Here is a 230,686-nt window from a genome sequence, read left to right on the forward strand (position 1 = left end):
ACTGAGCATCGACGGCGACAACGCCTACAAGCGCGACCTTTGCGACTCGATTGTCGGCGCCATGGCTTTTGGCGCTCAGAACGTCAACCCGCCGCCGGCGGATCACTGGGGTCAGCGCTTCTGGGATATAGGCCGGGAAGAACGCGCCAGCAGCGAGCACCTGCTGAAAGCACTGGAGGCACTCGCCCAGATAGCTGGCGAGTGCGAGCAGATCGCCAGCAGCTATAGCGGAACCATCGACGGCATCTTCGAACACGGCGGCGATGATCACGAAGACCCGAGCTGCGCGATCTTCCACCGCCTGTACTACGCCATGTTCGACGCGCGCGCTGCGATCAAGAAAGCCACCAAATAACCCACCTTCTGCCGCCATAGGGCGGCATGACAACACTCAATTGACCTCCCCACATGGGGAAGAGGTAGCCATGTCCTTGATTTCAGTTGAGCAGGCCGCCGGGATGCTGGGCGTGAGCCGGTCGACGGCTTACCGCATGGCTCAAGACCACTTGATCCCCACGGTACGCATGCTGAAGCGCGGTGTACGCATTCACCGCGAGCAGCTCCAAGAGATGATTGATGCCGAAGCCGCTGCTAGTATCCACGCTGCGGGCGGCATATCGGGAGAAACCGTATGCCCTACAAAAGAAACGATTCGCCCTATTGGTGGATCTTTGTCAAACAATCAGATGGCAAAAGAACTCGACGCTCTTCTGGCACGACCGACTTCGCGGCAGCCAAAGCATTAGAGCAGCAGTCCCGGGCGGACGCCTGGAAGGAAAAGGAATGGGGCGTGAATCCGCCCCGTACCTTCGAAGAAGTCATGCTTCCGTATCTGCGTAACGCCAGCCAGCACCAGCGCAGCTACGAAACGACTACCCACAGAGTAAAAGCTTTGCGGCCCCATTTTACAGGGGTTGTGATGAATGATCTAACAGGTTTGAGGATTCGAGAGTATACGACGGCACGCTTGGAGTCAGGCGCTTCGCCGGCGACAGTGAACCGGGAGCTCGCCGCTCTTTCTGCTGCGATCAACTGGTGCAACGTCGAATTTGAATGGGCTCTGCCTAACCCTGTGAAGGGCCGGACGATGAAAGAGCCAGAGGGGCGGGTCAGATGGTTGACCAGGGCCGAGGTGGAATCACTCTGCCGGGCGGCGCGGGGCCAGAAGTTTGGCTTGATCCTCGAAAGCTTCATTCGCCTGGCAGTGAACACCGGCTGCCGGAAAGAGGAAATGCTAGGGCTGGAGTGGCGCCGGGTGGATCTGATCAACGGATTGATCTATCTGGAAGGGGTTCACACGAAGGCAGGCAAGCGTCGAAGCATACCGCTGAATGAGGGTGCGCTGTCGGCGCTGAAGGTAATGGCAGCGTTTCGCGCGGAAAAGGCTCCGGCATCGCCTTGGGTTTTCATGCGAGGGAATGGCGAGCGTGTACTGAGCGTGCGCAATGGGTTCATTGATGCATGCAAGAAGGCAGGGATTGTTGACTTCACGATTCACGACTTGCGGCATACCTGCGCGGCGCACTTGATCAGTGCTGGGGTAGCGTTGGCGGAAGTCAGGGATTTGCTGGGCCACTCTACGGTCATGATGACAGAGAGGTACGCGCACTTGGCGCCGGCCAGGGTGAGGGATGCAGTGAGGGTTCTGGATGGGCTGCGTGAACAACCGAGTTCACGATCTGTTCACGCCGATGTTCCAGTGCATCTATCAGGGGGTCGCTTAAAGCTCGTAACCCCTTGATCTATAAGATGGTGCGGACGAAGAGACTCGAACTCTTACACCTTGCGGCGCTGGAACCTAAATCCAGTGTGTCTACCAATTCCACCACGTCCGCGTACAAGCTTTTGATACAAAGACGCCAGACGGTTAGTCTGGCGTCTTTTAGAATATGGGGTGGACGAAGGGGATCGAACCCTCGACAACGGGAGTCACAATCCCGTGCTCTACCAACTGAGCTACGCCCACCATATTGCCTTACTTGTGCCAAATATGCCTAATGGCGCACCCGGCAGGACTCGAACCTGCGACCATCCGCTTAGAAGGCGGATGCTCTATCCAGCTGAGCTACGGGCGCCTTATTAATCTGTATTCTTGGACGATTACAAACTAATTGTTTTCCAGTCTCGCCAAGCTAAACAACCGCTTCACTCAACCTTCTTAACCAGTGCTAGGCTGTGCCCGACAAGTGCGACGAATGTTATAGGTGAGTCAGAAAGTCGTCAACTCTTTTTTGAAAAAAATTCAGAAATATAAAGGGGTTAGGGGAATATGCTGACCAAGCGCCTTTGCCCTCGCGCCGCGACATGCGAGAATGCGCGCTCTTTTCCAATCCCTCTCGATGGTTAATCACGCGTCATGACTGCACAACTAATCGACGGCAAAGCGATCGCCGCCAGCCTGCGCAAGCAGATCGCCAAACGTGTCGACGAGCGTCGCCAGCAGGGCCTGCGCACACCAGGCCTCGCAGTGATTCTGGTCGGCAGCGATCCTGCGTCCCAGGTCTATGTTTCGCACAAGCGTAAAGACTGCGAAGAGGTGGGCTTTATCTCGCAAGCCTATGACCTACCTGCGCAAACCACTCAACAGGCGCTGACCGACCTGATCGACCGCCTGAACGACGACCCGGCAATCGACGGCATTCTTCTCCAATTGCCGCTGCCCCAGCACCTGGACTCGTCCAAGCTGCTCGAGCGCATTCGCCCCGACAAGGACGTGGATGGTTTCCACCCTTATAACGTCGGCCGCCTGGCCCAACGCATCCCGTTGCTGCGTCCATGCACCCCTAAAGGGATCATGACCCTGCTGGAAAGCACCGGTGCCGACCTGTACGGAATGGAAGCCGTGGTCGTAGGCGCCTCCAATATTGTGGGACGTCCCATGGCCATGGAGCTGCTGCTGGCCGGCTGCACCGTGACCGTAACCCACCGCTTCACCAAGGATCTGGCGGGCCACGTCGGCCGTGCCGATCTGGTCGTCGTCGCCGCGGGCAAGCCTGGGCTGGTCAAGGGCGAGTGGGTCAAGGAAGGCGCCATCGTTATCGACGTCGGCATCAATCGCCAGGAAGACGGCAAGCTGGTCGGCGACGTGGTCTACGAGACCGCCCTGCCCCGCGCCGGCTGGATCACCCCCGTTCCTGGCGGTGTTGGCCCAATGACTCGCGCCTGCCTGCTGGAAAACACTTTGTATGCCGCAGAATCCCTGCACACTTAAATAAGCGCGCAGACGACAAAGGCACCCTCGGGTGCCTTTTTTATTGCCTGCAATCAACCCAAGCGTCAGAAAAAAGCCCGCGCAAGGCGGGCTTTCAGCGCAAACACACTGGATCAATCAGCCAGACGCCAGGTCGTCCCCCCCTTGCCGTCTTCCAGCACAACCCCCATCGCCGTCAGTTGCTCGCGAATGCGATCGGACTCGGCCCAATCCTTACCCGCACGCGCCGCAAGACGCGCCTGAATCAGCGCTTCGACCTCAGCCCCGTCCACTCGGCCTGCCGCGCCCGCCTGAAGAAACTCATCCGCCTCCAGCTGCAGCACGCCCAGGACACCGGCCAACTGTTTCAAACGCGCAGCCAAACCTGCAGCAGCCAGTAGATCGGAATCACGCAGGCGATTGATCTCGCGCACCATCTCGAACAGCACCGCACATGCCTCCGGCGTACCGAAATCGTCGTTCATGACCTGGGTAAAACGCTCGGCAAAAGCCTCGCCTCCCGACGCAGCGACGACCGGCAGCCCTTTCAGCGCATGGTAGAAGCGCTCAAGCGCGCCCTTGGCATCCTTGAGGTTGTCCTCCGAATAATTGATCGCACTGCGGTAGTGACTGGAAACCAACAGATAACGCACAACCTCAGGGTGGTACTTGTCCAGCACATCGCGAATGGTGAAGAAGTTGTTCAACGACTTGGACATCTTCTCGCCATTGATGCGAATCATCCCGCAATGCATCCAGGCATTGGCGTAGGTCTGCCCCGTCGCCGCTTCGCTCTGGGCAATTTCGTTTTCATGATGGGGAAATTCGAGATCGCTACCGCCACCATGAATATCGAAGGTATCGCCCAGGCAGCAGGTCGACATGACCGAGCATTCGATATGCCAACCCGGACGCCCGGCGCCCCAAGGCGATTCCCAGCTTGGCTCGCCCGGCTTGGCCGCCTTCCAGAGGACGAAATCCAATGGATCCTGCTTGGACTCATCGACCTCGATCCGCGCACCGATGCGCAGATCCTCGATTTTCTTGCGGGACAACTTGCCATAACCGAGGAATTTACCGACGCGGTAGTACACGTCGCCATTTCCCGGCGCATAGGCATAGCCCTTGTCAATCAGCGTCTGGATCATCGCGTGCATACCGGCGATATGATCCGTGGCGCGAGGCTCCATGTCCGGCTTGAGAATGTTGAGGCGCGCCTCATCCTCATGCATCGCCGCAATCATGCGCTCGGTCAGCGCCTCGAAGGACTCACCGTTCTCATTGGCCCGATTGATGATCTTGTCGTCAATATCGGTGATATTGCGCACATAAGTCAGATCATAACCACTGAAGCGCAGCCAACGCGTAACCAGGTCGAACGCGACCATGCTGCGCCCGTGACCCAGGTGGCAGTAGTCATACACGGTCATCCCGCAGACATACATGCGCACCTTGTTGCCATCCAGCGGCTTGAAGACTTCTTTGCTCTTGGTGAGCGTGTTGTAGATCGTAAGCACGAAGGTTCCTTAACGCTTGATCACTGACCCCAGGAATCGCGCAGGGTCACAGTACGGTTGAATACCGGACGACCGGGCTTCGAGTCCTTGATATCCGCGCAGAAATAACCTTCGCGCTCGAACTGGAAACGGTCTTCAGGCTGTGCATTGCCCAGCGAGGGTTCTGCACGACAACCGGTGAGTACCTGCAGGGAGTCAGGGTTGATGTTGTCCAGGAAGCTCGCGCTGTCATCGGCCTTTTCAGGATTCGGCGAACGGAACAGACGGTCATACAAACGCACTTCACACTCGACACTCGCGGCAGCCGGCACCCAATGAACCACGCCCTTGACCTTGCGGCCTTCGGGGTTCTTGCCCAGGGTGTCCGGATCATAGGAGCAATGCAGTTCGACGATATTGCCGTGCGCATCCTTGATCGCCTCATCGGCACGGATCACATAGCTGCCGCGCAGTCGCACTTCGCCATTAGGCTCCAGGCGCTTGTAGCCCTTGGGCGGCTCTTCCATGAAATCGTCACGATCGATGTAGATCTCACGGGCGAATGGCAGAACCCGCACACCCATGTCTTCCTTCGGATGGCATGGCAGTTCGAGATTCTCGACCTGGCCGTCCGGGTAGTTGGTGATAATCACTTTCAGCGGGCGCAGTACGCACATGGCGCGCGGCGCGCTCTGATCGAGATCGTCACGGATACTGAACTCCAACATGCCAAAATCGACCACACCGTCGGAACGGTTGGTGCCGATCATGTCGCAGAAGTTGCGAATCGACTTCGGGGTATAACCGCGACGACGGAAGCCCGAAAGCGTCGACATCCGCGGGTCGTCCCAGCCATTGACGTGCTGTTCGTCGACCAGTTGCTTGAGTTTGCGCTTGCTGGTGATCGTGTAGTTCAGGTTCAGCCGGGAGAACTCGTACTGGCGCGGCTTGCTCGGCACCGGCAGGTTATCCAGGAACCACTCGTACAACGGACGGTGCGACTCGAACTCCAGGGTGCAGATCGAATGCGTGATGCCTTCAATCGCATCCGACTGGCCGTGGGTAAAGTCGTAGTTGGGGTAAATGCACCATTTATCACCGGTCTGGTGGTGATGGGCATGGCGGATGCGATAGAGGATCGGGTCGCGCAGGTTCATGTTCGGCGACGCCATATCGATCTTGGCCCGCAGCACGCGGGCGCCATCCGGGAACTCGCCAGCCTTCATGCGGGCGAACAGGTCCAGACTCTCCTCGACGCTACGCTCGCGAAACGGGCTGTTCTTGCCCGGCTCAGTCAAGCTGCCACGGTATTCCTTGGCTTGTTCGGGCGTCAGGTCGCACACATAGGCCTTGCCGGCCTTGATCAGCTCGATTGCCCAGTCATGCAACTGATCGAAGTAATGCGAGGCATAGCGCACTTCGCCCGACCACTGGAAGCCCAGCCACTTGACGTCGCTTTCGATGGCGTCGATGTATTCCTGGTCTTCCTTGGCAGGGTTGGTGTCGTCGAAACGCAGGTGCGTCACGCCACCGAATTCCTGGGCCAGACCAAAGTTCACGCAGATCGACTTGGCGTGACCGATATGCAGGTAACCGTTGGGCTCCGGTGGAAAGCGGGTCACGATCTGTGTGTGCTTACCCGAGTCCAGGTCCGCCTGGATGATCGGGCGCAGGAAATTGACCGGCACGGCAGGTCCGGTCTTGGAATTCGAGGTAGGGTCGACAGTGGGCTTGCTCATAGGATCCTTGAACGTACAAGTGCGCGGCCGGTGCGGCCTGGTAAATCAAAACGGATATCATAGCCGATGCGGTCAAGCCCCTGACAGAGCAGCCTTTAAATCTGCGGCTATTAATGGCGCTCAAATGAAAAAACCGCCTCGAAATTCACGTCCGGCACGCTAAACTGCGCCCCTGGCGGTTTTTATGTCAGACGGGCCCGGGCCCGCAGGTCGCATTTGCGCCCCCAAAGCCCACGAATTCCCTGAATCACGCACCTCTCCAAAAGAGTACCGATCATGACCCAAGTCAAACTGACCACCAACCACGGCGACATCGTCCTGGAACTGAACGCCGAGAAAGCCCCGATCACCGTGGCCAACTTCATCGAATACGTTAAAGCCGGTCATTACGAAAACACCGTGTTCCACCGTGTCATCGGCAACTTCATGATCCAGGGCGGCGGTTTCGAGCCAGGCATGAAAGAAAAGAAAGATAAGCGCCCCAGCATCCAGAACGAAGCTGACAACGGCCTTTCCAACGACAAGTACACCGTGGCCATGGCGCGCACCATGGAGCCGCATTCGGCTTCCGCCCAGTTCTTCATCAACGTGGCCGACAACAGCTTCCTGAACCACAGCGGCAAGAATGTTCAGGGCTGGGGCTACGCCGTGTTCGGCAAAGTGGTTGAAGGCACCGACGTGGTCGACAAGATCAAAGGCGTCTCCACCAGCTCGAAGTCCGGCCACCAGGACGTACCGACAGACGACGTGATCATCGAGAAAGCCGAGATCATTGAGTGATATTACTGATTTCAGATTTGCATCTGGAAGAGGAGCGCCCGGACATTACCCGGGCGTTTCTGGATTTCCTCGCCGGGCGCGCCCGTTCGGCACAAGCACTGTACATCCTGGGCGACTTTTTCGAGGCATGGATCGGCGACGACGCCATGACTCCCTACCAGCGTTCGATTTGCCAGGCGCTGCGCACCCTGAGCGATCACGGCACCCGCATCTTCCTGATGCACGGCAATCGCGATTTCATGCTCGGCCAGGCGTTCTGCAAGGCCGCTGGCTGCACCCTGCTCAAGGACCCCAGCGTGGTCCAGCTCAACGGCGAGCCGGTGCTGCTGATGCATGGCGACAGCCTGTGCACCCGTGACGAAGCCTATATGCGCATGCGTCGCTACCTGCGCAATCCGCTCACCCTGTGGATATTGCGCCACCTGCCGCTGGGTACTCGCCACAAACTGGCACGCAAGCTGCGCAGCGAAAGCCGCGCGCAAACGCGGATGAAAGCCAACGATATTGTCGACGTGACACCCGACATCGTGCCGCAGATCATGCAGCAGTACGGCGTGCGCACACTGGTTCACGGCCACACCCATCGACCGGCGATCCACAAACTGCAGATCGGCGACCAGGCCGCCAAGCGCATTGTGCTGGGGGACTGGGATCGCCAGGGCTGGGCACTGCAAGTGGATGAGCAGGGGTTCCAACTGGCAGCGTTTGATTTCTAGTGGATCACCCACAAGCTCGCCCCACCCCGCCAACGCAGGGTAATACCCACAGGGCCGAGCTTGCCGGCAGTCAATGCCCGGCCGCTGCCGGCCCGGCCTTGGCCGCAAAGGGCGGCTTGGCCAGCCATACCAATAGAATCAGCCCCATAAACACCCAACCCAGCAGCGTGAAGTAGTCCACGGTCGACATCATATACGCCTGGCTGGTCAGCATATGATCGAGCTGAGCGTAGGCCGGATTACCCGCGCCCCCTAGATTCTTCAAGGCCTCGCGGGTCGCCGGCTCAAAGGTGCTGAGGTTTTCGCTCAGATACGCATGATGCTGGTCTGCACGCCGAATCCAGATCCAGGTCGTCAACGACGCGGCGAAACTACCGCCCAGGGTCCGCAGAAAAGTCGCCAGGCCCGAACCATCGGCGATCTGGTCCGGCGGCAGGTCCGACAACAGAATGCTCAGCGTCGGCATAAAGAACAGCGCCACACCGATCCCCATGAACAGTTGGACCAGGGCGATATGCTGGAAGTCCACCTCGTTGGTGAACCCGGCCCGCATGAAGCAGCTCATCCCGATCGCCAGGAACGCCAGCCCGGCCAGTACGCGCAAGTCGAATTTGTGCGCGTATTTACCGACGAAAGGCGACATCAACACCGGCAGGATACCGATCGGCGCCACCGCCAGCCCGGCCCAGGTGGCGGTATAACCCATCTGCGTCTGCAGCCATTGCGGCAGGATCAGGTTGATCCCGAAAAAGCCGGCATAGCCAAACACCAGCACCAGCGTACCAATGCGGAAATTGCGATGGGCGAACAAACGCAGATTGACGATGGGATGGCGATCGGTCATTTCCCAGATGATAAAGACCGCCAGCGCCACCGCCGAAATCAACGCCCCCACCACAATAAAGTTCGACTCGAACCAATCCAGGTCGTTGCCCTTATCCAGGACGATCTGCAAGGCACCGACGCCGATAATCAGCGTCAGCAGCCCCACATAATCAATGGGCTGCCGACTGGTGACCACAGGGCGTGCCCGCATCTGTTGGCGGACCACCCATACGGCGAACAGGCCAATGGGGATATTGATAAAGAAGATCCAGGGCCAGCTATAGCTGTCGGTAATCCAGCCGCCCAGGATCGGCCCGGCAATCGGCGCGACCACCGTGACCATCGCCAGCAACGCCAAGGCCATCCCTCGCTTGGCCGGTGGATAGACGGCAATCAGGAGCGTCTGGGTCATCGGGTACAGAGGCCCGGCTACCAGCCCTTGTATCACGCGAAAGCCCACCAGCTCGGGCATCGAGGTGGCAATGCCACACAGGAACGAGGCCAGGACAAACAGGACCGTCGCCCAAAGGAACAGCTTCACCTCGCCAAAACGCCGGCTCAGCCAGCCGGTCAGCGGCAACGCAATAGCGTTGCTGACCGCAAACGAGGTAATGACCCAGGTGCCCTGTTCGGAGCTGACGCCCAGGTTGCCGGAAATAGTCGGCAAGGCGACGTTAGCAATCGTGGTGTCGAGCACCTGCATAAAGGTCGCCAGCGACAGGCCGATGGTGCACAACAACAGGCTGGGCGGTGTAAAAGACGCGTTCGAGCTCATCGCGAATCCTTTGGAACATAGCAGACGCGCCCAGACGGGCGCGACGGGTGGATCGACGAATCAGCGCTGAACCGTCTTAGCGGCCGCGGCGCTATTGGCATGGACCAGTTGCTCGATCAAGGCATCCGCATCAGCCAGTTGCCGCTCGTAGACGCTGGTGGTGAACGAGGCTTTCTGCGGCGGTTGCTGGGCCAGTACCGGGCCGGACTGGTCGTGCAGATTGACCTCGACCAGCGTCGACAGGCCAATGCGCAATGGGTGCTGCGCCAACTCTTCGGCATTGATATGGATACGCACCGGTACCCGCTGGACAATCTTGATCCAGTTGCCAGTGGCGTTCTGCGCCGGCAGCAGTGCAAAGGCGCTACCGGTCCCGGCGCCAAGGCTATCGACCGTGCCACTGAACTTGACCGAGCTGCCATAGAGGTCGGTCTCGATGTCCACCGGCTGGCCGATACGCATCTGCCGCAGCTGGGTTTCCTTGAAGTTGGCGTCAATCCACAACTGGTTCAAGGGGATCACCGCCATCAACGCCGTCCCCGGCTGCACACGCTGCCCCAGTTGGACGGTGCGCTTGGCCACATAACCGGTCACGGGCGCGATCAGGGTCGTGCGCGCATGGGCCAGGTAAGCCTGACGCAATTGCGCCGCCGCAGCCTGGACCTCAGGGTGGGAGGACACCACCGTATCGTCGACCAGCGCACTGCTGCTGGCGAGCTGCTGCTGGGCGCTGTTCAGCGCGCTCTGGGCGGAAGCCAGGTCATCGCGCGCATGGGACAGCTCTTCCTGGGAAATCGCCCCGCCCGCCGCCAGATTTCTACGACGACTGAAATTCTCCTGGGCCTTCTGCACTTCAGCCTTCTGCGCCGCAACCTGCGCCTTCATGCCATCGACATTGCTGTACAGGCCACGGACCTGGCGCACGGTGCGCGCCAGATTGGCCTCGGCGCTTTGCAGGCCGACCTCGGCATCGCTTGGGTCGAAGTTCAGCAGGACCTGGCCTTCATGCACCAGATCACCATCATCGGCGCCGATGCTGACCACGGTGCCGGTGGTCAGCGGGGTGATTTCCACCACGTTGCCATTGACGTAGGCGTCATCGGTGCTTTCGCTCCAGCGCCCATAGAGTTCGTGCCAGGCCCAGACACCCAGGCCACCGACAATCACCAGCACAGCCAGGATCGTCAGCCAGGTTTTGCGCTTGCGCGAGTGGCTTGCCTCTTGGGCCGAAGGAGCGTTGGAGTTTGTATCGGCAATGGCCATGACAAATACCTTGAATTATTCAGCCTGCGCAGCTGGGGTGGAAGGAGTGGCAGCCAGTTGGTCAGCGTTGAAACCGCCGCCCAGGGCCTGCATCAGTTGGATGGACAAGTCGATCTGCTCGGCATTCAAGCTGGCCAATTGGCGCTGGGACTGCAGCAGTTGCTGCTCGATGCTCAGCACATCCAGGTAGTTGCCGATGCCCGAACCGAAGCGCTGGACCACGGTGTCGTAGGAAGCCTGGGCAATATCGGTAGCACGCTGCTTGGCCACAATCTGCCGCCCCACGGCGCGCAGTTGGTCAAGGGTGTCACTGACATCGCCCAGGGCCTGGATCAGGCGCTTGTTGTACTGCGCGACGGCAAGATCGTAATCGGCATCCTTGGCATCGAGACCGGCACGCAAGCGACCGCCATCGAAGATCGGCAGGGAAATCGTCGGTGCAATATTGAAAAAGCGACTGGGCGCGCCAAACAGCGCATCGCCGAGCAATGCCTGGGTGCCCGCCGCCGCGCTCAGATTGAGATTGGGGTAGAAGCGGGTCTTGCTGGCCGCAATATCCTTGCTCGCCGCCTCCACCCGCCAGCGTGCCGCCACCAGGTCAGGACGCCGCCCCAGCAACTCGGCCGGCAGGCTCGATGGCAAGGCCACGGCACCTGGCTGGAGCACTTTGGGGCGGGCAATTTCGTTACCCCGATCCGGCCCCTTGCCCAACAGAACAGCCATGGCGACCTTGGCGCTCTGCAGCTTTTTCTCGGCGTTGATCAGCTGCTCTTCGGAGCTGGCGGCCAGGCTTTCGGTCTGCTGGAACTGATAATCGCTGTCGATCCCGGAATCGAGCCGACGACGCCCCAGGTCCAGCATCTGACGAGTGCGCTTGAGGTCATCATGGGCCAGGTCATAGACAATATGCGCCTGCCCCAGGTTGCTATAGGCACGCGCCACATCGACCGCAAGGGTCAACTGCGCCGCCTGGCGGTCGACCTCCGCCGCCCGGGCCTGGCCCAGCGCCGCTTCCCAGGCATCGCGTTGGCCACCCCAGAGGTCGAAGGTGTAGCTGAAGTCCACACCCAGGCTACGCACAGTGCTGTAGGTGCCCCCTGCTCCGCTCGGATCCTGGTCGCGCGCCAGACGCGAACGGCTGACACTGCCACTGGCATCCAACTCCGGCATGCGCGCGGCATCGGCCGCCAGTGCGGCGGCACTGGCCTGGTGCGCCCGCGCACTGGCGATCTGCATATCGGGGCTGTCACGCAGGGCTTCACGAATCAGGCCGTCCAGTTGTGGGTCGCCCAGGCTCTTCCACCAATCGCTTTGCGGCCAGGCCGCCGGCGACAGGGTCACGCCCTTGAGCGACTGCTCGACCTTGAGGTCACGGGCCTCAAGGCTGACGCCCTCGGTATCCAGGCCGTGGTAACTGGCACAACCGGCCATGACCATGGCCAGAAACACCAGGCTCACACCACTACGCAAGGTTTTGTTGCTCATTTATCACCTACCCGCAGCACCGTGATGGGGTCACCGGCCGCCAGCAATATTTTCTTGAGGATCTGTTCCAGGCTGCTCAGCTCTTGCGCCGAAATGGCGCGAGTCAGCTCATTCATGGCGTCGGCGCCAATCTGCGGCAGCAGGTCGGCGAGCTTCTGTCCGGCCTCGGTCAGGACCAGACGAACCTGGCGCCGGTCAGCTTCATTGCGCTGGCGAGCAAGCAAATCCTTTTGTTCGAGGCGGTCGAGCATGCGCGTCATCGAACCGCTGTCCAGGGACAGGTGCCGGCAAAGCTCGGCGGGCGTGTCCACGCCGAACTGGGCCATGATGATCAGCACCTTGAACTGCGCCGCCGTCACACCATAGGGCTCCATCCGGACATCGATAATCCGGTCCTTGAGCAGTGCAGCACGCCCCAGCAGCAGACCCAGGGCGCAGGTGTGGAATGTCTCAGGAGTGAAATGCTTCATCAGGCCACCAAAGAAAAGCTGCCTAGGCAGATATTTCGAAATATTACTGCCTAGGCAGCCAATATCAAAGCATTAATTAGCAAGCTTTGTATTTAGCCGACTACCAACCGGGCACGAGAACAGGCTGAAGCCCGCTCACTCACGATCCTCTGCGCCATAAAACGCACGAAAGATCGCGAGCAGGCTCGCTACAGGCAGGTACTGAGGGGGGGATTAGCTGAAAGCGGGCACGCCGCTGTGGAAGCGGAACTCGATATCCGGCGATTCGATCAGTTCGCGCTCTGCCTCTCGGACTCGCACGACCGCCTGGTCGACATCCTTGGCCTCGCCATACTGGTATGCCAGCTTGAGGTAACCCTGGTAATGCCGCGCCTCGCTCTTGAGCAGGCCGAAGTAGAACTTGCCCAGCTCTTCATCCAGATGGGGCACCAGGGCTTCGAAGCGCTCGCAGCTGCGCGCTTCGATAAAGGCGCCGACCACCAGCGTATCGACCAACTTCACCGGCTCGTGATTACGCACCGCCTTGCGCAGGCCGGATGCATAACGGCCGGCGGACAACTGCCGCAGCTCGATCTTGCGCCGCTTCATCAGGCGCATCACCTGCTCGTGATGCACCAACTCCTCACGGGCCAGACGCGACATCATGCTGATCAGATCCACATGGGAGTGATACTTGGCAATCAGGCTCAAGGCAGTACTCGCGGCCTTGAACTCGCAATTCTTGTGGTCGATCAGCAGGGTTTCCTGGTCGGCCAGCGCCGCGGCGACCCAAGCGTCAGGCGTACGGCAGCCGAGAAAAGCATGGATGTGCGACATCATCGCCGGCCACCTGCGGCTTGAGGGGCAAGGATTGTGAACAACGGAATCGAGGACATGAGCTTCACGAGAACGGACGTCGGGCAACGCGGGGCGCCGATTATACCGGCCCGGACACGGAGCACCAGCGGCGGGGCTTGATATGCATCAAGACCCGAATGACAAGACTGCAACTATAGTGGTCTAACCTCGTCTTTTATGACCTTTATGGAGATTCTGATCATGCAAGCCATCCGCAGTATTCTGGTGGTCATCGAGCCCGAGCACATGGAAAGCCTCGCGCTCAAACGGGCCAAGCTGATCGCCGGCGTAACCCAGGCGCACCTGCACCTGCTGATCTGCGATAAAAAGCATGAACACTCCGCCCTGCTCAGCGTGCTCAAGAGCGCGCTGCTAAGCGAAGGTTACAGCGTCACCACCGAACAGGCCTGGAACCAGACGCTACACGAAACCATTATCGACGTGCAGCAGGCCGAAGGCTGCGGCCTGGTGATCAAACAGCACTACGAAGACAACCCACTGAAAAAGCTCGTGCTCACCCCTGCCGACTGGAAACTGCTGCGCTACTGCCCGACGCCCGTCCTGTTGGTCAAGACCGCCAAGCCCTGGACCGGCGGCGTCATCCTGGCGGCCGTGGATGTCGGCAATAGCGACGCCGAGCACCGCGTGCTGCACAACTGCATCGTCGACCACGGCTTCGACATTGCCAGCCTGGCCCGTGCAGAACTGCACGTGATCACCGCCCATCCGTCACCAATGCTGTCGGCCGCCGACCCGATTTTTCAGCTCAAGGAAACCATCGAGGCGCGCTATCGCGAACAATGCACAGCGTTCCAGGCCGAGTTCGATATCGACGATGAACACCTGCATATCGAGGAAGGTCCGGCAGATGTGCTGATCCCGCATATGGCCCACAAGCTGCAAGCCGTGGTGACCGTGATCGGCACCGTCGCCCGTACCGGCATCACCGGCGCACTGATTGGCAATACTGCCGAAGTGGTGCTCGACGCCCTGGAAAGCGATGTATTGGTACTCAAGCCCGCCGATATCATGGGCCATCTGGAGGAGCTGGTGAGCCAGCACTGAATACAGGCTTAACAGCCGCCGCCCTGCTTGGCGCTCGCGAACGTCCTACACAGGACGACGGGCGCCAAGCACTCGGCCCCAGCCCCGCAACAGCTACAGCTACAGCTACAGCTACAGCATGCCCTGGCCGCCCAGCGCATCCCTGAGGAAGCCTGGCGCGATATAGCGCTGGTAATGTGCCTCGGAGAGCAGGAAGAACTCCCGATCGATGGCATCGCGCAAATCCGGCAATGCCCATTCGCGAAACTCCGGCAGCAGGACCATCCCGTAGGCGTCCAACTGGCTGATGACCCGGGCACCGCGTGCAATCAACTGATAGGCCCAGCAATACGCGGACTGATGGGGCACGAAGCGGATCTTGCGCGCCTCAAGCTGCTGGCGCAGTCGAACGGCGTCGAATACTTCCAGCTTGGCCACCATCACCTGCACCAGCAGTTGCTCCAGGCGCATCCAGACCGCCCGCTTTTCTTCTTCGTTGTAGCCATTCCAATGAATCACTTCATGGTGGAAACGCTTGCAACCACGGCACACCAGATCACCGTAAACAGTGGAGCAAAGGCCGATGCAGGGGGTCTTGATGGTCTGATTGGGCATGGGGATCAACAACGTACAGAGGCGAAACAGGCCCGCATGTTAGCCCTTTGTCTAACAAGGGTCACCCCTGAACCTGTAGGGCTTACCTTACCTTTATCAAAGTTTTGCCGTAGAATCGGCCTGCCTTTTTAGGCGCCAATGTCCGTTGGAAGCTGTTTTCAAAGCGTCACGAGCACAGTTAATCCTAAAGAACGGCGTTGGCGCTGGTCGCATCCTCCCCGGAAGCTCCCGCGCCAACCCTCATCAGCTCCCGTTCTGCAGGCGTAAAACTTTGAAAACAGCTTCTGTTGGAAATCTCCGAAACTCTGGCTAAGCGGCTCATAAAGCCCCGCAGCGCATGAGAGCTGAGCATTTCTGGATGAGCGTCCCGGACACCCATTTGGGACCACTGATGAGGGTAATAACTGTGCTTGAAGCCTACCGCAAACATATCGAAGAGCGTGCAGCACTGGGTATCGTGCCCCAGCCGCTAAACGCCGAACAAACAGCAGGCCTGGTCGAGCTGCTGAAGAACCCACCGGCTGGCGAAGAAGCTTTCCTCGTTGACTTGATCACCAACCGTGTTCCGCCAGGAGTCGATGAAGCAGCCTACGTCAAGGCAGGCTTCCTCTCCGCATTGGCGACCGGCGAAGCCAAATCCCCCCTGATCGACAAGAAACGCGCTGTTGAACTGCTCGGCACCATGCAAGGCGGCTACAACATCGTGACCCTGGTCAATCTGCTGGACGACGCCGAGCTGGCTCCGGTTGCCGCCGAGCAACTCAAGCACACCCTGCTGATGTTCGATGCGTTCCACGACGTCGCGGAAAAAGCCAAGAACGGCAACGTCCACGCCAAAGGTGTGATCCAGTCCTGGGCTGACGGCGAGTGGTTCAAGAACCGCCCGACCCTGGCCGACAAGATCAGCCTGCGCGTCTTCAAGGTCACCGGCGAAACCAACACCGACGACCTGTCGCCAGCACCTGACGCCTGGTCGCGTCCCGACATCCCGCTGCACGCCCTGGCCATGCTGAAAATGGCCCGTGACGGTATCGTTCCGGACCAGCAAGGCGCCATCGGCCCGATGAAACAAATCGAGCAGATGCGCAACGAAGGCTTCCCGATCGCCTACGTCGGCGACGTCGTCGGTACCGGTTCTTCGCGTAAATCCGCCACCAACTCGGTGCTGTGGTTCTTCGGCGACGACGTTCCCTATGTGCCGAACAAGCGTGCTGGCGGTTTCTGCTTCGGCAGCAAGATCGCTCCGATCTTCTACAACACCATGGAAGATGCCGGCGCCCTGCCAATCGAATTCGACGTTTCCAAGCTGAACATGGGCGACGTGATCGACCTGTATCCGCACGCTGGCAAAGTCACCAAGCACAACAGCGACGAAGTCCTGGCCACCTTCGAAATGAAGACCCCGGTTCTGCTCGACGAAGTCCGCGCTGGCGGCCGTATCCCGCTGATCATCGGCCGCGGCCTGACCGAGAAGGCTCGTAACGAGCTGGGCTTGCCACCGTCCGACCTGTTCAAGAAACCCGAAGCCCCGGCTGAAAGCACCAAGGGCTTCACCCTGGCGCAGAAAATGGTCGGCAAGGCTTGCGGCGTGACCGGTGTTCGCCCGGGCACCTACTGCGAACCGAAAATGACCACCGTCGGCTCCCAGGACACTACTGGCCCGATGACCCGCGACGAGCTGAAGGACCTGGCTTGCCTGGGCTTCTCCACCGACCTGGTCATGCAGTCGTTCTGCCACACCGCGGCTTATCCAAAGCCGATCGACGTGACCACGCACCACACCCTGCCTGACTTCATCATGACCCGTGGCGGCGTATCCCTGCGTCCGGGCGACGGCATCATCCACAGCTGGCTGAACCGCATGCTGCTGCCGGATACCGTCGGCACCGGTGGCGACTCGCACACCCGCTTCCCGATCGGCATCTCGTTCCCAGCCGGTTCCGGCCTGGTCGCCTTCGCCGCAGCCACTGGTGTTATGCCACTGGACATGCCCGAGTCGATCCTGGTGCGCTTCAAAGGCAAACTGCAACCCGGCGTCACCCTGCGTGACCTGGTTCACGCCATTCCTTACTACGCGATCCAGGCTGGCCTGCTGACCGTAGAGAAGAAAGGCAAGAAGAACGCCTTCTCCGGCCGCATCCTGGAGATCGAAGGTCTGGAAACCCTGACCGTCGAACAAGCCTTCGAACTGTCCGACGCTTCGGCCGAGCGCTCTGCGGCCGGCTGCACCATCAAGCTGTCCAAAGAGTCGATCGCCGAGTACCTGAAGTCCAACATCACCCTGCTGCGCTGGATGATCGGCGAAGGCTACGGCGATGCACGCACCCTGGAACGTCGCGCCCAAGCGATGGAAGCCTGGGTGGCCAACCCTGAGCTGCTGGAAGCGGACAAGGACGCCGAATACGCCGAAATCATCGAGATCGACCTGGCCGACGTCAAAGAGCCTGTGCTCTGCGCGCCGAACGACCCGGACGACGCTCGCCTGCTGTCCAGCGTTGCTGGCCAGAAGATCGACGAAGTGTTTATCGGTTCCTGCATGACCAACATTGGTCACTTCCGCGCTGCCGGCAAGTTGCTGGACAAGGTCAAGGGTCAGCTGCCTACCCGTCTGTGGCTCTCGCCGCCGACCAAGATGGACGCTCACCAACTGACCGAAGAAGGCTACTACGGCATCTACGGCAAGGCTGGCGCGCGCATGGAAATGCCGGGCTGCTCGCTGTGCATGGGTAACCAGGCACGCGTAGAACCGAACTCCACCGTCGTGTCGACTTCGACCCGTAACTTCCCGAACCGTCTGGGCGATGGCGCCAACGTCTACCTGGCTTCGGCCGAGCTGGCGTCGGTGGCTTCGATCCTGGGTCGCCTGCCGACCGTCGAGGAGTACATGGCCTACGCGAAGGAAATCGACACCATGGCAGGCGATATCTATCGCTACCTGAGTTTCGACCAGATCGCCGAGTTCCGTGAAGCCGCAGCGAACGCCAATATCCCGGTCGTTCAAGCCTAAGCATCACGCGCAATAGAAAAAGCCCCGACTAGTTCGGGGCTTTTTTATACCTGGCGTTTAAGCGCCATCCGGCGTACCTGCGGGCTGATTACTGACGAACCAGCCGTTGGTTCTGGAAGGCCACGACCTCGGTACTGCGGTACGGATTGATATCCAGGCCGCCGCGGCGCACGTAGCGCGCGTACACCGTCAGCTTTTCCGGCTTGAGCAGGCGTTGCAGATCGAGAAAGATCCGCTCCACGCATTGCTCGTGGAAATCCGAATGCTGGCGAAAGCTCACCAGATACGCCAGCAGGCTCGCGTGATCCAGCGCCGCACCGCGATACTCCACCACCACGCTGCCCCAGTCCGGCTGGCTGGTAACCGGGCAATTGGACTTGAGCAAATGACTGTAGACGCTCTCCTCTACCACCCGGCTCGCGTCGCACTGCAGCAATTCAGGCCGCGGCTGCGCGTAGTCGCTGACCGTAATATCCAGATCATCGATGCAAGTGCCCGGCAAGGCCACCACACCGTCAGCCTGAACCTCATTGAGACTGCGCACCCGCACGCCCACCGGCTTGCCCGCTGCCGCCGACAAATCCGCCTGCAGGACGGCTTCAAGCGCCTGTCGATCGGCGAAGGGAGTCTGGTTCAGCGAGTTCAGATAAAGCTTGAAGGACTTGGACTCGATGATATTCGGCGAGTCGGCCGGGATGCTGAACTCACCGATGGCCACCACCGGCTTGCCGGAAGGCAGCAACCAGGACAACTCGAAACAGTTCCAGAAATCCACGCCGGTGTAAGGCAGGGTCTCGGCGCTCAGGCCCAGCTCCGCCCATTTCGCCGCACGCGGGATCGGGAACAGCAAGGAAGGGGTGTAGGTAGAAATGTACTCACTGGACTTGCCCAGCGGCGAATGTTCGGCTGCGGGATGCATGACAAAAACCTGACTGAATAAACCCGAGCAGTCTATCGGGTTTATTCACTGCTTTCAGCGCCCGGCGACGATCACCTTGTCTCAGCGGTCAATTTTCAACGTGCCCACCATGCCAGCCTGGTAGTGCCCGGGAATATTGCAAGCAAACTCCAGCTTGTCGGCCGCACTGAAGGTCCAGGTCAGCTCGCCGGTCTTGCCTGGCTCGACCAGCACACTATTAGGGTCATCATGCTTCATGCCCGCCATGGCACCGTGGCCCATCGCCCCGTGATCCATGGGCATCGGCTTCAGCGCTGTCGGGGTCAATTGGCCACTTTTGAGCATGTCGAGCATTTCCTGCTGGTGATGGGCATGCATCGCCGCATCGCCCAGGTTGAACTCGTGCAGCAGTTGGCCCTTGTTGATCAGCACGAAACGTACGGTCTCCCCCGCCTTCACCTCCACCGAGGCCGGGCTGAAGCTCATATCGCCCATCACCAGCTCCACCGTACGCGTGGCCTGGGCCGCCGGTGCCGGCTGGCCGAACGCGAAGCCGGTCGCGGGTGACGCCCAAAGCGGCGTACTCAAGACCATCAAGCAACCGGCCAGTAACAAGCGAAGACGAATGGACATATTGATACTCCTGCAGAAAGCCAAATCAGCGTGCCACCCACCTTAAAAAAACACCGCTGCCAACGAGCTGACCGTAAGATTACAACTTTGTCAGCTTGACCCGGCGCCAGGCGACCCAAGGTATAAAGCTGCTTTGCACTTGCCGCGAGCGACCCCATGAAACTGCTGATCGTCGAAGACCAGGCCAAGACCGGGCAATACCTGCGCCAGGGGCTGAGCGAAGCCGGCTTCAATGTCGAGTTGGTCGCCGATGGCAGCACCGGCCAGCACCTGGCCCTGACCGGCGATTACGCGCTGCTGATCCTGGATGTGATGCTACCCGGTCGCGATGGCTGGCAGATCCTGCAAGCGGTGCGCAGCGCCGGTTTGGAGATGCCGGTGCTGTTTCTCACGGCACGCGACGCAATCGAGGACCGGGTGCATGGCCTGGAACTGGGCGCCGACGATTACCTGGTCAAGCCCTTCGCCTTCTCCGAGCTGCTGGCCCGGGTCCGCAGCCTGCTCCGCCGTGGCAACAGCACGCCCCAGGAGACCAGCCTGCAGGTGGCCGATCTGCGCCTGGACCTGATTCGTCGCCGGGTCGAACGGGACGGCCAGCGCATTGACCTCACCGCCAAGGAGTTCGCCCTGCTCGAACTGCTGCTGCGCCGCCAGGGCGAAGTGTTGCCCAAGTCGCTGATAGCCTCCCAGGTCTGGGACATGAATTTCGACAGCGACACCAATGTGATCGAAGTCGCCATCCGCCGCTTGCGCCTGAAGATCGACGATCCCTACCCGAACAAGCTGGTGCACACCGTGCGCGGCATGGGCTACGTACTCGAAGAGCGCCCCGCCTGATGCGCCGCCTGTCCCTGGGCAGCCGCCTGGCGCTGCTGTTCGCCGGCTGCACGGCGGTGGTTTCACTGTTGGCCGGCGTCCTGTTCAGCCGCGCCAGCGAAGCGCACTTTATCGAGCTCGACCAGCAATTGCTCGACAGCCGCCTGGCCGTGCTGCGCAGCACGCTCCAGGGCACTCGCGATCCGGCGGGCCTGGCCTTGCGCCAAAATCGCCTGGAAGAAGAACTCGCCCATCAGGCCGACCTCACCCTGCGGATCCAGGGCCCCGATGGCCGGATCTGGTTCGACCGCGCACCGCAACTGCACGATACCCTGCCCACCGGCCAGGGACTGGCCACCCTGAACCACGCCGGCACTGACTATCGGCTACTCAATGCCCCCCTGGAGCCCGACCTGCCCAATGGGCCGCGTCTGAGCCTGCTGCTGGATATCACCCACCACCAACACTTCCTGCAACGTATGCAACGCCTGATCTGGCTGACCGTCGGCCTATCGGCGCTGGCCACCGCACTGCTGGGCGCCTGGGCGGTACGCAGTGGCTTGCGCCCCTTGCGCCAAATCAGCAGCACGGCCCGCAGTATCAGCGCCCACTCGCTCAACGCCCGCCTGCCCGAAGCCCAGCTGCCCGCCGAACTGGCCGAGCTGGCCCAGGCGTTCAATGCCATGCTCGGACGGCTGGACGACTCCTTCCAACGGCTCTCGGCCTTCTCTGCCGATATCGCCCATGAACTGCGCACGCCCCTCTCCAATCTGCTGACCCACACCCAGGTCACCCTGACGCGACCGCGCGCGCTGGAGGACTACCGCGAAGCCCTGCACAGCAATCTCGAAGAGCTGCAATGGATGGCCCAACTGGTCAACGACATGCTCTACCTGGCCAAGGCCGACCACGGCCTGCTGATGCCGACGCGCGAGCCGCTTAAACTGGCCGATGAAGTCGATGCGTTGCTGGAATATTTCGCCCCGCTGGCCGAGGATGCCGAAGTCCGGCTCACCCGTGAGGGCCAGGCGCAATTGGCCGGTGATCGCGGTATGTTGCGCCGCGCGCTGTCGAATCTGCTGGATAACGCACTGCGCTATACCCCACCCGGCGGCGAAGTGCGGGTACGCATAGAGCCGTTGAAATCAGGGCTACGCCTGTGCGTGGAAAACAGTGGCGAGGGTATCGATGCGCAGCAATTGCCGCGCCTGTTCGACCGCTTCTATCGCGTCGACCCAGCCCGCCAGGAAAGCAGCGAGCATGCGGGGTTGGGCCTGGCGATTACCCGTTCGATCATTCGTGCCCACGGTGGGCAGATTCATTGCGAATCGGCCCAGGGCTGGACACGCTTTATAATCGAGCTGCCACCCCGCTAGGAGCTCGCCCCCAGGGGGCGAGACTCAGGAGTACCGCAGGGCTTGGGCTGGCTCGATCTTCGCCGCACGATAAGCCGGGTACACCGTCGCCAGAAAGCTCAGGATAAAACCGGCCGAGCAGATCAGCAGCACGTCACCGCCCTGCAACTCGGAAGGCAGGTTGCTGACGTAATACACATCCGAACTGAAGATATGCTGGCCGCTGATGCGCTCCAACCATCCCACCAGTTCACTGACATTCAACGCGGCAATGACGCCGAGCACGCCACCGACCAGCGTCCCGACAATCCCGATCACCGTGCCCTGGACCATAAAGATCGCCATGATCTGCCGGGGCGTGGCGCCAATGGTACGCAGGATGGCGATATCCGCGCCCTTGTCGTTCACCACCATGATCAGCGTCGCGATGATATTGAACGCCGCCACTGCGACGATCATCAGCAACAACAGGCCGATCATGGTCTTTTCCATCTTCATCGCGCTGAACAGGCTGCCCTGGGTATGGGTCCAGTCATCGGCCTTGAAGCCTTCGCCCAGGGACGCCGCAATGGCCGTGGACACCTGCGGCGCCGCATAGAGGTCCTTGACCGCCAGGCGCACGCTTTGCACCTGATTGGGCTGCCAGTGCAACATGGCGGCCGCATCGCCGACATGAATCAGCGCCATGGAGCCATCGAGCTCGGCGCCGACCTTGAACACCCCCACCACATTCAAGCGCTGCAAACGCGGGGTGATGCCGCCGGGTGCCGTGCTGATTTCGGGAACGATCAGGGTCAGCTTGTCGCCGACATTCAGGCGGAAGCGCCGCGCGGTGATCTCACCGATCACCACGCCGAATTCGCCCGGCTTCAGGTCTTCCAGGCGCCCCTGGACAATATGCTGGGCCACAATCGAGACCTTGCCTTCCTGGGCCGGATCAACCCCGCTGATCTGAATCGGCTGCATGGCGCCCTTATAGGACAACATCCCCTCCATCTCGGTAAACGGCACGGCGGCCGTCACTTCGGGGTTCTTCAACGCGGCGGCGGCCACCGGCTGCCAGTCGTCGATGGGCTGCACGCCGACGAGGGTCGCGTGGGGCACCATGCCGAGGATGCGCGAGCTCATTTCACGCTGGAAGCCGTTCATCACCGACAACACCACGATCATCGCCAATACGCCCAGGGCGAGGCCGATCATCGAGGTCATCGAAATAAAGGACACAAAGCGATTACGGCGCTTGGCGCGGGTATAGCGCGTGCCGATAAAAATGGATAACGGTCTGAACATTCGCAGGCCACCGTAAAAAGTGAGGGACCCGCTCGGCGAGGAGCGGGTCCTGGCAAATCAGATAGCGACCAGGCGGCCGTTTTCCAGATGCAGGACACGGTCCATCTGGCGCGCCAGGCTCATATCGTGGGTCACCACCAGGAACGCGGTACGCATCGAGGTGCTGAGCTCCAGCATCAGGTCCTGAATCCCCTGGGCGGTGTTGTGGTCGAGGTTGCCGGTGGGCTCGTCGAGCATCACCAGCCCGGGGCGATTGACCAGGGCCCGGGCAATGGCCACGCGCTGGCGCTCACCACCGGACAGCTCGGCCGGCTTGTGCTCCAGGCGATGGCCCAGACCGACGCGCTCCAGCAGCGCGGTGGCGCGCTCGCGCGCCTCGGGAATCGCGGTGCGGCCAATCAACAGCGGCATGCAGACGTTTTCCAGCGCGGTGAACTCGGCCAGCAGGTGATGGAACTGATAGACGAAGCCCAGCGCACGGTTGCGCAGTTGCCCACGGGCTTTTTCACCCAGGGCCGAGAGCTCTTCGCCCGCCAACCAGACGCTGCCCTTTGACGGGGTATCGAGACCGCCCAACAGGTTGAGCAAGGTGCTCTTGCCGGAACCGGAGCTGCCGACAATCGCCACGCGCTCACCCGCCTGCAGCTCCAACTGCAGGCCGGACAGCACCACCACCGACTCCGGGCCTTCCTCGTAGGACTTGCCCAGGTCGCGGCAACTCAGCACTGCTTTATCACTCATGCCCAACTCACTCATAACGTAGCGCCTCCGCAGGCTGGGTGCGCGCGGCACGCCAGGCAGGATACAAGGTGGCGAGAAAACTCAGGACCAACGCAGCGCCACAGACCATCACGACGTCCTCGGCCATCAGTTGCGAGGGCAGGTAGTCGATGAAGTACACGTCAGCGTTGAGGAATTTATGCCCGATCAGGCTTTCGAGCCCGGCAATGGCGGCGCTGACATTCAGGGCCGCGAACATCCCGACCAAGGCGCCGATCAGCGTACCGACCACACCGATCACGGTGCCCTGGACCATGAAGATCGCCATGATCTGCCCGGGCGTGGCGCCCAGGGTGCGCAAAATGGCGATATCGCCCTTCTTGTCGTTCACCACCATCACCAGGGTGGAAATGATATTGAATGCCGCCACCGCGACGATCAGCAGCAACAGCAGGCCGATCATGGCTTTTTCCATGCGGATGGCCTGGTACAGGTTGCCGTGGGTACGGGTCCAGTCGCGCGCATAGAAGTGGCTCTCACCCAACTGCTGGGCGATTTCCCAGGCGGTGCGCGGCGCCTGGAACAGGTCGTCGAACTTGAGGCGCAGGCCCTGGACCTGATCCGGCTTCCAGCGATGCAGGCGCGCCAGATCATCCAGATTGGTCAACCCCAGGTAGCCATCCAGCTCGCCGGCACCGACATGGAAGATGCCGACCACGGTAAAGCGCTTCATGCGCGGGAACATGCCGGCCGGGGTCACGCTGACCTCCGGCGCTACAAAGGTCAATTTGTCGCCGAGGCCAACGCCCAGCTTGGTCGCCGCCTTGTCGCCGATAATGATGCCGAAGCTGCCCGGCGCCAGTGCATCGAGCTGACCCTGCTGCATAAACTGGTCGATGATCGAGACCGAATGCTCCTGGGCCGGATCGATGGCATTGAGCAGGACTTTCTGCACCTGGCCGTTGTTGGTCAACAACCCCTGCATCTGGGTGAACGGCGCCACCGCCAACACTTTGGGGTTCTGCTTGACCTTGGCGGCCAGGCTTTTCCAGTCGTTGATCGGCTCACCGGATTCGATGGTCGCGTGGGGCACCATGCCCAGTACACGGGTGCGCATCTCATGATCGAAGCCATTCATCACCGATAGCACCACGATCATCACCACCACGCCCAGGGCGAGGCCGATCATCGAGGTCAGGGAGATAAACGACACAAAATGGCTGCGGCGCTTTGCACGGGTATAACGCGTGCCAATAAATACGAAGAGAGGTCTGAACATGTCGGGGCTTGTTCGAAGGAAAGAGGAACGTCCTTGTGGCGGGGTCCGGTAACCAGCTTTACACTCAGAACACCGCCGCTACCATGGGTTCACCATGTCGACATTAGATGAAGAAGATCGCCGCGAATACTATCGTATCGAGGATATGATCGCACTGGAAATTAGCCCCCTGTCCGCCCCGGAAGCCGCAGGCAAGGATGTGCTGCAGGATGCGTCGCCACTCTTCAATCTGCTGAGCGAACTGCACCTGAGCGAGTTCGAGTCCCAGCTTTTGCTGCGCCAGATCAGCGAGCGCGACCGCACCATGGCCAGCTACCTGAAGGTCATGAACAAGCGCATCGACCTGCTGGGCCAGGTTATGGCCCAGAGCGTGCTTGGCCAGTTCGGCGAGCCGCAGCCGGTCAGGATCTCCGAAGGCGGCATCGAGTTCAGCCATCACCTGGCGTATCCGGCCGGCAGTCACCTGGCAATCAAGCTGGTTCTGATGCCCCAGGCCCTGGGCCTGTTGCTACGCGCCAAGGTCACCCACTGCGAACCCCAGAGCTTTGGCACTTTCGAGATCGGCACCGAGTTCGAATCCTTGACCGATGCCCAACGCCAGTTGCTGGCGCGCTATATCCTGCAAAAGCAGGCACAACAGCGGCGCCTGGCCCGCGAACAGAGCGAGCCCGACGCCACTTGAGCCGGCCCCCCGATTATCTGAAGGATTCATTTGCGTGAAGGAGCAGTCGTGACCCTGATTTATGGCCATCGTGGCGCCAAAGGCGAAGCACCGGAAAACACCCTGACCAGCTTTGAGCAATGCCTCCAGCATGGGGTGAAACGCTGCGAACTGGATTTGCACCTGTCCAAGGACGGCGAGTTGATGGTCATCCACGACCCGACCCTCAAGCGCACTACGGACCGGCGCGGCAAGGTGGTCGAATACACCGCCGCCGAACTGGTGACCTACGACGCACGCAAGGGCGGCCCGGGCTGGTTGACGCCCTGCCCGATCCCACGCCTGGAAGACTTGTTCAAGCAATGCGCCTTCGAACACTGGCAGCTAGAGGTCAAGAGCGCTTCGCGCACGCGCGCGGCCACCACGGTTCTGGCAATCCGCGAACTGGCCCAGCAATACGGCCTGCTGGACAAGGTCACGGTCACTTCCAGCTCCCGGGAAGTGCTCAAGGCGGCCCTGGACCTGACACCCGACCTGTCACGCGGCCTGGTAGCCGAGTATGCCTGGCTCGACCCATTGAAGGTCGCCCAGAGCTATGGCTGCGAGATGCTGGCGTTGAACTGGACACTCTGCACCCCGGAGCGGCTGCTCAAGGCGCAGCGTCAGGGCTTGCATGTGTCGGTCTGGACAGTCAACGAGCCTGCGCTGATGCGCAGACTCGCCGACTTCGGCGTAGATAGCCTGATTACAGACTTTCCCGGTTTGGCCACTGCCACCCTTGGGAATAGCTGAAATCGGTCTCCCCGGCCGGCTCAGGCCACCGGCCGGAGCCGCTCAAAAAAGCCGGTTTAGACCGTCATAGGCCGCTACCCGATAGGCTTCGGCCATGGTCGGGTAGTTGAACGTGGTGTTGACGAAGTACTTGAGCGTATTGGCTTCGCCCTTCTGGTTCATGATCGCCTGGCCGATATGGACGATTTCCGAAGCCTGATAGCCGAAGCAGTGTACCCCGAGGATCTCCAGGGTTTCCCGATGGAACAGGATCTTCAGCATGCCCTGGGGCTCGCCGGCGATCTGGGCACGGGCCATCCCCTTGAAGAACGCCTTGCCGACTTCGTACGGCACCTTGGCCTGGGTCAGCTCCTGCTCGTTCTTGCCAATCGAACTGATCTCGGGAATCGTGTAGATCCCGGTCGGCACGTCGTTGACGAAGCGCCAGCTGCCGTTGTCGACAATGCTGCCCGCAGCCGAGCGGCCCTGGTCATGGGCGGCGCTGGCCAGGCTTGGCCAGCCGATCACATCGCCGGCGCCGTAGATGTTCGGCACGCAGGTGCGGTAGTTCTCATCCACCTCGATCTGGCCACGGCTGTTGACCTTGACCCCGATATTTTCCAGGCCCAGCTTGTCGGTGTTGCCGGTGCGGCCATTGCACCAGAGCAAGGCGTCGGCCTTGATCTTTTTACCCGACTTGAGGTGCAGGATCACGCCGTTGTCGACGCCCTCGACACGCTCGTAGTCTTCGTTATGGCGCACGGTGATGTTGTGGTTGCTGAAGTGGTAGCTCAGCGCCTGGGAAATTTCCGAATCGAGGAAGCTGAGCAACTGGCCACGGTTGTCCACCAGCTCGACCAATACCCCCAGGCCGCTGAAGATCGACGCATATTCGCAGCCGATCACCCCGGCGCCATAGACGATCAGTTTACGTGGGGTGTGACCCAGGCTCAGGATCGTGTCGCTATCGTAGATACGCGGGTGGTGGAAATCGATATCGGCCGGACGATACGGGCGCGAGCCGGTGGCGATAATGATGTGCTTGGCGACCAGCTTCTCGACCACGCCGTTGGCGCACACCACTTCGATGGTCTGCTCGTCGGCGAAACTGCCGGTGCCAAAGAACACATCAACCCGGTTACGGGCGTAATAACCCGTGCGCGAGGCAACCTGCTTGGCAATGACCTTTTCCGCGCTCTTGAGCACATCCGGGAACGAGAACCAGCGCGGCTCACCAATGGCCCGGAACATCGGGTTGGTGTTGAACTGCATGATCTGGCGCACTGAGTGACGCAGGGCCTTGGACGGGATGGTGCCCAGGTGAGTGCAGTTGCCGCCGACCTGGCGACGGCTATCGACCATCGCCACCTTGCGTCCTGCTTTCGCGGCGTTCATCGCCGCACCTTCTCCAGCCGGGCCGGAACCCAGTACCACTACGTCGTAGTTGTAGACAGCCATGCGTACTCCTCAGAACAGGCCAAGGCACCCCTTTTGGCACCCTTGGCTAAATCATGCCGCGGCCAGCGGACATGACGAAAAAACTCGGGACACAGTCTATAGAAGCGTCAACGCCGCGCACATTAACCCTTGGTCGCGTCGTAGGCTATTTTTTGCTGCGCTACATAATCAAATCCCTACCAGATTCATCGGTCTTTCACTTGCGCCGTCGAACCGGCAAACAACTTGTCGAAGTCCGCACTGGTGCGACTGACAAATCCACCCTCTGCGCGCACCACAAAAACCGCTGCAATACCGTGGCGCCGGGCATAGGCCTCGCCCTGCTCTGGCCCGAGGATCAACAGCAAGCTCGACAGGCCATCGGCCATCAATGCCGAAGCATGAATCACCGTCACCGCCGCCAGGCCATGGGTGATCGGCGCACCGGTGCGCGCATCGAGCGTATGGGAGTAACGCCGGCCGTCCTGCTCGAAGTAATGACGATAGTCACCCGAGGTGGAAACCCCATAACCGTCGATGGCCAGGATGCGCTGCGCCACCTGGCGGTCATCCCGTGGCTCTTCCAGCGCCACGCGCCAGGGCGAGCCATCGGGCTTTTTACCGATAGCCTTGAGCTCGCCCGTGGCTTCGGCGAGAAAACTGTCGATCCCCAGCTCGCCCAGCCGCGCACTGATCCGGTCGACCGCATAGCCGGCGGCAATGCTGTTGAAATCCACCTGCACCGGCGCGTCCTTGCACAGCAACTCACCCTCGATGCGCAGATGGGTGTATCCGACCCGCCGCATCGCTTGCGCGAGGGCCTGGGCATCCGGCACCTGCTCTTCGCGCCCCTGGGGGCCGAAGCCCCATAGATCGAGCAAGGGCTCCACGGTCAGGTCGAATGCGCCGGCGCTTTCGCGGGACAAGCGATCGCCCATGGCGACCAACTGCAACACCGCCGGGGGCATGGCCTGGCAGGTATTGGCCGGCAAGGCGTTGAAGCGCTCGATATCCGAGTCACTGCGGTAAGTCGACAACTGCTGGTCAACCTGGGCCAGAATCGCCTCGACTTCAGCCTGGACCTGCGCCGGTGGTGGGCCATCGGCATGGCGCAGATACTGGATGGTATAGGTGCTGCCCATGGTTGGACCGCCAATGGTCTGCACCTGATCGCGCGGACCACAGGCCGTCAAGAGGCTCGACAACAGCCCCACCCCGATCACCGACAATACAAATCGCTGCAACAAAACCCTGAACCTCCACTAAGACGCCTAACCTGAAAGCAGACACCACCCAGGGCCAGCCATTATGCGCCACATCGCCTTCTCCCTTCTGCTCGCGTGCAACGCCTGCGCCTTGACGGCCGCAGCGGCCCCGCTCGAGCTGGCGCGCTTCGCCAGCCAGCGCGACAACGGCAATGAACAGCTGGAGCGCAAGAGCCAGAGCGTGCTCACCTATCTCTGGATCGATGTCTACGCCGCCGCTTTCTATGCGCCACCCGCCATCAGTGCCCGACAAGCGGTTGCACAAATGCGCGACCAGCGCCTGGAACTGTATTACCTGCATGCCATCGACCGGCGCGATGTGATCAAGGCGGCCAACACCACCCTGCAACGCCAGCAGGAACCGGCCCGCCTGGCGCGCCTGCAGAACGACGTGCAGCGCCTGCACACCAGCCTGCAGAACATCCGCGTCGGCGATCGCTACGCCCTCGACTATCGCAATGGTCGCGGGCTGGATCTGGAACGCAACGGCCAGGTGATTTTCAGTAGCGCAAACCCGGAACTGGCCACCGCCTACCTGGCCATCTGGCTCGGGCCCGACGGTCTCTCGCCGACGCTACGCGAAGCCTTGCTCGGCCCGCCCTAGCCTGCCACCGCGCAGGCAGCAGCGGGCATCCGCCTCAGTGCTGCGACAGTGCTGGGGGCGCGCCCCTGGTGCTGTGCGGCGGCAACCGTCACGAACGGCGCGCGGCGCAGGCCGCCGCCAACGCCTGAGCAGCGACAAAAAAAAACGCCCCGAACCAGTCGGGGCGTTTTTTTGCAGGAGCAAGCGAACTCGCGAGCGGCCTGGCTGCTTAGCGTGGGAACGCAGGCGGGTTGACCCCGGCCATGTCTTCCATCACGCGAACAACCTGGCAGCTGTAACCGAATTCGTTGTCGTACCAAACGTACAGGACAACGCGGTTGTCTTGGCAGATGGTCGCTTCAGCGTCCACAACGCCAGCGTGGCGCGAGCCCACGAAGTCGGTGGAAACCACTTCCTGGGAATTGACGAAGTCGATCTGCTTGTGCAGGTCGGAGTGCAGCGCCATGTAGCGCAGGTACTCGTTCATCTCTTCACGGGTGGCGGCTTTCTCAAGGTTGAGGTTGAGAATGGCCATCGACACGTTCGGCGTCGGCACACGGATCGCGTTACCGGTCAGCTTGCCGGCCAGCTCAGGCAGGGCCTTGGCAGCAGCGGTGGCAGCACCGGTCTCGGTGATCACCATGTTCAGCGCAGCACTGCGGCCACGGCGATCGCCCTTGTGGAAGTTGTCGATCAGGTTCTGGTCGTTGGTGTACGAGTGAACCGTTTCAACGTGACCGTTGACGATGCCGAACTTGTCATTCACAGCCTTGAGCACCGGCACGATGGCGTTGGTGGTACAGGAAGCGGCGGACACGATCTTGTCGTCAGCGGTGATCTCGGCATGGTTGATGCCGTGAACGATGTTCTTCAGTTTGCCCTTGCCCGGTGCGGTCAGGACCACACGGTCGATACCCGGGCAAGCCAGGTGCTGGCCCAGGCCGTCGGCGTCACGCCACACACCGGTGTTGTCCACCAGCAGTGCGTCTTTGATGCCGTACTGGGTGTAGTCGACCTCAGTCGGGCTCTTCGCGTAGATAACCTGGATCAGGTTGCCATTGGCGGTGATGGTGTTGTTGACTTCGTCGATGGTGATGGTGCCGTTGAACGAACCATGGACCGAGTCGCGGCGCAGCAGGCTGGCGCGTTTGGTCAGGTCATTCTCGGCGCCCTTGCGCACCACGATGGCACGCAGACGCAGGCCGTCGCCACCACCGGTTTTCTCGATCAGGATGCGCGCCAGCAGGCGGCCGATACGACCGAAGCCGTACAGCACAACATCAGTGCCCTTGCGCGCCGCAGCGTTTTGCTGACCCACGACGTCGGCCAGTTCTTCACGCACGAACTGCTCGGCGCTGCGGCCGTTGCCTTGAGCCTTGAATTTGACGGCCAGCTTGCCCAGGTCCACCGAAGCGGCACCGAGCTTGAGCTCGCTCATCGCCTTCAGGAGCGGGAAAGTCTCGTGGACGGACAGTTCGACATCGTCGGATTGGCGATGGCGAGCAAAGCGGTGAGCTTTGAGAATCGCGATGACAGACTGGTTGATCAGGCTGCGGCCATAGATCGAGCTAACCACATTGTTATTGCGGTAAAGCTGACCGATAAGCGGAATCATCGCTTCTGCGAGTGCTTCACGGTCGATCCATTCACCAAGACACTGGTCGGGCTTCTGAGTCACGGGAACCTTCCACATGTAGGGGCTGAAAAAAGGGGCTACATTATGCCGCCGAGTGGTCTGCGGAGCAATGCGCGCCTGTCGCGAGATACATTGCATGGCTGCCAGGGCAGTCTGCAACTGACAGCCGGGGTCTGCGCCCGCTACAATTGCCGACTTTGTCGCAACGCTGGAGCTCAACCTTCCGTGCCCGTTCTGCGTCTACCGCTACTCCCTGCCGCCGCAGGTAAACAGCACTGGGGCAATTTGCCCGGTGCCGCCCTCAGCCTGGCCATCGCCGAGGCTGCCAGCGCCGCGAAGCGCTTCACCCTGCTCCTGACCGCCGACAGCCAAAGTGCCGAGCGACTGGAACAGGAGCTGGGTTTCTTCGCCCCGGATTTGCCGGTGCTGCATTTCCCGGACTGGGAAACCCTGCCCTACGACCTGTTCTCGCCGCACCAGGACATCATCTCCCAGCGCATCGCCAGCCTGTACCGGCTGCCGGAGCTGACCCATGGCGTTTTGGTAGTGCCGATCACCACGGCCCTACATCGCCTGGCACCGACGCAGTTTCTGCTCGGCAGCAGCCTGGTCCTGGATATCGGCCAGAAACTGGATGTCGAGCAGATGCGTACGCGCCTGGAAGCCAGTGGCTACCGCTGCGTCGACACGGTCTACGAGCATGGCGAATTCGCAGTACGCGGCGCACTGATCGATCTGTTCCCGATGGGCAGCAAGCTGCCTTATCGGATCGATCTGTTCGACGATGAAATCGAGACCCTGCGCACCTTTGACCCGGAAAACCAGCGCTCCATCGACAAGGTCGAATCGGTACGCCTGCTGCCCGCCAGGGAGTTTCCGCTGCAAAAGGACGCCGTAACCCGCTTTAAAGCGCGCTTTCGCGAACGTTTCGACGTCGACTTCCGGCGCTGCCCGATCTTCCAGGACCTGAGCAGCGGGATTACCCCGGCCGGTATCGAGTACTACCTGCCGCTGTTCTTCGACGATACCTCGACCCTGTTCGACTACCTGCCCCAGGACACCCAGGTGTTTTCCCTGCCCGGCATCGAACAGGCCGCCGAGAACTTCTGGTCCGATGTGCGCAATCGCTATGAAGAGCGCCGCATCGACCCCGCACGGCCATTGCTGCCGCCCGCCGAGCTGTTCCTGCCGGTGGAAGACTGCTTCGCTCGCCTTAAAAGCTGGCCGCGCGTGGTCGCCAGCCAGCAAGACATCGACGCCGGCGGCGGTCGCGAACGCTTCCCGGCCCAGCCGCTGCCCAACCTGGCCATTGAAGCCAAGGCCAACCAGCCCCTGGCGGCGCTTGCCGACTTCCTCGACCAGTTCCCTGGACGCGTACTGTTTACCGCCGAGTCGGCCGGGCGCCGTGAGGTCCTGCTGGAACTGCTCGAACGCCTGAAGCTACGGCCAAAGACCGTCGACAGCTGGCCCGATTTCGTCGCCAGCCGTGAGCGCCTGGCGATCACCATCGCCCCGCTGGACGAAGGCCTGCTGCTCGACGACCCGGCCCTGGCGCTGGTCGCCGAGAGCCCGTTGTTCGGCCAGCGAGTCATGCAACGCCGGCGCCGGGAAAAACGTGCCGACGCCAACAACGATGCCGTCATCAAGAACCTGACCGAGCTGCGCGAAGGCGCGCCGGTGGTGCATATCGACCATGGCGTCGGCCGCTACCTGGGCCTGGCGACACTGGAGATCGACAACCAGGCCGCCGAATTCCTCACCCTGGAGTACGCCGAAGGCGCCAAGCTCTATGTGCCGGTAGCCAACCTGCATTTGATCGCCCGGTACACCGGCAGCGACGACGCCCTCGCCCCGCTGCACCGCCTGGGCTCGGAAACCTGGCAGAAAGCCAAGCGTAAAGCCGCCGAGCAGGTTCGCGATGTGGCCGCCGAATTGCTGGATATCTACGCCCGCCGCGCCGCCCGCGAAGGCTATGCGTTTGCCGATCCGAAGGCCGACTATGCAACCTTCAGTGCCGGCTTCCCGTTCGAGGAAACCCCGGACCAGCAAACGGCCATCGAAGCGGTGCGCGCCGATATGCTCGCGCCCAAGCCGATGGACCGCCTGGTCTGCGGCGACGTGGGCTTCGGCAAGACCGAAGTGGCCATGCGTGCAGCCTTTATCGCGGTACATGGCGGCCGCCAGGTTGCCATCCTCGTGCCGACGACCCTGCTCGCCCAACAGCACTACAACAGCTTCCGCGACCGCTTCGCCGACTGGCCGGTGACCGTGGAGGTGATGAGCCGCTTCAAGTCGGCCAAGGAAATCAATGCCGCGGTCGCCGACCTGGCCGAAGGCAAGATCGATATCGTGATCGGCACCCACAAGCTGCTGCAGGACGATGTGAAGATCAAGAACCTGGGCCTGGTCATCATCGACGAAGAGCACCGCTTTGGCGTGCGCCAGAAGGAACAGCTCAAGGCCCTGCGCAGCGAAGTCGACATCCTGACCCTGACCGCCACACCGATCCCGCGCACGCTGAACATGGCGGTCTCGGGCATGCGCGACCTGTCGATCATCGCCACACCGCCGGCCCGCCGGCTGTCGGTGCGCACGTTCGTCATGGAGCAGAACAAAAGCACGGTCAAGGAAGCCCTGCTGCGCGAGTTGTTGCGCGGCGGCCAGGTCTATTACCTGCACAACGACGTCAAGACCATCGAAAAATGCGCCGCCGACCTGGCTGAACTGGTGCCCGAGGCACGTATCGGCATCGGCCACGGGCAGATGCGCGAACGCGAACTTGAGCAGGTGATGAGCGACTTCTATCACAAGCGCTTCAACGTGCTGATCGCCTCGACCATTATCGAGACCGGCATCGACGTGCCGAGCGCCAACACCATCATCATCGAGCGGGCCGACAAGTTCGGCCTGGCCCAGTTGCACCAGTTGCGCGGCCGAGTCGGGCGCAGTCACCACCAGGCTTATGCCTACCTGCTGACCCCGCCGCGCCAGCAAATCACCCCGGACGCGGAAAAGCGCCTGGAAGCCATCGCCAATACCCAGGACCTGGGCGCGGGCTTTGTACTCGCCACCAACGACCTGGAAATCCGCGGCGCTGGCGAGTTGCTGGGCGATGGTCAGAGCGGACAGATCCAAGCCGTCGGCTTCACCCTTTATATGGAAATGCTCGAGCGGGCCGTCAAAGCCATCCGCAAGGGCGAGCAGCCCAACCTCGACCAGCCGCTGGGTGGTGGCCCGGAAATCAACCTGCGTCTGCCGGCGCTGATTCCCGAAGATTATCTGCCCGATGTGCACGCGCGCCTGATCCTCTACAAACGTATCGCCTCGGCGGCCGATGAAGAGGGGCTCAAGGACCTGCAAGTGGAAATGATCGACCGCTTCGGCCTGCTGCCCGAACCGACGAAGAACCTGGTCCGCCTGACCCTGCTCAAATTGCAGGCCGAGCAACTGGGGATCAAGAAGGTCGACGCCGGCCCGCAGGGTGGCCGTATCGAATTTGCCTCGGACACTCCGGTAGACCCGCTGGTGCTGATCAAGCTGATCCAGGGCCAGCCCAACCGCTACAAGTTCGAAGGGGCCACGCTGTTCAAGTTCATGGTGCCGATGGAACGCGCCGAAGAGCGCTTTAATACACTGGAGGCGCTGTTTGAGCGCCTCACTCCGAAAACAGCCTGAAGGACGCCCGATGCGCCTTATTCGTTCACTGACCCTGCTGCTGTCCCTGCTGGCGCTGCAGCTCTCCTCGGTGGCCCGTGCCGATGACCTGTACCAGGTCGAGATGATCCTGATCCGACAGAACGCGGTACCGTCGTTCAACACCCAGCCGGCCCCGGAAAACTGGGCAGCCGGCGCGGCGCGCCTTAGCCCGCAGGACGAGCGTCGCACCAGCCTCGACGACATCGCCAACAAGCTGGCCGCCAGCCCGGATTACAGCGTGCTGCTGCACAAGGCTTGGCAGCAGGCGCTGGGCAGCGAGCCCACTACGATTGCGATCAGCAGCGGCCAGGAGCAGTTCGGCCAGCACCCCATCGAAGGCACCCTGGGCCTGGCGCTTGGGCGCTTTACCGATGTCGACGCGCAGTTCTGGGTCAACCAGTTCGACGGCAATGGCATGATTGTCGCCAGCGAGCGCCTGAAGCAAAGCAGCCGCACCAAGAACGGCGAGCTTAACTTTATCGACAATGGTCACCTGGCCCTGCTGCTCAAGGTCACCCCCCTGAACGCGCCGCCCAAAACCGCAGCGCCGCTCGGCCTTCCGGACTGAACCGCGCTGCCATGCCATCGCCGCCCGCGCTCGCCCTGACCAAACCGCTCGCACCGTCCTGGGTCAGCCGGTTCAAGGAACAAAGCCTGGAGCGCGGCCGACGCTACGCCCTGGAGAATCGTGTCAGGATCGTCCAGGCCGGCGACAGCACCATCACCGCCAGTTGCCAGGGCTCCAGCGACAGCGTTTACCGCCAGACCATTCACCTGCGTGAATCGGCCAAGGGCACCTTGCTGCTGGTGGACGCCAGTTGCACCTGCCCGGTCCGCAACCACTGCAAGCACGTGGCGGCGGTGCTGCTCAAGGTCCAGGAGGCACTGGCTTACCCGGCCGCGGAAAAGGATGCGCAATTGCTGGAGAAACTCCAGGCAGTGCTTGACGCCCGCCACCCGCCGGCCTTGCCGCAACACCTGGTTGAAGACGTACTGCCCAAGCCCCGACTGTGGCTGGCCAGTGTCGAGTTCAGCGCCTTCGAGCCACGCAACGGCCGCATGCAACGCTATATCCAGCACCGCGCCGCACTCTCGTTCAATTACCTGGGCGAGTACGCCAGCGGCCAGAAAAACAGCGATATCCTGTTGCGCCAGGAGCAGCAGACCCTGCGCATCAAGCGTCACCCCCAGGTCGAACAACAGTACCGCGAACAACTGCGCGAACTGGGTTTCAAAATCGCCACCCGCCAGAGCAAGGCCCTGCCGGAGACTGCCGGCGAGCTGTTCGAGATGGTCAATGACAGCGCCTGGCTGAATTTCACTCTCAATGTCCTGCCCAGCCTGCGCGAGCAGGGTTGGGAGTTGCAGATCGACGACGATTTCGGCTTCGACCTGAGCAGCGTCGAGGACTGGTATGCCACCGTCGAGGAAGCGCCCGAACGCGACTGGTTCGACCTGGAACTGGGGATTATCGTCAATGGCGAACGCTTGAGCCTGCTGCCGATTCTGCTCAACCTGGTGCGCTCCCATACCGACCTGCTCAACCCCGAGCGCCTGGCCAGGCGCCGCGACGACGAACTGATCCTGGTGAATATTCCCGCCGCGCCCAATGGCAGCCATGGCCCGCTGCAGGTGGCCCTGCCTTATGGCCGACTGAAGCCAGTCCTGGCGACACTGGGCGAGTTCTTTGCGCAGGAGCCCGGGGAAACCCGCCTGCGCCTGAGCAGCGCCGATGCGATCCGACTCAACCCATTGGAAGGCCTGCCGCTTTTGTGGGAAGGCGGCGAACATATCCGCGGCTTCGCCCAACGCCTGCGCGATATTCGTGATTTCAGCGTCAGCGCGCCTGATGGCCTCAATGCCACCCTGCGGCCCTACCAACTCGAAGGACTGAGCTGGATGCAGTCGCTGCGCCAACTGGAAGTCGGCGGCATCCTGGCCGATGACATGGGCCTGGGCAAGACCCTGCAGACCCTGGCGCATATCCTCTGCGAAAAAAACGCCGGGCGCCTGGATCGCCCATGCATGGTGGTCATGCCCACCAGCCTGATTCCCAACTGGCTCGACGAAGCCATGCACTTCACCCCTCAACTCAGGGTCGTGGCGCTGTATGGGGCGGGCCGCAAAAAACTGTTCGAGCAATTGGCCGACGCCGACCTGATCCTCACCACGTATGCCCTGCTGCCCAAGGATATCGAGCGCCTGACCGCCCTGCCCCTGCACATCCTGGTGCTGGACGAGGCGCAGTACATCAAGAACCCCAACAGCAAGGCCGCCCAGGCCGCTCGCGAACTGAATGCGCGCCAGCGCCTGTGCCTGAGCGGCACACCGCTGGAAAACCACCTGGGCGAACTGTGGTCGCTGTTCCACTTCCTGTTGCCCGGCTGGCTGGGCGATGCCAAGGCGTTCAATCGCGACTATCGGGTGCCTATCGAACGACACGGCAGCGAACAGCGACTGCAACACCTGAATGCGCGGATAAAACCCTTTCTGCTGCGCCGGACCAAGGAACAGGTTGCCACCGAACTGCCACCCAAGACCGAAATCATCCATTGGGTCGAACTCAATGAAGCGCAACGCGATGTCTACGAAACCATGCGCCTGGCCATGGACAAGAAGGTGCGCGACGAAATCACCCGCAAAGGCGTGGCCCGTAGCCAGATCATCATTCTCGAAGCGCTGCTCAAGCTGCGCCAGGTTTGCTGCGACCTGCGCCTGGTCAACGAGGCCACGCTGCCTGCACGCGGGAGTACTTCGGGTAAACTCGACAGCCTGATGGAAATGCTCGAAGAGCTGTTTGCGGAAAACCGCCGCATCTTGCTGTTTTCCCAATTCACCTCGATGCTCGGCCTGATCGAAATCGAGCTGAAAAAGCGCGGGATTGCCTACGCCCTGCTCACCGGCCAGACCCGCGACCGACGCACGCCGGTCAAGGACTTCCAGAGCGCCAAGCTGCAAATCTTCCTGATCAGCCTCAAGGCCGGCGGCGTTGGCCTGAACCTGACCGAAGCCGATACGGTGATTCACTACGACCCCTGGTGGAACCCGGCCGCCGAAAACCAGGCCACCGACCGCGCCTATCGCATCGGTCAGCACAAACCGGTCTTTGTCTACAAAATGATTGCCCGCGGCACTGTGGAAGAAAAGATCCAGCTCCTGCAAAAAGACAAATCCGAACTGGCCGCCGGGGTCCTGGATGGCCGCATGGATGGCGACTGGAAACTGCAGAACGAGGACATCGAAGCCCTCTTCGAACCGCTGCCCAAGCAGAAGCACAGCCGCTGACCTGCAAAAAAAAAAACGAACAGGCCAAAGCCTGCTCGCCATTTTCACTGAGCGAAAAACCGGCGATCGTCGCCGGCTCAGTCAAGCAACTGGGCATCCTTCAGCGCGCCGATGGCCGCCAGCCAACGAGGCGCCTGGCGGTAGTCCGTGGAAGCGAATGCCTGGCCGCGCATGCGCGCGATCCGCGCGGACGGCGTGACCTTGAGCCGCTGCGCCGCACTCAGGGCCAGCTCTGCCGCCGCCCGGTCATTGCAGACCAGCCCCATATCGCAGCCGGCGGAGAGCGCGGCCTCGATCCGGCTGGCGGCGTCGCCGACCACATGGGCGCCGGCCATGGACAGGTCATCACTGAAAATAACCCCATCAAACTGCAGCTCGCCGCGCAAGATGTCCTGCAACCAGCGTCGGGAGAAGCCGGCTGGCTGGCTGTCGACCTGCGGATAGATCACATGGGCCGGCATGACCGCACCCAGTTGACGGCTCAGCCGGGCAAATGGCACCAGGTCATTGGCGCGAATGTCATCCAGGCTGCGCTCATCCACGGGAATCGCTACATGGGAGTCAGCCTCCGCCCAGCCATGGCCGGGAAAGTGCTTGCCGGTGGCCGCCATGCCAGCCGCGTTCATGCCGCGAATAAACGCACCCGCCAGTTGCGCTGCCCGCTCGGGGTCGCCCTCGAAAGAACGGCTGCCGACCACGGCACTACGCTGGAAGTCCAGGTCCAACACCGGGGCAAAGCTCAGGTCCAGGCCAACCGCCAGGACTTCGGTCGCCATCAGCCAGCCGCATTGTTCGGCCAGGTACTCGGCATTGGGATTGTCAGCAATGGCCCGCATTGCCGGCAGACGCACAAAGCCCTGGCGCAAACGCTGGACCCGCCCACCCTCCTGGTCTACCGCCAGCAGCAGGTCCGGACGCACGGCGCGGATGGCCGCGCTCAACTCGCGAACCTGGCGCGGGTGTTCAATATTGCGGGCAAAAATAATCAACCCGCCCACTTGCGGCTGACGGAGCAGGTGGCGGTCTTCGGCCGTCAGCCAGGTACCGGCGACGTCCACCATCAAGGAGCCTTGCAAGGCTGAAGTCATGGAAAATCCTTAAAGTAAGCGCGCACGGCGTTGCCACGGGCGAAAGGCAATAGCCCTCCCCAAAGGGCCAGGGCCCAGCGCATTGGGCAAGAAGAAAAACGCAAGACGGCTGTACACAGCGCCAGCGTGTGACCGCGAAAAAAGGCCAGCCAACACCGAGCGGGGAAAATACCGAATGGAATGGGTAAAGAAAGATTCAGCATGGGCCGCAAGCTTAGCGGATCGCGGCCGCGGCGCCCAGCCGTGCGTCAGGCCTTGGCCAGCGCCGGAGTTGACTTGATACGTGGGCGCAACTGCGCGCTGGCCATGGCCGGATCGGTAACGCCCGACTCGGCCCGCATACCTGCGGCGAGGAACGGCACCATGAGGCGCATCACCTGCTCGATGGACGTATTGACGCCGAAATCGGTCTCGGCAATAGCGCGCAACGCCTTGATACCGGACATGCTGAACGCCGCCGCACCCAGCATAAAATGCACGCGCCAGAACAATTCGATAGGGGGAATACGCGGAGCGGCATCGTTGACCAGCAACATGTACCGACGGAAAACCTTGCCGTACATGTCTTCCAGGTAACGCCGCAAGTGCCCCTGGCTCTGGCTGAATGCCAAGCCTAGCAGGCGCATGAAAATGGACAGATCGTTGCCGCTGCGTGGCTGCACCACCAAGGCTTGCTCAACCAGGATCTCCAGCAGTTCTTCCAGGCTGGGCTTGCTGTCGGGCTTGGCCTGGCGACGCTCCAGTTCGCGGTCCAGGCTGGTGCAGAATGGCCCCAGGAAGCGCGAGAACACCGCCTGAATAAGGGCCTTCTTCGAACCGAAGTGATAGTTCACCGCTGCCAGATTGACCCCCGCCTTGCTGGTGATCAAACGCAACGACGTCTCGGCAAAACCCTTCTCCGCGAACAGCTGTTCGGCGGCATCGAGAATGCGCTCTACGGTTTCCGACTGGGCCATGATTATTCCGCCTGACAAACACTTGTTTGAAACATACGTTTCAGCCCTGTCATTGTCAAGTCTGACCATCCGCTTCGCGGCCGTACGGTCAAGTATTTAAGCATACAACCCGGGGCCTGTAGCCAGCCTTCTCGCCCGTCTCGCGACGACCATTCGCCGCGCGACCCAAAAGGATGATTGCCAAGGCCGATTCACTGTATATAATCCCAGTCACTGTATAAAAAGACAGAGCGATCGAGATGCTAAAACTGACGCCACGCCAAGCAGAGATTCTGGCTTTCATCAAACGCTGCCTCGAAGACAACGGCTACCCGCCCACCCGTGCGGAAATCGCCCTCGAACTCGGCTTCAAGTCACCCAATGCCGCGGAAGAACACCTCAAGGCCCTGGCTCGCAAGGGCGCCATCGAGATGACTCCCGGCGCCTCGCGCGGCATTCGCATCCCCGGCTTCGAAGCCAAGGCTGACGAATCCACGCTGCCGATCATTGGTCGCGTCGCCGCAGGCGCTCCCATTCTGGCCCAGCAGCACGTCGAAGAGTCCTGCAACATCAACCCCTCCTTCTTCAATCCCCGGGCAGATTACCTGCTGCGCGTCCACGGGATGAGCATGAAGGATATCGGCATCTTCGATGGCGACCTGCTGGCCGTGCACACTTGCCGCGAAGCACGCAATGGCCAGATCGTGGTTGCGCGCATCGGTGACGAAGTCACGGTAAAGCGCTTCAAACGTGAAGGCAGCAAGGTCTGGCTAATTGCCGAGAACCCCGAGTTCGCCCCGATCGAGGTCGACCTGAAAGACCAGGACCTGGTTATCGAAGGCTTGAGTGTCGGCGTCATTCGCCGCTAAAGGAGATGTCATGCAGTTCCCCCAGGCACCCCAGCACGCCCAACTTCCGTTGTTCGAAGCCTTTATGGCTCAGCCCTTGGCACCAATCCTCAAAGAGGTCGTCGACTCGCCCTGGATTGCAGAACCTGAAGTCTTCAGCGAGCTATCGCTACGGGGTGCCACGGGGAACTGCCTGAGCCTGCTTGCGCCGATACTGCGCGAACTGAGCGAAGACCAGGGCGCGCGCTGGCTCACCCTGATTGCGCCTCCCACCAGCCTTACCCAGACCTGGTTACGCGAAGCCGGCCTGAATCGCGAACGCATCCTGCTACTGCACCCGAGCGGCAAACAGAGTGCTTTTCAGCTCACCTGCGAAGCACTGCGCCTGGGCCGCAGCCATACCGTGGTCAGCTGGATCAATCCCCTCAGCGCCTCGGCGCGCCAGCAACTGATTAGTGCCGCGAAGACAGGCGAAGGCCAGAGCCTGAACATTCGTTTGGGCTGATCGGTGTAAGCGTCAAGAAAAAATCTATCTGCGCGGCAAACGCAGGGCTTCTCCAGAACAGAGAAGCCATCATGCAGAAATAAACGACAGTAAAAAAAGACCAACGGTCTTAGTGGAGAACTCGAGGGCCGTCGTCTTTTTCGATTTCGCCCTCAACCAAGCGCCCAGCCATCTGCACCCCCACGCTAAGCATGGCCTTGGCCACCTCGACGTGTTGCCCCTGCAAAAATGCTTTGGCATCTTCGGAAAAATCCAGCGTGACCAGAGAACCCTCGTCCTCAGCCCTGCGCAGCTCGATTCGGCCGTCAGGTAACTCGACAATTTCTAGAAAGGACGTTGGCATTAGGTCTGTTCTCCACGAAAGGCGCGCATTATATCAGCCATCCATGTGAAATCGCTTGGGATGTACGACGGTTTCTTTGCAGACTGATGAACGACCGCTGTAGGGATATCTCACACGAATGAATGGGCGGCCGAGCGAGGGCTGACCGCCAGAGCATCCGATTCCTAGAAATTCGGCTTGTAGTCAAAACCTGCCGAGGCGACGGCATCAGAGAACGGTGTAATAACCGCCTTCTTGTTGATCCAGCGATTAACCAGCGAGCCCGGGAACATCTGAACGAGGTTGTTGAATGCCTCCACACTGCCGTTGAAAATCGTCACGGCAGCGCCGACGTTTTCCTGCTGCTCGACAATTTCTCGCATCAGGTTATTCACAATGCCAGCGGCTTTCAGGTCGGGGTAAGCTTCAAACGCTATATTCACGCCACCAATCAGACCACGGGTTTGTGACTCGACATCCTTCAGCGCCTCGCCATTCGCGTCTTGCGGCAACCGACCAATTGCCGAGCGCAGCGCCACGACCTTCTGCAGGACATCGCTCTCATACTCCTTGAAGCTGCTGGCCTGTACCTCAAGCGCATCAAGCACCTTGGCCTTCTGCCGCTCATACACCAGCACATCTGACCAAGCCCGTTGAGCGCGGTTATGGCCCCTCACAATCTTGTTGTAATAGATCAGGGCAGTCACACCCACCACGATCAGGATAATGATCACTTCCATTTACTGCGACTCCTGGGTCCGTCGATTGTTTTTTGGGAGATTGAAATTATCATCATGCAATTCGGCCAGTTTATGGACCAACGCCAGCGCTGAAAACAATCGCGGGAGGGCCACCCCCTGGGCGATCGAATCATAGAAAACTGCAGGTTCCTTAAGGCTTCCGTCGGCCTCACAATGCATCAAGTCCGCATTATCGAAACTTAAACAAAGCCTGCCATTGGCTGAAAATTCAAAGTTCGGCGACTTAAGTTCGTTCTGCATATGCAACAAGTGCAAGATGGTCGCGGGTTTAGAGAACTTGGCGCAGGCCATCTCACTGTCCCCTGTCAGCTTAAAGGCACGATTGAAGTCAACCGAGGTGCTGTCCCAGTCATACTCGCGATCTATCGATCCGCCACCATTGCCACGTACAGTCACATCCCTGACCCAAGCAAAGTCGACCACCAGGCTATAACGGTGATAGTGGTCGTAGACCTTTCGCGTTTTGGTGGTGCTGCCACCCTTTCCATCAGAGACTCGATAGGTTTCAGTACGCTCATCCACAAAGTGGAAGTGGCTATAGATAAAAGGGATGGCATGCGTATCACCTGGGTAAACCCCTTGTACCAACTCGACGATATTGCGCTGATAAGTGCCTCGATTAAAATCGCGAAACTCACTCAGAAAATTTACCAGGGTGATCGGGGCAAGCCCCGTCATATCCTGCAAATCGTTGGTAAACAATGCACAATTGGCCAAGATTTTTGCGGACAGCGCCTCCAACAACCCACTGCGCTTACTTATTTTCCGCCAGCCGATAACAATCAGGATGATCCCTACCAGTACCAGAGGGATAAATAGAATGGCGGCCAGAAGAAATAGCACACCCAGCGTAATCAATACCTTGGGAGTGGTGTTATTGAACGCCAGCGGCGCACCAAAATCACGTACCTGGCCGATGACCTGAAGCAGGTCATGCGTTGACTCTGACTGATCGATGAGCGCATCAGAGTCTTCTATCAACGTCTGCAGACGCTTGTTATGTGAGTCCAATCCCATACCGCTTCCTTACGCCTACCAGTCACTCACCACACAGCATCAATTGGGGCTCAGCACTCACTAAGGCCCTCTCGAAAACGCAGAGCCAGGCTCTTCAGGTTCTGGCGCCAGCTTTCCAATTCTTCGCCACTCAATGGAACAGGCGACTCTTCATCCAGGCTAACCGCCACGATCAACGGCTGAGTGACATCACCCTTGACCTTTCTGGGTGCCTGCGGCGGCTGGTAGAGCGCAGCATGGGCGCTGATCAATTGGGCCAGCCAGGTATTCGGCTGCTGCGCCAACTCCACCAACTCGGCCATTTCCGGGATGGCAATCGCTTCCAGCACCTCACGCGTCAGCAACATCTCGGCGCGCGGCGCATTGGCCTGGGGCAATCGGTAGAAGCCCGCGATCTCATGGCAGAGCCCAAGCAAAGCGCCATATAGATGGAACAGCGCCGCCTCACGCTCGGCCTGAACCAGCGCCAGGGCGTTCATGGCGCGACTCTGCTCGGCCTTGCCCAGCGCTTCGAGGGCGAGGCCTGCATAGAACATTTTCTGATTGGTACGGGTATAGAGTTCGTGAGCCATAAACGGCACGCTCCACTGACTAAAGAAGGATCACGGCAGGCCGCACAGTTTCAAGGAACCGAGGATCCTACCGCAAGCCAAAACGACAAAGGCCGGATGAAAACATGCGTTCTCATCCGGCCTTCTCACGTGTGCATCAGCGTTTCAAGCGAAACACGGCGCCTCAGCGCTTGTCTTCAACCACCCACTTGCCGCCCGTGTAGAACGCGCGCCAGCCGGTAGGCTTGCCATCGACTTCGGTCTGGACGTACTGCTCCTTGGTCTTGCGGCTGTAACGGATCACGGCCGGGCGACCGTCCGGGTCCTTCTGCGGCGCTTCACAAAGGAAATGGTACTTGGGATCGATCTCATCCTTGTGCGGCACGATTTCGAGCACCAGCGGCGCTCGGGTCTCGCGGTTTTTCGGGAACTGGCTGGCAGCCAAGAACAGGCCCGAAGCACCGTCGCGCAGGATATAAGTATCGTTGACCTTCTCGCACTTGAGCTCCGGCATCTTCACCGGATCCATCTTCGGCGGCGCGGCCTCACCACTCTTGAGCAGCTTGCGAGTGTTCTTGCAGGTCGCGTTGGTGCACCCGAAGAACTTGCCGAAGCGACCGGTCTTGAGCTGCATTTCACTGCCGCACTTGTCGCATTCCAGGCTCGGACCTTCGTAGCCCTTGATCCGGTAGCTGCCTTCCTCGATTTCATAGCCCGCACAATCCGGATTGTTACCGCAGATATGCAGCTTGCGCTTCTCGTCGAGCAGGTAAGCGTCCATCGCCGTGCTGCAGATCGGGCAGCGATGCTTGCCACGCAACACCAGGGACTCCGACTCACCCTCGTCATCCGCGGCGATCTCATCGCCCGGCACCAGGTTGACCGTGGCTTTGCACCGCTCTTTAGGCGGCAGGCTGTAGCCCGAGCATCCCAGGAACACACCGGTGGACGCGGTACGAATCTGCATCGGCCGACCGCATTCGCGGCACGGGATGTCGGTCATCACCGGCTGGTTAGCACGCATGCCGTTCTCGGCACCCTCGGCCAGTTCCAGCTTCTTGCGAAAATCGCTGTAGAACTCGTCGAGCACGTTTTTCCAATCACGCTCGCCCTGGGCCACGTCATCCAGGTTCTCTTCCATGGCGGCGGTAAAGCCGTAGTCCATCAGGTTGGAGAAGCTTTCCGACAAGCGCTCGGTAACGATATCGCCCATCTTTTCCGAATAGAAACGACGGTTGTGCAGCGTCACATAGCCCCGGTCCTGGATGGTCGAAATAATCGCCGCATAGGTCGATGGACGACCGATACCGCGTTTTTCCATTTCCTTGACCAAGCTGGCTTCGGAGTAGCGCGGTGGCGGCTTGGTGAAATGCTGGCTCGGATCGAGCTTGATCAGCTTCATCGCATCGCCCTGCGCCATATCCGGCAGCACGTCGTCATCGCCCGGCTTGGTGATTTGCGGCATGACACGGGTGTAGCCGTCGAACTTGAGGATACGGCCCTTGGCGCGCAGCTCGAAGCCCCCTGCGGCCACTGTGACGGTGGTCGACAGGTATTGGGCCGGCAGCATCTGGCAAGCGACGAACTGACGCCAGATCAGCTCGTAGAGACGCTCAGCGTCACGTTCCATGCCCGACAGCTTGCTCGGATCAGTATTGACATCAGAAGGACGAATCGCTTCGTGCGCCTCCTGGGCACCTTCCTTGCTGCTGTAGACGTTGGGCTTCTCCGGCAGGTACTTGCCGCCGAACTCGTCCTCGATATAGGTCCGCGCCATTGTCACGGCATCAGCCGAGAGGTTGGTGGAGTCGGTACGCATATAGGTGATGTAGCCCGCTTCGTACAAGCGCTGCGCCATCATCATGGTTTTCTTCACGCCGAAGCCCAGGCGATTGCTGGCAGCCTGTTGCAGGGTCGAGGTGATAAAAGGTGCCGACGGCTTGCTGCTGGTCGGCTTGTCTTCGCGCTTGGCGATGGTGTAGCTGGAAGCCTTGAGCTTCTCCAGCGCCGCCATGGCCTGGGCTTCGTTAAGCGGCTTGAATGCCTCACCGTTTTCCCGGGCGACCTCAAAGCGAACCTGAGCACCCTTGGTGGTCCCCAGATCGGCATGAACTTCCCAGTATTCTTCGGGGTTGAATGCACGAATCTCGCGCTCACGCTCCGCCACCAACTTGACCGCTACCGATTGCACGCGACCGGCGGACAACCCACGGGCGATTTTCGCCCAGAGCAGCGGCGAAACCATGTAGCCCACGACCCGATCAAGAAAACGCCTGGCCTGCTGGGCGTTGACACGATTGATATCCAGCTCGCCCGGCTTGGAGAAGGCTTCCTGAATGGCTTTCTTGGTGATTTCGTTGAACACCACGCGCTTGTAGCGGCTGTCATCGCCACCGATGGCTTCGCGCAGGTGCCAGGCAATGGCTTCCCCTTCGCGGTCCAAGTCCGTCGCGAGATAGATGGTGTCGGCATCTTTGGCGAGCCGGCGCAGCTCTTCGATGACCTTTTCCTTGCCAGGCAGGATCTCGTACTTGGCCTTCCAGCCATGTTCGGGATCGACGCCCATGCGCGAAACCAGCTGCTTGCGCGCTTTCTCTTTCGGCGACAGGGCCGGCGCTTCGCCCGCAGCGGCCTTGCCGCGCTTGGCAGCAGGTTCTTTGCTGGCGCTAGCCGAACCGCTGGTGGGCAGGTCTCGGATATGGCCGATACTCGACTTCACCACGTATTGGTTGCCCAGATACTTGTTGATGGTCTTGGCCTTAGCCGGGGATTCCACAATGACCAGCGATTTGCCCATGGATCAGAAAATTCCTGAATTCTAGAAGTGAAAGGCGGTTGGCGCCTGACGCGGCACCGCTATATATAGTGGCTACAAGGTGAGGTCAAGCGCAGGGTTCCACGCGACCAGCGCTTATGGCCGAGAGAAAAGACTAGGTTCGGCCTGGATCAAAGCAAAGCGTGGCACCTGCTCGCCGTCAACCTCGACCGACTCGACAAACATGCTGAGCGGACGCACCCAGAAGCCGAAATCACCATACAGGGCTTGGTAAAACACCACTTGCTCTTCGGTTTCGGAATGCCGCGCCACATTAAAGACGCGGTAATGCGGGCCTTTGTAATGCTGGTAGAGCCCAGGTTCCACATTCATGTTTCAGCCACTCACAAAAAATAAAAATAAAAAAAACCAAAAACAAAAACCGGGGCACATGGCCCCGGCTTACATCGACGAAACGCTTAAACGCGTTCGAAGACGGTGGCAATGCCCTGGCCGAGGCCAATGCACATGGTGGACACACCGAAGGTGCCGCCATTCTGCTTCATGACATTGAGCAAGGTGCCGGAAATCCGCGCACCAGAGCAACCGAACGGGTGACCCAGGGCGATGGCGCCGCCGTGCAGGTTAACCTTCTCGTTCATCTTGTCGAGCACTTTCAAATCTTTGAGCACTGGCAGGGCCTGTGCGGCAAAGGCTTCGTTGAGCTCGAAGAAGTCGATATCGGCAATGCCGAGGCCCGCGCGCTTCAGCGCTTTTTGTGTTGCTGGTACTGGACCATAGCCCATGATCGCCGGATCCACACCGGCAACCGCCATCGAACGGATCACGGCCATTGGCTGGATACCCAGGTCCTGGGCACGCTGGGCCGACATCACGATCATGCAGGAAGCGCCGTCAGTGATCTGCGAGGAAGTACCGGCCGTCACGGTACCGCCCTTGGGATTGAAGGCCGGCTTCAGTGCAGCCAGGCTTTCCAGGGTAGTTTCCGGACGAATGGTTTCATCGTAGTCGAACAGTTTCAGGAAACCGTTCTCATCGTAACCCTGCATCGGGATGATTTCGTCCTTGAACTTGCCTTCCACAGTCGCCTTGTGGGCGAGTTGGTGGGAGCGCACGCCAAAGGCGTCCTGCTGCTCACGGGTAATGCCGTGCATCTTGCCCAGCATTTCCGCGGTCAGGCCCATCATGCCCGAGGCTTTCGCCGCGTACAGGGACATATGCGGGTTCGGATCGACACCGTGCATCATGCTGACGTGCCCCATGTGCTCGACACCACCGACCACGAAGACATCACCGTTACCGGTCATGATCGCCTGGGCGGCCGTGTGCAGTGCGCTCATCGAGGAGCCACACAGACGGCTGACGGTCTGGCCGGCAGCGGTGTGCGGGATCTGGGTCATCAGCGACGCCATGCGGGCGATGTTCCAGCCCTGCTCCAGGGTCTGGTTCACACAGCCCCAGATCACGTCCTCGACTTCGCTCGGGTCGACCTTGACGTTGCGTTCCAGCAGCTTGCTGATCAGGTGTGCCGACATGTCCTCGGCACGGGTATTGCGGTGCATGCCGCCCTTGGAGCGGCCCATCGGAGTACGACCGAAGTCGACAATCACGACGTCTCTAGGATTCAAGCTCATAAAATTTCACTCTCGCTCTAGTGTTGGGCGCTTAACCGAAGAAGCTCTGGCCGTTCTTGGCCATCTCACGCAGCTTCGCGGTCGGGTGGTACAGCGCGCCAAGATCGGCGTACTGGTCGGCCAGGGCAACGAATTGGGCCACACCGATCGAGTCGATGTAACGCAATGCACCACCACGGAATGGAGGGAAGCCAATGCCGTAGACCAGGCCCATATCCGCTTCGGCAGCCGTTTCGACGATGCCGTCTTCCAGGCAACGCACGGTTTCCAGGCAGAGCGGGATCATCATCCAGTTGAGGATGTCTTCGTCGCTGACTTCACGCTGCTCGTAAACGATAGGCTTGAGCACTTCGAGTACCGACGGATCGGCGACTTTCTTCTGCTTGCCGCGCTTGTCGGTTTCGTAGGCGTAGAAGCCCTTGCCATTTTTCTGGCCCAGGCGCTTGGCTTCGTAGAGCACGTCGATCGCCGAGCGGCGGTCATCTTTCATGCGATCCGGAAAACCTTCAGCCATTACATCGCGACCGTGGTGGCCAGTGTCGATACCGACCACGTCCATCAGGTACGCCGGGCCCATCGGCCAGCCGAATTTCTCCATGATCTTGTCGATGCGCACGAAGTCGACACCGGCACTGACCAGCTTGGCGAAACCGCCGAAGTACGGGAACAGCACGCGGTTGACCAGGAAGCCCGGGCAATCGTTGACGACGATCGGGGTCTTGCCCATTTTCTTGGCGTAGGCAACGGTGGTGGCAATTGCCTGCTCGCTGGACTTCTCGCCACGAATCACTTCCACCAACGGCATCATGTGCACCGGGTTGAAGAAGTGCATGCCGACGAAATTTTCCGGACGCTTGAGGGCCTTGGCCAACAGGCTGATGGAAATGGTCGAGGTGTTGGACGCGAGGATGGTGTCCTCTTTGACCTGGGTTTCGACTTCCGCCAGTACCGCCTGCTTGACCTTCGGGTTCTCGACGACCGCTTCGACCACCAGGTCGACATGGCCGAAATCGCCGTAGGACAGAGTAGGACGAATGCCGTTGAGCACTTCAGCCATCTTCGCGGCGGTCATGCGGCCTTTTTCAACGCGCTTGACCAGCAGGCCGGCGGCTTCTTTCAAGCCCTGCTCGATGCCGTGCTCGTTGATGTCCTTCATCAGGATCGGCGTGCCTTTGGACGCCGACTGATAGGCAATGCCGCCACCCATGATACCGGCGCCGAGAACGGCAGCCTGCTTCACGTCGTGGGCGATTTCGTCGTAGGCCTTGGCTTTGCGCTTGAGCTCCTGATCATTCAGGAACAGACCGATCAGGCTTTGCGCAGCCGAGGTCTTGGCCAGCTTGACGAAACCCGCAGCTTCGATTTCCAGGGCCTTGTCGCGACCGAAGTTGGCGGCTTTCTGGATGGTCTTGATGGCTTCGACCGGCGCCGGGTAGTTCGGGCCCGCTTGACCGGCCACGAAACCCTTGGCGGTTTCGAATGCCATCATCTGTTCGATGGCATTGAGTTTGAGCTTGTCGAGTTTTGGCTGGCGCTTGGCCTTGTAATCGAACTCGCCGGAAATGGCGCGCTTGATCAGCTCCAGAGCGGCATCCTGCAGCTTGTCGGCCGCAACGACCGCATCGACGGCGCCAACTTTCAGCGCGTCTTCGGCACGGTTTTCCTTGCCGGCGGCAATCCACTCGATGGCGTTATCCGCGCCGATCAGGCGTGGCAGGCGAACAGTACCGCCGAAGCCCGGGTAGATGCCGAGCTTGACTTCCGGCAGGCCAATCTTGGCGTTGCTGGACATCACGCGGTAGTCCGCGGCCAGGCACATTTCCAGACCGCCACCCAGGGCGATGCCATTGATCGCGGCAACGGTTGGCACGGCCAGGTCTTCGAAATCGCTGAAAATCTTGTTGGCTTCGAGGTTGCCGGCCACGAGCTCTGCATCAGGCAGCTTGAAGTTGTCGACGAATTCGGTGATGTCGGCGCCGACGATAAAGACGTCCTTGCCGCTGGTGACGATGACACCCTTGACCGAAGCGTCTGCCTTGATGGCGTCTACAGCCTGACGCAATTCGTTCAGGGTAAGACGGTTGAACTTGTTGACGGACTCGCCCTTGAGGTCGAACTTGAGTTCGACGATGCCACTTTCAAGGGCCTTCACCGTGATGGCTTTACCTTCGTAAATCATCAACTGATCTCCACGATATGGAAGCTGAACAGTACGCGTCGGACGCTGACTCGTGGCACGGCAACGACATTTCCTGTCGATGCTGACGCCAAATCGTCAGGCACACCCGCCGTCGCGATAGTCGGGATTCTGCTAGAGCCGCTTGCTGATACAAACGCTCAATTCATACGCCCGTTTGATTTGGGTGTGGCTACCTTCACGGAATTCCAGGCAATTGTCAATTGCCCGAAACAGCGATAAAAACGCGACTTCGCGGTCATTTCCCGGAGCCCGTGGCGCGCCTATCCCGGGCGTGATGAACAAATATTCATAAAATCAATAAGGCTGCCGGCACACGAAATCCCGGCAACCCGCTCCTGGGACTGAGCTTGCACGCGAGCAAGCTCAGTCCAACAAAGCCACCAAGAAGGACGGCTATCAGCCCTGCGCCTTCAGCCGCTGCAGGATCTTGTCCTTGATCAGCAGGCGACGCTCCTTGAACTTGCGCAACTCGTCATCACTGACATTGCCGGCCTTCATCGATTCAATATCCAGCACATGCTTGTCGATCTCGCGGTAGTCATCGAGCAGGCTATCGAGCCTGGCGTCCTGCGCGCGGCGCTGCTGGATTTCTTCCTTGGTGCAGCTCAAGTCCTGATAGAGATCATGGGGTACCGGCATAGTCGAACCTCCGTCACTGCTGTCGTTGCATGGCATGGGTTACGCCAGGGCCTTCACGACCCGGAATCGGCGACCTTCAATATCAGTGAAGCCGACCCCCACTGCAACCTGCTGCCAATTGCCCACGCCAGTGACGAGCGGTCAAATCCCGCCATCCCGATTGACAAGCCGAATCACCCGCTGCAAGATCCGCAAACTTGTACGACAACTCACAATCGACAACAAACCCATAGCCAACCAGTGACTTTCCGGTAGTGACGCCCTCCAGATAAGCCTCTGGATAATCGACACTGCGCCGCCCCACCGCCAGAGTCGCGCCATGCCTAACTCCCTCGAACCGCCAACGCCCGTTGGCAGCCTGTTACGCGCGCTGCGCCGGCAAGCCCGGCTCAGCCAACTCGACCTGGCGTTGCAGACTGATACCTCGCAGCGTCATCTCAGCTGTGTCGAGACGGGCCGCGCGCGCCCCAGCCCGGCCCTGCTGCACACCCTGCTCGGCGCCCTCGACACCCCGCTGTCGGCACGTAATGCGCTGTTTCTGGCGGCCGGCTACGCACCGCCCCATGATGCCCTGCCCCTGACGGACCCGAGCCTGGAGATGGTCCGCGAAGCGATCATGCATGTGCTCAAGGCCAATAACCCGGCCCCCGCCATTGTGATCGACAGCCAATGGCAGGTACTGGCGGCCAATGACTCGACAGCACTGCTGTTTGATCTGCTCGGCTTGCCCGGCGACGCGGCCTCGGGCGGGCTCAATCTGCTCACCACCTTGCTCGAACCCGGCGGCCTGGGTGACTACCTGCTCAATGCCGAGCAGATTCGCGGCGTGGCATGGCTGCGCGCATCCCGTGAAGCGCACAGCAACCCGGCCCTGGCCCAGCGGCTCGCCGGCCTGCCCAGGCCCGAAGGGCTGGCGGCGGACGACCCGCAGTGCCAGATCCCGCCCGTCCTACTGACGCGCCTGGCGTGCGCGGCCGGCGAACTGAGTTTTCTCTCGACCTTCACCACCTTTGGCATGCCGCTGGATATCACCGTGGAGTCGCTGCGTATCGAGCACCTGATCCCTGCCGACCCGCAGACCTGGCAGATCATGACCCGCGCCTGGGAGCAGGCCAACGCGCGTTAAGGCCGTCTCAGACAATCGCCGGGTAAGCCGCATCGTGATCCGGCCACGGGCTAAGCACTTCGAAGCCATCGTCGGTCACCGCGACCATGTGTTCCCACTGTGCCGACAGCGAGCGATCGCGCGTGACCACCGTCCAGCCATCGCCCAGGGTCTGCACCGAGGCCCGGCCCGCGTTGAGCATCGGCTCAATGGTAAAGACCATACCGGTCGCCAGCTTCAGGCCTTCGCCCGGACGGCCGTAATGCAGGACCTGCGGTTCGTCGTGATAGACCTGGCCGATACCGTGACCACAGTACTCGCGCACGACGCTGTATCCATCGCGCTGGGCCACACTCTGGATCGCATGCCCCACATCGCCCAGGGTCGCGCCGGGACGCACGGCACGGATGCCCGCGCACATCGCTTCATAGGTGGTCGCCACCAGCCGGCGCGCTTCGGGACTGGGCTCGCCGACAAAATACATACGACTGGTATCGCCGTACCAACCATCCTTGATCACCGCGATATCGATATTGACGATATCGCCATCCTTCAACGGCGTATCCGAGGGAATGCCATGGCAAACCACATGGTTAACCGACGTACAGACGGTCTTGGGAAAGCCGTGATAGCCGATATTGGCCGCGATGGTGTGCTGCACATCGACAATATAGTCATGGCAGATTTTATCGAGCTGGTTGGTGGTCACCCCCGCCTTGACGTGCGGCGTGATCATCGCCAACACCTCGGCCGCCAGCTTGCCGGCAATACGCGCCTGGGCGACTTCGGCCCGGCTCTTGAGTTTCACTTTGGCTTTCATTGAACAGTGCCCCTGGCCGCTGGTTCGAGATCGAGAATGCTGCTCAGATCGTTCAGGTCCAGCCTCCCGGTCAATTGCGCCCTGACCAACAACCGGGACAGTGCCCGATGATCGAGTTCGGGATGTAGCTCGGCCAACATGCCAATCCGCATCCAGTGTTCGGCCTGGGCATTGATCGAGCGGCTCAGCGCATCGCTGGCGATGCGCAAATGCTCATGCATGGCTTCGGAGATTTTTACGATTCCCATGGGAGACCTTTAATATACGAAACAGATATGTTTCGCATATTAACCACAGGTCTCGCGGCTCGCAACCCGAAGCCCTTCCCAACTATTCGCGCCAGACCGGCAACATCTGCTCGCCCAGCGCCCAATGGGCTTCACCGCCGCGAATGCACACACCGCCAATCCAGCGCTCTGCGCCGCTATGGTCCGGCCAGTAGGCCTGGCCGGCCAGCACCGCCTGCCCCAGAGCCGTCAGGGCCAGAGAACGTTGAGGCCAATCGAGGTGCGGATCACTTTCGACAATCAGTGGCTGCGGCCCCTCAATCAGCGGGCGCAGCAAGGCGTAAAACATCATGTCGCCCAGGTAGGGCAATGGCTCGCGCTTGGCCATCAGCTCGGCAAACACCCGTGCGCAGGCAACCTGGCCAAAATCGGTGAGGATCTGTAGCGACAGGCGCTCGGTCAAGGACAAACCATCACGTAACCACGGCAGCTCCTGCAACTGACGCAGCAGCGCCGGCGCCAGCAACGGCAGTTCCGGCGTCTGGCCGTGGGCCAAACGGGCCCAGGCCGAGGGGTCGGCCGCGCAATAGGCGGCCCAGGCCTGGCGCGCGAGTTGCACCGCGGCGGCATCGACTCGCCGCCGTCGTGGCCAGAGCCAGGCCAGTACATCGGGGGCCAACTGACCGATCCCGATAAAGCGCACCACCCCGGGGACCCGGTCGACTTCGATCAATTCGAGCTGCGGCGGCAAACATTCCAAACCGGCCAGCACCCGCACCAGAAACAACTGATCATAGGCGTCGGCCTCACACCATAGAACAGCAGGCCCATCCACACCCAGAGTCTGCAGGTCGGCGTATTCCTGAGCGGTGCGGCGCGCGATTTCGGCGGGGTTCAGGGCGAAAGCCGTACTGATGAACTCACTGCGCAGCGCCTGATAGGCCGCAGCCGGCAAGTCCTGCACCGGGCCCATGCACAGCGGATCGGCCAGCATATGCAAGCGGCCCTTGAAGCCGGCCAGTTGCAGGCTGTGGGCAATGTCATTACCGCAGCGCCAGTGCTGGGTGCGCGGCTCATCACTCGCGGCAAAATCGGGATGGCGCGCCGCAAAGGCCAAGGCGTCGACATGGGTCTTGAGCGCCGGCCAACTGTCGAATCCCAGGTCACGGGCCACCAGCCACTGGGCATCCGCCAGGCGTACCGGCACCGGACGCGCCAACCGCGCCAGATACTCCGGCGCCGCCCCGGCATTGATCAGCTTGAGCAGCGCCTTGGCGCGCTTGCGCTGTTGTTCCAGGTTAATCCGGCCGTCATGGGACAGCGAAGGGCGAAAAGCAGGCATACGAGCTCCTTGTCTGGCCGTGTCCGCTATCAGGCCGGGAGTCGTAACAGGAATGGGTCGTTGAAACACCTGGGCGCAGCCCTTTCCGCGGACGGGTGGCGTGGATAACGCCGGCCGCGAATATAAAGGCGCCACGCCAAACAATGCAATCACCCCGCGTGCCCCGCCCCAGACTCACCCGAGAAAAAGTACCCGACTGCAACACTTGGATATCGCTCAGATTTGCTCGGTTCTGGCACAAGGCCATCTCGTTAACTTATGCGCCTCTAAACCAATACGCCCATCAATGGAGTCCTGAGCGATGAATAAATCTTACCGTCTTGTCTGGTCGGCTAGCCGCCAGGCCTATGTAGTCGCCCATGAAAATGCCAAGGCCCGCGGCAAGTCCACTAAGGTTGCCGGTCTGCTGCTGGCCCTGACTGGCGTATTGGGCGCCGCCCCCATGAGCTGGGCGGCCAGCGATTGTGTCGTCGGCGCCGGGCAAACAGGCGCCAGTTGCGTGATTAGCGCCAGCGGCCAGCCCGTCGAGGTCGGCACCGGCGGCGAGATCCTGGGACTGCCCGGTGTGAGCGCAGTGACCATCAATACGATAAACGCCGCGACGGCGCTGACCAACGTGGGTATCGACAACAGCGGCAAGATCACCGCCACCGATGCCAGCGCACTGTCGCTTTACGCTGGCGAAGGCATGGACCTGCGTGTCGACGCTATCGACAACGCGACCGGCGCCACCATCAGTGCGACCCAAAACCTGTCCGGCGCCAACACCCACGCCATTGACATCAACGGCACCGGCGCCAATGTCAGCATCGGCAGCCTGAACAACGCGGGTACGATCCAGAGCAATGGCCAGAGAAGCGCCGCGATCCGTGCCGAGGGCGACGTCACCATACGCGGCAATATCGACAACAGCGGGTTGATCAACGGCAATGGCTATTACGGCACTGGCATCGACCTCAAAGGCACCCAGGTGCAGGGCAAAATCATCAACCGCCAGGGCGGAGTGATCAGCACCACCGACGACTACAGCGGTGCCGGCCTCTCCCTGAGCCAAGGCGCCAGTGTCAACGGCGGCCTGAGCAACGCCGGCTCCATCAGCAGCGTCTACGTGACCGAGTCCACCCTGGGCGGTCTGAGCAACCTGGCAAACGGCAGCATCGGTAACGCCAATATCGCCATTTACCTGGGCAATGGTGCACAGATCATCGGCAATCTCAGCAACGACGGCAAGATCATCTCCGGCGACACGGCCATCCTGGCCCGTGACTCGTCCATCACCGGCGACTTGCTCAACAACGGCACCCTCTCCGGCGCGGAGTGGGGACTGCAACTGGCCGGAACCAGTCTTGGCAACCTGATCAACGGCAACGGTGCAATCATCGAAGGCGGCGAAGGCGCCATCAACGCTTACGGCGGCACGCTCAACGCGCTGCGCAACCAAGGCACCCTGAACAGCAGTGAAGGACACGGTATCCAACTGAGTGACCTCACCGTCGAGCAAGAACTGTCCAACACCGGCCTGATCTCGGCCGCCACCGACGGCATCACGCTGCGTGACAGCACGCTCAAAGGCAACCTGTTCAACAGTGGCCTGATCAATGCGGGTGGGGATGCCATCTACATCAGCGGCTCCACATTGATGGCCGACCTGATCAACGACGGGCGCATTGTCTCCCGTGAAGATGCCATCGACATCAACGACACCTCCATCGCCGGCAGCCTGAGCAACCTAGGGCGCATCGAGTCGGACGACGACGGCTTCGACCTGGATGAACTGACACTGGGCGGCGACCTCGTCAACCAGGGCCAGATCGTGGCGCAAAGCTCAGGCATCCGGCTCTCCGAGTCTACGGTCAGCGGGCAGGTACACAACACCAGCACCGGTATCATCAACGGCGTCGATGAAGGCTTACGCGTGATCGACAGCACCATCACCGGCGGCATCCGTAACGACGGCACCATTGTTTCCACCGCAGACAACGGCGTCGAGCTTAACAACGCCATCACTAACCTGACCAACACCGGCCTGATCAGTGGCGTCATTGGTGTCGCAGCCTTTGATGGCGACATTGACCAAATCAACAACAGCGGCGTGATCCAGGGCGAGAAGCTGGCACTCTGGCTGGATGGCACCCAGAACACCGCCATCACCGTCAGCGGTACACAAGCGCGCTTTATTGGCGACGTAAAAGCCACGGACAGCACCTTCACCCTGACCACCGGCAGCACCTTCACCAACGAGGGCGCCATTGATGTGGCTCGCTTCGATATCGCCCAGGGCGCAACCCTGCTGATGGGTGTGGGGACCAGCAAGACCAAGGGTGAGGACCTCGACTCCAGCATCGCCAAAGACGGCATCACCGTCGGTAGCGCCGGCTTCAACAACAGCGGCACCCTGGCGCTGGGCGCAACCACGGTCGGCACCCTCCACGGCAACTACACCCAGGACAGCACTGGCGTGCTGAAGGTGGGCGTTAACAACAACACGACCTTCGGCAAACTGGTGGTCGACGGTAACGCGACCCTGGCCAACAACGCCAAGATAGTGGTCGACGTTGCCAACCCGAACTACAAGTTCAACGTCGCGAGCATGCAGGACATCCTCAGCGCGACGCACCTGAACAGCAACGGCAGCTTCGCCGTCAGTGACAACTCCGTGCTGTTCGACTTCGGCGCCCGCAAGGACGGCAATACCGTCGACCTGACCCTCACCGCGTCGGCGGCCGCCCATGCTGGCTCCGCGGTCGAAAGCATTGTGCGCGGCGCCGGTAACACGCCTGCGGCCGGTGCTGCCCAGGTACTGGACCAGAGCTTCGCGAGCGACTCGACCAGCGAGCTGGCCGGCCACTTCGTCGGTCTGAGCACCCATCAACAGGTCTCCGAGGCAGTCACCCAGACCTTGCCGCTGTTGGCTGGCGCGTCCACCGGGGCAACCAGCAACACCCTCTCCGGCATCAACCGGGTGATCCAGGCTCGCCAGGAGAGCAACAGCGGGCTATCGTCGGGTGATGTTCCTGCCGCCGAGAAGAATCTGTGGATCAAGTCCTTCGGTTCCTGGGCCGACCAAAGCGAGCGCAGCGGTGTCTCCGGCTATGACGCCAACACCAAGGGCCTGGCTATCGGTGCCGACACCGCAGTCTCCGACAGCACCCGCCTGGGTGTGGCCTTCGCCTACGCCAAGACCAAGGTCGACAGCGACTCGAAGATCGCACCGCAGGACTCCGAGATCGACACCTTCCAGCTCATCGGCTACGGCAGCTATGCCCTGAGCCCCGATACCGAGCTGAACTTCCAGGTCGATGCCGGGCAGAACAAAAACCAGGGCAAGCGGCACATGCCGTTCGCCAACGCCACCGCCAAGTCCGACTATGACAGCTACAGCGCCCATGCTGGCGTTGGCCTGGGGCATACCCTGCGCTTTAGCGAGCAGTTGACCTTCGTCCCGTCGGTACGCGCCGACTACACCTGGATCGGCGAAGAGTCGTACCACGAGAAAGGTGCCGGTGCGCTGGATCTGGGGGTCGATAGCCGTAATGCCGAAGAGCTGATTTTGGGCGCCGACGGCAAGCTCAACTACAACCTTGGCCCAAGCACAGTGCTAAGCGCCAACCTGGGTGTCGGCTACGACGTGATCAACGAGCGCGCCTCAATCACTTCGACCTATGCCGGCGCTCCCGGCGCGGCCTTCAGCACCCGAGGCCTGGACCCCGAGCCATGGCTGGGCCGTGCCGGCCTGGGCCTGAGCCACACCCTGAACAACGGTACCGAACTCAGCGTGCGCTATGACGCCGAGTCCCGTAGCGACTTCCTCAATCAGGGTGCGTCAGTCAAGGCGCGCTGGAACTTCTAAGCACTACCCACGCACGCGCACTGGCCACGACTCTGTTCGTGGCCTTTGCGCTTGTGCGCCTTCCCTTATTCTGCGCACCAGCCCCGGCTGGTGAGCGCCGCCAAGGACGTCTCCATGCCTCGACCTCCCGATCTTTCGCCCCCGACCAATCACTGGGAGAAACATGCCCATGCGTGGCAGCATTTCGGCTCGCCGTTGCGGCCCTGCAGCGAAGATGTGCAGTGGATGGAGCGGACCCTGAGCGAACTGGTGCCCCTGCACCAGCGTGGCATCCTGATGGGCGTGACCCCCGAACTGGCCCATATGACCTGGCCTTCAGGCACCCGGCTGGTGGCCGTCGACCAATGCGCCGACATGATCCGCCAGCAGTGGCAGCCCAACCCGCCAGTTGGCGCCCAGGTGCTGAACGCCGATTGGGAGCGCATGCCCCTGGCCGACAGCTCGATCGACTGCATTGTCGGCGACGGTGTACTCGGGCTGTTTTCCTTCCCCCACGGTATGCAGCGCCTGATGCAGGAAATCCATCGCCTGCTGCGCCGCGACGGGCGCTGGCTGATGCGCGTGTTCATCCGCCCGGACCGGCCGGAAAGTCCCGAACAGGTGCATGACGCCCTGGCTGCCGGAGAGATTGGCAGCTTTCATGCCTACAAATGGCGCCTAGCGATGGCCCTGCACCCGTCCCTGCTCGAAGGCGTACGCCCGGCGACTGTCTGGCAGACCTGGCAAACCCAAGGCCCGGACCCCATGGCCCTGGCCGCCGCCACAGGCTGGCCGGCCGCACAGATCGCCACGATCGACAGCTACCGGGAGGCCCAGGCCACCTACTACTTTCCGACCCTGGACGAACTGCAGCAAACCCTCGCCACGCACTTCGACCTGCTCGACCTGCACCTGCCCCGCTACGAACTCGGCGAACGCTGCCCGCTGCTCGCGCTCAGGCCGCGTCATCCATGAGCGGCGAGCAGCCTCTGGCCGGCATCTGCTGGCCCGCCATCACCCTCGGCGACCGGCACCCGCTGGCGGACCTGCACCAACAGTTGTGCCACTGGGAGTACGCCGACGCGGCGCACCTGCAGGCCGGCCAGGCGCAACAACTGGAAGCGCTGGGCCGACATCTGGGCCAACATTGCGACTTTCATCGCCGTCGCTTGCTGAGTGCCGGTATCGCCCCCGATCAACCGCTGACCCTGGCCCGTCTGCGGCAACTGCCACCGCTGACGCGCCGCCACGTGCAGGCCGCCGGGCCCGACCTCTTCAGCCAGTTCGTGCCGCCCTCGCACCTGCCCCTGGGCGAGACCCGCACATCGGGTTCCAGCGGCGAGCCGGTGGTGGTCCACCGAACCCAGGTCAATCAGCTGTTCTGGTTGGCCTGCACCCTGCGCGGGCATCATTGGTGGCGCAGCCATGCGAGCGACTGCCTGGCGGTAGTCCGAGCCAACCTGCCCCAGCCCCACATCCACCAGGAAAACTGGGGCGCACCGCTCAGCCTGCTCTATGCGACCGGCCCGCTGCACGGGTTTTCCATGAGCCTGGATACTGCGACGCTCGCCGCCGAACTGAGCGCCGCCGCCCCGCAGTACTTGCTGATCTACCCCACCGCCCTGCGTGATCTCCTGCGCCACTTTCGCCAGCACGGCGGCAGCCTGCCCTCGCTCAAACAGATTCGCACCCTGGGTGAAACGCTCAGCGACGACCTGCGCCACGAGGCCAGCGCGTTCTTCGCCGTGGAGCTGTTCGACAGCTACAGCTCCCAAGAACTCGGCGTCATTGCCCTACAGTGCCCGGTCAGCGGGCTGTACCACGTTATGGCCGAGCACGTGCTCGTCGAAGTCCTCGACGCCGATGGCCAGCCCTGCGGCCCCGGGGAATGCGGCGAGGTGGTAGTGACGGACCTGCACAATTTCGCCACGCCATTGATCCGCTACGCCATCGGTGACCATGCCGAAGTCGGCCCCGCCTGCCCTTGCGCACGCTCGTTGCCGACCTTGCGGCGCATTCTCGGACGCAGCCGCAATATGCTCCTCTACCCCGATGGCAGCCGACGCTGGCCCCGCGTCGGCTTCGACCGCTACCGCGAAGTCGCGCCAGTCCAGCAATACCAGTTGATCCAGCATTCGCGCGAGCAGCTCGAAGTGCGGCTGGTGGTCGAGCGCCCCCTGCAACCGTGCGAACAGCGGGCACTCGGCGAGATCATCACTCAGGCCCTGGGCCATCCTTTCGTCCTGGACTTTCGCTACTTTGCCGAGCGCCTGCCTCTCGGTCCGGGCGGCAAGTTCGAAGAATTCGTCAGCCTGTGCCATGACTGAATAATCGCGCCACAGCCCCACCAATCACCCGCAGGCTGGCCAGCAGTAGAAAAAATCCAGCTGGGCTATGCTGGCACCCTATGAGCACCTCTCTGCCGATCCGCCAGCCCTGCCCGCCCGGCGCCTGCGACTGCCAACGCGAGCAGTTGCTGGCAACGCCCACGGCCGACCGCCGCATCCTGGCCCTGACCCGCCAGGAAGAATTGCGTTTGCTCGCGCGACTGGAAGATGTGCGGAGCCTGGCCGATCTCGAACACCTGCAACAACGGTTGTACGAGCAGTTGGGCATCCGCGTCACGGTCGCTCCGGGCTTCAATGAGGTGCGCACCATGCGCGGCATCGGCATTCAGTTGCAAGCCCAGCCGGGCCTGTGCCGCAAGACCCGCCAGGCGATTCCGGCCGCCATCCGCCGCGCCCTGGAAAAACGCCCAGAAATTGCCTACGAGCTGCTCAACGCCAACGACCTGCTGCGCGACGCCTAGGCCAATGCGTGCAGAGAATGTTTGAAAGCCCAACCGGCAGGGCGCTCCGCACCTAAGGCTTGACTCCTGGCACACCTACCGCCTGACGCCCACCATGCATCAGCCAATGCGCCAACAGCCCGGCCAACAAGCCCCAGAAAGCCCCGCCAATGCCCAGCAGGGTCACATTCGCGGCCGTGGCAAGAAAGGTGATCAGCGCCGTCTCCCGCGTGCGCGCCTCAGCCATGGCGTTGGCCAGGCTGCCGCCAATCGCACCGAGCAGCGCCAAGCCGGCCAGGGTGGTGATAAAGGCGCGCGGCAGCACCATGAACAGCGAAGCCAGCGTGACCCCGAACAGCCCCACGGTGATATACAACACGGCACAGACCAGCCCGGCGATGTAGCGTTTGCGCGGGTCTGCGTGGGCATCCCGGCCGGTGCAAATGGCCGCGGTAATGGCCGCGACATTGAAGGCATGGGCGCCGAACGGCGCCATCAGCAGCGACCCCAGGCCGGTCACGGTCAAAATCGGATTGGCGCTGGTCTTGAAGCCGTCATTGCGCAGCACCAGCATCCCGGGCATGTACTGGCCGGTCAGGGTAATCACAAACAACGGCACGGCCACACCCAGCAGCGCGCCCCAGGAAAACTGCGGGGTTTCAAACACCGGGGCGGCCAGGCTCAAGTGGACGTCGCGCAGGTCCAGGCGGTCCTGGGCCACCAGCAAAATCACCCCCACCAGCAGCATCCCGACCACCGCAAAACGCGACGTGAAGCGGCGCAGCAAGGCGTAGGACAATACCAACAGACACACCAGCAGCGGATCCGCACTGGCGCCGCCAAAGGCATTGACCCCGAACTGCAGCAGAATCCCCGCCAGCAAGCCGGCGGCAATACCGCTCGGGATCCATCGCACCAGGCGCTCGAACCATCCCGACAGCCCCAGCAGAATAAAGCCGATGGCGCTGAGCATGTACGCACCAATCACTTCCCCGTAGGCGGTAAACGGCATGACCGTCGCCAGAAACGCCGCCCCTGGTGTGGACCAAGCGGTGATGATCGGCTCGCGATAACGGTAACTCAGCCAGGCACCGGTAATGCCGACGCCGATACTCACCGACCAGACCCAGGACGCCGTCTGCTCGGGGCTGAGCCGCCCTGCCTGCGCGGCCTGGAACACCAGCACAAAGGTGCCGCCATAGTTGACGATCACAGAAATCAACGCAGCCATAGCCGGGGCGATAAAATCGCTGGGGCGTAGCCGAGAGCTTGTGGGATTCACGCGAGACCTGCCTTGAAAATGGACCAGGCCCCAGCTTAGGGCGCTATGGCTGGCTGCTTCAGTCCACTTTTCGCAAGAACGGCAGACCAGTCACGCGTCAGGAAATGGCCTTGGCCAAGCGCTGGATCGCGCTATCGATCTCGTAAGGGGTGAGTGCGGCAAAACCCAGCAGCCAGCCGCCCTGCGCCGGGGGCGTGGCATACAACCGGCTGAGCCCGGGCACCTGGATGCCTGCGCGCGCGCCCTGGAGAATCGTCTGCGCCTCCGATCGGCCCGGCGCAAGCAGGCAAGGCATCTGCAGGCCACCCGGCGGCAGACGGGCCGTGACCACATCGGCCAAATGGCGCGCCACCGCCGTGGCCATGGCCTCGCGCCGCACCGCGTAGATCTTGCGCATGGCGCGGATATGGGCGCCGAAGTGCCCGCCCTCGATAAAACGCGCCAGGGTCAACTGCGCCAGCTGTGGCGTATGACCGTCGAGAATGCTGCGGGCATACGTCATCGGCTTGACCAGGGACGGCGGCAGCACCATGTAGCCCATCCGCAAGCCGGGGTATAGCGACTTGCTGAACGTGCCCAGGTAAAGCGTGCGCTGCGCACTGTCCAGGCCCTGGACACAGGCGGTGGGCAAGCCTTCGTAATGGAACTGGCTGTCGTAGTCGTCTTCGATGATCCAGCCCTGGCGCTCAGCGGCCCAGGCCGTCAGCTCCAGACGGCGCTCCAGGGCCAGGGTCACGCCCGTCGGATACTGGTGCGACGGCGTGACGTAAATCGTATTGGCACCACTTCGATCGGCCCACAGGTCGTCCGTGCGCAGGCCCTTGGCATCCACCCTCACCGGCACGACCTCCAGTTCGGCCAGCTCAAAGGCCTTGCGTGCGCCAAAGTAACCGGGGTCTTCCATCAGGATCGGCCGGCCGGCATCGACCAGCACCTGGGCGCAGAGGAACAACGCCTGGCGCGTGCTACTCAGCACCAGTACCTGGTCCGCCGTCACCCTGGCGCCACGTTCCTGGTTCAGGTAATGGGCAATGGCCTGGCGCAGCGGTTCCGCGCCCTGAGGATCACCATGCAACAGCGCACGGCTGCGATGGTCCTTCAAGGCCTGGCGCTGCAGGCGCTCCCAGGTCGCGACGGGAAAGGTCCGGGTTTCCGGCAGGCCGGTGGCAAAGGCCTTGACCACCTGCTGGTCAGTGACGCCGCCACTGGCGAGGATGTCCCGGCCCCGGGCACTGAGCGCCTCGGTAGCCGCCAGGACAGGCGGCCTTCCCGAGCTTGCCTGAGCGCCCAGCAGGTTCGCGCCGATCCGGTCCGAGACAAAGCTGCCGGAGCCCGCGCGGCGTTGCAGATAGCCATCGAGTTGCAACTGCACATAGGCCATTTCCACCGTGTCGCGAGACATGCCCAGGGAGCGGGACAAGGCCCGCGTAGCCGGCAAGCGACTGCCCGGAAGCAGCACGCCCTCCAGAATCAACTGACGCAATGCGCGCTGCACCCGCACACGCAACTCCAGCGCCGCCAGCCGGGGGTCGGCCAGGCGGATCCGGAGCGTGTCCAGTTCGAAATTGAGGCTCATGCGGTCCGTCATGGAGAGGTGCTCCTGCCTTGTTCAGCCGACCATATTTGCCGAGCGACCGAAGGATGTCCATGACGTCAGCGTTGATGGATCGCCCCAGCCTACAAGGCCATCCGGTACTCGATGCAACCGGAGTTGTCGGCGATCCAGTTGTAGAGCTTCTGCGCCCGCTCATTGGTGCGGTGGGTATGCCAGTACAGCCGAGCGCATTCCTGCTCGCGGGCCACGTCGCGCACCCACTCGATCAATGCCTTGCCAGTGCCAGCACCGCGAATGTCGGGCGCGACATACAGGTCTTCCAGATAGCAGAAATCATTGAGCGCCCAGGTCGAACGGTGGAGCACCGCGTGGACAAAACCCACCAGTTGGCCATCCTGAACCGCCACGGCGGCAAACACCGGCTCCGCCGTATCGAGGAAACGCTTGAAGGTCGTGCGACCCACCTCCTCGCTCAGGGCCACTTCGTAGAACGTCTGGTAAGCCTGCCAAAGTGGCAGCCATTGCGGGTAATCCGCAGGCTCGATGGCTCTGATGATCAGGGGGTTGCTGGCATCGTTCATTGCACGCTCCTCGAGGGATATCCAGGGACGGATAAGGACTACCCGAAAGTGTAAGTGCTTGAATCCATGAGTAACCGACCACTTCGCCCGCCCCCGACAGGCCAATCCATGGCCGAGGCGACGCGGTCAACAAGCGGGGGCAAACACAGCGCGCAGACCAAGGTCTGCAGGCTTGCCTCTCACACCCGCCTACATGTCGTAACGCAGCACCAGCCCGACGGTGCGGGGCGCCCCGGCATCAATGATGGCGTCATCACGATTGTTGGTGATGTAGTGCTTGTCGAAGGCGTTTTTCACGAAGCCGGATACCGCGATGTGGCGGGTAACCTTGTATTCGCTGCTGAAGGTCAGGCGATCGTCCCGACAATAGGTGCCGCCCACCGACATTTTTTACTTGGGTGCGCAAAGAAACGACTCACCGCTTATGTCCCGGCCATCGCCCGTGACAAAGCCCTTGTAGGTGCCGTCGGTGATGAATCGGGTGCTGGGGTCCTGCACACTGGCCTGCTGGTCTTTCCAGTCGGTGTAGTCAATAGCCAACGCTCAAGTGGATTTGTTCGGTACGAGCAAAAGATAGCGACTGAAGGGCTTTTAAGAAGCGGCCTATGGGCTTGGCCGAGCTCGAAGGAACGCCAAAACGAAAAAACCCGCCAGAAGGCGGGTTTCTTCGAATGATTCAAAGCGCTGTGCAGCACGCTCTGAATCCTTGTCTGGCTCCACAACCTGGACTCGAACCAGGGACCCAGTGATTAACAGTCACTTGCTCTACCAACTGAGCTATTGCGGAATTGATGCGTATGTTACTGATCTAAAAAGAGAAGTCAACCCCTGGCTGACTTCTCCTCAAGCCCGCTTACAACACTTCGACGATAGCCTTGGTCACCACGTCGATATTGCTCTGGTTCAACGAAGCCACGCAGATACGACCGGTGTCCAGCGCGTAGATGCCGAATTCGTTCTTCAGGCGGGCCACTTGCTCAACGGTCAGGCCGGAGTACGAGAACATGCCGCGCTGACGACCGACAAAGCTGAAGTCGCGCTTGGCGCCATGCTTGGCCAGCAGATCGACCATCTGCATGCGCATGCCACGGATACGCAGGCGCATCTCGGCCAACTCGGCTTCCCATTGAGCACGCAGCTCGGGGCTGTTAAGCACGGCCGCGACGATGCTGGCGCCATGGGTCGGCGGGTTGGAGTAGTTGGTACGGATCACGCGCTTGACCTGGGACAGCACGCGAGCGCTCTCTTCCTTGGATTCGCTGACGATGGACAACGCACCGACGCGCTCGCCGTACAGCGAGAAGGATTTGGAGAACGAGCTGGACACAAAGAAGGTCAAGCCCGACTCGGCGAACAACCGCACGGCCGCCGCATCTTCATCGATGCCGTCGCCAAAGCCCTGGTAGGCCATGTCGAGGAACGGCACTAGGTCCTTGGCACGCACGACGTCGAGCACGTTCTGCCAGTCGGCCGGGCTCATGTCGACGCCGGTCGGGTTGTGGCAGCAGGCGTGCAATACGACGATGGATTTGGCCGGCAGCGCGTTGAGGTCTTCCAGCAGGCCGCTGCGATTCACATCGTGGGTGGCCGCGTCGTAGTAGCGATAGTTCTGCACAGGGAAACCGGCGGTCTCGAACAGCGCGCGATGGTTTTCCCAGCTGGGGTCGCTGATGGCCACAACGGCGTCAGGCAGCAGTTGCTTGAGGAAGTCGGCACCGATCTTCAGTGCGCCGGTCCCGCCCACGGCCTGGGTCGTGATCACCCGGCCCGCGGCCAGCAACGGCGAATCAGCGCCGAACAGCAGCTTCTGCACAGCCTGGTCATACGCGGCAATACCGTCGATCGGCAGGTAGCCACGGGACGCGTGTTGAGCTACGCGAATGGTTTCGGCTTCGACAACGGCACGCAGGAGAGGGATCCGCCCCTCCTCGTTGCAGTACACGCCGACGCCCAGATTGACCTTGTGGGTACGGGTATCAGCGTTGAATGCTTCGTTAAGGCCCAGGATAGGATCGCGTGGTGCCATTTCGACAGCGGAGAACAGGCTCATTTTTACGGCAGCTCTGAATGGGATTGGAGGGGGTGACAACGCTCCAGCCGATTGCACTAGAGCGGTGCACAAACGGGGAGCTAGTATAGAGGCCATCATCGGCGAGAGCGACAGCCGATTAGCGCTTTCGAGGCTATTTTTCGGTTTATTTTGCAAACGTGTCGACAGCGGGTTGCACCCGGTTACACCTCGGTCGGTAGCACCCACGATCCGGGGCTGCCTTGAAACTGGCAGCGTTCGCCACAACATCTTGAAATATCCCGATCGATGCCGACGATATCGCGGCCAACCCGTCTTTCCCGTTCGTGCGCGGCCCGCGCGCCCGCCATGAACCCCAGAGGTCCGTTATGTCCGAATTCCAACTCGTCACCCGCTTCGCGCCTGCCGGCGACCAACCGGAGGCGATCCGCCAACTGGTCGAAGGCATCGACGCCGGCCTGGCGCACCAGACCCTGCTCGGGGTGACCGGCTCGGGCAAGACCTTCACCATTGCCAACGTGATCGCCCAGGTGCAGCGCCCGACCCTGGTCCTGGCCCCGAACAAGACCCTGGCCGCGCAGTTGTACGGTGAGTTCAAGAGCTTTTTCCCGAACAACGCGGTGGAGTACTTCGTTTCCTACTACGACTACTACCAGCCCGAAGCCTATGTGCCCTCCTCCGATACCTTTATCGAGAAGGACGCCTCGGTGAACGACCATATCGAACAGATGCGTCTTTCGGCGACCAAGGCCCTGCTCGAACGCAAGGACGCGATCATCGTCACCACCGTGTCGTGCATCTACGGCCTGGGCAGTCCGGAAACCTATCTGAAGATGGTCCTGCACGTGGACCGTGGCGACAAACTCGACCAGCGCGCCCTGCTGCGCCGCCTGGCCGACCTGCAATACACGCGCAACGACATGGACTTTGCCCGTGCGACCTTTCGCGTGCGCGGCGATGTGATCGACATCTACCCGGCCGAATCCGACCTTGAAGCGATCCGCATCGAGTTGTTCGACGATGAAGTGGAAAGCCTCTCGGCCTTCGACCCACTGACCGGCGAAGTGATCCGCAAGCTGCCGCGCTTTACCTTCTACCCCAAGAGTCACTACGTGACCCCGCGCGAAACCCTGCTCGACGCCGTGGAAGGGATCAAGGCCGAACTCAAGGAACGCCTCGACTACCTGCGTAGCAACAACAAGCTGGTGGAAGCCCAGCGCCTGGAGCAACGCACCCGCTTCGACCTGGAGATGATCCTCGAGCTGGGCTACTGCAACGGCATCGAAAACTACTCGCGCTACCTCTCCGGCCGCGAGCCAGGCGCCGCGCCGCCGACCCTCTACGACTACCTGCCGGCCGACGCCCTGCTGGTGATCGACGAGTCCCACGTCAGCGTGCCCCAGGTCGGGGCCATGTACAAAGGCGACCGCTCGCGCAAGGAAACCCTGGTGGAATACGGCTTCCGCATGCCCTCGGCACTGGACAACCGGCCAATGCGCTTTGATGAGTGGGAATCCATCAGCCCGCAGACCATTTTTGTCTCGGCCACCCCCGGCAACTATGAAGCCGAGCACGCCGGTCGCGTGGTCGAGCAACTGGTCCGCCCGACCGGCCTGGTCGACCCGCAAATCGAAATCCGCCCGGCCCTGACCCAGGTCGACGACCTGCTCTCGGAAATCAACAAACGCGTGGCCCTGGAAGAACGCGTGCTGGTCACCACCCTGACCAAGCGCATGGCCGAAGACCTGACCGATTACCTGGCCGACCATGGCGTGCGGGTGCGCTACCTGCACTCGGATATCGACACCGTGGAACGCGTCGAGATTATCCGCGACCTGCGCCTGGGCACCTTCGATGTGCTGGTGGGCATCAACCTGCTGCGCGAAGGCCTGGACATGCCCGAGGTGTCCCTGGTGGCCATTCTCGATGCCGACAAGGAAGGCTTCCTGCGCTCCGAGCGCTCGCTGATCCAGACCATCGGCCGGGCGGCGCGTAACCTCAATGGCCGGGCGATCCTCTATGCCGACCGGATCACCGGATCCATGGAGCGGGCGATTGGCGAGACTGAGCGCCGCCGCGATAAGCAGATCGCCTTTAACCTGGCCCACGGCATTACCCCCAAGGGCGTGTTCAAGGATGTCGCCGACATCATGGAAGGCGCCACCGTGCCAGGCTCGCGCAGCAAGAAGCGCAAAGGCATGGCCAAGGCCGCCGAGGAAAGCGCGCGCTACGAAAACGAACTGCGCTCACCCAGCGAGATCACCAAGCGCATCCGCCAGCTGGAAGAGAAGATGTACCAGTTGGCCCGCGACCTGGAGTTCGAGGCAGCGGCGCAACTGCGCGACGAGATCGGCAAGCTGCGCGAGCGCCTGCTCACCGTCTGATCGCCGGAACACCCGCGGTGGCCCACCCCACCGCGGGTGATTTGCGCTATAAAACCCTCTGACTCGCCAGTGGCCCGCCAATGAAATTCGATAACGCCTATTGCCTGAGCCTCGACGAGAAGCTCTCGATCTACGATGTCCGCGATCTGAATTTCGACGAGACCCAGGCCTTCGACTCCGAGCAAGAGCACTTTCTCTGCCCCGACGATGCCTGTCGCGCGGCCCTAGGCCCGGACAGCCGGCTGGGCACCTACAACGCCAAGAATGTGCGCTTCAAGAAGACCCCACATTTCAAGGACCGCCCCAGTACCCGGCACCTGCCCGAGTGCCGCTATTTCAGCGCCGAGAAAGCGGCTGCCGCGCCAGACGGCAGCGACGGCCGCGAAGACAATTTCCCCAGTGAACTGCTGCTGACCCGGCGCACCTACCAGCGCGCCCCCGCTGTTGCAGTTGGCGCAGCGCCCGCGCCCCAACTCGGTGGGCCAGTCCTCGCCAAAGCCGTATCGGCGCCGACTGCAGCCCGCCGCCCGGCAGCGTCGCCCGCCCCGCTCAACCGCACCACGATCTTCGCCCACCCGGTGGAATGCTTCGTTTCCAACTACGCGGACAAGGAACGCCTCAAGTCCCATCCCTTGAAGATCGCCGACCAGGCGCTCAATTACTGGAGCTTCTTCAAGAAAATCGAGTACTGCCAGGACAAGCCAGGGTTGATCTATTGGGGCAAGGTCAAGGCCATCAAGTCCTACAAGACCAGCTTCAGCATCCAGTTTGCCAACCCGCTATGGCTCGACAAGAAGCGCTACCCGGTCAATGTCTACCTGAGCAAAAGCCTGATCGAGAACTACCGCCAGCGCCGAGTCTTTCTCGAAGAGATCGAGCACGCCATGGACCAGACTGAAGACCTCTATTGCTTCTTCTATGGTGTGACGCCGCAGCGCAAGGAGGTGCCGGGCAAAACGGATCCGCAGCGGACTTTCAGCGTTTTCAGCGCGCAAATCGAAAACCTCGACCATTTTATCCTGCGCACTGCCCCCGGCCTGACACCCTCCTGAGTCAGTGCACCGGCCCCACGCAACAGAAGCAAAGCTAGGCAACGGGCCCTGCGCTTATCGCCTTTCGATATAACCGGGTCGATAAAACCCGGCCTTATGCCTCTACACTTCTGGCAGGCGTTGGCTCCCCTCAGTCAGGCTGGCGACACCCAGGTTATTTCCAGAGCCATGCGCCGTCCCTCTTTATCGAGGTTGCGCACAATGGCTACCCAACACCCCTCAGCGTTTGCCCGCTCACTGCAACCAGGCTCGAACCGCACGTGCGCGACCGAACGGACGCTTTATCCCCCGCCGCTCCCCACCCCCTGTGAAATCGCCCTGGCTTTCTGCCGTAATCCGGATGAAACACTGGCCGGCCCGGCGCTCGACCTACTGCTGTGCTCGCAACGCGTCGAAGCCACCCAAAGCACCACCGACACGGTGCTGGTGGAGTGCTATCGCCGCGGCCAGGCCCAGGTCCAAGGCATCGTGCGAATCCAGGTCGAAGAGCAGCGGGTCAGTGCCCTGACGCTGTATTCGCCACGCTGACCCCGGGTCTGCGTACGGTAGTGGACGCTCGCCTGGGCCGTGGCGATATGCAAGGATGTGCCGCTTGCACGGCTGCCGCCGCATTGCCCAGGATTGTCCATGACTGCCCTTACCTCCCCGCCTGTCGTTCTGCCCGGACGGCTCGAACAGCGGTCTACGCGCCTCGCCTTTTTTATTGCCGGGGTCGGCGTGGCGGCGTGGGCGCCGCTGGTGCCCTATGCCAAGGCCCGCGCCGGATTGGATGACGGTACCCTGGGTTTACTGCTGCTGTGTCTGGGGGTCGGTTCGATTATCGCCATGCCGGTGGCCGGTGCCCTGGCTGCACGCTTTGGTTGTCGACGGGTATTGACCGTCGGCACCCTGCTGATTGCTCTGAGCCTCCCCCTGCTCGCCACGGTCAGTGGCATGGCGGCGCTGGTGGCGACCCTCTTTGTCTTTGGCGCCGGGCTGGGCGCCGTGGATTCGACCGCCAATCTGCAAGCGGTCATCGTCGAGCGGGCCAGCGGTAAAACCATGATGTCGGGCTTTCATGGCCTGTTCAGCCTGGGTGGAATCCTGGGTGCCGCGGGTGTCGCCGCCTTGCTCGGCCTGGGTCTCTCGCCGCTGGGGGCAACCCTGGCAGTCGTCGTGCTGATACTGGCGGCCCTGATCAAGGCCGCCCCCCACCTGCTGACCCAACGGATGCAAAGCCCGGGACCCGCCTTTGCCGTGCCCCATGGCGTCGTCCTGTTCATCGGGGTGTTGTGCTTTATCGTGTTTCTGGCCGAAGGCGCCATGCTTGACTGGAGTGCGGTGTACCTCACTGCCGAACGCGGCCTCGACACTGCCTACGCGGGGCTGGGGTATGCCGCCTTTGCCCTGACCATGACGGTGGGCCGCCTGACTGGCGACGCCATCGTGCGGCGAGTCGGGGCGAAACGGGTGATTGTCTGGGGTGGCCTGACAGCTGCCGCCGGCCTGGCCCTCGCGACCCTGGTGCCCGCCTGGGAGGCCGCGCTGATCGGCTATGCGCTGGTGGGCGCGGGGTGTTCGAATATCGTGCCCGTGCTGTACACCGCGGTTGGCAAACAGACCCTGATGCCGGAAAGCATCGCCATACCGGCGATTACGACCCTGGGTTACGCCGGCATCCTGGCCGGGCCGGCCTTGATCGGGTTTATCGCCCACGGCAGCAGCCTGAACCTGGCGTTTATGCTAGTGGCGTTGCTACTGCTGGGCGTGGCGGCAAGTGCTCGGGTCTTGCGGGTCTAGCCGCGTCCCGAGAGGGTCAGCGGCATGAAAAAGGGCATCCCGGGATGCCCCTCGCTGTACGTTGAGTCAACTTGCGGTACGGGCCTGGGCCTCCATCTTCTGGCGCAGGCTCAGCGGCCGCATATCGGTCCAGACCTCTTCGATATAGGCCAGGCAGTCCTTTTTCAGACCGCTTTTGCCGACGGCACGCCAGCCGCCGGGGATCGCTTTGTAGTCCGGCCAGATGGAGTACTGCTCCTCATGGTTGACTACCACTTGAAAGACGATGTCGTCGCGATCGAATACTGATGTCATTGCGGTTCTCCGTGTAAGTCATGCAGCTTGCCGTTAAGACGCAGCCGTTGGTGATAGAAACGGCTGACGCCGCAAAAAAATTAGAGGCTGGCCACCGCTGCCGCCAGTGCCCGGCCAAAGATCTCGGCGACCTGATCGACCTGCGCGGCGCTGATGATCAGCGGCGGCAGAAAACGCACCACCGCGCCATGGCGCCCGCCCAGTTCAAGAATCAACCCGCGCCTGAGGCATTCGCGCTGCACCCGCGGCGCCAGCCGGGCAAAGGCCGGCGGATGGCCCAGGCTGTCCGGCGTACCGCTCGGATCGACCAGCTCGACCCCCAGCATCAGCCCACGTCCACGGATATCGCCCAGCTGCGGGAAGTCGCGCTGCAGGATCCGCAGATGCTCGCCCAGGCGCTCGCCCATGGCCGCCGCATGCTCGGCCACCCGATGTTCCTGGAGAAAACGGATCACGGCTGAACCGGCAGCCATGGCCATTTGATTACCGCGAAACGTCCCGGCATGGGCGCCCGGCAGCCAGGTGTCGAGCCACTCGCGATAGACCACCACCGCCAGGGGCAGGCTGCCGCCAATGGCCTTGGACAACACCACCACATCCGGGACGATGCCCGCATGCTCGAAGGCAAACATCCTGCCCGTGCGGGCAAAGCCGCTCTGGATTTCGTCGACGATCAGGGCGACACCCGCCTGCTCGGTAATCCGCCGTACGCCGCGCAGCCATTCGAGGTCCGCCGGGATGACCCCGCCCTCCCCTTGCACGGCCTCGACAATCACCGCGGCGGGGAGTGCAACGCCGGCCTCCGGGTCGTTCAACAGGTTTTCCAGGTAATGCAGGTTGACCTTCACGCCCTGCTCGCCGCCCAGCCCGAACGGACAACGGTAGTCGTAGGGATAGGGCAGGAACTGCACGCCATTGCTCAGCAGCCCGGCCAGGGGCTGCTTCGGCCCCAGGCTGCCCATCAGGCTGAGGGCGCCCTGGCTCATGCCGTGGTAACCGCCCTGGAAAGACAACACCGTGCTGCGCCCGGTGGCGGTGCGCACCAGCTTGAGTGCCGCCTCCACCGCATCGGTGCCGGTCGGGCCGCAGAACTGGATCTTCGCTTCCCGGGCCAGGGCCGTCGGCAGCACGCCGAACAGGTCCTGGACAAAGCGATCCTTGACCGGCGTGGTCAGGTCAAGGGTGTGCAGCGGCAACTCATCACTCAACACCTGGCGAATGGCTTCGACCACCACCGGATGGTTATGCCCCAGCGCCAGAGTGCCGGCACCCGCCAGGCAGTCGATAAACCGCCGGCCCTCGACATCCTCGACATGGATGCCATTAGCCCGCTTGAGGGCCAGGGGAATACGCCGGGGATAGCTGCGCGCATTGGACTCCTGGCGACTCTGGCGCGCCAGCAACGGTGACTCGCCGAACTCATAGAGTGTTTCTGCCGTGCCGGGGCTGAGCCGGTCTGGCAGGTCTTCGATAAGGCTGGTAGCGACTGACATCTCTCGAACCCTCGATTCACGGATCATGGTGCCAGCATCGCGCCGCTGGGCAGTGAACCTGCAGCGCGGGTGGGCCTGTTCTGAAAACGCACCAGCACCTCCCGGATTTACTCCCCGGCCGGGCTTTGCGGGAGAAGTTTTTCCATGGGCGTCGCCATCAGCCCGGCAATCCCAAAGCGGGGGGCGCAGGGTCGATACCCCAGGCGCCGGTAGAAATCAACGGCAGTACGGGTGCTGTTCAGGCATGCCCGGCGGCACAGGCGGCGTTGCAACCAAGCTTCGAGGTCGGCCATCAGCGCCCGTCCCGCGCCACGGCGAAACCATTCCGGCTGTACGTAGCACAGGGCAATACGGCCGTCGGCACGGGCCATGCCGATGCCGACCGGCTTGTCGTCCAGCAGGGCGAGATTGAGGTACAGCCGCGATTGCGCCAGCCAGGCCAGCACATCGGCGGTGCTTTTGTGGCGGGTCCAGGCTTGGACGATCAAGGGCGCATTGCGGTGATCGAGGGCGCAGCCTCGCTCAATGGAGTGGATCAGTATGCGGCTGATAATACCCGCGTCGGCACAGGCCGCGGGGCAGACGGTTAGGGCGATGGCCATGGCGCGGGTTCCTCAATCCATTGAGTGACAGCGCGCAAACCATAGCGCCACGGCCGGAGCCGTGACGATGGGGCAAAGGTGACACGGGACGTGCGAAGCGTCTCAGACCTGCCGCAACGGCAGGCTCAGTTCGGCGCGCAGGCCGTCCGGGCGGTTGTCGAAATGCAGCAGGCCGGCGCAACGCTGGACAATCGCCTGGACAATCGCCAGGCCCAGGCCGCAACCATTGCTCTTGCCGTCGCGCCAGAAGCGCTGGGTCAGATGCTGCAGATCCTCCTCGGCGATGCCTGTGCCGTGGTCACGAACCTGGAAGCGCACGCGACTGCCGATTACCTCCACCGTCAGGTCGACCGGCGCCTCGTCCCGGGTGTGACGCAAGGCGTTGTCCAGTAGATTGCGCAGGGCGGCAATGGCCAGTGTCGAAGGCATGTCCAGCGGTGCCGTGGTCAACCCGTCGGGCAGGTGCAGGCGGATACGCTGGCGCGCGCCGCTGGCATCCTGGATCGCCAGGCGCGCGACTTGCTCGGCCGAACACTGCACACCGTCATCGAAGGACAGGCTGCCCTCGACCCGCGCCAGCAGCAGCAACTGTTCCAGGGTCCGATGCAAGCGGTCGGCGCCCGCCTCGGCATGGGCCAGGGACTGGTCACGGGCTGCGCCTTCGGTCATGCGCGCGACCTGCAGGTGGGTCTTGATCGCCGTCAGCGGGCTGCGTAGCTCGTGGGCTGCGTCGCCGGTCAAGCGCCGCTCGCGCTCAATGGTCTTGCCGATGCGCTGGAACAGCTGGTTCTGGGTGTCGAGCAATGGCTGCAGTTCACTGGGCAGCGGCTGCACCTGCAACGGTTCCAGCGAGTCGGCGCTGCGGCGCATCAAGGCATCGCGGATGCGATTGAGCGGCGCCAGGCCCTGGCCGATCCCCAGCCACAACAGGCACAGGCAGCCCATCAAGGCCATGCCCACCGGCACCGAGGCCGCCAGCAACACGGACAGATTGAGCGCCTCGCGCTCGACCTGCCGGTCAGCAGTGGTAATGCGCAGGTCGCCCCGCGCCAGGGTAAAGGTTCGCCAGGGCGCCCCGTCGATCATCTGGTCATGGAAACCCACGCGCTCATCTTCCATGGCCTGGTCCGGCGTGCCATGGCTGCGAGCCAGGATCTCGCCGCGCAGCGAACTGACCTGGCAAGCCATCCCGCCGGGAATGTTCAATTGCTCGGCACTGAAATGGGTGCCCTCACCCTTGCTCGGCAAAGGCGGCAACTGTTCGAGTAAACCGGCCACCATGCGCGCCGAAGCCACCAAGCGCTGGTCGAGGGAAAACATCATCTGGTTGCGCAGATCGCTGAGCATCCAGGCCGCCGCCAGGGCCCAGATCAGCACAAAGGCCGTACCGATGGTCAGGCTGAGTCGCAGGCGCAGGCTCATCATCGGGACGCTTGCCCATCACCCGCCGGCCCCAGGCGATAGCCCAGGCCGCGGACCGTCTCGACGATGCCGTTGCCCAGCTTGCGGCGCAAGTGGTGGATATGCACGTTGAGGGCGTTGCTTTCGACTTCGTCGCTAAAGCCGTAGACGCTGTCCTTGAGCTGCTCGCTGGACAGCACCCGGCCGCGGTTGTGCAGCAGGGCCTGGAGCAGCGCCTGTTCGCGGCGGGACAGATCCACCGGCTGGCCATCGAGCAGGGTTTCGCGGCTGCTCGGGTCGTAGCTCAGCGGGCCGTGCTCGATCAGATTGACGCTGCGTCCGGCGACCCGGCGCAACAGCGTATGCAGGCGCGCGCAGAGCTCGCGCAGATCGAAAGGTTTGAGCAGGTAATCGTCGGCGCCAGCCTGCAGGCCGTCGACCCGGTCGGTCACCGAGTCGCGCGCGGTCAGGATCAACACCGGCAGGTCCACGCCTTGCTGGCGCAATTGCTGCAACAACTTGAGGCCATCCTCATCGGGCAGGCCAAGGTCGAGCACCATGACATCGAACAACGCCGCACGCAGCATCGCCCGGGCGGCGGCGGCCGTGGCCACGTGCTCGACAGTCAGGCCCTGGGCCGTGAGGCCGGCAACGATGCCGCTGGCAATCAGTTCATCGTCTTCGCAGACCAGTACATGCATGGCAATACCCGTATAAGGCGTGAAAGGGGCAAGACGTCGCAGTCAACACCCGTGTGGTTAAGGCAGGATTATCCCGCCAGCCGCGCCTGGGTGCACGGTTAATGATCGGTTAATCGCCCGTGCCCATCCTGCCTGGCTATTGCTGACTGCCGGGAAAACTCCAATGCGTCGTTTGTGGGTGCTGTTTTTTTTACTCGCGTCGGGCCTGACCCAGGCCCTGCCGGGCAACCCGTTCCAAAAGGAAGAGTTCCTGCCGGTCGCCAAGGCCTTTGTTTTTACCTCCACCCCCCTCGATTCAGGTGAAACCCTGCTGCATTGGCGCATCGCCGACGGCTACTACCTGTACCAGCAACGTCTGAAGTTCGAGGGGCTGCCCGAGGCCCAAAAACCCGCCCTGCCGGAAGGCGAAGCCCATAGCGACGAGTTCTTTGGCGCCCAGCAGGTCTATCGGCACAGCCTGGAACTGCGCCTGCCGGCCGGCGCCACCGGCACAGTCAAACTGGGCTGGCAGGGTTGCGCCGACGCCGGCCTGTGCTATCCGCCGCAAACCCTGGCCCTGGACCTGGGCGGCTCGGCGAGCGCAGCGAACAGCACCGAACAAGCCCCGGACCAGAGCCTGGCCGCCAACCTGCAACAGCAGGCGCTGGGCTGGAGCCTGCTGCTGTTCTTCGGACTGGGCTTGTTGCTGGCCTTCACCCCCTGCTCCCTGCCGATGCTGCCGATTCTCGCCGGCATGGTCGTCGGCAGTGGCGCCAGCCCCCGCCGCGGCCTGGCCCTGGCCGGCAGCTATGTGCTGAGCATGGCACTTGTCTATGCCGCCATGGGCGTATTGGCCGCATTGCTGGGCGGCAATCTGGCTGCCTTGCTGCAGCAACCCTGGGTACTGGGCAGCTTTGCCGCGCTGTTCGTCTTGCTCGCCCTGCCGATGTTCGGTGCCTTTGAATTGCAGTTGCCGGCCGCCCTGCGTGATCGCCTGACCGCCGCCAGCCAGGGCCGGCGCGGCGGCAGCCTGGCCGGTGCCGGCGTACTCGGGGCGCTGTCCGGCCTGCTGGTTGGCCCCTGCATGACCGCACCCCTGGCCGGGGTTCTGTTGTACATCGCCCAAAGTGGCAATGCCGTCCAGGGAGCACTGGTGCTGTTCACCCTGGGCCTGGGCATGGGCCTGCCGCTGTTGCTGTTGGTCACGGTCGGCAATCGCTTCCTGCCCAAGCCCGGCGCCTGGATGAATCTGGTCAAGGGCCTGTTCGGCTTTCTGTTCCTCGGCACCGCGCTGTGGCTGATCCGTCCGCTGCTCGATGAAGCCCTGTGGCTGGGCCTGGGCGGCGCACTGTTGCTCAGCCTGGCGGCGGGGACTGCGATGCAGGTCGCTCGGGCCGCGCGTGGTGCTCTGCTTGCGCTGATCCTGGCCGGCCTGAGTGGGCTCTGGGGCGCCCTGATGCTGATCGGTGCGGCCGGCGGTGGCAACGACCCACTGCAACCGTTGCAGGTCTACGCCGGCGGTTCGGGCAATAGCAGCGTGTCCACGGCCCACGAGGCCTTTACCACGGTCAAGGATCCGGCTAGTTTGCAGCGCGAACTGGACGCGGCCAAGGCACGCGGACAGTGGGTATTGCTCGATTACTATGCCGATTGGTGCGTGTCCTGCAAAGTCATGGAGAAACAGGTATTCGCCCGCGCCGAGGTGCTGCAAGCCCTGGGCGCGGTGCATCTGCTGCGCCTGGACGTCACCGCCGACAACGACGCCAGCCGCCAATTGCTCTCGCGCTACCAGGTCCCGGGGCCACCGACGTTTGTCTGGCTCGGCCCCGACGGCCTGGAGCGCCGGGCCCGGCGCATCACCGGCGAGGTGAATGCCCAGGCCTTTCTCACTCACTGGAACAGCACCCGGGAAGCCCGCTAATGCTGACACTGACCCTTGGTTCCTTCGCCCTGGCGTTGAACCACCTGCTGCTGATACTGGCCCTGGCCATCGCCACCCTGGTCGGCTGGCGCGTGGCCAAGCGGGGCGGCGAGAACCCCGAGTCGGTACTCTTCAGCTTGTTTCTGCTGGGCCTGCTGGCCGCACGAATCGGTTTCGTCATCGCCTACTGGAAGTACTTCGCAGGCGACCTGCTGCAGATTGTCGACCTGCGCGACGGCGGCTTCCTGATCTGGCCGGGGGTGCTGGCAATCCTGTGTGGCGCCTTGCTCTGGAGCTGGCGCCGCCCGCCCCTGCGCCGTCCCCTCGGGCTGGGCCTGGGCAGCGGCCTGGCCTTCTGGCTGCTGGCCAGCCTGTCCTCGAACCTCTACGAGCAAGGCACCCGCCTGCCGGAGATCGCCCTGCGCAATGCCGCCGGTGAGCCGGTGCAACTGAGCGACTACAAGGGCGGCCCGCTGGTGATCAATCTCTGGGCCACCTGGTGCCCGCCGTGCCGACGGGAAATGCCGGTGCTGCAACAAGCCCAGCATGAACACGAGGACGTGACCTTCCTGTTCGTCAACCAGGCCGAAAGCATGCAAAGCGTGGCGACCTACCTCGCCACCCAGGGCCTCAACCTGAACAATGTGCTGTTCGACAACGGCGGCCAGCTGGCGCAGAAAGTCGGCTCCATGGCCCTGCCGACAACGCTGTTCTACAGCAACGACGGGCGTCTGCTTGCCAGCCACCTGGGCGAACTGTCCCAGGCCAGCCTGGCCCGCGCCCTGGAAAATTTCGACTCATCCACGGCCCCTGCGGTCGCTCCCACAAGGAAAACACCATGTCCCGCCAACGCTATCTGCTGACCCTGCCCCTGTTGGTGGCGGCCACCTGGTTGCAGGCACCGCTGTCACAGGCCGAGGAATGGCCGGCTGCCGTAAAGAAAATCGAAGCCAAGGGCGCCAAGATCGTCGGCAGCTTCGAGGCTCCCGGCGGGCTGCGCGGGTATGCCGCGCAGTATCAGAATCAAGGGCTGGCGCTGTACCTCACCGCCGATGGCAAATACGTGATCGCCGGCAGTCTCTACGATGCCGATGGCAAGGACCTGAGCCAGGCGCCCCTGGAAATACTGGTGTATGGGCCGATGGCCAAGCAGGCCTGGGCGAAGATGGAGAAAAGCGACTGGATTGCCGATGGCCGCGCCGATGCGCCGCGTATCGTCTACCTCTTCAGCGACCCGAACTGCCCGTACTGCAATATGTTCTGGGAACAGGCACGGCCCTGGGTCAAGGCGGGCAAGGTGCAGTTGCGCCATATCATGGTAGGGATTATCCGTGCCGACAGCCCGGCCAAATCCGCCGCGTTGCTGGCCGCCAAGGACCCGCAGCAGGCCCTGCTCGAACACGAACAGGCTGGCAAGGCGAGCACCCTCAAGCCGCTGGCAAGCATCCCGCCGGCCATCCAGGCCAAGCTCGATGCCAATAGCCAGTTGATGGATGAAATGGGGGCGGCCGCCACACCGGCGATTTTCTACCTCGACGACCAGGGACGCCTGCAACAACAGCAGGGCGCCCCGAGCCCGGACAAACTGAGCAAGATCCTCGGCCCGAAATAAACCCGCCGGGCCCGCGGCGTTATTCAACCCGCCACGGGCCTGCGGCCCTATCGCAGTCTGCTGCCAGGGGCTACGGAGCCCGTTGAAATCAACGAGCGACGCACCCTATAGATCCTCCAGCGCCGCCATCAGATCGCTCAGGCGATCGACCTTGGCACTGTCGATGTCACTGGCCTGCAAGCCATCGATATAGCCCGCCAGTTCCTCCACTGTGCTGCACTCGAACATCGCCCGTAGCGGCACATTGCGCTGCAGGGTCTTTTGCACCCTTGAGGCGATTTGGGTGGCCAGCAACGAGTGCCCGCCGAGTTCGAAGAAGTTGTCACGCACGCCCACCCGCTCGACCTTGAGCACCGCCCCCCAGATCCCGGCCAACGTGGTCTCCAGTTCATTGCGCGGCGCCAGGTAGTCCTGCCCCTGCAACTGGCCGATCTCCAGCGCCGGCAGGGCCTTGCGATCGAGCTTGCCATTGACATTGAGTGGCAACCGCGCCAGCCACAGCCAGTGCAACGGCACCATGTATTCCGGCAACTCACTGCGCAGGCGCTGCTTGATCTGTTCCAGTTGCACAGCCTCGTCCTGGACACCCTGCGCCACCAGGTAGCCCACCAGGTACTTGCCGTTCGGCCCTTCCTGAAGGCTGACCGCCGCTTCGCGAATCTGCGGCTGCTCATGCAGGCGCGCTTCGATCTCGCCCAGTTCGATCCGGTAACCGCGCAGTTTCACCTGATGGTCGACCCGGCCAACATACTCCAGCACCCCATCGACCCGACGCCGTGCCAAATCGCCACTGCGGTACAGCCGCTCGCCCGCCGCCCCGAACGGATTCGGCACAAAGACTGGCACCGTGCGCCGCGCATCCCCCACATAGCCGCGACCCACCCCCGCGCCAGCGATGCACAACTCGCCCACGGCCCCCAGCGGCACCAGCTCCAGCTCGGCATCGAGCAAGTACAGGCGATTGTTGTCAGTCGGGGTACCAATGGGCAGGTAGCTGCCACGAGTCGACGCCAGGTCGACCCGGAAAAACGCCACATCGTCCGAGCACTCAGCCGGGCCGTAGGCATTGACCAGCCCGACCTGTGGATAACGCAGCAACCATTGATGGGCCAGTTCCGGCGGCATCGCTTCTCCGGTCGGCAACAGCCAGCGCAGGCCCGCCAGCGGCCGCGCGTCCTGCGCCAGCAAGCCCTGGATCAGCGACGGCACGCTTTCCAGCACGCTGATGCCCTGCTGCTCGATATGTTCGAGCAAGCCTTGCGGATCATGGGCAATCACATTCGGCACAATCGCCACGCGCGCGCCGAACAGGGGCGCGGCGAGGAACTGCCAGACCGAAATATCGAAGCTCTGCGAGGCCGTCTGGGCGATCACGTCGTGCTCGTCCAGTTGCAGATAGGGCACCTTGCTCAATTGGTTATTGAGCATGCCGCGTTGCTCCACCATCACGCCCTTGGGCAAGCCGGTGGAGCCCGAAGTAAAGATCACATAGGCCAGATGGTCCGGGCCGCTGTAGCGGGCGGGATTGTCCTGCGCCCAGGACTGCACCTGCACCGCCTCCCACACCAGTAGCCGTGGCCGGACGGCACAGCCACTGGCATCGATCAGGGTTCGGGCCTGCTCCTGGCACGCCTGGCTGCAGACCAGCACCGGCGCGCGACTCAGTTCGAGAATGCGTTCCAGGCGCTGGGCCGGCAGCGCCGGGTCCAAGGGCAGATAACCTGAGCCCGCCTTGAAGCTGCCGACCATCATCCCCAGCAACTCCAGGCCCCGTTCGGCCAGTAGCGCCACCGGTTGATCGAAGCCCACCCCGGCCGCCACCAGGGCCTGGCCCAGGCGGTTGGCCCGCTGGTTCAACTCGGCATAACTCCAGTGCTGCTCCAGGCAACTGGCGACCACCCGCTCGGGGTGTGCGGCCACCCGGGCCTCGAACAGCTCGGCGTAACTGCGCTCCAGCGGATATTCGCGCGCGCTTTGGTTGCAGCCCTCGAGCAGAAACTCACGCTCCACCGCACCCAGCAGCGGCAAATCGGCCATCTGTCCGTGGAAACCGTCAACCAACGCCAGCAGCAGGCGCTTGAACTCGCCCAGCAGGCGCTCGACGCTGGCGGCCTCGAAATAGCGCCGGTCATAGGACAGGTGCAGGCCCAGGTCATCGCCCGGATAACAGACCGCCGTCAGCGGGAAGTTGGTGTGGGTACGGCCCGAGTCGGAGGTGGCATTGAGACTCTGCGCGCGGTCGAGCACCGCGACTTCCACCGGGGCGTTCTCGAACACGAACAGGCTGTCGAACAACGGCTGGCCCTTGGGCAGTTCGCTGAGTTCCTGAATCGTTACCAGCGGCAAGTATTCATACTCGCGCAGTTCCATATTGCGTTCGAGCAGTTCCCCCAGCCAGTGGCGCACGCTGCCCCCCTGGCCGTCCTCGGGGACCTGCACGCGCAGGGCGACGCTGTTGATGAACAGCCCGACGGTGCGCTGCATCTGCGGCATCTCTACCGGTCGACCAGCCACGGTGACGCCGAACAGCACGTCCCGCTCGCCGCTGAAGCGGCGCAGCACTAGGGCCCAGGCCGCCTGGGCGAAGGTATTGACCGTCAGTTGATGGGCCTGGGCCAGTTCGCGCAGACGCACACCGTCACGCGGCTCGAGCCGGGTATAGCAGTCGCCGACCAGCATGCCGCCGCTGTCACCGGCATGCTCGCGCAGAAAGGGTCGATCGCTGGGGATAGGGGTCGCGCGCTCGAAACCTTGCAGATTGTGCTGCCACCACTGCCTGGCGGCCTGCAGATCCTGGCGCTGCAACCAGGCGATATAGTCGCGATAACGCGGCGCACGCTCCAATTGGGCGCCGTCCTCGGCGGTGTACAAGGTGAAGAAATCACTCATCAGCAGCGAGCGGCACCAGGCATCGATCAGGATGTGGTGATTGCTCATCAGGAACCAGTAGCGCGCTGCGCCGACTTTGATCAGGCGCAGATGGAACGGCGCCTGGTGCAGCAGATCGAACCCGGCCTCGCGCTCCGCCTTGAGCAAGGCCTGCAAGCGCGGTTCCTGCTCCGGCTCGGCCATGTGGCTCCAGTCCTGGTAGTCGAACGGCACCGCGCCGGGCTTATGCACCACCTGCAACATCTGCTCGCCAACGCTCCAGCAGAACGACGCCCGCAGGGCTTCATGACGCGCGATCACCGCCTGCCAGGCCCGGGCAAAGCGCTCGGGGTCCAGCTCGCTGTTGATCCGGTAGCGGTCCTGCATGTAGTACAGACCGGTGCCTGGCTCCAGCAGGGTGTGCAGCAGCATGCCTTCCTGCATCGGCGTCAGCGGGTAGACGTCCTCGATCTGCGCTGCCATTACCGGTAGGCCATCGAGTTGCGCCTGGTCGAGCCGGGCCAGGGGGAAGTCCGACGGCGTCAGGCCCCCCGTACCGTCGCACAGGCAATGGTCGATCAGGCTGTGCAGTTCGTTGCAGTAGGCCTGCGCCAGTTCCTCGATCGTGTGCACCGCGTGCCGCTGGCCGCTGAAGGTCCAGCGCAGCAGCAGCTCACCGCCATAGACCTGGCTGTCGATGCTCAACTCGTTGGGCAACGGGGCGTCGGGATCATGGGCACTGCCCAGCGGTTCATCCAATGGACGCCATAGCGCCTCGGTGCCAAAACTCTGGTCGAACTGCCCCAGGTAGTTGAAGGTCACCGGGGCCACGGGCAATTCGGCCAGGCTCGCCCGGCTGGCGCTGTCCGCCAGGTAGCGCAACACGCCATAGCCCAGGCCCTTGTGCGGAACGCTGCGCAATTGCTCCTTGATGGCCTTGATCGACGCGCCCTGCCCGGCCGCTTCTTCGATCAGCAGCGGGGTCAGGCGCAACGGATAGGCACTGGTAAACCAGCCCACCGTGCGAGTCAGGTCGATTTCGTCGAACAGCGCTTCGCGGCCATGCCCTTCGAGCTGGATCAGCGCCGACGGTTGCCCATTCCAGCGACACAGCACACGGGCCAGAGCCGTTAGCAGCAGATCGTTGACCTGGGTGCGATAGGCACTGGGGGCCTGTTGCAACAGCTGGCGGGTGCGCTCGGCATCCAGGCGCACGCTAACGGTCTGTGCATGCCGTTGCAGGTTGCCACCCGCCGCATCGGTGCCCGGCAATAGCATCGGCGCACCGGCCAGTTGCGCCTGCCACCAGGCCGATTCTTCACGCAGCGATTCACTGCCCGCATAGGCGTGCAGGCGGTTCGCCCAGTCCCGCAGGGCACTGGTTTTCGCCGCCAGGGCTTGGGGCTGGGAGCTGCCCTGTTGACCATAGAGGTGCTGCAGGTCTTCGAGCAGCACCCGCCAGGACACCCCGTCGACCGCCAGGTGATGGATCGCCAACAACAAACGCTGGCGGCCCTGGGGATCTTCGGCCAATACCGCACGCACCAGTGGCCCCTGTTCGATATCGAGGCTGCGCTGGGCTTGCTCGAACAACGCCACGCAGTCCTGCAGATCGAGTACCCGTACCGACCAGAGCACGGCCGGCCCACCCGGCGCCCGGTACTCGCCACGCCATTGCCCGGCCTGTTGGGCAAAGCCCAGGCGCAGGGCATCGTGGTGTTCGAGCAGCGCCAGCAGCGCCTGTTCCAGGCGCCGGCCTTCAAGGGGCATCAGCGGCTCCAGCAACAACGCCTGGTTCCAGTGCTGACGCACGCCCATGGGTTGCTCGAAGAACCAGTGCTGGATCGGCGTCAACGCAGTGGCACCGCTCAACAGGCCCTGCTCGGCGACCACCTGTTCACTGCGGGTCGCCACCGCCGCGAGGGCCTGGATGCTCTGGTGCTGGAACAGGTCACGCGGGCTGAAATGGATGCCCAGCTGGCGTGCCCGGCTGACGACCTGGATCGACAGAATCGAGTCGCCGCCCAGCTCAAAGAAGTTGTCGTCCAGCCCGACCTGCGCCAGGTTCAGGACCTCGCCCCAGATCGTCGCCAACTGCGCTTGCAACGCGTTGCTCGGCGCCACATAGCGCTGGCGATTGAGTTCCAGGTCCGGGGCCGGCAAGGCCCGCCGATCGAGCTTGCCGTTGGTGGTCAACGGCAGGCGTTCGAGCAGTACCAGGTGAGTCGGCACCATGTAGTCCGGCAACTGGCGGCGCAACGCAGCCTTGAGGGACTCGCGCCACTGCGCCTGCTGCTCGTCATCCGCCGCGAACAGCGGACTGACCAGATACGCCGCCAGCTGTTTGCCGCCCGGCATATCGAGAGCCAGCACCACCGCTTCCAGGACCTGGGGCTGCTCCGCCAGACGCATCTCGATCTCGCCCAGCTCGATCCTGAAACCGCGGATTTTCACTTGCTGGTCAATCCGCCCGAGGAACTCCAGCAGGCCATCGGCGCGTTGGCGCACCCGGTCGCCGGTGCGGTACAAACGACCGCCGTCGAGGGCAAAGGGGTCGGCGACAAACCGTTCGCCCGTCAGCCCTGCACGCTCGTGATAACCCTGGGCCAGACCGGCACCGCCGATATACAGCTCGCCACTGCCACCCTGGGGCACCAGCGCCAGGTCGGCATCGAGCACATAGCCTCGGCGGTCACCCACCAGGCGGCCAATCGGCACACTGGCGGCGCCCTCCTCGAGGGCTTCAGGCGCCAGGCTGGCCAATGGCATGACCACGGTTTCAGTGGGGCCGTAGGCATTGAAGAACAGCGCCGGCGCGAAGGCCTGGCGAATCCGTTGCAGGTGCTCGCCGGTCAGGGCTTCACCGCCGGTGATACACATCCGCACCGGCAGGCGTTGCCCCTGGCTGGCCAGCCACTGCGCCAGCTGGCTGCCGTAGCTGGGGGTGAAACCGAGAATGCTGACCCGCTGCTCGCGGATCAATTGGCAGATCTGTTCGGCATCCCATTGCCCCTGGGCCCGCAGGACCACGCGGGCACCGCAGAGCAGCGGTACCAACAAGCGTTCGGTGGCGGCATCGAAGTTGATCGAATAGAAATGCAGCTCGCAATCATCAGCGCGCATGCCGAAGCGTTCGATCACCGCTTGGCAGTGCATGGCGATTTCCGCCTGGCCGACCACCACCCCCTTGGGCAGACCGGTGGAACCCGAGGTGTAGATCAGGTAGGCCTGATGCTCGGCCAGGGTCAGCGATACAGGCGCACTCGATGGATAGCCGGCCAGCGCCGAAACGTCGGTCTCCAGGCACCATTGGCCGACACCTTCAGGCAGTTCGCCCAGGGCCGCCAACAACGGCGCATTGCCCAACAGCAGCGCGACACCGCTGTCTTCGACCATATAGCGCAGACGTTCCAGCGGGTACTCGGGATCAAGCGGCACATAGGCCCCTCCGGCCTTGAGAATCGCCAGCAGGCCGATCACCATTTCCAGCGACCGCTCCAGCGCCAGGCCGACCCGTACCTGCGGGCCAACGCCGCGCTCGCGCAGCAGCCAGGCCAGGCGATTGGCCTGACGGTCCAGTTCGGCATAGCTCAGGGTCTGCTCGGCAAAGGTCAGGGCCGGCGCCTCGGGCCGCAGGCGGGCCTGCTCGGCAAACAGCTCATGCAGGCAGCGCCCGTCGGCCGTTCCGGTCGGTTCGCCCAGATACAGGCGACGTTGCTCTTCGCGCTGCAGCAACGGCAACTCGCCCACGCGCTGGGCCGGATCGCCCAGCAGCGCTTGCAGCAGCGTGGTCCAGTGCGCGGCCATCCGCGCGATGCGCGGCTCGTCGAACAGATCGCAGCTGTAGGTCAGGCAGCAGCCAAGGCGATGGTCGAGGTCAGTAACCTCCAGGTTGAGGTCGAACTTGGTCGCCCGCGCATCGTTGACCAGGTACTCGACCTGCAGGCCCGCCAGCGTGCGGCTTTGCTGGAACTCCCAGCGCTGGACATTGCACATCACCTGGAACAACGGATTGTAGGCGGCGCTGCGCGGCGGTTGCAGGGCCTCGACCAGATGGTCGAACGGTAGGTCCTGATGGGACTGGCCTTCGATCACGGTCTGGCGGACCTGTTCGAACAACTGGCCGACGCTCATCTGCCCGTCGATCCGGCAGCGCAGTACCTGGGTATTGAGAAAGGCGCCGATCAGCCCTTCACTCTCCGGACGGATGCGGTTAGCCACCGGCGCACCGATGCGCAGATCGTTCTGCCCACTGTAGCGGTAGAGCAGCACCGCGAGTGCGGCGGTCATGGTCATGAACAGCGTCAGCCCGTGCTCGGCATTGAACAAGCGCACTCGCTCGGCCAGCGTCTCGCTGAGGTCGAAGCGATAGAGCCCACCGCGATGGCTCTGCACCGGCGGCCGCGGTCGGTCGCTCGGCAGCTCCAGCAGCGGGTGTTCGTGACCCAGTTGGGCGACCCAGTAATCGAGCTGACGCTGGCGCTCACCGGCCTCCAGCCATTCGCGCTGCCAGGCGCTGTAGTCCAGGTACTGCACGGCCAGCGGTTCAAGTGGCGACTCGCGGTCGTCCAGGAACGCCTCATAGAGCACCCCCAGCTCCCGGGCGAAGATATCCATGGCCCAGCCTTCAGTGACGATATGGTGCAGGGTCAGGACAAAGTAGTGCTCCTGGGCGTCGGCCTTGACCAGGCAGGCACGCAACAGCGGCCCGGTTTCCAGGTCGAAGGGCTGGTGCGCCTGCTCGTCCGCGAAGGCCTGTAGACGTTGCTCACGCTCGGCGGCCGGCAGCGCGGAGTAATCCTGCCAGTGCATCCGCACGCACGATTGTGGCGCCACACGCTGACAGGCCACGCCATCGCGGCTTGGGAAAGTCGTACGCAGGGTTTCATGGCGCAGAATCAGCGCCTGCAAAGCCGCCTCGAAGCGGCCGATATCGAGCGACCCGCGCAACCGCGCCATGCCGCCGACGTTATAGGCCGGGCTGTCCGGCTCCAACTGCCACAGAAACCACATGCGCTGCTGGGAGTAGGACAGCGCTACCGCCTGACGGCGGTCGACCCGGGCAATCGGCGGCTGCTCGTTATGCAAGCCGGCGCTGCGCAAGGCCTGCACCTGCTCGACAAAGGCCCCCAGTTCGCTGGCCTCGAACAGCACGCGCAGCGCCAGCTCGACATCACAGGCCTGACGGGTGCGGGAAATAATTTGGGTGGCCAACAGGGAATGCCCGCCCAGGGCAAAGAAATCATCCTGTAAGCCGACCCGCTCCAGGCCGAGGACGGTGCACCAGATCTCGGCGATCTGGTGCTGCAACGGGCTTTGCGGCGGCACATGCTCGCGCAGTTGCCAGTGCGGCGCCGGCAGGGCCGTGCGGTCGAGCTTGCCACTGGGGCCCAGGGGCATGCTGTCCAGACGGATCAACTGTGCCGGGACCATATAGTCCGGCAGTTCCTCGGCCAACGCGGCCTTGAGCTGCTGGCTGTGCAGGCTTGCATCGCCTTCGTCGAGGCTGCTGGTGTAGTAGCCGATCAACTGCCCGCCGGCCGCCGTCTCGCGCACCACGATCACCGCCTGGGTAACCTCCGGCTGCGCCAGCAGGCGTGCCTCGATCTCCTGGGGTTCCAGGCGAAAGCCGCGCAATTTGACCTGCTGATCGAGCCGCCCCAGGTAGTGCAACGCACCATCGGCACCCCAGCGCACACGGTCGCCGGTGCGGTACAAACGCTCACCCGCCGTGCCGAGCGGGTCCGCGACAAAGCGCTCGGCGCTCAGCCCCGGACGGCCCAGATAACCACGGGCCAGGCCGATGCCACCAATCCACAGCTCCCCCGGTACGCCACTGGGCAGCGGGTTCAGTTCGGCGTCCAGGACCCGGCACAACACATTGCCCAGGGGCCGGCCGATGGGTGATTGCTCGCCGTCCTCGCGCGAGCACGCCCAGTGGGTCACGTTGATGGCCGTTTCGGTCGGTCCGTAACGGTTGTGCAGACGCACCGCCAGCAACTGGGCCAATACCCGGTCGCGCAGGGCCGCCGACAAGGCCTCGCCACCCGAAAACAGCCGGCGCAGGCTGCTGCAACCGGCGCTGAGCGGCTCCTCGATAAACACCTGCAACAGCGGTGGGACAAAGTGCAGCGTAGTCACGCCAAAAGCCTGGACCAACTGCGCGATCCGCCGTGGATCACGGTGTTCGCCCGGCCCGGCCAGCACCAGACGGCAGCCCGTCACCAGTGGCCAGAAACACTCCCATACCGAAACATCAAAACTGATGGGGGCCTTCTGCATCAGCACATCATCGGCCTGCAACCCATAGGTGGCCTGCATCCATTGCAGCCGCTCGGCCAGGGCGCCATGGGTAATACCGACGCCCTTGGGTTGGCCGGTGGAACCGGAGGTGTAGATCACATAGGCCAGGTTATCGCCTTCCAGGTGCAGGCCCGGCGCGTGGCTGGGCCAACTGTCGAGGTTGAGCAGGTCCATGGCGATGGCGCTGACACCGGTAGCGGTCGGCAGGCTGTCGAGCAGTGAGCTGTGCGTCAGCAGCAGTTCCACGCCACTGTCGGCCAGCATGTAGGCCAGGCGCTCGGCCGGATACTCCGGGTCCAGGGGCACATAGGCGCCACCGGCCTTGATGATCGCCAGCAGGCCCACCAGCAGTTGCGGCGAACGTTCGAGGGCAATCGCCACTGGCACATCCGGGCCGACGCCCTTGTCGCGCAGGTAGTGGGCCAGGCGATTGGCCTGGGCATGCAGTTGCGCCACACTCAGCTCCCCGCCTTCCCACAGCAATGCCGGGCGTTCGGGGCTCAGCAGCGCCTGGCGATCGAGAGCCTCGGCCAACCAGACCGTGGCCGGCGCGCAGGCCGCCGCGCCCCAGGCCAGTTGCTCGCGCTGATCGGTCGCACTGAACAGCGGCAGATCGCCAAGGGCGGCATGGGGCTGGGCGCAGGCCTGTTGCAGCAGTTCGACAAAATGCCCGGCCAGGCGCTCGATGGTCTCACGCTCGAACAACTCGTCGGCGTAGTCGAAGGCCAGGCTCAAGTGCCCATGGCGGTCTTCCTCAGTGTGCAGTTGCAGGTCGAACTTGGCTTCGCGGCTGTGCCACGGCAGCTCTTCGGCCACTAACCCGGGCAGACGCTGCAACGCGCCCAGGTCGCGCTGCTGGTGGTTGAACATGACCTGGAACAGCCCCGTCTCGCGCGCCTCGGGAAAAGCCTCGAGCAACTGCTCGAACGGCAGGTCCTGATGGGCCTGGGCGCCCAGCGTGGCGTCACGCACCTGGGCCAGCAAGGCACTGAATGGCTGGCGCGGATCGAGCTGCGCGCGCAGCACCAGGGTGTTGATAAAGAATCCGATCAAGCCCTGGGTCTCCAGGCGCGGGCGGTTGGCACCGGGCACCCCGACACGGATATCACGCTGGCCGCTGTAGCGGTGCAGCACCGCCTGGTAGACCGCGAGCAGCAGCATAAATGGCGTGGCGTCGAAGGTCTGGGCCACAGCGCGTACCTGGGCACTGAGCCCGGCCTCCAGGCGCAGGCTGTAGCGCGCCGCACTGTGGGCCTGGCGCGCCGAACGCGGATGATCGGTGGCCAGGGCCAGGGCCGGCTGCTCGCCGGCCAGTTGCTGCTGCCAATAGGCAAGCTGGCGCGCGGCCTCGCCGGCGCCCAGCCAATGACGCTGCCAGGCAGCGAAGTCGGCATAGCCCAGCGGCAGCGGCGCCAGCTCGGCACGAACGCCCTGGGTCGCGGCCGCGTAGAGGCAGGCGAATTCATCGAGCAGAATATTGAGCGACCAGCCATCGGCGATGATGTGGTGCAAGGTCACCAACAACTGATGCTCCTGCGCATCGAGCCGGACCAGGCTCACCGCCAGCAACGGGTCGTGTTGCAGATCGAAGGCGGTCCGGGCCTTGTCCTCGCGAATCTGCGCGGCGCGGGCTTCACGCTCCGACGCCGGGAGATGGCTGAGGTCGATGCACTGCAGTTCGAAGGCCTGGGTCGGCTCGACCCGTTGCAGGGCTTGCCCGCCGTGCTCGTAAAAACGCGTGCGCAAGGCTTCGTGGCGCTCGATCAGGTGCTCGAAGCTTTGGCGCAGCGCCGTTTCATCCAGTTCGCCGCGCAAGCGCAATGCGCCGGGAATGGTGTAGGCGCTGCTTTGGGGATCCAACTGCCAGAGAAACCACAAACGGTTCTGCGCGAGGGATTGCGCCAGGCCCTGATCACGGTCCAGCTGGACAATGGCGCTCTGGCGTTGCCGGCCGGCACTGCGCAGTGCCGCAACCTGCGCGGTAAACCCCGCCAGCGTCGGTGATTCGAACAGCAGTCGCAGGTTCAGGTCGATGTCCAATTCGTCACGCAGGCGCGCAATCACCTGGGTGGCGCTGATGGAGTTACCGCCCAACAGGAAAAAATGCCCATCGCCGGCCACATGCTGGCCCTGCAACTGTTCGCTCCAGCAGCGCGCGATCAGCGCTTGCAGATCGGCGTCGGCCTCGACCGCCTCGACCGCTTCGCCGGACGCCACCGGTAACGCGGGAAACAGCGCATAGCTGTCCAGGCTGCCATCGGCCAGACGAGTGCGACAGGCCGAGCGTTGCAACTTACCGCTGGAGGTCTTGGGCAAGGCGCCGGGATTAAGCAGCACCACGACGCTGGGCGCCTCCTGGTACGCCTCGGCGACAGCCTCGCGAATCGCCTTGATCAATGCCTCCGGCGGCAGGATTTTTTGCACGCTGCGGCTGATTTCCGCAGCAATGCCAATGCCTTCCTGGCCCTGGGCACTCACCGCAAATGCCGCGACCCGGCCCTTGCGCACCACCTCCACCTCGCGTTCGACGGTTTGCTCGATGTCCTGGGGGTAGAGGTTATGACCGCGCACAATCAGCAGGTCTTTCAGGCGGCCGGTGATGTACAACTGGCCTTCGCGCAGGAAGCCCAGGTCGCCGGTACGCAACCAGGTCCCCCCGGCATGTTCGACAAAAGTGCTGGCCGAGGCCGTGGGATCGCGCCAGTAACCCCGGGCAATGCTCGGGCCCGTGGCCCAGACTTCCCCGACCTGGTTTTGCGCCAGCGGCACCAGGCTGACGGGATCGGCGATCAATACACCATGGCCCGGCTGCGCGGTGCCACAGCTCATGACCGGACTGCCCTGGCCCGGCTCGACGCGATTGTCGGCCAGCGCGCGCTCATCCAGGCGCAACGCGGGGATGCCCTCGCCCCGGCGCCCACCGGCCACGAACAGTGTCGCTTCGGCCAGGCCATAGGACGCAAAAAAACTGCTGTCGCTGAAACCGCAGCCAGCAAATTTCTGCGCGAAATGCTCCAGGCTGTCCTGGCGAATCGGCTCGGAGCCCGAATAGGCCACGCGCCAGTGGCTCAGGTCGAGCCGTGCCAGCGCGGCCTCGCTGACCCGCTCGCTGCACAGGCGGTAGGCAAAGTCCGGCCCGCCACTGATGGTGCCGCCGTATTGGCTGATCGCCTCCAGCCAGCGCAGCGGACGCGCCAGGAAGTACGCCGGGGCCATCAACACGCAGGGCACGCCACTGAAGATCGGCTGCAACAAGCCACCGATCAGCCCCATGTCGTGATAGAGCGGCAACCAGCTGACGATCACATCGTCAGGATTGAGATCGATGCCAAACCCCTCACGGATCAACCGCTCATTGGCCACAAGGTTGCCATGGCTGACCTCCACGCCCTTGGGCAACGAGGTGGAACCGGAGGTGTATTGCAGGAAGGCGATATCGTCGGCGTGCAACACTGGGGCCTGCCAGCGCTCGGCCTGGACCGGATCAAGGCTGTCGACGCACAGCAGCAGCGGCGCACCGACGGCGTGCAGGGCATCGAGTTGCAGCAGGGGCTCGCGCAAAGCCGCGCTGGTCAGCAGCAGGCGGGGCTCGGCATCGGCCAGGATCGACAGCAATCGCTCCTGATGATGACGCCGGGTCGACTCCGGCGGATACGCCGGCACGGCGATCACCCCGGCGTACAGGCAACCGAAGAACGCCGCGACATAGTCCGGGCCACTTGGAAACAGCAGCACCGCCCGCTCACCCACCTCGACCTCGGCCTGCAGGGCAGCGGCGATGGTCCGCGCGCGCTGGTCCAGGTCACGGTAGGTCAGCACCACCCCCGCTTCCTGCTCATCGCTGAGAAACCGCAGGGCCAACCGGTCCGGCGTCAGTGCCGCGCGGCGTTGAAGAGCATGGGCCAGGGTGCTGGGGAGTTCGAATGCGTCCATCGTGGGATTCCTGCCTGGATTCGGCTTGCCAATAGGGGTCGTAAAAACGCGAGCGGGTGACGCAGCTAGTCAGCTGGCCACACGCACGGCCTGTCGCGCTGCGCCATTGCGCCAGCGGGCCAAGTGTTCATCGGTATAGCGCCGCAGATAGCGCAGTAGCTGCGCCTCTTCGGCGTGGAGGTAGAAGTGATGGCCCTCGAACATATCCAGGGAAAACCCGATGCTGGTTTCCTCCTGCCAGTCGAGCAGCTCGTCGGCACGGACACTGTCCTGCTTGCCGCCAAACACATGCAACGGGATCGCCAGGGGCTCGCGTACGCCGTAGCGGAAGCTGCCGCACAACAGAAAATCGGCGCGCAGGATCGGCAACATCAAAGCCATCAGTTCGCGGTTAGCCAGCGCTTCTTCTGCCGTGCCGCCCAGCTCGCGCAAACGCGCCAGCAACTGGGCGTCGGTCTTCTCGACGGCGTAATCGCTCACATCGCGGCGTGCCGGGCCAGCGGTCGCCGAAACAAACAGCGCCAGCGGCGCCGGCAGGCCGCGCTCACGCAGGGCATGGGCCAGTTCGAAGGCCAGCAGGCCGCCCAGGCTATGGCCGAACAAGGCATAGGGGCGATCCAGCTCGGCGCGAATTTCATCGGCCAACTGCCCGGCCAGGCGCGCGATGTCCCGTTGCAGCGGTTCGTCCATACGCATGCCACGTCCGGGCAACTCGATGGGACGCACGTGCAGCCACTGCGGCACATGCCGCCGCCAACGGCTGTAGACCATGGCGCTGGCCCCTGAATACGGTAGACAGAACAGACGCACGCCGGTCATTGCACGCCTCCCAAGAGCAGGAATGCACCCCGCCAGACCGGGCGTAACCCTTCGCCCTCTCGCCGTTTGTGCTGCGCCATGACCATCTCGTTCTCCCGTGGATGCACATTGCAAGCCGATGCCTAAACCCGGCCTGTCCACCATGAAAACGGATGAAGGATTGAAATAATTAGTCGCCACTGTGCTCTGCATCCGGTTTGTTTCAGGGGCCGTGATGGCAGCACTGATGGCATCTTTCAATGCTCAAATAATTACATTTCGCATTTGACAATAATTATCATCAGACCTAATTTGTTGCCCGATATGTAGGACGGCGCCCAGTGAAAAGCCCGCCCGCTAACCACTCTGTAACAAGGTGATTTCCATGACGGAACACGTATCCACAAGCAAGTGCGATTCACCGTTACTCCAGGCCTTCGTCGACAACCGCCTGATCCTGGTCAAGATCGCGGCGCGTATCACCGGCTGCCGCTCAAGGGCCGAGGATGTGGTGCAGGACGCCTTTTTCCGCCTGCAATCGGCTCCCCAGATCACCTCCTCGTTCAAGGCCCAGCTCAGCTACCTGTTCCAGATCGTGCGCAACCTGGCGATCGATCACTATCGCAAGCAGGCGTTGGAGCAGAAGTATTCCGGCACCGAAGAGGAAGGGCTGAATGTGGTCATCCATGGTGCCTCGCCGGAAACCTCCCATATCAATTTCTCGACCCTGGAACATATCGCCGACGCGCTGAACGAACTGCCCAAGCGCACTCGCTATGCGTTCGAGATGTACCGCCTGCATGGCGTGCCGCAGAAGGACATCGCCAAGGAGTTGGGCGTCTCGCCGACCCTGGTCAACTTCATGATTCGCGATGCGCTGGTGCATTGCCGCAAGGTCTCCGGCGCCAAGGCCGACACCTTTGCCCAGCGTCCGAGCCCTAGCGCTTCGTAGCGCCCCGGCCCAGCATCAGCAGCGCGGCGCGCTTGTGCGCGAAATCGAACTCCCCGGCGCAGTGCATACAGCGGTTATGTCGCTCGCTGCCCGGGGGTTGGCCGCCGATCCGCGCGGGCAGGTCATGGTGCGCCAAGGCCGAAAACCAGCAGGCGGTCTTGAGCGGTAGAGCATCGTCACTGCAACTGGACATGACAGCGCGGGACACGGGTCGTGGAGTTATCTGTAGGACGTGGCCCGAACGCCGGAATTTAGCCGGTGGGCCGCGCAGCACATGAGAACGCGCTTATGGAGCGACCGGCAGTACGTCGATTCGGTAAGGGCGGAAGATGCGTTGCAGCTCGCCCAGCTCCCGCAGATGGGCCAGCATCCGGGCAAATTCAGCCGGGCTGATCGCGGCCTTCGGGCGGATCAAGGCGTAGTGGTGATAGACCTGATCCGTGCGTACGGAGATCAGCAGTTGCCCGGCAACCGCTGGGTTACGCACCAGGTAGTCACTTAGGTAGGAACGGGTGATGAGTGCCATGTCCGCACGCCCGCGCAACACCATCAGCAGGTTGCTGTCGTGGGAGTAGGTCAGGGTCGCGTTGTAGTGATTGGCGAGGTAACGCGGGTCCGGATTGAAATCGGCAAAGGCATAGTGATAGCCGCTAAACAGCGCCAGGCGCTTGTCGCGCAGGTCATCAAAGTACGGCTGCTGGCGCCCGTCCATGCGCTGGGCGACAAACACTTCGGCATCTTCCAGGCCCATGTCGACGGTGCCATGGGGAATGTCCTGCCAGCCCCACTGGGGGTTCTCGAAGATCGCCATATCGATCCGGCTCTGTTCGAAGTCGCGGAACCGTCGTGGAATCGAGGTTGGCACCAGCACAAACTGGAAATCGCTCTGCGCACGGTTCAGAGATTCGATCAGTTGCGGCAGGATACCCGTGTCAGCACCCTGCTCCGGACGAATGGTGTAAGGCGGAAAATGCGCGGCACCGACCCTGACCAGTTGCCCGGCCGCCGCCGACAGGGAAACCAGCAGCATCATGACCGACACGAGAAATCCATAGGCCATCCAAATTGGCGAAGACTTCAAGGCAACCCACCTCAGCTTGAGACTCGATCCGGCTAAGCTAGGCGTTTTTGTCGTCTTAGACAACTTCCACGCAGGTCCGCCATCAAGCAGGCAAATCCGCGGGACAGTCCTTGAGCACCAGCAGCAGCGCTTCCTCGGCCAGTTGCTCCAGGCTCATGCTGCCATCGGCACGGAACCAGGTGATGGTCCAGGACAGGGCCCCAGTGAGAAATCGGCGCGTCACAAACAGATCGCCACGGATATACCCCGCCGCCTTCGCTTCACCCAGCACCTGCATCCACAGGTTTTCGTAGATATCACGCAGGGCCAGCACCCGCACTTGGGCCTCGGCCGACAACGAGCGCCATTCGTAGACCAACACCGCCATCGCCTCGCCACTGCCGCCCATGATCGACTGCAACTCGCAACGGATCAGCGCCAGCACCCGCTCGCGCACACTGTCGGCTTCGCTCAGGGCCGCTTCCATCAGCGCAGTGTTGTAGCGGATGGTCTCCTCCATCACCGCACGCAGGATATCGTCCTTGCTCTTGAAGTGATGAAAAATGCTGCCGGACTGGATCCCCACCGCGCCCGCAAGGTCGCGCACTGTGGTGCGTTCATAGCCCTTGTTGCGAAACAGGTGGGCTGCCACTTGCAGCAGCTTGCCGCGCGCACTCTGCGGATCGGTCAATTGCCCGTTGTCGATCAACTCATGCATCACTCGCAGGGCTTTTTGCTCGTCCACGGCGCTCTCCTCAGCTCGACCTATGCTAGTCGCAGCCCCGGAAACCGGGAGCTGCGCGCGCAATTTAAGCCTCCGGGGGCACCCAAGCAAGCGCTCGGGCAGAAGGATTTACAAACCAAGCGCTTGCTTGGTAGTCTCGCTACAGCTTATTTCGGAGGCTGACATGACAGGAACCGTTCGCATCGGTTGCGCCAGTGCATTCTGGGGCGACACCTCGACCGCCGCCGCCCAACTGGTCGAAGGCGGCCGGCTGGATTACCTGGTGTTCGATTACCTGGCGGAGATCACCATGTCGCTGCTGGCCGGCGCACGGATGAAAAACCCCCAGGCCGGTTACGCCACGGATTTTGTCGAAGTGCTCGAACCCTTGCTGGGCGAGATCGCCCGCCAGGGTATTCGCGTGATCAGCAATGCCGGCGGGGTCAATCCCCAGGCCTGCGCCGCCGCCCTGCAGGCCGCCTGCGATAGGGCCGGCGTCGCGCTGAAAATCGCCGTGGTGCTGGGCGACGACCTGCAACCCCAGTTCAAGCAACTAGCGAGCCAGGGCATTCATGAAATGTTCAGCGGCGCACCGCTGCCCCCGTTGTGCGTATCGACCAACGCCTACCTGGGCGCTCCGGCGCTTGTCGAAGCCCTGCGCCTGGGCGCCGATATCGTGATCAGTGGACGCGTCGTCGACAGCGCGGTGGTCAGCGCAGCACTGGTCCACGAGTTCGGTTGGTCCTGGCAGGATTATGACAAGCTGGCCCAGGCCGCCCTCGCCGGGCATTTGATCGAGTGCGGCGCTCAATGCACCGGCGGTAATTTCACCGACTGGCGCGAAGTACCGGACTACGCCCATATCGGCTTCCCGATTATCGAAGCCGGCAGCGACGGACAATTCACCCTGACCAAGCCACCCGGCACCGGCGGACGGGTAACCCCACTGACCGTGGGCGAACAACTGCTCTATGAAATCGGCGACCCCGGCGCCTACCTGCTGCCGGATGTGGTCTGCGACTTCACCCAGGTCAAACTGCGCCAACAAGGCCCTGACCAGGTGCACGTCAGCGGCGCCCTCGGCCTGCCGCCCAGCGGTCTGTACAAGGTCAGCGCCACCTACCCGGACGGCTTTCGCTGCACCGCCAGTTGCCTGATCGCCGGCATCGATGCGGTGGCCAAGGCCGAGCGCGTCAGCCAGGCGATTATCGACAAAACCGCCGAAATGTTCGTTGCCCGCGGCTGGCCGCCCTACACCGAAGTCAATATCGAACTGCTCGGCAGCGAGGCCACTTACGGGCCTCACGGCCAGCGCCGCGACAGTCGCGAAGTGGTCATCAAACTGGCCGTGCGCCATCCCCTCAAACAGGCCCTGATCCTGTTTTCCCGGGAGATCGCCCAGGCCGCCACCGGCATGGCGCCGGGGTTGACCGGGATCGTCGGCGGGCGGCCTACGGTGTACCCGCTGATCCGACTGTTTTCATTTCTGTTGGAGCGCGCTGCCTGCCCGTTGCAGGTCCTGCTCGAGGGCCAGCCGCACCCATGCGCCTTGCCGTCGATAGACGCCACCGGCAGCGACCACCTGCCCGCCCACCCGCGGCCACCGCGCCCTGAAGGCCGCGCCGACGCCAACGTGCCATTGGTGCGTCTGGCCGTGGCGCGCTCCGGCGACAAGGGCAATCACAGCAATATCGGAGTCATGGCCCGACGGCCCGAGTACCTGCCCTGGATCGCCGAAGCCCTGACACCCGCCGTAGTCGTCGACTGGATGAGCCATGTGCTCGACCCCGTACAGGGTCGGGTCGAACGCTGGTACTTGCCGGGTACCCACAGCCTCAATTTTCTGCTGGAGAACGCCCTCGGAGGCGGCGGCGTGGCCAGCCTGCGCATCGACCCCCAGGGCAAGGCATTTGCCCAGCAACTGCTGGAAATCCAGATTCCCGTGCCTCGTCATATCGCCGATCAACTTGCCTGAGGGAACGTCACCGTGGCCTACGCTAGCGTGTTCAAAGCCGAGCTGTTTCGCGGCCAGACCCTGATCGTCACCGGCGGTGGCAGCGGCATCGGCCGCTGCACCGCCCATGAACTGGCCGCCCTGGGCGCCCATGTACTGCTGGTGGGACGCACACCGGAAAAGCTGGCAAAGGTCGCCGGGGAAATCCGCGAAGACGGCGGCCAGGCCAACTGGCGTGCTTGCGATATTCGCGACGAAGAGGCCGTTCGCGCCCTGGTCGCCGAATGGATTGCCCAACACGGACCGATCCACGGGCTGGTCAATAATGCCGGCGGCCAATACCCCGCGCCCCTGGCGACGATCAATCAGAAAGGCTTTGAAACGGTGCTGCGCACCAACCTGGTCGGCGGCTTCCTGATGGCCCGCGAGGTCTTCAACCAGTCCATGAGCCAGCACGGCGGCAGTATCGTCAATATGCTCGCCGACATGTGGGGGGGCATGCCCGGTATGGGCCACTCCGGCGCTGCGCGCTCAGGCATGGATAACTTCACCAAGACCGCAGCCGTCGAATGGGGCTATGCCGGTGTGCGGGTCAACGCCGTCGCGCCGGGCTGGATTGCCTCCAGCGGCATGGACACCTACGAAGGGGCGTTCCAGAAAGTGATCCCGACCCTGCGCGAGCAGGTGCCACTCAAACGCATCGGCACCGAGTCGGAAGTCAGCGCCGCGATTGTATTTCTGCTGAGCCCGGCGGCGGCCTTTATCAGCGGCAGCACCTTGCGCATCGACGGCGCCGCCAGCCTTGGCGGGCGGGCCTGGCCACTGCACCCGGCGCAGCACGGCGAAGCCTTCAATGGCTTCCACCGTGCCTGTCTGCCGGATGTGCTCAAGGACGAGGACTGAACCATGCCGCTCATTGCCTCCCAACTCGATCCCCAGAGCGCCGATTACGCTCGCCATCGCGCGGCAATGCTTTCCAGCATCGAGCACTGGCGCCAACTGGAGGACAACCTGTTGCTCAAGGCCGCCCAGGCCAAAGCCAAGTTCGAACAGCGCGGGCAACTGCTGCCCCGGGAACGCCTGGAATTGCTGCTCGACCCAGGGGCGCCGTTTCTTGAGCTGGCCGGCCTGGCCGGTTACAAGCTGCACGACGATAAGGACGGCAGCCAGGCCGGCGGCGGCCTGATCGCCGGAATTAGTTTTGTGTCCGGCGTGCGGGTGCTGGTGGTGGCCAACAACAGCGCCATCAAGGGCGGGACCATTTCCCCCAGCGGCCTGAAAAAAACCCTGCGCCTACAGCAGATCGCCATAGAAAACCGGCTGCCAGTGCTGACCCTGACCGAAAGCGGCGGGGCCAACCTTAACTACGCCGCCGAGATCTTTGTCGAGGGCGCGCGTGGCTTTGCCAATCAGGCGCGGATGTCGGCCATGGGGTTGCCGCAGATCACCGTGGTCCACGGCTCGTCCACCGCCGGTGGTGCCTATCAGCCCGGGCTGTCGGATTACGTGGTGGTGGTGCGCGACAAGGCCAAGCTGTTTCTCGCCGGCCCGCCACTGCTCAAGGCCGCCACGGGCGAAGTCGCGACCGATGAAGAACTCGGTGGCGCCCGGATGCACGCCCAGGTCGCCGGCACCGCCGAGTACCTGGCAGAAGACGATGCCGACGGGCTGCGCATCGTGCGCGAGATTGTCAGCCTGCTGCCCTGGAATGACCGGCTGCCCGAGCGCACACCGCCGGCCTATGCCGAGCCGCTCTACCCTATCGAGGAACTGCTGGGGTTGATTCCCGACGATCCGAAAAAACCCTATGACGTGCGTGAGATCGTCGCCCGTCTGGCCGATGGCTCGAATTTTCTCGAATTCAAGGCCGAGTTCGACAGCCTCACCGTCTGCGGCCATCTGCGCATTCAGGGACGGGCCTGCGGGCTGATCGGCAATAACGGCCCGATCACGCCAAAGGGCGCGGCCAAAGCCGCGCAATTTATCCAGCTGTGCGATCAGAGCGGTACGCCGCTGCTGTTTTTTCATAACACCACCGGTTTCATGGTCGGTACAGAAGCCGAACAGCAAGGCGTCATCAAGCACGGCGCCAAGCTGATCCAGGCGGTGGCCAATGCCCGCGTCCCCAAACTCACCCTGGTGGTCGGCGGCTCCTACGGCGCAGGCAACTACGCCATGTGCGGGCGTGGCCTGGACCCGCGGTTTATCTTTGCCTGGCCCAATAGCCGCACGGCAGTGATGGGCGCCGCCCAGGCCGGCAAGGTGCTACGTATCGTCACCGAGGCCAAGCAGCTCAAGGCAGGCCTGACACCGGACCCACAGATGCTGGCGATGCTTGAGCAGGCCGCCGCGCACAAGCTCGACAGCCAGTCCAGCGCCCTCTATGGCACCGCCAGCCTGTGGGACGACGGCCTGATCGACCCGCGGGACAGCCGTACCCTGCTCGGTTTTTTGCTCGACACCTGCGCCGAGGCCGAGCAGCGGCAGCTCAAGGGCAACAGCTTCGGCGTCGCGCGTTTTTGATCGGTGCTCAACCAGGAGAACAAGCATGATTTTCACCCCGGAACATGAAGCACTGCGCCAGACCGTACGCGCCTTTGTCGAGCGCGAGATCAATCCCCATGTCGATGCATGGGAAAAAGCCGGGCGTTTTCCGATCCACGCCCTCTTTCGCCAGGCCGGCGAACTGGGCCTGCTGGGGATCTCCAAGCCAGAACAGTTTGGCGGCATGGGCCTGGACTACAGCTACTCGGTGGTGGCCGCCGAGGAGTTCGGGCGCATCCATTGCGGCGGGATTCCCATGGCCATTGGCGTGCAAACCGATATGTGTACGCCGGCCCTGGCGCGCTTCGGCTCGGACAGCCTGCGCGAGGAGTTTCTGCGCCCGGCCATCAGCGGCGAACAGGTTGGCTGCATCGGGGTTTCCGAGGTCGGCGCCGGCTCCGATGTGGCGGGGCTCAAGACCCATGCGCGCAAGGACGGCGATGACTATGTGATCAACGGCAGCAAGATGTGGATCACCAACTCGCCCAGCGCCGACTTTATCTGCCTGCTGGCCAACACCTCGGACGACAAGCCCCATATCAACAAATCGCTGATCATGGTGCCGATGAACAGCCCCGGTATCAGCCTGAGCGCGCCGCTGGACAAACTGGGCATGCGCAGTTCAGAAACTGCCCAGGTGTTTTTCGACGACGTACGCGTGCCCCAGCGCAACCGCATCGGCCATGAAGGCGCGGGCTTTATGATGCAAATGCTGCAGTTCCAGGAAGAACGTCTGTTTGGCGCGGCCAATATGCTCAAGGGGCTGGAGCACTGCATCGACAGCACTATCGAGTACTGCCGCGAACGCCAGACCTTTGGTACCCGGTTGATCGACAACCAGGTCATCCACTTCCGCCTGGCCGAACTGCAAACCGAAATCGAATGCCTGCGGGCTCTGGTCTACCAGGCCACCGAGCAGTATGTACGCGGCCAGGATGTGACGCGCCTGGCCTCCATGGCCAAGCTCAAGGCCGGCCGCCTGGGCCGCGAGGTCAGCGACAGCTGCCTGCAGTACTGGGGTGGCATGGGCTTTATGTGGGACAACCCGGTGGCCCGCGCCTATCGCGATGTGCGGCTGGTGTCTATTGGCGGCGGCGCCGATGAAATCATGCTGGGCATTATCTGCAAGCTGATGGGCATCCTGCCGGGGAAAAAGAAACCATGAGCACCCTGCCAAGCTGCACCACCCTGCGCCTGGAGCAGCACCCGGGAGTGCTGCATATCACCCTCGACCGACACGACAGCCGCAATGCCATGAGCCTGCAGATGGTCCATGAACTGCGTGCGGTGCTCGCCGCCGTGCACGAAGACCGCGAGGTTCGGGCGCTGGTTCTGAGCGGTGCCCATGGGCACTTCTGCGCCGGAGCCGATCTCAAGGACATGGCCAGCGCCCGTGCCGCCGGCGCTCCAGCCTATCAAGCGTTGAACCGCGCCTTTGGCGCGCTGCTCGAAGAATCCCAGCGCGCCCCCCAGGTGGTGATAACCGTGCTGCAGGGGGCCGTGCTGGGCGGTGGCCTGGGCCTGGTCTGTGTCAGCGATATCGCCATCAGCGCTGACACTGCGCAGTTCGGCCTGCCGGAAACCAGCCTGGGCCTCTTGCCGGCCCAAATCGCCCCCTTTGTCGTCCAGCGGATCGGCCTGACCCAAGCGCGCCGCCTGGCCCTGACCGCCGCCCGCTTCGACGGCCATGAGGCCCAGCGCCTGGGGCTGGTGCAGTTTGTCGAGCGCGATACCCAGGCCTTGGCCGAACGCGTGGATGAAGTGCTCAGGCAGGTCCTGCGCTGCGCCCCCGGGGCGAATGCCGCGACCAAGGCGCTCTTGCTCGCCAGCCTGGAACAGCCCCTGAGCCCGCTGCTGGATGAGGCCGCCCAGGCGTTCGCCGCCGCGGTGACCGGCCCGGAAGGCAGCGAAGGCACCCTGGCGTTTATGCAAAAGCGTCCACCGAACTGGGCTCGCTGAACCGCTCCCACCCTCGCCTCCCAAGACATGCCTCAAGGACCTGCCCATGCCCGCCTTCAGCAAGATCCTGATCGCCAACCGCGGTGAAATCGCCTGCCGGATCATCCGCACGGCCCGGGCGATGGGTTATCGCACCGTCGCGGTCTACAGCCAGGCCGATGCCCAGGCCCTGCATGTGCAACTGGCCGACGAGGCGGTGTGCATCGGCCCGGCCCAGGTCGCCCGCTCCTACCTTGATGCTGGGGCGATTATCGAGGCGGCCCGTCGCAGTGGCGCCGACGCCGTGCACCCTGGCTATGGCTTTCTCTCGGAAAACCCCGACTTCGCCCGCGCCTGCGCCGCGGCGGCCCTGACCTTTATCGGCCCGAGCGCCGAGGCCATCGAGTTGATGGGCAGCAAGCGCCTGTCGAAGATCGCCATGCTCGAAGCCGGCGTACCCTGCATCGCCGGCTACCAGGGGGCGGCCCAGGATGACGCGAGCCTGATTCGCGAAGCTACGCGTATCGGCTACCCACTGATGATCAAGGCCAGTGCTGGCGGTGGCGGACGCGGCATGCGCCTGGTGCACGCGCCCGAATCCCTGGTCGAACAACTGCGCACCGCCCGCTCGGAGGCCCTGCATGCGTTTGGCAGTGACGAACTGATTCTCGAACAGGCGCTGCAAGCGCCACGGCATGTGGAAATCCAGATATTTGGCGACCAGCACGGCCAACTGATCCACCTGGGCGAACGCGATTGCTCGATCCAGCGGCGCCATCAAAAAGTCATCGAAGAAGCGCCCTGCCCGGTCATGACCGCCGAATTGCGCCAGGCCATGGGCGAAGCGGCGCTCAAGGCCGGGCGCGCGGTGCAGTATGTCGGCGCCGGTACCGTGGAATTCATGCTCGACGCCCAGGGGCGTTTCTACTTTCTGGAAATGAACACCCGATTGCAGGTCGAGCACCCCGTCACCGAGCTGATTGCCGGTGTGGACCTGGTGGCCTGGCAACTGGATATCGCCGCGGGCCAGCCATTGCCGTTGCGTCAGGACCAGGTGGAACTCAAGGGACATGCCATCGAGGTGCGCCTCTATGCCGAGGACCCGGCCCACGGCTTCCTGCCGCAGACCGGGGATATACGGCGCTGGGAGCCCGCGACCGGCAGTGGCGTGCGCATCGACCATGGCCTGGTCGAAGGCCAGCGCATTACGCCGTTCTACGATCCGCTGCTGGGCAAATTGATCGCCCACGGCGCCACCCGCGAAGAAGCGCGGCGGCGTTTGCTCTGTGCGCTGGAAGACAGCGTACTGCTCGGCGTGCCCAGCAATCAGTTGCTGCTGCGCAACCTGCTGACCCACCCCGGTTTTATCGCCGGGCAGACGAACACCGCCTTTATCGCCGAGCACTTTGCCGACGATCCCAGCCTGCACCCCATCACCGCCACAACCCAGGCGCTGGCGATTGCCGCCGTGCTGTTCTATCAGCACGCGTCCGGTCAGCATGCCGCGAGCCTCAGCGGTTGGAGCAACCAGCGCGGCCGCACGCAGCACTATCGGCTCGCTTCGGGCGACGCCGGCGCACCGCGGGTGGTCAGCGTGCAACCCTTGGGGAATCAGGCCTTCAGCGTCGGGGTTGACCAGCACACGCACGTTGTCGAACTGCACAGCACCGATGGCCGCTGGGCCAGCCTGGAGATAGATGGCGTACGCGCTCGCCACGCCTATCAGTTGGCAGGCGGGCAACTGTGGCTGTTTACCCGCCCCGGCAGCCTGCTGATTGAAGACCGTACCCGCGCATTGACCCAGGCGACGGCCAGCGCCGGCTCGGGCCTGCTCAAGGCGCCGATGGACGGGGCCATTGTCGAGGTACGGGTCGGTGAAGGGACAGAAGTCTGCCAGGGCCAGCTATTGCTGGTGCTTGAAGCGATGAAAATGGAGCACCCGCTCAAGGCCGGCATCGCGGGTGTGATCCGTCGACTGCAGGTCAATCCAGGCGACCAGGTCAGGGGGCATCAGGTCCTGCTGGAAATCGAAGCACCGCTGGACGCTCCCCACTAGGCGCAATCGGCGGCATTGGCTACGCTCTAGCGCACATTGGAACGCTGTAGATGGAGCTTGAGATGCCGCACTGGCTGGTGATCGACCTGGAAGCCACCACGGATGATGGCGGCTGGCCCGTGACGGACATGGAAATCATCGAAATCGGCGCCACGCTGGTCAATCGCGAAGGCCGCGAACTGGATCACTTCCAGCGCTTCGTGCGGCCCCAGCGCCGGCCGTTGCTGACGCCGTTCTGCCGCCAACTGACCCATATCAGCCAGCCCCAGATCGACGGTGCCGCCCCATTGAGCGTTGTCTGGCCGCTGTTCGAGCGCTGGCTCGGCCAGCATCTGCCCCGCCTGGAGGGCTGGGCCAGTTGGGGTGACTACGACCGCCGCCAGCTGGAGCAACAATGGCAGGCCCTGCAACTGCGCAGTGTCTTGCAGGACCTGCCCCATACCAACCTCAAGCAACACTTTGCCAAGGCCCGCCAGCTGCAGCGCCCGCTGGGTCTGAACAGCGCCCTGCAGCTGGCCGGCCTGCAGTTCAGCGGCCAGCAGCACCGGGCCCTGGAAGATGCGCGCAACACCGCGCGCCTGCTGCCATTGATCCTGCCGGCCTGACCCGCTCCAACCTTACAGGGCCCCAGTGTGGGGGAGTGACGGCGCAAATTGGCTTGGGCATACTGGCCAGCCCTTTTTTCGCCCTATTTAAGGAATCGCCCATGTTCAAAGTCAACGAGTACTTCGACGGCACCGTCAAGTCGATCGCCTTCGCCCCGGCTGAAGGCCCGGCTACCATCGGCGTCATGGCCCCGGGCGAATACGAATTCGGCACCGCCCAGCGCGAAATCATGCATGTGGTGTCCGGCGCCCTGACCGTCAAGCTGCCCGATAGCAGCGACTGGGAAACCTTCCCGGCCGGCAGCCAGTTCAATGTGCCCGCCAACAGCAAGTTCCAACTCAAGGTGGCTGAAGAAACCGCTTATCTGTGCCAGTACCGCTAAGCCGTTCATCGCAGCCCAAACGGCGCCCCAAGAGGCGCCGTTTTTTATGATATTTCGTGCTGCTCGGCCGTATTGAACTGCAGGGCCGCCAGCCGTGCATACAGCGAGTTGCCGGCAATCAGCTCGGCATGGGTGCCCACGGCGACCAGGCGTCCTTGATCCATGACAGCAATACGATCAGCGTTCTGCACGGTCGCCAGCCGGTGGGCAATCACCAGGGTGGTGCGACCCTGCATCAGCCGTGGCAAGGCTTGCTGGATCAGGTGTTCGCTCATGGCATCGAGGGCACTGGTGGCTTCGTCCAGCAGCAGGATCGGCGCATCCACCAGCAAGGCCCGGGCAATTGCCAGGCGCTGGCGCTGGCCGCCCGACAGCCCCAGGCCACCGTCCCCCAGATGGGTCTGATAGCCCTCGGGCATCTGCAGAATAAAGTCATGGGCATGGGCTATCCGTGCCGCCTCGTGGACCTGTTCCAAGGTCGCAGACGGGTTGCCGTAGCGGATATTGTCTTCGACGCTCCCGAAAAACAGCGCCGGGCTTTGCGCAACCAGGGCGAAGCAGCGGCGCAGGTCCTGGGGATCAAGCTCAGTGAGTGGCCGGCCTTCGAGCAGAATCCGCCCTTGCTGTGGATCGTAGAAACGCAGCAGCAGATCGAACAAGGTCGACTTCCCCGCGCCTGACGGCCCGACCAATGCCAGGGTCTCCCCTGCCTCGATCCTCAGGCTCAGGCCAGCGATGGCCTGGCTGTCGGGTCGCGACGGGTAGCTGAAATGCAGATCTTCCAGCACCAGGCGCCCACTGACTCGCCCCGGCAGGCGCTCCACCTCCGGGGTCGGCGCCTGGATTTCATTGCGCGAGCGCAACAGTTCGCCAATCCGCTCGGCCGCTCCCGCTGCGCGCTGCAACTCACCAATCACCTCGCTCAGGGTGCCGAATGCGCTGCCGACGATCAGGCTGTAGAACACAAAGGCCGCCAACTCGCCTCCGGAAATCCGCCCGGCAATCACATCCATGCCGCCAACCCAGAGCATGGCCCCCACGGCGCCGAGCACCAGCACGATCACCAGGGTAATCAACCAGGCCCGCTGGGCAATACGTTTGCGTGCGGTCTCGAAGGCCTGTTCCACGGTGCGGGCAAAGCGTCGCTCGTCCTCGCGTTGGTGGTTGTAGGCCTGCACGGTCTTGATCTGGCCCAGGGTTTCGGCGACATAACTGCCCACATCGGCGATACGGTCCTGGCTCAGGCGCGAGAGGCTGCGCACGCGCCGACCAAAGATCAGGATCGGCGCCAGCACCAGCGGCAGCGCTATCACCACGATGCTGGTGAGTTTGGGATTGGTGACGAACAGCAGGATAACCCCGCCCAACACCATCAACGCATTGCGCAGAAACAACGACAGCGACGAACCGATCACCGACTGCAACAGGGTCGTGTCGGCGGTCAGGCGCGACTGGATTTCCGAGCTGCGGTTGTTTTCATAGAAGCCTGGATGCAGGTAGATCAGATGGTTGAACACCTGCCGGCGAATATCGGCGACCACCCGCTCGCCAATCCACGACACCAGGTAGAAACGGGCAAAGGTGCCCACCGCCAAGCCCAGCACCAGCAGCATGAACAGCGCAATGGACTGGTTGAGAAGATGGGGTGACTGGGTCATGAAACCCTGGTCGACCAGCAGGCGGATACCCTGGCCCATGGACAAGGTAATGCCAGCGGTCACGATCAGCGCGAGCAAGGCCCCCAGGGCGTGCCAACGATACGGGGCGATAAAACGACTGGCCAGGCGAATGGCCTGGCGTTGGCGGGAAGAGAACATAGGGGGCGATCCAATAGGGCGTCGCCATGAGACTACACCCAGTGCAGGCCCCACGTGCAGGGGAACTCGGTAAACCCGAATCAGTCTGGTTAAATATGACCGCTGACACTAGCCCCTAGAAAGTATTGATCTAAAGTCGGGCTGGCCGTGGCCGGTGGTTTCTGGTGGACTATCAGAGCCGACCTGAGACCCACGAGTGCACTGTCATAGCCTGGTCATCAAGCGGTTCTAGAGTAGCCACACAACCTGATGAGGAGACAGGCCATGGACTTGCAAAACAGCACCCACCAAGCAGTTCCGGTGATCCGTCCCTGCCCACAGCAACTGGGCTGCGCCGTTATCGACGAACAGGGCAATGAAATCTCGATTACCGAAGAGATGATCCAGCAAGCGTGCCGCGAACTGGAACAACGCCTGGTCAAGCCTGCCAAGCAAGGCTGATAGCCCGAACTCCCATTAACCCGGCCAAGGCCGGGTTTTTTCTGCCCGCCCGTTAAAGTACCTGAGCCCCCAGGGCCTGGACGATGCGCCGCAACGCCGGCGACTCACCATCAATACGCACGCGCAAGCCGTCGACCTCACGGCGCGCCGGGTACTGCTTGCGCAGCACATCGAACGCCCGACGCTGTTCTTCGCCACTGACCACCAGACTGCGGCGGAAATCCGCATCATCGCGGCGCGGGTCATAGACGCCCCGGCACAGCATCGCCAGCGCCCAGTCGGGGTCGGTTGCGGCATTGAGCGTGACGTCGGCCAGCCAGGGCTCGGGCAGCAAGTCGGCCAGAACAACCCGGGGTTCCTCGCCGCGCACCGCGCAATAGGCCGCATAAATCTGCGCCGTCCCACGCTGCTTGCCATCCAGGCTGTAACCGGCAATGTGCGGGGTCGCCAATACACAAAGCTCGGCCAGGGCAATATCGACCTGGGGCTCACCTTCCCAGACATCCAGCACGGCCTGCAGGTCTTCACGTTCGAGCAGGACTTCGCGCAGCGCGTTGTTGTCCACCACGGCCCCGCGACTGGCGTTGATCAGCCAGGCACCGGGGCGCAGCCGGTTCAGGCGCGCATGGTCGAACAAGTGCCAGGTCGGCCTCTCGCCGGTCTTGCTCAAGGGCGTGTGCAGGCTGATGACATCGCATTCCTTGAGCACCTGCTCCAGGCTGACAAAGTCGCCGCCCTCGACGGCCTGACGGGGCGGATCACAGACCAGCACCTTCCAGCCCAGCCCCCGCAGTACCTCGACCAGACGCCCGCCGACTTCGCCGGCACCGACCACACCGTAGGTCCGCGAAGACAGCTCCACACCTTCAATTTCGGCCAGGGTCAGCAGGCTGCCCAGCACATAGTCGACCACGCCCCGGGCATTGCAGCCGGGCGCACTGGACCAATCGATGGCGTTTTGCTCGAAGTAGTCCAGGTCCAGGTGATCGGTGCCAATGGTGCAGGTGCCGACAAAGCGCACCGAACTGCCGTCGAGCAGGGCCCGGTCGACCCGCGTGACCGAACGCACCAACAGGACATCGGCATCGCGTACCGCTTGGGCGTCGATGGCTCGACCGGGCAAACGGCGGATTTCACCGAAGCTGGCAAAGAAGGCATCGAGCAACGGAATATTTTCATCGGCAACAATCAACATGGACAAGCTCCTCTCGCGAAGGCGCAGTGTAGGCGCACTTGGCAGGCCCGGGCCAGCCGGGCTTGCGGTCCGAGCCCAGACGATTACAAAAGGCCTACACGCGAGCGTTTCCTGACCGCGGCGTCAACGCGTAGAATCCCCCGCCCTTGTACGTTATCTGCCTGCACCCTAGGAGCCCTGACCGGTGAACGCCACACCCGCTGCACCCGCTTCCCCACCACTGGGCCGTTCAGCCCGGACGCGCCTTGAACTGCGCAACCTGCTCGGCCTGGCCCTGCCGATCATCATTGCGCAACTGGCCCACACGGCCATGGGCTTTGTCGACGCAGTGATGGCCGGGCGAGTCGGCCCGCGGGACCTGGCAGCCGTGGCGCTGGGTAACTCGATCTGGGTGCCGGTGTTCCTACTGATGACCGGTATTCTGCTGGCCACCACGCCCAAGGTCGCCCAACGCTACGGCGCCGGCGCCCACGGCGAGATCGGGCCGATCGTGCGTCAGGCTCTGTGGCTGGCCCTCGTGGTGGGGATCGGCGCCAGCGCGCTGCTGTTCAATGCCGAGCCGGTCCTGCACCTGATGAAGGTTGATCCCGAACTGATCGAGCCGTGCATGCAATACCTGCGCGGGATTGGCATCGGCCTGCCGACCGTGGCCTTCTACCATGTGTTGCGCTGCTTCAGCGATGGCCTGGGTCGCACCCGACCGAGCATGGTATTGGGCATCTGCGGGTTGGCATTGAATATTCCGCTGAACTACATCTTCATCTACGGCCACTTTGGCGTGCCGGCCATGGGCGGTCCCGGCTGCGGCTGGGCCACGGCCATTGCCATGTGGGTGATGATGCTGGGGATGGCCGGCTGGGTGCGCTGGGCCAAGGTCTATCAGCCGAGCCAGGTGTTCAGCCACTTCGAATGGCCAAAGTGGGCGGTGATCAAGCGTCTGCTGAGCGTCGGCCTGCCCATCGGGATCGCAGTCTTTGCCGAATCGAGCATCTTTGCCGTGATCGCCCTGCTGATCGGCAGCCTGGGCGCGACCGTGGTGGCCGGGCACCAGATTGCCCTGAATATCAGCTCCCTGGTGTTTATGGTGCCCTACTCCCTCGGCATGGCCATCACCGTGCGCGTCGGCCAGGCCCTGGGCCGCGAGCAGCCGCGCGAGGCACGTTTCGCCGCCGGGGTCGGCATCGCGACGGCGCTGGTCTACGGCTGCGTGTCCGCGAGCCTGATGCTGCTGTTTCGCGAACACCTGGCGACCGTCTACACCACCGACCCGGTGGTGATCCAGGTGGCGACCATGCTAATTGTGTATTCGGCGTTGTTCCAGCTCTCGGACGTGATCCAGGTCACCGCTGCCGGGGCACTGCGCGGTTACCAGGACACACGGGTGACCATGATCCTGACGCTGTTCGCCTACTGGGGGATCGGCCTGCCGGTGGGCTACCTTCTGGGCCTGACCGACTGGTTCGGTGAACCGAGTGGTCCGAGCGGATTGTGGCAGGGCTTGATCGTCGGCCTGAGTTGCGCCGCCCTGATGCTCTCGATCCGCCTGACGCGCAGCGCGCGCCAGCGGATCCGGATCAGTGCTTCCCGCCGCTAATCGAGCTTCTTGCGGATCCAGTACAGGTAAGTGCCAGCCTGCTCCTGCTGATCGACCAGTTCATGGCCGAGGAAGACGCAGAACTTGGGAATATCGCGACGGGTCGAAGGGTCGGTCGCGATCACCTTGAGCAGGCCACCGGCCGGCAGGTCGCGCACATGCTGGTGCAGCATCATCACCGGTTCCGGGCAATTCAGGCCGCTGGCGTCCAGGACGCCATCGACCGGCTGTTCGATGGTTTGACTCATGATTCACTCCAAAAACTGGCCGGCATTGTCGCGTAAAGCACCGCGTGCGGCCACCGCCTCGATGCGTCAGCGGCCTGGAAACGGCCTTTAGGCCACAACAGCCGCCGCCCGACGGCTACGGCTCAATGGCGCTTTTTCGGCGCCTTGGTGTCCAGGCGACGCAGGTGGCAAGTCACTTCCTCACGGTCGTGGTACAGCTGCTTGCAGCCAATCGCCACCTTGATCCCACGCGCCTTGAAGCCGTCTTCGATGCGCTCCAGCAAACGCCGCACTTCGGCATAACGCTGTTTCATCGGCAACTTCAGATTGACCACCGCCTCGCGGCAATGGCCCTCGCCGATCCAGGTTTCCAACAGCGCCGCATTGCGCGCCGGCTTCTCGACGATATCGCAGACCATCCAGTCCACCGGCTGCCGCGGCGTGTAAGTAAAACCATCGGCCATCAGGTGCTGAACCAACCCGGTGTCCATCAGGCTCTCGGCCATCGGGCCATTGTCGATGGCCGTTACCAGCATGCCGCGGTTGACCAACTGCCAGGTCCAGCCACCCGGTGAAGCGCCAAGATCGACACCGGTCATCTCGCCGGACAACCGTTCATCCCATTGATCACGGGGGATAAAGTGGTGCCAGGCCTCCTCCAGCTTAAGCGTCGACCGGCTGGGAGCCTCGCGGGGAAACTTCAAGCGGGGGATGCCCATAGGCCACATGGCCGAGTTATCGGCCTCGGCCAACCCCAGGAAGACCTCGCGCCCACTCTTGAAGGTCAGCAGCAGACGCGGCTTGCCCGGGTCATCCTGCAATTTACCCGCCTGGACCAGCGCTTTGCGCAACGGCGCTTCGAACTTTTTGCAGAAGTTCGACAGCTCCTTACCATCGTTGGTGTCGACGACTTCCAGCCACAGGCTGCCGCACACCGGAAAATCCGCCAACGCCTCAAGGATCACACTGATCCGGTCGGTTTCCGGCAACTGCAGGAATTGGCCACGGGCCCACTGGCGTGGAAAGATCAACTCGGCAAAACGCTGGCCATGCATCAGGCGCTCGGCACCGTCGTCGTCCATGCAGACAAACTCGGCGCAGGCCGTGCCGGGCTTCGCCTTGGCATAACCGGCCACATCCAGCCGCGCGGCGATTTCAGCCACTTCGGAGCAGACTTCGCCCTCGAAACCCGGCCGGCAGTGCATAAAAAGGCTCTTCATCAATACTCCTGGGCAGTCGGCGACTGCGAAATGCTCAAACTTGCCCTGAAGCAAAGCCTGTCACGAAAACCCGCGCATCATAACCGAGTTAGGAACCTTGGACTTCGCCGCACAGTCCAGTGATCAAGCAGTCCTGCCAAACAGAGCTAGCGTTAACGTTCTGTAAGTCCCGTCAGATCCGTAGCCGTGCGGATCAAAAGGAGTGATTCAATGCCATCCCTCGATAGCCTGAAAACCCTTAAAACCCTAGAAGTCGACGACCAGACCTATCACTACTTCAGCCTCGCTGAGGCCGCCAAAAGCCTGGGCAACCTCGACCGCCTGCCGATGTCACTCAAGGTCCTGCTGGAGAACCTGCTGCGCTGGGAGGACGCCAAGACCGTCACCGGCGCCGACCTCAAGGCACTCGCCGCCTGGTTGAAAAACCGCAGCTCGGACCGCGAGATCCAGTACCGCCCGGCCCGCGTGCTGATGCAGGACTTCACCGGGGTTCCCGCCGTCGTCGACCTGGCCGCCATGCGCGCCGCCGTGGCCAAGGCCGGTGGCGATCCACAGCGCATCAACCCGCTGTCGCCGGTGGACCTGGTAATCGACCACTCGGTGATGGTCGATAAATTCGCCAGCCACCAGGCCTTCGAACAGAACGTTGAGATCGAAATGCAACGCAACGGCGAGCGCTATGCCTTTTTGCGCTGGGGCCAGAACGCCTTCGACAATTTCAGCGTCGTGCCGCCGGGCACCGGAATCTGCCACCAGGTCAATCTGGAATACCTGGGCCGCACGGTCTGGACCCGACAGGACGATGACGGACGCACCTACGCTTTCCCCGATACCCTGGTCGGCACGGACTCACACACCACCATGATCAACGGCCTCGGCGTGCTGGGCTGGGGCGTCGGCGGGATCGAAGCCGAAGCGGCGATGCTCGGCCAGCCGGTATCGATGCTGATCCCGCAAGTGATCGGCTTCAAGCTGACCGGCAAGCTCAAGGAAGGCATCACCGCCACCGACCTGGTGCTGACCGTCACCCAGATGCTGCGCAAGAAAGGCGTGGTCGGCAAATTCGTCGAGTTCTATGGTGACGGCCTGGCCGACCTGCCCCTCGCCGATCGCGCGACCATCGCCAATATGGCCCCGGAATACGGTGCGACCTGCGGTTTCTTCCCGGTAGATGACATCACCCTGGATTACCTGCGCCTGTCCGGCCGCCCCGCCGCCACCGTGAAACTGGTCGAGGCGTACTGCAAAGCCCAGGGCCTGTGGCGCCTGGCGGGCCAGGAACCGGTGTTCAGCGACACCCTCGCCCTGGACATGGGCAGCGTCGAAGCCAGCCTGGCCGGCCCCAAGCGCCCACAAGACCGCGTGGCACTGGCCGATGTCGGCCAGGCCTTCGATGATTTCCTCAGCCTGCAGTTCAAGCCGACCAACAAAGAAGAAGGCCGCCTGGAAAGTGAAGGCGGTGGCGGTGTTGCGGTCGGCAACGCCGACCTGGTGGGCGAAGCCGACTACAGCTATGAAGGACAGACCTATCGCCTGAAAAATGGCGCCGTGGTGATTGCCGCCATCACCTCCTGCACCAACACCTCCAACCCGAGCGTGATGATGGCCGCCGGGCTCGTGGCAAAAAAAGCCGTGGAAAAGGGCCTGACTCGCAAAGCCTGGGTCAAGAGTTCCCTGGCCCCCGGCTCCAAGGTCGTCACCGACTACTATAAGGCGGCCGGCCTGACGCCTTACCTCGACCAACTGGGCTTTGCCCTGGTCGGCTATGGCTGCACCACCTGCATCGGCAACTCCGGCCCACTGCCGGAGCCCATCGAAAAGGCGATCCAGCAATCGGACCTGACCGTCGCCTCGGTGCTGTCGGGCAATCGCAACTTCGAAGGGCGCGTCCACCCGCTGGTCAAGACCAACTGGCTGGCCTCGCCGCCCCTCGTCGTCGCCTATGCCCTGGCCGGCAATGTCCGCATCGATATCAGCCGCGAGCCACTGGGTGAAGGCAAGGATGGCCAGCCGGTTTACCTGCGCGATATCTGGCCGAGCCAAAAGGAAATTGCCGACGCGGTCGCCCAGGTCGATACGGCGATGTTCCACAAGGAATACGCCGAAGTCTTTGCCGGCGACGCCCAGTGGCAGGCCATTGCAGTACCGCAGGCCGCCACCTATGTCTGGCAGCCGGACTCGACGTATATCCAGCATCCGCCGTTCTTCGACAACATCACCGGGCCCTTGCCCGTGATCGAGGACATCCGCGGGGCCCGGATCCTGGCCCTGCTGGGTGACTCGGTGACCACCGACCATATCTCGCCCGCTGGCAATATCAAGGCGGACAGCCCGGCCGGTCGTTATCTGCGGGAGAAAGGCGTGGAACCGCGGGACTTCAATTCCTACGGTTCGCGCCGCGGCAACCATGAAGTGATGATGCGCGGCACCTTTGCCAATATCCGCATACGCAATGAAATGCTTGGCGGCGAAGAAGGCGGCAATACCCTGCACATTCCCAGCGGAGAAAAGCTGGCGATCTATGACGCGGCCATGCGCTATCAGGCCGAAGGCACGCCACTGGTGGTGATTGCCGGGCAGGAATACGGCACCGGGTCGAGCCGCGACTGGGCAGCCAAGGGCACCAACCTGCTGGGCGTCAAGGCGGTGATTGCGCAAAGCTTTGAACGCATCCACCGCTCCAACCTGGTCGGCATGGGTGTGCTACCGCTGCAGTTCAAGCTTGACCAGGACCGCAAGAGCCTGCAACTGACGGGCCGCGAAACCCTGGAAATCAGCGGCCTGAGCGGCGCCGAACTGCAACCGCGGATGAACCTCGGCCTGACCATCGTCCGTGAGGACGGCCGCCGCGAGAAAGTCGAGGTGCTCTGCCGCATCGATACCCTCAATGAAGTCGAGTACTTCAAGGCCGGTGGCATCCTGCACTACGTCCTGCGCCAACTGATCGCTTCCTAACCAGCACACCCCGATCCCGCCCAGGCGGTGTCGGGGCCCGCCCCTACTCCGAATGAACTAGTTGATTTCCGGATAAGTAACTTTTTATTACCAAGCCAACAACTCGGCTGAACTAAGGCCCCCCATGACCCGCAGTAATGAACCTTTACTACCAAAGGACTAAATCCCCCTCTGGCGAGCGCCTAGAAGCATCTATTCTGGGCGTTTCCAGCGTGTCGAAAGCCCCACGACCCAGTGCCCGCCTGATCAGCCGATCGGGGAAATTGCACTTTTAGCGCAGCTCTCGCTTCCCTTATGAAGCCCGCGCATACAACAATGGACACTTATATGTATTTGTAAAAACTAAATTCATAAAAAAAAGCCTCCTGCCGATAGCCTGTAAAGCCTTGCGGATCGAAAAAAACATGCGTAACAACCAACCGATAACACAACGCGAACGTACCTTCCCCGCTCAGCAACGTTTGATCTCCACCACCGACGCCAAGGGGGTGATCACCTACTGCAACGACGCTTTCGTCGAGATCAGTGGGTTTTCCCGCGAGGAACTGATTCGCGCACCGCACAACCTGGTACGTCACCCGGATGTGCCGGCGGCTGTGTTCGCGCACATGTGGAATACGCTCAAGCAAGGCCTGCCCTGGATGGGCATCGTCAAGAACCGCTGCAAGACGGGCGACCATTACTGGGTCAATGCCTATGTCACGCCGATATTCGAAGGCAGCCAGGTGGTGGGCTACGAGTCGGTCCGGGTCAAGCCCTCCGCTGAGCAGGTACGGCGCGCCGAGGCGCTGTACCAGCGTCTGAACCAGGGCAAGTCGGCCATTCCAAAGCGCGACAAGTGGCTGCCGGTCCTGCAGGACTGGCTGCCGTTTATCCTCGTCAGCCAATTGAGCTTTATGATTGGCGCCTGGCTCAACTCCCATTGGGGCTTCGCCTTGGCCGCCGCCTTGTCGGTACCGCTCGGCCTGTTGGGCCTGAGCTGGCAGCAACGTGGGCTCAAGCGCCTGCTGCGCCTGGCCGAACAAACCACCTCCGATCCGCTGATCGCGCAGATGTACACCGACAGCCGTGGCCCGCAAGCGCGCCTGGAGATGTCCATCCTCAGCCAGGAAGCCCGTTTGAAAACCTGCCTGACCCGTCTGCAGGACACCGCCGAGCACCTTAACGAGCAAGCCCGTCAGTCCGATGTGCTGGCCCATAAGAGCTCCAGTGGTCTGGAGCGTCAGCGGGTCGAGACCGAGCAAGTCGCTACCGCCGTCAACCAGATGGCCGCGACCACCCAGGAAGTCGCCAGCCACGTGCAGCGCACGGCCGACGCCACCCAGGAAGCCAATCGGCTGACCAGCCGTGGCCGCGATATCGCTGGCGAAACCCGCGAGGCCATCCAGCGCCTATCGGTGGTGGTGGGCGAGACCGGTGCCACCGTGACCCAACTGGCCAAGGACAGTGACGAGATCGGCGGCGTCGTCGACGTGATCAAGGGCATCGCTGACCAGACCAACCTGCTGGCCCTGAACGCCGCCATCGAAGCGGCGCGCGCCGGGGAAATGGGCCGCGGCTTCGCCGTGGTTGCCGATGAAGTCCGCCAGTTGGCGCAACGGACCAGCGAGTCGACCGGGCAGATCCACAGCCTGATCGCCAAGCTGCAGCAAACCGCCAATACCGCCGTGCAAACCATGGACGCCGGCCATCGCCAGGCCGAAGAAGGGGTGGCGCGGGTACTGGAGGCCGACCAGGCGCTGATCGGAATCAGCGAGGCAGTGGCCAATATCACCGATATGACCACCCAGATCGCCGCCGCCACCGAAGAGCAGAATGCGGTGGCCGAGGAAATCAGCCGCAATATCAGCACCATTGCCCAACTGGCGGATCAGACGTCCGAGCAGGCCCAACACTCGGCGCTACTCAGCGAGGAACTGACCCTCACGGCCACCACCCAGTATTCGCTGGTAGAACGTTTCAACCGTTGAAGCCGTGAGCGCTGTACAAAAAACCGAAAGGCCCGCCTTTCGGTTTTTTATTGCCCGCCGTACATCCGTGGGCAACCGCCCGCGCCTAGCGGGACAAGCCGTGCAGGAACCCGGCTACACGTGCGGCGGCAGCCTGCAGATGCTGTTCATGGGTCAATCCCGAGGATTTAAGCGGCTTGAGATCGTGATCGCCCGCGCTGAGCCAGTGCACCTCAATGGCGGGAGCCAGGCTGTAGCCCTCTACGGTCGCGCGATTGCCCAGGGCATCGCGTTCGCCTTGGACAATCAGGGTCGGCGTGCGCAGCTCGGCCAGGTGCGCCACACGCGGTTTCTCGGGCTTGCCGGCGGCATAGAACGGATATCCCAGGCACACCAGCCCTGCGGCGCCCAGTTCATCGGCCAGCAAACTGGCCATGCGCCCCCCCATGGACTTGCCGCCAATCGCCAGCGGCCCAGCGACATGAAGTCGCACCACGGCATACACCTCGCGCCAGCAGTCCAGTAGCCGAGGCATCGGATTCGGTGGACGACGACCGCCCTCCAGACGGCGCTGGGCCATGTAGGGAAACTCGAAACGCAGGACGCTGATACCGCTCGCAACAAGGCGTGCAGCCATATCCGCCATAAAGTTGCTGTCCATGGGCGCCCCTGCTCCGTGGGCGAGGATCAGCGTCACCGGGGCCCGGCCCGGCCCGGCTGGCGCGGGGTCCCATCGCCAACCGTGTTTGGCCACGCACTGCGCCCATTGATCAGCGTCAATACCGACCTGATGCCCTTTGTCCATGCTTGCCTCGCTTTTTAGTCTGCCTATAACTCCGGATCAGCGAGAACCAGAGCCATGCCGTGCGCAATCGCTCTCGCTTTGTCCGAACCGTGGATGGGGAACCATGAACACTTCAACTAGCACCGCCTACAACTACAAGGTGGTCCGCCAATTCGCCATTATGACGGTGGTGTGGGGCATCGTCGGAATGGGGCTCGGGGTTTTCCTCGCAGCACAATTGGTCTGGCCAGCACTCAACTTCGACCTGCCATGGACCAGCTTCGGGCGCTTGCGCCCACTGCACACCAACGCCGTGATCTTCGCGTTCGGCGGCTGCGCCCTGTTCGCCAGTTCGTTCTACGCGGTCCAACGCACCTGCCAGACCCAGCTGTTCGCACCGAAAATCGCTGCGTTCACATTCTGGGGCTGGCAACTGGTCATCCTGCTGGCGGCCATCAGCCTGCCGCTGGGTTATACCAGTTCCAAGGAATACGCCGAACTGGAATGGCCGATCGATATCCTGATCACCATCGTCTGGGTCGCCTACGCCATTGTGTTCTTCGGCACGCTGCTCAAGCGCAAGACCAAGCACATCTACGTGGGTAACTGGTTCTTCGGTGCGTTTATCGTCACCGTGGCGATCCTGCACATCGTCAACAACCTGGAAATCCCTGTCAGCCTGACCAAGTCCTACTCGCTATATGCCGGTGCAACTGACGCCATGGTTCAGTGGTGGTACGGCCACAACGCCGTAGGTTTCTTCCTGACTGCTGGTTTCCTGGGGATGATGTACTACTTCGTACCCAAGCAGGCCGAGCGCCCGGTGTATTCCTATCGCCTGTCGATCGTGCACTTCTGGGCACTGATCACCCTGTACATCTGGGCCGGCCCGCACCACCTGCACTACACCGCACTGCCAGACTGGGCCCAGTCCCTGGGCATGGTGATGTCGCTGGTACTGCTCGCGCCAAGCTGGGGCGGCATGATCAACGGCATGATGACCCTATCGGGCGCCTGGCATAAGCTGCGCAGCGACCCGATCCTGCGCTTCCTGGTCGTCTCCCTGGCGTTCTACGGCATGTCGACCTTCGAAGGCCCGATGATGGCTATCAAGACCGTCAACGCCCTCTCCCACTACACCGACTGGACCATCGGCCACGTACACGCCGGCGCTCTGGGCTGGGTAGCGATGATCTCAATCGGCGCCCTGTACCACATGATCCCGAAAGTCTTCGGTCGCACGCAGATGCACAGCGTCGGCCTGATCAACGCCCACTTCTGGCTGGCCACTATCGGCACCGTGCTCTACATCGCCTCGATGTGGGTCAACGGTATCGCCCAGGGCCTGATGTGGCGCGCAGTGAACGATGACGGCACCCTGACCTACTCCTTCGTCGAAACCCTGGTGGCCAGCCACCCAGGCTTCGTCGTACGCCTGGTCGGCGGCGCGATCTTCTTCAGCGGCATGTTGCTGATGGCCTACAACACCTGGCGCACCGTGCGCGATGCCGAGCCAGCACAAGTCACCGCCGCCGCGCAGATGGCCTGAGGAGTTCGCCATGAAACACGAAACGATTGAAAAAAACGTCGGCCTGCTCCTGCTGTTGATGGTGCTAGCCGTGAGCATCGGCGGTCTGACCCAGATCGTCCCGCTGTTCTTCCAGGACGTCACCAACAAGCCGGTCGAGGGCATGAAGCCCTACACCGCGCTGCAGCTGGAAGGTCGCGATATCTACATCCGCGAAGGCTGCGTGCAGTGCCACTCGCAGATGATCCGGCCGTTCCGTGCCGAGACCGAGCGCTATGGCCACTACTCGGTTGCCGGTGAAAGCGTCTGGGACCACCCGTTCCTGTGGGGCTCCAAGCGTACCGGTCCGGACCTGGCCCGTGTCGGCGCACGCTACTCGGACGACTGGCACCGCGCTCACCTGTACAACCCGCGCAACGTCGTGCCTGAGTCGAAGATGCCCGCCTACCCTTGGCTGGTCACCCAGCCGGTCGACAGCAGCCATACCGAGACCAAGCTCAAAGTCATGCGCACCCTGGGCGTGCCGTACACCGAAGAAGACATCGCCGGTGCCACCGAGACGCTCAAGGGCAAGACCGAAATGGACGCATTGGTCGCCTACCTGCAAGTGCTCGGCACTGCGATCAAGAGCAAGAGGTGAGCCATGGGCTTTGAACTCGATAGCGGAATGATCCGCGGACTCGGCACCCTGATCGTGCTGATCGCCTTTATCGGCCTGTCGATCTGGGTGTTCAACGGCAAGCGCAACCCGGAATTCGCCGAAGCACGCCTGCTGCCCTTTGCCGATGAGCCGCTGCCCGACACCAACAACGAAGTAATCGCGACAAGGAGCCTCCGGCCATGACCACGTTCTGGAGTACGTACATCTGCGTACTGACCATTGGCAGCCTGATCGGCCTGACCTGGCTGTTGATCGGCACGCGCAAGGGTGAAACCAAAGGCAGCACCGACCAGACCATGGGCCACAGCTTCGACGGGATCGAGGAATACGACAACCCGCTGCCGCAATGGTGGTTCATGCTGTTCGCCGGCACCCTGGTGTTTGCGGTCGGCTACCTGATCCTCTACCCGGGTCTGGGCAACTGGAAAGGCATCCTGCCCGGCTATGAAAATGGCTGGACCGGCGTCAATGAATGGCAGAAGGAAATGGACAAGGCAGACGCCAAGTTCGGGCCGATCTTCGCCAAATTTGCAGCCATGCCCGTGGAAGAAGTCGCCAAGGACCCACAAGCACTGAAGATGGGCGGCCGCCTGTTCGCGTCCAACTGCTCGGTCTGCCACGGCTCCGACGCCAAGGGCGCCTTCGGCTTCCCTAACCTCGCCGACAGCAACTGGCGCTGGGGCGGCAATGCCGACACGATCAAGACCACCATCATGGCCGGTCGTGTTGCCGCCATGCCGGCCTGGGGTGAAGTACTGGGCGAAGACGGCGTGAAAAACGTCGCCGCCTACGTGCGTCACAACCTGGCGGGCTTGCCGCTGCCTGAAGGCGACAAAGCCGACCTGGCAGCCGGTCAGCAAGCGTTCAGCACCACCTGCGTCGCCTGCCATGGCCCGGACGGCAAGGGCATGGAGATGATGGGTGCGCCGAACCTGACCCAACCGGGCGGTTTCATCTACGGCACCAGCCTGACCCAGTTGCAACAGACCATTCGTCATGGTCGCCAGGGCCACATGCCGGCGCAGAACGAACTGCTGGGTAACGACAAGGTGCAGTTGCTGGCGGCCTACGTGTACAGCCTGTCCCATGACAACGCTGCAGCAAGCCAATCCGAGTAACACCGTCCTTAGAGGTTTCGCGCCTCGAATGACACAACTGCCGCATCGACTCCGGTGCGGCAGTTCCCCCGCTCTCACGCGACCAAGTGTCGCACCCTTCCAAAGTCCTTCTTCACACTCCCGGCAATCGCGACTAAGCTTTTTCTTTCGAGGACTGGCACCTGTCGGTCATGGGCGAAAACGGACGGCGCGCGTTTGCTGATAAAGCTCGATAACAGGCCTGAACGGCGGGTTTATACCGGCTAACGTCCCGTTCGATGCCTGATGTCCTGCCCCCTCACTGACACACACGCGGTCACATCCACCCCATGCCCCTCGCCGGTTCCTCTTGCGGGAACATTTTCTGGCGACCGATTTTGTCCCTACTCAGCACATGGAAAGGGCGCAGAATCAGCGTCGGAACGCCTTGACCCAGGTCATGCTGCGTTGCAATGACCCCCCGCTTTCTCCATACTTGCGGCCGATTTTTATCCCTAATAAAACACCCAAACCGTGGAACCTTAGAATGAGCACAGCAATCAGTCCGACTGCTTATAACTATAAGGTAGTCCGCCAGTTCGCCATCATGACGGTGGTCTGGGGGATCCTTGGCATGGGGCTTGGTGTCTTCATCGCCTCACAACTGGTATGGCCGGAGTTGAACTTCGATCTGCCGTGGACGACTTTTGGACGCCTACGCCCGCTGCACACCAACCTGGTGATTTTCGCCTTCGGTGGTTGTGCGTTGTTTGCCACTTCCTACTACGTCGTGCAGCGAACCTGCCAAACGCGACTGATTTCCGACAGTCTCGCGGCCTTCACCTTCTGGGGTTGGCAAGCGGTGATCGTCGGTGCGCTCATCACTCTGCCGATGGGCTACACCACCACCAAGGAATACGCTGAACTGGAATGGCCTCTGGCTATCCTGCTCGCGATCGTGTGGGTCACCTACGGCCTGGTGTTCTTCGGCACCATCGTCAAGCGCAAAACCACCCACATCTACGTGGGCAACTGGTTCTACGGTGCGTTCATCGTGGTCACCGCGATGCTGCACATCGTCAACCACGCTTCCCTGCCGGTCAGCTTCTTCAAGTCCTACTCGGCCTATGCCGGTGCGACCGATGCAATGATCCAGTGGTGGTACGGTCACAACGCCGTGGGCTTCTTCCTGACCACCGGCTTCCTCGGCATGATGTACTACTTCGTTCCGAAGCAGGCCGAGCGTCCGATCTACTCCTATCGCCTGTCGATCGTGCACTTCTGGGCGCTGATCACCCTGTACATCTGGGCCGGTCCGCACCACCTGCACTACACCGCACTGCCGGACTGGGCTCAGTCCCTGGGCATGGCGATGTCGATCATCCTGCTCGCGCCAAGCTGGGGCGGCATGATCAACGGCATGATGACCCTGTCGGGCGCCTGGCATAAGCTGCGCACCGACCCGATCCTGCGCTTCCTGGTGGTGTCCCTGGCGTTCTACGGTATGTCGACCTTTGAAGGCCCGATGATGGCCATCAAGACCGTCAACTCGCTGTCGCACTACACCGACTGGACCATTGGCCACGTACACGCCGGCGCCTTGGGCTGGGTAGCGATGATCTCCATCGGCGCCCTGTACCACCTGATCCCGAAAGTCTACGGCCGTGCGCAAATGCACAGCACGGGCCTGATCAACGCGCACTTCTGGCTGGCCACTATCGGCACCGTGCTCTACATCGCCTCGATGTGGGTCAACGGCATCACCCAGGGTCTGATGTGGCGTGCAATCAACGATGACGGCACCCTGACCTACTCGTTCGTCGAAGCGCTGCAAGCCAGCCACCCAGGTTTCATCGTTCGTGCCCTCGGCGGTGCGTTCTTCGCCAGCGGCATGCTGCTGATGGCGTACAACGTGTTCCGTACCGTACGCGCCGCGGACCCGGTGGAAGCTGAAGCCGCCGCCAAGATCGTTGTAGTTGGAGCTCACTGATGAAGCATGAAGTAGTCGAGAAGAATATCGGCCTGCTGGCCTTCTTCATGGTCATCGCCGTGAGCATCGGCGGTCTGACCCAGATCGTTCCGCTGTTCTTCCAGGACGTTACCAACAAGCCGGTCGAGGGCATGAAGCCACGTACCGCGCTGGAACTGGAAGGCCGCGACATCTACATCGCCAACGGCTGTGTCGGCTGCCACTCGCAGATGATCCGTCCGTTCCGCGCCGAGACCGAACGCTACGGCCACTACTCGGTCGCCGGTGAAAGCGTCTGGGACCACCCGTTCCTGTGGGGTTCCAAACGTACCGGTCCGGACCTGGCCCGTGTCGGCGGTCGTTACTCCGATGACTGGCAGCGTGCGCACTTGTACAACCCGCGCAACGTGGTGCCTGAGTCGAAAATGCCAGCCTACCCGTTCCTGGTAGAAAACAAGCTCGACGGCAAAGACACTGCGAAAAAAATGGAAGTCCTGCGCACTCTGGGCGTGCCTTACACCGACGAAGATATCGCCGGTGCCAAGGATGCCGTGAAGGGCAAGACCGAAATGGACGCGCTGGTGGCCTACCTGCAAGGCCTGGGCACCATCATCAAAAGCAAACGGTGATCTAAATGGATATCGGGATGATTCGCGGCCTGGGCACCGTCGTCGTGATGGTGGCCTTTATCGGCCTGGCGCTGTGGGTTTTCAGCTCGCGGCGCAAGTCAGAGTTTGACGAAGCGACCTTGCTGCCTTTCGCGGATGATCCCGAAGCCATCAAGCACGTCGAGCAAGCTTCTAGGAGTAACAAAGAATGACTACGTTCTGGAGTCTGTACGTCACAGTCCTCAGTCTGGGTACCATCTTCGCCCTGACCTGGCTGCTGCTGTCGACCCGCAAGGGCCAGCGCACCGGGCAGACGGACGAAACCGTGGGTCACTCCTACGACGGGATCGAGGAGTACGACAACCCACTGCCAAAATGGTGGTTCATGCTGTTTGTCGGCACCATCGTTTTCGCCCTTGGCTACCTGGTGCTCTACCCAGGCCTGGGTAACTGGAAAGGCCTCCTGCCAGGCTACACCTACCTGGACAATGAGAAGCAGACCCCTTTCGCCAACGGCCAGTCTGGCTGGACCGGTGTGCACGAGTGGGAAAAGGAAATGGCTAAATCGGACGCCAAGTTTGGGCCGATCTTCGCCAAATTCGCATCCATGCCGATCGAAGAAGTCGCCAAGGATCCGCAAGCACTGAAGATGGGGGGCCGCCTGTTCGCCTCCAACTGCTCGGTTTGCCACGGTTCCGACGCCAAGGGTGCCTATGGCTTCCCTAACCTGACCGACGCCGACTGGCGCTGGGGCGGCGATCCGCAAAGCATCAAGGCCACCATCATGGGCGGCCGTCATGCCGTGATGCCAGCCTGGGGCGAAGTGATTGGCGAGCAAGGCGTGAGCGATGTGTCGGCCTACGTGCTGACCCAGCTCGACGGCCGCAAGCTTCCGGAAGGCGCAAAAGCTGACCCGCAAAACGGCCAGAAGCTGTTTGCAACCAACTGCGCGGTCTGCCACGGTCCGGAAGGCAAAGGTACGCCAGCAATGGGCGCGCCTAACCTGACTCACCCGGGCGCTTTCATCTACGGCTCGAGCTTCGCACAGCTGCAGCAGACCATTCGCCATGGTCGCCAGGGTGTGATGCCTGCCCAGGCAGACCTGCAAGGCAACGACAAGGTTCACCTGCTGGCGGCCTATGTGTACAGCCTGTCCCACGGTGACAATCAGACCGAAGCCCAATAAGCCCAGCGTCTGAGCAACACCCAACGGCCCCGCCAATCACCCTTGGCGGGGCCGTTTTGTTTGAGGCCACACAACCTTGCATCGCCCAACCCACTTTCGCGATTGCAACCTCGGCCCCCGCAGTAGCAGCGCCTCTACATTCATGTTCCGTGCGCAGGTCTCACCATGAGTACCACGGCCATTTCCAGCCGGAAGCTTAAACAAGACACAAGTGGAGCCAAAAAAGCCTCGCGCCTGGCACCGGTCATCATCACCGACCGTGGCAAGCCAGCCCACGTACGGCTAAGCAGGAAGGCGCACGAAAAACTCACCGGCCCTGGCACCAGCATTGTCGAAATACTGGCCATGGCCGAACTGGCTGACTTCGATCTCCACACCCAGCGGGCAAGCTGCGCCCGAAGCGTGTCTCCCGCCAGCCCGTTTCTCTGCGCCGTCAGTCTGCTGAAACTGGAAACCGGTATCCTGCGCCTTGAATGCCGCGACCGCATTGGTTCATGGACTGACAGTGGTCAGCCGTAATATCGATGATTTCCACGCCACCGGCGCCCCGCCGCTCGATCCGTGGGGCTGATCAGGGCACATACCCGGCAGCGGGAAAAGCGTCCATAATCCACAAGTCAATTGATTCAAGTCACTACACGAACAATCGAGTTCGCCCAACGCGACCAAAGGTCGCACCCTTGAGCTAGAGCTACAGGCGTATCATTGCGCCACTGCAAGACCCTTTCTGACCGCGGTTGGCATGTACTGACCGAGGCATTTTCCACTGCCGTGGGACGCAAAGATGACTAACCAGATTCCGGTACACGATGTAACCCCGCCTGCCAAAAACTCGACGACCACTATCGACCTCTACGCGTCACGAGAAAAAATCTATACCCGCGCCTTCACCGGACTGTTCCGCAACCTGCGGATGATCGGTGGCGCCGGTTTGTTCCTGCTCTACTTCGGTACCGTCTGGCTAAACTGGGGCGGCCATCAGGCGGTCTGGTGGAACCTGCCGGAACGCAAGTTCTTTATTTTTGGTGCGACCTTCTGGCCCCAGGACTTCATCCTGCTCTCGGGCCTGTTGATCATCAGTGCCTTTGGCCTGTTCTTTATCACGGTTTACGCCGGACGCGTCTGGTGCGGCTATACCTGCCCGCAAAGTGTCTGGACCTGGATTTTCATGTGGTGCGAAAAGGTCACCGAAGGCGACCGTAACCAGCGCATCAAGCTCGACAAGGCGCCCATGAGCGCCAACAAGTTCGTGCGTAAACTCGCCAAGCACAGCCTATGGCTGTTAATCGGCTTCGTGACCGGCCTGACCTTCGTCGGCTACTTCTCGCCGATCCGCGAACTCGTCGTGGACTTCTTTACCGGCCAGGCCGATGGCTGGTCGTATTTCTGGATCGGCTTCTTCACCCTGGCCACCTACGGCAACGCCGGCTGGCTGCGCGAGCAGGTGTGCATTTACATGTGCCCGTACGCACGCTTCCAGAGCGTGATGTTCGACAAGGACACCCTGATCGTTTCCTACGATCCGCGTCGCGGCGAAGTCCGTGGCCCGCGTAAGAAGGAAGCCGACTACAAGGCCATGGGCCTGGGTGACTGCATTGATTGCACCATGTGCGTTCAGGTCTGCCCGACCGGCATCGACATCCGTGATGGCCTGCAGATCGAGTGCATCGGCTGCGCCGCATGCATCGACGCCTGCGACAGCATCATGGACAAGATGAATTATCCACGCGGCCTGATCAGCTACACCACCGAACACAACCTGTCCGGGCAAAAAACCCATAAACTGCGGCCACGCCTGATCGGTTATGCGCTGGTGCTGCTAGCCATGATCAGCCTGCTCGTCACGGCCTTCTTCATGCGCTCGCTGGTCGGCTTCGACGTCAGCAAGGACCGCGTGCTGTATCGCGAGAACGCCGAAGGGCGGATCGAAAACGTCTACAGCCTGAAGATCATGAACAAGGACCAGCACGACCACACCTACGTACTCGACGCCAAGGGATTGCCGGATCTGCGCCTGCAAGGCAAACGCGAGATCAAGGTGGGTGCCGGGGATATCGTCAGCATGCCGGTCGAACTGTCGATTGCCCCAGAAAAACTGCCGTCGAGCACCAACGAGGTGTTCTTCATCCTCAGAGATGCCGACGACAACGATGTCCAAGTTGAAGCCAAGAGCCGCTTCATCGGCCCACAAATTCGTTAAAGAGAGCCTGACATGCCTGCAGTAACTGCCTCCAGCCCCTGGTACAAGCACCTCTGGCCGTGGATCATCATCGGCATCCTGGCCTGCTCGGTGACGCTGACCCTGTCCATGGTCACCATTGCGGTGAACAATCCGGACAACCTGGTCAACGACAACTACTACGAGGCCGGCAAAGGGATCAACCGCTCACTGGACCGCGAACTGCTGGCCCAGACCCTGCAAGTGCGGGCCAGCGTGCAGCTAGACGAACTGACCGGCGAAGTCGAGTTGCTCCTGAGCGGCAAGAGCCAGCCGCAGACACTTGAACTGAACCTGATCTCCCCGACCCAGCCGGAGAAGGATCGCAAGATCACCCTGGCCCGCAGCGAGAGCGAACCGGGGCGCTATATCGGTCAATTGACCGACAAGGTCGAAGGCCGCCGCTTCGTCGAACTGCTCGGCACCGACCACGACAAGACCTGGCGTCTGTTCGAGGAAGAACAGGTCAGCCACGACCAGAAGCTGCTGCTGGGTGACGAGCCGCTGCAAGGCGCTGAACACCTGGACAACTAACCGGCCCTCCTCAAGCCCGTAGCAGCAGGCCCGACCACGCCCTCAAGGCGTCGCCGGGCCTGCTGCCACACGGACCGCGTACCCAAGGCACATGACCACTCCAACACCCTGTTATCACTGCGCCCTGCCCGTTCCGACCGGTAGCCGCTTCACGGCGACCGTTCTCGGCCAACCCCGCGAATTCTGTTGCCCAGGCTGCCAGGCCGTGGCCGAAGCCATTGTCGCTGGCGGCCTGGAAAACTATTACAGCCATCGTAGCGAAGCTTCAGCCAACCCCCAGGCCCTGCCGGTCCAGCTGCTTGACGAACTGGCCCTGTACGACCGTGCTGACGTACAAAAACCCTTTGTCCGTCACGAAGGCGAGCTCGCCGAAGCGACCCTGCTGATCGAAGGCATCAGTTGCGCCGCCTGTGGCTGGCTGATCGAGAAGCACCTGCGGACCCTGCCAGCCGTGGCCGAAGCCCGGCTCAACCTGTCCAATCATCGCCTGCATGTGCGCTGGACCGACAGTCAACTGCCCCTGAGCCAGGTGCTAAGCGAGCTGCGCCATATCGGCTATGCGGCCCACCCCTATCAAGCCGACCGCGCGTCGGAGCAACTGGCGGCAGAAAACCGCAAGGCCCTGCGCCAATTGGGCGTCGCTGGCCTGTTGTGGTTCCAGGCCATGATGGCAACCATGGCCACCTGGCCGGAATTCAATATCGACCTCAGCCCCGAGCTGCACACTATCCTGCGCTGGGTCGCGCTGTTCCTGACAACGCCCATCGTGTTCTACAGCTGCGCGCCGTTCTTTCGCGGCGCCATGCGCGACTTGCGCACGCGCCACCTGACCATGGATGTCTCGGTCTCGCTGGCCATCGGCGGGGCCTATCTCGCCGGGATCTGGACCTCGATCACTGGCGTTGGCGAGCTGTACTTCGATGCCGTGGGCATGTTCGCCTTGTTCCTGCTGGCCGGGCGCTATCTAGAACGGCGCGCACGCGAGCGGACCGCCGCCGCCACCGCGCAGTTGGTCAATCTACTGCCCGCCTCGTGCCTGCGCCTGGATGGCGAAGGCCAGAGCGAGCGGATCCTGCTCAGTGAACTGCGCCTTGGCGATCGGGTACTGGTGCATCCTGGGGCAGTCCTGCCGGCCGACGGCAAGATCCTCGACGGTCAGTCGAGCATCGATGAATCCCTGCTGACGGGCGAATACCTGCCTCAAGCCCGGCAGGTGGGCGACGCGGTCACCGCTGGCACCCTGAACGTCGAGGGCGCGCTGACTGTCGAAGTGCTTGCCCTCGGCCAGGACACACGCCTGTCGGCCATCGTTCGGCTGCTGGAGCGCGCCCAGAGTGAAAAACCGCGCCTGGCGGAAATTGCCGACCGCGCCGCCCAATGGTTCCTGCTGCTGTCACTGATCGCAGCCGCCGTCATCGGGCTGCTGTGGTGGCAGCTCGATCCTTCGCGAGCCTTCTGGATTGTCCTGGCCATGCTCGTCGCCACCTGCCCGTGTGCGCTCTCCCTGGCCACGCCAACCGCGCTGACCGCCGCAACCGGCACCCTGCACAAACTCGGCTTGCTGCTGACCCGCGGACATGTGATCGAGGGCCTGAACCAGATCGATACGGTGATTTTCGACAAGACCGGCACCCTGACCGAAGGACGCCTGGCCCTGCGCGCCATTCGTCCTCTGGGCAGCCTGGACAGCGACGAATGCCTGAGCCTGGCCGCCGCCCTGGAAAACCGCTCCGAACACCCGATCGCCCGAGCCTTCGGCCGAGCGCCACGGGCCGCTGACGAAGTCCACAGCCGTCCCGGCCTTGGCCTGGAGGGCTTGATCGGCGAACAGCGCTTGCGTATCGGCCAGCCGGCGTTTGTCTGCGCCCTCAGTGCCAGCCCACTGCCGACCATGCCCAGCGAGGCCGGGCAGTGGTTACTGCTGGGCAATGAAGAGGGCCCGCTGGCCTGGTTCGTCCTCGACGACCGCCTGCGCAGCGATGCCCCGGCCCTGCTCGCCGCCTGCAAGGCGCGCGGCTGGAAAACCCTGCTGCTGTCCGGCGACAGCTCGCCGATGGTCGCCAGCGTGGCGGCCGAACTGGGCATCGACGAGGCCCGGGGTGGCCTGCGCCCCGACGACAAGCTGCAAGTATTGCAGTTGCTGCACCGCCAGGGCCGCAAGGTGCTGATGCTCGGCGACGGCGTCAATGACGTCCCCGTACTGGCGGCCGCTGATATCAGCGTGGCCATGGGCTCGGCCACTGACCTGGCCAAAACCAGCGCCGACGCAGTGCTGTTGTCCAACCGCCTCGATGCACTGGTACAGGCCTTTTCTCTGGCGCGACGGACCCGCCGGGTCATTATCGAGAACCTGCTCTGGGCTGGCCTGTACAATGGCCTTATGCTGCCCTTCGCCGCCCTGGGCTGGATCACGCCCATCTGGGCCGCGGTGGGCATGTCCATCAGTTCATTGACCGTGGTGCTCAATGCCTTGCGCCTGACTCGCCTGCCCGATCAGACACCGGCCGGCCCCACGCCAGAAACCCGCCCTCTACCGGCCTGAAGCCGGCGGGCACGGAGTTCACATGCCAGCTCTCTACGTGATGATCCCGGCGGCGCTGCTTATCGTCGCCATCGCCATCTACATCTTCTTCTGGGCCGTGGACAGCGGCCAGTACGACGACCTCGACGGTCCGGCCCACAGCATTCTGTTCGACGACCAGGACCCGAACCATACTGCGGCCGTCGATGAGGCCGCCAACGGCACACCCGAGGCCCAGTCCAACCCTCACGATCCGGCCCCGCCCCATGCTTGAGCTCGCCCCGCTGCTGGTCTCGGCAGTGATTCTCGGCCTACTGGGCGGCGGTCATTGCCTGGGCATGTGCGGCGGCCTGATGGGCGCCCTGACACTGGCCATCCCCAAAGAACAGCGCAGCCGGCGCTTTCGCCTGCTGCTGGCCTACAACCTAGGGCGCATCCTCAGTTACGCCAGCGCCGGCCTGCTGATCGGCCTGGCCGGCTGGGCCGTGGCCAATAGCCCGGTCGCCATGTTTATGCGCATCCTCGCCGGCCTGCTGCTGATCGCCATGGGCCTATACCTGGCGGGCTGGTGGAGCGGGCTGACCCGCATCGAGGGCCTTGGGCGCGGCCTGTGGCGGCATATCCAGCCCGTTGCCAATCGCTTGCTGCCGGTGTCCAGCCTGCCACGGGCGTTGCTGCTGGGCGCGCTCTGGGGCTGGCTGCCGTGCGGCCTGGTCTACAGCACGCTGCTGTGGTCGGCCAGCCAGGGCAATGCGCTCGACAGCGCGTTACTGATGCTGGCATTCGGCCTTGGCACCTGGCCAGTACTACTGGCCACTGGCCTGGCCGCCGAACGGGTCACCGCCTTGCTGCGCAAGCGCAGTGTGCGCATGGCCGGCGGCTTGCTGGTGATGCTCTTTGGCCTGTGGACGCTGCCCGGCCCCCACCAGCATTGGCTGATGGGCCACTAACCAGGCTCGGCCCCCCGGAAAAGCCGGCGACCTGGGTCCCGGTAACCGCCTGCAACAACCCTGGCGGTACATTGGTCGAAAATGCTCAAAGGCACGGCCCACGCAGCCTAGAGGCTTTGATACAAGTCAAGATGAAGCTTTCGCGAACTGCCTAGACTCCGGACATTGCAGCCAATCCGGGGGAACGCCCGCATGCTCGACGCCATTCGTTGGGACCCAGACCTGATCCACCGCTACGACCTGGCGGGACCGCGCTACACCTCCTACCCGACCGCCGTACAATTCCACAGCCAGGTCGGAACCTTCGACCTGCTCCATGCACTACGCGACAGCCGCAAAGCACTGCGCCCTCTCTCGCTCTATGTGCACGTGCCTTTTTGCGCCAACATCTGCTACTACTGCGCCTGCAACAAAGTCATCACCAAGGACCGCGGACGCGCCCTGCCCTATCTCCAACGCCTGGAACAGGAAATCCAGTTGATCGCCTGCCATCTGGACCCGAACCAGAAGGTCGAGCAACTGCATTTCGGCGGCGGCACGCCCACTTTTCTCAGCCATGACGAACTGCGCCAGTTGATGGCCCACCTGCGCAAGCACTTCAACCTGCTGGACGACGACTCGGGTGACTACGGGATCGAAATCGACCCCCGCGAGGCCGACTGGTCGACCATGGGCCTGCTCCGCGAACTGGGCTTCAACCGCGTCAGCATCGGCTTGCAGGACCTGGATCCTAACGTACAGCGGGCGGTCAACCGCCTGCAAAGCCTCGATGAGACCCGCGCAGTGATCGAGGCGGCGCGCACCCTGCAGTTTCGCTCGATCAATATCGACCTGATCTATGGCCTGCCCAAACAGACCCCGGACAACTTCGCCCGCACCGTGGACGAAGTGATCAGCCTGCAACCGGACCGCCTTTCGGTGTTCAACTACGCCCATCTGCCCGAGCGTTTCATGCCCCAACGGCGGATCAACGGCGCGGATCTGCCCGCACCGGCCGACAAGCTGGAAATGCTGCATCGCACCATCGAACAACTGACCCGTGCCGGTTACCGCTACATTGGCATGGACCACTTCGCCCTGCCAGACGATGAGCTGGCCATTGCCCAGGAAGAGTCGACCCTGCAGCGCAACTTCCAGGGCTATACCACCCACGGCCATTGCGACCTGATCGGCCTCGGCGTTTCGGCCATCAGCCAGATCGGGGATTTGTACTGCCAGAACAGCAGTGACCTGAACCAGTACCAGAACACCCTGGCCGGCGCGCAGTTGGCGACCAGCCGCGGCCTGGTATGCAATCAGGATGACCGCCTGCGCCGAGAAGTGATCCAGCAGATCATCTGCAACTTCCACCTCGACTTCGAGGCCATCGAGCAGGCGTTCAATATCGATTTTCGCGGCTACTTCAGCGCCGCCTGGCCACAACTCGAAGCCATGGCCCGGGACGGCCTGATCACGCTCGACAGCAACGCCCTCAGCGTTCTTCCCGCCGGGCGCCTGCTGGTTCGTTCGGTGTGCATGGTGTTTGACGTTTACCTGGAAGAGCAGAACCGCCAGCGATTCTCTCGGGTCATTTAACCGCTGGACAGCAGCTTGGCCACGTCCATCACCTGATCGCTGGTCAGATCCTTCAAGGCCTTGGTCAGTGCACCGTTTGCACTGATAAGGCCGGCGCTGAGGCTGGCAATCTCGCTCTGCAGGGCACTCAGCCTGGCCTGCATTTGCTCGGGACTCATGCGCCTGTCGGACATCACCGCCTGTAGCTCGGCCCTTTTTTCCGCCAACTCCTGTTGCAACTTGCGAATCATTTTCAATAGATTCTTGACGTTATCGGGCAAGCTACTGTCGTCGATATCACTGTTCGAACTCTTTTGCGTCCCGCCTGCCGATATCTTCAAACCGATCTCAGATAGCGTGACTTGCACCCCCGTGGCCGGAGGCGCTTTTTCGGCCTGTGCACCCGCCCCATTGGCTGCGATAGCCTCGGCATCGGTTTCAGCGTCCTTGGCTTGAGGCGTCATCGACGGCGTCAACATACCGTTGCTGACAAGCGAACCAAAAATGGATGGCATGTAACAGGTACTCCTCTGAATATCCCTTATCCAAGGCTATCGGCCATAATTCGTTTACTTTAATAGCAATGCGCCATTTTGGAGCAGGCTGGCCTCTAATCCCCTTGCTGGGTTACCCTTATCGCTTATGTGTGTTTTCTCACAAGGATTTACGTAATGTCCGAGCCAGTAAAACTGCGCGCTCATAGCCAGGCTCATTGCAAGGATTGCAGCTTGGCCCCTCTCTGCCTGCCACTTTCGTTGAATCTGGAAGACATGGATGCGCTGGACGAAATCGTTAAACGTGGTCGCCCGCTGAAGAAAGGCGAGTTCCTGTTTCGCCAGGGCGATGCGTTTGCCTCCGTCTATGCAGTACGCTCCGGCGCCCTGAAAACCTTTAGCCTGAGCGACAGTGGCGAAGAGCAGATTACCGGCTTCCACCTGCCCAGCGAATTGGTCGGCCTGTCCGGCATGGACACGGAAACCTACCCGGTTTCGGCCCAGGCCCTGGAAACCACGTCGGTGTGTGAAATCCCCTTCGAGCGCCTGGATGAATTGGCCCTGCAACTACCGCAGTTGCGCCGCCAACTGATGCGCGTCATGAGCCGCGAGATCCGCGACGATCAGCAAATGATGCTGCTGCTCTCCAAGAAAACCGCCGACGAACGCATTGCAACCTTCCTGGTCAACCTCTCGGCCCGCTTCCGCGCCCGTGGCTTCTCGGCCAACCAGTTCCGCCTAAGCATGTCGCGCAATGAAATCGGCAATTACCTTGGCCTGGCGGTAGAAACCGTTTCGCGGGTTTTCACTCGCTTCCAAACCAATGAACTGATTGCGGCAGAAGGCAAGGAAATCCAGATCCTTAATCCGATCCAGCTCTGCGCCCTCGCAGGTGGTTCACTGGACAACTGAACAAGGTGCAACCCGGCAAGCCCACACTTGCCGGGTTATACTGGCGCGCTTACAGCAAGCGCGGACTCCTCGCCCATGATCACCGACTCCTTCTGCATCAAATCCCTGATCCGCCCCGTAGTGGACTTCCCCAAACCGGGAGTGATCTTCCGCGATATCACGCCACTCTTCCAATCGCCACGGGCCTTGCGCCTGGTCGCCGATACGTTTGCCCAGCGCTATGTCGAAGCAGAATTCAGCCATATCGGCGCCATGGATGCCCGAGGCTTTCTGATCGGCTCGATCATTGCCTACCAACTGAACAAACCCCTGATCCTGTTCCGCAAACAGGGCAAACTACCTGCCGACGTGCTTGCCGAAGGCTATCAGACCGAGTACGGCGAAGCGTTTCTCGAAGTCCATGCTGACAGTCTTTGCGAAGGCGACTCGGTGCTGATGTTCGATGACCTGATCGCCACCGGCGGCACCCTGATCGCCGCTGCCAATCTGGTGCGCCGCATGGGCGCGTCGATCTTTGAAGCCGCGGCAATCATCGATTTGCCGGAACTCGGTGGCTCGCAGCGCCTGGAAGACATGGGCATCCCGACGTTCTGCCTGACCCAGTTCAGCCTCAGCGAACAATAGCTCTTAACGGCAGGCTCCAAGCTTGCGATTGGCCGCTTAAAGCTTGCCGCTCATGTCCCTTACAGGGAGATGGGTTTGCGCCCGGCGAATGAGTGGGCCAGGGTTCCGCCATCCACCAGTTCCAGCTCGCCACCCAAGGGCACGCCATGGGCGATGCGCGAGGTGATCAGGCCCTTGCCGGCCAACAGCTGGGCGATGTAATGGGCAGTGGCCTCGCCTTCTACCGTCGGGTTGGTGGCCAGGATGATTTCGGTGAAGCTGCCCTGTTCTTCGATCCGCGCCAGCAACTGCGGAATCCCGATGGCTTCAGGCCCCAGGCCATCGAGCGGCGACAGGTGCCCCTTGAGCACAAAGTAGCGACCGCGATAACCGGTCTGCTCCACCGCGTACACATCCATCGGCCCCTCGACCACACACAACAAACTGTCATCGCGGCGCGTGTCAGCGCACTGCGGGCACAGATCGTCCTCGGTCAGCGTGCGACATTGCCGGCAATGTCCGACACCTTCCATGGCCTGGCTCATGGCCTGAGCCAGGCGCAAACCACCGCTGCGGTCACGCTCAAGCAGTTGCAGGGCCATGCGCTGGGCGGTCTTCTGACCCACACCCGGCAGCGTACGCAGGGCATCGATCAATTGGCGAATCAGGGGGCTGAAGCTCATGAAAAAGGTCCTACAAAAACAACAAGAGGCGGTTTATACCTGCGCCCCGAAAGGGTGTCATCCACTTTTTTCAGCCCACCGCCCCCTTGCGGGCCCGAGTTTACTCGCGAGTTTTTGACTCACAAAAACAAATGCCAGGCACAGGCCTGGCATTCAAGGGGTCGCGATACCGATCAGAACGGCATCTTGAAGCCTGGCGGCAACTGCATGCCCGAGGTCATGCCGGACATCTTGTCCTGGCTATTGGCTTCGATCTTGCGGGTCGCGTCGTTGAACGCCGCGGCGATCAGGTCCTCCAGCACGTCCTTGTCTTCCTGCATCAGGCTGTCGTCGAGCGTCACGCGCTTGACGTCGTGACGACCGGTCATCACCACCGAGACCAGACCGGCACCGGATTGCCCGGTCACTTCGGCATTGGCCAGTTCTTCCTGCATCTTGGCCATTTTTTCCTGCATCTGCTGCGCCTGCTTCATCAGGCCGGCCATGCCACCCTTCATCATGGGAATCACCTCAAAGTTGCTTGGACATTGAACCCGAGCCCACACGGGGCTCGGGCACTTCATTTACTGACCCTGAGCTTCCAGGGTATCGACAGGTTCAATAGTATCGTCACGGATCACCGCGCCGAACTGTTGCATCATTTGCTGGATAAACGGATCACCGTGGATCGACGCTTCAGCCTCGCGCTGACGCTCTGCACGGCGCCGCGACGCTGCCTGGGCCGGTGTCTCCTGTTCGGGCTTGATCAACTCAATCGACAGCTTCAGCGTACGCTGGTGGTACTGGTTCAGCGCGTCATTGAGCCGGCGCTGCTGCGTGGCATTGAACAGCGCACTGTGCGCGGGATCCAGGTGCAGCAGCCAGTCATCGCCATCGACGGCAATCAGCGTGCAGTTGGCCGCGATACTCGCGGTCATGCCGGAAATCGGCAGCTTGCCAAACAATTCCAGCCATTCCAGGGCCAGCCCGGTCGCCGGCTCGGCGGCCGGCAGCGGCTCCGGTTCGGGCGCTGGATCACTGGCATGCTCGCTGGCCAACTCATCCAGATAGCTATAGGCCGAATCCATGTCCGGCTCGATATAGTCTTCGTCCAGCGGTGGTTCGTCATCCAGATCAACCCCGCCCGTCGCCGCCGCAACCAGCGCCACGGAAGGCTCCGGAATTGTTGCCGCCGCCCACTCGGGCGCATCCGGCACAACGCTGTCCGGCACGGGCACCGGCATTGGCGGCAACGACGGCGGCTCGCCAGCGGTCTCCAGGATCGGTTCTTCAAGCGGTTCCTGCTCGGGTTCCGGCGCACGCTGCGCCGCAGGTTCCGGATCCCTCGCCACAGGCTCGTTCCACGGCAGATCGACGTCCTCAACCCCTGCCGCCACTGCGGGAGCGACGCTCGGCTCGGGCACGGCCTGCACCACCGCCGCGATCTCGGGCACCTTCACCGGCTCTGGCACCGCGACTGGCGCAGGTGCCGTTGCAACAGGCGGCGCGGCAACAACCGCTGCCGGCGCCACGGTTGGGGTGGAATCAACTGTGGCCTGGCTGATCCCCACGGGCTTTAGCGGCTGCCTCGGTGAGTCGGCGCTATCGGCCGGACGGAACGCAAGCATCCGTAGCAAGACCATTTCAAAGCCGCCGCGCGGGTCCGGCGCCAATGGCAGGTCGCGGCGTCCAATCAGGCCCATCTGGTAATAGAACTGCACATCCTCGGCCGGCAATGCCTGGGCCAAGGCCAGCACGCGCTCGCGATCGCCATGACCGTTATCGACCCCTTCAGGCAGCGCCTGGGCGATAGCGACGCGGTGCAGCACATTGAGTATTTCCGACAGGACACCATTCCAGTCCGGCCCCTGCTCCGCCAGGTGGCGCACAGCCTCGAGCAACCCCTTGGCATCGCCATCGATCAACGCATGCAGCACATCGAAGACCTGGCCATGGTCGAGGGTGCCGAGCATCGCCCGCACATCCGCCGCCATGACTTTGCCTTCACCGAAGGCAATCGCCTGGTCGGTCAGGCTCATGGCATCGCGCATCGAGCCATCGGCAGCCCGCCCCAGCAACCACAGTGCATCGTCCTCGAACGGCACGTTCTCGACCCCGAGCACGTGGCTCAGGTGCTCGACCACCCGCTCGGGGGTCATATTCTTGAGAGAAAACTGCAGGCAACGCGACAAAATTGTTGCTGGAAGTTTCTGAGGATCGGTCGTCGCCAGGATGAATTTGACGTAGGGCGGCGGCTCTTCGAGGGTCTTCAACAGCGCGTTGAAAGAGTGCGTGGAAAGCATGTGCACTTCGTCGATCAGGTAGACCTTGAAGCGCCCGCGGCTTGGCGCGTATTGCACGTTGTCGAGCAGCTCGCGGGTGTCCTCGACCTTGGTCCGGCTCGCGGCGTCGATCTCGATCAGGTCGACAAAGCGCCCCTCGTCGATCTCCCGGCAGACCGAACAGCTGCCGCACGGCGTTGAAGTGATGCCTGTTTCACAATTCAGGCACTTGGCAATGATCCGCGCAATGGTGGTCTTGCCGACTCCGCGGGTCCCGGTAAAAAGGTAGGCATGATGCAGCCGCTGACTGTCCAGGGCATTGATCAGAGCCTTGAGCACATGGGTCTGGCCGACCATTTCGCGGAACGAGCGCGGACGCCATTTACGTGCAAGAACCTGATAACTCATCGATAACCGTCGCATCTGGAAAGCGGAAGACCGCTAATGCTAGCGGAGCAGGGGGCAAATTGCATCCGGCGCTCTCGTCTAATCTGGCTAAGCTGCTCATTGCGATGAACATTCACGGTTCTGTCACACCCGCCGGAGAGTTTGATGCGAGTGATCCTGTGCGCCCTGCTGCTGGTCGCCAGCCAGGCTTTTGCCGCACAAGCGCCATTGCGCTTCTCGATTGCCGACAGCTGGGCGATGCCTCTAGTGCAGATCGAAGACAACCAACCGCGCCAGGGCATTCTCTACGACATGATGTCCCGCCTGGCCCAGCACCTCGGGCGGACGGCCGAGTTCCATGTGCTGGCCCGCGCACGCGTGCAAAGCGCCATTGAGCATGGCGAGATCGACGTCCGCTGCTACAGCGCCCAGTCGTGGGTCGACAGCCCGTCCGGCAACTATCTGTGGAGCATCCCGTTGTTCATCCAGCGTGACCTGCTGGTCGGCAACCCGAAGCGCACTGCCCCGGTCGATCCACGGCAGTTGCCCACGCAAAGTATCGGCACGGTCCTCAGCTACACCTATCCGACCCTGCAGCCGCTGTTCGACAGCGGCCAACTCCAGCGCGACGACGCTCGCAGCCAGGAACAGGTCCTGGAGAAACTCACCATCGAGCGCTCCCATTACGGCGTCAGCAATCAATGGTCGCTGGAGTGGTTCAACCAGCGCCAGCCGCCCGAACGGCGCCTGCACGCCGTGGCGGTGCTCCAGGAACAGGGCGTGGGCTGCTATGTTCGTAACGATCCGAGCCTGCCGGCGCAACCCATCCTGCGCACGCTGCTGCGCATGAAAATGTCCGGCGAAATAGATGATATCGTCCGCCGCTACATTGGCCATTATGATAATGGCCCGCCGGACGCTCTACCGCCCCTCCCGCCTACTGCCCAGCCTGATCACGCCATTCCCGGGGCTGACGATAGCCCGCCGCCCAGTCGATGACCTGTGCCGCCGGCATGGGCCGCGAGATGCAGTAGCCCTGCGCCAGATCGCAGCCCAGGGCCATCAACAGCGTCCCGTGCTCCAGCGTCTCCAACCCCTCGGCCACTACCTGCCGACCAAAGGCCCCGGCCAGGCCTATCACGGCTCGGGTCAACGCCAGGTCGTCGTGATCATGAAGAATATCGCGCACAAAGGACTGATCGATCTTGATGGTTTGCGTCGGCAGCCGCTTGAGGTAGCTCAGGGAGGAATAACCCGTACCGAAATCATCCAGCGAAAATTGCACGCCCATCTCCTGGCAGGCCACCAGGCAGTCGCTGACCCGCTGGATATTCTCGATGGCCACTGACTCGACGATTTCCAGATCCAGCATCCGTGGCGGCACCGAAGGATGACACGCCAGCAGCAAACGCAGGCGTTCGACGAAATCGCTGCGCTGAAAGTGCCGGGCCGCAATGTTCACGCTGACCACCCAAGCCTGCCCGGCGTCCTGCCAGCGGCGCATCTGGAACAGGGCCTGATCGATGACCCATTCGCCGATATCGACGATCAGATCGGTCTGCTCCACCAGCGGCAGAAACTCGCCCGGCGCAATCAGCCCGCGCCTGGGGTGCTGCCAGCGCAACAACGCTTCAAAGCCCAGTATCGCGCCGGTGCGCATGTTGACCTTGGGCTGGTAATGCAGACACAACTCGCCATTGCCCAGAGCCTGGCGCACGCGCTCGACCGTCTGGTGGGTGGCCTTGACCTCCTTGTCCAGCGACACATCGAACAGATGAAAACGATTGCGCCCGCTCTGCTTGGCCACGTACATCGCCTGATCGGCGTGACGTACCAGGGTATCGGCATCTTCATTGTCGAGCGGGAACAAGGTGACCCCCATGCTCGCACTGACCCGCAGATCCTGGCCGCGGACCCGGTAAGGCGTGGCAATCAGGGCCAGTATTCGCTCCAGTGCCACCTGCAGCTGCGCCTGATCGCGCACCTGGCGCAGGATCAGCACGAACTCGTCGCCGGAGAGCCGCGCCACCGCATCGGTACTGCGCAGTACCGACTTGAGGCGGGCCGAGACCTCAACCAGCAGCAGATCGCCACAGGCATGCCCGTAGCCGTCATTGACGGCCTTGAACCCATCCAGGTCGAGCATGCACACCGCCAGCGGCCTATTCTCCAGCCGCGAGCACTCCAGCGCCTGGTTCAACAGATCGGACAAAAACGCCCGATTGGGCAATCCGGTCAGCACGTCATGGCCTACGCGCCACTGCAAGGTGTGCAGCAACTGGCGCTTTTCACTGATATCGAAACGAATGGAGACGTACTTGCGCACCTGCCCCGTCTCGCTGTCGAACAACGGCACCATGGTGCTGTCGACCCAGTACAGCGCCCCACCCTTGGCCCGATTGCAAATCTCACCCTTCCACACCCGACCCTGCGCCAGGGCCCGCCACATGCCCTCGAAGAACTCGGGCGCATGCATGCCCGAATTGAGGATCCGGTGATTGCTGCCCAGCAGCTCTTCGCGGCTGTAACCGGAGATCAGACAAAACTGCTCATTGACGTATGTAATGCGTCCAGCGGGGTCGGTTTCGGAAAAAATCGCAGCCGCATCCACCGCCGCGCGGTAATTCTCGTTCATTAGTTGCTCTGCCAACGACGGGCTATCGATTAAAGCGTTCGACCAGGGCCCGCAGGCCGGCGGAGATACTTTCCAGTTCAGCACCCCGAACAGCCGCCGCATTGGCGTTGCTCGCCGTACGCTGCACCGTGCCCGCCACCGTATTGATCTGCTGCGAGACCTCCTCGGCCACGCCGGACTGCGCCTGGGAGGCCGCGGCCATTTGCCGGCTCATCGCGCTAATGCGCTCCACCGCCTCGCGAATCCCCTGCAACGCCTGTTGGGCCTGCAGCACCCGGGCCACGCCCTGCTCGGCCTCCTCGATCCCCAGGCTGGCGATGCTGACCGCATCCTGGGCGCCCGCCTGCAGGCTTTCGATAATGCCCTGGATCTGCTCGGTCGACTCCCGGGTCTTGCCCGCCAGTGCGCGGACCTCATCGGCCACCACGGCAAACCCACGGCCCTGCTCGCCCGCCCGCGCAGCTTCAATGGCGGCATTCAAGGCCAGCAGATTGGTTTGCTCGGCAATTGCGCGAATCACGTTCGAGGCCAGCATGATGTCCTGAGTCTGCGCGGCCAGGCTGCCGACCGCCTGATTGATCTGGGTAACGGTGCCGGCCAGCAACTGAATCGCCTCGCGGGAGGCTCCGGCGACCAGACTCCCCTGTTCCGCCAACTGATTGGCAATGGCCGCTTCACCTGCGGTCTGCTGAACGTGAGCGGCCACTTCGCCGATAGAGGCCGCCATCTCGGTCATGGCCGCAGCGGTCATATCGGTTTCGCCACGCTGTTCGAGCAATGCCGATTCGGTCCGGCGCGACAAATGGCTGGAGTCCACCGCCGCCTCGGCCATCTGCACAGCCAGGTCGCTGAGCCGAGTCAACGCCGTCTTGAGCCGCGCCTCCTCACTGATCAGGATCATCTGCAATTGGCCGGTGGCGCCCAGCTCATCGCTGTAGGTCAGAGCACTGACAGGGTCGGAAAAAGTATGGGGCGTACTTGCCACCAGGCGCTTGAGTTCACGCCCCAGCCGGGCCCGCTCCCACAGCCCCAACGAGACGAACAACAGGGCGATAGCCGCTTGCGCCAACGGCGCCGGGAAAGCTTGCGTTGCGCCGATGGCCAGTACTGTCGCGCAGAGGGGTAATGCCAGTGCCCGGGCCAGGGCAGCGGCACGTCGACGCAGGGGGACCGGCGAACGCTGCTCGCGCAACCGGGCATAGAGGGCCTCGGCCCGCTCGACTTGCTCGCGAGTCGGCTTGACCCTGACCGACTCATAGCCGACCAGCGCGCCCTTTTCGAGCACCGGCGTGACGTAGGCGCTGACCCAATAGAAATTGCCGTTCTTGCAGCGGTTCTTGACCACGCCCATCCAGCTATGGCCAGCCTTGAGGTATTGCCACATCAACTGGAACACCGCCTCCGGCATGTCCGGGTGACGCACCAGATTGTGCGAGCTGCCGATCAGCTCCGCCTGGCTGAACCCACTCATGGTGGCGAACTCGGCGTTGCAGTAGGTGATCTTGCTGTGGATATCGGTCGCGGAAATAAGACGCTGCAGCGCCGGAAATGTCTGTTCGACATCGTAAACCGGCAAATTGAGACGCACGATGAAACTCCATTAGCATTAGTCGAAAGGCCTGGCTCCTCCTAGGAAAACAGCAACTCTCAGGTAAATCCCATTCATGCCAAACAACCCGGCACGGGCAACCACCGGGCAGGTGGATCAGTCGCTCACATCTTTATGTGGCGCACAAGCAAAGGCCACGCCGGACCGTTGGATCAGCGCTAAACATTTCAAATAAAGGAGGGGGATACCGCTCGAGAAACGCTTGTCGAGATTCGACAAGTCACGTTATGGAGGCAACCCCACCAGCCACACCTCGGCACACAATGTTCCCGCTGTGGCTGCTTCCTTCCGGATCTGACCAGGTTCACGGGTAATCGTTGCGAGGGGACCGATGGGGTCACCATAACGATGCTCACCAGTCGACGAGCCGCGCCATTGTACCTATATAACGCTAAGTTACAACCGCCGACCGCGGATTAAAATTCGAGAAGCTTCAAGCACTTGTGCATAAACGCCAGCGCGATCACAACCCCGACGCCTGGATCTGCACGGCCGCGTTTGCCTGACCACCTTTCATCTCGATGACCAGGTGTACGAAGTGCAACTTGGTAATCACTGCCGGCGACAGGACAAACGGGTAGAAATCCGGCTGGCCCATGCTGCGCGACAATTCATTGAGCATCCCTGCCAGCTCGATCCAGGCATTGATAAATGCCAGAAATGCCGGGGCGCCTGGATGGCCGGGGTCATACAGGCTGTCCAGGGGAAACGGCCGATAGTCCAGTTCCATCTCACGGGCACTCATGCCAAACCCCAACGCCGTGTCCACTGCATCCATCATGTGCAGGTAGTGAGCCCAGGTTTCGGCCCAATCCTCCCAGGGGTGCATGGTCGCGTAGGCGCTAACGCAGCGCTGTGACCAGTCATCGGGAGCGCCCTGTGCGTAATGCCGCTCCAGCGCCTCGGCGTAGCTGACCCGCTCGTCGCCGAACAGCTGGCGAAAAGGCTCCAGCCAGTGGCTCTCGGCAATGAGGCGATCCCAGTAGTAATGCCCGACCTCATGGCGAAAGTGCCCCAGCAACGTGCGATACGGTTCGCGCATCTGCACGCGAACCGTTTCGCGATAGGCATCGTCGGCTTCCTTGATATCCAGTGTGACCAGGCCGTTGGCATGCCCCGTGACAGGCGCTCGGCCCTTTTGGTCAACGCCCAGAAAATCGAAGGCCAGCCCCTGCTCCTCATCGTCGGCCTTAGCAATCACGGGCAAGCCCAGGTTAAGCAATTGGGCGATCAAGCGGCGCTTAGCAGTTTCGACCTTGCGCCAGCGCTCATGATTCTCGGTGATCGATAAGTCGGGAATGGTGTTGTTCAGCCGACAGGCGATACAGTGGCTGGCCTGGCCATCATCGGCCAGCAGCCAGTTGCAGGCCGCTGGCGTATCGAGGTTGGCACAACGACGCCAGAGCCCGGCCTGCGGCGCCGCATCAAGTATCCAGGTGGCGGCCAGCGGTCCTGGCTGCAAGGACGATAGCTGCCCCTGCTCCGGCTCATAGCCCAGCGCTGCCAGGCAGGCCAGGCACTGACTGTTGCGAAAGAATACCGGCTGGCCGCACCGGCACTGCCACAGCTTGCCATTGCGCGACCGCTCACTGACAAACGGCGCAGCGATCCGTGAAGCCAACTGTTCGAAGAAAAAGTGCATGGCGATCTCTCCCAAGGATTGCCAAGACTAGATCATCCTCGTGCGCCAGTGGTTCCTTTCCCCCGCTGCCGCCAGCATCTGCGCCTAGACGCCCAGACCGTGCTGAGCCAGGAACGCCACGAAGGCCTCCTCATCCAGCACCTTGAGCCCCAGCTCATTGGCCTTGGTCAGCTTCGAACCGGCCTTGGGCCCCGCGACCACGCAATGCGTCTTCGCCGACACCGAACCGGCCACCTTGGCGCCCAGGCCTTCGAGCTTGGCCTTGGCGATATCACGACTCATCAGTTCCAGGGAGCCGGTCAGCACCCAGGTCTGCCCCGCCAGCGGGAGACCCTCGACCACCTTGCGCTCGCTCTGCCAATGCATGCCAAAGGCCTTGAGTTGCGCCTCGATTGCCAGCGCTTCCTCGGCTCGCCCCGGCTGATCAAAAAAGTCGCGCACAGCCTTGGCCTGCTTTTCCGCCAGGGCCTGGCGCATATCCAGCCAGTCAGCCGCAATAACGCCCTGCAACGAGCCGAATTTATCCGCCAGTTTTTGTGCGCCCCCCGGGCCTACGGAAGGAATGTCCAACTTGTCGATCAAGCCGCTCAGCGTCGCGCTGGCCGCGAATTCCGCCCCCAGCTCGCCCTGGTCCTGCGGTTCAACCCCGCGCTCGAGCAGTTGCTGGATGACCTTGGCGTTATGCGCGTCCTGGAAGAAGCTATGGATCTCGTGAGCCACTTCCAGCCCCACCTCCGGCAGGTAGGTCAGGACCTGCGGCAGGGCCTGCTGGACCCGCTCCAGGCTCGCCAGCGAGCGAGCCAGCACCTTGGCCGTTTCCTCGCCCACATCCGGGATACCCAAGGCATAGATGAAGCGGGCCAGGCTTGGTCGGCGGCTATCGGCAATGGCCGCCAGCAGCTTCTTGCTGGACAGCTCGGCAAAACCCTCCAGATCGACGATCTGGTCGAACGCCAGCGTGTACAGATCCGCCGGCGAGGTAACCAGCCCTTCATCCACCAGTTGCTCGACGCTCTTCTCGCCCAGGCCTTCGATATCCATGGCCCGGCGTGAAACGAAATGGATAATCGCCTGCTTCAACTGCGCCCCGCAGGCCAGCCGCCCGACACAGCGGTATACCGCACCTTCGCTCAGGGTCTCGCGCCCCTTGCTGCGCTTGACCAACTGCGTACGCTCAACATGCGAGCCGCATACCGGGCAATGCTGCGGGATATCGACCGGGCGGGCATCGGCCGGACGCCGTTCGACCACAACCTGTACCACCTGCGGAATGACATCGCCGGCGCGACGGATAATCACCGTGTCGCCAATCATCAGGCCCAGGCGCGCCACCTCGTCCATATTGTGCAAGGTGGCATTGGAGACTGTGACCCCGGCCACCTTGACCGGCTTCAAGCGCGCCACTGGCGTGACCGCGCCGGTACGGCCGACCTGGAACTCCACATCGAGCAATTCGGTCAGCTCTTCCATCGCCGGAAACTTGTGGGCAATCGCCCAACGCGGCTCACGTGCGCGAAAGCCCAGCTCGCGCTGAGAGGCCAGGCTGTTGACCTTGAAGACGACGCCATCGATCTCGTAGGGCAAAGCCTCGCGACGCTCACCGATCTCGCGGTAATACGCCAGGCACTCGTCGATCCCCCGGGCCAGCTTCAACTCGCGACTGATCGGTATGCCCCACTGCTTGAGCTGCTGTAGATTACCAATATGGGTATCGGCTATCTGCGCCGAAACCTGGCCCAGGCCATAGCAGCAGAATTCCAGCGGGCGGCTGGCCGTGATCTTCGAATCCAACTGACGCAAGCTGCCCGCGGCGGCATTGCGCGGGTTGGCAAAGGTCTTGCCGCCAGCTTCCAGTTGCGTGGCGTTGAGTTGCTCGAAACCGGCCTTGGACATAAAGACCTCGCCGCGCACTTCCAGCGTCGAAGGCCAGCCACTGCCTTGCAGCTTGAGGGGTACATTGCGCACGGTGCGCACATTGACACTGATGTCCTCCCCCGTGGTGCCGTCACCCCGGGTCGCACCGCGTACCAGCACACCGTCCTGATACAGCAGGCTGACCGCCAGGCCATCGAGCTTGGGCTCGCAACTGTATTCGATCTCGGCCCCCGCGCCGAACAGATCACCCGCCGGCAGGTCGAGACCTTCGATCACCCGACGATCGAACTCGCGCATGTCGGTTTCTTCGAAAGCGTTGCCCAGACTGAGCATCGGCACTTCATGGCGCACCTGGGTAAAACTCGAAAGGGCCGCGCTGCCCACGCGCTGGGTCGGTGAATCGCTCGTCACTAACTCTGGATGCGCGGCTTCCAGCGCCTTGAGCTCGTGGAACAGCCGGTCGTACTCGGCATCCGGAATACTCGGCTGGTCGAGGACGTGATAGCGGTAGTTGTGCTGATCCAGTTCGGCACGTAGCGCCAGGATTCGGGTTTCGGCGGCAGTCATGGGCATTTCTCTCGTAAAGCAAAAGAGCAGCCGAAGCTGCTCCTATTTCCAATCGGGGTGTCTCTCATCGCGCCCCGGCTCGCCTCAACACCTGCAGCCCTCAGGACTGCAATATCAAGGCGCTCCGTTAACGCTTCTGGGTCAGGGCGCGACGCTCGAACTCGACGATACGCTGGCGGTAATGCTCGATGGTCTGGGCGGTCAAGACACTGCGCTGATCATCTTTGAGCTCGCCATTGAGCTCCTGGGACAACTTGCGCGCCGCCGCGACCATCACATCGAACGCCTGCTTGGGATAACGCGGCCCCGGCAGGCCGAGGAAGAAACTGACGGCAGGCGTGCTGAAGTGGTCGATATCGTCGAGATCGAACACCCCCGGCTTGACCGCGTTGGCCATGGAAAACAGCACTTCGCCATTACCGGCCATGCTCTCGTGGCGATGGAAAATATCCATCTCGCCAAAACGCAGGCCGCTTTCAAGAATATTTTGCAGCAGAGCCGGGCCCTTGAACCCTGCGCCGTCGCGGCAGATCACGCTGATCACCAGCACTTCCTCGGCCTGCGGCTGATCCTTTTCAGCGTGCGGGCTGGAGACCTTGGTTTCGTCCGGGAAGTCATCGTCACGGCTGCTGAAGCTTGGCCCGTCATCGTCCAGGTCCAGGCTCAGGTTCATATCACCCTGGGCCGGCTCGGCAGTCCGCTTGCCACGCTTGGCCGGCTTTTCCCGGGCAGGCATGCTGACCGACGGCAGATCATGCTCGTCCAGTTGCGGTTCCTTATGGGTATCCAAGACCCGCGCCGGGCCCAAGAGCTCGGCACTGGTTTCTTCATCCGGGAGGTTGGAAAGGCTGCGATCAAGACGAAATTTCAACTTGCCTTTGCCACCGCGCATCCGGCGCCAGCCGTCAAAAAGAATACCGGCAATGACAATAATGCCGATGACGATCAGCCACTCGCGCAGACCGATTTCCATGTAATCCCGTGCCTCTAATAAATGGTTCTGTGAAGAAGGGCCTAAAGCCCTTTAAAACGTGGCGCCAACTCTATGTTCTGGCTGGCGTTTTAGCCACGTACAAGAAAATTGGACATTAAATTAGCACGACCAAAGAGAACTTTACACCGTCTGTCGCATAGTGTTGCAGCAATATCCTACAGTGCCAGCAGCACTCTTTCGCCATACAGCCGGGAAACATCTCACCAATTAAACTTCATCCCCCTACAGGCTTATAGCTCAAGCGTCGACCATTGCCATGGCTTCTTCCACATCCACCGCCACCAAGCGCGAACAGCCGGGCTCATGCATGGTCACGCCCATCAGTTGATCGGCCATTTCCATGGCGATCTTGTTGTGGGTGATGTAGATGAACTGCACCGTCTGCGACATCTCCTTGACCAGCCGCGCATAGCGTCCGACGTTGGCATCGTCCAGCGGCGCATCAACTTCATCGAGCATGCAGAACGGGGCCGGGTTCAACTTGAAAATCGCAAAGACCAGGGCCAATGCCGTCAGCGCTTTTTCACCACCCGACAGCAAATGGATCGTGCTGTTTTTCTTGCCAGGTGGACGCGCCATGATCGTTACCCCTGTATCGAGTAGATCTTCGCCCGTCAGTTCCAAATAAGCGCTGCCACCGCCGAAAACTTTTGGAAAAAGTGCCTGTAAACCGCCATTGATCTGATCAAAGGTATCCTTGAAGCGATTACGGGTTTCCTTGTCGATCTTGCGAATGACGTTTTCCAGGGTCTCGAGGGCCTCGACCAGATCGGCATCCTGGGCGTCCAGATAGCGTTTGCGCTCCGATTGCTGGCGATACTCGTCGATGGCCGCCAGGTTGATCGCTCCCAGGCGCTGAATCCGCGCAGCAATGCGCTCCAGTTCCTCCTCGGCCTCACGTTCGTTCGCCTCGCCGCTCAGGGTCGCGAGCACGCCATGCAGATCGTAGCCATCCTCCAGCAACTGGTCCTGCAAGGCCTTGCGTCGTACCGTCAGGGCCTGCCATTCCATCCGCTGCTGCTCCATCTGGCCACGGATCAACTGCGATTGCTGCTCGGCCTGGTTGCGCCGCTTCTCGGCGTCGCGCAACTCGCGATCAGCATCTTCCAGGGCGATTTGCGCGGTCTTGAGCTCCACATCGACGCTCAAACGCTTCTCGAGCAATTCCTCCAGCTTGAGCCGCAACTCTTCCAGCGGCGCTTCGCCTTCCTCCAGGTTCAGGCTCAATTGCTCGCGCTTTTCGCTGAGACGCTCGGCCTGCAGTTCGAGGCGCTCCAGCGCCTGGCGCGTGGAGTCGTACTGGGCCCGCAGGGAGCCCAGGCGAACGGCCAACTGATGGGTATGATCCTTGTGCTGGCGAGCCTCCTGACGCACGCGGTCAAGCCGCTCGCGCAAGCTGTCGCGCTGGGCCAGCAGCAACTCGCGCTGCTCGGTGTCGAGCGCCATGCTGTCGAGCGCGTCCTGCAACTGCAGGCGCGCCTCACCAATCTGTTCATGCTCAACGGCGCGCTGCTCGCCCAACTCGCCGACCTCTTCATCGAGACGAGCGCGGCGCAGGGTCAATTGCTCGGCCTTGGCCTTACTGGCCGACAACAGTGCCTTCAGTTCGCCCTGCTGGCGGGCTTCATCTTGCAGCAGCCGACGCAAATGCTCGCGGCCGGACTCCTGCTGGCGCTGTTGCGCCCGCAGGGTCTGCAATAGGCTTTCCAGCGCCACCAGTGCCTCTTCACGCTCTTCGCGCTCAGCACCCAGGCGCTGGATTTCCTGGCCACGGGCCAAAACACCACTTTGCGCCTCGCTAGCCCGACGCACCCGCAAAAACTGCCGGCCAACCCAATACCCATCGCGACTGATCAGGCTTTGATCGGCCGCCAACTGACCACGACGCGCCAGGGCCTGCTCCAGATTATCGACCGGAATCACCCGCGCCAGCCAGGGCGCCAGGTCCACAGGGCTGTCGACCTTGTCCAGGAGGCTGCCGGGCACCCGTTCGCCATCACGGGTCGCACTGACCAGGCGCAGGTCGCCCTGTTCGAACCCTGCCAGGTCAAGATCGGAAAAATCATCGACCAACACGGCCTGCAAGTCCGCCCCGAGCACGGTTTCCACCGCCAGCTCCCAGCCTGCCTCGACCTTCAACCCTTCAGCCAACCGAGGACGCTCGCTCAAGTGCTGCTCGCGCAGCCATTCGGCGGTTCCGGTGCCAGGATCAAGAGCTGCCTGCTGCAAGGCTTCCAGAGAAGCCAGGCGCCCGAGCAGACGCTGCAAGTCGCCCTGGGCCTGCTGCTGGTTCTGCGTCGCCTGGTGCAGATCCTGGCGCAGTTGCTCCAGTCGCTCGACCTGCCCTTCCTCGCTGGCCTGCAGTTCTTCAAGGGTCATTTCACTGGCAGCCAGTGCCTCGTTCAGCTCCAGGATCGCCGCATCTTCCGGGTCGGCCGCGAGCAAGGCGCGTTCTTCACTGAGCCGACGCTGGCGCTCGGCCAGACGCTCCATACTGGTTTCCAGTTGCTGGATGCGCGCCTGCTGGATTTCCGCCTGCTGGCGCGGCTCGGCCGAACGCTGGTTGAACGCATCCCACTGCTCCTGCCAGCCGTGCATGGTCGTTTCCGACTCTTCCAGGGCGGCGGCGGCCTCTTCAGCCGCAGCGCTACTCAGTTCCTGCTCGGGAGCGAGCATCTCCAGCTCCTCGCCCAGCGTGGCCAGCAAGGTACGGTCGTGGCCCAAATGGGATTCGGTTTCCAGGCGTGAGCGCTCGGCCTCGCGCAAGTCGTCCTGCAACTGGCGCAATCGCTGCTGGCCATGCTGAATACTTTGCTCGACCCGGGCAATATCGCCGCCCACCGAGTAAAAACGCCCCTGAACCAGATTGAAGCGCTCGGACAACTCGTGATGACCGTCGCGCAGGCGCTCGATGCTCGCATCGGCATTGCGCTGCTCGGCCACCAGGGCCTCGAAGCTGACTTCCTGATTGCCGATAATCGCTTCGCGCTGACCGACCTGCTCGTTCAGTGCCTGCCAACGCAAGGCCGACAACTGTGCCTTCAGCTGACGCTCCTCGGCTTTGTGTTCCTGATACTTCTCCGCAGCCTGGGCCTGGCGATGCAAGCGCTCCAACTGGCGCTCCAGCTCATCGCGCAAGTCGGTCAGGCGCGCCAGATTCTCATGGGTACGGCGAATACGGTTCTCGGTTTCGCGGCGACGCTCCTTGTACTTGGAGATGCCCGCCGCCTCTTCGATAAAGTTGCGCAGCTCTTCGGGCTTGGCCTCGATCAGCTTGGAAATCATCCCCTGCTCGATAATCGAGTAGCTGCGCGGGCCCAGGCCGGTGCCCAGGAAGATATCGGTAATGTCGCGCCGGCGGCATTTCGCGCCATTGAGAAAGTAGGTGTTCTGGCTGTCGCGGGTGACCTTGCGCCGGATCGAGATTTCCGCATAGGCCGCGTACTCGCCGACCAGCGTACCGTCGGAGTTGTCGAAGACCAGCTCGATGCTCGCCTGGCTGACCGGCTTGCGACTGGTGGAGCCGTTGAAGATGACGTCGGTCATCGACTCGCCACGCAGGTTTTTCGCCGAACTTTCGCCCATGACCCAGCGTACGGCGTCGATAATATTCGACTTGCCGCACCCATTCGGCCCGACGACCGCCGCCATGTTACTGGGGAAGTTCACCGTGGTCGGATCGACGAAGGACTTGAATCCCGCCAGCTTGATGCACTTGAGCCGCACGTTTAATCGACCGCCAGGGCAGAGAGAATCGACTCGCAACTGCGCCGGGCGTAGTCAGTCAGGACTTCGCGGATACGCACCAGGTCCCGGGCGACCACGGCTTCGAGCAGCTGGCTCAAAATGGCCAGGTAGTCGCTCATTTGCGCCTTGCGCTGCTCCAGCGACAGGAAATAGGCGCGGCTCATGGCCGGCTGCAGGTTCTCGACGGTCTCCTGCAGGTACGGGTTGTCGGCGAAAGGATAGGCGGCGCGCATCACGTTGAAACAGTCTTCGACGAAGCCGCGGATATCCTGGCGTGAGCAACTGTCATTGAGGCGCTGCTGGATCTGCAGGAATGCCGCCAGGTCCGTCGGCACCTGCCAGCGTTGCGCGACCGCGTTGCCCAGCAGGATATATAGCTCACTCATCAGGGTGCACAGGCTCTGCACCTTGTGCGCACTGAGTTCGGTCACATGCGCACCACGACGAGGCAGGATCGCGACCAAATGGCGGCGCTCGAGAATCAGCAACGCTTCACGCACCGACCCTCGGCTGACATTCAGTGCCAGGGTGACCTTCTGCTCCTGAATACGCTCCCCAGGCCGCAATTCGCCACGAATGATGCGCTCGGCAAGGTGGTGAGCGATCTGCTCGGAGAGGCTGTCTGGCGCCTTGAACGTCATGGTTTTCCTTGAAAAATCTTCGAACGGTGCAAGCCGCGCAGTGTAGCGCACTTGACCAGGCCTCGCGCAGAGGCCAATGCGCGGAATATGGCACGCCTTGAGCTTTCAAATCAGCAGCTAGGCTGAATGAAAGGGCAGGTTGCCCATGGATAACGGCACCTTTTTTACAGCGAAACACGGCGTCCAAGCCAGCCTTTCCAAGAGCCTCAGAATTTTCTGACTTTCAAGTCAGAATTTTATTGACCAAAAAGTCAGACCGCTCTAGATTCTGCGCTTATCGCCCAACAACAATAATGAGTCTGCGAGGCCTTCCGTGATCCAGTTTCTACTCAACCAGGAACTCCGTAGCGAGCACGCCCTGGACCCCAATCTGACGGTGCTCGAGTACCTGCGCGAGCACCTGGGTAAACCCGGGACCAAGGAGGGCTGCGCCAGTGGTGACTGCGGCGCCTGCACGGTGGTCGTCGCCGAGTTGCACCACGACGACAGCGACCATGCGCAACTGCGTTATCGCAGCCTCAACTCCTGCCTGACCTTCGTGGCTTCGCTACACGGCAAGCAGTTGATCAGCGTCGAAGACCTCAAGCACCAGGGCCAATTGCACAGCGTGCAGCAGGCCATGGTCGAATGCCATGGCTCGCAATGCGGCTTCTGCACCCCAGGCTTTGTGATGTCGCTGTTCGCCCTGCAGAAAAACGACGACACCGCCGATCCGCACAAGGCCCACGAAGCCCTGGCCGGCAATCTATGCCGTTGCACCGGCTACCGGCCGATCCTCACCGCCGCCAAGCAGGCGTGTTGCAACCCGGCGCCCGACCAGTTTGACCGTGGAGAAGCGGCAACCATTGCGCGCCTCAAGGCCATTGCCCCCACGGAAACCGGCGAGTTGAATTCGGGCGACAAACGTTGCCTGGTGCCGCTGACCGTGGCCGACCTGGCCGACCTTTACGGCTCCCATCCAGAGGCCCGGCTGCTGGCTGGCGGCACCGATCTGGCACTGGAAGTCACACAGTTGCACCGCAGCCTGCCGGTGATGATTTATGTCGGCAATATCGCCGAACTCAAACGCATCGAACACTTCGACGACCGCCTGGAAATCGGCGCGGCGGTGCCCCTCTCCGACTGCTACGACGTGCTCAAGGCGCAATACCCGGACTTTGGCGAACTGCTGCAGCGGTTCGCCTCCCTGCAAATCCGCAACCAGGGCACCCTGGGCGGCAACATCGGCAATGCCTCGCCCATCGGTGACTCACCACCGCTGCTGATTGCCCTGGGTGCGCAACTGCTGCTGCGCAAAGGCGACACCACCCGCCTGCTGGCCCTGGAAGACTACTTTATCGACTACCGGGTCACCGCCCGCCAGGACAGCGAATTCATTGAAAAAATCATCGTGCCCCGCGCCAGCGACCAGCAGACCTTCCGCGCCTACAAGGTCTCCAAGCGCCTGGATGACGATATCTCGGCGGTCTGCGCAGCCTTCAACCTGCGCCTCGACAACGGCGTGATCCTCGACGCACGCATCGCCTTTGGCGGCATGGCAGCCATTCCCAAGCGAGCCTCGACCTGTGAACAGGTACTCAAGGGCGCCACCTGGAACCTGGCCACGGTCGAGCGCGCGTGCCAGGCCCTGGCACAGGACTTCACCCCGCTCTCGGATTTTCGGGCCAGCAAGGAATACCGCTTGCTCAGCGCACAGAACCTGCTGCGCAAATACTTTATCGAGCTGCAAACACCGCATATCGAGACTCGGGTGACCGCTTATGTCTAACCATTATCACGTCGAGAAAACCCAGGCAGAGCTGGCCGTACTGTTCGCCCAGGGCCTGACCACCGGGGTAGGACGCAGCGTCAGGCACGACAGTGCCGACAAGCATGTGGCCGGCGAGGCGGTGTACATCGATGATCGCCTGGAATTCCCCAATCAGTTGCACGTCTATGCGCGAATGTCCGACCGGGCTCATGCGCGGATCATCCGCATCGATACCGCACCGTGCTACGCCTTCGAGGGCGTCCGCATTGCCATCACCCATGAAGACATTCCCGGCCTCAAGGACATCGGCCCCCTGCTGCCTGGCGATCCGTTGCTGGCCATCGATACAGTCGAATTTGTCGGCCAGCCGGTACTGGCAGTGGCGGCCCGCGACCTGGCGACCGCACGCCTGGCGGCGATGGCGGCCGTGATCGAGTACGAGGATCTGGAACCGGTACTGGATGTGGTCGAAGCCCTGCGCAAACGCCATTTCGTGCTCGACAGCCATACCCATCAGCGCGGCGACTCGGCCAGCGCCCTGGCCGGTGCTGCACATCGCCTCCAAGGAACGCTGCATATCGGCGGCCAGGAGCACTTTTACCTGGAAACCCAGATCTCCTCGGTGATGCCCACCGAAGACGGCGGTATGATTGTCTACTGCTCGACCCAGAACCCCACCGAAGTGCAGAAACTGGTGGCCGAAGTACTCGACGTCTCGATGAACAAGATCGTCGTCGATATGCGCCGCATGGGCGGCGGCTTTGGCGGCAAGGAAACCCAGGCTGCCAGCCCGGCCTGCCTGTGCGCGGTGGTCGCGTGCCTGACCGGCCAACCGACCAAGATGCGCCTGCCACGGGTCGAAGACATGCTGATGACCGGCAAGCGCCATCCGTTCTACATCGAGTACGACGTCGGTTTCGATGACCGCGGCCGCCTGCACGGGATCCAGTTGGAACTGGCGGGCAACTGCGGGTGCTCACCTGATCTGTCGGCCTCCATCGTCGACCGCGCGATGTTCCACGCCGACAACGCCTATTACCTGGGCGATGCCACCATCAATGGCCATCGCTGCAAGACCAACACCGCGTCCAATACCGCCTATCGCGGCTTCGGCGGCCCCCAGGGCATGGTCGCCATCGAAGAGGTGATGGACAGCATTGCCCGCCACCTGGGCCTCGATCCGCTGGCCGTGCGCAAGGCCAACTACTACGGCAAGACCGAGCGCAACGTCACTCACTACCACCAGACGGTCGAGCACAACATGCTCGAGGAAATGACCGCCGAGCTCGAAGCCAGCAGCCAGTATGCCGAGCGACGCGAAAGCATCCGGCTCTACAACGCCCACAGCCCGGTGCTGAAAAAGGGCCTGGCCCTGACGCCGGTGAAATTCGGCATCTCCTTTACCGCCAGCTTTCTCAATCAGGCCGGCGCGCTGGTGCATGTCTATACCGACGGCAGCATCCACCTCAACCACGGCGGCACCGAAATGGGCCAGGGTCTGAACACCAAGGTCGCGCAAGTGGTCGCCGAGGTGTTCCAGGTCGAGATCGACCGGGTACAGATCACCGCGACCAACACCGACAAAGTGCCCAACACCTCGCCCACCGCGGCTTCCAGCGGTGCGGACCTCAATGGCAAGGCGGCGCAGAACGCCGCCGAGATCATCAAGCAGCGCCTGGTCGAGTTTGCCGCGAAGCAGTACCGGGTCAGCGAGGAAGACGTTGAGTTTCGCAGCGGCCACGTGCGCGTCCGCGAGCAGATCCTGACATTCGAGGCGCTGATCCAGCAGGCCTATTTCGCCCAGGTCTCGCTGTCGAGCACCGGCTTCTACAAAACCCCGAAAATCTATTACGACCGCAGCCAGGCCCGGGGCCGGCCGTTCTACTACTTCGCCTTCGGAGCCGCCTGCGCCGAAGTGCTGGTCGACACCCTGACCGGCGAATACAAAATGCTGCGCACCGATATCCTCCATGACGTCGGCGCCTCGCTGAACCCGGCCATCGATATCGGCCAGGTGGAGGGCGGCTTTATCCAGGGCATGGGCTGGCTGACCATGGAAGAACTGGTATGGAACGCCAAGGGCAAGCTGATGACCAACGGCCCGGCCAGCTACAAGATTCCGGCAGTGGCTGATATGCCCCTGGATCTGCGGGTCCGGCTGGTGGAAAACCGCAAGAACCCCGAGGACACGGTGTTCCATTCCAAGGCCGTTGGCGAACCCCCCTTTATGCTGGGCATTGCCGCCTGGTGCGCCATCAAGGATGCCGTGGCGAGCCTGGCCGACTATCGGCTGCAACCGCACATCGATGCCCCGGCCACGCCGGAGCGGGTGCTCTGGGGTTGCGAACAGATGCGCCAGGCCAAGGCCGCCACGTCCGCTGTTGCCGCCCAGGAACTGGCGTCATCCTGACCTGTAGGAGCGAGCCTGCTCGCGAGTTTTATCCGGAGACCGCATATGAACAACTGGATCAGCGCCCTCGCCGACCTGCAGGACCAGGGCGAACCCTGCGTACTGGTGACCATCATCGAAGAGCTCGGCTCCACACCGCGCAATGCCGGTTCGAAAATGGTCGTCAGCGCGAGCCATAGCTACGACACCATCGGTGGCGGGCATCTGGAATTCAAGGCCATGCAGATCGCCCGGGAGATGCTCGTCAGCGGGCGCCAGGACACTCATCTGGAGCGTTTCAGCCTGGGGGCCAGCCTCGGCCAGTGCTGTGGCGGGGCGACGGTCCTGCTGTTCGAACCCATGGGCCAGGTCCAGGCGCATATCGCCGTGTTCGGCGCCGGGCATGTCGGCCGGGCACTGGTGCCCCTGCTGGCCAGCCTGCCGTGCCGGATCAGTTGGATCGACTCACGCGAGCAGGAATTCCCCAGCCGGATCCCCCGGGGCGTACGCCGGATTGTCAGCGAAGAACCGGTGGAGGAAATCGATCACCTGCCGACAGGGTGTTATTACATCGTCATGACCCATAATCACCCCCTGGATCTGGAACTCAGTGCGGCGATCCTCAAGCGTAACGACTTCGCCTACTTCGGCCTGATCGGTTCGAAGACCAAGCGCATGAAATTCGACCATCGCCTGCGTGATCGCGGCGTCGACAATAGCGTACTGCAACGCATGCGTTGCCCGATGGGGCTGGCCGAGGTCAAGGGCAAGCTGCCCGTGGAAATCGCCATCTCCATTGCCGGCGAAATCATCGCCACCTACAACGCCCATTTCGGCCAGGCCACCCACCGCGCCGAACCCATTGCCAAACTGCTGCCGGCCTCGCGTCGCAGCCAAGCCACTCCTTGAGGACACCATGCCATCAACCCGCAAAGCCTACCGTGCCGCCATTCTGCACAGCGTCGCCGACCCGGCCGAAGTCGGTATCGACGCCTCCTATGAATACTTCGAGGACGGCCTTCTGGTCGTCGACCAGGGCAAAATCAGCGCCCTGGGCCATGCCAGCGAACTGCTACCGACCCTGGCGGCCGATATCGACATCCTCCATTACCCGGATGCACTGATTACCCCAGGCTTTATCGACACCCATATCCACCTGCCACAGACCGGCATGGTCGGCGCCTATGGCGAGCAACTGCTGGACTGGCTCAACACCTACACCTTCCCCTGCGAAAGCCAGTTCGCCGACCCGGAGCATGCGGCCGAGGTCGCCGATATTTTCGTCAAGGAGCTGCTGCGCAACGGCACCACCACCGCGCTGGTCTTTGGCAGCGTGCACCCACAGTCGGTCAATGCGTTTTTCGAAGTGGCCGAGCGCCTTGACCTGCGCATGATCGCCGGCAAGGTGATGATGGACCGCAACGCCCCGGACTACCTGACCGACACCGCGCAATCGGGCTACGCCGAGAGCAAGGCGCTGATCGAGCGCTGGCACGGCAAGGGTCGCCTGCACTATGCGGTCACCCCGCGTTTCGCGCCGACCAGTACCCCGGAACAACTGACCCTGGCCGGGCAATTGCTGGGCGAATACCCGGACCTGTACATGCAGACCCATATCAGCGAGAACCTGCAGGAAATCGCCTGGGTCAAGGAGCTGTTCCCGGAGCGCAAGGGCTACCTGGACGTCTACGATCACTATCAGTTGCTGGGCGAGCGCTCGGTCTTCGCCCACGGCGTGCACCTGTGCGACGACGAATGCGCGCGCCTGGCCGAAACCGGCTCGGCGGTGTCGTTCTGTCCGACCTCGAACTTCTTCCTTGGCAGCGGCCTGTTCAATCTGCCCATGGCCGAGAAGCACAAGTTGAATGTGGGCGTGGGCACGGATGTCGGTGGCGGCACCAGCTTCTCGATCCTGCAAACGCTGAACGAGGCGTACAAGGTCATGCAGTTGCAGGGCGCACGGCTAAGCCCGTTCAAGTCGTTGTACCTGGCGACCCTGGGCGGCGCCCGGGCGTTGCGCCTGGAAGAACGGATCGGCGACCTGCGTCCGGGCAGCGATGCCGACTTCCTGGTACTCGATTATCACGCCACGCCACTGCTCAGCTATCGCCTGCAACAGGCCAAGCATATTGCCGAGGTCCTGTTTGTCCTGATGACCCTGGGCGATGACCGGACCGTGCTGCAAACCTATGCCGCCGGCAACCTCGTCCACCAGCGATAAAAAAAGCCCGCAGCCCCTCGATCGACGGGCTGCGGGCTTTGTCTGGACGGCTTAGAGCTTGGCGCTGGAACGTCCAGGCTTCTTGGTCTGCAGCAGATGTGAAAAGACTGCATGCAGATCGTCGGAAGCCCCTTCCTCTTCGAGGTTGAGCTTGCTGTCGATATGGTCCATGTGGTGCATCATCAGGCTGACGGCCAGAGGGGCATTGCGAGCCTCGATAGCATCGATCAGTTGGGTATGCTCATCGTAGGAACAGTGCGAGCGGTTACCGCTTTCGTACTGGGCGATGATCAGCGAAGTCTGCGACACCAGGCTGCGCTGGAAATTGATCAGCGGGGCATTTTTGGCCGCTTCGGCCAACTTCAGGTGGAACTCGCCGGAAAGCCGGATACCCGCCCCGCGATCCCCTCGGGAAAAGCTCTCGCGTTCCTCGTTGACCATCTGCCGCAACTCGGCCAGTTGCTCGGCCGTGGCATGCTCGACCGCCAGTTCGGTGATTGCCTTTTCGACCAGACGCCGGGAGAAAAACACCTGACGCGCCTCTTCGACACTCGGGCTGGCCACTACTGCGCCGCGGTTGGGTCGTAGCAGCACCACGCTTTCATGGGCCAGGCGGGACAAGGCGCGCCGAATGATCGTACGGCTGACACCGAAGATTTCGCCCAGCGCTTCCTCACTCAACTTGGTACCGGGGGCCAGGCGTTGTTCGAGGATGGCCTCGAAGATATGCGCATAGACCATATCGTCCTGGGTTCCGCTGCGGCCGGCTTTGCCTGCTCGCGGTTGTTTCTTGAGGGGTTGCAGCTGTTCGTTCATGGGCACTCGGGTCGAAGGACGGCGGCGAAGAGACCGTAACTTTAGTACGGCCGGGCCGGCCGCAAGCAAATATCGCAAAAAAACAGCACACATTGTACACAAAGCTTGATGGCGAAACGACTGTACGGTCAATTGCTGCGCCGGCTGTACCGCAATAAACAGGGTATTTTGCGATTAATCTTGATGGCTGCCCCGCCTGCACCCAGAACAAGGAAGCCCTATGACCCACGCCACCCAAACGCGCCTGCGCCCGTTGGCCGACACCTCGCCTGCCGCTGTCGTCGCCGGTTTTATCGCGATGATGACCGGCTACACCAGTTCCCTCGTCCTGATGTTCCAGGCTGGCCAGGCCGCCGGACTGACCAGCGGTCAGATTTCATCGTGGATCTGGGCCCTGTCGATCGGCATGGGCATCTGCAGCATCGGTTTGTCGCTGCGCTATCGCACCCCCATTACCATCGCCTGGTCGACCCCTGGCGCAGCCCTGCTGATTACCAGCCTGGCCGGCGTGAGTTACGGCGAAGCCATTGGTGCCTACATCACCTGCGCTGTCCTGGTGACCATCTGCGGCCTGACCGGCAGCTTCGAACGCCTGGTCAAGCGCTTGCCCTCCTCCCTGGCGGCCGCTCTGCTGGCCGGGATCCTGTTCAAGATCGGCAGCGAAATTTTCGTCGCCGCGCAGCATCGCACCGGGCTGGTACTCGGGATGTTTTTCACCTACCTGATCGTCAAGCGCCTCTCGCCCCGCTATGCGGTGCTCGGCGCGCTGCTGATCGGCACCGCGCTGTCCGGCATGCTGGGCCTGCTCGACTTCAGCAGTTTCAGCCTGGAAGTGGCAACACCGGTCTGGACCACACCGTCGTTTTCCCTGGCCGCCACCATCAGTATCGGCATTCCGCTGTTCGTGGTCGCCATGACCTCGCAGAACATGCCCGGCATCGCCGTGTTGCGCGCCGACGGCTATAACGTCCCGGCCTCGCCGCTGATCAGCACCACGGGGATCGCCTCGCTGCTGCTGGCACCGTTCGGCTCCCACGGCATCAACCTGGCGGCAATCAGTGCCGCCATCTGCACCGGGTCGCATGCCCACGAAGACCCGGCCAAGCGCTACACCGCAGCCGTCTGGTGCGGAATCTTCTATCTGATTGCCGGGACCTTTGGCGCGACCCTGGCCGCCTTGTTTGCCGCACTGCCCAAGGAGCTGGTGCTGTCGATTGCCGCCCTGGCCTTGTTCGGCTCGATCATCAACGGCCTGAGCGTGGCGATGAACGAACCCAAGGAGCGCGAAGCGGCGTTGATCACGTTCATGGTCACAGCTTCAGGCTTCACCCTGTTCTCGGTGGGCTCGGCCTTCTGGGGAATTGTCGCGGGTGTGCTGACGTTGATGATCCTCAACTGGCGTAAAGGCTGACCTTTAACACCCGCTGTTCGGTAGGCGCGCCCCCCGCCTACCGAACGCTTTGGGCCAGCCGGATCAATTCAAGCGAAAATGCCCCACCATCCCTTTCAACTGCGCCCCCAACTGCGCCAGTTCCAGACTGGACCTGGTATTGCCCTGCATCGCCAACGCTGATTGATCGGCACTGGCACGGATGCTGGTCACACTGCGATTGATTTCCTCGGCCACCGAGCTCTGCTGCTCCGCTGCCGCAGCGATCTGCTGATTCATCTGCTGGATCTGCGACACCGCTACGGCAATGCTGCCCAGCGCACTTTCGGTCTGTAGCGCATCGCTGACCGCCAGCTTGACCAACTCGCCACTGTCCTGGATCTGCCGCACCGACGACTGCGCGGCCAGGCGCAATGCGCTGACCAGTTGCTCGATCTCTCCGGTCGACTGCTGGGTACGTCGGGCCAACGCCCGCACCTCGTCGGCGACCACGGCAAAACCACGCCCCTGCTCACCAGCCCGCGCTGCTTCGATGGCCGCATTGAGCGCCAGCAGATTGGTCTGCTCCGCCACACTCTTGATCACCTCCAGCACCGAACCAATGTTCTGGATCTGTGTGCTGAGGCTGCCGATACTCTGGCTGGCCGACTGCGCCGAGTCCGCCAGCAGCTCGATACGCTGCATGCTCTGGCGCACCACCACCTGACCGCTGTCAACCTTGCCATCAGCGGCCTGGGCCGCCTGGGCAGCTTCCTCGGCATTGCGCGCAACGTCGTGCACAGTCGCGGTCATCTGGTTCATTGCGGTCGCAACCTGCTCGGTCTCCTCCTTCTGGCTGCTGACCTCTTTATGGGTCTGTTCGGTCACTGCCGACAACGAATGAGCCGAGCTCGCCAACTGCTCGATGCTCGCCTGCAAACCACTGACGATCCCGCTCAGTCCCGAACTCATCTGCTGCATGGCGCGCATCAGTTGGCCGATCTCATCACGCCGCTCAACCTCCACCCGCCCGGTCAAGTCGCCAGCGGCGATCTGCTCGGCTACGCGAATCACGCTGCGCAACGGGCCGACGATCAATCGGGTAATCAACCAGGCGGCAATCAGACCGACCAGCAAGGCCAGGGCCGAAGAGCCGAGAATCAATAGGGCGTTGTGCTTGAGTTCCGCCTGCATGGCAGCATCTTCGGCGGCATAGGCCTGATCGACACGCTCAGTCACCTGGTTAGCACGCTCATGCAACTGCCGATAGACCTGTTTCTCCCGCTCAAGCAGATCGGTGTACTCGGCGAGCTTTTCACTGAAGCTGGCGATATGGCCGGTAACCTCGTTAAGCACCGTCTGGTACCCGGCATCCTTGATCGTCGTTTTCAATTGCTCCGCCTGGGCCAGGGCCTGCGCCGCCTGCTCGATCCGCCCCTGACTCTGGCTGTCATCGCCCTTGCGGCTCTGATCCAGGCGCACCCGCGCCTCGTTCATAGCCTGGAGCATCAAGCGTGAAACCTGGCTGACCTGGTTGGCCTGCTCGATAAACTCGGCCCCTTCGCGCCCCTGACTGTCCTTGAGCGTATAGGCACCATCATCTGCCAGGCCGGCTTGCAATACATCGAGATTATTGGCCACGCTGGACACCGACCAACTGGCCATCTCCAGCGCCAGCTCCTTGGTCTGACTCAGTTCGACGAATTCGTCGAAGGCTTGCCGATAAGCCCCCAGCGCCTGCTCGACATCGACCATGATCGGCGCATTTTCCACTGACTGCGCCTTGAGCTCCACTGCCAGCACCTGCAAGCCCGCAACCCCTTGGCGCAGGGCATCGGCGCTTTCAGTATCGCCATGCAGGGCGTAGTCCTTTTCTATCAGGCGCAGCTTGAGCAGGCCGCCATTCAGTGTGGACATCTGCTTGAGGCCGTCGACACGCTGGCTGATGGTCTGCAGCGACCAGACCCCGATGGCCGCCACCCAGAGCGTCAACAGCAACACCAGGGCAAACCCGACACCCAGCTTCTTCGCCATACCGAGGTTGGCGAAACGTCCTTGCATGGCCGATATCATTGCACTGCGCCCCTATCCGAATGCCATATGCCAGTAAAGGCCATTCAATATTGGTGCAGAGTCGCAATGCCATCCCCCACAGCACAAGCCTGGGTGGCGCCAATAATGGCAAAAAGCTACGTTGAGGTCGCTTTCAGAACGGTCAAGGTCGATCCTCCAGCCCCAGCCACGACGGACCGCCGGGCCGCGACCTAGATCGCCGTGACCCCACCATCCACCGCCAGTGCATGGCCGGTCGTGAACGCGGCCCCATCGCTGCACAGATAGAGCACGGCACTGGCAATCTCCTCGACCTTGCCGATGCGTCCGACAGGGTGCATGGCGGCGGCATACTCGGCCTTTTTCGGATCAGCCTCATAGGCGCGTCGGAACATATCGGTATCGATCACTGCCGGGCATACCGCATTGACGCGAATTTTCTTCTTCGCGTACTCGATAGCCGCCGATTTGGTCAGGCCGATCACTGCATGCTTGGACGCACTGTAGATACTCATCTTCGGTGCCGCGCCCAGGCCGGCCACGGAAGCGGTATTGACGATGGCCCCGCCACCCTGGGCCAGCAGCAGCGGCAATTGATACTTCATGCACAGCCAGACGCCCTTGACGTTGACGCCCATGATGGCGTCAAACTCATCGACACTGCCCTCGGCCAGCCGACCCTGTTCGATTTCGATCCCGGCATTGTTGAAGGCATAGTCCAGGCGTCCGTATGCCTCGAGCGTGCGCGCCATCAACTGCTGGACGTCGGCCTCACGAGTGACGTTGCACGGTACGAAAAGCGCATCGCCTCCCGCTTCACGAATCAACATCGCCGTACCTTCGCCACCCGCCACATCCAAGTCGGCCACCACCACCTTCAAACCTTCGGCGGCGAACGCCAGGGCCGTGGCGCGCCCAATACCTGCCGCCGCGCCCGTTACCAAGGCCACCTGGCCGGAAAACACCATGCTCATGATTCAGTCCTCAAAGGTTGCGTGCTTATCGCCTGGCCGCAGTCTAGCCAGAGCCACCGTCCTCCCGGCAGCACTATCCAAGAGCCGGTTAGGGGCTTATGCACCCAGGTGATAAAGGGCCCGGAGTGACCATCACCACAATCGATCCGACTTTATTCGCCAGCCTTGCGCCGCTTGCCGGAATGCCTGCAAGGGTCTATCAACTAAGCTTTGCCACCACCCGAGTGCCAGCCATGACCACCCAGACCAACCGCCAGTTCCTGCTTGCCAAACGCCCTGTGGGACCTGCGACCCGCGACACCTTTACCTATCAGGAAGTCGCCGTGGGTGAGCCGGCGGACGGGCAAATCCTGGTGAAGAACCAGTTCCTTTCCCTCGACCCCGCCATGCGTGGCTGGATGAACGAAGGCAAGTCCTATATACCGCCCGTCGGCATTGGCGATGTGATGCGCGCCCTCGGTGTGGGCCAGGTCATCGCTTCGAACCATCCCGGGTACGCTGTCGGCGACTACGTGAACGGCGCCCTGGGCGTCCAGGATTACTACCTCGGCGCGCCACACGGTTTCTACAAGGTAGATCCGCAACTGGCGCCACTGCCGCGCTACCTTTCAGTGCTGGGCATGACGGGAATGACCGCCTACTTCGCGTTACTCGACATCGGCGCGCCCAAGCCGGGGGACACCGTGGTAGTTTCCGGCGCCGCAGGTGCGGTGGGCAGCATCGCCGGGCAGATTGCCAAGCTCAAAGGCTGCCGCGTGGTCGGCATCGCGGGCGGCCAGGAAAAATGCCGCTTCCTGATCGAAGAACTGGGCTTCGACGGCGCCATCGACTACAAGAGCGAAGATGTCCAGGCCGGGCTCAAGCGCGAATGCCCCAAAGGCGTCGATGTGTATTTCGATAATGTCGGCGGCGAGATCCTCGACGCCGTGCTCAGCCGCCTGGCACTGAAAGCGCGGGTGGTGATCTGCGGGGCAATCAGCCAGTACAACAACAAGGAAGCAGTCAAGGGTCCGGCCAATTACCTGGCGCTGCTGGTCAACCGCGCCCGAATGGAAGGCTTTGTGGTGATGGACTACATCGCCCAGTACCCGGCGGCCGGGCAGGAAATAGCCGGCTGGCTAGCCAAGGGCCAGCTCAAGAGCAAGGAAGATATCGTCGAAGGGCTGGAAAACTTCCCCGAGATGCTGATGAAATTGTTCAGCGGGGAGAATTTCGGCAAGCTGGTGCTGAAGGTTTGACCGCAGATTTGCCAAGCAAGCCAGCGCCTACAGGTCTGTAGACGCTGGCTTCAGGCTTAGGCCAGTTCGGCGACGACCGACGCCAGGGCCTGGGCCGGATCGGCAGCCTGGCTGATCGGGCGACCAATCACCAGGTAATCCGAACCGGCATCCAGGGCCTGACGTGGCGTCAGAATCCGCCGCTGGTCATCCTGGGCGCTACCGGCTGGGCGGATCCCTGGTGTCACCAGTTGCAGCGACGGGTGCGCGGCCTTCAACGCCTGGGCCTCCAGGGCCGAACAGACCAAACCGTCCAGACCGGCCTTCTCGGCCAATGCCGCCAGGCGCAACACCTGAACCTGAGGCTCGACGTCCAGACCGATACCTGCCAGATCCTCACGCTCCATGCTGGTCAGCACGGTAACCCCGATCAACAACGGCTTCGGCCCGCTGCGCTGGTCCAGCACGTCACGGCACGCAGCCATCATGCGCAATCCACCCGAGCAGTGAACATTGACCATCCACACACCCATTTCCGCCGCAGCCTTGACCGCCATCGCCGTGGTGTTGGGAATGTCGTGGAATTTCAGGTCGAGAAACACCTCGAACCCCTTGTCGCGCAAGGTGCCGACGATTTCTGCGGCGCAGCTGGTGAACAACTCCTTGCCGACCTTGACCCGACACAGCTTGGGGTCCAGTTGATCGGCCAACTTCAGGGCGGCGTCACGGGTGGGGTAATCCAGGGCGACGATGATAGGAGTCTGGCAGACGGACATGGGCGGGCTCTCAGGCAGGTCGAAATCGGCGCGCATTGTAGCGGAACCTGGGGCAGTCCGGGACCCGATGATCGGTAAATGTCCTGCCACGCGCCAAAAGTGCCCACCTTTGCACCCAATAGAACCGGAGTCGTTGTCGCAGAACGACAAAATATCCTCGCCACGACCCCTTTTGCGCCTTTTACGACCTCTGTGCACGTACTGGCACGCCCGCTGCAGCCCCACCGGCGAGCTTTCCTCAAATGGCTAGGGAGTCGTCCGTCATGAATACGCAACTCAAACCCACCCTGGGTACGCTGCACCTGTGGGGCATTGCCGTGGGCCTGGTCATTTCCGGCGAGTACTTCGGCTGGAGCTACGGCTGGGGCGTGGCCGGAACCCTGGGGTTTCTGGTGACCTCAATCATGGTCGCGACCATGTACAGCTGCTTTATTTTCAGTTTCACCGAGCTGACCACAGCGATTCCTCATGCCGGCGGGCCATTCGCCTACAGCCGTAGGGCATTTGGCGAAAAAGGCGGGCTCATTGCCGGGCTGGCAACACTGATCGAATTTGTCTTCGCTCCACCGGCGATTGCCTTGGCCATTGGTGCCTACTTGAATGTGCAATTTCCGGCGCTCGACCCCAAGCACGCCGCCGTCGGCGCCTATATCGTATTTATGGGCCTGAACATACTTGGCGTAAAACTGGCCGCCACCTTTGAGCTGATCGTCTGCGTACTCGCGGTGGGTGAACTGCTGGTATTTATGGGCGTGGTCGCGCCTGCCTTCAGCTTCAGCAACTTTGCCCTGAATGGTTGGGCCGGCGCGGACACCTTTGGCGCACCAGCCATTGCCGGCATGTTCGCGGCCATCCCCTTCGCCATCTGGTTCTTTCTCGCCATCGAGGGTGCGGCCATGGCGGCCGAAGAGGCCAAAGACCCCAAGCGGACGATCCCCAAGGCCTATATCAGCGGAATCCTCACCCTTGTACTGCTGGCCATGGGCGTCATGTTCTTCGCGGGCGGCGTGGGGGATTGGCGTACCCTATCAAATATCAACGACCCATTGCCTCAAGCCATGAAAGCCGTGGTTGGCGAAAGCTCCGGCTGGCTGCACATGCTGGTCTGGATCGGCTTGTTTGGTCTGGTCGCCAGCTTTCACGGGATTATTCTTGGCTACTCTCGCCAGTTCTTCGCCCTCGCGCGCGCCGGCTACCTGCCAGCCTCCCTGGCCAAACTGTCACGCTACCAGACACCCCACCGGGCAATCATCGCTGGCGGCCTGATTGGCATCGCAGCCATCTACAGCGATGGCCTGATCAACCTGGGAGGGATGAGCCTGACTGCCGCGATGATTACCATGGCCGTGTTTGGCGCAATCGTGATGTACATCATGAGCATGCTCAGCCTGTTCAAGCTGCGGCAGAGTGAACCGCTGCTGGAACGTACCTTCCGTGCCCCGGGATACCCGTTTGTCCCGGCAATTGCACTGCTATTGGCCGTGGTGTGCCTGGCTGCGATGATCTGGTTCAACGGCCTGATCGGATTGATTTTCCTTGGCTTCATTGCCGCCGGCTTTGTCTACTTCTCCCTCACGGCGCGTTTGCGCGCGGCGGCCCCCGTCGATGCGATGCTGACAGGTCTATAAGGCTATTCGGGCAGAAGGGACCTATAATTGAAACCCAGAGATGATATTGACTCTAAGTGGTAGGTAGGTAGCCGAAGCAAATCCTTTGCCCGGCGCCTGCCATTTCAAGGAGAGCCCTATGCCCTGGTATGCCTGGCTGATTATGGCGATCGCTATCGGTTCGATCGTCGGAGGCCTGATGATGCTGCGCGACACGGCCAAAAAACTCCCGCTCACCGAAGAGCAGCTCAAGCGCATCCATGAGCGCAACGCGCAAATGGATGCCAAGGAAGCTAAAGACCGCTAACCCCCCCCAATCCCCTCATCCACCTAGGATCGAGGGGATTTTTACATGGGTATTCTTCATGGGCATGACCTACGCCAAACATGGATTTTACCTACGGATAAAAGGGGAAGCCTCTTGTATGAAATATCGCAAAGTTACTTGGCAAGGAATAAATGACAACCGGCATTTAACTTTTGCCTGGGTAACATGAGGGCATTGCCATTGGAGGCCCTCATGCGCTATTCACAAGAACATAAAGCCCGAACTCACCAGCGCATCATCAAGGAGGCAGCTTCTCGCTTTAGACGTGACGGCATCGGAGCAACGGGCCTGCAACCATTGATGAGGGCCCTGGGGCTGACCCATGGCGGCTTTTATGCCCATTTCAGGTCCAAGAATGAGCTGGTTGAAAGAGCCCTGCAGGAAGCAGCCGACGAACTGAACAGCCACTGCGAGGATTTGTTCAGCGGCTCAGAGCCCTTACCGACCTTCATCGATAGTTACCTCTCGGAATGGCACCGTTCAACACCCGAACAGGGTTGCCCACTCACGACGATGTCCTGCGAGCTAGGCCAACGTCGCACACCCTGCGCAATTACTGACAACATCATCAACACTCGTCTTGAGCAAATATCGGAGGTACTGGGACCAAAGGACAGCACGAAAAGCCTTGTCATCCTGGCTACCTTGGTCGGAGCACTGATTTTGTCACGCAGCGCCAAAGACCAGGACCTGGCGATCAATATATTAAGTACGACACGCCGGTATCTGAAGACAGAATTGAAAAAGGCCGGTCATTGACCGGCCCACAGAAAGGACAGAAGAAACTTACTCCGTTGCAAGACGGAGCCTGTTCTGCTCAAGAATAGACTTACCGATACCTTTCACCTCAAGCAGTTCATCGACCGAGGCAAAGGCACCAAACTCCTCGCGATGAGCAACAATAGCCTGAGCCTTTGCTGCGCCCACACCCAACAGTGCCTTCTGAAGAGCCAGTGCATCAGCCGTATTGATATTGACCTTGTCGACCTGCACATCAGCTAATGCTTGCTCGGAAACATTGGCCGAAAGACTCGGATCGCCAGCCTTGCTCGCAGGTACTGCATAGGCCGCAACAGAGATAGAGCTCAGCAGGAAAAAAACAAGAGAAGGGATTATGGCTATACGCATCGGGGACGCTCCTTGATTGAATGAAAACAGCTTTCCAAAGCTGTCTTTCAAACCTAGGCCATCCAAGCATACTGTCAAAAAGCGTGAAGTTACCGGATATGTACCGATAGACCGCTACGCCAATAAGCCTAAAGCGCAGGGGCTTTAACCCTACCGCCAGCGGCTACGCCAATCGTTCGATACGATTGACTCAACGCAGATCATCAACCCCCACTCAGGCCCCTGCTGCCTGCTGATTGAACGAACAGCTTACCGACGCGCTCGACGAGTGACCAACCAAGCCAGGGCCGGTGCAATGATCAGACCGAGCAGCAATGCGGCGACCACAAATACGGATAATGGGAGCGGAGGTGTCGCCCACCCCAGGAACATCATGGAGGTCGGCTGCTGGTTCTCCAGAATAAAGACCAGAGTCACTAAAAGAATCGCCAAGACAAAAACGCCAAACACGATCCTAGAAAGATTACGCATCAATCAATCCCTCAAAGCTCAGACGTCATCTTCTTCGTCCTCATTCACCCGATCGCGCAATTCTTTGCCGGGCTTGAAATGGGGAACAAACTTTCCATCCAGACTAACGGACTGGCCAGTCTTGGGATTACGTCCTACACGGGGCGCACGATAGTGCAGCGAGAAGCTACCAAACCCGCGAATTTCAATACGGTCTCCAGTTGCCAGGCACTGGGACATTTGCTCAAGCATAGTCTTGATGGCCAACTCGACATCCTTGGATGAGAGTAGCCCTTGATGGGTGACAATTCGTTCGATCAACTCCGACTTCGTCATATTTTTCCCTTCTTTTTCAAGCAGCTAGATCAGTGCTCCAAAGGTTTTAGCATGGTCAAGAGGATTTGAACAGCTTATATATTGACTTATGTGGGCAGATCAACCCCATGACAAAATTCTGCAAACTTCGCTGCCAAATGCACCATAGCGAGCACCGCACGGCCCGCAGTCTAACTGGGCCTTTTCACTGTACTAGCAGCAGACCTTGAAAAACACACAGGCACAAAAAAGGGCGACCTAAGTCGCCCTCTTTTTACGGTCAATCAGAACTTAGTTCTGTTTTTCCGCTTGTGCAGCACGCAGCAGGTCACCCAGAGTGGTGGCTACTGGAGCATCCGTAGCTACTGGCTTGTCGCGCAGGCTTTGGATGGCTTCTTTCTCGTCTTCAACGTCCTTCGACTTGATGGACAGCTGAATCACGCGGCTCTTACGATCAACGCTGATGATCTTGGCTTCTACTTCTTCGCCTTCTTTCAGAACGTTGCGCGCGTCTTCAACGCGGTCACGGCTGATTTCGGAGGCTTTCAGGGTCGCTTCGATATCGTCGGCCAGGGTGATGATGGCGCCTTTGGCGTCAACTTCTTTTACAACACCCTTAACGATGGCGCCTTTGTCGTTAACCGAGACGTACTCGGAGAACGGATCGCTTTCCAGCTGCTTGATACCCAGGGAGATACGCTCGCGCTCTGGGTCAACCGACAGGATAACGGTGTCCAGCTCGTCGCCCTTCTTGAAACGACGCACGGCTTCTTCGCCCACTTCGTTCCAGGAGATGTCGGACAGGTGAACCAGACCGTCGATGCCGCCGTCCAGACCAATGAAGATACCGAAATCGGTGATCGACTTGATGGTGCCGGAGATTTTATCGCCCTTGTTGAACTGGCCAGAGAAATCTTCCCATGGGTTAGATTTGCACTGCTTGATGCCCAGGGAGATACGACGACGCTCTTCGTCGATGTCCAGAACCATAACTTCCACTTCGTCGCCGACTTGTACGACTTTCGAAGGGTGGATGTTCTTGTTGGTCCAGTCCATTTCGGAAACGTGTACCAGACCTTCAACGCCTTCTTCCAGCTCAGCAAAGCAGCCGTAGTCGGTCAGGTTGGTTACACGAGCGGTAACGCGAGTGCTTTCTGGGTAACGGGCTTTGATAGCAACCCATGGATCTTCGCCCAGTTGCTTCAGGCCCAGGGAAACACGATTGCGCTCGCGATCGTACTTCAGAACCTTGACATCGATCTCGTCGCCAACGTTGACGATTTCGGAAGGATGCTTGATGCGCTTCCAAGCCATGTCGGTAATGTGCAGCAGGCCATCGACGCCACCCAGATCGACGAATGCGCCGTAATCGGTGAGGTTTTTGACGATACCTTTGACTTGCTGACCTTCCTGCAGGGATTCCAGCAGAGCTTCACGCTCAGCGGAGTTCTCGGCTTCGAGGACGCTACGGCGGGAAACGACAACGTTGTTGCGTTTCTGGTCGAGCTTGATGACCTTGAACTCGAGCTCTTTGCCTTCCAGGTGCGTGGTGTCGCGCACTGGACGGACGTCAACCAGGGAACCTGGCAGGAACGCACGGATGCCGTTAACGTCGACTGTGAAGCCGCCTTTAACCTTACCGTTGATAACGCCCTTGACCACTTCCTCAGCTGCGAAGGCTGCTTCCAGAACAATCCAGCATTCAGCGCGCTTGGCTTTTTCACGGGACAGCTTGGTTTCACCAAAGCCATCTTCAACCGAATCCAGCGCCACGTGAACTTCGTCACCGACGTTGATGTTCAGTTCGCCAGCATCGTTGTAGAACTGCTCCAGCGGGATCAAAGCTTCAGACTTCAAACCGGCGTGAACAGTAACCCAGCGAGCTTGGTAATCGATATCAACGATAACGCCGGTGATGATCGAACCAGCCTGAAGATTCAGGGTCTTTAGGCTTTCTTCAAAGAGTTCCGCAAAGCTTTCGCTCATTTTAATTCCTGTTGATAAGGGCGAAGAATACGCCCATCTGCCACACCCCAGACGGTGAGGGTTACGTTCATATAAAAGAAAGTGCGCGGGACTATGACTGGTCCCCCGCACACTTCCTTGGTCATCAGGCGATGTCGCGGATGGCGATCTCGCTCATGATGCGTTCCAACACCTGCTCGATGGACAATTCCGTGGAATCCAGCTGTATGGCGTCAGCCGCCGGCTTGAGCGGGGCTACCGCTCGCTGGGTGTCGCGCTCATCACGCACACGTATCTCATCTAGCAGACTCGACAGACTAACATCATCGCCCTTGGCCTTCAACTGCAAGTAGCGGCGACGGGCACGCTCCTCGGCGCTGGCGGTCAGAAAAACCTTCAGCGGTGCATCGGGAAAGACCACCGTCCCCATGTCCCGACCATCGGCCACGAGTCCTGGCGCCTCCTGAAAAGCCCGCTGGCGCTGCAACAGCGCCTCGCGAACCGCCGGCAAAGCCGCGACCTGGGAAGCCCAGGCCCCGACCGTTTCATTACGGATATCCTGAGTGACATCATCGCCCTCAAGGATGATCCGCGGCGCCTGCCCCGGTGTTGCGCCGACGAATTGCACATCAAGATGTGCCGCAAGCAACTTCAGCGACTCTTCATTTGTCAGGTCGACGCCATGGTTGCGCGCAGCGAATGCCAGCAACCGATACAAGGCACCGGAATCCAGCAAAGACCAACCCAAGCGATGTGCCAGCAAGCCAGCAATCGTGCCCTTACCCGAACCGCTAGGCCCATCGATCGTGATGACGGGCGCCTGCGGACTCACGACTGAACCTCTTGCGCGACACGAATACCCGTCTGTGCGCACAACGCCAGGAAGTTCGGGAAGGAGGTCGCGACGTTGGCGCAATCGTGAATACGGATCGGCGCAGTTGCCCGCAGAGAGGCAACACTGAAGGCCATGGAGATTCGATGGTCGCCATGACCATGCACTTCACCCCCGCCAATCGGGCCGCCATCGATAATGATGCCGTCCGGGGTCGGCTCGCACTTGACCCCAAGTGCCAGCAAGCCATCAGCCATGACCTGAATCCGGTCGGATTCCTTGACGCGCAGCTCTTCGGCACCGCGCAGTATTGTCCGCCCTTCGGCGCACGCGGCCGCCACGAACAGCACCGGAAACTCATCGATCGCCAGGGGCACCAGCTCTTCAGGAATTTCGATGCCTTTGAGCTTGGCCGCCCGCACACGCAGGTCGGCCACCGGCTCGCCGCCCACTTCACGCTGGTTTTCCAGGCTGATATCAGCACCCATCAAGCGCAGGATATCGATCACGCCAGTACGCGTCGGGTTAATACCGACATGCTCGAGCACCAGCTCGGAGCCCTCGGCAATAGAGGCGGCCACCAGGAAGAACGCCGAAGAGGAGATATCCCCCGGAACCTCGATATGCGTCGCGACCAGCTTGTGGCCGGACTCAACGGTCGCCGTAGCGCCCTCAACCGTCACCGGATAGCCGAAGCCACGCAGCATACGCTCGGTATGGTCACGGGTTGGCGCAGGCTCGGTGACCGTGGTCCGCCCCTCGGCATAGAGACCCGCCAGCAGCAGGCAGGACTTAACCTGGGCACTGGCCATCGGCATGCTGTAGTTCAAGCCTTTGAGCTTGTGCCCACCGCGAATGGTCATCGGCGGGCGCCCTTCGGCTGCCGTCTCGATCACAGCGCCCATTTCACGCAACGGGTTGGCCACGCGATTCATCGGACGCTTGGTCAGCGATGCATCGCCGGTCAACGTGGTATCAAAGCTCTGCGCCGCCAGCAGGCCGGACAGCAGGCGCATCGACGTACCCGAATTACCCAGGTAGATCGGGCCTGGCGGCGCTTTCAAACCATGCAGGCCGACACCATGGATGGTCACGCGGCCATGGTGCGGCCCCTCGATCACCACCCCCATGTCGCGAAAGGCCTGCAGCGTCGCCAGGGCGTCTTCACCCTCCAGGAACCCTTCGACCTCGGTAGTGCCCTCGGCCAGGGAGCCGAGCATGATCGAACGGTGGGAAATCGACTTGTCACCTGGCACACGAATCCGTCCACTCAGACGGCCACCAGGAGTACCCAGGAAAATCAGATCATTGGCGTTCATAGCGTCCACATAGGCCCGACGGGCCAGGATTTTACTGAAATGCTCGCGGGCAACCCGGGCGCGCGTAAAGACGCCCAACAGTTGGTGCCCATCCCCTGCATCGACCGCGTCGCGTAAAGCGTCGAGATCGCTGCGAAATGTATCGAGTGTGCGCAAAACAGCTTCGCGATTGGCGAGGAAGATGTCGTGCCACATCACTGGGTCGCTGCCGGCGATTCTCGTGAAATCGCGGAAACCGCCCGCAGCGTAACGGAAGATGTCCAGGTTTTCACTGCGCTTGGCCAGCGAGTCGACCAGGCCGAACGCCAGCAGATGCGGCAAATGACTGGTCGCCGCCAGCACTTCATCGTGGCGCTCGACCTGCATATGCTCGACACTCGCCCCCAACGCACTCCACAAACTGTCGACCAGGGCCAGCGCCGCCGGGTCCGTTTCGGCCAGCGGCGTCAGAATGACCTTGTGCCGACGGAATAGCTGCGCATTCGACGCTTCTACCCCGCTCTGCTCGGAACCGGCAATCGGATGACCCGGCACGAAGCGTGTCGGCATGCCACCAAACACCTGGCGCGCGGCCCGCACCACATTACCTTTGGCACTGCCGACATCGGTCAACACCGCCGAGCCCAGGTCCATGCCCGCCAACAAGCCGAGCAGTTTCTCCATGGCCAGAATGGGCACCGCCAGCTGGATAACGTCCGCACCTTTACAGGCCGCCGCAAGATCATCCTCGCAACGGTCGACCACGCCCAACTCCACTGCCAGCGCGCGCGACTGCGGATCGAGATCGACACCCACCACTTCGCGGCACAGACCGCTTTCACGCAAGCCCTTGGCAAAGGACCCGCCGATCAACCCCAGACCGACCACCACCAAGCGGCCGATCATAGGCGCAACAGGTTGCACCGGCATGACATCAACCACGAGCCAGAACCTTGGCCAGCGCCTCCAGGAAGCGCGCGTTTTCCGCAGGCAGGCCGATGGTGATACGCAAGTGGTTCGGCATGCCGTAATTGGCCACCGGACGCACAATCACGCCCTCACGCAACAACCCCTGGAACACCGGCGCCGCCAAGCGCCCCAGGTCGATGGCGATAAAGTTGCCCTTGGACGCAATCCAGCTCAACCCCAGGGCGCGCGCACCCTCCTGCAACTGCTGCATGCCGGCTTCGTTCAAGCGACGGCTCTGCTCCAGGTACTCGGTATCCTGCAACGCGGCACAAGCCGCAGCCAACGCCAGGCTGTTGACGTTGAAGGGCTGCCGCACACGGTTCAGGACGTCGGCCACCACGGCGGTCGACAAGCCGTAGCCTACGCGCAGCGCCGCCAGGCCATAGGCCTTTGAAAACGTGCGCGACACCAGCAGGTTTGGATAGGCGGCAAGAAAATCCAGGCCATCCGGCAGGTCGTCACCTTCGGCATATTCGATATACGCCTCGTCGAGCACCACCAACACATGGGCGGGTACGTCCTGAAGGAAATCGCTCAGCGCTTCGGCACCGAACCAGGTACCGGTCGGATTATTCGGGTTGGCGATAAACACCACACGGGTATTGGCGTCGATGACCTGCAGCATCGCGGGCAAGTCGTGCCCCCAATCCTTGGCCGGCACCACACGCGCTTCGGCGCCCACGGCCTGGGTCACGATTGGATAGACGGCAAAGGCATGCTCGCTAAACACCGCATTCAGGCCCGGAGCGAGATAAGCACGAGCGACCAGCTCGAGAATATCGTTGGAACCATTACCCAGGGTGACCTGATCGATTTCAACGCCACAGCGCTCGGCCAGCAGGCTTTTCAGCGCAAAACCGTTGCCATCGGGATAGCGGGTCAGCTCGCCCACGGCTTCGCGAATCGCCGCCAACGCCTTGGGACCGGCACCCAATGGGTTTTCGTTACTGGCCAGCTTGACGATATTGGCCGGATCCAGGTCCAGCTCGCGTGCCAGTTCGTCCACAGGCTTGCCTGGAACGTAAGGCGAAAGTTGTTGCACGCCCGGCTGTGCCAGGGCGAGGAAGTCGCCGCTCATTGTTAACGCCTTTAGAGAACCGCTTTCGGATAGGAACCCAGCACCTTGAGTGCCACCGCTTCCTGACTGATTTTTTCGAGCACGCCTTTGACCAGCGGGTCGCGGTGATGCCCCACGAAATCGATAAAGAACACGTAGGTCCATTTACCGCTACGCGAAGGTCGCGTCTCAATCCTCGTCAGGTCGATGCCATTATCATGAAAAGGCACCAGCAACTCATGCAACGCACCCGGCTTGTTGCTCATGGAGACGATGATCGAGGTCTTGTCATCGCCGGTTGGCGGCACTTCCTGGTTACCGATCATCAGGAAGCGTGTGGAGTTGTCCGGGCGATCCTCGATTTTCTCGGCCAGACGCGTCAGCCCATAGAGGCCCGCCGCCATATCACCGGCAATCGCCGCCGAATTCCACTCACCTTTGACCCGCTTCGCCGCTTCGGCATTGCTGGAAACCGCAATACGCTCAACGTTGGGGTAATGTGCGTCGAGCCACTTGCGGCACTGTGCCAGCGACTGGGCGTGGGAATAGATCCGGCTGATGCTGTCGGTCTTGGTGTTCTCACCCACCAGCAGGTGGTGGTGAATGCGCAGCTCGACTTCACCGCAGATCACCATATCGTGCTCAAGGAAGCTGTCGAGGGTATGGTTGACCGCACCTTCGGTGGAGTTCTCCACCGGCACCACGCCAAAGTTCACCGCTCCGGCCGCCACTTCGCGGAACACTTCGTCGATCGCCGCCATCGGCTTGCTGATCACCGCATGGCCAAAATGCTTCATCGCCGCGGCCTGGGTAAAGGTCCCTTCAGGGCCCAGATACGCCACTTTCAGCGGCTGTTCCAGGGCCAGGCAGGAAGACATGATCTCGCGAAACAACCGCGCCATCTCTTCGTTGCCTAGCGGCCCCTGGTTACGCTCCATGACACGCTTGAGCACCTGTGCCTCACGCTCGGGGCGATAGAACACCGGAACCTCGCCCTCCGCCAGCGAGGCCATCTTGACCCGCGCGACTTCCTGGGCACAGCGTGCGCGCTCGCTGATCAGCTCGAGCACCTTCTCATCGAGGCTGTCGATGCGCAGGCGCAGCGCCTTGAGCTCTTGTTCGGACATTAGCCGTGTTCCTTCTCGAACTCTGCCATGTACGCCACCAACGCATTGACTGCGTTGATATCGACGGCGTTATAGATGGATGCACGCATGCCGCCAACCGAGCGATGGCCTTTGAGGTTGAGCAGCCCACGGGCTTCGGCACCCACGAGGAACGGCTTATCCAGGCGATCATCGGCCAGACGGAACGGCACGTTCATCCACGAGCGATCGGATTTGTTGATCGGGTTGCTGTACAGGCCGCTCGCATCGATAAAGTCATACAGCGTGCGCTGCTTGACTTCATTGAGCTTGCCAATGGCCTCGACGCCGCCCTGCTCCTTCAGCCACTCGAACACCAGGCCGGACAGATACCAGGCCAGGGTTGGCGGCGTGTTGTACATGGAGCCGTTATCGGCCGCGACCTTATAGTCGAGCATGGTCGGGCAGATCGAACGGGCACGCCCGAGCAGGTCTTCGCGAATGATGTTGACCAGGATTCCGCTCGGGCCGATGTTCTTCTGGGCACCGGCGTAGATCATGCCGAAACGGGAGATATCCACCGGACGCGACAGGATGTCCGAAGACATGTCCGCGACCAGCGGTACGTCGCCGGTTTCCGGGATCCAGTTGAATTCCAGGCCGCCAATGGTCTCGTTCGGCGCGTAGTGCACATAGGCCGCGTCCTTGGAGAGCGTCCATTCGTTCTGGCCGGGAATGGCGAAATAGTCGTAAGGCTTGGCGCTGGCAGCGACATTGACGGTGCCGAAACGCGAGGCCTCTTCAATGGCTTTCTGCGACCAGATACCGGTGTCGATATAGTCGGCCTTGCCGCTTTCGGGCAGCAGGTTCAGCGGAATCTGGGCAAATTGCTGGCTGGCGCCGCCTTGCAGAAACAGCACTTTATAGTTCGAGGGGATATCCAGCAGATCACGCAGATCCTGCTCGGCCTTGGTCGCGATGGACACGAACTCATCACTGCGATGGCTCATTTCCATGACCGAAAGGCCCTTGCCATGCCAGTCCAGCAACTCCGACTGGGCACGCAACAGGACAGCTTCAGGCAGCGCAGCGGGACCCGCGCAGAAGTTATAGGCTCGTTTGCTCACATCCACTCTCGCTATGCATTGGGAGTACACACGTCTGCAGGAGCGAGCGGGCTCACGATAAAAGGCACTGCCGGCCTTTCTCATGACTCCTTGGCATGACACTCGATGCCCGCCAGGCGAGCATCGAGTGCTGGATCGCGGGCCAGCCCGCCCCTACAGGGTTCTACGTTTCATTGGTCCTGCGTTTCTTCAGCGTCCGGCGCAGCATCGGCTTGATCGTCGGCGACGTCAGCAGCGAATTCGCCACCGTCTTCACCTTCGAACTCTCCCTCAAGCTCCTCGCCTTCGACTTCGGATGGCTCCTGGACACGCTCCAGGCCTACCAGCGTTTCGTCGCTGGCCAGCTTGATCAGCGTCACGCCCTGGGTGTTACGACCCAGGCTGGAGACTTCGTCGACCCGGGTACGCACCAGCGTGCCCTGGTCGGAAATCAGCATGATTTCCTCGCCGTCGAGCACCTGAACCGCACCGACCAGACGGCCGTTACGCTCGTTGCTGACCATGGCGATAACGCCCTGGCCGCCACGCTTGTACTCAGGGAACTCGGTAATGGCCGTGCGCTTGCCGTAGCCACGCTCGGAGGCGGTAAGGATCTGGCTGCCTTCTTCCGGGATAATCATCGAAATCAGCTTCTGGCCTTCGGCCAGGCGCATGCCGCGTACACCGCGGGCGGTACGGCCCATGGCACGCACGTCGGATTCCTTGAAGCGCGTGACCTTGCCGGCGTCGGAGAACAGCATGACTTCGCGCTCGCCATCGGTGATGGCCGCGCTGATCAGTACGTCGCCTTCGTCCAGCTCCAGTGCGATCAGACCCACGCTACGCTGGCGGCTGAAGGCTTCCAGCGGAGTCTTCTTCACGGTGCCGTCAGCGGTAGCCATGAAGATGAAGTGACCTTCGGTGTATTCCTCGACCGGCAGCATGGTGGTGATGTATTCACCCTCACCCAGCGGCAACAGGTTGACCAGCGGCCGACCGCGCGCAGCACGGGAGGCTTCAGGGATTTCATAGGTCTTGAGCCAGTACACCTTGCCCTTGCTGGAGAACAGCAGCAGCGTGGTGTGGCTGTTGGCTACCAGCAGGTGAGCAATGTAGTCCTCATCCTTGACGCCAGTGGCCGACTTGCCTTTACCGCCACGACGTTGGGCCTGATACGCCGCCAACGGCTGGGTCTTGGCATAGCCACCGTGGGAAATGGTGACCACGCGCTCTTCCTCGGTGATCAGGTCACCCAGGGTCAGGTCCAGGCGCGCATCGAGAATCTCGGTGCGGCGAACGTCGCCGTATTCGGCACGAATGACTTCCAGCTCTTCGCGGATCACTTCCATCAGGCGCACGGCGCTGTTGAGGATGCGGATCAGCTCGCCGATCTGGTTGAGAATTTCCTGGTACTCGGCCAGCAGCTTTTCATGCTCCAGACCGGTCAGGCGGTGCAGGCGCAGCTCGAGAATGGCCTGGGCCTGCTCCGGCGACAGGAAGTACTTGCCTTCACGCAAGCCGTACTGCGGATCGAGGTTTTCCGGGCGGCACGAATCGGCGCCTGCGCGCTCGACCATCGCCACTACCGCGCTCGACTCCCACGGCGTGCTGACCAGCGCTTCCTTGGCTTCCGATGGCGTAGGCGAGGCTTTGATCAAGGCGATGACCGGGTCGATATTCGACAGGGCCACGGCCTGGCCTTCCAGGATATGCCCGCGCTCACGCGCCTTGCGCAGCTCGAACACGGTCCGGCGGGTCACGACTTCGCGGCGGTGACGCACGAAGGCTTCCAGCAGGTCCTTGAGATTGAGGATGCGAGGGCGACCGTCGATCAGGGCAACGATGTTGATCCCGAACACGCTCTGCAACTGGGTTTGGGCGTAGAGGTTGTTGAGAATCACCTCTGGCACTTCGCCACGGCGCAGCTCGATAACCACGCGCATACCGTCCTTGTCGGACTCGTCGCGCAGTTCGGTAATGCCTTCGAGCTTCTTCTCCTTGACCAATTCGGCGATCTTTTCGATCAGACGCGCCTTGTTCAACTGGTACGGCAGCTCGGTGATAACGATCTGCTGGCGGCCGCCAACCTTGTCGATATCTTCGATGATCGAGCGGGCACGCATATAAATGCGGCCGCGCCCTGTGCGATAGGCTTCGATGATGCCAGCACGACCGTTGATGATCGCGGCAGTCGGGAAGTCCGGGCCGGGGATGAACTGCATCAGCTCATCGACGGTCAGCTCGGGGTTGTCGATCAGCGCCAGGCAACCGTCGATGACTTCACCGAGGTTGTGCGGCGGAATATTGGTCGCCATGCCCACGGCAATACCACTGGAACCGTTGACCAGCAGGTTGGGGATCCTGGTCGGCATGACAGCCGGGATCATCTCGGTACCGTCGTAGTTCGGCACCCAGTCCACGGTTTCCTTGTGCAGGTCGGCCAGCAGCTCGTGCGCCAGCTTGGTCATGCGTACTTCGGTGTATCGCATGGCCGCAGCGTTGTCGCCGTCCACCGAACCGAAGTTGCCCTGGCCGTCTACCAGCAGGTAGCGCAGGGAGAATGGCTGAGCCATCCGAACAATGGTGTCGTAAACCGCAGTATCACCGTGCGGGTGATACTTACCGATCACGTCACCGACCACACGGGCAGATTTCTTGTACGGCTTGTTCCAATCGTTACCCAGCTCGCTCATCGCGAACAGCACGCGCCGGTGCACGGGCTTCAAGCCATCGCGCGCATCAGGCAGTGCCCGTCCGACAATAACGCTCATCGCGTAGTCGAGGTAGGACTGTTTCAGCTCGTCTTCGATATTGACCGGGAGGATTTCTTTGGCCAGTTCGCCCATGAGAAGCCTGATTCCTTTTTCTGGTGAAACTTCGTCACATCCATATGGGACGAACGAAGCTCGCCGCTACAGGCCAGATGCCCTGCAACGACTTACGACAAATCAACGAGTTAAGCCAAGGATCTGCGCAGTAAAGGCAGTCGCTCGCGACTACCCTGGAAACCGCCGGATGTTATCACAATCGCCGCCACGCACCTATCCCCAGACCCATAAGGAAGTAGACAGGCGACCAACGAAACCGGCCGAGAGCGCGACGAGAGGCGCTTAAAAGCCAAAGCACCGCGGCCAAACGTCGCAAAAACCACCTCGGCACCCCGAACAACCGGATCAGTGCAGACGCTTGCGGCACATCAATTGGGTCATGCGTGCGCTATCGGGACGCTCGACGATGCCTTTTTCGGTGACGATCACGTCAATCAGGTCGGCCGGGGTCACGTCGAACACCGGATTGAATACCTCGACACCAGCACCCGGACCCTGGCCATCGAACGCGAGCAACTCAAGGCCATCACGCTCCTCAAGCACAATGTCCTCGCCACTGGCCAGGCTCATATCAATGCTTGAACTCGCGGCCACCACCATAAAGCGCACGCCGTGGTGCATGGCATTGACCGCCAGTTGATAAGTGCCGATCTTGCTCGCCACGTCGCCATTGGCCGCAATACGATCGGCCCCCACGATCACCCAGGTCACGCCTTTGGTTTTCAGGATATGGGCTGCCGCCGCGTCGGTGTTGAGGGTCATCGGGATCCCGTCACCTGCCAGCTCCCAGGCGGTCAGTCGCGCTCCTTGCAACCAGGGCCGGGTTTCGTCGACGTAAACACGCTCGACCATTCCTTCCAGCCACGCGGCGCGGAGCACCCCCTGGGCCGTGCCGACACCACCAGAGGCCAAGGCACCGCTATTGCCATGGGTCAGGAAGGCCTGGGCATTGCCCTGGTGCCTGCGGATCATTTCAACGCCCAATTGGGCGATCGTCAGATTGGCTTCACGGTCGCTGTCGTGGATGGCAATAGCTTCGGCTTCCAGCACCGCCAGCGGATCGCCTGGTGCCTTGATTCGGCGCAGGCGCTCACGCATGCCATTGAGCGCCCAACACAGACTGGCCGCCGTCGGGCGAGCATCCGCCAGAAGGCTGAAGTCCTCCTCCAGCGCGGCCTGCCAGTCACCGCCAGCGGCAATACGCGCGCGCGCGGCCAAAACCACGCCATACGCGGCGCTGATACCGATAGCCGACGCCCCCCGCACCACCATTGTGCGAATGGCCTCGGCGACACCGGCGACGGTGGTGTAGGCCAGCCAGTTTTCCTCGCGGGGCAGGACGCGCTGATCGAGCAGATACAGGGTGCCATCACGCCATTCAATGGCCTTTACCTTTTCTGCAGCCAACAGTCGGTCACGCATGTTCCACCCCTAGCCCCACGACAAAAGCCGCCGATTATAGCCATCCCCCCGCCGGGACGCTCGGGTATACTTCGCTTCCTTTTACACACGCTCCGGAAACCGCTCTCCATGCCGACCGCCGTCGCCCCGCTCGACCTCCTCCTGCTGCCGACCTGGCTGGTGCCTGTCGAACCGGCCGGCGTGGTCCTCAAGGAGCACGGGCTGGGCATCCGCGACGGGCGTATCGTCTTTATCGGACCACGCGCCACCGCGCTCAAACTGGCCAGCCAGGAAGTCCGGGAACTGCCGGGCATGCTGCTCAGCCCCGGCCTGGTCAATGCCCACGGGCATGCCGCAATGACGCTGTTCCGTGGCCTGGCCGACGACCAGCCGCTGATGACCTGGCTGGAAAAGCACATCTGGCCCGCCGAAGCCCGCTGGGTCGACGAAGCCTTTGTCCGCGATGGCACCGACCTGGCCATCGCCGAGCAGCTAAAGGGCGGCATCACCTGCTTCTGTGACATGTACTTTTTCCCGAAGATCGCCAGCGAGCGCGTGCATATCAGCGGTATTCGTGCACAAATCAGCGCACCCATCCTCGACTTTCCGATCCCCGGGGCCGCCAGTGCCGACGAGGCGCTGCGCCAGGCCATCGAGCTGTTCGGCGACCTCAAGCATCACCCACGCATCAAAGTCGCGTTCGGCCCTCACGCGCCCTATACGGTGTCTGACGACAACCTGGAAAAAATCCGGGTGATCGCCGAAGAACTCGACGCGCCGATCCATATGCATCTCCACGAAACCGCCGGCGAAGTCCAGCAGGCGTGCGAGCGCCACGGTGAACGCCCTCTCGCCCGCCTCGCGCGCCTGGGCCTGCTCGGACCGCGCTTCCAGGCGGTACACATGACCCAGATCAGCGATGACGACCTGGCGTTGCTGGTAGAAAGCAACAGCAGCGTGATTCACTGCCCGGAATCGAACCTGAAGCTGGCCAGTGGCTTTTGCCCCGTGGAGCGGCTGTGGCAGGCCGGCGTCAACGTTGCGGTGGGCACCGACGGCGCCGCCAGCAACAATGACCTGGACCTGCTCGGCGAGACCCGTACTGCGGCCCTGTTGGCCAAGGCGGTTGCCGGTTCGGCGACGGCGCTGGATGCCCATCGTGCGCTGCGCATGGCGACCCTCAATGGTGCCCGGGCCCTGGGACTGGAAGCCGAGATCGGCTCGCTGGAAGTGGGCAAGCTGGCCGATATCGTCGCCTTCGACCTGAGTGGGCTGGCCCAGCAGCCGATCTACGACCCGGTCTCGCAGCTTATCTATGCCAGCGGCCGTGACTGCGTCAGGCATGTTTGGGTCGGCGGCAAGCCTTTGCTCGACGACCGTCGCCTGACCCGATTCGACGAACAGCAGCTGTGCGCCATGGCCCAGGCCTGGGGCCAGCGTATCAGCGGTCATGGCAACCACTGACCGGAATGAACATGCGTCGCCGGATCGGCGGCGAACACCGAATTTTCAAGCTTTAGAGGACTGACCCATGAGCAACGTCGACCACGCTGAAATCGCCAAATTCGAAGCCCTGGCCCATCGCTGGTGGGACCGCGAAAGCGAATTCAAACCCCTGCACGACATCAACCCGCTGCGGGTCAACTGGATCGATGAGCGCGTCAAGCTCGCCGGCAAGAAAGTCCTCGACGTCGGCTGCGGCGGCGGCATCCTCAGCGAAGCCATGGCCCAGCGCGGCGCAACGGTGATGGGCATCGACATGGGTGAAGCGCCCCTGGCCGTGGCCCAGTTGCACCAACTGGAGTCCGGCGTCAGCGTCGAGTACCGCCAGATCACCGCCGAAGACCTGGCCGAGGAAATGCCCGGGCAGTTCGATGTCGTGACCTGCCTGGAGATGCTCGAACACGTACCCGACCCCTCTTCGGTAATCCGCGCCTGCTACCGCATGGTCAAGCCGGGCGGCCAGGTGTTCTTCTCCACCATCAACCGCAACCCCAAGGCCTATCTGTTCGCCATTGTCGGCGCCGAATACATCATGGGCCTGCTGCCGCGCGGCACCCACGACTTCAAGAAGTTTATCCGCCCTTCCGAACTTGGCGCCTGGAGCCGTGACGCCGGCCTGCAGGTCAAGGACATCATCGGCCTGACCTACAACCCACTGACCAAGCACTACAAGCTGGCCAGCGACGTTGACGTCAACTACATGATCCAGACCCTGCGCGAGGAGTAAGACATGCGTTTAAGAGCGGTTCTTTTCGACATGGACGGCACGCTGCTCGATACCGCGCCGGACTTTATCGCCATCTGCCAGGCCATGCTCGCCGATCGCGGGCTACCCGCTATCGACGACAAGCTGATCCGCGATGAGATTTCCGGCGGTGCGCGGGCGATGGTCGCCGTGACCTTTATGATGGACCCCGAATCCCCGGGCTTCGAAGCCCTGCGCCTGGAGTTCCTGGAACGCTACCAGCAGGCCTGCGCGGTCCACAGCAAGCTCTTCGACGGTATGGCCGAGCTGCTGGCCGATATCGAGAAAGCCCATCTGATCTGGGGCGTGGTCACTAACAAGCCGCTGCGGTTCGCCGAACCGATCATGCAGCAGCTCGGCCTGGCAGAGCGTTCTGCCCTGCTGATCTGCCCCGACCATGTGAAAAACAGCAAGCCCGACCCCGAGCCACTGATCCTGGCGTGCCGGATGCTCGACCTGGACCCGGCCAGTGTCCTGTTCGTCGGCGACGACCTGCGCGACATTGAGTCCGGCCGCGACGCCGGGACCAAGACCGCCGCCGTGCGCTATGGCTACATCCACCCGGACGACAATGCCGACCATTGGGGTGCCGACATCGTCGTCGATCACCCGCTGGATCTACGCAAGGCGCTCGACCACGCGCTCTGCAGTTGCTGAGCCGCACACGGCGCTCGCTCACGATTGACCCGCTATTTATTTTGTTGAGGTTCAAGCATGTTTGATTATTCCGCCCGCCCCGAACTGCTCAAAGACCGGGTCATCCTGGTCACCGGCGCCGGACGTAGCATCGGCGCCGCTGCCGCCAAGACCTTTGCCGCCCACGGTGCCACCGTGCTGTTGCTGGGTAAGACCGAGGCCAATCTGAGCCAGGTCTATGACGAAATCGAAGCCGCTGGTCACCCGCAACCCGTGGTGATCCCATTCAATCTGGAAACCGCCCTGCCCCATCAGTACGACGAACTGGCGGCCATGATCGAGACCGAATTCGGCCACCTCGACGGCCTGCTCCACAACGCCTCGATCATCGGCCCGCGCACTCCGCTGGAACAGCTGTCGGGCGAAAACTTTATGCGCGTGATGCAAGTGAACGTGAATGCGATGTTCATGCTCACCAGCACCCTGCTGCCGCTGCTCAAACTGTCCAGCGATGCGTCGGTAGTTTTCACGTCCAGCAGCGTGGGCCGTAAGGGCCGCGCCTACTGGGGTGCCTATGGCGTTTCCAAGTTCGCTACCGAGGGCCTGATGCAGACCCTGGCCGACGAAGTGGAAAATGTCGCCCCCGTGCGCTCCAACAGCATCAACCCCGGCGCCACACGCACCAGCATGCGTGCCCAGGCTTACCCCGGGGAAAACCCGCTGAATAACCCCACGCCCGAAGAAATCATGCCGGTCTACCTCTACCTGATGGGCCCTGACAGCACAGGCATCAATGGCCAGGCGTTCGACGCCCAGTAGAGCGCTATGCCCGTACCGGTGACGGAATACCGTCGCCGGTTACTTTTACGCTCCAAAAGCCCGCAGAAGCAGTCAACAGACTGTCACCACCGATCTGCCCTCCATCCCTGAAAATCTCCAACACTCTGAATTGGAACGGCTTTTTCGAAGTCGCAGGAACTGGCACGAGTTTCGCTCTGTCTTAGTCAATGCAGGCATTGCGACAGCGCGGCAGGCAGGGCACAGACCGCACGCCATACGCCCTCCCCGCGCACTAAACTGCTTTTAGTCAGGCGCAGGCAGTGCAGCCCCATGAAGCGTCGCCGCCAACCGCCTTCTCCGCTGCTCGCCGGACTGACCTTGTGCCCAGGGGCTTACACCATGAAAACGCCGACCCAGACCAACGCCATTGATTTCGATAGCGCCAAGTTGCAGCGCTTGGGGTTTGGCCAGCGCTCGACCCAGCCCCCACGCCCTGCCAGCGTTGCCCAACTGCGCCAACAACTGAGCCTGCAATTGCAGGTCAGCCTGGAGGTGGAGCGGATCCTGGGGATTTTCTTTCGCGAGATCCAGCGTGTCATTCCCCTCGACTCACTGACCTATACCCATCAGGCCAGCGATCTGCGCATGGAATTTGGCCAACGCGGGCATCATTCGGTCAGCTATCGCCTCAGCCATACGGGCGAGCACCTGGGCGAACTGAACTTCAAGCGCCTGCAACGCTTCACGGAGCACGAACAGGCACAACTCGAATCCCTGCTCTCCTGCCTGCTGTACCCGCTGCGCAATGCCCTGCTCTATCGCACCGCCACCCGCAGCGCCCTGCGCGATCCCTTGACCGACACCGGTAACCGGATTGCCCTAGACCAGGCCCTGAATCGGGAAATCGAACTGGCTCGGCGCACCCAACACCCCCTGTCACTGTTGATGCTCGATATCGACCATTTCAAGACGGTCAATGATACCCACGGGCACAGTGCCGGCGACGAGGTGCTCAAGGCCGTCGCTCGCGGCATCAAAAACCAGCTGCGCAATATCGATAGGGTTTTTCGTTTCGGAGGTGAGGAATTTATCGTGCTGCTGTCAGACACTGCCCGCGAGCCGGCGGCAATGATTGGCGAGCGTTTGCGGATGGCCTTGCAGGCGCAGGATTACGGGGTAGAGGGTCAGGCCATTGAAATGACCGTGAGCCTGGGCTGCTCGACCCTATTGCCGGGCGAGTCCGCTGAAAGCCTGATAAAACGTGCGGACGGCGCCCTTTACGTCGCTAAACGTGAAGGGCGCAACCGTCTGGCTATGGCCGGATAAGCCAACCTATCAACTGGCTACACACGCCTCCCTGCGCTCATGCACTTGGGGAGCCTTTTCCAGTTGCATGCAGCGCTCCAGGAACAGGTACATATAGTCGTAGCTCTTGCAGATGGCATGCCGCAACTCGGCTTGCAACGCCGGGCTGGCGTTTGTCCCAGCCAATGTGCAAATGATTTCCAGCGCCTCCCAAGGGTGAGCATCATCGTACTGGGCGTGCATCTTCAACCACTTCATCGCCCGTTTGCGCTCCTCCTCGGCAAAGCCCTGGGCATAAATGCCTGTCGAGCAGACCAGCGCCGACCATTCGCCCGTCGCACCTTCAATGGCGTAGTTGGTGGCCGCCATGGCCACGATCAGCGAATCCGCCGAACTGGTGTGCCAGCACCAATGACTGAGCGCGTGCAACTCGACCGGGACTTTTTGCGCCTGCAAATCCTCGAGGCTGACGCCGTGGGCCTGGCTCCAGTTCACCCAGTAGTCGGCATGGTTGAGTTCGACGCGGATATTGCGCATCAGCCAGCGCCGCGCCATGTCTTCGCCCGGATGGCGGGCGAACCGGGTCTTGGCCATGTTCAAGCCCATGTACAGGGAGAACTGTTCGACCACCGGCCAGCCACCAATCAGGTACTGACGCATGGTTCGAGGGCTCAGGTGACCATCGCGCATGCGCTGGTAGAGCTCGTGCTCGACCACGCGCCGTTTGCTCGCGGCACAGTCAAGCAGCAACTGCTGAGCCCAGCCTGGGTAACTTGCAGCTTCCATAAGTGGGCCGGTTCTAGTGAATGTATTGATCACGATCGGTTCCTTTTCAATGTGATGGACAATACAACGCAAGCTTCAGCGGAACGTGCCGGGCGCCCTCAACAACAGGGTCTGTGCCCGCACAGGGCGAAAACGCAGGCTATCGCATGTGAACAACTGCGGACGCTCGATCACATAGCCCTGAGCAAAATCCACACCGATCTCAAGCAAGGCCTGCTCGATACTGGTGTTCTCGACGAACTCTGCAATCGTGCGCTTACCCATGACATGGCCAATATGGTTGATCACCTCGACCATGGCCCGATTGATCGGGTCGTCCAGCATGTCCTTTACAAAGCTCCCGTCGATCTTCAAAAAGTCTACAGGCAAATGTTTTAGGTACGCGAACGACGACATGCCGGCACAAAAGTCATCCAGCGAGAAACGACAGCCCAGGGTTTTCAGCTCATTGATAAAGCGAATCGCGCTTCCCAGGTTGGCAATCGCGCTGGTTTCGGTAATTTCAAAACAGATCAGCCGCGGGGGGACATCGTGGAGAGCGAATTGCTCACGCAAGAATGCGAGAAATTCATCATCACCTATGGAAATTCCGGAAAGATTGATCGCACACATAGCCAAAGGCTCTTCGCGCCCCTGCGCCAGGGTCTGGGCAATCACCTTGAATACGTTCTGCACCACCCAACGGTCCAGTGAGGTCATCAAGCCATAGCGCTCGGCGGCGGGAATAAAGCTGTCCGGCAGGATCATCCGCCCGGCTTCGTCGTGCAGGCGCAAGAGAATCTCGACATGCCCCTGCTCATGCTCGCCCTGGCCCAGGGCGGCAATTTCCTGGGAGTACAGGCAGAAACGGTTCTCTTCCAGTGCCATGTGCAAGCGCTGGACCCAGGCCATTTCGCCAAAGCGCATGGACAGTTCCGAGTCGTCGGCATGATAGACCTGTACGCGATTGCGCCCCTTTTCCTTGGCCATGTAGCAGGCCATGTCCGCCGCGCGCAGGGAGGCTTCCAGCGTCATCGTGACCTGACCGAGGTGTACCAGGCCGATGCTGACGGTGGTGACGAAAGGTCGTCCCTTCCAGACGAAATGCAGATTCTGCACGGTCCGACGCAACCCTTCGGCAACCCGTTCGGCCGCCTCGTCCGAGCAGTTTTCCAGCAGGATTCCGAACTCGTCGCCCCCCAGCCGGGCCAGTGTGTCGCCCTCGCGCAACCCGGATTGCAGCAAGGTACAGATATGCCTGAGCAGCTCATCGCCCGCCGCATGCCCGCAGGTATCATTGACCAGCTTGAACTGATCGAGGTCGAGAAACATCAGCGAATGCCGCGCGCTCTGGCGCTCCAACTGGTGCAGGGCTTGTTCGAGGCGATACTCGAACTCGCGACGATTGGCCAAGCCGGTCAGGGCATCGTGAGTCGCCTGCCAGGACAAGTTAGCGATGTACTGGCGCTCTTGCGTCATGTCATGGAGCACCAGCACCGAACCACTGATCCTGCCGGCGCTGCGAATCGGCGCGCCCACTAGGTTCACCGCGACCGTGCTGCCATCGAGCCGCTGGATCAATTTGGAATGCTCATTCGCACTGCTGAGTCGGCCACTGAGGATATGCTCGATCAGGGTGGCCCCCTCGGCCTGGGCTTCCTCATCCAGCAGGCTGAACAATGCCGACAGCGGCAGACCTATAGCCTGGCTGGCGCTCCAGTGAGTCAATTGCTCGGCGGCGGGGTTCATATAGGCAATTGCCCCACAGACATCCGTAGTAATAACCCCATCGCCAATCGACTCCAGGGTAATTTGCGCACGCTCCTTCTCCAATTCCAATGCCTCGGCAAAGGCATGGCGCTGGGCCAGCAGCTTGTGGGTACGCAGCAAGGCCAGCACGATCAGCCCCAGGGCTGTCACCAGATTGACGAGCAGCAGCAGGCGCAAGATAAACCGCGACCCTTCCCCCAGCGCGTCGCTGAAGGCCTTGGCCGGCGGGGTCACCCCCTCGTTGATCACCTGAATCTGCTGCTTCCAGCGCTGGACATCCTCCGCGCTGACCTGCCCGGCTGCCACGTGCTGGTGCATCTGCTCGGCAAGGCTATCGAGTTGCATCAGATAGCCATCACCAATGGTCCACAGAACAACGGCCTTTTCCAGGTAACCGAAATGGCGAAAATTGCGGTACAGCCAGATCAGGCTGTCGACATCGTCCGGGTGATTGCCGCCTTGCAGAATGCCGCGCCGCGCCGCCGCCAGATCCGGTTCCGGCAGATCCAGGGCGACCCGCAGGTCATGTCCGCCCAAAGGCACGGCTAGCGCCTCGCGGTATTTGAGAAATGTGGCCTCGTCGCGATTGTCCGCATAGAGCGTCAGGTAGTAGATCGCGTCCTTCTGCCCCTTGGACCACAGACTTTCGCCACCGACATAACCACGCACGGCCGATAGCATATATAGGCTGAAACAGCCCAATAGCGCCTGAAACAATACGACCGCGATAAAGGGCCAGACAATCCCCAACAAACGGGGTGAACCGAAGGCACGCTCTTGCTTCATGGGCTTCCCTACATACGCACCGTTCGATGGGTACTGGCGTAAAATCCGCTCCTAGGAAGTCAGACTAGGCCAAATCTGAGGATTCATAAGACTGGATTCCTACAGCAAGAAGCAAGAAGTGTCCTTCAGAAGCGATTCACGGCTCACATCTGCTGCAAGTGACCGTACAGCCGGGCATACAAACCACCGTCGGCGATCAATTGCTGATGGTCGCCTTCTTCGGCAATGCAGCCGCCATCGAACACCAGCACCCGGTCAGCCTGCTTCACCGCGGACAACCGATGGGCAATGATCAAGGTGGTACGCCCTTTGAGAAAGCGTGCCAGGGCGTGATGTAGATTGTATTCCGTGGCCGCGTCAAGGGCTGACGTGGCTTCGTCGAGGATCACCACCCGCGGATCGGCCAGGACCATCCGGGCAATCGCCATGCGCTGGCGCTGCCCACCGGACAGACGCACCCCGGAGCGCCCGACAATACTGTCCAGCCCCCTGGGCAACGCCCGGATGGTGCCGTCGAGCTGGGCAATTTCCAACGCCTGCCAGCACGCCTCGTCACTAAGCTCACGACCCATGGTCAGGTTGGCCCGGACACTGTCGTTGAACAGCGCCGGGTGCTGCAGGACCACCGCCACATGCTCGCGCACCGTCTCCAGGCCGATGTCCTGCAAGCTGGCGCCACCATAGCGGATGGTCCCGCTCTGTGGCGTGTACAACCCGAGCAACAGTTGCACCAGGGTACTTTTGCCACCGCCACTGGCCCCGACAATCGCCACCTTTTCTCCAGGGGCAATGGACAGATCGAGCTGATCGAGTACCCACTCATCGCCATAGGCAAAGCTCAGTGCGCGCACCTCGATACCCACGGTGTCGCGGGACTGGAACGGGTTGCTTCCCCCCGGATATTGCGGCTCGTCAGCCCGCGCCAGCAGCTCGTTGATCCGTGTCAGCGCCCCTCCGGCGGCATAGTAGGCGTACTGCAGGTTAAGCAATTGCTCCACCGGGCTGATCATGAACCACAGGTAGCTGAAGACTGCGAGCATATGGCCGATGGACAGGTCGGAAAACAGCACCGTAAGCATGGCCGCCGCCCGGAAGATATCGATTCCGAACTGGAACAACAGGCCACTGGCCCGGCTGGAGGCATCGCTCTTCCACTGCGACGCCACCGCATAGTCACGCACCTCCTGCGCCCGTCGCCCCAGACGGCCGAGGAAAAATCCCTGGCGATTGCTTGCACGTATTTCCTGGATCGCATCCAGGGTTTCAGCCAGTGCCTGGGTAAAGCGCCCGGTGCTGTCGTTCTCCAGTTTTTTCAGGTGCTTGACGCGCTTGCCCAACTGCACCGTGGCATAGATCACCAACGGGTTGAACAGCAGGATCAGCAACGCCAGTTGCCAATGCATCCACATCAGGATCGCCGCCGTACCGACCAGCGTCAGCAGGGCGACCAGGAACCGGCTGAGGGTTTCACCGATAAATTTGTCGAGGGTGTCCAGGTCAGTGACCAGGTGGGTGGTCACCGTACCGCTGCCCAGGCTTTCGTACTCGCCCAGCGAGATACGCTTGAGCCGCTCAATCAGACGCAGGCGAATGCGGTAGACGATATCCTTGGCCAACCCGGCAAACAGCCGGGCCTGCACCACGTTGAAAAGCAAGGCCCCAGCACGCAGCACCAGGGTCAACAGCAGCATCAGGCCGATATAGCCCGCCGCCTTTTGCCAAGGCCCCGGCAGCAGGTGATCCATGACTTTCAGGGCGGCATCGCCATTGCCCAGCAGCACTTCGTCTACCAGCAACGGCAGCAGCAAGGGGATGGGCACACTGCACAGCGTCGCCAGAACGGCAACACCGTTGGCGATCCACAGGGCTTTCTTGTGTTGCAGGACGAGGCGGCGAATCTGCGCCCAACTCAGTTTGTCGGCTTGAGGCTTGTGTGCTGGACGATCCCCAGGATCAGACACGGGCCGCACGCTCCAGCCAGCGCGCCAGCAGGCTGGAAAGCTCTGCCAGTGGCTGGTAACCGTTGGTGAGCAACGCCAGCTGGCCATTGCGCTCGGCCAGCAACGTCGGGAAGCCGGCGATGCCCAGGTCCTGCACCCAACTGAAGTCGGCAGCCGTGGCCGCGTGTTGCTCGGACCTGTCGAAGGCCGCGGCGAACTCGATGCGCGGCAGCCCGGCGCGCTCGGCCAGTTCCACCAGCACCCCGGCCTGGGTAACGTCGCGTCCGTCGACATAAAAGGCCTGTTGAATCAGACCGACCAGCACCCAGGCACAGTCTGGCGCCAGGCCACGTGCCGTGACCACGGCACGACAGGCCGGCTCGGTGTCGTAGACAAAACCGTCCGGCAAGGCGCCTTCAAACTTGAACGGCTGGCCGGTGGCCGCGCTGACCGCCTGCCAGTGATCGAGGATGTAGCGCCGGGTGGTCGGCTCCAGCGCCGCCCCACTCCCGGTGCGCAAGCCGCCCATCACCAGGTGCAACTCAACCCCCGCCGCCTGCGCCTGCGTGACCAGAGCCCGGGCCACCGGAGCGAAGCCCCAGCACCAGGAACACATCGGGTCCATGACATAGAGCAGGCGTGCGGACATGGTTCAGCCCTCGGAAGGTTGGCGGTAGTTGAAGCCGATCGGATGCGGTTGATTGCGCGCCTTGGCCAACTCGATCTGCTTCTGCCGGTCGATGGCACTGCGCCGGGTTTTCTCGCTCAACGTATCCCAGCAATGAGGGCAGCTGATACCGGCGACATAGTGCTCCGACGCCCGCTCCTCGACACTGATCGGCGTACGGCAAGCATGACATTGATCGTAGTCGCCTTCACTGAGATCGTGGCGCACGGTCACACGGTTATCGAACACAAAGCAGTCACCACGCCATTGGCTCTGCTCTTGAGGAATTTCTTCCAGATATTTCAGGATCCCGCCCTTGAGGTGATACACCTCATCGAAGCCCTGGCTGAGCATATAGCTCGAGGCTTTCTCGCAGCGGATGCCGCCGGTGCAGAACATCGCGACCTTCTTGTGTTTGGCCGGATCGAAGTGCGCCTTGATGTAGTCGGGAAACTCGCGAAAGCTGGTGGTCTTGGGGTCGATGGCGCCTTCGAAGGTCCCGATCGCGACTTCGTAGTCATTACGGGTATCGATCAGCAGCACTTGCGGGTCGGCAATCAACGCATTCCAGTTCTGCGGGTCGACATAGGTGCCGACCTGCTTGTTGGGGTCGACGCCTTCCACACCCAGGGTGACGATTTCCTTTTTCAGCTTGACCTTGGTCCGATAGAACGGCTGGTCGTCGCAGTAGGATTCCTTGTGGTCGATATCGACCATGCGCGGGTCGTTGCGCAGCCAGGCCAGCAGCCCGTCGATCCCTTCGCGGGTACCGGAAACCGTACCGTTGATGCCTTCCTCGGCGATCAACAGGGTGCCCTTGATGCCGTTGTCGAGCATCGCCTGCAGCAGTGGCTCGCGCAGGGCGACGTAATCTTCAAGCGTGACGAACTTGTACAGTGCCGCCACGACAATAGGTTGAGTCATGGGTGATTCTCTCCAGGTGGCCACCCTCGTAAAGGGCGAACCGGATGCAAAAAAAACGCGCCGACTCAGCGGCGCGTGGCGGATTCTAGCAAAAACCCGAGGGGCATTGGGATAGCAACCGAGCGGATTGCCGCCCATGCCCCCGTGTCAGCTAGTGCCCCCCGGCACAGGTCGGCGACGCTGGCGCGGCACCGATCGTTGCCCATTCCTGCGGCGTATAGGTGTGCAGCGCCAACGCATGGAACTGGCCCATCAGGTCGCCCAGCGTGGCGTAGACCTTCTGGTGGCGCTTGACGCTGTTCAGCCCGGCGAACTGCTCGCTGACCAGCACGGCCTTGTAGTGGGTCTGCAACCCGCGGCTATGCATATGGCTTTCATCCAGCACCTGCAAGTGTTCCGGCTGCAAGGCCGCCAGGGCGGTTTCGATACGCTGTTGCATGGTCATCGCGGGCTCCGCTTACGGCTTTTTCTTCGCCGGGGTGGCGGCTTTCGGTTGCAGTTCGGCAGTCATGTCATCCAGCAGCTTGTTCACCACTGGCACAGCGCTTTCCAGCTTGGCCTGGGTCAACTGGGCCGATTGCTGGGTCAGTTGTGGCATTTTTTCCAGAACTTTCTTGCCCAGTGGCGACTGATAGAACGCCATCAGTTCCTTGAGCTCGGCCTCGCTGAAGTTGCTGGTGTAGAGCTTGACCATGTCGGGCTTGAGCTTGTCCCAGCCAATGGCCTGGTTCAGCGCGGTATTGGCCTTGGCCTGATAGGTTTCCAGCAGGGCTTTCTTGGATTCCGGCGCTTTAACTTCCTCGAAACGCTGGGCGAACATTTGCTGCACCTGCCGGTAGACCGGGGTGCCGAGCTTGTCGGCATGCGCCAGCTTCAGGAAGCTTTCGGCACTGGCATTATGGCTGGCGGTATCGGCAAAAACCTGGCCGCTGGCACAGACCAGAGCAACCGCGGTGCAGATGGCACGAAAACGGGTCATCGAGTTTCCTTTTCTAGCAGGCGAGGTAGTACCCCAAGGGCGCCCATTCTGCGCCTAACGAAGCGTACGGCTCAAGCCCGACCCCGGTCGTACGACGAAGGACGGAACCCTACTCGGCGCAACAGGCCTAAACTGACTTATCCACCATGGAGGCACCAACGCGATGAGCCGTATCGAAACCGACAGCCTGGGCCAGATCGACGTCCCTGAGGACGTGTACTGGGGCGCACAAACCCAGCGTTCGCTGATCAACTTCGCCATCGGCAGCGAGCGCATGCCGCTGCCTGTGCTACATGCCCTGGCACAGATCAAGAAAGCCGCCGCCCGGGTCAATAACCGCAATGGCGATTTGCCAGCGGACGTCGCCCGGCTGATCGAACAGGCGGCCGATGAGGTACTCGATGGCCAGCACGACGACCAATTCCCCCTGGTGGTGTGGCAAACCGGCAGCGGCACGCAGAGCAATATGAACGTCAACGAAGTGATTGCCGGCCGTGCCAACGAACTGGCGGGCAAGGGCCGTGGCGGCAAATCACCGGTTCACCCCAATGACCATGTCAATCGCTCCCAAAGCTCCAATGATTGCTTCCCCACAGCCATGCACATCGCCACTGTCCAGGCGGTGAATCAGGATCTGCTGCCGGCCATCGCCGAGCTGAGCGGCGGCTTGGCCGAACTGGCAGCGCGGCATATGAAACTGGTCAAGACCGGGCGCACCCATATGATGGATGCCACGCCGATCACCTTTGGCCAGGAAGTCTCGGCCTACATCGCCCAGCTCGATTATGCCGAGCGCGCGATCCGCGCGGCCCTGCCTGCGGTCTGCGAGCTGGCCCAGGGTGGCACGGCTGTCGGCACCGGGCTCAATGCGCCCCATGGTTTTGCCGAAGCGGTCGCCGCCGAGCTGGCTGCGCTCTGCGGCCTGCCGTTTGTCACGGCACCGAACAAGTTTGCCGCCCTCGCCGGCCACGAACCGCTGACCTCATTGTCGGGGGCGCTGAAAACCCTCGCCGTCGCCTTGATGAAAATCGCCAACGACCTGCGTCTGCTCGGCTCAGGCCCCCGCGCCGGCCTTGCCGAAGTGCGCTTGCCGGCCAACGAGCCGGGAAGCTCGATCATGCCCGGCAAAGTCAATCCGACCCAGTGCGAAGCGCTGTCGATGATTGCCTGCCAGGTCATGGGCAATGATGTCACCATCGGCTTCGCTGCCAGCCAGGGGCATTTGCAGCTCAATGTCTACAAACCCGTGCTGATCCATAACCTGCTGCAGTCGATCCAGTTGCTGGCCGATGGCTGCAACAACTTCCAGGCCCATTGCATCAGCGGCCTGGAGCCGGACGCAGCGCAGATGGCCGCCCATCTGGAGCGTGGGTTGATGCTGGTGACGGCGCTCAACCCGCATATCGGCTACGACAAAGCTGCCAAAATTGCCAAGAAAGCCTACGAAGAAGGCCTCAGCCTGCGCGACGCCGCCTTGCAACTGGGCTATCTGAGCAACGAGGAGTTCGACAGCTGGGTTCGTCCGCAAAACATGCTCGAATCGGGCAAGCACGGCTAAGCCGCGCTCAATGGGTCACCTTTCGTTCGCGCCGGGCCTGGAGCCCGGCCACCAGCGACGGGCCCAGCGCGGTCAGCACCGACCCCAGTACCACCAGCACCGCACCGGCATAGCCGAGCAGATTGATGTCCTCGGCCTGCACATAGTCCGGCCATACCCAGGACGCCAGGGCGACGGCGACAAAGGTGACCAATGGCGTGATCGCCAGGGTCGCGCTGACCCGCGACGCCTCCCAGTGCGCCAGCGACTCGGCGAAGGCACCGTAGGCCACCAGGGTATTCAGGCAGCAAGCCAGCAGCAGCCAGCGCTGCACCGGGCTCAACTGCAAGACCTCCAGCGGCTGGACCCAGGGCATAAGAAACAGGGCACACAACAGGTAGATCACCATCATGATCTGCAGGGAATTCCAGATCGTCAGCAGTTGCTTCTGGCCCAGGGCATAGAAGGTCCAGATGGTCGTTGCCAGCAAGATCGTCAACACGCCCGCGGTGTAGTCACTCAGGGATGTCAGCAACTCGACCAGACGCTGGTTGAAGAACAACCCGAACCCCAACACCAGTACCAGCAAGCCGAGGCCCTGTCCTAGGCTGAAACGCTCCTTGAAGACAAACAGACTGGCGATCAGCAACAGGATCGGGCCGATCTGCACCACCAGTTGCGCCGTGCCGGCACTGAGCAGGCGCAGCCCCATCAGATACAGCACGTAGTTGCCCATCAGGCCGCCGGCCGCGAGCAACACCAGCCAGCCGCCGCGCTTGCCGAGCTTGCGCGGGTTGGGCAGACGCCGGGCCACGACCAGATAGAGCAGCAACAGGCTGCCCGACACCAGCAAGCGAAACCAGGTGACCGTAATCGGGTCCATGACCTCCAGGACCTGTTTGAGCTTGATCGGCAGAATGCCCCATAGCAGGCACGTGAGCAGCGCCAGAAACAACCCATAGCCTCTGCGGCCCGATGAAATATGCATAAGTAGCCTCTGCAGCCTGGTTCGCAAAGCCGCCATTCTAGGCACGCATACCGGGCGCACACAGCTACAGTTTGCAGATAGTTGGCGTTTCCCGGCGCCGGTTACTTGGCGCGCGACCGTCGATCCGAAGATTGCTCGCCAGAAACCGCCAAGATTTAAGCTAGCCTTCATCCAGGCTCATTGAAAACGGAGGTCGGCCATGTTTGGCATGCGCTCATCAGACACCGCCCCAGCGACGCATTTTCGCAGCGATCGAATCAGCTCGGTCAACGGGCAGTACTACTTCACGACGCGGGAAAACACCCTGGAAGGCCCGTTCCTGAGCCGCTCCGAAACCCAGCGGGAGATCGACGCCTATCTACGTCGCACACCCGCCGCTCGGCACTGAGCCCGGCGCAAGTCCAGGCCCGCCCCTTACCCGATAGTGTCGGGGCAGCACGCACATTGCCGGGCTCAATGTGCGTGGCGATTACCTACTTGGATTTCTTGCTCTTCTTGTCGTACTTTTCACGCTTGGCGAACGCGTCTTCAATCGCCTGGTTCAGCGTGCGCAGTACCTTGACCCGCGCCCAGCGCTTGTCATTGGCTTCGACCAGCGTCCAGGGCGAGACTTCTGTACTGGTGCGATCGACCATATCGCCAACAGCCGCGCGATACAGATCCCATTTTTCACGGTTGCGCCAATCTTCTTCAGTGATCTTGAAACGCTTGAAGGGAATGGTCTCACGCTCCTGGAATCGCTCCAGCTGGGTCTGCTTGTCGATGGCTAGCCAGAACTTCACCACGATCACCCCGGCGTCGCTCAATTGCTCCTCGAAATCGTTGATTTCCCCATAGGCCCGCATCCAGTCGGCCTGGCTGCAAAAGCCCTCGATACGCTCCACCAGCACCCGGCCATACCAGGAACGGTCGAACACCGTGAACTTGCTCCGCGCCGGAATCTGGCGCCAGAACCGCCATAGATAGGGCTGCGCACGCTCGTCTTCCGAAGGCGCGGCAATTGGCACAATGTTGTATTGACGAGGATCGAGCGCCGCAGCGACCCGACGAATCGCCCCGCCCTTGCCCGCCGCATCGTTGCCCTCGAACACCGCCACCAAGGCATGACTGCGCATGCGTTTGTCCCGCAGCAGGCCGGCCAGGCGCGCCTGCTCGGCAATCAGTTGCTCGCCATAGTCGCTCTTGCTCAGATTCACGCTCATATCCAGGCTGTCGAGCAGGCTCAGTTGATCGACACCGCTGGTCAGCGGCGCAGGATGAGTGGCGCGCGCCATGAGTTTCGGGGCCTTGAGCGCAGCCTGCAAACCTTCCAGCAGAATCTTGCCAACGGTCAGGCTGCGGTAGTTCGGGTCGACGCCCTCGATCACATGCCAAGGCGCATAGTCGCGGCTGGTACGGCGCAGTACCCGTTCGCCAAAGTGCACAAAGCGGTCATAGGTTTGCGACTGCTGCCAGTCCAGCGGGCTGATCCGCCAACTATGCAGTGGGTCGTCCTGCAACGCCTTGAGTCGTGCCTTCATTTGTTTTTTGGACAGGTGGAACCAGAACTTGAAGATCAGCGCACCTTCGTTGCAGAGCATCTGCTCCAGGCGCTCGGCACCGTTGATTGCCTGGTCGAGCACCGCATCCTTGAACCGGCCATGGACCCGCCCCTGCAGCATCTGGCTGTACCAGTTGCCGAAAAACACCCCCATCCGCCCCTTGGCCGGCAATTGCCGCCAGTAGCGCCATGCAGGTGGGCGGGCCAGTTCTTCGTCGGTCTGCTGGTCGAAGGTGCGCACTTCGATCAGCCGGGGGTCCATCCACTCGTTGAGCAGTTTGACCGTCTCGCCCTTGCCTGCACCTTCAATGCCGTTGATCAGGACGATCACCGGAAAACGTTTCTGCTGCGCAAGCTCGAACTGCGCCTCGAGCAGGGCCTCACGCAACGCCGGAACCTCGGCCTCGTAGGTTTCCTTGTCGATGGCGTGTCCGATTTCAGCTGATTCAAACATGAGCGGCTCCCTTCCAAGATTCAGCAAGACTAGCGGATTGGTCATTATTTTGTATTGATTAGCCGTTGGCCTTTGTCATGGATCAATCTGCCATCTGCCGATCGGCTAGAATGGCCAGCTTGCCGATGCCGAGCCGAACATGACCGTTGAACACAACCGCCCATCCGACCAGGACACGAGCCACGCCCAGATCGATTGGGATGAGCAGGGGCGCCCCCACTCCAGGGTCTTTGGCGATGTGTATTTCTCCGACCAGTCAGGCCTGGAGGAAACCCATCATGTTTTTATTGCACAGAACCGCCTCGAAGCCCGCTTCAGCCAGTTAAAGCCGGGCGAACGCCTGGTGATTGGCGAAACCGGTTTCGGCACCGGCCTGAATTTTCTCTGCACCTGGCAGTTGTTCGAGCAGTGCGCGCCAGCAGGTGCCCAGCTGCAGTTTGTCAGTGTCGAAAAGTACCCGCTCAGTCACGCCGACCTGCAACGCGCCCTGTCCCTGTGGCCGCAACTGGCACCTTTTGCCGAGCCCCTGCTGGCCCAGTACGTGGCGATTCATCCGGGCTTCCAGCGCCTGGTCCTGGACGGCGGCCGGGTCATGCTGACGCTGCTGATCGGTGACGTACTGGAGCAACTGCCACAGCTGGATGCCCAGATCGATGCATGGTTTCTCGATGGCTTCGCCCCGGCGAAGAACCCCGACATGTGGACGCCCGAGCTGTTCGCCGAACTGGCACGCCTGGCGGCACCCGGCTCGACCATCAGCACCTTTACCAGCACCGGCTGGGTTCGCCGAGCCTTGAACGCCGCCGGCTTCAAGATGCGCCGCACGCCCGGGATCGGCCATAAATGGGAGGTGCTGCGCGGCGACTTTATCGGCTGGCCCGAAACGCTGCCGGCGCCAGTCGCCGCCAAGCCGTGGTTTGCCCGCCCTGGCCGGCCGCAGGGTGAACGCCACGCTCTGGTGATCGGCGCCGGGCTGGCCGGTTGCACCACCGCGGCCAGCCTGGCCGCCCGTGGCTGGCAGGTCAGCCTGCTGGAACGTCATGGCGAGCTGGCCCAGGAAGCCTCGGGCAACCCACAGGGCGTGCTGTACCTCAAGCTTTCAGCCCATGGCACCGCGCTCTCGCAGCTGATTCTCAGTGGTTTCGGCCATACCCGCCGCCAACTGGAACAGTTGCAACGCGGGGTTGACTGGGACGCCTGCGGTGTCCTGCAACTGGCCTTCAATGCCCAGGAAGCCAAGCGTCAGGGCCAGTTGGCCGGCGCCTTCCCCGTCGACCTGCTGCACCTGCTCGACAGGCAACAAGCCTCCACCCGGGCCGGCGTCGCGCTGGAGCACGGCGGTTTGTTCTTTCCCGAAGGCGGCTGGGTCCACCCGCCCGCCCTGTGCCGCCAGCAAGCCGCTCATCCTCGCATCCAACGCCTGTTGCACAGTGATGTGGTGCAACTGCGCAGAGTCGACGGGCAATGGCAGGCCTGGGGCGGCGAACAGCTACTGGCCAGCGCACCGGTGGTGGTTCTCGCCGGTGCGGCGGAGATCCAACGCTTCACCTTCAGCCATGGCCTGCCGCTCAAGCGGATTCGCGGGCAGATCACCCGTTTGCCCGCGACCGAACCCAGTCGCCAGCTCGCGACCGTGGTCTGTGCCGATGGCTATGTTGCACCGCCTCGCCTGGGCGAGCACACCCTGGGTGCCAGCTTCGACTTCCAGAGCGAGGACCTCGCTCCCACGGCAGGCGAGCACCAAAGCAATCTGCAATTGTTGAACGAAATCTCCCCTGATCTCGCCAGACGATTACAGGTCGACAGCCTCGATGTTCAACAACTGCAAGGCCGCGCCGCCTTCCGTTGTACCAGCCCGGACTACCTGCCCATTGTCGGCCCCCTGGCCGATACCACCGCCTTTACCCAGGCTTATGCCGCCTTGAGCAAGGATGCCCGCCAAGTGCCCGCTGTTCCCTGTCCCTGGCTGGAAGGCGTGTACATCAACAGCGGCCATGGCTCGCGCGGCCTGATCAGTGCACCGCTGTGTGCTGAATTGCTGGCGGCCTGGCTGGATAATGAACCGCTGCCCCTGCCCAGAAACGTGGCCGAGGCCTGCCACCCGAATCGCTTCGCCTTGCGCAGCCTGATTCGCAACAAGCCCTGAGTCCAGGCTGTAGGACCTACATTGCGCCGCGAACACTTCGCCCCATACTGAGCGTCCGTTCACCTTCTCACTGGAGCCGCCATGCTGATTCGCCAGCTTTTCGACAGCACCAGCTCGACCTATACCTACCTCCTGGCCGACCAGGATCAGGCCGTGCTGATCGACCCGGTCAAGCACAAACTCGACGACTACCTGCGCCTGCTCACCGAGCTGGACCTGAGCCTGTGCATGGCGATCGACAGCCATACCCACGCCGACCACATCACCGCCCTGGGCGACCTGCGTGCAGCCACCGGTTGCGCCAGCGGCTTTGGCGAACCCTGCCTCGCCCACTGCGCCAGCTTCACCTTCAAGGATGGCCAGCTATTACCCTTTGGCAACCGCCACCTGCTGGCCTGGCACACCCCCGGGCATACCGACGACTCCTACTGTTTTCTCCTGCCACCCGAGGGCGAGGAACCCTGGCAGTTGTTCAGTGGCGATACCCTGCTGATTCGCGGCACAGGACGTACCGACTTCCAGAATGGCGACCCATATCAGCAATGGGCCAGTCTGCAACGCCTGCTCGCGCTGCCCGATAACACCCAGGTTTTTCCGGCCCATGACTACAAGGGCTGGACAAGCTCGACCCTGGCCGAAGAGCGCCGCCACAACCCCCGCCTGCAGGTGCCCAACGCCCAGGCTTATGCCGCCCTGATGGAGAACCTGCACCTGCCACTGCCCGACATGATGGACGTCGCGGTCCCCGCCAATCGCGCCTGCGGCCAGAAAGAGGGCAACGGCTTATAACGGATCGATCTAAAACTCCAGAGTTTGAGCCGGGTCAGTTTCTCTAGCGCCCGGTACTGACCGGCCGCCCTCCCCAACGGAAACCCGGTAAGGACTTATGTGCGGATTAGCTGGAGTAACCTAGATGCGCCAAACAAGGGGGTTCAGGGCTACACAAAAGACCTGAAACCCCCTGCAAGGAACTACAAGTGGTACAAAAAGTGGTACGAGAAATCCCCCCTCCTCACCCGGCGTCCTGCCGAACGAACACCACCCCAAACCTGCAACTCGTCGCCCGCCACTCGCGCAGGCACACCGCCTCGATTACTGTATATCCATACAGATAAAATTCAGCGAGATTCAGATGATCACCGATGACGACGGCTTCGGATGCCTTGGCGTGCCCACCGAAGAAGAAATACTGCGACAGCACTGCCTCCTGCTAGAGCTGGAGGTCGAGGACATGCACCGTCAACTCGCCCAGGCCCGGGCGAACATCGCAAAGCTGGTCGACATCAACGCCGAGGTATCGGCCGACCTGAGAAAGGCCCGCGCCGACCTGAGCCACCGGCTCGGGCAGTTGTCAGCTGCAAACCTGGAGCTTTCCCAGATCAAAAACACAGAGCGCAGCCAAGGGGTATTTGCGAACGCCTATAGGTTTGCCGAAAACAAAGAATCATAGGCGCGCTCACAAGCAAGGCCCGCTACCCGGGATTGATCAAGCGCCTTTGCCAGCTCTCCCGCTCTTTGGTCAGCCCGCCGGAACAGGTCGGAGAGCACCATGGCGGCGCGGGTTGCTGCCTGGCCTCGCTCGGCAGTTCCGGAATCGCCGGGGGTGCAACTCGAGCTGACGGCCAGCTTTCCGGCCTCGACATGCAACCGCTCACCAGCAACATCAGCCCCATGAGCGTCAACACCAGCAGCCTTGATCTGTTCTCTTGCATCACTTCCCACCTGGTTGGACGCCGCCTGGCGCCGTTGTTCTTCGGTTCGATTGGCGGTCGTTGCAGCCGCGAGCACCTTCGCCCCCAACTCGCGCTCGTCGGCGTGCTTCTTTTCCCAGCGCACATCCGTGACGGCTACCCCGTGCTGGTAGGCGCCGAACAGGGCAGAGCCACACAGAAACAGGATCGCAGCCAGGACCGCCAGGCGAAGCGCTAGCGGATTCACACCAGCACCTTCAAGGCCCGGGCATAAAGCTCTTCACGATCCGCCAGGCCGTTGATCCCGCCGTTGATTTTCCGGGTGATGGCCTCAAACTTACCGGCGTCGGCCAGCTCATTCAGGCCATGGGCCGACCACCACCAGGCGGCAGAGATCGCCGCCCATTCCGGTTGCTCGAGCAGCTCGGGCTGTTCCAGCAGCGGCAGGTCCAGAGCCTTGGCGGCCTGGGCATAGTTCGCCCGGCCGGTGATCTGGATCAGCCCGCGCCCGCGGTACTTCTGGCCGTCGCCATCCGCTTCAGGCGTATTGCCCAGGCGCTTGGCCAGGGTGCCCGTGTCGTACTTGGCCAGGTAGGCATTGCCGCCCAGCTCGCGGGTGTAGAGCAGTTGGCCCGACTCATGCCCGATCTGGGCTAGGAACGCAGCCTGGCGCACGCGACTATCGATCTTGTAGCGGGCCATGGCCCGGTTTAGCGCAGGCAAAAAAATACCGGCTCGAGGGCCGGCGCGCGGGAGGATCTGCAGCAACTGCTGCTGGGTGATCGGCATTGCTTTTCTCCAGGCAAAAATAAACCCGCTCGATGGCGGGTACGGATTGCGACGAATGCGAATGGACTACTTGGCCTGAGCATCGATCCAGGACGGCGCTATTGGACGGCGCTCGCTTTCCGGGAACTCAGGCGACTGCGGCCAGTCGCGCAGCGACTGCATGTACACCAGCAACTCAGTGAATTGCTCACTGCCAATACTCGTTGGAGCTTGTAACTCCAACTGATCGCGATGGCGATCGCGCAACCATACCGCAGCGGATAGTACACCGTCGCGCCAAGTCCGTTCCTGCGTTTCCAGATAGAGCAAAGGCACCGGATCAGACGGGATGTCAGCGCTATATCGCTCATCAGTGCCTACATCGTCGGGGCCAGAAACGGCACGCCAGCCCTGCCCATCGTTGCGAACTGCATAGCTCATAAATTATCCTCCCATCCAGTACACAGCAGCCTTCCGCCACTAGTGTCAGCCACCCAATAAATATTGGAACTCTCCAAGAGAAGGCTCCCCATAGATGCGTTATTGCCGCTTGATGAACTGTTGATCGGGGGCGGGTTGACGCTGGTAGTAGTAGGACCAAAGCCAAGGCTTTGTGCGGCTGCAGCCGATCCGCCCCCGCTGACCATTGTTATGGATATGATTTGAGCGGTTGGAGGTACGAATGTCGACGTGCTGACTGCCACATACGTACCGCCAGACACAGAGCCCGCTGTTCCAGCGGCCATCACCGGGGTGGCGGTAACGTTGGTGCCAGATGAGATCTTATATCTAACTATGTTACCAGCCTGCGTCATACCTAGCGGATACTTGTTCGCCGTGGCATCCGTTCGAATCCAGCCGATTCGTGCCTTGTGTGTATATCCCGCCGGCATCGTCGGGGATGTTGCGCTAAGCGACAAAAGCCCTGCTGTTGTGCTGCCGTTCCAGATTACCCAAACGCTGTACCAAGTGGACGCCGCAGATGCTCCGGTGTCGAGGCCATTTGCCCCGGACAGTGCGATGGAGGGCGTGATATTTACAGCTCTCAGTGTTTGGTATTGATTAGCCGAGTTTTCGACGATTATCTCATCCGCCGAATAAGTAACGGTTGCGCTCAGTCCAGTGGTGGACCCGGCAAGTTTTTTAAATGCCCCCTGAATGCTGACCAAGTTACTTGCAGCAGTCGGGAGTGTATCAAGCAAAATAAAATCAGTGCCGTCATAGTCGATATCCGAAATTTGACCGGAAGCGAACACGGCGGCAACTTTTGCCCCGCTGGAATCGTACTGCTTTAGGTTCTTCGCCCCCTTTGCGGACACGTTAATGGTAGGGTTTGCCCCAGACGCTATGCCGAATTTAACCCTGAAACGCTGATTTTCCAAGTAACCAGCGATCGGCGGTGACGGCGCTAACGTCACCGCAGTGGCAGTCCCAGCAGCAGGGAAAGCGACGCCCGTCTGATTTTGGCTCAGGCAAAGCATGGCATCGAAGAATTGAGAACTTCCAACCTTATCTACGCTGCCATTAGGTGTAATACCGGCGCTACTGAGAACGGATTGGAAGAAAGCCTCTTTATCGTTGGCCCAATCCTTTTCGAGATAAGACCCGTCCTTTGCATCGGGGGCTGTTCTGTTTTTGAACGACCCCAATGGGTATTCGGCGGAAGGGTTGTTAAACCGACCGGGATACCGCTCATTAAGTTTTAGTGACATCCTAAGCTCCTATATATCCAGCAAATTCTGCGTCTTCGTCACCGAACTCGGTATCCATATCGCCGAACTCGACCATGTTGAATCCCTCAAGGAATCCGTTAAATCTAACCGTTTGGGGCTTCGGCACCAGACCTGCATTGAGCAGCGCGAACCGCTCAAGGTTAGTGATCTGGCCGTAGAACTCGATGCTGAACGACATATCCTCGCCATCCGTTACGCGAAGAACATCAGCCCTTGGAAGTAGGAAGTTCATTCCGTCCAGGATGTTCTCTATCGTTGCATCACCGTTGTTCTTAATGATCTTGGATCTGATGACCAAACGGTAAAGCTCATCCGAAAGCTGTCCGTCCTGATCGATCGTCAGTGCGCTGAACATTGCCTCGTCATCGCCAAACTCATCTCCGTCCGTGATATCGAAAAGCCCTGGGCTCAATGGTATAGAGCCGACGAAACTGCGTGGCGCCACTACAATCCGGCCGATGACGTTCAGTTGCTCGCCGACTGCCGCATCAATGTCATAGCTCTTGCGCACAGCCTCGGCCGCCGCCTCAATGCTCCCGCCAAGCTCCCTAGCGATTGCGTACCAAGCCACAGCCTTTGGCTTGTCGCGGTACTGCGCGTAAATTCGGTCTGGGATGTTCATCACGTGATCACTACGGTGATGTTGCTCTCCGTCCACCTAGACATTTGGTTGTAGGCGATGGCGACATTGGACTGGCCTCCGTTGAGGCTGGAGGAGGGCAAGTCGACATAGCTGTCGCCGTACGAACCAATAACCTTGTTCACCGGCGTGAAGATCGTGCTGAATGGCACTCCCTCGCCGATATCGAACCCATCGATCTTGAAACCGACATCCGCGGGTATCAGGTCGCCGGCGGCGTACTCCATCATCGCCTCCTTAATAAGCTGGTCAGCGTTGGGCGGGAGCGTGCCGTCATTGACGACATGAATTACGGCGAACATGTCGACATATACAGGGCGGCTCGCCCTGATCAACTTTTTGTTGGTCGGATACTTTGGCGAAGTGACCTCGACCTCGAAAGGTGTTCCGGCCTGGTACAGAGAGGCGCCCGGGTTCTTCTTCAGGTAGATCGCCATCGCCACATCGCCGTCGGTACCGCCATCGATGATTGGCGCAATGGAGTTCTTTGGCAGCCCGTGCGGGTTATCAATAGAAACAGCGTTGCTGCCGGTGTCGTTCTCATAAACCTTCACCCGGCGCACGCCGTCCACGCCGAACAACTCGCCAATCATGGAGTCAATCTGGTTGTTGCCCGGCTTACCGACAGCTGTAGCTCTGGTGACGCGCAGTTGCTCGTCGCGCTGGCCATCTGTACCTGGCGTTGCTGGATCGGCGTTTGTCACGCCAGCAAGCCCAGCTACCACGTCGACGATTCGGGTAATCGTGCCTTCGTCGGCCTGGGTGGGTCCGACTACTGTGCACGTCGCATTAACGGTCACCGACCCCAGCGTATTCGCGGTCACAGCCTGGTCTGTCGTCCAACGGCTACCAGTGGTGACCGACTCAAAGCGGTTACCCGACGGGATTAGCGTTCCGGGAGTTGCGGTGATGGTCAGCTGCACGCTGGAGCGCGATCCGCCTGAGCGGATGGTGCCAGTCAACGAGCAGACAATATCCAGGTCGTTGCCCTTGGCCTTGTTCGGGTCTTTCGAGTTGTATGCCTGCTGCAGCGTCTCGTCGAGCGCGTAGAAGATCTCGGAGTCGTGCGCCATTTTCAGACCGTCGGGCGTCGACGGATCCAGGTTCCAAAGAGGATCAATGTCCAAGTAGAACTGGCGCTCCTGGGCGAACCATTCGTTTTGCGTCTGCAGCACGTAGCCGGTCGAAGTCAGGCTAGCCATTCAGTGTTACCTCTTCCAGGCCGAACTCGGTGAGAATCCCAGCAGTGACGCTGTAGGTTCGGTTGTTGATGTTGAAGTCAGCGGAGAAGCTGGTAAGACGTATCACGCCTGGCGTGTTGGCAATCCTGGCCCGCAGAGCCGCCTCAGCAGTGGAGAGATTGGTGAACTTCCCAAGGATCTGCTCGTACCAGGGCGTGCCGTCGGTGATGTCGCGGAAGTACTCGCCCAGGAACAGGCGGAGCCGGGTCAGCACCGTCTGAGCAACTTCGGACTGGCCAGTTATGAACTGCTGGCCGCGTGTCACGATGTCACCCGTCTCGTCATCCAGTCTGCGTACGGTCATATAACTGGAACTCCGCTTGTCCCGGAGCCCGGGGTTACGCCGCTATGGCGATGCGTATTGAGGTTTGTGCCGGCGGCGGTGATGACGTTACCGTCAGGTGTGATCTTCAGTCCGTTAATCAGAAATGAGCCGTCAGCCAGAAGCTGAAAGCTGCCGGCGCCGTTCTGCATCAGGGTTGTTCCATCTGGCAGAACGTTGAACCTGGCCACCCCGTTATCCATTGAGATGCTGTTGTCGCTCTTCAGCCAAACGAATTGTGTACCTGCGCGGTTGCGCATTCGCACTCCGTTATTCTGGAAGTCAGGCAGCACATTGGGTTGCGACCTGAACCCAGGCAGGAACATGGCGTCCTGCATGCTATGGAACCGGCCTCTTGGGTTGGTCGCCACCCCGCCACTCTGCACCCAGCCATCAATGCAGCGCTGGGAGAACAGAATGTCGCCCTCGCACCCCGAATCAATTTGGTACTCGACGCAGTAGTCGCCGCCTGGGAAGTGGACCGGAACCTCGACAATCGGAGGTATCGTGAAGGTGGCGTCATTGACATCAACCCTGAGGATTCCGATCTGCACCTGCGCCCGCTGGGTCAATGAGTCAAACGTCAGCACGTGGCCTGGAACTGAGGTGCACACATCCTTCATCAGCTCACCAAAAGCACTTCGGATCAGCTTTTCATTGCGAGCCCGGCCTTCTGTCTCAAGCATGTAGCCACCTCACACCTTTTTTCGGGCATTAAAAAACCCGCCTCGGCGGGTTTGTGATTGTTCGTTTTTCAGAGCCTGCCTTTCATAACCATCTGGTCGCAGACGCTACCGCGATATTTGGCCATCGTATCAAGAGGATAGCGATCACTGAGGTTGTTGAGGGCAAAGTTATAAGCATTGGTTATTCTTTGCATGCTCGCGGGGTTGTCGTCGTACAGACTTAGCAAAGCTTTGTATCTATTGGTTCGCTCTTGTGTAGAGATGGATGGCCACCCGCCGCTGTCCAGGCTGCCCGTGTAGCAGGCAAGAACTATCGAGCCAAGCAGGTTTTTCCTGGTAGCAACATACCCGCCAAACTCAACTTTAGGGTTTAGCTTGTTTTCCTGCTCCAGCTGAAATTGTCGTGCATTCTCTTTCGCCTCGTCGCTTTCTGCATAAGCATTCCACTTTTTCACGTCCTTAATTTTGTCATTAAGGACAGCTTCAATTTCATGCCGAGTCGGGTTGCACTTATAATTTTCAGGATAGAGAATAAATAGAGACCAGTCATTTTCTCTTGATTCATATGGGCGATCAAGGTACACGAAGAAAGTTTGAAGATCTTCTGACTCCTTAATTAACTTGCAACCAAATCGGCCAGCGTACTCATTAAGATCAAACTGACCAAGTCCGACCGTGCCATCTCTGTAAACATGATTAGAGACCAAAATCTGAGTATCGGAATCCCACTTCATTGACCTAATGAGGTCTTTCTGATTGTAACCCACAATAGGGCCATAACCATCCCGAACAGCAACCCGCTCCGCAAAGGCGCAAACCGGCAGAAAAATAGCCGCGAGCAACAATGCGACCCTACTTTTGCTCATCGCCATAAGCGCCTCCCCGTCGCACATTAACAAGCTCCAAATGTAGCAGGTGGACGACCTCAAACCCAGGGCGCCGGGATCAGCCATTCACCTACTTGGCAAATTTCTCGCCCTCCTTGTAAGACTCGTTAACTACGGCAACGGCATCCCCTCGCGTGATAAAGCCTTTTTTATCCTTGTCCAGCCCAGAGTTTGGCCCGTAGTTCTTATCCCCCCTCACCCACATGACGTAGCTATCAGGCTGTCCGATTGCGGCGGGCCACAACACAGCAAGGTACGCATCTCCAAGGTTGTGGATGCGGCTCGCAGGGATGCCCTTATAATATCTCTCAACATAATCAAGCTGCTGAACTGCTGTCATGCGCGCAAGCCGGTCGGTAGTGGTTCCGAGCTTTTCCGCTGTGCTCCTCAAGAACTGGATCAAGCCTGTTGCGGAGCTTCCAGGATTTCGCGCTGTCGGACTGAACGTATACCCGGTCTCGAACCCCATCACAGCCATCAACCAGTTAGGCTGCAAAGAAAGATTCTTCGAAATGGCTGTAACCTTCGCCCTGAATGCCTCTTGCACGCGCGCGCCCCAAATCAGCTTGCCATTCTGAGGAGTGGATAATGACTTCAGATTTGGCTTGGTTCCCCAGCGGATACCGTCTATATCCACCCGCCATGTATCGCTGTGCGAGTCCCCCGAGTATCTCAGAGCAAACACGTTATATTCGCCGACCGGGACCGCATCAGGCTCAACCTCGGAGAGATACAGGTTGCCTGTGTTGTAGGTAGCAAACTCGCTTTTCAGATCAATGACACTGTTGATCATGATCGAAGGGTTGAGCTGCGCTGACACTGACACGCCAAGGCCGCTAGGGCCGCGTGTGATCTCTGGAATTCCGATCATCCCGGTGAGTTGGTTGATCTTGATCGCCGTAGAATTCCGTTTCATCTCCGGCTTGGTGACGTACATGCGCCCCATGTGCTGGAGCCAGATGAATTTGTAGTCATAAGCCAGATTGTCCATCGCCTTTGGAATGTCTCCATCGGCCAGGCATCCACGCGCCATAGGCTGATCGTCGGCGAACTGTTCGTTGTCGATGTCGATGGGGATAGGCCACTCACGGGCGAGCGCTCGAATAACCTCTTCAACCCTGGCACCTGGGCCGAGGCACACCTGCGTTGAGCCTCGATCCACCACGGCGAACCCTGATTTGCAGATAAGCCTCGTGATAATTTCGGGCGATCCTGGTTCGCGCTCGCGCAGCACGTTGGTCACGGTCCCGGTGAAGATTGCGTCGATGTTGTCGGTGTAACCGGCCTTCAGGATGATGCTTGCCCCGCTCGCAATCCCCGACTCTTTGTTCAGGTTGTAGAGGCGAATGTCGGCATAGGCCACAGCGCTGCCAGGCGACACGTCAATACTGAACTGGATTCGAAACTGCGTAGACCCAGATTGCAAGCTGATGTAAGGGGCGCCATTGATGTCAACGGACCAGGCTCTTGATCTCATATTTCCACCAGCGGGGGTATCCAGACGAGGGAGTTGTCGATACCCAGGTTGTCCAGGGTCACGTCCTTGCCGGTGAACACCATTTGCCCAATGCCCGTCCGGTAGCTCTGGATGATGTCGCTGCCCGGCTCAAGCATGACGCCGGACGCAAGTCTCGCGCCGCCACGTGCCAGGCTCATGGACCAAGCCGGCGCATCCAGGTACGAAATGAAGTCGATTTCAAAAGCAATCAGGTTATCGCCAAGCTGAACGACGAATCTCTGGTGAGCATTGCCTACGCCAGCTGCTAAAGGGATTGTGAGCATCAGATAACTCCGTCGAGAATGTTATTCACCGCATTTGTCACGCTTGCGGCGGCATCCTTGGCTATCAGTTGCCCCTTGTTTACGGCTCTTGTCAGGGCGCTCTGAGACGGGTCGCCGGATCTTAGCTGGTGGGGCCATCGGTCGTTTCCAGCGGCGAGTCGATCAAGCTGAATAACCTCCTGCAACTCAGCCACGAACTCTAGTCCGCCCTCGTTGCGCGGCTCCTTGGTTCGTGACAGGCGAGTGATCGCCATGTTCCTGAGGATTACCTCACCAATATCAACGTCGAACGGGTCGCCCACAGTCATCAGTTCAACAAGAAGCCCCAGTGTAGAACTTGCCCTCGTCTCGTCGCTGCCAGCCAAAAAACCAGCAGAAAGCCCCGCAACCCCCGCCACCAACGGGTTGTCGGTCAGATTAGAAAGCGCGCCGCCGAGAAAATCAGTCAGCTGAACTTTGACCGGGTTGTTGCTGATAGCTCCGGTCATGGTCCATTTGAAAGGGTTAAGGATTCGATGATCTGCGACCCTTACGCCACTCTCAATCGGGAACGTCGTGATGGTAACGCTGGACTCAAAGGTATCTTCCAGTACAGCGTCGAACGAGTAGCTAGCAAGGGTCGGAGCTTGCCGGGTGAATATGTTGACAATGCTCAAGGCTATCGCTCCGTGGTTGACTTGAGGTCCTCGGTCGCCTCGTAGTTCTGGCGCTCGTTGACTTGGATGATGCGCGCGTCGAGTTTCTGGCCGTCAAGCTCGAAGTTGAAGTTCTGGGTACTACTTACCCTGATCGGAGTCCTGCTAAGAACATCGCCGATGGCTTCTGCGCTGTCGCGGATATCTTCATCTCGGCTTGACCCGGCTGGCGGCATACTGTCTGCGGCCGATCGATCTCGGTGACCAAGGTAGTCAATTGCCCCGGGAGAGCGTTCGATCCGTCCCGAATACACCTCGGGATCGGCCCGATCCACGCCAAAGAGTTTGTCGAACATCGGATCAATGTAGGGCGTCATGAGGTCGGCAAGGCTGACTGCCATACCGATCTGGCCAGCGCCTTTAAGCGCGCCGCCGATGCTGCTCAGCCCGATCTTGGAAAGTCCGGCGCCGGCGACCGCGGTTGCAGCGCCGATGCCGATACCAGCCGTTGCCTGCGGATTTTCCGCCAACGCATCGATGCTCTTGCTAATTTCCGGCCGATATTCCTTGAGGAAGTTGTTCACCCCCTCGGTGGCTCCGATCAGGCTTGGTAAAAACTTCTCAGCCAGTTCGTTCTTGACGCCTTCGATGATCAGACCGAGTTGCGCCGAATTATCGGCTAGCTTTCGGCTGTTCTCGGTGAGCTGGTCGACACTTCCAGTCAGCGCACTGGCTCGCTTCATGGTCTCGTCGAGCTTTTGAGCTCCACCAGAAAGCGAACGGAACACACCATCAGATAGCCCAAGCGAGCTTTGAACCTGAGCGCGCTGCCCCTCATCCAGCTTGGGGATCATATCCGCGAGCGCGCGCATGAATTCCTCGCCAGTATTCGTTTGGTACAGCGAACTGACATCAATGCCGGCGGTAGCTAAGTCACCAATCGGACCGGCATCGCCCTTTAGCCGCAGGTTGTTCTGAATCTCTTCGAAGTGGGCCAGGGTTTCTACGGCGTCTGCCGCATCTCCACCCATAAGCTTCAGGGCATTCCCGTAGCTGTACACAGCCGCTTGGGAGGTACGCAGGTTCTGCGTGGACATTGCCAGCTTATCTACGCGGTTTGCCACGCCGACGATGGCGCTGGCGCCCGCGCCGAAGGCTCCAACGAGGGCCGCCGAGATGCCCAGTGCATTCGACTTGATCCCATTGAGGCTTGCGCCAATCTTCTTGTCGCCCGCCTCCAGGGCCTTGGTGTCATAGCCGATGCCGATCAGGAATGACTTCAGAACCTTAGTTGCCATTCTTCGCAGCCTCGTATTGATCCCACAGTTCGTCCATGGCTTGGTTGAAGCGCTCGACGCTGGCTAGGGAGTGGGTTCCGTCTTCAAGTTGCGCCCAGGTGCAGAGCGGCGGGCACACGCCAACAATCCCGACACAGGGGCGCATCAGGAACCAATTTACTGCGCTGCGCTTTCCGTGCCTGGCTGCCTTGGGCTTTTTGCGCCGCTTGGCAGCCATTCGAAAAAATCGGAGAGGTTCCAGCGCAGCAGCTCGGCCAGCAGCTGGTTGTACTGCACCATCTTGCCGCCGAAGTCGGCGACGGTGACCGCTCGCTCGGTGCCGTTGATGAACACCCGGGTCATGAGGATCTGCACGACCTGGGCCTTCACGTCCTGGCGCATCGACATGAACATCGAGCAAAGAACCTGGTCATCGACCTCAATGCCCGCCTGCGCGGCCGTGGCGAATCGCTCCAGCACGGCGCCGGACAGGAGGGACATCAGCCGGTCTTGATCGACGGCGCTGGCCATGGCGGCGTTGTACTGCACGCCGCCAATGGTGAATGGTTTCACGCTCATCTATCAGCCCCTTGTCGCTTCCCAGATGTTGAACTGCATCGTGAACTGGTCGTCCGTGATGGTCGAACCGGCCCGCCCGCGCTGGCCGTCGTTCACGATCACACCTTCGGCGCCAAGGGCCGTCTCCAGGGTGCCAATCTGGGTATAGGTGTACGTGATGTTTGCATTCGAGTTGAACAGACCCTGCATATACGCCGAGTCAGCCGACCCCGGATTCAGGTAGACGTTTACTTCGCGACCTGGATTGATTCGGTCGAGGCGCACTGCGTTTCCGCCTTGCCCCCTTCGCAGTTGGCTTTTTGCGTCTATCGGAGCATCGGTGACAGGCGTAGCGGCTTCGCCAAAATCTTGCAGCTGTCGACCGTTTACGGTGATGACGCACAGGTCTGTAGAGAAGTTATTCAGGCTCATGGATCACCTATCAATAAACGTCGAGGTCGACATCGACAATGTGGATGGCGCCGGCGCGGAACAGGCGGATGCGCAGCGGTGCTGCCTTGCGGGCATTACGGTCGGCGTCCGACAGATCGAGGATGTCCTCGGGCTTGGTCAGGATCTCGAAGCCGGCGGTGTACTTCTCAAGGCCGTCATCTGGGTCGATGTAGTTGCGCGGGCCCAAATAGCCGTTTCCGATATAGCCCTGCGAAAACGATCTCGCAGCACCAATCAACACAGCCTCTCCTGCTGGCGTTTGCCGAAGCTTGGTGGGCTGGTTGGCGTTGGCGTTGTAGAGCGCCGTGGTCAGACCGTTGATGTACGCATCCAAGTTGACCACATCGTCGATGAATTCGCCGTAGGTGCTGTGCGTTACGGTGTTGATCCAGCGTCCAGAATCGACGGAGCCTTGATTGTCGACGACGGTATAGAAGATCGCTTTCTTAGTAGCGCTCTGCATTGCGGAATACGCTGTGCCAGTTAGGGATTCGGCAGGAACCCCCGGCGATTTCTTGAACTCGCCTGTGATGGTCGAGTTGTCCGCGCTGTAGTTGACGGCCGCGAAGTGCTTGGCAAGCGCCGAACCAGAATATGGGTCGGTGGCGTGCGCGGCGGTGTAGACGTGACGGAAGCCTGCAGAAGTCAGCTGAGTGGCAATATCGTCCACATCAGACGGGTCGCGGATCTCAGTAGCCGAGGCGCCGGTCTGGTTGTCGATGAACATGCTGGTGTTGTCTTCGCACCACTGGGCGATCGCCAGCACGTCCGCCTTGACTGCCAGAACTGGAGCTGTCCACATGGTCCAGTACCACCAGGTGATATTCCGGGCCTTGTTGAGCGTGGCAGCGCGGGTAGCGTCAGCCGTTGCTGCGCCCCATACCTGAATCTGTCGAGTGGCCGGAGTGCCGCCAAGCCAGCGCTGGGCCGCCTTGTAGGTCTCAGTGGTGTCGGCGAAGTCTTCAGACAGCGCGGGCAAGCTGAAATACGTGCGGTATGTATCAGGCGCAAAGCCAACCGGCAGCTCAAGCTGAGGAGCGAACAGCATGGCGCTGGCAAAGTTCGCATTGCCCAGGCCGGCCGGGCTGATCCGGGCATTAATCCGGATGATGTTGGTAGCTGGATAGCTCACTGTGCTAGCTCCAATGGGTTATGTGGGGTCGAATTCCACGGTGAAGGTGTCAAGCACCCTGGCCTTCTCGTTCTGAAGCGCCACTTCGACGCTCAGGATGTTGTTCACCACCGGCAAGCTGCTGGTTTCATACATCAGGCGGATGGTGATCTGCGCCCGCTGCTCAAAGTTGGCCGACTGCAGGCTTGTGAGATTGTTGACGGCGTCGGTGCTGTTCCAACCGATCTTGGCCTTGAACAGCATCATGCTCACGTCGGGCCTCTTGTTGGCCTGCTTCAGGCGCTCTGCGTACATCAGGGCCTCGCCTCGGTAGAAGTTGACGCTAGCCGCGCACATGATCTGCGCTCGCACATCGACCTCAACGAGCTCGCCCGGCACGTCGCGCGAAATGATGTTGGCCTGGCCGCGCTCACTGACAGACTGCCTTGGCGTGATCGTCGCGTAGGCGCCCTTCGGCGCAGGCATGCTGCCGGGGCCTGACTGGTCGGCAAGGATGCACTCAGGCACGCCGGTCGCCAGCATCACAATCGGGCGCAGCTTTGCGAATAGCTCTTGGTTGGTCATGCTGGGCCACCTGACTGATCGTCAATGCGCATGACAATGACCTTGCAGTAGTTCCGCCAGTAGCGGTTGTCGACCTTGACGGCCTTCCACTGCTGGCCCAGGAACGTCCAGATACCTGTCTGGTCGATCAGTTGCATGTCGCCCTGGTTTATGTAGATCCGGCGCGCGTCGGTGATCCGCTCGCCGCCCTGGCGCAGGAAATCGACTTCCCTGTCGCTGGCGGGTTGAATGTTCACGACGTAAGGTGTGGTGCTCGGCGTGCCCGGCGTCCAGATTCCATCTACCCAGGCGCCCCCAGTGTCAACCGTGCGGGATGCCTCGACGCTCTCGAACACGCCATCGATCTGGCCCTCCATATTCAGGCTCATTCGAGACCCTCCGATGCGGGACCAATGGAAACTTGGTGGGTGACCGACTGGCGCATGGCGCCGGTATCGATCAGCGGATTGCTGCTGCCCTTCTTGCGAATGGTCGACGCTGCGTTGGGTGGCGTCTTCAGGTCGTTCATGTACATCTTTACCTTGCCTGCTGCCACCACACCAACAGCCTCGAGGATCTGGTCCATCGACTTACCGGCCTCCGTGCCGTCCTGGATTGTCAGCAACACTTCTGGCGTCGCGCTCGCAACCCCCGGCTCAAGCCATGGCCTGGCCGGGATGTTGATGGTGTGCGCCTGGGTCACGCCAAGTTCCATGTATCCCTTGCCAGTCTTGAGGAAGCGAACCTCATCGCGGTCGGCAGCAGCTTTGCTGGCGTAGCCGTACGATGTTCCGCCCGGGTGCTTGATGTCTGCGCCGAACTCGTTGATAGCGCCAAGACTGGCCATCGTCAGGTCACCCGACTCAACGTCGCCGGCCTCCTCATGGATGCCTACGGTGACGACCTTGTTCGACTTGAGCGCATTCAGCTCTTTCGCCAGCTCGTCCTGCAGTTCCTGGAAGCCCTGGATATCGAGTTCGATCATTCAAACCGCCTTGGCACCCATCCCGGCGCGCTTCTTGAGCCTGTAGAACTGCTGGCCGTAGTTGGTGTAGGTCAGCCAGTCGGTGCCGGCGTCCATCATCTGCGGCACGCGGTAGGCGATTGATTCATCGCCGACTGACTTTTGGGCCACGTTCAGCCGGGCTTCCGAGTTCGGTGTGCCGCCGGCGCCGAGCGCGCCAAAGTTCGTCGACAGCCAGTGAGCGGCGTAATACTTCATACCGCGCCACTTGAAGTTGCAGCAGGTCAGCTCAAGCGCGCCCCAGCGGGACGATCCTGTCTCGGTGTCAGCCTCGCACAAGGCTTCGGTAACCATGGCGTCAGGCCATTTGACCGGGTCGATGAACGCCTTCATCAGCGGGTCCTCGCGAAAGGCCGCGATCATTTCCGGAGTGATTTGCATGCGTTCACCTTGAATGGGTGGGCGCCAGGCGCCCGGGTGTTACTCGGCCTTCGAGGCCTTGGCGATTTCTTCCAGCAAGCGAGCCTTGCCCCAGGTCTTGTTGACCTTTACGCCGGCTCGGCCTGCCTGTTCACGCAGGGCTTCGATGTCGTCTCCGCCTTCATCATCGTCGTCGCTTTCCAGCTCATCAGCGCCAACGCGGCGCAGGTCGCCGTTCTTCAGCAGGGCTTTGACGAAATCGATCTTGGCCACCGCATCCGGCACTTCCACGGCTGGGTTTTCACCCGGCAGGATCGGGTAGCTGGTGTCCGCGCCATCCACCAGGTGGTTGATGGTGATCAGTCGTGCTGCTTCGTTCTTCAAGAACATGTCGAATCCTCGCCCGGAATCATTGGCCGCCGCCCCGGGCATAGCGGAGGCGGCCAAGGATCGGCTGGTTAGAACTGGTCGCGGTACGCGCCAGAGAACGGGTAGCGGAATTCAACACCGCTGATCTTGTACTCGCACGGCACGTTGACCTTGAGGTTCCACATCTGCGGGGCCAGGGAGCGCCACGGGATCGGCACCTGCATGCCCAGGTTCTCGTCGTTCAGTTCGTAAGCGACGATGCGGTCCTTGTTGCCGTTGGACACGCCGGCGGCGGCCAGCTGGGCAGCAGACAGTTGCAGGCGGCTGAAGATGTTGATCGGGCGACCGGTCAGCGCGGTGAACTGGTTGTTGGTGCGGAAGTACTCGAGGATCGTCTTGTCGGTGATGGTGCCCATGCGCTTGTTCGAGATGAACGCGAAGCGGGCAGCATCCAGGATGATCGTGTCGGGGACGTGAACGGTAGCCGAGTTGATGTAGACATCAACCAGGATCTTGTTCAGGTCAGCGACGATCTGGTCACCGGTGGTGGCAGCGTTGTACCAATCCAGGGTGGAGTTCGACAGCGCCAAGTTAGCGTTGTTGAACAGGCCGGTCATACCGCGCGCCGCGTCGCCGAAGTAGGCCACGCGCTGGGTGTGCTCCTGGGCGCCACGGAAGGCCAGTTTCGCCTTGGTGGTATCCAGCGGGATGCGCAACTGCTGAGACTTGCGCAGTTCGTCCAGGCTGTAGCTGTACTTGTTGCCGGCGTAGCCGATTGGCACGGTCGACTTGTTGGCGTTCAGCGTCACGTCTGGCAGGTCGTCAGCGCTGGCGCCGATGAATTTGCCGAGGGTCACACCGTCGTAGCTGATGTAGTCCCACTGATCTACCCATTCAGGCAGAGAGGTGTCGACGGGGATCAGCTCCATGTAGTTGATCGCGGCGTATTTGGCCTCGTAGATACGAGCTTCCAGGCTTGCCAGCTGGCTGATGTAGAACGCCAGGCCGTCGTCGAGGGTCGGTAGACCGTCGTTGAAGGTCACTTGGTGAGCGTCACGGCCGATCTGTTGCGCGATTGCAGCATCGATGGCTACGACGATTTTCTTAAGCTGAGTCATGTCGATTAGCCCCCGACCTTCAGAGAAATTTTAGCCAGTGCGCCGGCGCCGGCGGTGCTGACCCATTTGGCGTTCGGGATCAGGACTGCCAGAGTGGCGGCGGCGCCGACCACGTTGGAGAACTGCCCCTGGTTGGTACCGGTGCCGTCGCCGACTACCAGGTAGACCGGGTCATCCTTGGCGACCGCCACGCGGGCGGTTACCCAGATAGGCGCCATGGTCTCGACGGTCATGTCGCGCTTGGCGACAGCGCCGAATACATCGGTCGAGGTGTAGGCGCGGTTCAGTTCGCGACGAACCACACCGATGAACTGGGCGGCGGTCGAAGCGGCGACCGGCAGCTTGGCGCCGTCGTCACCGTCGGTCACCACGCCCAGGCCGTAGGCGATGTTGACGGTGCCCTTGTTGACCTTGGAGACGCCGTTGGACACTTCGCCATCAGCGACCATGCCCGCGTACGCGACGCCGTGGTTGATTGCGTTACCACCTTGAACTGGCATGGTTAGGCTCCTTTCTGTTTGTGGGCGCCGGACAAGCTTTGCTTGTGGGCCTGGTATGGGGTCGGCGCGGCGTCCGTGGTCGCAGGGGTGCTTGCACCGTCCTTGGCCAGCTGCATGAACTGAGCGAAGAGCGCAGCGGTGTCACCGGTTGGCATTTTCGGCTTCTTGCCACCCTTGCCGTCGTCCTCCTCTTCTTCCTCGTCCTTATCGGACTCAGCGTCGAAGGCGGCCTCAACGTAGTCGGCGGACTTGTCCGACCAATCACGCTTCGGCAGCGCAACGGCCAGTGCGGCACGCTTGATCTCGATCACGTCGAGGCTGTCACAGGTGAAACCGTCGCCGGCGACCTTGCGGGCCAGGGCCTGGGTAGCGCTGATTGCCTTGACGCGCTCGCCAATTGCGACATCGCTCGAAGCCTTGCGGGCCTCGGCCAGGTCTTCGGCAGCCTTGTCAGCGGTTGCCTGGGCCTTATCAGCCTTGGTTTCCGCATCGGTGGCACGCTTCAGCAATCGGTCGAACGAGTCGGCGACCACTTGGGCGTTCGCAGGATCAGCAACATCAACGCTGCGCCCGCTATCGGTGGTGATAATTACAGGCATTGTGTTGCCTCCTGGGTTGTGGTCGAAGACGCGAGCGATGCCGCCTGCCCTCGCTTTGGTTACCACCGCTTGGTGGTTGATGATGATGTTGCGCTGGGTGTACTCGTACTCTTGCCCGTCGGCGGTCACGCCGGGCCCGTGGACGTATTCAGCGGTGTATCCGGCGGACAGCTCGCACTTGCCCGCGTTGATGTCGTCGATGGTCTTCTGATCCTTGATGATCAGATCGCAGACAACGAAATCGCCATCGCGCCGGCCCGCACCTCGCACCTCGCCAACCGCCACCGCCTTGTAGTTCTTCGCGGTTACCAGGTCCTTGGGGTGGTCATTGGTTACCGTCGCGCCGTCGTACGTGCCCAGTGACGAGTCGTTGAACACCTCGTCTTCTGGGCGGTACACACGAACGATTCGGTTCGGATCGCCGTCGAGGCCAAGCTCTCGGGCCAGGTATTCCTGAATGCCGGTGCGCGCCACCCGGCCCGGCACCTTGAGGAAGCCCTCGCCGGTATATTCCCGGTGGGTGATGCGGTGGCTGACACGGTCGAAGACCGTACAGGTGGTCATTACTGCTTCGCCCATGCGAAGAGTGCGTCGGAATGATCGTCGTCAACCGGGCGCACGCACGCGTAGGTGCGATGCTCGTTACCGTCGAGGCTTCGGCCGTCTTCGGTATCCGGTAGAGACTTGATGTTGGCCAGGTCGCCCGGTGTCATCTGCACGGAAATGTGGAAGCCGTCGGTGTCGAATTCCGACTCGGCGCCGGTCTCGATGCACTTAACCTTGATTTTCATGATCGTTCTCGTCGCTGGAATGAATTAGCGGTAGACGCCCGGCGCTGTGCGGCCTGCGTCTTGGTTGGCCTTGACCTCGCGGGCGCTCACTGGGCGCGCGATGCATCGGCACTGATAGTCGGAGCCTGGCTTGATCGGAACACCGTCAGAACTCAACGGCAGGTCGTCCCAGCGGTAGATCCCTTTGCCGTAGGCGGTGACCTTGTTGGCAATCTCCGAGTGGCGGTGCCGGACACGGCTGTCGTCGGAGTCGACCCACTGGAAGTACTCGAAGCCGGCGCCCTTCTGCTGCTTCTCAGCCAGTTCGCCGTTGATCTTCGATGTCTGGTCGCGGGCAATCATCTTGGCGCGGCGCTGGGTCACGCCGAACTGCTCCTGCAACGCCTTCTCGATGTAGCCAGGCCGCATGCCGGAACGCATGTTCGCCATCACCAGCGTCTGCACCTCTTCCAGGCACTTGGCGGGGATGGACTTGATCAGTTGGGCGTTCTGCTGGGCCGAGGCCTTCAGGTAGTCCTGCATGGCGGTGTTGCCGCTGTACACATCGATGCCGGCCGACTTCTTCAGGTCGCGCTCGGACTTCTTGAGCGACGATTGAACGAACTCTCCAGCGATGCGCGCACCTGCAGCCTGCACCGCCGGAGATGACCAGCGACTCACCAGCGTGGAAATGGCGTTGAGGATCAGATCAGACCAAGCGTCAGTCGTGACCACTGCGTCCTGCGTGTACTCCGGCGCCAACTGGCGAACCAGCGGCATGATCTCCTTACTGATTGACGCCTTGACCTGCTTCACCAGCCGCTGCAGCTTGGCGTTGTACTGGATGCCGATCATGTCCATGGTCATTCAACCTTGCCGTCGTCATCCACCGGATCGTTGAACATCGTCAGATCCTCATCAGCCTCCAGCGCTTCGATCTTCTCGTCGTCGAACTGGTAGAGCTCTTCGGCCTGAAGGCGGCGCTGAATCTGACTGGTGGTGACGATCCCGCCGTCCTTGTAGAGCAGGTCGGTTTCGGCCTTGGCCTTGTTGGCAGCGGAAATCTGCACAGCGTCTGGCTGCTTGTACGGGTTCCAGACGTAGTTGAAGTCATCCAGCCAGCGACCGGTCGCCGACCGCACCATCACTTCGTCGAGTTGACGAAGGCCGGGGTCGATCTGCGTCAGTCGCTTCGATGAGAGGTGGTTGTAGTAGTTGGTGTCGTCGCCCTGTCCATCATTGCCCAGGCCCTTGGCAGACTCTCCGAACAGGCGCGTCACCGGGATGCCAGCGGCACCGGCGATCCAGGTCATGAGCAGGTCAAGCACAGGCGCCACCCCGGAAAGGTCCAGGGTCTTGCGGTCGTAGGTCTCTTCGCCATCCAGCAGCGCCAGGTTGATCGAGGACTTCATCATGCTGAACAGGGCGTAACGCGCCGTGATGGCGTCGTCCTGATCGCTTGCCAGCTCATCCGAGAGGCCTTCGCGCTTGATGATGTCGACGTTCGCTTCCTGCATCAGTTCGGCGATGCCGTCCTTGCTGGCTACGATGTCCATCACGTCGTCGAGGCACTTGCGCAGCTCTGAGTCGCCCCAGCCCTGTGTTTGCGCGCGCTGGCGACGTGGCAACTTGGCACCAGCGAACCGGGCGAAGTGCGTCCAGTGGATCTGCTGGGCGCCGGCCGAAATGGTGTAGAACTCCGGCTGCAGGTAGTTCGCAGCCAGGATGTTGGTTTGGTTCAGGTCCATCGCCGTCATGTCGAAGCGGTCGATCACCAGCAGGCGGTACAGGTCGCCCTTCTTGATCTTCTCCGGCTTGAGCGGCTTGGTCAGGTCCTGGTTGGTCAGCATGAGGATGCCGGCGCCACCATACAGGCGCGCCCAGCTTGTGGCCTCGCTCACCATGGCCGGCAGTTGCAGGCGGTCTTCCTCGGCCCGGATCACGTCCGCGTCGTCGCACTTGAGGGTGCGCCACTCGCGGGTCATATCCTCGGCGGGGTAATCCACGATTGCCCGGGCAAGCCAGCTTGTCTGGTATGCCGCGTCAAGCTGCTGGAAGTCGTTCAGGAACCCGTATTGGAACTGATTATGTGAGCGCTTGGCCTTCTGCGTGCCCAGGCCGGACACGACGTTCACCAGGCCATCACTCGACGACTTGATCTGGGCCTCGTACTTCTGGGCGGCCCGCACAAGGGCCTTGCCCAGCTTCTTGTCTGCTGGCACTAAGCCCTTCTTGCTCATGGGGTCACCGATTGGGTTATAGGAGGTCGCGTATCGATCGCTTGCCCTTGATGTAAACCTCGGACAAGGCGTCGATCATCACGTCCGTCTGGTCGTCGTACTTGTGGCTGTCGTCGGCGGTGAAGGATGCGACCTCACACACGAACTCGTAGTTTTGGCTGTCGTCGTATGGCAGGCACACCAGCTTGGCGGCATGGAAGCCTTGAACGTCGAGCGCCCGAGTCAGCTTGTCGCGGTCCCGAGGGACTGGCGTCACCTTGAGCGGTAGGCGCTTCTCCATCTCCTGGATCAGGCCGGTACCGCTGGATTTGTCCTCGACGTAGACCCGGCGCAGGATGCCGTTGGCCTTCCCATTCTTGGCCCAGGCACCTTTGACGAACGCCTCGAACTCACGACGCAGCGTCTTGGCGTCCATCCGCCCGCGCTTCATGCTCAGCCGGTAGATGCGCCCCTCGGCAACGCCCCACTCCGCGAACACAGTCCAGTCGTTCCAGGTGTTGGTCTTCTGGGCGGTGTCGGCGGTGATGAAGCGGTAGTCGAACTTCTCTGGCACCGGCAGATCAGCACCAGCATCCACGTCGCCGTAGTACTGGAAGTCATCAGCCGAGAAGATCCCGCCGTCGAGCGTATCGGGGTCTTGCATGTACTGACTGCTGAAGGTGTACGGGTGAGCCGTGCGGAGCGCGATCAGGTCGTGAACGATTTCCTTGGCTGGCCAGTAGGACCAATAGCCGTCCACCTGCTCCGACCCGCACACGCTCTTGATGCAGCGCTCGCGGATGCCGTCAGGCAGTGAGTCTATGTACTCCTGATTGACCAGGGCCGGGATCTTGATGTGCAGATCGATCTTCAGGCCCATGCCGCCCGACAGCAGGAACGCGGTCGAGTCATCGATGTGGCCTCGCTGCTGGATGGCAACGAACGGCGTGCCGCTGTGCGCTTTCCGGCTGCGCAGGGTGTTCACCAGGCGCGTGTGCGACTTGCGGCGCTTCGCCTCACTGAAGAGGTCGTCGATCTTGTCCCAGTCATCCGCCTGGATGTGACCGCTGTACTCGTCGCCCATGTAGCCGCCACGGACACCTGTGATCTGCCCACCGCTTGAACGGCTGAACAGTTGGTGTACGCGCTTCCCATCCTTGGCGAGCGTCCAGTCGTCTACCTTGTCCTTCTCGATATCGAAGGGATAGAACTCGCGGAACTCGGTCGATTTGACAAGGGAGCGACTGCGCTCGCTGTTCTCGTCTACCAGGCTCTTGGAATAGCTGGTGTTGAGGATTCGCACCCGGCGGTGCTTCACCATCGTGTAGACCGGCAGGTGAACAGACCAAAACTCGGTCTTGGTGCCGCCTGGCGGGATGTTCACGACGATGTTCTGCGCGTCACCGGCAAGCATCTTGCGGGCGGCATAGTCGAAGTAGTGGTGGTGCCAGTTCGTCCTGAAGCTGTCGCCCTGGGTGATGTTGAACCACAGGCTGGTGAAGGCCAAAGGGCTATGCTCGCCCGCCGCGACCAAGACGGAGCGCTCAGCGTGGCTCAGCGCGTCCCACTCGATCGGTTTGATAGCCATCAGTCCACCAGCTTGTCTACCAGGGCTTTAACCAGCTCGGCGTCAATCGGGCGGGCCTTTGCGGGAGTCATCGTCCCGTCAGTCGAGCTGAGATCTACCTGCTGCTTGTTGGTGTAGGTGCCGCCGGTTTCCTTTGCGGCCTGCTCCAATAGCTGGGCTGCAAGCGCAAGGTTTTTCACGCTCTCGGCACGCTCTGCCATTCGGCCAAGGGCACGAAGGCGGAATGCACGGTTGGCAATCGGTATGTCTGCCGTGTCTTCACGGAAACGCTTGCGGGTATCCTCGAACAGCGTCACCCAGCGCTTGGCCAGGCACTTCCCGGAAGTCTTTGTAGGGTCGTGCGTCTCAACCTGCTGGCGGGTGATTGTCACCCCGTATTCTTTCTGGACAGACTCAACCACCTGCGAGGGTGTGTCGAAGCACGCCAGGGCCTGCACGATAAAGGCCTTCACCTCATTTTGAAGGACTGCCATAGATTCTCACCCGTCCCATGCCTGTCCAGAATCAGGCCAGCTTGAGCAGACAGGTTCCGCAGGCCCTCGCAATGTTCAATTTCCCCACTTCAGCAGGACTGTTTGCAGCATCCACCAACGCTTGGACATCAGGGCTTGCACCGTAGCGGCGGACGACACCGACGAACTCTTCTACGTCGTGTGAGCGCATCTCAAGCTTGGGAGCGCCGTCCTTGGTAAAGGCAGGCTGGCCGTACTTATCCATGGCGTGTGCGATGTGATAGAGCTCATGCTCTACCAGGGCGCAGAAGTCGGTGTCGCTGCAGTGCGCGCAGTAGTCAGCTGCCAAGGTGATGATGAAGGCCGGCACGTCGCCGAACCAATCACGCATCTGCTGTTCCATACGGGCTTTCTGCCAACCGCCGGCGCGGAATGCCACCTGCTCGGCCTGGCCCAGGACTGTCCTACCCTGCTTGGTGAAGCTCGACGACGCCCACATGATCCGGATGTCTGCATCCAACAGGTGAGCATGGTCTTCGTTGTGAATGCTGCCCGTGTTGGCGAGGATCTCGGCTTGGAGCCATTCCCACACTTCGGGCGCAGGCGTGAGGCGGATACCGAAGTCGGAGAGGTCAGACAGCTCAAGTAGTGACGATGAAGGGTATGGCCTATCCATTAACCTCTATCTCCGCGCCACGTTTTCGAATGCGCCAAATCGTGGCGCGGCCGTTATGGATTTCGACTTGGAAGCTTGAAGTCGGTCACTCGATCAGCAATTGCCCGCACCTTCTCGACACCCAGGAGACCGACCCAGCCACCAACGAATGCGGCCATGCTCTGGGGCAGACCGAAGAACTCGAACCCGCTGATGATGGTCAGGGTCACCCCGCCGCAGATGGTTCCCTCGACCAGCATCTGCCGCCTCGACCCACCACCATAGGTGATGCGCAGGACCGCCATCGCGCAGGAGAGCCCGGCCGCATAGAGAATTGGTGCATGCTGGCTCAACCACGCAAGCGCAATCGCCCAGGTGTCTGGTTTGTCTGGCATGTTTGGCATCCGGTGTCCTCCCTTTCGGGGAGCTGGAATAAAAAAAGCCCCGCACGATAGCGAGGCCTTGGGATACATTTCGAAGACAACAGAATGAGGTGACGCATGGGCAAGGTAGTGAATGTATCTATTGGAGAAGAGATCCGTTGCTTCGTTATGAGTGGCTCTGTTCCGCACGATCCTGCACAACTGAAAAAACTGGTCGCTGACCAGTTGGGCGCCCCCGCGCTTGATGCGAATAGCCTACCGGCCGGCGCTACTTTCGAAGACATCATGGATGCACGATTGAAAGCCTTTGGTGCCACTAACGTCGAAATATTCAATCGCTAGGATGTAAAAGCTCGAAGCAGCAGCCTGGGGCTTTTTCATCTTCAATGTGGCGCTTTTTTGCTCGCTTCTCTTGCACAGTGAGTTCTCCCTGTCTGCGCGGATTTCCACACATCCAGCAAGAGCAAACTTTGCCATGATTGGCAAAAACGCCCGCGTCACGAGTTGTAGCGTCCCAATCCTTGGTTTTTTGGTTTCTTTCGAATCGAGCCTTGATGCGGCGCGTATCGTGTCGTCGTTGAGCTCTCGACATGTCGTTCTCCTAAGCCGAAGACGACAAAGCCCCGGCAGATTTCTCTGGCGAGGCTTTTCGATTCACTCCTAAACGCGCAGGAATGACAGGATGGGGGAATAATGCGACATGGCGACATAAAACTGCAAGCCCTTTTGAGGGGCTATTTTCACGCGGCCTCCCCTGCCAAAACCCCTACGGCCTCAAGCATGTGCTGTGCATCGACCAAAGCTTCGTCAACCATCGACTCCAGAGCCCCCCTGATGCTCTTGTTCCAGCGCTGATAGGTGCGCTCCGTCAGGCCCTGGGAATCCCAGTTCGTCATGTCGTAGTTCGACTCGGCGAGGACGATCATCTCGCCCGGCTTCGACTCGGCGATCGCCCTGGCATGCTTGTTGGCACGCGCCACGTCTGCATCAGCCGCCTTGTTGCGCCAATCCCACTGGCCATCCTCCTTGTTTTCCCGATGCTTTGGCGCCTTCACCTCGACAACGGCGCGCTGAATGCCCTTCGACTGCTGCGGAACCGCCCAGACCAGAACCGCCTGCTGAGTGAAGCGCTTGGGCGCCGGCGAAGGCACAACAGCTACAAGGCGCCCAATGGAATCGATCTTGCGCCCGCGGTGGGTGCTGTACTTGGCTACCAGCGCATTCCAGTGGCGAGGGCTGAGCTGGGCATGCAGCAGCTTATGTACGATGCAGTCGACGAGCAGTGCCGCATCCTTACCGGTGATCTCCCCCTTCAACTTGCTGGTCTGCACTCGCGGCTCGACGTTGCACCCACCGGCGCTGTTGATCGTTTCCGCTGCCAGAGCGCGGACCACTGCCGAAACCACGTTGTGATAGTTCATGCTGCAGCCCTCTTCAGTTCTCTGGTCTTTACCCGGTAGTCGGCGGTCATCGCCTTCAGCTCATCCACGGTGTACTTCTTGGCCTCATGAGGGCCTTCCAGCCACTCAACCGCCTCGATACCGATCCGCCTCACCAGCTCAATGCGGTAGTTCACGATGTTCCCGGAAAGCCGGGTATTGCACGGCGAGCACTGGCGGTGGCAGTTCATCGGCTCGAAGCGCAACGCCGGATTGCTCCCCACGGTCCGGTAATGGCCGGCGTCATACTTACCCTGGTGGTGGCGGCCGCAGCTGATGCACGGCAGCTCAGCGTCACGGGCGCGCACCCAGGCGTTAAAGGCCTGTTGCGTGTCCTTGAGGTGATCCGCCCTGCTCTTCAGCTTCTCCTTGCGGACCCGGATCTCGGATCGCTCGACCTGGCCAAGCGACTTGCGCGCCTTTTCCTGGTGGCGTGGCGCATCGATCATTGCGCAGGCCGGACTGCACACCGCCTGCCCGATCCGCGAAGGGACGAAAGAGGCCCTACATGTCTCGACGCGGCATTTCTTCGGCTTGGCTGGCTTCCGTTTGATGGTCATTCGGCCTCCTCCAAGCGCTGGCAATGAGCTTTCACGATCTTGTCGAAGCGCGCCTTTCTGCGCTTCTGGTTGATCGGCCCAATAATTCGCAGGAATCCCCACAGGAACGGGACCGATATCGGAAAAGTGACAAGCATCAGCAGTCGAATCACGAACGCGGTTATTGCGAATCCGAGACGGTAGAGGCCTTTCCAGGCCTCCCGGTACATATCGGGGTCAAAAATGCCTGTGGCAGCCTGCCAGGCGATATGACGCATAGTGAATTTCTGGCTCATCAGTAGCGCCCTCCCCAATTGTCCTTTTGTGTCCAACGCACTTGGTGCTCGGCGCCGAAGGCGTGCACCCACTCGATCAACTCGCCGCACTGCTTCACGGTGAGCTTGCTTGTGCGCTCGTAGATGACATCGAAGCCGTTGCCATCTACCGCTGGGATCATCTGCGGCTGGTCGCCAGACTCACGCAGCCAGGCGGCCGTCAGCAGGCGCTTCCAGATCAGGACATCCCACTTCTTCCCGGCGTGCTCGACCTGGCCGGCGATATCTGCCAGCGCCGCGTGCAGGGCCTTGTTCTGCTCCCCGCTGCGGTCGACTTCGGTGATGGCAAGCTTCTTGGGCTTGGTCAGGTCCAGGGCGGCAAGGTGGCCCATGGCCCTGTTGCGGTCCGATTCGTTGCGGATCTGCAGGTTGGTCATGGCTTCACCTTCTTGAAGTACCGGTGATAAGCCCAAACTGCGAGATAGATCGGCCAAATCATCGAAGCGACCCAAAGAACGGCAACCGTGAAGGGCTTCAGATCCTCACGCCGCGTCAATCCAATGTTCAGCCCGCATATTCCGCAGGCCAGCATGAAATAGAGCTCGGTCATGACTGCTCTTCCTTACCCATGGCGGCGCGAGCCACGATCACAGAAGCCATGTCACGCTCGTACAGGCGGCGAGTCACCGGGTGCATGTCTTCGAGCTTTTGGCCGCCATGCTTGCAAATGACCTCAGCAGACAACTCATCGGCACAGTCACCGAGCGCCTTGCGCAGCGACTCGTTCTCTGCCTTAAGCTGGTCGCGCTCGCTGGAAACGTCAATCAACTTGGCTGCGTTGCAGTCACATTGGCCGCGCCATTCGCCGAGGATGTCATGCACGTCACCAGTGTCTCCGCAGCTCCAGCAGGAAGGGCCGTTCCGCCAAACCTCAAGTTCTTGCTCAAGCTCTCGCTCGGTTTTGCTGCGCAACGTATTCAGCCGATTGTTCTCGGCGATCAGGGCTAGGACTGCGGCGGGTGTAGCAGCGCCCATGAACGCCGTCACTGCATCAATTTCTGCTTGGTTTGGCCCGGGCTCGCTGGAAATTGTCATTTCGACACGTGTATCGCTGGTCACTGCGTTTGCAGTCTCGGCCAGCCGCTTCAGTTCGGTGTAGTCAGCCATCAGAAACCCTCCTTGCCGCGCTGCGATTCCCACTCAAACGGAACAACGATCAAACCGCCCTCCCGCAAACGATCGACACAACGGTCACCCATCGCACGCCCAAGTTCGCCGGCGCCCAAGTTCGAAATGATCACCGTCGGCGCTTCACGCTCGTACCGGCCGTTGATGATTGCGAACAGGGTGGTCAGTTCGAAGTCGCTGGGCTGCTCCTTGCTCACGCCGATCTCATCCAGCACCAACAGGTCGGGATTGATCAGGCTGGCTAGGATGTCGGATTCGGATCGTTCGCTTTTCCGGTCGAAGGTTGCCTTGATGGCCTGCAGGACCGCCCCAACAGTGCGATACACGGCCGTGCGAGACGTCTTGTGAAGCAACTCGTTGGCCATCGCCACACCGAGATGCGTTTTCCCGGTACCGGGCTTGCCGATCAGCACCATGCAGCGACCGACTTCGCGGATTTGGTCAAAGGTCGCGACGTAGTGGCGGCAGAACTTCAATGCCCGGCGCTGCTCGTCATGCTCGACCTGGTAGTTGTCCAGCGTGCGGTTCAGGAAGCGTTTCGGGATGAGAGCGTCTCCAAGCTTGCGGGCCAGCGAGAGACGTAGTTCGTAAGCCTTCTCGGCCCTGGCACTTTCCTCGCGCTCGATGGCAATGGCACGCAGACACTCGGGGCAGCCGCCCTTCAGCTCACGCCCCAGGATCACGGTGA

Annotated in this window: 201 protein-coding genes, 4 tRNA genes, 1 other RNA gene and 5 pseudogenes (1 of these 211 cut by a window edge); 82 read left to right on the top strand and 129 right to left on the bottom strand. The window is 61.6% G+C overall.

Annotated features, from left to right (window positions below; genetic code table 11):
- The 3 genes and pseudogenes from NPS46_RS19505 to NPS46_RS19510 form a co-directional block, all read left to right on the top strand.
- Positions 1–355: pseudogene (locus tag NPS46_RS19505) on the top strand (hypothetical protein); the annotation flags it as partial.
- 70 nt (positions 356–425) lie between these two features.
- Positions 426–746, top strand: a complete 321-nt coding sequence (locus NPS46_RS25450; protein ID WP_425312766.1) for a helix-turn-helix domain-containing protein — start codon at positions 426–428, stop codon at positions 744–746.
- Complete coding sequence (locus NPS46_RS19510; protein WP_274110039.1) at positions 632–1,741, top strand: tyrosine-type recombinase/integrase; 1,110 nt, start codon at positions 632–634, stop codon at positions 1,739–1,741. The genes NPS46_RS25450 and NPS46_RS19510 overlap by 115 nt, the downstream gene beginning before the upstream one ends.
- A 9-nt stretch (positions 1,742–1,750) precedes the next feature.
- Here the strand turns inward: NPS46_RS19510 and NPS46_RS19515 are convergent.
- From NPS46_RS19515 to NPS46_RS19525, 3 genes are all read right to left on the bottom strand, one after another.
- Positions 1,751–1,835 (bottom strand) — tRNA-Leu (locus NPS46_RS19515).
- Between the two features lie 55 nt (positions 1,836–1,890).
- A tRNA-His gene (locus NPS46_RS19520) sits at positions 1,891–1,966 on the bottom strand.
- A gap of 32 nt (positions 1,967–1,998) precedes the next feature.
- A tRNA-Arg gene (locus NPS46_RS19525) sits at positions 1,999–2,075 on the bottom strand.
- A 281-nt stretch (positions 2,076–2,356) separates the two neighbouring features.
- On the opposite strand from NPS46_RS19525, the gene folD reads away from it, so the two are divergent.
- The gene (gene folD, locus NPS46_RS19530) at positions 2,357–3,211 is read left to right on the top strand and encodes a bifunctional methylenetetrahydrofolate dehydrogenase/methenyltetrahydrofolate cyclohydrolase FolD (protein ID WP_274110040.1); all 855 of its coding nucleotides are present in this window, start codon (positions 2,357–2,359) and stop codon (positions 3,209–3,211) included.
- A 113-nt stretch (positions 3,212–3,324) separates the two neighbouring features.
- On the opposite strand, the gene cysS is transcribed toward folD, so the two are convergent.
- Together cysS and NPS46_RS19540 are read right to left on the bottom strand one after the other, a co-directional pair.
- On the bottom strand, positions 3,325–4,707 hold the full coding sequence (cysS, locus tag NPS46_RS19535) for a cysteine--tRNA ligase (RefSeq protein WP_274110042.1): 1,383 nt from the start codon (positions 4,705–4,707) through the stop codon (positions 3,325–3,327).
- A gap of 20 nt (positions 4,708–4,727) precedes the next feature.
- Complete coding sequence (locus NPS46_RS19540) at positions 4,728–6,425, bottom strand: glutamine--tRNA ligase/YqeY domain fusion protein (RefSeq protein ID WP_274110044.1); 1,698 nt, start codon at positions 6,423–6,425, stop codon at positions 4,728–4,730.
- A gap of 276 nt (positions 6,426–6,701) precedes the next feature.
- Between NPS46_RS19540 and NPS46_RS19545 the strand changes: the two genes are divergently transcribed.
- Both NPS46_RS19545 and lpxH read left to right on the top strand, forming a co-directional pair.
- The gene (locus tag NPS46_RS19545) at positions 6,702–7,205 is read left to right on the top strand and encodes a peptidylprolyl isomerase (protein ID WP_274110046.1); all 504 of its coding nucleotides are present in this window, start codon (positions 6,702–6,704) and stop codon (positions 7,203–7,205) included.
- Positions 7,202–7,921 (top strand): UDP-2,3-diacylglucosamine diphosphatase, encoded by a 720-nt coding sequence (gene lpxH, locus NPS46_RS19550; protein ID WP_274110048.1) that lies wholly within the window; start codon positions 7,202–7,204, stop codon positions 7,919–7,921. The genes NPS46_RS19545 and lpxH overlap by 4 nt, the downstream gene beginning before the upstream one ends.
- A 70-nt stretch (positions 7,922–7,991) precedes the next feature.
- On the opposite strand, the gene NPS46_RS19555 is transcribed toward lpxH, so the two are convergent.
- The 5 genes from NPS46_RS19555 to NPS46_RS19575 form a co-directional block, all read right to left on the bottom strand.
- A complete protein-coding gene (locus NPS46_RS19555) occupies positions 7,992–9,521 on the bottom strand; it encodes a DHA2 family efflux MFS transporter permease subunit (RefSeq protein ID WP_274110050.1) in 1,530 nt (509 codons plus the stop codon).
- Positions 9,522–9,581: 60 nt separating this feature from the next.
- Positions 9,582–10,784 (bottom strand): efflux RND transporter periplasmic adaptor subunit, encoded by a 1,203-nt coding sequence (locus tag NPS46_RS19560; protein ID WP_274110051.1) that lies wholly within the window; start codon positions 10,782–10,784, stop codon positions 9,582–9,584.
- Between the two features lie 15 nt (positions 10,785–10,799).
- Positions 10,800–12,269 (bottom strand): efflux transporter outer membrane subunit, encoded by a 1,470-nt coding sequence (locus tag NPS46_RS19565; protein WP_274110052.1) that lies wholly within the window; start codon positions 12,267–12,269, stop codon positions 10,800–10,802.
- On the bottom strand, positions 12,266–12,739 hold the full coding sequence (locus NPS46_RS19570) for a MarR family winged helix-turn-helix transcriptional regulator (RefSeq protein WP_274110053.1): 474 nt from the start codon (positions 12,737–12,739) through the stop codon (positions 12,266–12,268). The genes NPS46_RS19565 and NPS46_RS19570 overlap by 4 nt, the downstream gene beginning before the upstream one ends.
- A gap of 213 nt (positions 12,740–12,952) precedes the next feature.
- Entirely contained in the window at positions 12,953–13,558 is a 606-nt protein-coding gene (locus tag NPS46_RS19575; protein WP_274110054.1) for a tRNA-(ms[2]io[6]A)-hydroxylase, read from the bottom strand.
- A gap of 219 nt (positions 13,559–13,777) precedes the next feature.
- On the opposite strand from NPS46_RS19575, the gene NPS46_RS19580 reads away from it, so the two are divergent.
- Positions 13,778–14,641: a universal stress protein gene (locus NPS46_RS19580; protein ID WP_274110055.1), complete on the top strand. Its 864-nt coding sequence runs from the start codon at positions 13,778–13,780 to the stop codon at positions 14,639–14,641.
- A gap of 111 nt (positions 14,642–14,752) precedes the next feature.
- On the opposite strand, the gene NPS46_RS19585 is transcribed toward NPS46_RS19580, so the two are convergent.
- Entirely contained in the window at positions 14,753–15,235 is a 483-nt protein-coding gene (locus NPS46_RS19585; protein WP_274110056.1) for a DUF1289 domain-containing protein, read from the bottom strand.
- Between the two features lie 406 nt (positions 15,236–15,641).
- Here NPS46_RS19585 and acnB point away from each other — a divergent pair, with 406 nt between their 5' ends.
- Entirely contained in the window at positions 15,642–18,242 is a 2,601-nt protein-coding gene (acnB, locus tag NPS46_RS19590) for a bifunctional aconitate hydratase 2/2-methylisocitrate dehydratase (protein WP_274110437.1), read from the top strand.
- 88 nt (positions 18,243–18,330) lie between these two features.
- On the opposite strand, the gene queF is transcribed toward acnB, so the two are convergent.
- Complete coding sequence (queF, locus tag NPS46_RS19595) at positions 18,331–19,161, bottom strand: NADPH-dependent 7-cyano-7-deazaguanine reductase QueF (protein WP_274110057.1); 831 nt, start codon at positions 19,159–19,161, stop codon at positions 18,331–18,333.
- An 81-nt stretch (positions 19,162–19,242) separates the two neighbouring features.
- Entirely contained in the window at positions 19,243–19,773 is a 531-nt protein-coding gene (locus NPS46_RS19600) for a cupredoxin domain-containing protein (protein ID WP_274110058.1), read from the bottom strand.
- Between the two features lie 156 nt (positions 19,774–19,929).
- Here NPS46_RS19600 and NPS46_RS19605 point away from each other — a divergent pair, with 156 nt between their 5' ends.
- The gene (locus tag NPS46_RS19605; protein ID WP_274110059.1) at positions 19,930–20,610 is read left to right on the top strand and encodes a heavy metal response regulator transcription factor; all 681 of its coding nucleotides are present in this window, start codon (positions 19,930–19,932) and stop codon (positions 20,608–20,610) included.
- Positions 20,610–21,965 carry a heavy metal sensor histidine kinase gene (locus NPS46_RS19610; RefSeq protein ID WP_274110060.1) on the top strand — a complete coding sequence of 452 codons (1,356 nt, stop codon included), beginning with the start codon at positions 20,610–20,612 and terminating at the stop codon, positions 21,963–21,965. The genes NPS46_RS19605 and NPS46_RS19610 overlap by 1 nt, the downstream gene beginning before the upstream one ends.
- 24 nt (positions 21,966–21,989) lie before the next feature.
- Here NPS46_RS19610 and NPS46_RS19615 read toward each other — a convergent pair whose 3' ends face one another.
- Genes NPS46_RS19615 through NPS46_RS19625 form a run of 3 tightly spaced genes read right to left on the bottom strand, consistent with a single transcriptional unit; the run spans position 21,990 to position 25,233 of the window.
- Complete coding sequence (locus NPS46_RS19615) at positions 21,990–23,234, bottom strand: lipoprotein-releasing ABC transporter permease subunit (RefSeq protein WP_274110062.1); 1,245 nt, start codon at positions 23,232–23,234, stop codon at positions 21,990–21,992.
- Between the two features lie 57 nt (positions 23,235–23,291).
- Positions 23,292–23,975 (bottom strand): lipoprotein-releasing ABC transporter ATP-binding protein LolD, encoded by a 684-nt coding sequence (gene lolD, locus NPS46_RS19620; RefSeq protein ID WP_274110064.1) that lies wholly within the window; start codon positions 23,973–23,975, stop codon positions 23,292–23,294.
- 7 nt (positions 23,976–23,982) lie between these two features.
- Entirely contained in the window at positions 23,983–25,233 is a 1,251-nt protein-coding gene (locus NPS46_RS19625; RefSeq protein WP_274110065.1) for a lipoprotein-releasing ABC transporter permease subunit, read from the bottom strand.
- Between the two features lie 94 nt (positions 25,234–25,327).
- On the opposite strand from NPS46_RS19625, the gene NPS46_RS19630 reads away from it, so the two are divergent.
- Complete coding sequence (locus tag NPS46_RS19630) at positions 25,328–25,915, top strand: PilZ domain-containing protein (RefSeq protein WP_274110066.1); 588 nt, start codon at positions 25,328–25,330, stop codon at positions 25,913–25,915.
- A gap of 48 nt (positions 25,916–25,963) precedes the next feature.
- Entirely contained in the window at positions 25,964–26,686 is a 723-nt protein-coding gene (locus NPS46_RS19635) for a glycerophosphodiester phosphodiesterase (RefSeq protein ID WP_274110067.1), read from the top strand.
- Positions 26,687–26,728: 42 nt separating this feature from the next.
- Here NPS46_RS19635 and sthA read toward each other — a convergent pair whose 3' ends face one another.
- On the bottom strand, positions 26,729–28,123 hold the full coding sequence (gene sthA / locus NPS46_RS19640; RefSeq protein ID WP_274110068.1) for a Si-specific NAD(P)(+) transhydrogenase: 1,395 nt from the start codon (positions 28,121–28,123) through the stop codon (positions 26,729–26,731).
- Between the two features lie 185 nt (positions 28,124–28,308).
- On the bottom strand, positions 28,309–29,244 hold the full coding sequence (locus NPS46_RS19645) for an FAD:protein FMN transferase (RefSeq protein ID WP_274110439.1): 936 nt from the start codon (positions 29,242–29,244) through the stop codon (positions 28,309–28,311).
- Between the two features lie 166 nt (positions 29,245–29,410).
- Between NPS46_RS19645 and NPS46_RS19650 the strand changes: the two genes are divergently transcribed.
- Entirely contained in the window at positions 29,411–29,971 is a 561-nt protein-coding gene (locus NPS46_RS19650; RefSeq protein ID WP_274110070.1) for a chalcone isomerase family protein, read from the top strand.
- A 208-nt stretch (positions 29,972–30,179) separates the two neighbouring features.
- On the opposite strand, the gene NPS46_RS19655 is transcribed toward NPS46_RS19650, so the two are convergent.
- Entirely contained in the window at positions 30,180–31,643 is a 1,464-nt protein-coding gene (locus NPS46_RS19655) for a glyceraldehyde-3-phosphate dehydrogenase (protein WP_274110072.1), read from the bottom strand.
- Positions 31,644–31,811: 168 nt separating this feature from the next.
- Between NPS46_RS19655 and mfd the strand changes: the two genes are divergently transcribed.
- Genes mfd through NPS46_RS19670 form a run of 3 tightly spaced genes read left to right on the top strand, consistent with a single transcriptional unit; the run spans position 31,812 to position 38,567 of the window.
- Complete coding sequence (gene mfd, locus NPS46_RS19660; protein ID WP_274110074.1) at positions 31,812–35,261, top strand: transcription-repair coupling factor; 3,450 nt, start codon at positions 31,812–31,814, stop codon at positions 35,259–35,261.
- Between the two features lie 10 nt (positions 35,262–35,271).
- Positions 35,272–35,850, top strand: a complete 579-nt coding sequence (locus NPS46_RS19665; RefSeq protein WP_274110076.1) for a CsiV family protein — start codon at positions 35,272–35,274, stop codon at positions 35,848–35,850.
- A gap of 11 nt (positions 35,851–35,861) precedes the next feature.
- Positions 35,862–38,567, top strand: coding sequence for a DEAD/DEAH box helicase (locus NPS46_RS19670; protein WP_274110078.1), 2,706 nt, complete (start codon positions 35,862–35,864; stop codon positions 38,565–38,567).
- Positions 38,568–38,644: 77 nt separating this feature from the next.
- On the opposite strand, the gene nagZ is transcribed toward NPS46_RS19670, so the two are convergent.
- The gene (gene nagZ, locus NPS46_RS19675; RefSeq protein ID WP_274110441.1) at positions 38,645–39,643 is read right to left on the bottom strand and encodes a beta-N-acetylhexosaminidase; all 999 of its coding nucleotides are present in this window, start codon (positions 39,641–39,643) and stop codon (positions 38,645–38,647) included.
- A gap of 260 nt (positions 39,644–39,903) precedes the next feature.
- A complete protein-coding gene (locus tag NPS46_RS19680; protein WP_274110080.1) occupies positions 39,904–40,611 on the bottom strand; it encodes a TetR/AcrR family transcriptional regulator in 708 nt (235 codons plus the stop codon).
- A gap of 239 nt (positions 40,612–40,850) precedes the next feature.
- On the opposite strand from NPS46_RS19680, the gene lexA reads away from it, so the two are divergent.
- Complete coding sequence (gene lexA / locus NPS46_RS19685) at positions 40,851–41,459, top strand: transcriptional repressor LexA (protein ID WP_274110082.1); 609 nt, start codon at positions 40,851–40,853, stop codon at positions 41,457–41,459.
- 10 nt (positions 41,460–41,469) lie between these two features.
- The gene (sulA, locus tag NPS46_RS19690) at positions 41,470–41,943 is read left to right on the top strand and encodes an SOS-induced cell division inhibitor SulA (protein ID WP_274110084.1); all 474 of its coding nucleotides are present in this window, start codon (positions 41,470–41,472) and stop codon (positions 41,941–41,943) included.
- A gap of 109 nt (positions 41,944–42,052) precedes the next feature.
- On the opposite strand, the gene NPS46_RS19695 is transcribed toward sulA, so the two are convergent.
- The 9 genes from NPS46_RS19695 to NPS46_RS19735 all read right to left on the bottom strand — a co-directional run bounded on the left by NPS46_RS19695 (position 42,053) and on the right by NPS46_RS19735 (position 51,843).
- Positions 42,053–42,286, bottom strand: coding sequence for a hypothetical protein (locus tag NPS46_RS19695; RefSeq protein WP_166567309.1), 234 nt, complete (start codon positions 42,284–42,286; stop codon positions 42,053–42,055).
- 164 nt (positions 42,287–42,450) lie between these two features.
- Positions 42,451–43,005, bottom strand: coding sequence for a LemA family protein (locus tag NPS46_RS19700; RefSeq protein ID WP_274110087.1), 555 nt, complete (start codon positions 43,003–43,005; stop codon positions 42,451–42,453).
- The gene (locus NPS46_RS19705; protein WP_274110089.1) at positions 43,006–44,043 is read right to left on the bottom strand and encodes a hypothetical protein; all 1,038 of its coding nucleotides are present in this window, start codon (positions 44,041–44,043) and stop codon (positions 43,006–43,008) included. It lies immediately after the preceding gene.
- A gap of 50 nt (positions 44,044–44,093) precedes the next feature.
- Positions 44,094–44,615: a DUF6586 family protein gene (locus NPS46_RS19710; RefSeq protein WP_274110091.1), complete on the bottom strand. Its 522-nt coding sequence runs from the start codon at positions 44,613–44,615 to the stop codon at positions 44,094–44,096.
- Positions 44,616–44,778: 163 nt separating this feature from the next.
- On the bottom strand, positions 44,779–47,391 hold the full coding sequence (gene topA, locus NPS46_RS19715) for a type I DNA topoisomerase (protein WP_274110093.1): 2,613 nt from the start codon (positions 47,389–47,391) through the stop codon (positions 44,779–44,781).
- Between the two features lie 114 nt (positions 47,392–47,505).
- Entirely contained in the window at positions 47,506–47,742 is a 237-nt protein-coding gene (locus NPS46_RS19720) for a DUF1653 domain-containing protein (protein WP_274110095.1), read from the bottom strand.
- Positions 47,743–47,828: 86 nt separating this feature from the next.
- Positions 47,829–49,004 carry an acetyl-CoA C-acyltransferase FadA gene (gene fadA / locus NPS46_RS19725; RefSeq protein WP_019692749.1) on the bottom strand — a complete coding sequence of 392 codons (1,176 nt, stop codon included), beginning with the start codon at positions 49,002–49,004 and terminating at the stop codon, positions 47,829–47,831.
- A gap of 31 nt (positions 49,005–49,035) precedes the next feature.
- Entirely contained in the window at positions 49,036–51,183 is a 2,148-nt protein-coding gene (fadB, locus tag NPS46_RS19730; protein ID WP_274110098.1) for a fatty acid oxidation complex subunit alpha FadB, read from the bottom strand.
- Between the two features lie 417 nt (positions 51,184–51,600).
- On the bottom strand, positions 51,601–51,843 hold the full coding sequence (locus NPS46_RS19735; RefSeq protein ID WP_274110100.1) for a DUF465 domain-containing protein: 243 nt from the start codon (positions 51,841–51,843) through the stop codon (positions 51,601–51,603).
- 319 nt (positions 51,844–52,162) lie between these two features.
- Here NPS46_RS19735 and NPS46_RS19740 point away from each other — a divergent pair, with 319 nt between their 5' ends.
- Positions 52,163–52,969 (top strand): helix-turn-helix domain-containing protein, encoded by an 807-nt coding sequence (locus tag NPS46_RS19740; RefSeq protein WP_274110102.1) that lies wholly within the window; start codon positions 52,163–52,165, stop codon positions 52,967–52,969.
- A 7-nt stretch (positions 52,970–52,976) separates the two neighbouring features.
- Here the strand turns inward: NPS46_RS19740 and map are convergent, their stop codons facing one another.
- The 3 genes from map to NPS46_RS19755 all read right to left on the bottom strand — a co-directional run bounded on the left by map (position 52,977) and on the right by NPS46_RS19755 (position 55,337).
- Positions 52,977–53,768: a type I methionyl aminopeptidase gene (gene map / locus NPS46_RS19745; protein ID WP_274110104.1), complete on the bottom strand. Its 792-nt coding sequence runs from the start codon at positions 53,766–53,768 to the stop codon at positions 52,977–52,979.
- Entirely contained in the window at positions 53,765–54,016 is a 252-nt protein-coding gene (locus NPS46_RS19750) for a ParD-like family protein (RefSeq protein ID WP_274110106.1), read from the bottom strand. The genes map and NPS46_RS19750 overlap by 4 nt, the downstream gene beginning before the upstream one ends.
- 82 nt (positions 54,017–54,098) lie before the next feature.
- Positions 54,099–55,337, bottom strand: coding sequence for a DUF1835 domain-containing protein (locus NPS46_RS19755; protein WP_274110108.1), 1,239 nt, complete (start codon positions 55,335–55,337; stop codon positions 54,099–54,101).
- Positions 55,338–55,638: 301 nt separating this feature from the next.
- On the opposite strand from NPS46_RS19755, the gene NPS46_RS19760 reads away from it, so the two are divergent.
- The 4 genes from NPS46_RS19760 (at position 55,639) to NPS46_RS19775 (ending at position 61,975) form a co-directional block, all read left to right on the top strand.
- A complete protein-coding gene (locus NPS46_RS19760) occupies positions 55,639–59,187 on the top strand; it encodes an autotransporter domain-containing protein (protein WP_274110110.1) in 3,549 nt (1,182 codons plus the stop codon).
- A 114-nt stretch (positions 59,188–59,301) separates the two neighbouring features.
- Positions 59,302–60,141, top strand: a complete 840-nt coding sequence (locus NPS46_RS19765; RefSeq protein ID WP_274110112.1) for a class I SAM-dependent methyltransferase — start codon at positions 59,302–59,304, stop codon at positions 60,139–60,141.
- Positions 60,138–61,493, top strand: a complete 1,356-nt coding sequence (locus NPS46_RS19770) for a phenylacetate--CoA ligase family protein (protein WP_274110114.1) — start codon at positions 60,138–60,140, stop codon at positions 61,491–61,493. The genes NPS46_RS19765 and NPS46_RS19770 overlap by 4 nt, the downstream gene beginning before the upstream one ends.
- Before the next feature lie 80 nt (positions 61,494–61,573).
- Positions 61,574–61,975 carry a hypothetical protein gene (locus NPS46_RS19775; protein ID WP_274110116.1) on the top strand — a complete coding sequence of 134 codons (402 nt, stop codon included), beginning with the start codon at positions 61,574–61,576 and terminating at the stop codon, positions 61,973–61,975.
- A 52-nt stretch (positions 61,976–62,027) separates the two neighbouring features.
- Here NPS46_RS19775 and NPS46_RS19780 read toward each other — a convergent pair whose 3' ends face one another.
- From NPS46_RS19780 to NPS46_RS19805, 6 genes and pseudogenes are all read right to left on the bottom strand, one after another.
- Positions 62,028–63,185: a benzoate/H(+) symporter BenE family transporter gene (locus NPS46_RS19780; RefSeq protein WP_274110118.1), complete on the bottom strand. Its 1,158-nt coding sequence runs from the start codon at positions 63,183–63,185 to the stop codon at positions 62,028–62,030.
- 148 nt (positions 63,186–63,333) lie between these two features.
- The gene (locus tag NPS46_RS19785; protein WP_274110443.1) at positions 63,334–64,812 is read right to left on the bottom strand and encodes a PLP-dependent aminotransferase family protein; all 1,479 of its coding nucleotides are present in this window, start codon (positions 64,810–64,812) and stop codon (positions 63,334–63,336) included.
- Between the two features lie 101 nt (positions 64,813–64,913).
- Positions 64,914–65,372 (bottom strand): GNAT family N-acetyltransferase, encoded by a 459-nt coding sequence (locus NPS46_RS19790; RefSeq protein WP_274110120.1) that lies wholly within the window; start codon positions 65,370–65,372, stop codon positions 64,914–64,916.
- Between the two features lie 189 nt (positions 65,373–65,561).
- A pseudogene (locus NPS46_RS19795) lies at positions 65,562–65,900 on the bottom strand (energy transducer TonB); the annotation flags it as partial.
- Between the two features lie 183 nt (positions 65,901–66,083).
- Positions 66,084–66,159 (bottom strand) — tRNA-Asn (locus tag NPS46_RS19800).
- Positions 66,160–66,225: 66 nt separating this feature from the next.
- A complete protein-coding gene (locus NPS46_RS19805) occupies positions 66,226–67,422 on the bottom strand; it encodes an amino acid aminotransferase (RefSeq protein WP_274110122.1) in 1,197 nt (398 codons plus the stop codon).
- A gap of 347 nt (positions 67,423–67,769) precedes the next feature.
- On the opposite strand from NPS46_RS19805, the gene uvrB reads away from it, so the two are divergent.
- The 4 genes from uvrB to NPS46_RS19825 all read left to right on the top strand — a co-directional run bounded on the left by uvrB (position 67,770) and on the right by NPS46_RS19825 (position 72,616).
- The gene (uvrB, locus tag NPS46_RS19810) at positions 67,770–69,785 is read left to right on the top strand and encodes an excinuclease ABC subunit UvrB (RefSeq protein ID WP_274110124.1); all 2,016 of its coding nucleotides are present in this window, start codon (positions 67,770–67,772) and stop codon (positions 69,783–69,785) included.
- An 80-nt stretch (positions 69,786–69,865) separates the two neighbouring features.
- The gene (locus NPS46_RS19815) at positions 69,866–70,837 is read left to right on the top strand and encodes a hypothetical protein (RefSeq protein WP_274110126.1); all 972 of its coding nucleotides are present in this window, start codon (positions 69,866–69,868) and stop codon (positions 70,835–70,837) included.
- A gap of 201 nt (positions 70,838–71,038) precedes the next feature.
- Complete coding sequence (locus NPS46_RS19820) at positions 71,039–71,365, top strand: hypothetical protein (RefSeq protein WP_274110127.1); 327 nt, start codon at positions 71,039–71,041, stop codon at positions 71,363–71,365.
- Positions 71,366–71,464: 99 nt separating this feature from the next.
- Positions 71,465–72,616 carry an MFS transporter gene (locus NPS46_RS19825; RefSeq protein ID WP_274110129.1) on the top strand — a complete coding sequence of 384 codons (1,152 nt, stop codon included), beginning with the start codon at positions 71,465–71,467 and terminating at the stop codon, positions 72,614–72,616.
- A gap of 66 nt (positions 72,617–72,682) precedes the next feature.
- Here the strand turns inward: NPS46_RS19825 and NPS46_RS19830 are convergent, their stop codons facing one another.
- The 5 genes from NPS46_RS19830 to NPS46_RS19850 form a co-directional block, all read right to left on the bottom strand.
- A complete protein-coding gene (locus tag NPS46_RS19830; protein WP_274110131.1) occupies positions 72,683–72,910 on the bottom strand; it encodes an MbtH family protein in 228 nt (75 codons plus the stop codon).
- 80 nt (positions 72,911–72,990) lie between these two features.
- Positions 72,991–74,403, bottom strand: coding sequence for an aspartate aminotransferase family protein (locus NPS46_RS19835; RefSeq protein ID WP_274110133.1), 1,413 nt, complete (start codon positions 74,401–74,403; stop codon positions 72,991–72,993).
- Between the two features lie 107 nt (positions 74,404–74,510).
- Complete coding sequence (locus NPS46_RS19840; protein WP_274110135.1) at positions 74,511–75,005, bottom strand: GNAT family N-acetyltransferase; 495 nt, start codon at positions 75,003–75,005, stop codon at positions 74,511–74,513.
- Positions 75,006–75,107: 102 nt separating this feature from the next.
- Positions 75,108–76,430, bottom strand: coding sequence for an ATP-binding protein (locus tag NPS46_RS19845; protein WP_274110137.1), 1,323 nt, complete (start codon positions 76,428–76,430; stop codon positions 75,108–75,110).
- Positions 76,427–77,107, bottom strand: a complete 681-nt coding sequence (locus NPS46_RS19850) for a response regulator (protein ID WP_274110139.1) — start codon at positions 77,105–77,107, stop codon at positions 76,427–76,429. The genes NPS46_RS19845 and NPS46_RS19850 overlap by 4 nt, the downstream gene beginning before the upstream one ends.
- A 163-nt stretch (positions 77,108–77,270) precedes the next feature.
- Between NPS46_RS19850 and dsbD the strand changes: the two genes are divergently transcribed.
- From dsbD to dsbG, 3 genes are read left to right on the top strand one after another with little or no spacing between them, the layout of a single operon-like run.
- Entirely contained in the window at positions 77,271–79,007 is a 1,737-nt protein-coding gene (gene dsbD / locus NPS46_RS19855; protein ID WP_274110141.1) for a protein-disulfide reductase DsbD, read from the top strand.
- Entirely contained in the window at positions 79,007–79,870 is an 864-nt protein-coding gene (locus tag NPS46_RS19860; protein ID WP_274110143.1) for a TlpA disulfide reductase family protein, read from the top strand. Before dsbD ends, NPS46_RS19860 begins: the two co-directional genes overlap by 1 nt.
- Positions 79,846–80,619 carry a thiol:disulfide interchange protein DsbG gene (dsbG, locus tag NPS46_RS19865; RefSeq protein WP_274110145.1) on the top strand — a complete coding sequence of 258 codons (774 nt, stop codon included), beginning with the start codon at positions 79,846–79,848 and terminating at the stop codon, positions 80,617–80,619. The genes NPS46_RS19860 and dsbG overlap by 25 nt, the downstream gene beginning before the upstream one ends.
- Positions 80,620–80,724: 105 nt before the next feature.
- On the opposite strand, the gene NPS46_RS19870 is transcribed toward dsbG, so the two are convergent.
- Together NPS46_RS19870 and NPS46_RS19875 are read right to left on the bottom strand one after the other, a co-directional pair.
- On the bottom strand, positions 80,725–93,723 hold the full coding sequence (locus NPS46_RS19870; RefSeq protein WP_274110147.1) for a non-ribosomal peptide synthetase: 12,999 nt from the start codon (positions 93,721–93,723) through the stop codon (positions 80,725–80,727).
- A 69-nt stretch (positions 93,724–93,792) separates the two neighbouring features.
- The gene (locus NPS46_RS19875) at positions 93,793–94,542 is read right to left on the bottom strand and encodes a thioesterase II family protein (RefSeq protein ID WP_274110149.1); all 750 of its coding nucleotides are present in this window, start codon (positions 94,540–94,542) and stop codon (positions 93,793–93,795) included.
- Positions 94,543–94,906: 364 nt separating this feature from the next.
- Here NPS46_RS19875 and NPS46_RS19880 point away from each other — a divergent pair, with 364 nt between their 5' ends.
- Positions 94,907–95,473, top strand: coding sequence for an RNA polymerase factor sigma-70 (locus NPS46_RS19880; RefSeq protein WP_274110151.1), 567 nt, complete (start codon positions 94,907–94,909; stop codon positions 95,471–95,473).
- Here the strand turns inward: NPS46_RS19880 and NPS46_RS19885 are convergent.
- The 3 genes from NPS46_RS19885 to NPS46_RS19895 all read right to left on the bottom strand — a co-directional run bounded on the left by NPS46_RS19885 (position 95,460) and on the right by NPS46_RS19895 (position 97,278).
- Positions 95,460–95,666 carry a hypothetical protein gene (locus NPS46_RS19885; RefSeq protein WP_274110153.1) on the bottom strand — a complete coding sequence of 69 codons (207 nt, stop codon included), beginning with the start codon at positions 95,664–95,666 and terminating at the stop codon, positions 95,460–95,462. The two genes, NPS46_RS19880 and NPS46_RS19885, sit on opposite strands and share 14 nt — an antisense overlap.
- A 93-nt stretch (positions 95,667–95,759) precedes the next feature.
- A complete protein-coding gene (locus NPS46_RS19890) occupies positions 95,760–96,506 on the bottom strand; it encodes a substrate-binding periplasmic protein (protein WP_274110445.1) in 747 nt (248 codons plus the stop codon).
- Positions 96,507–96,636: 130 nt separating this feature from the next.
- Positions 96,637–97,278, bottom strand: a complete 642-nt coding sequence (locus NPS46_RS19895; protein WP_274110155.1) for a TetR/AcrR family transcriptional regulator — start codon at positions 97,276–97,278, stop codon at positions 96,637–96,639.
- 163 nt (positions 97,279–97,441) lie between these two features.
- Between NPS46_RS19895 and NPS46_RS19900 the strand changes: the two genes are divergently transcribed.
- From NPS46_RS19900 to NPS46_RS19935, 8 genes are all read left to right on the top strand, one after another.
- Entirely contained in the window at positions 97,442–99,232 is a 1,791-nt protein-coding gene (locus tag NPS46_RS19900; RefSeq protein WP_274110157.1) for an acyclic terpene utilization AtuA family protein, read from the top strand.
- A gap of 12 nt (positions 99,233–99,244) precedes the next feature.
- A complete protein-coding gene (locus tag NPS46_RS19905; RefSeq protein WP_274110159.1) occupies positions 99,245–100,114 on the top strand; it encodes an SDR family oxidoreductase in 870 nt (289 codons plus the stop codon).
- A gap of 3 nt (positions 100,115–100,117) precedes the next feature.
- A complete protein-coding gene (atuC, locus tag NPS46_RS19910; protein WP_274110161.1) occupies positions 100,118–101,734 on the top strand; it encodes a geranyl-CoA carboxylase subunit beta in 1,617 nt (538 codons plus the stop codon).
- A 25-nt stretch (positions 101,735–101,759) separates the two neighbouring features.
- Positions 101,760–102,920: a citronellyl-CoA dehydrogenase gene (gene atuD, locus NPS46_RS19915; protein ID WP_274110163.1), complete on the top strand. Its 1,161-nt coding sequence runs from the start codon at positions 101,760–101,762 to the stop codon at positions 102,918–102,920.
- On the top strand, positions 102,917–103,714 hold the full coding sequence (locus tag NPS46_RS19920) for an enoyl-CoA hydratase/isomerase family protein (RefSeq protein WP_274110165.1): 798 nt from the start codon (positions 102,917–102,919) through the stop codon (positions 103,712–103,714). The genes atuD and NPS46_RS19920 overlap by 4 nt, the downstream gene beginning before the upstream one ends.
- A gap of 46 nt (positions 103,715–103,760) precedes the next feature.
- Positions 103,761–105,749 (top strand): acetyl/propionyl/methylcrotonyl-CoA carboxylase subunit alpha, encoded by a 1,989-nt coding sequence (locus NPS46_RS19925; protein WP_274110167.1) that lies wholly within the window; start codon positions 103,761–103,763, stop codon positions 105,747–105,749.
- Between the two features lie 62 nt (positions 105,750–105,811).
- Positions 105,812–106,354, top strand: a complete 543-nt coding sequence (locus tag NPS46_RS19930) for an exonuclease domain-containing protein (RefSeq protein WP_274110169.1) — start codon at positions 105,812–105,814, stop codon at positions 106,352–106,354.
- 101 nt (positions 106,355–106,455) lie between these two features.
- Positions 106,456–106,737 carry a pyrimidine/purine nucleoside phosphorylase gene (locus tag NPS46_RS19935; protein ID WP_274110171.1) on the top strand — a complete coding sequence of 94 codons (282 nt, stop codon included), beginning with the start codon at positions 106,456–106,458 and terminating at the stop codon, positions 106,735–106,737.
- A gap of 44 nt (positions 106,738–106,781) precedes the next feature.
- Here NPS46_RS19935 and NPS46_RS19940 read toward each other — a convergent pair whose 3' ends face one another.
- The gene (locus NPS46_RS19940) at positions 106,782–108,554 is read right to left on the bottom strand and encodes an ABC transporter transmembrane domain-containing protein (protein ID WP_274110173.1); all 1,773 of its coding nucleotides are present in this window, start codon (positions 108,552–108,554) and stop codon (positions 106,782–106,784) included.
- A gap of 264 nt (positions 108,555–108,818) precedes the next feature.
- Between NPS46_RS19940 and NPS46_RS19945 the strand changes: the two genes are divergently transcribed.
- Positions 108,819–108,995, top strand: a complete 177-nt coding sequence (locus NPS46_RS19945) for a PA1571 family protein (protein ID WP_274110175.1) — start codon at positions 108,819–108,821, stop codon at positions 108,993–108,995.
- Positions 108,996–109,047: 52 nt separating this feature from the next.
- On the opposite strand, the gene pdxB is transcribed toward NPS46_RS19945, so the two are convergent.
- A complete protein-coding gene (gene pdxB, locus NPS46_RS19950; protein WP_274110177.1) occupies positions 109,048–110,190 on the bottom strand; it encodes a 4-phosphoerythronate dehydrogenase PdxB in 1,143 nt (380 codons plus the stop codon).
- A 184-nt stretch (positions 110,191–110,374) separates the two neighbouring features.
- Here pdxB and NPS46_RS19955 point away from each other — a divergent pair, with 184 nt between their 5' ends.
- Positions 110,375–111,784, top strand: a complete 1,410-nt coding sequence (locus NPS46_RS19955; protein WP_274110179.1) for an MATE family efflux transporter — start codon at positions 110,375–110,377, stop codon at positions 111,782–111,784.
- Here NPS46_RS19955 and tusA read toward each other — a convergent pair.
- The gene (gene tusA / locus NPS46_RS19960) at positions 111,781–112,032 is read right to left on the bottom strand and encodes a sulfurtransferase TusA (protein WP_425312767.1); all 252 of its coding nucleotides are present in this window, start codon (positions 112,030–112,032) and stop codon (positions 111,781–111,783) included. The genes NPS46_RS19955 and tusA overlap by 4 nt on opposite strands.
- Positions 112,033–112,154: 122 nt before the next feature.
- Positions 112,155–113,231 (bottom strand): 23S rRNA (cytidine(2498)-2'-O)-methyltransferase RlmM, encoded by a 1,077-nt coding sequence (gene rlmM / locus NPS46_RS19965; RefSeq protein WP_274110181.1) that lies wholly within the window; start codon positions 113,229–113,231, stop codon positions 112,155–112,157.
- 210 nt (positions 113,232–113,441) lie between these two features.
- Here rlmM and acnA point away from each other — a divergent pair, with 210 nt between their 5' ends.
- Together acnA and NPS46_RS19975 are read left to right on the top strand one after the other, a co-directional pair.
- Positions 113,442–116,186 (top strand): aconitate hydratase AcnA, encoded by a 2,745-nt coding sequence (acnA, locus tag NPS46_RS19970; RefSeq protein WP_274110183.1) that lies wholly within the window; start codon positions 113,442–113,444, stop codon positions 116,184–116,186.
- 404 nt (positions 116,187–116,590) lie between these two features.
- Entirely contained in the window at positions 116,591–118,156 is a 1,566-nt protein-coding gene (locus NPS46_RS19975) for a methyl-accepting chemotaxis protein (protein WP_274110185.1), read from the top strand.
- An 85-nt stretch (positions 118,157–118,241) separates the two neighbouring features.
- Here NPS46_RS19975 and NPS46_RS19980 read toward each other — a convergent pair whose 3' ends face one another.
- Complete coding sequence (locus NPS46_RS19980) at positions 118,242–118,940, bottom strand: alpha/beta family hydrolase (RefSeq protein ID WP_274110187.1); 699 nt, start codon at positions 118,938–118,940, stop codon at positions 118,242–118,244.
- A gap of 103 nt (positions 118,941–119,043) precedes the next feature.
- On the opposite strand from NPS46_RS19980, the gene ccoN (NPS46_RS19985) reads away from it, so the two are divergent.
- The 16 genes and pseudogenes from ccoN (NPS46_RS19985) (at position 119,044) to hemN (ending at position 133,745) form a co-directional block, all read left to right on the top strand.
- Positions 119,044–120,468 (top strand): cytochrome-c oxidase, cbb3-type subunit I, encoded by a 1,425-nt coding sequence (gene ccoN / locus NPS46_RS19985; protein ID WP_274110188.1) that lies wholly within the window; start codon positions 119,044–119,046, stop codon positions 120,466–120,468.
- A gap of 10 nt (positions 120,469–120,478) precedes the next feature.
- Positions 120,479–121,087, top strand: coding sequence for a cytochrome-c oxidase, cbb3-type subunit II (ccoO, locus tag NPS46_RS19990; RefSeq protein WP_274110190.1), 609 nt, complete (start codon positions 120,479–120,481; stop codon positions 121,085–121,087).
- A 3-nt stretch (positions 121,088–121,090) separates the two neighbouring features.
- The gene (locus NPS46_RS19995) at positions 121,091–121,291 is read left to right on the top strand and encodes a cbb3-type cytochrome oxidase subunit 3 (RefSeq protein WP_274110192.1); all 201 of its coding nucleotides are present in this window, start codon (positions 121,091–121,093) and stop codon (positions 121,289–121,291) included.
- Positions 121,288–122,226: a cytochrome-c oxidase, cbb3-type subunit III gene (gene ccoP, locus NPS46_RS20000; RefSeq protein WP_274110194.1), complete on the top strand. Its 939-nt coding sequence runs from the start codon at positions 121,288–121,290 to the stop codon at positions 122,224–122,226. The genes NPS46_RS19995 and ccoP (NPS46_RS20000) overlap by 4 nt, the downstream gene beginning before the upstream one ends.
- 505 nt (positions 122,227–122,731) lie before the next feature.
- Entirely contained in the window at positions 122,732–124,174 is a 1,443-nt protein-coding gene (gene ccoN, locus NPS46_RS20005; protein WP_274110195.1) for a cytochrome-c oxidase, cbb3-type subunit I, read from the top strand.
- Entirely contained in the window at positions 124,174–124,782 is a 609-nt protein-coding gene (gene ccoO, locus NPS46_RS20010) for a cytochrome-c oxidase, cbb3-type subunit II (RefSeq protein WP_022643327.1), read from the top strand. The genes ccoN (NPS46_RS20005) and ccoO (NPS46_RS20010) overlap by 1 nt, the downstream gene beginning before the upstream one ends.
- A gap of 5 nt (positions 124,783–124,787) precedes the next feature.
- Positions 124,788–124,973 (top strand): cbb3-type cytochrome oxidase subunit 3, encoded by a 186-nt coding sequence (locus tag NPS46_RS20015; protein WP_274110198.1) that lies wholly within the window; start codon positions 124,788–124,790, stop codon positions 124,971–124,973.
- Positions 124,970–125,947 carry a cytochrome-c oxidase, cbb3-type subunit III gene (gene ccoP, locus NPS46_RS20020; protein ID WP_274110200.1) on the top strand — a complete coding sequence of 326 codons (978 nt, stop codon included), beginning with the start codon at positions 124,970–124,972 and terminating at the stop codon, positions 125,945–125,947. The genes NPS46_RS20015 and ccoP (NPS46_RS20020) overlap by 4 nt, the downstream gene beginning before the upstream one ends.
- 165 nt (positions 125,948–126,112) lie before the next feature.
- Positions 126,113–126,334, top strand: a pseudogene (locus tag NPS46_RS20025) (type II toxin-antitoxin system Phd/YefM family antitoxin); the annotation flags it as partial.
- Between the two features lie 73 nt (positions 126,335–126,407).
- Positions 126,408–126,518, top strand: a pseudogene (locus NPS46_RS20030) (VapC toxin family PIN domain ribonuclease); the annotation flags it as partial.
- A 213-nt stretch (positions 126,519–126,731) separates the two neighbouring features.
- The gene (gene ccoG / locus NPS46_RS20035; RefSeq protein WP_274110202.1) at positions 126,732–128,147 is read left to right on the top strand and encodes a cytochrome c oxidase accessory protein CcoG; all 1,416 of its coding nucleotides are present in this window, start codon (positions 126,732–126,734) and stop codon (positions 128,145–128,147) included.
- A gap of 12 nt (positions 128,148–128,159) precedes the next feature.
- A complete protein-coding gene (locus NPS46_RS20040) occupies positions 128,160–128,699 on the top strand; it encodes a FixH family protein (protein WP_274110204.1) in 540 nt (179 codons plus the stop codon).
- 91 nt (positions 128,700–128,790) lie between these two features.
- A complete protein-coding gene (locus NPS46_RS20045) occupies positions 128,791–131,241 on the top strand; it encodes a heavy metal translocating P-type ATPase (protein WP_274110206.1) in 2,451 nt (816 codons plus the stop codon).
- A gap of 22 nt (positions 131,242–131,263) precedes the next feature.
- Positions 131,264–131,494, top strand: a complete 231-nt coding sequence (ccoS, locus tag NPS46_RS20050) for a cbb3-type cytochrome oxidase assembly protein CcoS (RefSeq protein ID WP_274110207.1) — start codon at positions 131,264–131,266, stop codon at positions 131,492–131,494.
- Positions 131,487–132,170 (top strand): sulfite exporter TauE/SafE family protein, encoded by a 684-nt coding sequence (locus tag NPS46_RS20055; protein ID WP_274110209.1) that lies wholly within the window; start codon positions 131,487–131,489, stop codon positions 132,168–132,170. Before ccoS ends, NPS46_RS20055 begins: the two co-directional genes overlap by 8 nt.
- A gap of 192 nt (positions 132,171–132,362) precedes the next feature.
- Complete coding sequence (gene hemN / locus NPS46_RS20060) at positions 132,363–133,745, top strand: oxygen-independent coproporphyrinogen III oxidase (protein WP_274110211.1); 1,383 nt, start codon at positions 132,363–132,365, stop codon at positions 133,743–133,745.
- Here the strand turns inward: hemN and NPS46_RS20065 are convergent.
- On the bottom strand, positions 133,742–134,239 hold the full coding sequence (locus NPS46_RS20065) for a hypothetical protein (protein ID WP_274110213.1): 498 nt from the start codon (positions 134,237–134,239) through the stop codon (positions 133,742–133,744). The two genes, hemN and NPS46_RS20065, sit on opposite strands and share 4 nt — an antisense overlap.
- Positions 134,240–134,395: 156 nt before the next feature.
- On the opposite strand from NPS46_RS20065, the gene fnr reads away from it, so the two are divergent.
- Together fnr and NPS46_RS20075 are read left to right on the top strand one after the other, a co-directional pair.
- The gene (gene fnr / locus NPS46_RS20070; protein WP_274110214.1) at positions 134,396–135,130 is read left to right on the top strand and encodes a fumarate/nitrate reduction transcriptional regulator Fnr; all 735 of its coding nucleotides are present in this window, start codon (positions 134,396–134,398) and stop codon (positions 135,128–135,130) included.
- A gap of 75 nt (positions 135,131–135,205) precedes the next feature.
- Complete coding sequence (locus tag NPS46_RS20075) at positions 135,206–135,754, top strand: adenine phosphoribosyltransferase (protein ID WP_274110216.1); 549 nt, start codon at positions 135,206–135,208, stop codon at positions 135,752–135,754.
- A gap of 59 nt (positions 135,755–135,813) precedes the next feature.
- Here the strand turns inward: NPS46_RS20075 and recR are convergent, their stop codons facing one another.
- The 3 genes from recR to dnaX form a co-directional block, all read right to left on the bottom strand.
- A complete protein-coding gene (gene recR / locus NPS46_RS20080) occupies positions 135,814–136,416 on the bottom strand; it encodes a recombination mediator RecR (RefSeq protein WP_274110218.1) in 603 nt (200 codons plus the stop codon).
- Positions 136,417–136,589: 173 nt separating this feature from the next.
- Positions 136,590–136,916 (bottom strand): YbaB/EbfC family nucleoid-associated protein, encoded by a 327-nt coding sequence (locus NPS46_RS20085; RefSeq protein WP_274110220.1) that lies wholly within the window; start codon positions 136,914–136,916, stop codon positions 136,590–136,592.
- 63 nt (positions 136,917–136,979) lie between these two features.
- The gene (gene dnaX / locus NPS46_RS20090; RefSeq protein WP_274110221.1) at positions 136,980–139,085 is read right to left on the bottom strand and encodes a DNA polymerase III subunit gamma/tau; all 2,106 of its coding nucleotides are present in this window, start codon (positions 139,083–139,085) and stop codon (positions 136,980–136,982) included.
- Between the two features lie 144 nt (positions 139,086–139,229).
- Between dnaX and NPS46_RS20095 the strand changes: the two genes are divergently transcribed.
- The gene (locus tag NPS46_RS20095; RefSeq protein ID WP_274110222.1) at positions 139,230–140,063 is read left to right on the top strand and encodes a substrate-binding periplasmic protein; all 834 of its coding nucleotides are present in this window, start codon (positions 139,230–139,232) and stop codon (positions 140,061–140,063) included.
- On the opposite strand, the gene NPS46_RS20100 is transcribed toward NPS46_RS20095, so the two are convergent.
- The 8 genes from NPS46_RS20100 to NPS46_RS20135 form a co-directional block, all read right to left on the bottom strand.
- On the bottom strand, positions 140,002–141,699 hold the full coding sequence (locus NPS46_RS20100; protein WP_274110223.1) for a putative bifunctional diguanylate cyclase/phosphodiesterase: 1,698 nt from the start codon (positions 141,697–141,699) through the stop codon (positions 140,002–140,004). The genes NPS46_RS20095 and NPS46_RS20100 overlap by 62 nt on opposite strands.
- A 22-nt stretch (positions 141,700–141,721) precedes the next feature.
- Complete coding sequence (locus NPS46_RS20105; RefSeq protein ID WP_274110225.1) at positions 141,722–143,287, bottom strand: methyl-accepting chemotaxis protein; 1,566 nt, start codon at positions 143,285–143,287, stop codon at positions 141,722–141,724.
- Positions 143,288–143,545: 258 nt separating this feature from the next.
- Positions 143,546–143,642, bottom strand: an RNA gene (gene ffs, locus NPS46_RS20110) — signal recognition particle sRNA small type.
- A 129-nt stretch (positions 143,643–143,771) separates the two neighbouring features.
- Positions 143,772–144,950: a zinc-binding metallopeptidase family protein gene (locus NPS46_RS20115; RefSeq protein WP_274110227.1), complete on the bottom strand. Its 1,179-nt coding sequence runs from the start codon at positions 144,948–144,950 to the stop codon at positions 143,772–143,774.
- A gap of 84 nt (positions 144,951–145,034) precedes the next feature.
- Positions 145,035–147,392, bottom strand: coding sequence for an NAD-dependent DNA ligase LigA (gene ligA, locus NPS46_RS20120; RefSeq protein WP_274110229.1), 2,358 nt, complete (start codon positions 147,390–147,392; stop codon positions 145,035–145,037).
- Positions 147,393–147,519: 127 nt separating this feature from the next.
- Entirely contained in the window at positions 147,520–148,365 is an 846-nt protein-coding gene (zipA, locus tag NPS46_RS20125) for a cell division protein ZipA (protein ID WP_274110231.1), read from the bottom strand.
- A 258-nt stretch (positions 148,366–148,623) separates the two neighbouring features.
- Positions 148,624–152,112: a chromosome segregation protein SMC gene (smc, locus tag NPS46_RS20130; protein ID WP_274110233.1), complete on the bottom strand. Its 3,489-nt coding sequence runs from the start codon at positions 152,110–152,112 to the stop codon at positions 148,624–148,626.
- 2 nt (positions 152,113–152,114) lie between these two features.
- Positions 152,115–152,774 carry a GntR family transcriptional regulator gene (locus NPS46_RS20135; RefSeq protein WP_274110235.1) on the bottom strand — a complete coding sequence of 220 codons (660 nt, stop codon included), beginning with the start codon at positions 152,772–152,774 and terminating at the stop codon, positions 152,115–152,117.
- 313 nt (positions 152,775–153,087) lie between these two features.
- Between NPS46_RS20135 and xdhA the strand changes: the two genes are divergently transcribed.
- From xdhA to guaD, 4 genes are read left to right on the top strand one after another with little or no spacing between them, the layout of a single operon-like run.
- Entirely contained in the window at positions 153,088–154,542 is a 1,455-nt protein-coding gene (gene xdhA, locus NPS46_RS20140) for a xanthine dehydrogenase small subunit (protein WP_274110237.1), read from the top strand.
- Entirely contained in the window at positions 154,535–156,934 is a 2,400-nt protein-coding gene (xdhB, locus tag NPS46_RS20145) for a xanthine dehydrogenase molybdopterin binding subunit (RefSeq protein ID WP_274110239.1), read from the top strand. Before xdhA ends, xdhB begins: the two co-directional genes overlap by 8 nt.
- A gap of 45 nt (positions 156,935–156,979) precedes the next feature.
- Positions 156,980–157,822 (top strand): xanthine dehydrogenase accessory protein XdhC, encoded by an 843-nt coding sequence (gene xdhC, locus NPS46_RS20150; protein ID WP_274110241.1) that lies wholly within the window; start codon positions 156,980–156,982, stop codon positions 157,820–157,822.
- A 7-nt stretch (positions 157,823–157,829) separates the two neighbouring features.
- Complete coding sequence (gene guaD, locus NPS46_RS20155) at positions 157,830–159,134, top strand: guanine deaminase (RefSeq protein ID WP_274110243.1); 1,305 nt, start codon at positions 157,830–157,832, stop codon at positions 159,132–159,134.
- Positions 159,135–159,185: 51 nt separating this feature from the next.
- Here guaD and NPS46_RS20160 read toward each other — a convergent pair whose 3' ends face one another.
- On the bottom strand, positions 159,186–159,950 hold the full coding sequence (locus tag NPS46_RS20160) for a GntR family transcriptional regulator (protein WP_274110245.1): 765 nt from the start codon (positions 159,948–159,950) through the stop codon (positions 159,186–159,188).
- Between the two features lie 220 nt (positions 159,951–160,170).
- Between NPS46_RS20160 and NPS46_RS20165 the strand changes: the two genes are divergently transcribed.
- Positions 160,171–161,361: a benzoate/H(+) symporter BenE family transporter gene (locus NPS46_RS20165; protein ID WP_274110247.1), complete on the top strand. Its 1,191-nt coding sequence runs from the start codon at positions 160,171–160,173 to the stop codon at positions 161,359–161,361.
- Positions 161,362–161,424: 63 nt separating this feature from the next.
- On the opposite strand, the gene NPS46_RS25455 is transcribed toward NPS46_RS20165, so the two are convergent.
- The 3 genes and pseudogenes from NPS46_RS25455 to NPS46_RS20175 all read right to left on the bottom strand — a co-directional run bounded on the left by NPS46_RS25455 (position 161,425) and on the right by NPS46_RS20175 (position 164,345).
- On the bottom strand, positions 161,425–162,309 hold the full coding sequence (locus NPS46_RS25455; RefSeq protein ID WP_425312771.1) for a methyl-accepting chemotaxis protein: 885 nt from the start codon (positions 162,307–162,309) through the stop codon (positions 161,425–161,427).
- Positions 162,289–163,392: pseudogene (locus tag NPS46_RS25460) on the bottom strand (HAMP domain-containing protein); the annotation flags it as partial. The gene NPS46_RS25455 and the pseudogene NPS46_RS25460, both read right to left, overlap by 21 nt.
- Positions 163,393–163,583: 191 nt before the next feature.
- Entirely contained in the window at positions 163,584–164,345 is a 762-nt protein-coding gene (locus NPS46_RS20175) for an SDR family oxidoreductase (RefSeq protein WP_274110251.1), read from the bottom strand.
- A 233-nt stretch (positions 164,346–164,578) separates the two neighbouring features.
- Between NPS46_RS20175 and NPS46_RS20180 the strand changes: the two genes are divergently transcribed.
- On the top strand, positions 164,579–165,583 hold the full coding sequence (locus tag NPS46_RS20180; RefSeq protein WP_274110252.1) for an NADP-dependent oxidoreductase: 1,005 nt from the start codon (positions 164,579–164,581) through the stop codon (positions 165,581–165,583).
- Positions 165,584–165,639: 56 nt separating this feature from the next.
- On the opposite strand, the gene pyrF is transcribed toward NPS46_RS20180, so the two are convergent.
- Positions 165,640–166,338: an orotidine-5'-phosphate decarboxylase gene (gene pyrF / locus NPS46_RS20185; protein ID WP_274110255.1), complete on the bottom strand. Its 699-nt coding sequence runs from the start codon at positions 166,336–166,338 to the stop codon at positions 165,640–165,642.
- 263 nt (positions 166,339–166,601) lie between these two features.
- Between pyrF and eat the strand changes: the two genes are divergently transcribed.
- From eat to NPS46_RS20200, 3 genes are all read left to right on the top strand, one after another.
- On the top strand, positions 166,602–167,966 hold the full coding sequence (gene eat / locus NPS46_RS20190; protein ID WP_274110257.1) for an ethanolamine permease: 1,365 nt from the start codon (positions 166,602–166,604) through the stop codon (positions 167,964–167,966).
- Between the two features lie 118 nt (positions 167,967–168,084).
- Positions 168,085–168,252, top strand: a complete 168-nt coding sequence (locus NPS46_RS20195; protein WP_274110259.1) for a DUF2897 family protein — start codon at positions 168,085–168,087, stop codon at positions 168,250–168,252.
- A gap of 213 nt (positions 168,253–168,465) precedes the next feature.
- Positions 168,466–169,032, top strand: a complete 567-nt coding sequence (locus tag NPS46_RS20200; protein ID WP_274110261.1) for a TetR/AcrR family transcriptional regulator — start codon at positions 168,466–168,468, stop codon at positions 169,030–169,032.
- 27 nt (positions 169,033–169,059) lie between these two features.
- On the opposite strand, the gene NPS46_RS20205 is transcribed toward NPS46_RS20200, so the two are convergent.
- The 11 genes from NPS46_RS20205 to mtnA form a co-directional block, all read right to left on the bottom strand.
- A complete protein-coding gene (locus NPS46_RS20205) occupies positions 169,060–169,401 on the bottom strand; it encodes a ComEA family DNA-binding protein (RefSeq protein WP_274110263.1) in 342 nt (113 codons plus the stop codon).
- Between the two features lie 249 nt (positions 169,402–169,650).
- Positions 169,651–169,872 carry a DUF1049 domain-containing protein gene (locus NPS46_RS20210; protein WP_274110265.1) on the bottom strand — a complete coding sequence of 74 codons (222 nt, stop codon included), beginning with the start codon at positions 169,870–169,872 and terminating at the stop codon, positions 169,651–169,653.
- A gap of 18 nt (positions 169,873–169,890) precedes the next feature.
- Positions 169,891–170,187, bottom strand: a complete 297-nt coding sequence (ihfB, locus tag NPS46_RS20215) for an integration host factor subunit beta (protein WP_048731065.1) — start codon at positions 170,185–170,187, stop codon at positions 169,891–169,893.
- A gap of 270 nt (positions 170,188–170,457) precedes the next feature.
- Positions 170,458–172,152 (bottom strand): 30S ribosomal protein S1, encoded by a 1,695-nt coding sequence (rpsA, locus tag NPS46_RS20220; protein ID WP_274110268.1) that lies wholly within the window; start codon positions 172,150–172,152, stop codon positions 170,458–170,460.
- A gap of 124 nt (positions 172,153–172,276) precedes the next feature.
- Positions 172,277–172,963: a (d)CMP kinase gene (gene cmk, locus NPS46_RS20225; protein ID WP_274110270.1), complete on the bottom strand. Its 687-nt coding sequence runs from the start codon at positions 172,961–172,963 to the stop codon at positions 172,277–172,279.
- Positions 172,960–175,167, bottom strand: a complete 2,208-nt coding sequence (locus tag NPS46_RS20230) for a bifunctional prephenate dehydrogenase/3-phosphoshikimate 1-carboxyvinyltransferase (protein WP_274110449.1) — start codon at positions 175,165–175,167, stop codon at positions 172,960–172,962. The genes cmk and NPS46_RS20230 overlap by 4 nt, the downstream gene beginning before the upstream one ends.
- A gap of 28 nt (positions 175,168–175,195) precedes the next feature.
- The gene (gene hisC / locus NPS46_RS20235; RefSeq protein WP_274110273.1) at positions 175,196–176,308 is read right to left on the bottom strand and encodes a histidinol-phosphate transaminase; all 1,113 of its coding nucleotides are present in this window, start codon (positions 176,306–176,308) and stop codon (positions 175,196–175,198) included.
- Between the two features lie 11 nt (positions 176,309–176,319).
- A complete protein-coding gene (pheA, locus tag NPS46_RS20240) occupies positions 176,320–177,414 on the bottom strand; it encodes a prephenate dehydratase (protein WP_274110274.1) in 1,095 nt (364 codons plus the stop codon).
- Positions 177,414–178,499, bottom strand: coding sequence for a 3-phosphoserine/phosphohydroxythreonine transaminase (serC, locus tag NPS46_RS20245; protein WP_274110276.1), 1,086 nt, complete (start codon positions 178,497–178,499; stop codon positions 177,414–177,416). The genes pheA and serC overlap by 1 nt, the downstream gene beginning before the upstream one ends.
- A 170-nt stretch (positions 178,500–178,669) precedes the next feature.
- Positions 178,670–181,324, bottom strand: a complete 2,655-nt coding sequence (gene gyrA / locus NPS46_RS20250) for a DNA gyrase subunit A (protein ID WP_274110278.1) — start codon at positions 181,322–181,324, stop codon at positions 178,670–178,672.
- A 327-nt stretch (positions 181,325–181,651) separates the two neighbouring features.
- Positions 181,652–182,728, bottom strand: a complete 1,077-nt coding sequence (gene mtnA / locus NPS46_RS20255; RefSeq protein ID WP_274110280.1) for an S-methyl-5-thioribose-1-phosphate isomerase — start codon at positions 182,726–182,728, stop codon at positions 181,652–181,654.
- Between the two features lie 108 nt (positions 182,729–182,836).
- Here mtnA and NPS46_RS20260 point away from each other — a divergent pair, with 108 nt between their 5' ends.
- The 5 genes from NPS46_RS20260 to NPS46_RS20280 all read left to right on the top strand — a co-directional run bounded on the left by NPS46_RS20260 (position 182,837) and on the right by NPS46_RS20280 (position 187,697).
- On the top strand, positions 182,837–184,171 hold the full coding sequence (locus NPS46_RS20260; protein WP_274110281.1) for a TRZ/ATZ family hydrolase: 1,335 nt from the start codon (positions 182,837–182,839) through the stop codon (positions 184,169–184,171).
- Positions 184,172–184,238: 67 nt separating this feature from the next.
- A complete protein-coding gene (ubiG, locus tag NPS46_RS20265; protein WP_274110283.1) occupies positions 184,239–184,937 on the top strand; it encodes a bifunctional 2-polyprenyl-6-hydroxyphenol methylase/3-demethylubiquinol 3-O-methyltransferase UbiG in 699 nt (232 codons plus the stop codon).
- A gap of 3 nt (positions 184,938–184,940) precedes the next feature.
- On the top strand, positions 184,941–185,612 hold the full coding sequence (gene mupP, locus NPS46_RS20270; RefSeq protein WP_274110285.1) for an N-acetylmuramic acid 6-phosphate phosphatase MupP: 672 nt from the start codon (positions 184,941–184,943) through the stop codon (positions 185,610–185,612).
- A 57-nt stretch (positions 185,613–185,669) separates the two neighbouring features.
- On the top strand, positions 185,670–186,410 hold the full coding sequence (locus NPS46_RS20275; protein WP_274110287.1) for a YciK family oxidoreductase: 741 nt from the start codon (positions 185,670–185,672) through the stop codon (positions 186,408–186,410).
- Positions 186,411–186,770: 360 nt separating this feature from the next.
- Positions 186,771–187,697, top strand: a complete 927-nt coding sequence (locus NPS46_RS20280) for a GGDEF domain-containing protein (protein WP_274110289.1) — start codon at positions 186,771–186,773, stop codon at positions 187,695–187,697.
- Between the two features lie 9 nt (positions 187,698–187,706).
- Here the strand turns inward: NPS46_RS20280 and NPS46_RS20285 are convergent, their stop codons facing one another.
- From NPS46_RS20285 to NPS46_RS20315, 7 genes are all read right to left on the bottom strand, one after another.
- Complete coding sequence (locus NPS46_RS20285) at positions 187,707–188,462, bottom strand: TenA family transcriptional regulator (RefSeq protein WP_425312769.1); 756 nt, start codon at positions 188,460–188,462, stop codon at positions 187,707–187,709.
- A gap of 75 nt (positions 188,463–188,537) precedes the next feature.
- A complete protein-coding gene (locus tag NPS46_RS20290) occupies positions 188,538–190,997 on the bottom strand; it encodes an EAL domain-containing protein (protein ID WP_274110293.1) in 2,460 nt (819 codons plus the stop codon).
- Positions 190,998–191,140: 143 nt separating this feature from the next.
- The gene (locus NPS46_RS20295; protein WP_425312770.1) at positions 191,141–193,045 is read right to left on the bottom strand and encodes an ABC transporter ATP-binding protein; all 1,905 of its coding nucleotides are present in this window, start codon (positions 193,043–193,045) and stop codon (positions 191,141–191,143) included.
- A complete protein-coding gene (locus NPS46_RS20300) occupies positions 192,951–193,553 on the bottom strand; it encodes a DsbA family protein (protein WP_274110451.1) in 603 nt (200 codons plus the stop codon). The genes NPS46_RS20295 and NPS46_RS20300 overlap by 95 nt, the downstream gene beginning before the upstream one ends.
- A 36-nt stretch (positions 193,554–193,589) precedes the next feature.
- Positions 193,590–194,528 (bottom strand): rhodanese-related sulfurtransferase, encoded by a 939-nt coding sequence (locus tag NPS46_RS20305; RefSeq protein WP_274110297.1) that lies wholly within the window; start codon positions 194,526–194,528, stop codon positions 193,590–193,592.
- Between the two features lie 151 nt (positions 194,529–194,679).
- Positions 194,680–194,973, bottom strand: a complete 294-nt coding sequence (locus NPS46_RS20310; RefSeq protein WP_274110299.1) for a BolA family protein — start codon at positions 194,971–194,973, stop codon at positions 194,680–194,682.
- Positions 194,974–194,985: 12 nt separating this feature from the next.
- Entirely contained in the window at positions 194,986–195,507 is a 522-nt protein-coding gene (locus NPS46_RS20315) for a DUF2059 domain-containing protein (RefSeq protein WP_274110301.1), read from the bottom strand.
- Positions 195,508–195,670: 163 nt separating this feature from the next.
- On the opposite strand from NPS46_RS20315, the gene NPS46_RS20320 reads away from it, so the two are divergent.
- Entirely contained in the window at positions 195,671–197,065 is a 1,395-nt protein-coding gene (locus NPS46_RS20320; RefSeq protein ID WP_274110303.1) for a class II fumarate hydratase, read from the top strand.
- Positions 197,066–197,072: 7 nt separating this feature from the next.
- Here NPS46_RS20320 and NPS46_RS20325 read toward each other — a convergent pair whose 3' ends face one another.
- A complete protein-coding gene (locus NPS46_RS20325; RefSeq protein WP_274110305.1) occupies positions 197,073–198,032 on the bottom strand; it encodes a DMT family transporter in 960 nt (319 codons plus the stop codon).
- A gap of 199 nt (positions 198,033–198,231) precedes the next feature.
- Here NPS46_RS20325 and NPS46_RS20330 point away from each other — a divergent pair, with 199 nt between their 5' ends.
- Entirely contained in the window at positions 198,232–198,420 is a 189-nt protein-coding gene (locus NPS46_RS20330) for a DUF6316 family protein (RefSeq protein WP_274110307.1), read from the top strand.
- An 85-nt stretch (positions 198,421–198,505) separates the two neighbouring features.
- Here the strand turns inward: NPS46_RS20330 and pap are convergent, their stop codons facing one another.
- Positions 198,506–200,026, bottom strand: a complete 1,521-nt coding sequence (pap, locus tag NPS46_RS20335) for a polyphosphate:AMP phosphotransferase (RefSeq protein ID WP_274110309.1) — start codon at positions 200,024–200,026, stop codon at positions 198,506–198,508.
- 139 nt (positions 200,027–200,165) lie between these two features.
- Here pap and mnmC point away from each other — a divergent pair, with 139 nt between their 5' ends.
- The 3 genes from mnmC (at position 200,166) to NPS46_RS20350 (ending at position 203,622) form a co-directional block, all read left to right on the top strand.
- The gene (gene mnmC, locus NPS46_RS20340; RefSeq protein WP_274110311.1) at positions 200,166–202,172 is read left to right on the top strand and encodes a bifunctional tRNA (5-methylaminomethyl-2-thiouridine)(34)-methyltransferase MnmD/FAD-dependent 5-carboxymethylaminomethyl-2-thiouridine(34) oxidoreductase MnmC; all 2,007 of its coding nucleotides are present in this window, start codon (positions 200,166–200,168) and stop codon (positions 202,170–202,172) included.
- Between the two features lie 81 nt (positions 202,173–202,253).
- Complete coding sequence (locus NPS46_RS20345) at positions 202,254–202,961, top strand: MBL fold metallo-hydrolase (RefSeq protein WP_274110313.1); 708 nt, start codon at positions 202,254–202,256, stop codon at positions 202,959–202,961.
- Positions 202,962–203,304: 343 nt separating this feature from the next.
- Positions 203,305–203,622 (top strand): hypothetical protein, encoded by a 318-nt coding sequence (locus NPS46_RS20350; RefSeq protein WP_274110315.1) that lies wholly within the window; start codon positions 203,305–203,307, stop codon positions 203,620–203,622.
- Here NPS46_RS20350 and NPS46_RS20355 read toward each other — a convergent pair.
- The 31 genes from NPS46_RS20355 to NPS46_RS20505 all read right to left on the bottom strand — a co-directional run bounded on the left by NPS46_RS20355 (position 203,592) and on the right by NPS46_RS20505 (position 226,578).
- On the bottom strand, positions 203,592–204,110 hold the full coding sequence (locus NPS46_RS20355; RefSeq protein WP_274110317.1) for a DUF2514 domain-containing protein: 519 nt from the start codon (positions 204,108–204,110) through the stop codon (positions 203,592–203,594). The genes NPS46_RS20350 and NPS46_RS20355 overlap by 31 nt on opposite strands.
- Positions 204,107–204,652 carry a glycoside hydrolase family 19 protein gene (locus tag NPS46_RS20360; RefSeq protein WP_274110318.1) on the bottom strand — a complete coding sequence of 182 codons (546 nt, stop codon included), beginning with the start codon at positions 204,650–204,652 and terminating at the stop codon, positions 204,107–204,109. Before NPS46_RS20360 ends, NPS46_RS20355 begins: the two co-directional genes overlap by 4 nt.
- 66 nt (positions 204,653–204,718) lie before the next feature.
- Complete coding sequence (locus NPS46_RS20365) at positions 204,719–205,072, bottom strand: phage tail assembly chaperone (protein WP_274110320.1); 354 nt, start codon at positions 205,070–205,072, stop codon at positions 204,719–204,721.
- Positions 205,069–206,343, bottom strand: coding sequence for a hypothetical protein (locus NPS46_RS20370; protein ID WP_274110322.1), 1,275 nt, complete (start codon positions 206,341–206,343; stop codon positions 205,069–205,071). Before NPS46_RS20370 ends, NPS46_RS20365 begins: the two co-directional genes overlap by 4 nt.
- Before the next feature lies 1 nt (position 206,344).
- Positions 206,345–206,986, bottom strand: coding sequence for a DUF2612 domain-containing protein (locus tag NPS46_RS20375; protein ID WP_274110324.1), 642 nt, complete (start codon positions 206,984–206,986; stop codon positions 206,345–206,347).
- Complete coding sequence (locus tag NPS46_RS20380; protein WP_274110344.1) at positions 206,986–208,206, bottom strand: baseplate J/gp47 family protein; 1,221 nt, start codon at positions 208,204–208,206, stop codon at positions 206,986–206,988. Before NPS46_RS20380 ends, NPS46_RS20375 begins: the two co-directional genes overlap by 1 nt.
- Positions 208,199–208,549 carry a hypothetical protein gene (locus NPS46_RS20385; protein ID WP_274110346.1) on the bottom strand — a complete coding sequence of 117 codons (351 nt, stop codon included), beginning with the start codon at positions 208,547–208,549 and terminating at the stop codon, positions 208,199–208,201. The genes NPS46_RS20380 and NPS46_RS20385 overlap by 8 nt, the downstream gene beginning before the upstream one ends.
- Positions 208,546–209,253 (bottom strand): Gp138 family membrane-puncturing spike protein, encoded by a 708-nt coding sequence (locus tag NPS46_RS20390; protein ID WP_274110348.1) that lies wholly within the window; start codon positions 209,251–209,253, stop codon positions 208,546–208,548. Before NPS46_RS20390 ends, NPS46_RS20385 begins: the two co-directional genes overlap by 4 nt.
- 68 nt (positions 209,254–209,321) lie before the next feature.
- Complete coding sequence (locus NPS46_RS20395) at positions 209,322–210,125, bottom strand: hypothetical protein (RefSeq protein ID WP_274110350.1); 804 nt, start codon at positions 210,123–210,125, stop codon at positions 209,322–209,324.
- Positions 210,126–210,210: 85 nt separating this feature from the next.
- The gene (locus NPS46_RS20400) at positions 210,211–211,503 is read right to left on the bottom strand and encodes a baseplate hub protein (protein WP_274110352.1); all 1,293 of its coding nucleotides are present in this window, start codon (positions 211,501–211,503) and stop codon (positions 210,211–210,213) included.
- 110 nt (positions 211,504–211,613) lie between these two features.
- Complete coding sequence (locus tag NPS46_RS20405; RefSeq protein ID WP_274110354.1) at positions 211,614–211,922, bottom strand: phage baseplate plug family protein; 309 nt, start codon at positions 211,920–211,922, stop codon at positions 211,614–211,616.
- A complete protein-coding gene (locus NPS46_RS20410; protein WP_274110355.1) occupies positions 211,922–212,578 on the bottom strand; it encodes a phage baseplate protein in 657 nt (218 codons plus the stop codon). Before NPS46_RS20410 ends, NPS46_RS20405 begins: the two co-directional genes overlap by 1 nt.
- 2 nt (positions 212,579–212,580) lie before the next feature.
- Positions 212,581–213,855 carry a hypothetical protein gene (locus NPS46_RS20415; RefSeq protein WP_274110357.1) on the bottom strand — a complete coding sequence of 425 codons (1,275 nt, stop codon included), beginning with the start codon at positions 213,853–213,855 and terminating at the stop codon, positions 212,581–212,583.
- A 156-nt stretch (positions 213,856–214,011) separates the two neighbouring features.
- On the bottom strand, positions 214,012–214,413 hold the full coding sequence (locus NPS46_RS20420) for a hypothetical protein (RefSeq protein WP_274110359.1): 402 nt from the start codon (positions 214,411–214,413) through the stop codon (positions 214,012–214,014).
- A 3-nt stretch (positions 214,414–214,416) separates the two neighbouring features.
- The gene (locus NPS46_RS20425; protein WP_274110361.1) at positions 214,417–214,824 is read right to left on the bottom strand and encodes a hypothetical protein; all 408 of its coding nucleotides are present in this window, start codon (positions 214,822–214,824) and stop codon (positions 214,417–214,419) included.
- 10 nt (positions 214,825–214,834) lie between these two features.
- Complete coding sequence (locus tag NPS46_RS20430; RefSeq protein ID WP_274110363.1) at positions 214,835–215,977, bottom strand: DUF3383 family protein; 1,143 nt, start codon at positions 215,975–215,977, stop codon at positions 214,835–214,837.
- Positions 215,978–215,995: 18 nt separating this feature from the next.
- Positions 215,996–216,541: a phage neck terminator protein gene (locus tag NPS46_RS20435; protein WP_274110365.1), complete on the bottom strand. Its 546-nt coding sequence runs from the start codon at positions 216,539–216,541 to the stop codon at positions 215,996–215,998.
- On the bottom strand, positions 216,538–216,909 hold the full coding sequence (locus tag NPS46_RS20440; RefSeq protein ID WP_274110367.1) for a hypothetical protein: 372 nt from the start codon (positions 216,907–216,909) through the stop codon (positions 216,538–216,540). The genes NPS46_RS20435 and NPS46_RS20440 overlap by 4 nt, the downstream gene beginning before the upstream one ends.
- A complete protein-coding gene (locus NPS46_RS20445) occupies positions 216,906–217,505 on the bottom strand; it encodes a hypothetical protein (RefSeq protein ID WP_274110369.1) in 600 nt (199 codons plus the stop codon). Before NPS46_RS20445 ends, NPS46_RS20440 begins: the two co-directional genes overlap by 4 nt.
- Positions 217,506–217,925, bottom strand: a complete 420-nt coding sequence (locus NPS46_RS20450; RefSeq protein ID WP_274110371.1) for a DUF4054 domain-containing protein — start codon at positions 217,923–217,925, stop codon at positions 217,506–217,508.
- 39 nt (positions 217,926–217,964) lie between these two features.
- Positions 217,965–218,294 (bottom strand): hypothetical protein, encoded by a 330-nt coding sequence (locus NPS46_RS20455; RefSeq protein WP_274110373.1) that lies wholly within the window; start codon positions 218,292–218,294, stop codon positions 217,965–217,967.
- Positions 218,295–218,362: 68 nt separating this feature from the next.
- On the bottom strand, positions 218,363–219,391 hold the full coding sequence (locus NPS46_RS20460) for a DUF2184 domain-containing protein (protein WP_274110375.1): 1,029 nt from the start codon (positions 219,389–219,391) through the stop codon (positions 218,363–218,365).
- Positions 219,392–219,396: 5 nt separating this feature from the next.
- The gene (locus NPS46_RS20465; protein WP_274110376.1) at positions 219,397–219,891 is read right to left on the bottom strand and encodes a structural cement protein Gp24; all 495 of its coding nucleotides are present in this window, start codon (positions 219,889–219,891) and stop codon (positions 219,397–219,399) included.
- A 2-nt stretch (positions 219,892–219,893) separates the two neighbouring features.
- Positions 219,894–221,054: a DUF2213 domain-containing protein gene (locus tag NPS46_RS20470; protein WP_274110378.1), complete on the bottom strand. Its 1,161-nt coding sequence runs from the start codon at positions 221,052–221,054 to the stop codon at positions 219,894–219,896.
- Positions 221,054–221,281: a hypothetical protein gene (locus NPS46_RS20475; protein WP_274110380.1), complete on the bottom strand. Its 228-nt coding sequence runs from the start codon at positions 221,279–221,281 to the stop codon at positions 221,054–221,056. Before NPS46_RS20475 ends, NPS46_RS20470 begins: the two co-directional genes overlap by 1 nt.
- A 24-nt stretch (positions 221,282–221,305) precedes the next feature.
- Positions 221,306–222,121, bottom strand: coding sequence for a phage minor head protein (locus tag NPS46_RS20480; protein WP_274110382.1), 816 nt, complete (start codon positions 222,119–222,121; stop codon positions 221,306–221,308).
- Between the two features lie 2 nt (positions 222,122–222,123).
- The gene (locus NPS46_RS20485; protein WP_274110384.1) at positions 222,124–223,500 is read right to left on the bottom strand and encodes a DUF1073 domain-containing protein; all 1,377 of its coding nucleotides are present in this window, start codon (positions 223,498–223,500) and stop codon (positions 222,124–222,126) included.
- Between the two features lie 16 nt (positions 223,501–223,516).
- Complete coding sequence (gene terL, locus NPS46_RS20490; RefSeq protein ID WP_274110386.1) at positions 223,517–225,067, bottom strand: phage terminase large subunit; 1,551 nt, start codon at positions 225,065–225,067, stop codon at positions 223,517–223,519.
- Complete coding sequence (locus NPS46_RS20495; protein ID WP_274110388.1) at positions 225,067–225,540, bottom strand: DUF2280 domain-containing protein; 474 nt, start codon at positions 225,538–225,540, stop codon at positions 225,067–225,069. Before NPS46_RS20495 ends, terL begins: the two co-directional genes overlap by 1 nt.
- 31 nt (positions 225,541–225,571) lie before the next feature.
- Positions 225,572–226,195, bottom strand: coding sequence for a putative metallopeptidase (locus NPS46_RS20500; RefSeq protein ID WP_274110389.1), 624 nt, complete (start codon positions 226,193–226,195; stop codon positions 225,572–225,574).
- A gap of 53 nt (positions 226,196–226,248) precedes the next feature.
- Positions 226,249–226,578 carry a phage holin, lambda family gene (locus NPS46_RS20505; protein ID WP_274110390.1) on the bottom strand — a complete coding sequence of 110 codons (330 nt, stop codon included), beginning with the start codon at positions 226,576–226,578 and terminating at the stop codon, positions 226,249–226,251.
- A 96-nt stretch (positions 226,579–226,674) separates the two neighbouring features.
- Between NPS46_RS20505 and NPS46_RS20510 the strand changes: the two genes are divergently transcribed.
- Positions 226,675–226,899: a hypothetical protein gene (locus NPS46_RS20510; protein ID WP_274110391.1), complete on the top strand. Its 225-nt coding sequence runs from the start codon at positions 226,675–226,677 to the stop codon at positions 226,897–226,899.
- Between the two features lie 398 nt (positions 226,900–227,297).
- On the opposite strand, the gene NPS46_RS20515 is transcribed toward NPS46_RS20510, so the two are convergent.
- The 7 genes in view from NPS46_RS20515 to NPS46_RS20545 are tightly spaced (each overlapping or abutting the next) and all read right to left on the bottom strand, a layout consistent with a single transcriptional unit that may run on beyond the window.
- Positions 227,298–227,978, bottom strand: coding sequence for a hypothetical protein (locus NPS46_RS20515; RefSeq protein ID WP_274110392.1), 681 nt, complete (start codon positions 227,976–227,978; stop codon positions 227,298–227,300).
- Positions 227,975–228,556: a recombination protein NinG gene (locus NPS46_RS20520; RefSeq protein ID WP_274110393.1), complete on the bottom strand. Its 582-nt coding sequence runs from the start codon at positions 228,554–228,556 to the stop codon at positions 227,975–227,977. The genes NPS46_RS20515 and NPS46_RS20520 overlap by 4 nt, the downstream gene beginning before the upstream one ends.
- Positions 228,553–228,831: a hypothetical protein gene (locus tag NPS46_RS20525; RefSeq protein WP_274110394.1), complete on the bottom strand. Its 279-nt coding sequence runs from the start codon at positions 228,829–228,831 to the stop codon at positions 228,553–228,555. The genes NPS46_RS20520 and NPS46_RS20525 overlap by 4 nt, the downstream gene beginning before the upstream one ends.
- Entirely contained in the window at positions 228,831–229,247 is a 417-nt protein-coding gene (locus NPS46_RS20530; RefSeq protein WP_274110395.1) for a recombination protein NinB, read from the bottom strand. The genes NPS46_RS20525 and NPS46_RS20530 overlap by 1 nt, the downstream gene beginning before the upstream one ends.
- Positions 229,244–229,420, bottom strand: a complete 177-nt coding sequence (locus tag NPS46_RS20535) for a hypothetical protein (RefSeq protein WP_274110397.1) — start codon at positions 229,418–229,420, stop codon at positions 229,244–229,246. Before NPS46_RS20535 ends, NPS46_RS20530 begins: the two co-directional genes overlap by 4 nt.
- Positions 229,417–229,977: a hypothetical protein gene (locus NPS46_RS20540; RefSeq protein WP_274110399.1), complete on the bottom strand. Its 561-nt coding sequence runs from the start codon at positions 229,975–229,977 to the stop codon at positions 229,417–229,419. Before NPS46_RS20540 ends, NPS46_RS20535 begins: the two co-directional genes overlap by 4 nt.
- On the bottom strand, positions 229,977–230,686 hold the 3' portion of the coding sequence (locus tag NPS46_RS20545; RefSeq protein WP_274110401.1) for an ATP-binding protein. The gene runs 97 nt beyond the window's last position; the window shows 710 of its 807 coding nt (coding positions 98–807); the start codon falls outside the window, past its right edge; its stop codon occupies positions 229,977–229,979. Before NPS46_RS20545 ends, NPS46_RS20540 begins: the two co-directional genes overlap by 1 nt.

It is taken from the genome of Pseudomonas putida (genome assembly GCF_028682395.1).
GTDB lineage: Bacteria > Pseudomonadota > Gammaproteobacteria > Pseudomonadales > Pseudomonadaceae > Aquipseudomonas > Aquipseudomonas putida_AB.

Coding starts and splice junctions, on each gene's coding strand:
- NPS46_RS25450 (WP_425312766.1), top strand. CDS start 426: ATGTCCTTGATTTCAGTTGAGCAGGCCGCCGGGATGCTGGGCGTGAGC.
- NPS46_RS19510 (WP_274110039.1), top strand. CDS start 632: ATGCCCTACAAAAGAAACGATTCGCCCTATTGGTGGATCTTTGTCAAA.
- folD (WP_274110040.1), top strand. CDS start 2,357: ATGACTGCACAACTAATCGACGGCAAAGCGATCGCCGCCAGCCTGCGC.
- NPS46_RS19540 (WP_274110044.1), bottom strand. CDS start 6,425: ATGAGCAAGCCCACTGTCGACCCTACCTCGAATTCCAAGACCGGACCT.
- NPS46_RS19545 (WP_274110046.1), top strand. CDS start 6,702: ATGACCCAAGTCAAACTGACCACCAACCACGGCGACATCGTCCTGGAA.
- NPS46_RS19555 (WP_274110050.1), bottom strand. CDS start 9,521: ATGAGCTCGAACGCGTCTTTTACACCGCCCAGCCTGTTGTTGTGCACC.
- NPS46_RS19560 (WP_274110051.1), bottom strand. CDS start 10,784: ATGGCCATTGCCGATACAAACTCCAACGCTCCTTCGGCCCAAGAGGCA.
- NPS46_RS19565 (WP_274110052.1), bottom strand. CDS start 12,269: ATGAGCAACAAAACCTTGCGTAGTGGTGTGAGCCTGGTGTTTCTGGCC.
- NPS46_RS19570 (WP_274110053.1), bottom strand. CDS start 12,739: ATGAAGCATTTCACTCCTGAGACATTCCACACCTGCGCCCTGGGTCTG.
- NPS46_RS19575 (WP_274110054.1), bottom strand. CDS start 13,558: ATGATGTCGCACATCCATGCTTTTCTCGGCTGCCGTACGCCTGACGCT.
- NPS46_RS19580 (WP_274110055.1), top strand. CDS start 13,778: ATGCAAGCCATCCGCAGTATTCTGGTGGTCATCGAGCCCGAGCACATG.
- NPS46_RS19585 (WP_274110056.1), bottom strand. CDS start 15,235: ATGCCCAATCAGACCATCAAGACCCCCTGCATCGGCCTTTGCTCCACT.
- queF (WP_274110057.1), bottom strand. CDS start 19,161: ATGCATCCCGCAGCCGAACATTCGCCGCTGGGCAAGTCCAGTGAGTAC.
- NPS46_RS19600 (WP_274110058.1), bottom strand. CDS start 19,773: ATGTCCATTCGTCTTCGCTTGTTACTGGCCGGTTGCTTGATGGTCTTG.
- NPS46_RS19605 (WP_274110059.1), top strand. CDS start 19,930: ATGAAACTGCTGATCGTCGAAGACCAGGCCAAGACCGGGCAATACCTG.
- NPS46_RS19610 (WP_274110060.1), top strand. CDS start 20,610: ATGCGCCGCCTGTCCCTGGGCAGCCGCCTGGCGCTGCTGTTCGCCGGC.
- NPS46_RS19615 (WP_274110062.1), bottom strand. CDS start 23,234: ATGTTCAGACCGTTATCCATTTTTATCGGCACGCGCTATACCCGCGCC.
- lolD (WP_274110064.1), bottom strand. CDS start 23,975: ATGAGTGATAAAGCAGTGCTGAGTTGCCGCGACCTGGGCAAGTCCTAC.
- NPS46_RS19625 (WP_274110065.1), bottom strand. CDS start 25,233: ATGTTCAGACCTCTCTTCGTATTTATTGGCACGCGTTATACCCGTGCA.
- NPS46_RS19630 (WP_274110066.1), top strand. CDS start 25,328: ATGTCGACATTAGATGAAGAAGATCGCCGCGAATACTATCGTATCGAG.
- sthA (WP_274110068.1), bottom strand. CDS start 28,123: ATGGCTGTCTACAACTACGACGTAGTGGTACTGGGTTCCGGCCCGGCT.
- NPS46_RS19645 (WP_274110439.1), bottom strand. CDS start 29,244: ATGGGCAGCACCTATACCATCCAGTATCTGCGCCATGCCGATGGCCCA.
- NPS46_RS19650 (WP_274110070.1), top strand. CDS start 29,411: ATGCGCCACATCGCCTTCTCCCTTCTGCTCGCGTGCAACGCCTGCGCC.
- NPS46_RS19655 (WP_274110072.1), bottom strand. CDS start 31,643: ATGTGGAAGGTTCCCGTGACTCAGAAGCCCGACCAGTGTCTTGGTGAA.
- NPS46_RS19665 (WP_274110076.1), top strand. CDS start 35,272: ATGCGCCTTATTCGTTCACTGACCCTGCTGCTGTCCCTGCTGGCGCTG.
- NPS46_RS19670 (WP_274110078.1), top strand. CDS start 35,862: ATGCCATCGCCGCCCGCGCTCGCCCTGACCAAACCGCTCGCACCGTCC.
- NPS46_RS19680 (WP_274110080.1), bottom strand. CDS start 40,611: ATGGCCCAGTCGGAAACCGTAGAGCGCATTCTCGATGCCGCCGAACAG.
- lexA (WP_274110082.1), top strand. CDS start 40,851: ATGCTAAAACTGACGCCACGCCAAGCAGAGATTCTGGCTTTCATCAAA.
- sulA (WP_274110084.1), top strand. CDS start 41,470: ATGCAGTTCCCCCAGGCACCCCAGCACGCCCAACTTCCGTTGTTCGAA.
- NPS46_RS19695 (WP_166567309.1), bottom strand. CDS start 42,286: ATGCCAACGTCCTTTCTAGAAATTGTCGAGTTACCTGACGGCCGAATC.
- NPS46_RS19700 (WP_274110087.1), bottom strand. CDS start 43,005: ATGGAAGTGATCATTATCCTGATCGTGGTGGGTGTGACTGCCCTGATC.
- NPS46_RS19705 (WP_274110089.1), bottom strand. CDS start 44,043: ATGGGATTGGACTCACATAACAAGCGTCTGCAGACGTTGATAGAAGAC.
- NPS46_RS19710 (WP_274110091.1), bottom strand. CDS start 44,615: ATGGCTCACGAACTCTATACCCGTACCAATCAGAAAATGTTCTATGCA.
- topA (WP_274110093.1), bottom strand. CDS start 47,391: ATGGGCAAATCGCTGGTCATTGTGGAATCCCCGGCTAAGGCCAAGACC.
- NPS46_RS19720 (WP_274110095.1), bottom strand. CDS start 47,742: ATGAATGTGGAACCTGGGCTCTACCAGCATTACAAAGGCCCGCATTAC.
- fadA (WP_019692749.1), bottom strand. CDS start 49,004: ATGAGCTTGAATCCTAGAGACGTCGTGATTGTCGACTTCGGTCGTACT.
- fadB (WP_274110098.1), bottom strand. CDS start 51,183: ATGATTTACGAAGGTAAAGCCATCACGGTGAAGGCCCTTGAAAGTGGC.
- NPS46_RS19735 (WP_274110100.1), bottom strand. CDS start 51,843: ATGCCGGTACCCCATGATCTCTATCAGGACTTGAGCTGCACCAAGGAA.
- NPS46_RS19740 (WP_274110102.1), top strand. CDS start 52,163: ATGCCTAACTCCCTCGAACCGCCAACGCCCGTTGGCAGCCTGTTACGC.
- map (WP_274110104.1), bottom strand. CDS start 53,768: ATGAAAGCCAAAGTGAAACTCAAGAGCCGGGCCGAAGTCGCCCAGGCG.
- NPS46_RS19750 (WP_274110106.1), bottom strand. CDS start 54,016: ATGGGAATCGTAAAAATCTCCGAAGCCATGCATGAGCATTTGCGCATC.
- NPS46_RS19755 (WP_274110108.1), bottom strand. CDS start 55,337: ATGCCTGCTTTTCGCCCTTCGCTGTCCCATGACGGCCGGATTAACCTG.
- NPS46_RS19760 (WP_274110110.1), top strand. CDS start 55,639: ATGAATAAATCTTACCGTCTTGTCTGGTCGGCTAGCCGCCAGGCCTAT.
- NPS46_RS19765 (WP_274110112.1), top strand. CDS start 59,302: ATGCCTCGACCTCCCGATCTTTCGCCCCCGACCAATCACTGGGAGAAA.
- NPS46_RS19770 (WP_274110114.1), top strand. CDS start 60,138: ATGAGCGGCGAGCAGCCTCTGGCCGGCATCTGCTGGCCCGCCATCACC.
- NPS46_RS19775 (WP_274110116.1), top strand. CDS start 61,574: ATGAGCACCTCTCTGCCGATCCGCCAGCCCTGCCCGCCCGGCGCCTGC.
- NPS46_RS19780 (WP_274110118.1), bottom strand. CDS start 63,185: ATGGCTGCGTTGATTTCTGTGATCGTCAACTATGGCGGCACCTTTGTG.
- NPS46_RS19785 (WP_274110443.1), bottom strand. CDS start 64,812: ATGAGCCTCAATTTCGAACTGGACACGCTCCGGATCCGCCTGGCCGAC.
- NPS46_RS19790 (WP_274110120.1), bottom strand. CDS start 65,372: ATGAACGATGCCAGCAACCCCCTGATCATCAGAGCCATCGAGCCTGCG.
- NPS46_RS19805 (WP_274110122.1), bottom strand. CDS start 67,422: ATGAGCCTGTTCTCCGCTGTCGAAATGGCACCACGCGATCCTATCCTG.
- uvrB (WP_274110124.1), top strand. CDS start 67,770: ATGTCCGAATTCCAACTCGTCACCCGCTTCGCGCCTGCCGGCGACCAA.
- NPS46_RS19815 (WP_274110126.1), top strand. CDS start 69,866: ATGAAATTCGATAACGCCTATTGCCTGAGCCTCGACGAGAAGCTCTCG.
- NPS46_RS19820 (WP_274110127.1), top strand. CDS start 71,039: ATGGCTACCCAACACCCCTCAGCGTTTGCCCGCTCACTGCAACCAGGC.
- NPS46_RS19825 (WP_274110129.1), top strand. CDS start 71,465: ATGACTGCCCTTACCTCCCCGCCTGTCGTTCTGCCCGGACGGCTCGAA.
- NPS46_RS19830 (WP_274110131.1), bottom strand. CDS start 72,910: ATGACATCAGTATTCGATCGCGACGACATCGTCTTTCAAGTGGTAGTC.
- NPS46_RS19835 (WP_274110133.1), bottom strand. CDS start 74,403: ATGTCAGTCGCTACCAGCCTTATCGAAGACCTGCCAGACCGGCTCAGC.
- NPS46_RS19840 (WP_274110135.1), bottom strand. CDS start 75,005: ATGGCCATCGCCCTAACCGTCTGCCCCGCGGCCTGTGCCGACGCGGGT.
- NPS46_RS19845 (WP_274110137.1), bottom strand. CDS start 76,430: ATGATGAGCCTGCGCCTGCGACTCAGCCTGACCATCGGTACGGCCTTT.
- NPS46_RS19850 (WP_274110139.1), bottom strand. CDS start 77,107: ATGCATGTACTGGTCTGCGAAGACGATGAACTGATTGCCAGCGGCATC.
- dsbD (WP_274110141.1), top strand. CDS start 77,271: ATGCGTCGTTTGTGGGTGCTGTTTTTTTTACTCGCGTCGGGCCTGACC.
- NPS46_RS19860 (WP_274110143.1), top strand. CDS start 79,007: ATGCTGACACTGACCCTTGGTTCCTTCGCCCTGGCGTTGAACCACCTG.
- dsbG (WP_274110145.1), top strand. CDS start 79,846: ATGTCCCGCCAACGCTATCTGCTGACCCTGCCCCTGTTGGTGGCGGCC.
- NPS46_RS19870 (WP_274110147.1), bottom strand. CDS start 93,723: ATGGACGCATTCGAACTCCCCAGCACCCTGGCCCATGCTCTTCAACGC.
- NPS46_RS19875 (WP_274110149.1), bottom strand. CDS start 94,542: ATGACCGGCGTGCGTCTGTTCTGTCTACCGTATTCAGGGGCCAGCGCC.
- NPS46_RS19880 (WP_274110151.1), top strand. CDS start 94,907: ATGACGGAACACGTATCCACAAGCAAGTGCGATTCACCGTTACTCCAG.
- NPS46_RS19885 (WP_274110153.1), bottom strand. CDS start 95,666: ATGTCCAGTTGCAGTGACGATGCTCTACCGCTCAAGACCGCCTGCTGG.
- NPS46_RS19890 (WP_274110445.1), bottom strand. CDS start 96,506: ATGATGCTGCTGGTTTCCCTGTCGGCGGCGGCCGGGCAACTGGTCAGG.
- NPS46_RS19900 (WP_274110157.1), top strand. CDS start 97,442: ATGACAGGAACCGTTCGCATCGGTTGCGCCAGTGCATTCTGGGGCGAC.
- atuC (WP_274110161.1), top strand. CDS start 100,118: ATGCCGCTCATTGCCTCCCAACTCGATCCCCAGAGCGCCGATTACGCT.
- atuD (WP_274110163.1), top strand. CDS start 101,760: ATGATTTTCACCCCGGAACATGAAGCACTGCGCCAGACCGTACGCGCC.
- NPS46_RS19920 (WP_274110165.1), top strand. CDS start 102,917: ATGAGCACCCTGCCAAGCTGCACCACCCTGCGCCTGGAGCAGCACCCG.
- NPS46_RS19925 (WP_274110167.1), top strand. CDS start 103,761: ATGCCCGCCTTCAGCAAGATCCTGATCGCCAACCGCGGTGAAATCGCC.
- NPS46_RS19930 (WP_274110169.1), top strand. CDS start 105,812: ATGCCGCACTGGCTGGTGATCGACCTGGAAGCCACCACGGATGATGGC.
- NPS46_RS19935 (WP_274110171.1), top strand. CDS start 106,456: ATGTTCAAAGTCAACGAGTACTTCGACGGCACCGTCAAGTCGATCGCC.
- NPS46_RS19940 (WP_274110173.1), bottom strand. CDS start 108,554: ATGTTCTCTTCCCGCCAACGCCAGGCCATTCGCCTGGCCAGTCGTTTT.
- NPS46_RS19945 (WP_274110175.1), top strand. CDS start 108,819: ATGGACTTGCAAAACAGCACCCACCAAGCAGTTCCGGTGATCCGTCCC.
- pdxB (WP_274110177.1), bottom strand. CDS start 110,190: ATGTTGATTGTTGCCGATGAAAATATTCCGTTGCTCGATGCCTTCTTT.
- tusA (WP_425312767.1), bottom strand. CDS start 112,032: ATGAGTCAAACCATCGAACAGCCGGTCGATGGCGTCCTGGACGCCAGC.
- rlmM (WP_274110181.1), bottom strand. CDS start 113,231: ATGAAGAGCCTTTTTATGCACTGCCGGCCGGGTTTCGAGGGCGAAGTC.
- acnA (WP_274110183.1), top strand. CDS start 113,442: ATGCCATCCCTCGATAGCCTGAAAACCCTTAAAACCCTAGAAGTCGAC.
- NPS46_RS19975 (WP_274110185.1), top strand. CDS start 116,591: ATGCGTAACAACCAACCGATAACACAACGCGAACGTACCTTCCCCGCT.
- NPS46_RS19980 (WP_274110187.1), bottom strand. CDS start 118,940: ATGGACAAAGGGCATCAGGTCGGTATTGACGCTGATCAATGGGCGCAG.
- ccoN (WP_274110188.1), top strand. CDS start 119,044: ATGAACACTTCAACTAGCACCGCCTACAACTACAAGGTGGTCCGCCAA.
- ccoO (WP_274110190.1), top strand. CDS start 120,479: ATGAAACACGAAACGATTGAAAAAAACGTCGGCCTGCTCCTGCTGTTG.
- NPS46_RS19995 (WP_274110192.1), top strand. CDS start 121,091: ATGGGCTTTGAACTCGATAGCGGAATGATCCGCGGACTCGGCACCCTG.
- ccoP (WP_274110194.1), top strand. CDS start 121,288: ATGACCACGTTCTGGAGTACGTACATCTGCGTACTGACCATTGGCAGC.
- ccoN (WP_274110195.1), top strand. CDS start 122,732: ATGAGCACAGCAATCAGTCCGACTGCTTATAACTATAAGGTAGTCCGC.
- ccoO (WP_022643327.1), top strand. CDS start 124,174: ATGAAGCATGAAGTAGTCGAGAAGAATATCGGCCTGCTGGCCTTCTTC.
- NPS46_RS20015 (WP_274110198.1), top strand. CDS start 124,788: ATGGATATCGGGATGATTCGCGGCCTGGGCACCGTCGTCGTGATGGTG.
- ccoP (WP_274110200.1), top strand. CDS start 124,970: ATGACTACGTTCTGGAGTCTGTACGTCACAGTCCTCAGTCTGGGTACC.
- ccoG (WP_274110202.1), top strand. CDS start 126,732: ATGACTAACCAGATTCCGGTACACGATGTAACCCCGCCTGCCAAAAAC.
- NPS46_RS20040 (WP_274110204.1), top strand. CDS start 128,160: ATGCCTGCAGTAACTGCCTCCAGCCCCTGGTACAAGCACCTCTGGCCG.
- NPS46_RS20045 (WP_274110206.1), top strand. CDS start 128,791: ATGACCACTCCAACACCCTGTTATCACTGCGCCCTGCCCGTTCCGACC.
- ccoS (WP_274110207.1), top strand. CDS start 131,264: ATGCCAGCTCTCTACGTGATGATCCCGGCGGCGCTGCTTATCGTCGCC.
- NPS46_RS20055 (WP_274110209.1), top strand. CDS start 131,487: ATGCTTGAGCTCGCCCCGCTGCTGGTCTCGGCAGTGATTCTCGGCCTA.
- hemN (WP_274110211.1), top strand. CDS start 132,363: ATGCTCGACGCCATTCGTTGGGACCCAGACCTGATCCACCGCTACGAC.
- NPS46_RS20065 (WP_274110213.1), bottom strand. CDS start 134,239: ATGCCATCCATTTTTGGTTCGCTTGTCAGCAACGGTATGTTGACGCCG.
- fnr (WP_274110214.1), top strand. CDS start 134,396: ATGTCCGAGCCAGTAAAACTGCGCGCTCATAGCCAGGCTCATTGCAAG.
- NPS46_RS20075 (WP_274110216.1), top strand. CDS start 135,206: ATGATCACCGACTCCTTCTGCATCAAATCCCTGATCCGCCCCGTAGTG.
- recR (WP_274110218.1), bottom strand. CDS start 136,416: ATGAGCTTCAGCCCCCTGATTCGCCAATTGATCGATGCCCTGCGTACG.
- NPS46_RS20085 (WP_274110220.1), bottom strand. CDS start 136,916: ATGATGAAGGGTGGCATGGCCGGCCTGATGAAGCAGGCGCAGCAGATG.
- dnaX (WP_274110221.1), bottom strand. CDS start 139,085: ATGAGTTATCAGGTTCTTGCACGTAAATGGCGTCCGCGCTCGTTCCGC.
- NPS46_RS20095 (WP_274110222.1), top strand. CDS start 139,230: ATGCGAGTGATCCTGTGCGCCCTGCTGCTGGTCGCCAGCCAGGCTTTT.
- NPS46_RS20100 (WP_274110223.1), bottom strand. CDS start 141,699: ATGAACGAGAATTACCGCGCGGCGGTGGATGCGGCTGCGATTTTTTCC.
- NPS46_RS20115 (WP_274110227.1), bottom strand. CDS start 144,950: ATGCACTTTTTCTTCGAACAGTTGGCTTCACGGATCGCTGCGCCGTTT.
- ligA (WP_274110229.1), bottom strand. CDS start 147,392: ATGACTGCCGCCGAAACCCGAATCCTGGCGCTACGTGCCGAACTGGAT.
- zipA (WP_274110231.1), bottom strand. CDS start 148,365: ATGGAAATCGGTCTGCGCGAGTGGCTGATCGTCATCGGCATTATTGTC.
- NPS46_RS20135 (WP_274110235.1), bottom strand. CDS start 152,774: ATGACGTTCAAGGCGCCAGACAGCCTCTCCGAGCAGATCGCTCACCAC.
- xdhB (WP_274110239.1), top strand. CDS start 154,535: ATGTCTAACCATTATCACGTCGAGAAAACCCAGGCAGAGCTGGCCGTA.
- xdhC (WP_274110241.1), top strand. CDS start 156,980: ATGAACAACTGGATCAGCGCCCTCGCCGACCTGCAGGACCAGGGCGAA.
- guaD (WP_274110243.1), top strand. CDS start 157,830: ATGCCATCAACCCGCAAAGCCTACCGTGCCGCCATTCTGCACAGCGTC.
- NPS46_RS20160 (WP_274110245.1), bottom strand. CDS start 159,950: ATGAACGAACAGCTGCAACCCCTCAAGAAACAACCGCGAGCAGGCAAA.
- NPS46_RS20165 (WP_274110247.1), top strand. CDS start 160,171: ATGACCCACGCCACCCAAACGCGCCTGCGCCCGTTGGCCGACACCTCG.
- NPS46_RS25455 (WP_425312771.1), bottom strand. CDS start 162,309: ATGCGCGCCATGCAGCAGATGAGTTCGGGACTGAGCGGGATCGTCAGT.
- NPS46_RS20175 (WP_274110251.1), bottom strand. CDS start 164,345: ATGAGCATGGTGTTTTCCGGCCAGGTGGCCTTGGTAACGGGCGCGGCG.
- NPS46_RS20180 (WP_274110252.1), top strand. CDS start 164,579: ATGACCACCCAGACCAACCGCCAGTTCCTGCTTGCCAAACGCCCTGTG.
- pyrF (WP_274110255.1), bottom strand. CDS start 166,338: ATGTCCGTCTGCCAGACTCCTATCATCGTCGCCCTGGATTACCCCACC.
- eat (WP_274110257.1), top strand. CDS start 166,602: ATGAATACGCAACTCAAACCCACCCTGGGTACGCTGCACCTGTGGGGC.
- NPS46_RS20195 (WP_274110259.1), top strand. CDS start 168,085: ATGCCCTGGTATGCCTGGCTGATTATGGCGATCGCTATCGGTTCGATC.
- NPS46_RS20200 (WP_274110261.1), top strand. CDS start 168,466: ATGCGCTATTCACAAGAACATAAAGCCCGAACTCACCAGCGCATCATC.
- NPS46_RS20205 (WP_274110263.1), bottom strand. CDS start 169,401: ATGCGTATAGCCATAATCCCTTCTCTTGTTTTTTTCCTGCTGAGCTCT.
- NPS46_RS20210 (WP_274110265.1), bottom strand. CDS start 169,872: ATGCGTAATCTTTCTAGGATCGTGTTTGGCGTTTTTGTCTTGGCGATT.
- ihfB (WP_048731065.1), bottom strand. CDS start 170,187: ATGACGAAGTCGGAGTTGATCGAACGAATTGTCACCCATCAAGGGCTA.
- rpsA (WP_274110268.1), bottom strand. CDS start 172,152: ATGAGCGAAAGCTTTGCGGAACTCTTTGAAGAAAGCCTAAAGACCCTG.
- NPS46_RS20230 (WP_274110449.1), bottom strand. CDS start 175,167: ATGATCGGCCGCTTGGTGGTGGTCGGTCTGGGGTTGATCGGCGGGTCC.
- hisC (WP_274110273.1), bottom strand. CDS start 176,308: ATGAGCGGCGACTTCCTCGCCCTGGCACAGCCGGGCGTGCAACAACTT.
- pheA (WP_274110274.1), bottom strand. CDS start 177,414: ATGTCCGAACAAGAGCTCAAGGCGCTGCGCCTGCGCATCGACAGCCTC.
- gyrA (WP_274110278.1), bottom strand. CDS start 181,324: ATGGGCGAACTGGCCAAAGAAATCCTCCCGGTCAATATCGAAGACGAG.
- mtnA (WP_274110280.1), bottom strand. CDS start 182,728: ATGCGTGACCGACTGTTGGCTGCAGAAAAGGTAAAGGCCATTGAATGG.
- NPS46_RS20260 (WP_274110281.1), top strand. CDS start 182,837: ATGCCGACCGCCGTCGCCCCGCTCGACCTCCTCCTGCTGCCGACCTGG.
- ubiG (WP_274110283.1), top strand. CDS start 184,239: ATGAGCAACGTCGACCACGCTGAAATCGCCAAATTCGAAGCCCTGGCC.
- mupP (WP_274110285.1), top strand. CDS start 184,941: ATGCGTTTAAGAGCGGTTCTTTTCGACATGGACGGCACGCTGCTCGAT.
- NPS46_RS20275 (WP_274110287.1), top strand. CDS start 185,670: ATGTTTGATTATTCCGCCCGCCCCGAACTGCTCAAAGACCGGGTCATC.
- NPS46_RS20280 (WP_274110289.1), top strand. CDS start 186,771: ATGAAAACGCCGACCCAGACCAACGCCATTGATTTCGATAGCGCCAAG.
- NPS46_RS20285 (WP_425312769.1), bottom strand. CDS start 188,462: ATGGAAGCTGCAAGTTACCCAGGCTGGGCTCAGCAGTTGCTGCTTGAC.
- NPS46_RS20290 (WP_274110293.1), bottom strand. CDS start 190,997: ATGAAGCAAGAGCGTGCCTTCGGTTCACCCCGTTTGTTGGGGATTGTC.
- NPS46_RS20295 (WP_425312770.1), bottom strand. CDS start 193,045: ATGGCCAGCTGGCGTTGCTCACCAACGGTTACCAGCCACTGGCAGAGC.
- NPS46_RS20300 (WP_274110451.1), bottom strand. CDS start 193,553: ATGTGTTCCTGGTGCTGGGGCTTCGCTCCGGTGGCCCGGGCTCTGGTC.
- NPS46_RS20305 (WP_274110297.1), bottom strand. CDS start 194,528: ATGACTCAACCTATTGTCGTGGCGGCACTGTACAAGTTCGTCACGCTT.
- NPS46_RS20310 (WP_274110299.1), bottom strand. CDS start 194,973: ATGACCATGCAACAGCGTATCGAAACCGCCCTGGCGGCCTTGCAGCCG.
- NPS46_RS20315 (WP_274110301.1), bottom strand. CDS start 195,507: ATGACCCGTTTTCGTGCCATCTGCACCGCGGTTGCTCTGGTCTGTGCC.
- NPS46_RS20320 (WP_274110303.1), top strand. CDS start 195,671: ATGAGCCGTATCGAAACCGACAGCCTGGGCCAGATCGACGTCCCTGAG.
- NPS46_RS20325 (WP_274110305.1), bottom strand. CDS start 198,032: ATGCATATTTCATCGGGCCGCAGAGGCTATGGGTTGTTTCTGGCGCTG.
- NPS46_RS20330 (WP_274110307.1), top strand. CDS start 198,232: ATGTTTGGCATGCGCTCATCAGACACCGCCCCAGCGACGCATTTTCGC.
- pap (WP_274110309.1), bottom strand. CDS start 200,026: ATGTTTGAATCAGCTGAAATCGGACACGCCATCGACAAGGAAACCTAC.
- mnmC (WP_274110311.1), top strand. CDS start 200,166: ATGACCGTTGAACACAACCGCCCATCCGACCAGGACACGAGCCACGCC.
- NPS46_RS20345 (WP_274110313.1), top strand. CDS start 202,254: ATGCTGATTCGCCAGCTTTTCGACAGCACCAGCTCGACCTATACCTAC.
- NPS46_RS20350 (WP_274110315.1), top strand. CDS start 203,305: ATGATCACCGATGACGACGGCTTCGGATGCCTTGGCGTGCCCACCGAA.
- NPS46_RS20360 (WP_274110318.1), bottom strand. CDS start 204,652: ATGCCGATCACCCAGCAGCAGTTGCTGCAGATCCTCCCGCGCGCCGGC.
- NPS46_RS20365 (WP_274110320.1), bottom strand. CDS start 205,072: ATGAGCTATGCAGTTCGCAACGATGGGCAGGGCTGGCGTGCCGTTTCT.
- NPS46_RS20370 (WP_274110322.1), bottom strand. CDS start 206,343: ATGTCACTAAAACTTAATGAGCGGTATCCCGGTCGGTTTAACAACCCT.
- NPS46_RS20375 (WP_274110324.1), bottom strand. CDS start 206,986: ATGAACATCCCAGACCGAATTTACGCGCAGTACCGCGACAAGCCAAAG.
- NPS46_RS20380 (WP_274110344.1), bottom strand. CDS start 208,206: ATGGCTAGCCTGACTTCGACCGGCTACGTGCTGCAGACGCAAAACGAA.
- NPS46_RS20385 (WP_274110346.1), bottom strand. CDS start 208,549: ATGACCGTACGCAGACTGGATGACGAGACGGGTGACATCGTGACACGC.
- NPS46_RS20390 (WP_274110348.1), bottom strand. CDS start 209,253: ATGCTTGAGACAGAAGGCCGGGCTCGCAATGAAAAGCTGATCCGAAGT.
- NPS46_RS20395 (WP_274110350.1), bottom strand. CDS start 210,125: ATGGCGATGAGCAAAAGTAGGGTCGCATTGTTGCTCGCGGCTATTTTT.
- NPS46_RS20405 (WP_274110354.1), bottom strand. CDS start 211,922: ATGCTCACAATCCCTTTAGCAGCTGGCGTAGGCAATGCTCACCAGAGA.
- NPS46_RS20415 (WP_274110357.1), bottom strand. CDS start 213,855: ATGGCAACTAAGGTTCTGAAGTCATTCCTGATCGGCATCGGCTATGAC.
- NPS46_RS20420 (WP_274110359.1), bottom strand. CDS start 214,413: ATGAGCGTGAAACCATTCACCATTGGCGGCGTGCAGTACAACGCCGCC.
- NPS46_RS20425 (WP_274110361.1), bottom strand. CDS start 214,824: ATGAGCCTGAATAACTTCTCTACAGACCTGTGCGTCATCACCGTAAAC.
- NPS46_RS20435 (WP_274110365.1), bottom strand. CDS start 216,541: ATGACCAACCAAGAGCTATTCGCAAAGCTGCGCCCGATTGTGATGCTG.
- NPS46_RS20440 (WP_274110367.1), bottom strand. CDS start 216,909: ATGAGCCTGAATATGGAGGGCCAGATCGATGGCGTGTTCGAGAGCGTC.
- NPS46_RS20445 (WP_274110369.1), bottom strand. CDS start 217,505: ATGATCGAACTCGATATCCAGGGCTTCCAGGAACTGCAGGACGAGCTG.
- NPS46_RS20450 (WP_274110371.1), bottom strand. CDS start 217,925: ATGCAAATCACTCCGGAAATGATCGCGGCCTTTCGCGAGGACCCGCTG.
- NPS46_RS20455 (WP_274110373.1), bottom strand. CDS start 218,294: ATGTTCTTGAAGAACGAAGCAGCACGACTGATCACCATCAACCACCTG.
- NPS46_RS20460 (WP_274110375.1), bottom strand. CDS start 219,391: ATGACTCAGCTTAAGAAAATCGTCGTAGCCATCGATGCTGCAATCGCG.
- NPS46_RS20465 (WP_274110376.1), bottom strand. CDS start 219,891: ATGCCAGTTCAAGGTGGTAACGCAATCAACCACGGCGTCGCGTACGCG.
- NPS46_RS20470 (WP_274110378.1), bottom strand. CDS start 221,054: ATGACCACCTGTACGGTCTTCGACCGTGTCAGCCACCGCATCACCCAC.
- NPS46_RS20475 (WP_274110380.1), bottom strand. CDS start 221,281: ATGAAAATCAAGGTTAAGTGCATCGAGACCGGCGCCGAGTCGGAATTC.
- NPS46_RS20480 (WP_274110382.1), bottom strand. CDS start 222,121: ATGGACATGATCGGCATCCAGTACAACGCCAAGCTGCAGCGGCTGGTG.
- NPS46_RS20485 (WP_274110384.1), bottom strand. CDS start 223,500: ATGAGCAAGAAGGGCTTAGTGCCAGCAGACAAGAAGCTGGGCAAGGCC.
- terL (WP_274110386.1), bottom strand. CDS start 225,067: ATGGCTATCAAACCGATCGAGTGGGACGCGCTGAGCCACGCTGAGCGC.
- NPS46_RS20495 (WP_274110388.1), bottom strand. CDS start 225,540: ATGGCAGTCCTTCAAAATGAGGTGAAGGCCTTTATCGTGCAGGCCCTG.
- NPS46_RS20500 (WP_274110389.1), bottom strand. CDS start 226,195: ATGGATAGGCCATACCCTTCATCGTCACTACTTGAGCTGTCTGACCTC.
- NPS46_RS20505 (WP_274110390.1), bottom strand. CDS start 226,578: ATGCCAAACATGCCAGACAAACCAGACACCTGGGCGATTGCGCTTGCG.
- NPS46_RS20510 (WP_274110391.1), top strand. CDS start 226,675: ATGGGCAAGGTAGTGAATGTATCTATTGGAGAAGAGATCCGTTGCTTC.
- NPS46_RS20515 (WP_274110392.1), bottom strand. CDS start 227,978: ATGAACTATCACAACGTGGTTTCGGCAGTGGTCCGCGCTCTGGCAGCG.
- NPS46_RS20520 (WP_274110393.1), bottom strand. CDS start 228,556: ATGACCATCAAACGGAAGCCAGCCAAGCCGAAGAAATGCCGCGTCGAG.
- NPS46_RS20525 (WP_274110394.1), bottom strand. CDS start 228,831: ATGAGCCAGAAATTCACTATGCGTCATATCGCCTGGCAGGCTGCCACA.
- NPS46_RS20530 (WP_274110395.1), bottom strand. CDS start 229,247: ATGACCAACCTGCAGATCCGCAACGAATCGGACCGCAACAGGGCCATG.
- NPS46_RS20535 (WP_274110397.1), bottom strand. CDS start 229,420: ATGACCGAGCTCTATTTCATGCTGGCCTGCGGAATATGCGGGCTGAAC.
- NPS46_RS20540 (WP_274110399.1), bottom strand. CDS start 229,977: ATGGCTGACTACACCGAACTGAAGCGGCTGGCCGAGACTGCAAACGCA.